The organism is Halobacteriovoraceae bacterium, from assembly GCA_020635115.1.
In the GTDB taxonomy this organism is placed as follows: Bacteria; Bdellovibrionota; Bacteriovoracia; order Bacteriovoracales; family Bacteriovoracaceae; genus JACKAK01.
In genome coordinates, this window is the sequence record JACKAK010000004.1 from 1 (window position 1) to 230,686 (window position 230,686).

Sequence of the window (230,686 nt, forward strand, 5' to 3'; positions counted from 1 at the left end):
AGTTCAAGCCTTTTGATGATTTCACTTGCTGTCATTTTAGATACCAAAAAAAGGCCCTCTTAGAAAGAGGGCCGTCATTATATTTCTATAAATGCTTAATAAGTGGGGCAATAACCAAGGCAACAATTGACATCAGTTTTACTAGGATGTTCATTGCAGGCCCTGATGTGTCTTTGAAAGGATCACCAACAGTATCTCCTGTAACAGCTGCCTTATGGGCCTCTGTTCCTTTAGATTCTCCTTCAATATGTCCTTGTTCAATTGACTTCTTAGCATTATCCCAAGCTCCACCAGCATTGGCCATAAAAAGAGCTAGAAGAACACCTGTTACTGTTGCACCTGCAAGCATTCCACCAAGGGCCTCTTTCCCGAGAAAAAAGCCAACCGCGACAGGAGAAAGGATGGCCACAATTCCTGGAGCAACCATTTCCTTTAAAGATGCTCCAGTAGCAATTTCTACACATCTTTGAGTGTCAGGTTTGCCAGTTCCTTCCATAATTCCAGGAATTTCTCTAAACTGTCTTCTGACTTCTTCAACCATTTTTTGGGCCGCACGTCCAACAGCACTCATTGTGTTAGCACCAACAAAAAATGGAAGAACACCACCAATAAAGAGTCCAATAACAACTCTAGGCTGCATGATGTTGATACTATCTAAATCTACAGCTGTTGCATAGGCAGAGAACATGGCCAGTGCAGTGAGGGCAGCTGAACCAATGGCAAAACCTTTTCCAATGGCAGCTGTTGTGTTTCCTAATGAATCTAGTCCATCAGTGATTGCTCTTACATCGCTACCAAGTTCACTCATTTCAGCAATACCACCAGCATTATCTGAAATTGGTCCATAAGCATCAACAGTCATTGTCACACCTGTTGTGGCCAGCATTCCTACAGCTGCAATTCCAATCCCATAGAGACCAGCAAATTGATCAGCAAAATAAATTGCAATTGAAATAATGATGATTGGTGGAATACATGAGTACATTCCAACAGCAATACCTTGAATTATATTTGTTGCTGGGCCTGTTTTACCGGCCAAGGCCACTTGTTTAACTGGATTGAATTCTCCAGCTGTATAGTACTCAGTAATAAGACCAATAAATAATCCCGAAAGAGAACCAATGACCATGGCATAAAATGGGCCCATGGCGTAAGGAAAAGTATTAGAAAAGTCTAAGTACTTGACAGCAAAATATGAACCAGCAAAAAGAAGAATAAGTCCAATAATTGGAGTCCATCTTAAGGCCTTTGCTGGGTCAGAATTTTTAAGAACATTCATGGCCATAATACCAACAACTGAAGAAAGTAGACCAATTGTAATAACTAATAATGGAAGGATTACTGTTCCAATACTTGAATTAGGTAGAGAGCTACCAATAAACATGGTTGCGATGACTGAACCCACATATGATTCAAAAATATCTGCACCCATTCCTGCTGTATCACCTACGTTGTCACCTACGTTATCGGCAATTGTCGCTGGATTTCTTGGATCATCTTCTGGAATTCCTGCTTCAACCTTACCAACTAGGTCAGCTCCAACGTCAGCTGCTTTTGTGTAAATACCACCACCAACTCGAGCAAAAAGTGCAATTGAAGAAGCACCCATTGCAAAACCATTGAGGGCACCGATTGCAGAAGTGCCACCTAGGGCCTTAAATGCAATTGCGACTCCCATAAGACCAAGTGAAGCAACAGTCATCCCCATTACAGATCCACCGTAAAAGGCAACTGAAAGAGCTTTACCTTGCCCTGATTGGGCCGCTGCCTCTGCAGTCCTCACGTTTGCTTTTGTGGCGGCTTTCATTCCAATAAAACCACAAAGCATTGAGGCCAGAGCACCAGAGACATAGCAAACTGCAGTGTTTACACCTAATCCCCAGCCTAGGAGAATTGTGACAACACATAGGAAGGCCAAGAGTATGGTGTACTCTTTTTTTAAGAAGGCCATAGACCCACTTTCGATTAGACCAGCAATGGTCGTCATTTTAGCATTTCCTGCGGGTTGCTTTAAAAGCCAAGCATATGTAGCTAGGGCAAAAAAGAAACCTGCAAGACCAACAAAGGGACTGAATTCGAAATAATTAACCACTGAATTCATCGTTAACTAACTCCTGCAAAAAGATTAATATTAATCAGCAATCAAGGCGATTACGTGAATTTACTTTAAATTTTTGTCTGACAGAATTAACATAATAACAGCAAGAGTAAAACTCATTTTTTACATTCAAATTGGTGCAGATAAGTAGAGGTTATAAAATGGATGCGCAGCAAAACAAACAATCACCACTTTTAAGAATTCTTTCCTCATCATCAAAGATGGCCGTGGCAACACTATCGAGCAGAATTTTAGGTCTAGTCCGTGAACAATGTATGGCAGCGTATTTTGGTGCAGGTCTTATCACTGATGCTTTTTTAGTCGCATATCGTATTCCCAATATGCTTAGAGATCTTTTTGCGGAAGGTGCCTTTTCTTCTGCTTTTGTTCCTATTTTTACTGATATCAAACGACAAGGAGAAGATAAGGCCCGTTCACTTCTTTGGTCAGTTTTTTGTTTGTTGTTTTTAATTACATCCTTTTTAGGAATATGTTTTTTTATTTTTTCAGATGAGCTTGTTTTGCTCATGGCGCCAAAGTTTGTGGAAAATCAAGAACAATTCATTTTATGTTCTAATATGATAAAAGTAATGTCCCCATTTTTAATGCTTATTTCTCTCGCTGCATTATGGATGGGAGTTTTAAATACACTGAAAATTTTTTTTACTCCAGCTTTGGCACCGGCCTTTTTCAATGTCGTCATGATTTTAGCAATCATATTCTTACCTGAAATTCTAAAGGATAAATTTGGAACTCATCCTGCCCTGGCCCTATCCTTAGGTGTTTTGGCCGGAGGAATTGTGCAGTTATTTTTTCAATTTCCTTTAATTTTAAAAAGAGGTTTTGGGCCTAAAGGTCCAATTGTAATGTTTCAAGATTCTTCGAAATTAATTTTACACCGCCTGGGAATCGGTGGAGTGGGGATTGCAGCAAATCAGATAAATGTCATTGTTTCTACGATTATTGCTTCAGGCACACTTGTTGGTGCAGTTTCTTGGCTTACATATGCTTTTCGTTTATTTCAATTTCCAGTAGGCATTCTTGGAGTATCGATTGCTGGTTCAAATCTTGTTCATTTCAGTGAGAATTGGAAAGCCGATAAAAAGTCCGAAGCAATTGAAGTTTTTAAATCTTCAATTTTTCTTTGTTTATTTGTGATGATTCCAGCGATGATTCTTTTAATGTCTGCAGCTGATTACTCAATGCATCTTATTTTTGAAAGAGGCGTATTTACACATAATGATACATTACAATCGGCCCTGGCGTTAAAATGTTATCTTTTCGGTCTTCCCTTTTATGGCATGTTTAAAATTTTGACTCCAACTTATTATGCAATTGATAAACCCAAAGTTCCGGTTATGACCTCTATTATAAGTATCGTTTTCAATATAATTTTTTGCTTGCTCTTAACACCTGTTTACGGATTTCAAATTCTGGCAATTGGAACAGCTTTGTCGATGGTCTTAAATTGTGTGATACAGCTTGTAATTTTAAAAGGAATTTTTAATCAAAAATTGAAGGACATTATTACACTGAGGATACTTAAGCTAACTCTTTGCGCAGGAATGGCCTACGGTGTATTGGACTACATTAAAGGAGGTCTATTAATATACGAATTACCTATGCACTCAAAGCTTCTAAATCTAGGACTCTTTGGTTTCATAGGGATATTAATTTACGCAACGCTATTACTAATGTTCGGTGAGTTAAATTATTTAAAAAATTTTTTAAAAAGATTTATTAAATTATCCAAAGACTAGTAATTTTGTCTAATGGAGAGTAGGATGCTTCAGTATTAAATATTTGAGGTTTTCATGAAAACAGATTTTGAAACATTAAAAGCTCTGGCCAGCTTTACTCTAAACCATCTAAAAGAAGATGAAGTTGTTGATTTTAATCCCGCAACACGTCTAGATTTGATTGAAGCCTTGGCCACTGAATTTGGTGTAAGTTTTGCGACAGAAGAAGATATTCGTGAACAGGCCATTGAAGAAGTTGAAGATAAGATGGGTGCCGATAATCTTCCGGAAGATATAACTGAAAGTGAAATGTATAATCATGCTCGAAAAGAAATTATAAAGTCATTTAACGGCGAAAATATTTCGGGTCTCTATCTTGTTGAATCACTGCATCAAGTTGCAAATCGAGCAAAAGAGTTTTTATTAAGTAGTGAACTTATTGAAGATGTTTTTGGTACAGATGAAGAAGTCGTTGCTTATCTTGTGAAGCATATAAGAAATTTTTCTCTCAGACGGGGATAAAAATTTATAAAATTTGAATTCTTTTGAGTACTTCTTCGAAGTAAGGTCCTTCAAGGGATCCATTGAGTACTGAGCTGTGACATTCAAAAAAATAATATCCTTTTTTAGAAATGTCTTTTATTAGGCAAGCATCGTAGTAAATTCGGTCTTCTTGATTTTGAGTTCCCGTACCTTCAACTCTAAGGCATGGCATATTTTTTAACTTTGGGGTTGGAGTATCAAATTCTGTTGTATCTAAATCAAAAATAATTCCTAGTTTTTTTACTTCAGTTGCAAAAAGTTCTTTCAAACTTTTGTGAACAGATTCATTGTCTTCAACCCATTTAAATCTGGCCCTCCAATCGTAATATGTGTCTTTTCTTTCGAATTCTATATAATTTTCATTTTGAATTTTAATTCCCCACCAAGATGGAAGCTTAAGTTTGAGTTGATGAAATAACAAATCCACAGAGAAAACTTCGTAAAGATCTTTTTCATTTTTGATAGCAATGGCCGTGTAAATGATAAATAAAATAATTCCTAAAAAGGTAAGCCATTGCCATTTATTTTGAACTATTAATTGTAGAGCTTCACTGAAATCCATATCTTCTAGTAGCTTTGTTTTATTATATTTGCAAGCTGACAAAAATCATAAAGTATATAAGTTATTGAAAGTGTTGGGTACTGAACTTAACTACCGGATTTATAGGGATTTTTTTTAAGATTACAATGAAATAGTCGATAAATGAATTAGGCAAATGGGATAGGCCTAGCGGAGAAGTTATGGGATTTATAAAATTTTTAATCATTGTCATGGCCTTGAGTCATCTAACATATGCCCATGCATTTGTGGATGGATGCCAGTATATGACCACAAATTACACTCAAGCAGACATTGATGCAAACGAAGTAGCACTTTGTGTTCGTATGCAAAATATTCAGGCCTTTAGTGCTGATGGCGCTTGCCTTCCATGCATTTACTCAGCTATGCAAAATCAACAAGACACAGGAATCGATTGGGAAGGAATTACAAGAAACGTTGCAGGACCTTTAGCTCTACTTGGTCTTGGAATTTATTCTCAAAGACAAGAAACCAAAAGGGCACAAGGTTTTTACGATATGATTCGTGATCAAAATCACGAATGTACTCAGAGACACTCATCATACTATCAATTGCTAACTGACTTAGAAATTGGAGCAGTTATGACTCCAGAACAAGCTGGTAAACTAAATGCTGTATGTAATGGAGTTTCCTATCAAAATTACGCTGGAGGGCGCGGATATATTCAAAGTCAATATCCAGGTTCTCAGTGTTATGGGAGATACACTTGTGGCGGGTACACAAATGGTTTTATGAGTGCAATGAATGGCCCGTATTACCCTAGTGCTGGTGCAGGTTGGGGTTATCAGGCCAACTATAATATGGGTGGTGGATCATCAAGTGATATTATGTCTCTGCTTGCACTTGGTCTTCTCGGAGGCGGTGGAGGAGGATTAAATCTTCAGGCCAACCTCGGACTAAACGGTGGGCTATATTCAAGTATGGGTGGGGGACTTAATACCAGCTATTATAATCCTTACTTGAGTAATGGGTTAAATGGCCGCGCAGATCTTTATTATAGAGCAGGACCTAGTGGTCTTTGGGGGTATAATTCTCCATACTCCAATGGGTTCAATTTAGATTTTAATGGAAGTATTGGAGGCGGTGGCCGTTGGAACGGTGGATATGATCCATACCTTAGTTATCAAACAGGTTGGGGGGTAGATGGACGTTACGATCCTAGAACTAATGGTTCAAGCTATTGGAACAACACTGGAAGTTGGAATGGAGATGCTTATTGGCAACAACAGCAACAACGTCAGCAACAATGGCAACAGCAACAACGTTATCAGGGATCTGTCTGGGATTTTGAAAATCGTTTAAACGCTTCAACCCAGGTTTCACAAGGTGCGGCCCTAGATAGTCTTTATGAAAATTATGCTCGTTCGTATAGTGATCTTAATACTGCCCAACAGAGTCAGTATCATAACTACCAATATCCAGGGGTAGGTGCCGATCTAAATTTCAATGCAGGTTGGGGATATAATTTCAATTGGTATTAATCTATTTGAAAAAAAACTGTGAATAGAATCGTATACAAATTTATTTATTGTGGATTAGAATTTTCATTTCTGATTGAAAAATGACTTCTATTTTATTTTGGTCAATACATTTTTCAACAAAACCAATACCAAATTTAGGGTGATCAACAAGATCATTAGTTTTAAAACATTCTTTAATAGAATATTTTTTTGGAGAAATTTTAGAACTAGAGACTCTTTCACTCCACTCTTCACTTAGAGATTTAAATGTAGTTGTTCTCGTTTTACGAGGAATACTTTTTTTGCCAACAACATTTAAGACATCTTTATTTTTATAAGAGTGAGTTGATTTGCAGGTTTTGCACATTACTTTATGTATATTCAAATCATCTTTCATAGCAACGATCATATGGGCCAAATCTAGCTTGCACTTAGAACAAAACGCAATTATTTCCTTGCCAACCGATGGCCTTTGAGTAGACATGTTGATATCCTTTTTGAGTATATATTTGGTTAAAATTATGTAAAAAAACATTCAAAGTAAAGAAACTTAAATAACAAGTCAAAGTATAATGAACGATTTAAATAGAATTCACTTACTGAAAAAGGCCAAAAGCTTGCCAAAGTCTTGCGGCTGTTATCTTATGAAAAATCAAAAGAATGAAGTGGTCTATGTTGGCAAATCTAAAGAGTTACGGACAAGGGTATCAAGTTATTTTAACGAATCACAAAAGACTCCCAAGACAGAAATTCTTGTAAGTCATATTAAAAGTTTCGACTTTATACTTACTGAAAATGAAGTTGAGGCCCTCGTTTTAGAGAATAATCTTATAAAAAAGTTTACTCCTCGTTACAACATCCTTATGAGAGATGATAAGTCATACCCTTATGTCTATATAAATTTAGAAGAACCTTTTCCTCGACTTCGATATGATCGTAGACCTAATAGAAATAAGAATTCCAAAATTTTTGGTCCCTTTACAACAGGAAGTAATATCTCAGAAGTGATAAGAGTCATAACAAAGGCCTTTGAGTTGCGTGATTGTACATTAAGGGAATTTAAACAACGCAAAGAACCCTGCTTACTTTATCAAATGAAACAATGTAGCGCTCCATGTGTAAACAAAATTTCAGAATTTGATTACAATCAAAACTTAGAGCTCGCACTGTCTTTTTTTGGGGATAATTCAAATAAGGCCTTAACCAATATAAGAAACAGAATGCGCAAGGCCTCTGATAATGAAGAGTATGAATTGGCCGCAATGCTAAGAGATATGATTCTAATATTAGAAGATTTCTTAAAATTAGGAGGACAAGAAAACGCTGAAATTCATCAACTTAAAGAAACTTCAGTAGATATTGTCTCTCCTTATTTAGGGGAAAGTGAAATTGATATTTCAATATATATGATCCGAAATTCTCATCTTATCGGTCATAAAAATTTTCACTTTCCTTTAATCGACTGCCTTGATGAAATTCATGAAGAGATAGTAAATTTTCTTATTCAATATTATCTCAAAACAAATGATGAACTTCCTCATAAAATTATAATGGAAGGAGAAAATATAATAGAATTTAGTGAGGCATTAAATCAACTTATTCAACAAAACAAAGTAATGAAAAATAATAAAATAAAAGTTGAAAGGCCAAAACAAAAATTTAAATCGTTATTTGAACTCACAACCACCCATGCAAAAGAGCAACAAAGAGTACGCTTAGAAAACCAAGATAGTGTCTATGTTGGACTTAATAAACTCAAAGATCTGCTATCAATGTCAGTTCGTCCTAAAAAATTGGAATGTTACGATATCGCAATTTGGCAGGGAAAATCTCCGACCGCCTCTCAAGTCGTTTCGATTGATGGTAAATTGATTAAAGATCAATATCGCTATTATCATATCTCTGTAAGAGATGAGGGTAATAATGATTTTGCAATGATGAGAGAAGTTTTGCAAAGAAGATTAAAAAAAGGCGATCTTCCAGATGTTTTTATAGTTGATGGAGGAAAAGGACAAGTCAGCTCATTTCAAAGTGTTTTAAAAGAGTTTGATATAAATATTCCTGTTGTAGGTATTGCGAAATCAAAAACCAAATCAGATTTCAAAGAAATTGAAGTAAACTCTTCAAAAGAGCGATTAATTATTCCAGGAAGAGTAAATCCTTATTTTTTAGAAAAAAATAAATCTCTTTTTAAAATTATTGTACAACTTAGAGATGAAGCACATAGGTTTTCACGAAAACTTCACCACAATGCAGAAGAGAGTCGATTATTTACCTCTTGGCCTGGAGAAATTCCAGGAATTGGGCCAAAGACCGTTATGAAGATTTTAAAAAACTTGCGCTTTTCAAGGGAAGAATTAGCTCAACTTTCTTTTGAAGAACTTAAAAAAGAATTAGGAATCAAGAATCATCTTGTAGAAAAAGTCTATAAATATTTGCATTCAACCAAATAAGTTATTTAAAGATTCTCAATTTATGATGTGAATTTTTTTCTTATTCGTATTGCCGCATTCAGGACATCTTTTATGCTCTTGTACAACAAGATTTTTATAGTCCGATAAATGTGAATGAACTAATTTACCTCCACAAGCATTACAGTGGTTCATAATTTTTCTTACTTGTTTTGCATCTCCATAGTATTCTTCAAATTTTTCAAATTCAAAGTCAGCCTCAATCGCCATTTTGTCTCCTTGCGTGTCGGTGAGTTATAGACCAAATCTTTTTGGCCCTAATGGTAAACATTGGCGCAATTCCATTTGCTGCAAAGCGTACATTTTACTATCGGCGTAGGAGACATATACTTTAAAACTATGGTAGACACGGGCCAGTGGGAAAAAATAAACTAGGAAGAAAATGTGCCAATAATTGATTATAAAAATGAATTTTTAGCATTGAGAAAACAAAGAGAGCTTATTGAAAATGGACAACATGATTATCAAAAATGCTTTGCAACAGATCTTTTTATCAATTCAGATATTCCTGTATTTAATACTCTATTCTCAAATACTTCCAAAAAAGCTGATTCAACTTTAGACAAAACTGGCCAAAAAAACCAAATTCTAAATTCTTTAAAGCAATCAGTGGACAATAAAACACTAATGCCAAAAGAAGAAAAGACTCTTGAAAATATAATATATAAAGATAAAACTCCTCCTTTTGTTTTCAACTTAATTCAAAACGTTTCAGTTGATCATTTTGATACTGTAAAAAACTTTTTTAATTCTAAACCCTCAATTGATGATATTAGAGTTGTTGTTGTTGCTCCCTTTCCTCTCGAAGATGCTGAGCAAATGGTCACAGTCGAGGCCCTAGAATTGATGAATAAGATGATTAAAGCAATGAAGTTAAATAATTCTCAATATTTTTACCAGTTTCTTGATGAACAAACTAATAAAGATATTTTTTACTCAACAATTGTAAAGCTTAATCCAGAATTAATTCTCACCTTTGGGGCCACGGCCACAAATTATTTTCTAGGCAAAAAAGAGAGACTTTCCGATATTCACGGGCACAGTTTTCAAAAAATTCTCAAAACAACTAGCAATGTCTATCGATTTCAATTTGTTCCAATATTTCATCCAGATTATTTACTCATTAATCCACAATTGAAAAAAACTGCCTGGTTGGATCTTCAAAAGTGTATGAAAATACTCAGAATACCCATTTAAACTCTAGCGCTTGAGAAATTTTTTCCTTTTTAGTAGAATTTAAAGAGCACAGGAAGTGCTTTAATATCCATGGACACTGTAGGATGAAATACATATCTCTAATCCTTTTGATTTCAAGTTCTTTATTTGCTATTCCTAGGCCATCAAAAAACATGATGACGACCAATGGCCCATTACTCAAAGTACGAATTGGAAAATCTCTGGGGCAAATAACAGTGAGAGGGGAGAATATTTCAAGAACATTTCATCCAAATAATACTTTCAAAATTTATAAAGGCCCTAAGAAAATCAAATTTAATTGTGACAGTTTATATCAGGGAATGTCTAGAGCTGATAATCATCCAATACTCTTAGCTTCTATGAGCTCTCTAACAGGGCCTATGTTTTGGAATTATGATCCTTATCATGGAAAATTTCACTTGATCAGTGTACCAAAGAAAAAAAAATGTGATCTTGTACAAGAGTTATCTATGGAGAGTTATCTTGGATCACTTTTATCAAAAGAAGTATCTAGTTCTTGGCCAGTTGAGGTTCTTAAGGCCCAGGCCGTAGCAGCACGGACATATGCCCTTCATAAACTTGAAGAATCGGAACTAAAATCAGATTTAAATGAAAGCTCATATTTTGATTTAGAAAATTCTGAAAAACATCAAGTAAATGGATCATTGCAAGATATCACCAAAAAAACTCTAAACGCTGCCATGGATACAAAAGGTATGATTTTAGTCACAAAACAGGGAAGTCATCTTACTCCAATTTTTTTCCATGCTTCGTGTGGAGGTAAGACTTTAAGACCAAATGAAGTCTGGGAAAACAATGTTCCAGGATATGAAAGTGTATCGTGTGAGAAGTGTACAGATACAATGGTTGAAAAGTGGAATAATGAAATCAGTATTGTGAACTTTAAAAATTTCTTGAGCTGGGTCGCAAAAGAAAGAAAAGTAGATTCAATGGCCACTGATATTAAAAATAAAGAAATTATGATTGCTCCTGATCGAAAACAAAATCACGTTCTAAGAATTTACCTTGGAAGTAATGTATACGTAATAAATAAGACTCTTTTGAGACGTTATTTTGGGAGAGTTAAAATTCGTTCAAATAACTTTAGATTACAATATGATGATAAAAAAATTTCTCTTCAAGGAAATGGACATGGACATGGGGTTGGAATGTGTCAAATTGGTGCACTTGATTTAGCGAGAAAAGGTTGGGACTATAAAAAAATTTTAGCTCATTATTTTCCAGGACATAAATTGAAAAAGGTTTATTAGTGATAAAATTTTTATTTATACTATTTTTAATCTGTATTGAGGGGCAATGTGCTGTGGTTTTAATTGATCCAGGACATGGTGGAGAAGACTTAGGTGCTGAAACTATTTACAAAATTGAAAATACAAATCGATATAAAAAGATATATGAAAAAGATTTTACTTTAATAGTCGCTAAGAAAATTGGAAGTGAACTAAGTAAGTTCCAAAATGTATATTATACTCGAACTATTGATAGAGAAGTTGGGCTGGATGAACGAGCTGAAATTGCGGATAAAGTAAATGCAGATATTTTTATATCTATACACTTTAATTCACATTATAATTCAAATGCACATGGTCTGGAGACGTATTTTCTTTCTAATAAAAGAAATTCGGCCGTGGAAAAAATTGAATCTATTGAAAATAAAGATTTGCATGGAAAAGATCTTTTGGCCCACAAAATTCTGATTGATTTAATTGTCAACAGAACGACGAAAGATTCAAAAGAACTGGCCCATGATATACATATCAATCTTGCTAAAAAAACGGCCAGAAAATTTAAACTTAAAGACCGCGGTATTAGAGGTGGGTTATTTTATGTTTTGGCCATGTCCAAGAGACCAGCAGTTTTACTTGAAGTTGGATTTATTTCTAATCCGAAAGAGTTAAAATTATTGATGAGTGAGAGCTTTTTAAATGATTATGCACAGTCAGTTGTGAAGGGAATTAGAAAATTTTTAGTTAAAAAAGGGCTTGAGGGTCCTAGTCTCTTTTAAAATATCAAAGGGGCCAAATCCTTGGCCCATTATGGAGAGGAGAATTATATTAAACGTCTTTAGACGATTAATGATTGTTTGAATTAATAATTATAGTTTGTGTAAGGATCACTGAAATACTTTTCAAATGTTCCACTCCAATATTGATGTGAATTTTCGATGATGAAATGTCCGTAGTCTACAGAACCAGTGCGATTACTTCCGTTATCATCTAACGTTAGTTGTTGAATAAAGACATTTTTAACAGTTGAATCTGTAACAACATTTATATCACCTTGTCCAAAATCTCTCAAAACCATAGGACACATTCTAAGAGTGATGTTGAAACCAGTAACAGAGTTAGAATTAACGATTTTACTAACGATGACGATATCATTTCCTATGTCACCAGCGATGAGTGTTCGTCCTAAGTATACATTCGCAACAGTCCCAGAAATGTGTCCTGTTGAAACTCCTCCTGGACTGATTGAATACAGACCGCTGTAGTTGCCAGAAATCTGTGTTTTTAAGGCAATACTTGTTCTTGATCCACCACTTGCACATGGGTACTTTGACTCAAGCTGGTTCACTTGTGAGACCTGTTCGTTGCTAAAGCCATTTGTATAAGCATTTGCACTGGTGGATGTGGTGTTTTTGCTTTTTTTATCACTTCCACAGGAAGCAAGGGCCAAAGCAAATAGGCCTAATAAGAGTGTTCTTTTTAGGTTTACTTTCATTTTTATCTCCTTACCAAAAATCATCTTGATATATTCTTTAATGCATAAGGCATGCCAACTTTGTTTATAAGGTGAGCTTGAATTTACTAGATGTTAGCATAGTGAAGAGATTACAGAGGTGCCCAAAAACTTTACAATACGAATAGAAGTGATCAAATCTTGAGAGTTATTCTACGTAGATTACAACGTTTTTGTAGAAAAAATTCCACTTTTAGGTGGAAAAGATTTGATAAAAAGCCAAAGTATTTTGATTTATTCGCTGTAACTGGTTTAAACTGTATACTGTTTAAACACTAGGTAACAGGGTTAACCAAAGGATAGATAGATGATGACCAAAAAGACACTAATTTTTCTCTTAACTACTGCGTTTCTCGTAGCTTGTAATCCAGTTGATAAAGATGCTCTAAAGAAAATTATTAAGGAAAATCCAGATATTGTAACTGAAGCGATTGAGGCAAATCATAAAGAATTTTTAGAGGCATTTCAATCAGCAGCAAAAAAGTATCAGACAGAAATGGCCGAAAAGAAAAGAGTAGAAGAAGAAAAACAATTACAGGCAACATATGATAATCCATTTGTACCTAGTATCACCGAACAAGATGCTGTATATGGTGATAGAAATGCTCCGATTAAACTTGTAATATATTCAGATTTTCAGTGTCCTTATTGTGAGAGGGGCTTTAAAACAGTCCAATCACTACTTCAAAAATATGGCGCTAAAATTCAATATATCTTTAAGCATTTACCATTGAGTTTTCACCCTCATGCGATGCCTGCGGCAGAATATTTTGAGGCAATCAGACTTCAGTCGACAGAGAAGGCATTTAAGTTTCACAATTATATATTTCAAAATCAGTCAAAAATTGAAAGAGGAGCGCCGTTCCTTGAAAAGGCCGCTAAAGAAGTTGGTGCAAACGTAAGTCGGATTAAAAAGGATTTAGCTGACAATAAAATTGCCTCTACAATTAGAGAAAAAATTAACGCTGACATGGAAGAGGCCAAAAAGTTTGGTATTCAAGGGACTCCTGGCTTTATTATAAACGGTGTTCCTGTTAGAGGTGCTTATCCGGCCGAACATTTTGAAACTGTTGTAGAGGAACTCATAAAGCGCGGTAAACTTACTTTGTAGTGAATGAAATATAGTTAGGTTGAATTAAATTGAGGCCTTCTTATGTGAAGGCCTTTTTTTCAAGAGAGATCCTTATGGATAATGAACTTTATACAGAACTTGGGAAGAATAAAATTGGTAGAATTAAAATAGATGATACAAATTCTTGTTTAAGGGAATTTTCTTTTGAAATTCTACTGTCGTTTTCAAAAAAAAGAATTACAAAATTATTTATTAATGATCTTAAAAAGATTTTAGAACTTGATTTATTATCAGACATTACTTCTGAAATTATTGAGCTTGAAACTTTTATAGATACTCTTAAGGATGGAGTTGAAGAGTTAAGTTTTTATCCTAATTTGGATGAATTTTTTTCTCATTTGTCCAGACTACTTCTCAGATCCCTTTATGAGAGTAGTAAAACAGATGCAAATAGTGAAGACGTTTTACATTCATGGCTAGAATCAATAAGAATTTCAATTGAAGAAGAAATATTCAGATTGCAAGAAAATCTCTAAAGCGCATGTATATTGTCTTTTTTTAAAAAAGTATTTGTCATTTTAAAAAAAATCCGTAAACATCTACGTATAATTATCAACAAAGATTCCATTAGGAGAAAGTATGAACAGAAAAGAATTAATTGAAGCAATTCTTAAAACTAAAGAGCTAGGCCACTTAACAAAAAAAGATGCTGATCTATTCTTGGCAACTACTCTTGATACAATCAAGAAAACAGTTAGAAAAGGTGACGATGTGTCTTTAATTGGTTTTGGAACTTTCTCTAAAGTAAAAAGAGCTGCTAGAACAGGAGTAAACCCAGCTACTGGAGAAAAAATTAAAATTAAAGCTAAGACTCTTCCAAAGTTCCGTCCAGGAAAAGCTTGGAAAGAAATGTTCTAATTGATTGAACAGTGATCTTATAAAAGCAAGGGCCATTGACTGGCCCTTTTTTTTTGATATTTAAGCTGAGTCAAGGTCATGAAGTTCTTTAACGTAGTCTTCAATTTTTTTTAAATTTTCTCTGGCCTTTTTTATATCTGACTTTTCCTTTTCATTGTTCAGATTTTTTTCAAAGCGTTTTAAAATAGTATTCACTACATGGAGGGGATTGTTGATTTCATGATTGGTTTTCATGGCCATATCGGCCATTTCTTTTATCACAACATTTTCAAAAAGAATTTTTCGATTTCTTAGTGTTTGATGGTAAATCCAAATAAAAGAGAATGTCGTGAAGGGAATTAAATATCCAATATGGTTTGGAATAGTATGATAGAGTGAATAAGAAACAAAAAATGTACATAGTAAAAAATAGATTCGCATCTCCCATTTATGAAGAAGATATAAAACAGGGGTATGGCAATATAAATTGACGAGTAAAAATAATTGAATAATTTTGAGATTCGAAAAAGAGTTAATTGCAATCCCGTAGATAAAGTAACTCAAAATGATTTTTGTTAAAGTTCCTGGAGCTTTAAGAGCAAAAAGATAAAGAAAAGGAATAAGAACTAATTGACTAAGATGTAATAAATAATAGAACGTTGTTGTGATATCAAATAAATACTCAATAATAGAAAAACATAAGATCAAAATAAATGTTGGTTTTGTAATTCTGAGAATTTCTAGTTCTTGTTTATCCATGTATTACTCTTATAAATATATTCGGTTTTTTTATATTTTTTTTTAGATTTGATTGTGCGTGAGAGTATATGTATGTTTTGGTCTGAAATTTGTGTTGATCGCGATAATGATGAGGAAATTGGCATAATTTTCAAGAATAAACTTAATAATAAAAAAGTTCTAAAGATCGTCGCATTTTTATGTTTGAATCTAATTACTCATATAAGTGGGTTTTAAATTTCCAAAAGATAAAAACAAATCTGACTTGTTTTGTCTGATGTTAGATTCATTATTTCTTATTATTTGATAATTCCACTTACTTTATTTTTCTAACTATTCAGAGAGAATGTCTGTTGCATGTGAACATTTATTCAGAGAATCCCACCAAGGTAAGATTAGATTCTTAAAATACTCCGGGTATTGCTGCTCTAAAAGCTTTAAATCTGGATCAAGCAGCAACTGCTCTTTATTTTGAGCTTTCTTGAAGCGTCTTAATAAAGTTTGATAAGTATTGTGAGATTTTTTTTCTTCAAGAGTCATTTCTTTGGCAATTTTTTTAATTTGTCTAGGCAATTCATTTCTACTTGCAAACTCAAGTAGGTTTTCTTGAAATGCATTTGAGTTTAAAGAATCCCACCAAGGTAAGATTAAATCCTTAAAATACTCGGAGTATTGATTCTCTAATAGCTTTAAGTCTTCATCCTGCAGTAACTGCTCTTTATTTTGAGCTTTCTTGAAGCGTTGTAATAAAGTTTGATAAGTTTTGTGAGATTTATTTTCTTCAGGAGTCATTTCTTTGGCAATTTTTTTAATTGCTCTAGGTAATTCATTTCTGCTTGCAAACTCAAATAGATTCTTTCTGAAGTCACTTTGCCTTCTATCCCATAAAGACTTCAACGCTACTTCGAGATCTTTGATTTTGAGACTTTTTGTAAATCTTGGACGATTTCGTTCATTTTTCAAAAATGGATTTGAATGTATGAGCTTATCACCTATTGCTCTATAGATCTCTAAAGATTCCTCCAACTCCAATATATCAAAATTTAAAAAAGAATGTACTCTCACCGCGGTTTTCCCTAAATCCGGGCGCAACAGACGCCCAAGACGATGAATGAGCTTCACTGGAGACTTACTTTGTGAAAAATCAACTAAATTTCTTAATCCATTTATATTTATACTTTCATTAAGCATGTTTACTGAAAAAATTAACTGATAGTCTCCCTTTTTTATTCTATTCATTGCCAGACTTTTTTGCTCTTCACTCATATTGGAATGAAGCTTAACAACTCCAGAAACATGCTGGTTAAAGTATTTGGACAATTCATCTACTTCATCAATAGAATTACATGTAATAAGAGTTTTTCCATCTTCTAATACTTCGTTGATATAATTTAAAAGATGAGGGTAATAATCTGTATTTATTTCAAAAAAACCAGAACGACCTTTTGTATAAGCAGGGCCAAACTCATTCAGCTGTCCTAAATCAAAAGTATAAAGTTCATCTAAAAGTGGAAGCTCAGCCTTCTTCATACCAACTTCCAACTGGTCGATAAGTGCCAAGGCCATATTGTCATAGTCACTTAGATCAAGATAGGCACTGATCACTTCTCCTAGATTTTCATAAACCTCGCCAATGGCCTTTTTATTATGAAGAGGAGAAGCACTAATGCCTATAGTAAAAAAATGATCAGTATGAATTTCAGAAAAAAGCTTGTGGGAAAGTTCAAAAGTCTGATTCCCCCCTAAGTGATGGGCCTCATCGTAAATCCAAGACCCCAAATGATTGATCAGTTCAGCTCGCTTATTTTTTTCTTTAAGAATATAATTTTTAAAAGATGTGGTTGTCGTAAGAAGGATTACATTATCATATTTTTTTAAATGAGTTTCGAGTTTTAGAGAATCTCTGTTTTGCTGTCCATACCACCTCACAATCTTAGTTTTAGGATATAATTTAACAAGCTCACGAATAGAATGGTCCATTGTTTGGACAGTGCCAATATAGTCAGATGAAAGGACATGAACTAAAGAGTTTTGTTCTTTCAAGCGCATTCTAAGATGATCGTAGTAAACGAGAGATTTTCCGAAACTGGTAGGCGCAACGACAAGCGCACCTTTTTGATTATTTTCATACACTTGCTGAAGCTTAGAGATAACATTTTTTTGTTCAGGTCTTAAAAATAATGCAGGTTCATTAAGAGAAAGACGTTGTTTAACAATATTGTCATTAGCGTAATAAGGGTAAAATTCACTGCCCATAGTCCAGGATAAAATAGCAGAACGAAGTTGTTCAGGAGAAAATAGTTCCCATGAGGAAGGAATGGTTAATGTACGAAAGTCACTCTTGTCGGCCACATTCAGGTCCTCTCCAAAGCTAATATAAAGATCCTTTGGGATTGCTTTTATTATGATTCCTTCTTCGTTGACTAAGACAGAGCGTTCGATATTAGGAGCACTAAATTGCAGACGTTTTCCAACCAAAGGGGAAACTTGTGAATGAATAAAGTTAAAGAGAACTTGGTTTTGAATTTGAGAATATGGTAGAAGATCGTCAGAATAAATGTTTGAAATAAATGAAAGAAAAAAAATGTAAGTTAATAAAATCTTCACCTTAAGCTCCTAGACAAGAATTGTATCGTAGTGAAAGCTACGAATCTATTCATCTATGTAAACTCTACACTGTGAATAATCTTCAAGCATAGTCGTGGTAGATTATTAAGAAACATTTGGACAGTTAAAATGATTTTATTAATTAGCTTTTTATTTTTTTTATCACCCCTCTCAATATTTTCAATTGAGAAAGTAGGTATTTGCAATAACTTATTAGAAAATCAAACCCCCGAAAGTATTAGTGAGAAACAAATTCTTCTAAGTATTTCTAGCGACTTGACCTACAAACCACTTCTTGATGCTGCAAAGAAGCGCCTTGAATCTAGAGTAGAGAACTTTGAAATAGAAAGAGATCTTTACAGACAAAATATCGATTTGCCTGAAGATATTAGTTTTAGAAGTAATATTGCCAGTAAAGACGGAGGAGAAGGAGCTCTAAATGATGGTGTTTTTATGGTGAACTCTGATAAATTGGGCCAATACGCAATTAAAGTAAGCTTAGGAATACATTGGACGAATTCTCATATAGGTAAAGTTGATAGATCTTCAGATATAAAAAGGTTCAAAGAATTTATATCTATACAACGTACTTTAGGGGAACTCGGTATGGCCCCCAAAGTTATTGGTTTTTATGAAAAAGAAGAACTTCGAGCATTAATTAATGTTGCTAATAATACAGTCGACAAAGGAAAGGCCATTATTAAAGGGAAAATTAAAGGTGCTGGCCCACAAGTTGAACCAGAAGTTTTTAAGATTCCACCTCCAGAAGAACAAGTAAAAGGAGATTATAGAGTGGGGATTGCTATGGAATATATTCCAAAGGCAAAAAACTTCCCCAAAAGTACTAAATCTATTGAAACTATTGCTCAATGGAGTAAACAGGAACTGATGGAAGCATATAAACGAATGAGGCAGATAGACTATACACTTTATAAATTAAATATTGATCCGCAGGATATGCAATTTTTTTTGGCCGATGATGGAAGAATAATGTTGGGAGATTTAGATGCTTTCAAAATGCTAAAAAATGGTGAAAAAAGAAGTTTTATCGCTGATTACAAAAATCCTATAAAAGATCTCATTGCTATCTGGGAAGAGGCCAATAATGAAAAAGTCGAATTATCAATTTTACTAGATTAAATGCCAAACACATCTTTAAAGTGTTTCATTGTTTCTTCTAGGGATATTTTGAAATTTGGATTCAATTTAAAAAGTTCTACTTCATGAATAAGTACCTGTCCTTCAGGAGTTACCTGATACTCAAAGAAGTTAGTGTAAAGGTTGTGTCTGTTTAACTTATGTACTATCTCTATAAGTTTCTTTTTAGCAATAAGTTTTGTATGAATGGATAGACCTTTGGCCAGTTTTTTAGCATCTGCTTCCTCTGAGAAAATTCCACCCTTATAGTAATGGTAAAGAACTGCAAACGAAACTTCCTTGGCCACAAAATGAAATACAGGATCTTTGGTAAAATCGAGGAGGTTATCCTTTTCTACATATCCAGCAATATGCTTGGCCAATCCTATACGATTTAAAGCTCTATAAACTTGTTTAAACTCACTGAATTGAACACCACTGTCTTGAGAAATCAAATAAGTTCTGTAGTTGTTTCTGTGATAAATTACTCTAAAACCCGTAGAAGAGTAGGCGGTAAAATTTGGTGGTTGCATTGAAATGGATTCAACATTTTCAATTGCTTCGCCTGGATAAGATTTTTCTTCAAAGATTAATTCACATGAATCGACAGTTAGTTCATGTGCTGTAAGTATACGAGCAAAACAAACAATGAATATCACATAAAAAAATCTGGGCATGTACTTCTTCCATTTTGTTTTTAAGTAACATAACACGACATTGGCATTTTAAACTCTTACCGTGAATTCTTTATAGGATCAATCAAGAATAGCTCAAAATTTCAATGGTGGTATTTATTATAGTTGGCCAATGAGGAAAGATTTTCCAATTTAATTTATTGATGTCATTTTTATGACTTTTAACTTTTTTTTAACCACTTGAATCTTTGTAGAACAGTCTTTTAAACGGTAGAAATTTCCTATCAAAACAGGGGGGGATTGATTCAAATATGCCCCAAGGGTATAATTTTTGACAGGGAGAGCATTTTTTTCCCTGAATAATAATTAGCTTTTAACCATGGATGGGCGAAATGGCAGATGGAGATGTCAAAGACGAAGATTTTAAAGAGGCCGGTGGTGGCGGAGGGAAGAACCCACTTCTTACGATCATCCTACTCGTTAATACCGTTTTGATGGGAGTCGTTGCCTATATGCAATTCGATGCTCACAACAAAAAAGCAAAAGAACCCTCGGTCAGAGATATTATCAAGGCAGAAATGGATGCCGCTGAGTCAGAAAAAGAGGATAAAGATCCTGATACAGGTGAAGCTAAAGAAAAAGAGGGAATCCCATATAAACTCAATAGTTTCACAGCGAACTTAGCACAAGGCGATGGGCCTAGAAGATATATCCGTTTAACTCTTGTTTTAAAATTCTCAGTTGATTCTGAAAAAAAGGAATATGAGGCCAGACGTTCACAGATAAGAGATACCATTATTGGTCTACTCAATTCCAAGAGACCAGAAGATCTCTTAAGAATTGAAGGGAAGGCCTATTTAAAAGAAGAAATCAAAGCATCAATTAATTCATTTCTTATAGATGGACATGTGATTGATGTGTTTTATACGAATTTTCAGATCAATTAGTGATCTGTATGGCATTCAAATCCCAGGAGGGGATAGATGGCACAAGTCTTAAGTCAGGATGAAGTTGATGCGCTCTTAAATGCAGTTAATGATGGTGACTCTGATGATTTTTTTGGTGGAGATGAAGGCGGCTTTGAAAGTGATGATAGTGATGATAATATTCAACCCTATGATCTCACAAACCAAGATAGAGTTATTCGGGGAAGAATGCCTATTCTTGAAATTATCTATGAAAGATTCATAAGATCTTTTCGGGTATCATTATCAAACTCCCTAAGAAAAATTTCGACTATTTCTATGATATCTACCGATTTACTAAAGTTTGGTGAATTTGTTAACACGTTACCGATTCCATCTTGTATGTGTATTATGAGATTTAATGAACTTCGAGGTCCAGCACTTTTGGTTTTCGAATCAAAATTAGCTTATGCCATTATTGATTCATATTTTGGTGGAACAGATAGACCATTCACAAAAATAGAAGGAAAAGAATTTACTCAAATAGAGCTGTCATTCATGAAAAAAGTTATGGATATGGCCATTAATGATCTAGAAGAAGCATGGGCCCCTGTACATAGAATCGACGCTCAGTATTTGAGAACAGAAATCAACCCACAGTTTGTTGGGGTTGTTCCACCATCGGACGTTATTATTGCAACTACTCTTGAAGTTGAATTTGAGTCGGCCTCTGGTACAATCATGATAGTTGTCCCATATTCAACAATTGAACCAATTAAACAAAAACTTAGTTCATCTTTTCAAACAGATAATGACATGGCCGATAGTATTTGGACTCAGGCCATGCATGAACATATTAAGGATGTTTATGCTGAATTGATCGTAAAACTTGGTGAGTCTGAAATGACTGTTGGTGATTTACTTACCTTAGAAAAAGGAGACATTATTCCTCTTAATCAAGAGGCCTCAGGAGAGGTTTCTATTGCTGTTGAGGGAGTCGAGAAAATGAAGAGTCTCATAGGTGTTTATAAGGGGAGTAGAGCAGTTCAAATTACAAATACAAATATAAAAAAAAATAGATAGAGGGTGAATGTATGTCTGAAGAATTAAGAAATGATAATAATGTCACAGAGCTTAGAGCTCAAGAGGAAATTAATCCAATACAGATTAATAAATTAGCGGATGAAGTAAAGGCCGGTGATAATGCTCTAAATAAATTAAAAGTTCAGAATCTAGATTTCATATTGGATATTCCACTTAAAGTGACAGTTGAGCTAGGTAGAACGACAGTCATCATTAAGGATCTATTACAACTTGGCCAAGGTTCTGTTTTAGAACTAGACAAACTTGCAGGGGAGCCTCTTGAAATTCTTGTTAATGGAAAGCTTGTAGCAAAAGGTGAAGTTGTTGTTGTGAATGAGAAATTTGGAATTAGGCTTACAGATATTATTAGTCCAATTGAGAGGATTGAAACTTTAAAATAGGTGATGTGATGAAATTACTTTCAATATTTATAATTTTGATAACAAATGCACTAGCATCTCAGAGTCCAAGAGTGACAGATGTGAGTACTGTTTTAGAAAATGAGAAACTATTAGAAATTTCAGTTAAAATTTCAGAAAAATTACTAAGTGAACCTGAACTTATATTGAAAGATAATATAATTCAACTAAGTCTTCCTCAAACTGTTGCATGGCCAAAAATTGATAAGGTTGTTGTGGACAAGAAAAGTAATATCGAAAAACTACTGGCGTATCAGTATGACAAAAATACGGTTCGTATAAGAGCTCTTCTTGATAGTAAGGTAAAAATTGATGAAAGTAATTTACGATTTACACAAAGAAACGGAGAAATAATTATTCATATACCAAAATTAAACTCAGATGCTTATGATGATAAATTGTTAAATAAACTTCTTAAAGATAAAAGTTTCCAATCATCTAATGAAAATTTGAAAGTAAAAGAAGATGAAGTAAGAGCAGTACTTTCTTCTTCCGAGAAAAAAAATGAGAAGAAAGATGGATTCCTTGTTGAAACCAAAAAGTTTTCAATTATTGATTACCTCTCAAAGGTGATAGGGTTTTTAGCTTTACTTATCTTTGGAGGTTACCTACTTAAGAGAAATTTTTCAAATTCAAAAAAGATTTCAAAACAAAACAAAAAAAATGGCCTTAAAATATTCAGAAATAAAGGACATATTCAAGTTATTGAAAATCATTTTTTAGGAGGGAAGAAAAATCTTTCTCTCGTTCAAGTTGGAAACCAAGTTTTTCTCGTTGGAATATCAGACAATTCTATAAGTCTTGTTTCTGAAATTGATACCGTTGAAAATCCAATTTTTGAAGAAGATAAAGAATTCGCTCCCAAACTTGAAAATGCATCTCACCAAGAAAAAGAATTTTATTTGAAAGACATTGCAGAAAATACAACAGACGAAGTGGTCATTCAAAATGAAATTAAAAATGAAAATATTAAACTCTCTGATCAAATTAAAAACAAAGTGAAAAATTTGAAAAGGTTGCAGTAGTGAAGATTTTTTTTAAGATCTTATTCTTCTCGTTAGTTTCTGTTACAACGTACGCGCAGAGTAAGGGATTACAACTACCAGGTATTTCAGTTAATTTTGGTCAAGGAGCTAATTTAGTTGATACGATAGAACTTTTGATCTTATTTACTGTCTTAACTCTAGCACCAGCAATCTTAATTCTCTGTACAAGTTTTACTAGAATCATTGTTGTATTGTCGTTTATGCGCCAAGCAATAGGTACACAAAATATGCCTCCAAACCAACTTTTAATAGGACTGGCCATTTTTTTGTCTATATTTGTAATGAAACCAACAGGTCAAAGCATCTATGAAAATTCTGTTCGCCCCTATTTAGATAAAAAAATAACAACGCCCATTGCTCTTTCTCAGATTGAAAGCGATTTAAGATCGTTTATGTCTAAGCATACTCGAAAATCTGATATAGGTTTATTTTACGACGTTACGGATAAAAGTGCTCCAAATACTATTGATGATGTCCCAATTCATTTCCTAATACCTGCATTTATTATCTCTGAATTAAAAACCGCTTTTCAGATTGGTTTTTTATTATATGTTCCGTTTTTGATTCTCGATATGATTGTTGCTTCTGTTCTGATGGCCATGGGGATGATGATGCTTCCTCCTGTTGTTGTTTCACTCCCATTTAAACTTTTACTTTTTGTTTTAGTTGATGGATGGCAACTCGTAACGGGATCTTTGCTAAGATCGTTTCATTAATTGAGAGGTTAGATAATGGATACAGGATTTATACAAGATATCGCGGCACAAGCAGTTAAAGTTTCCCTTCTCGTGGCCTCACCAATGTTATTTGGCGCTTTGTTTATGGGGATTGCTGTTTCCATATTTCAGGCCGTTACCCAAATTAATGAACAAACACTCTCTTTTATCCCAAAGATGCTTGTCATCATTGGAGTAATAGTAGCTTTAAGCCCTTGGATGACGGATATGCTCGTCACGTTTACTCGAGAAATGATTTTAATGATCCCTGATATGGTTATTGGAAAATGATAGATATTAAAATTGAAGATATTACGATTCTGATTGCCTTTTGGCTTTGCTTCACAAGATGGACTTCTGTCCTGTTTCAATTACCATTGTTTGATAATACTTCTATTCCGAGCATTTTAAAAATTCTAACATCAATCTTGATCGCTTATGTTTTTTTTCCAGAAACAAAATCAGTCGTTTTAAAAGACATTTCAAATTTTGGAGATCAAGGATTTTGGATCCTAACTATTTACTATACGTTAATTGGTATTGTGATGGGAATGTTCGTTAAAGCAATACTAAATATTTTTGTGTCCTCTGGTGCCATTATCACTCAGGAAGTTGGGTTTGGTGCTGTTCGCTATTTTGATCCAAACGCAGGGCAAGCAGTGGGCCCTTTTGAAAAACTCATCTATTGGACTATGCTCATTATGATTATATCATCGGGAGCACTGCTGCCAATGTTCAAAGGTGTACTTCTGTCATTTGAAAAGCTTAGTTTTGTTAACACCATCCAAATTGATTCAATTGTGCAATTTTTTATACACATGTTTAAAAATATTTTTAGTGCATCCTTGTTACTGGCATCTCCCCTTATTTTCACAAACGTTTTTATAACGACTGTATTAGGAATAATTGCCAGAACTGTTCCTCAGATGAACGTACTAATGGTGAGTTTTGTCGTCAACATTGGATTAGGTCTATTGGTCTTTTTGGCCACAAGTACAGAATTTTTTCAAGTTGGACATAAACTCTATACAGAAAGTTTGGGGGAGTGGTTTGTCTACTTCACAAAATAGGTAAAATATGGCCGAGGAAAGTGATCAAAGTGAAAAAACCGAAGAGCCTACCCTGCATAGGATTGAAGAGTTTCGCAGGAAGGGCCAGGTTGCAGCATCAAAAGAGTTGACAAGTGTACTTGTTCTCTGTGCATGTATTATGACTTTGGCATTTTCTGTTGTTTATATTTTTGAAATTATGTCTGAGTACATTGATTGGATTATGACTGTAGATTTTAGTACAATTTTTCAGGAAGAAGAATTTAATAAATTTGTGAAAAAATCGGCCTATGCTCTACTTGAATGTTCTGCTCCGGTTTGCTTAGTTGCTCTGATCGTTGGAGTGGTATCAAATGTTTCTCAAATTGGCTTTCTCTTCTCTCCTGAAGTTCTTAATTGGGATCCAAGTCGAATAGACCCTTTTCAAGGGATAAAAAGAATATTTTCTATGAAGGCGATTATTGAGGCCGGCAAAGGAATTTTAAAGTTTTCATTCATTCTGGCCATTGTTTATTTTATAATGAGCGATCAACTTGATACTTATAGTGGTTTTTTGCATGTTGAATTTGCAGAATCATTCTTATTTGGAAAATCTATTTTACTTAAACTAGGTATGGCCATTGTTTTAGGACTTGGGATCGTTGCCTTAATTGACTTTGGATGGGAAAAATATAGCTATCACCAAAAACTTAAAATGACTAAAGAGGAAGTTAAACAAGAGGCCAAAGAAAGAGATGGTAGCCCTGAAATAAAGCAAAGAATTAGAAGTATCCAAAGAGAAATGTCTCAAAAAAGAATGTTTCAAGATGTTCCTAAGGCCGATGTTATTGTTACAAACCCAACTCACTTAAGTGTGGCCCTCAAATACGATGCTGAAACAATGATTGCTCCTGAAGTAATTGCAAAAGGTGCTGACCTGATTGCTCTTAAGATTAGAGAAATTGCAAAAGAACATGACATACCAATTGTTGAAAACGTTCCTCTGGCCAGAGGTCTTTATAAAACAGTTGAGATTGGGCAAGGGGTTCCAAAAACACTTTATAAGGCCGTAGCTGAAGTTCTGGCCTTTGTATACAAACTGAAAAGAAGAAAAAAAGCTCTCAAGAGTGAGGTATGATAAATGAATGAAATGGTCTTAAAAATTAAAAAAATTTCTTTCAATTCTGATCTTGTTATCGCTCTAGGTATTCTCCTTATTCTCAGTGTGATGGTCATTCCAGTCAATCCAACATTTTTAGATTTACTTCTGGCCTTCACTTTATCTGGATCTGTTATTATACTACTCGTTTCGATTTATTCACATAGACCTCTTGATTTCTCTACTTTTCCTTCTGTTCTATTGATCATGACTTTGTTTCGACTGGCACTCAACGTTGCTTCAACGAGAAATATTCTTCTAAGGGGAGGAGCCGAAGGTACAGGCGCTGCGGGAGAGATCATTAGGTCATTTGGGGAGTTCGTTGTTCAAGGAAATTATGTTGTCGGTATTATTGTATTTATCATCCTCGTCATTATTAACTTTATGGTTATCACTAAAGGTGCTGGCCGGGTGTCGGAAGTTGCTGCAAGATTTACATTAGATGCGATGCCTGGTAAACAGATGGCCATTGATGCCGATTTAAATGCTGGTCTAATAGATGAAACTCAAGCAAAAACAAGACGTAAAGAAGTCGCAGAAGAGGCAGATTTTTATGGGTCGATGGATGGTGCCTCGAAATTTGTCCGTGGAGATGCGATTGCTGGTATTCTTATTACAGTGATAAATATTATTGGAGGAATCATTGTTGGTATGGCCCAATCCGGAATGGATATTGCTCAAGCAACTAAAACATTTACGCTTTTAACTGTTGGAGATGGACTTGTTTCACAAATTCCGGCCCTTATTATCTCTACTGCTGCCGGTATTATTTCAACCAGAAACACAAATGAAGATGCTTTAGGACTCCAAGTTTCAAAACAATTTAAAATCCATCCCAAAGCAATATATATTGCTGGAGGTGTACTTTTAATTTTTGCAATTATACCTGGATTACCAGCATTACCTTTTACGATTGTCGGACTTTTCCTTGGTTATGTTGCACATAGAATAGAAATAGATAATGAAAGAGTAAGAAAAGCAGAGCAGGAAAAATTGTCCGACGAAAAAGTCGCCACTGCAGAAAATTTGGAAGATCTCCTTTCACTAGAACTTGTTGAGTTGGAAGTTGGGTATGGTCTTGTAAACCTTGTGGACGCTGATCAAAATGGAGATTTACTGGAGAGAATTACTCATATAAGAAAACAATTCGCGCTTGATTGGGGGATTATCATTCCTTCAATTAGAATAAAAGATAATTTAGAACTTAAACCTGGTGGATATAAAGTTAAAATTAAAGGTATTGAAGTAGCTCATGGTGAATTGATGTCAGATCATTATCTTGCAATGGATCCTGGCACAGTTATAGAAAAAGTTGATGGAATTGATACGGTTGAGCCTGTCTTTGGATTGTCAGCTGTGTGGATTTCAGAAGATCAAAAGGATGATGCCCAGTACAATGGCTATACAGTCGTGGATCTTTCAACAATTCTGGCCACTCATATCACTGAAATTTTGAAATCCAATTTACATGAATTATTTGGGAGAGAAGAATTAGTGAGGATACTTGATAAATTTAAGCAAGAAAATCCAAAAGTTGTCAACGATTTGATTCCAGATATTTTATCTTTAGGTATTGTATTGAAAGTCTTAAAAAATCTCCTTAGAGAGAATGTTTCGATCAGAGATTTAAGAACGATTTTAGAATCCTTGGCCGAATATGGAACTCAAATAAAAGATGCAGACTCCTTAACCGAGTTGTGCAGACAAGGTCTATATAGAACAATAACAGAGAGTATTCGTGGAGACAGCGGAGAGGTTCCAATTTTTACTCTGGATAGAGGGATAGAAGAAAGCATTGCTGAAAATTTGATTCAAACTGAACATGGACAAGAATTATCCTTAGATCCAAGGGTGACTCAAAGTATACTTGCTGGATTGAATGAAAAAATTGAAGAAGCAACAGGTATGGGAGAGAAAATGGTTGTGCTTTGTTCTCCAGTAATTAGAGCGCATTTTAAGCGATTAACCGAGAAGTTTATTCCAAACTTAATCGTTGTGAGTCATAATGAAATAGAACCAAGTGCAAATATCAAGTCATTGGGAACAGTGAGGTTATAATATGTATGTAAGAAAATTTGAGGCCGACACTTTAGATGAAGCATTAAAGTCAATTAAAAGAGAGCTTGGGCCTGATGCAATAATTCTTAAGACTGTTACCAATAAGGGTATTAAGGGTGCCTTTAAAAGAAAACGAATTGAAATAACTGCAGCAATTTCAGAGAAAAATTATATCAGTAAGGCAAATGTAGACAAAGTCTTAACTGAAGATCAGAAGGAAGAGTTTTATTCTGGCCGCGCTTCGGAAATTGCAAAAATGATTGATAAGAATGATAGGTCTTATGGTGGTTATGGAAATATAGGACTTAATAAACCATTAAAATCTGCAACGACAGATTTAGATAATTTTCTTGAGGGCCAGGTAGAAGAAGGTAAAGATGATTTCTCTAAATTTTTAGATATACCTAAAGAAGCACCTGTTGTTTCAGAAATTAGACCTACATTGCAAAATACAAGTAAAGTTGAGAATCAATATGAAATTGAAACTGATTCAAAAACAATTCAGGCCTATGAACAAAGAATTGAGTTGTTAGAATCAAGTATTAGAGAATTAAAAAATCTTATCGAAAATCCCAGACAAAATGGGCCAAGAGGTATATTTCAGTTAAGAACATTATTATCTGGCCTGGGAATATGTGGGCCATATATTCAAAGAATTTGTAAAAAGGCCGTTTTCGAGTTAACTCCAGAGTCTTTGGAAGATGCCGAAAGTGTTTTTGAGTTTTCTCTAAGAGAAATGATGAGTGATGTAAATACTGCGATGCCTTTGTTTTCACAGACAAATATACAGAACAACCAAGTCATTACAGTTTTAATTTCTGAAACTAGCTCAGGCCAAGAATCTTTGGCCTTAAAACTTGGAGTACTTAAGGAAGATAGTGTACTAATTGATTTTGGGCAAAAACAAGTTGAGCGCGATTTTGTACAAAAGATTCATGGAATTGAGTATGAACGAGTAGACTCAATGGCCAAAGCTATTTATGGCATGAGAAAGGGCCTTGAAGAGAAAAAGTCTGTTATTGTAAATTACAGGTCTACAAAAGATAAAAATGAAACTAAAAAAATTATTGATGGGATTAAAAGGGCCTTTGATAATGTTGAAATTTTACTGACTTTAAGTTCAATACATTCTGAAGATTATAACCGAAAAGTTCTCAACATTTATAAGGATTTAATAGACGGGATAAACTTCACATTCTTGGACCAATGTTTAAATTTTGCTGGAATTTTTAACCTTTCTTATGAATTCAGTAAAATCCCTTTGAAGTTTTTTGGGACAGGGGAAGTCATTCCTGAAGATATTGAAGCTGCAAGTGCAGAGAGAGTTCTAGACGGAATATTCAAGTTATAGTTTAGGTTTATTTAGGAGACAGGATGTCAACAAGTAGAGCTTCGCAGTGGTTAATTTCACATAAAGGTGATGAATTTAAGAACGTAAGAGATACCAAAACAATTTGTGTTACAAGTGGAAAAGGAGGAGTCGGCAAAACGTCTATTGCATTGAAAACGGCCTTCCAACTTTCAGCTTGGGGTCATAAAACTTTGTTGATTGATTGTGATTTCAATCTTTCAAATGCTCTTGTAAAGATTGGAAAAAGTATCAACAATCATTTTGCATTGTTATTAACAGGTGAGAAAGATTTTAGCGAATGTGTGGTCACTCAAAATAATGTTGATATTCTGAGTGGATGTAATGGTAGTTTGGAACTCTTTGATAATAAATTTGAATATGATAAGTCGATAATCAATATTATCAACACTTATGGTAATAAATATGATTTTATTATTCTTGATTCTCCAGCAGGAATAGATAGGATCAATCTAAATCTTAATGCCTATTCAGACTATCGATTTGTTGTAGTCACGCCAGATAGATCTTCACTAACTGATTCTTACTCTTTGATTAAGATTTTAAAAAACAAATATGGGATTATTTCTAATCATTTACTTGTCAATAAGTGTGAATCTGAAAATCAGTATAAAAGAGTGGCGTTTTCTATGGCCGACACGGTTGATAGTTTCTTGTCAAGTGAGTTAAAAATTCTAGGATCTATTGAAAAATACTTTGGAAGTATAGATAAATTCGATCAGTTGATATTAAATGGGAAAAATAATCCAATACACAAAAGTGTAATAAAAATTTTAAAAAAATTTACCGAGGAGGTGTTGGGTCGCTCGTTTTATCTGCCAAATACATATAGAAATGATGGGCCGGATCACAACGAACAGAACGTTCTTTATCCAACTAGCTAAGGAGTGTAGATGTCATCTCTGGCAAAAAAACTTAAAAATCTAACAGATTATCGTTCAACCATGGATCCAGAAGTTAAAGATCAAATTATTATTGAATATGCTCCTCTTATTAAGTTTATAGCTCAAAAAATCGCATCAAGACTTCCCTCTAATATAGAGCTTGATGACCTCATTTCATGTGGGGTTATTGGGCTTATGGATGCTATCGAGAAATTTGATCCTTCAAGAGATAATAAGTTTAAAACTTATGCTGAATTCAGAATAAGAGGTGCCATTTTAGATGAGCTAAGAGCTCAAGATTGGGTTCCACGTTCAGTAAGAGAAAAAGTTAAATTAATCGAGAGGGCCTATTTAAGATTGGAAGCAGAATTAGGAAGACCTGCAACTACTGAAGAAATGTGCAAGACATTAAATGTTACTCAAGATGAATTTCATGACATGCTAAACAAATCAAAATCTGTATCAGTTCTTAATATTGATGATGCTACGGCCTTTAATAAAGGCGATAAAAAACTTATGGCCAACCTTACAAAAGGTTCTCGTGGCTCTAACCCATTCGATGCTGTAAGCTATAAATCTTCACGAGATAAGATTAAAGAAGGAATTAAATCATTGCCCGAAAAACAAAGACTTGTTTTATCTCTTTATTATTATGAAGATTTAAATCTCAAAGAAATAGGTCAGGTATTAAGTGTTACCGAATCCCGTGTTTCTCAACTCCATACTCAAGCAATTTTAAGGTTAAGAGCAAAATTAAAAAGTGAATTTGATTCACCAGAAGATTTGATTGGTTAAGATTTATGATATAATAATTTCATGAATGAAAAAATTGATGAACATTATCAACGTGGACTTTCTTATATTCAAGATCTCTATAAGCTTGGCACTGAAGATTTAACACCACTTTATTCTCAATTAATTTATGAATTCAATGGACTCAGATGCCTCTCAAAAGATATTTTAAATGATCCTCGTCAGTTTGATGGGATTTATTCTAGTTTTTTAAATCAATTACAAAGTCTTTTTACTCATTTTCTTTGTCATCATAGTGGTCTTAAAACTTTAGTTCTACAGGATTATTCAAACAGAAATTTTGGGGAATGGAATAAGCTTTTAAATTTACTTCCTTCATTTTTAAAAGTGCTGACTATGTTTAATTTTAATAAAAAAGGTCATTTAGTACTTAAAGAAGATAGAATTTTTTTCAGAACTTATTTATCTGACAGTCAAGACCTTGTTGAGGATAAAATTGAATATTATAAAACTCTTAGATATTTCTTTGAAGAAAAAGCACTTTGTACATTCAATGTTGAAAAGAATAATCTTGTACGTTTTGAATTAGATTTTTCACATGATGAAAATGAAAAATTTTATATTAGCGCAGATTTTGATGAAGATCTCGTTCTAGAGTTATCTAGCATTTTTCCCCATTATGAATCACCTATTAATTTAGTCGGCAAATATGGTAATCATTATTGTATTGAGCTTTGTAGAGATATGACTCTCAAAACACATCAATCCATTCCTGAGCACATTATCAAATCATATCAGTCTGGTTTATATCAATATAAAATATTCTATTTTCCCTTTATATTTCGTCCATTTTCCCTCATAATACCATTTAAGGGGAAATTTTTTCCTATTGAAAATGAATTCCAAGGATTTAGGGATTCTCAGGAAGAAAGTCATGGAAAACAGGATGTTAAAGACCACTTACTTAATCAAGTTATATTTCCTTTCGATATTTTTCAATTTGCTCAAAAATAATTATCATTTCAGAGGCCTCTATGAATAATACTGTAAAACGATACACCTATTGGATGTCTATTTTCTTATTTTTGGCCCTATTTGGTGCTAGCAGCTATTTTGCTTACCATTTATGGAAAAGTGGTTCTATTTCAGTTGAAGGAATAGCTCGAGTGATTGAGAATTCATACTTGATTGAAAATGAACGCAAAACTGATCGACCAAAATTAATTCAAAATAATATTGACCTTGATAGAGTCAGAGAAGCGTTAACAGAAGTAGATGTATTGAATAACCAATATAAAACATTTTCAGAATTTGTAGCTCAAGATGAAGCAATCAAAAATAAATTTGAAACGAGTTTAAATGAAGTAAAAAAACATGTCATGTCACTTCTGTCAGTTCCTGAACTTCCTCGTTTAGTTGGTGTTATTTGGGACAAGATTGTAAATTTTCAAACATTTGTAATGAGCAACAATTGGAAAACACTTACTAGAACGACTGAAAGAATAAGAGTTAAAATTTCAGAGACTAAGAGTAAGAGAAGTGGAATATATAAATATAGACAAATACAATCTGCCTATAGTGGTATTTTAAATGAATTTTCAAATATGGAATCCATCACTGAAACATCTGTACTTACCAAAACAGAAAAAAGTATTATCTTTGCAAAAATTAATGGCATGAAAAATGATCTTTCTTTGCTAGAAAAATATTTAACTGCGTTGAATGACTTTAATAATTCACATAAAAAATTGAGCAATGCATATTCTGAGTGGCTAGATGATTTATCTCCTAAAATAGCAGAACAAAAAATTGGATTTGAAAAAACAAGTAAAAGTATATTTTACGGTTTTGTCATATTATTAGCTTTTTGTATTTCAAGTATGATTATCCTTTTAATACTTAGAAAAATTGAAATCAAATCGACAACACAAAAGATTTCTAAGGAAGTATCTGATGTCGTCAATGAGATAGTAGTAAAAGGCAAAGATGATCCTAAAATGTCAGAAAAGCTTGCGGTAGATCTCTATAAAGACCTCCTTAAATATAGAGATTATGTCCATAAAAGAATGAGTTTTGGTTCAATATTTCAAGATTCTCTACCTTTTAGTTCAATTCTTTTAGATGTAAATTTGAAAGTGAAATGGGCCAATAAAAACTTTCTTGAAAATTGGAAACTTAGCAATTATAAAAATAATCTAGATGCACTTAGTTGGGATCATTTACAACGATTTACAAATTTAGGTGAAGAAGATCCCATTATTCAGGCCCAGAATTCAAATATTGCTGGAATTTACCAAATACAATTAAAAACAAGTGTTGATGATGAAGTCCTTCCGTATGAAATGTATGTATCACCAGTCGAAGTGAATGGTGCTACTGAAATTATGATTTTCTTTTATCCTCTTAGAAGTTTACAAGAAACTGTTGGTCACCAAACGAAAGCAATTGTTGGCCCAGTCAAAAAATCTCTTGAAGCAATGTTAGATTCTCAGTTTGATGATGAGTTTATTGAAAGAATACAAAAAGATTTTTATATAGCAGGTATTGATGAAATCTACTCACTTCTACGAAATCTAAACACCAAAAAAATTCAAAATTTCGAAGCATATGAAAATAGACTGAGTGAAAAAGATGAAATTATAGAGCAAAGTAACCACCTCATAAATGAAATGGAAAATGCTTTTGAAGAAACCAAGAACTATATTAATGAAGTCAAAAATAGCTTTGGCAATACAAAGCAATGTATTCTTAATATGATGCATACAAAAAGTGATATCTGTAATGACTTTGATGAAATAAATCAACAACTAAAAGAAACACTAAGTTCTTTGGATACATATGAGAAATCATACAAGAATCTACAAGAAGTTATTAACGAACATGACAAAGCTTTTCAAAATTTAGAACAGCAAAGAAGTGATTTTAAACAACTAAAAGAAAAGGCCGAAGATGGTAGATTGAAAGTGTTACAATCTGTAGACCAAACTCTTGTTTTTGGTAGAAGCGAAAGATATGACAAAGATAGAATTGAAGAATCATTGAATAATATTAAAATTCAAATAAGATCATACGATAAAATTATTACTTCTTTGTTTAAAATAATGGGACAAGTTGATGTAGTGGCCTCTAAAGTTGAACTTGTAAATCAGCAAAGGCCATTCACAAAAATACCTCTTCAATCTACTGGAACAATTCTGGCCAGTTCGAAAGATATTAAGGATGAGTTTGAAAATCATACAAAGAACTTTGATCAAAATGGAGAAACGATGATTGAGTCCTTAAAAGGGATGTTCTCTTCCTTAAAGAGTGCTGATCAGGTGGTAAAAGAGTCACACTACAATGTGAGATCTCGTCAAAATCCAAGAGTTTCAGCTGTTATTTGACGTTTATATCTCGATCGTAAAATCAACAAGTTGTCACTTTATTTTTAAAAGTATAGTGTCTTAAAACTAGTCATATAGTAAAAAATACTTGTTTAGTTTTTTAAAGTTTGATGAAAAATAGAAATTGTTGTAGTTTCCTCTGTTATGAAAACCTATAAAAACTTACTTTACTATTTATCAATTTTCTTAATCTTTGCAAGTCCAGTTCTTTCAAACGAAGAGAATTTCAAAATAGTAATCAATCTTGATGGTGTACTCAACAAATTAAGTAAATTTTCAGGGCCAAACGAATTTGAACAAATCCCCAGGGAGAAATGGGGAGAAGAGATAGAGAGAATTATTTTTCAAAATAAAAAATACCTTGGAAGCGTTGCAACTTATCCCAATCATAATGTTCATTTTCCAATTTTTAACTTAACTCCAAGTAACCATGATTTTTTACATGAACTTTTTTCCAGAACTCAATTGTCAGTAGACATATATAACTCATCAGACGAAAACGCTCCTACCGAAAACGAGGGCGAGATTCAATTTCAAAAGAAAGTATCCTATATCAAAGATCAACTTGATGAACTAACTAGAAGTGAAGGCAGTGTAAAGCATTTTTTTGAATACATCACTGATGATGCAAACGATGCAAGAAGAATGTTTGATGTGCTTGAACAATCGATGGAAGAAGGGCGTTGGAAATTTGTAGATATCGTTGTGACAACTTTTCAAGGAGAAGATTCATACCGTAGTAGGTCATTGATAAGTGTTGTGAACCCAAGTCGAAGAATCGTCTTAAGAAAAACCAATACAAATGATGCTAGCGAAGTTGTTAAAGAATTGTTACCTGTTAAAAGATATTCAATTCTCGACAAAACTTTTAATAAATCTCAACGTCTTCAGATCATTGAACGTATCAATGAGATTGCTAAAATGGCATCATGCCAAGAAAATCTCAGTTATCAAAACTGACTCTATCGTCCGCTTCAGATCATCCAATGAACCATCATTTTGGATAACAAAATCACTATTTCTTACCTTAAATTCCAAAGGCATTTGTTGAGCAATAATTTTTTTTGCCAGATCTTGTGAAATCTTATCTCTTTCACACAATCTTTTAATTTGATTATCCTGTGATAGATTCATTGTTACAACCAGATCAAATTTTTCTTTTAAGTTGTTTTCAAAAAGCAAAGGTATATCATAAATAATGAAATGATCTTCAGAACTGATCTTGGTCTTCATAATATTTTCTAGTTGAGGATGAAGGTATTTTTCAAGCTTAAGTTTTAAATTATCCCGTTCAAAAACTAACTCTCTTAGAAGTTTGAAATTGATGTTTTCTTCTGAATTGATAACTTGTGGCGCAAGGGATCTGATAAAGTCCTTGGTGGCCTTTTTCTGATAGATTTCTTTTATCATCTTATCTGCACATATTACCTTAATTCCTTTGCTTTCTAGATAATTTGCCACAAAACTTTTTCCAGATGAAATTCCTCCTGTCAAACCTATGACTGGCACTTGTAAACCATAGATTCTCTCATTTGGAGTTAACCTGATGTACTCACTTTTTAGTAGCATTCTTTTCTTCTTTCTCTTTTAGTTTGGCCAAATTCCAAAAATGATCTATTTTTTCTTGTTCAAGCTTTTCAAGCTCCATATTTTCCTCTTCCATTAAGGACTCCATTGAGCGAAAGCGCTTTAAAAATTTTATGTTCGCTTTTCTTAGAGCTAGCTCTGCATTTAGCTCTAAATGTCTGGCCAATTGAACTGCTGAAAATAGAAAATCACCAAACTCCTCCTCAATCGCATCTTTATTGACAATGATACCCTTATACACTTCTTCTTTAAGCTCTTGCCACTCCTCTTCAACCTTGTATGCCACCTGTAAGGGAGTTTCCCAATCGAAGTTAACTCTTCCACTTTTTTTGCCTATTTTTTCCGAACAAATCAGTGAAGGATAAGCAAGAACTTCATCATTAATTCGGGTCGAAGTATCTTTCCCTTTTTGTTTATTCTCAGTATTTTTTATCTCATGCCAGTTTTCTTTGATTTCTTCTATTGAGATATTATTATTTCCCTTAAAGACATGCGGATGCCTTCTTATCATCTTTTGTGTCAAATTATTTGCTATATCGGCCAAAGTGAACTCACCATCTTGTTCAGCAATAATTCCATTGAGAAGTACTTGCAATAATATATCCCCTAACTCATCCATTTGATCTTGTGAAGAACCATTGTTAACTGAGTCTACATATTCATAGCTTTCTTCAACGGCGTATTGAGCAAGTCCTTTTCTTGTTTGCTTAAGATCCCATGGACAACCTTCGATTGGATCTCGTAGTTTTTCTACAACTTCTATTGCTTTTTTCAGAGCGGCCATTTTTATATCAATCAAAATTCATCCTTCAGTCACAGAGTACTTGTCTATCGGTCAGTTTCAACCTAAGTTAGCAAAATGGATAAACTAATTAAAGCACCATCTTGTATTCTTAATGTGAATTCAACCCTAAAGCATGACTATACAAAATTGTTGAGAGTCTTGGGAAAAACGCTAGTCGTCATAGAACCGTTCCTTCATGGTAAAAAAATTGCTGGAGAATCTATTATTCTTAAAAAACAAAATTTTATTTCTTTAAATCTCGTAATGTGCGGAGCAAAAAAAATCCGTTCACTCAATAAACTTTACAGGGATAAAGATAAAAAAACCGACGTCTTATCTTTTCCAGTTCATGAATCTTTAAGAACTCCACAACAATTACCCTCTAAAGAAGTTGAGTTAGGAGATATTTATATTTGCCACGAAGTGGCCATGAAACAATCAATTGAGTTTAATATTAGTTTTGAACAAGAAGTGATACATCAATTCATTCACGGTCTTTTACATTTAGTTGGCCATGATCATGAAGTCTCACAAAAAGAAGCTCAAATAATGTTCAGACTCGAAGACACTCTCGTTGAAATGATCTATAATCAAATTTATTAAAAGGGATATAAATGGATGACTCATTAAAAATTCAAGTCGAAGAAAAAAATTCACTTCTTACAAAATATGAAGATCGATTCAAATCTTTGCGGAGGGCACTTTGAAATTGATAAAAAATCTGAACGCCTAGAAACTATCTCTCAAATGGAGGCATTGCCAGGTTTTTGGGAAGACACTGAACATGCTTCGAAAATTCAAAAAGAAAAATCTCTCCTAGAAGAAGTCGTAAATACCTATAACTTTTTAGAAGAACTCTGGGAAGAATCTGAAATCTTATATGATTACGCAATAAACGAAGGTGATGAATCTTCTGGCCTAGAATATATTGAGTGTTTCGATAAATTTATTAAACAATTTGAAAAATCTGAACAGAAAGTACTTCTTTCTGATGAAATGGACCCTAATAATGCTATCGTTTCAATTAACGCTGGTGCAGGTGGAACAGAATCTTGCGATTGGGCCAGCATGCTCTATCGAATGATCTCCAGATGGGCCGAAAGAAAAAAATTTAAAACTCAAATTCTCGATGTTCAAGATGGTGAATCCGCAGGCATCAAATCTGTCACCATGACAATAAATGGCCCCTATGCCTATGGCCTTCTCAAATCTGAAATTGGCGTGCACAGACTTGTCAGGATTTCTCCATTTGACTCGAACGCAAGAAGACACACCTCCTTTGCCTCAATCTTTGTTTCCCCTGAAGTTGATGATGAAATTGAAATCGAAATCAATGATAAAGATGTAAAAATTGATGTTTTTAGATCAGGTGGAGCAGGGGGACAGTCTGTTAACACAACAGATTCTGCTGTAAGAATAACTCACTTACCAACAGGAATTGTGGTTAATTGTCAGAATGAAAGATCTCAGTTGCAAAATAAACAACAGGCCTTTAAAGTTTTAAAATCAAGACTCTATGACTTGGCCATGGAAGAAAAAAGAAAAGAGGCCGAAGAACAAGAGGCCACAAAAAAAGAAATAGGTTGGGGGGCCCAAATTAGGTCCTATGTTCTTCATCCTTACAAATTGGTGAAAGATCACAGGACAAACTTAGAAAATGGAACTCCTGACAAAGTCCTTGATGGTGATTTGGATGGGTTTATGGACTCTTTTTTACGTTGGAAAGTACAAAAAACTATTAAGGAAGAATAGTCGATTATGGAAGCCTATCTAAAAATATTTAAAATATTTTTGTCTTTTAAAGGCATGTTTAGATTTTGTACGGCAGTAGTTGTTGGAGTTTCATTTTCCATGGCCGTCATATTATGCACGATTGGTTTAATGGATGGATTTGTGGAAACTTTCCACAAAGGACTTCAAGGCCAATCTGGCCAGTTTTACTTTTATTCTGATTATGGGTTTTTTGAATTTGATGATTCACTTAAAGAAAATCTGAGAAAAATAGGTAGTCGTGAATATGCCCAGATTGTTCAAACTCAGGCATTTGTTGTTGGAGAAGGACAATCCAGCGGTGTTCTAGTCTATGGTATAAATCCTACTGAATATTCAAATGTCGTTTCAACTAAAATTGAAAGCTTAAAAAAAAATGAAATTGTCATCGGAGAAGAACTCGCGAAAAGAATGGGTTTGAAAGTTGGAGATAATCTCGTATTAGCTCTTGCAAAAGGTAATCAGAATATTTCAGAACTTCCTCTTCTTCAAAGTTTTAAAGTCTCTTCCATTATTAATCATGGAATTTTTGAAAAAAACCTACGTTCAGTCTATTTGAATCTTTTTCATGTCCAAAATCTTCTCAAACTTAATAATCGAATCAACCTTGTAATGTTCAATGGTAACCAAAAAAGTAATGTCGATTATAACAACTATGCTGAAGAGATAAAAAAAGATTTTTATAACACCTTCGAAAGTCATTTTTCAATGAGAACTTTTTGGCAGGAATACTCTTCAATATTATCAGCTGTCGAAACTGAAAAGTTTATGATGGGGCTCATTTTACAACTCATTGTTGTGATTGCAGTTATTAATGTGCTGGCCTTTCTTATTTTTATCAGAGAGGAAAAAGCACGTGAAATTTTCCTACTAAGAGCTCTTGGAGCAACTCTTAAAACCACCCATATCATTTGGTATTCTCTTATGGGAATTATTTGGCTTTTTTCTTCCGTCTTATCTTTGGCCTGGTTAAAAATATTTAACTTCTTACTTGGAAACGTATCCTTCTTCAGACTACCACCAGATATCTATCATTTGACAGGCACAATTCAACTTAACATGAGTGGAAAAGATTATTTTCTAGTCTATGGAATTTCCCTCCTATGGATCTATATTATTTGCTGGTTTGGACTATTAAAATATAAAAAATTAAGCGTTTTACATGGACTGCGCAGGGAGTTTGTCTGATGTCTTTAATAGAAGTAAAAAACTTAGTGAAAACCTATGGAAAATCTACTGCTTTAAATAATTTTTCATATAATTTTGAACAGGGTAAACAATACGCTATTCAAGGAGCATCAGGCTCAGGTAAATCAACACTGCTCTATATGATTGGAGGACTTGAAATTCCAACCGCCGGAAATGTGTATATAGAAGGGAAAGACCTGATGAAACTAAATGACTCAAATCTGGCCCAATATAGAAATCGATTTGTTGGTTTTGTTTTCCAGTTTCACTATCTTCTGTCCACTATGAAATGTATTGATAATATTCTCCTTCCCTCTAAAATTGGTAGCGTAAAAGGAGCAAGTTCTGTGAAAGACTTAGTTCTATCTTTGGCCAGAAAACTTGGCGTACTAGACTGTTTAGATAAATTTCCATATGAACTCTCTGGCGGAGAGCAACAGAGAATTAACTTAATTCGCGCGATGTCATTAAGGCCAAGAATTTTACTCTGTGACGAACCAACCGGAAGCCTAGATTCAAAAAATTCGCAGAATGTTACCGAATTAATTAAGGGCGTAGCAAATGAACTCAAGGCCACGTTGATTGTAGTTACTCATGATAATAATGTAGCATCAAAATTTGATACACGATTAATGCTAAGTGACGGTCATTTAATTTAAACTTAACTTCGTATATATATCGACTCATAGCAACTATATACAATGAAAATTAGTCTAGTAAGATCGTTGGATTATTGATAACTTCTACGGACATTTTTATGAGCAAGCAGGTTTCCAGTGAGTGATGGAGAGTAGATGGTTTGTAATGCCAAGTGTACAAGACTGAAATTTTTTTATTTTATAATTATATCATTACTTTCGTTTTCGATTTATGCATTAAGTAATCTCGGTCCAAAAATTGATTTGTTTAAAGTTGATGAGATTCGTATCGTTGGTGCTAAAAAAGTCGAACAAGAGGCCATTACTGAAAAGCTCTTGGTCCAAAAAGGAATGGTTTTAGATAACTACCTTTTACAAGAAGATATTAAGAGAATTTACAGTATGAACTACTTTGAGTTTGTTGAGGCCCACCAACTCACTCAAGGAAATAAAAATATTCTTGAATTTAAATTAAAAGAACGACCTATTATTTCAAACATCAAAATTGTTGGAAATGATCAAATTGATAAATCAGATATCGAATCTCAAATTAAATCCAAACAATTTAATATTTTAGACACTTCCAAAATCAAATCAGATGTTAAAGACATTTTAAAATTTTATGAGGAAAAAGGATACTACCTTGCAAATGTCACTTACGAGGTAAAAAAAATAAACGAAGAAAATGTTGACCTCATTTTTAATGTTTCTGAATCAGATAAAGTTAAGGTTAAAAAAATCATTTTCCTTGGGAATCGAGGTATAGATGATAAGACTCTTAAAGACTTTATGTTAACCAAAGAAGAAGACTCATTTTCAATGATGAACGACAGCGGTGCCTTTAAAGACTTTTTCTTCCAGGCCGATTTAGAAAGAATTAAGTTCTTTTATATGTCTAAAGGTTTCTTGCAAATAAATATTGGAAGTCCTCAGATCACTGTATCTGAAGATAAGAAGTGGATTTTTATCACTATGCAAGTTACTGAGGGCCCTCAATTCAAAATCAATTCAATCTCTTTTTCTGGGGAACTTCTTTTCGAAGAAAAAATTATCCGAGAGACTCTATTGTCCAAGAAAGATGATTTTTATTCAGAAGATTTAATGAGAAAAGATGTGAACGCTTTAACCGAAATATACCAAGACAAGGGTTTCGCTTTTGCAAACGTCTTAAAAACAATAAAAAAAGTACCAGGTGAAAATAAAGTAGATGTTCAATTTTCTTTCGAAAAAGGTGATTTGGCCTATTTTGGAAAAATAAACATCATTGGAAATAGTAAAACTCGAGATAAAGTTATTCGTAGGGAACTTAAAATTAGAGAAGGCGTTAAATATTCTGGTTCTGCTCTAAGAATTTCAAAAAGTAACGTCGAAAGACTCGGTTTTTTTGAACCTGGTAGTGTAGAATTCAATACAACTACCCCCAAAAATAAACGAGATACACTTGATGTCGAAATCAGAGTTAAAGAAAGAAACACTGGACAAGTTACCCTCGGTGCAGGTTACTCCTCACAATCAAGTTTCTTCTTCCAAGGGAGTATTCAGCAATCAAACTTCTTAGGAAAAGGTCAGATCTTATCAGCTAATCTTAATTACTCAAAAGATAACACTCAAGTAAGTTTAAATTTCACTGAACCATACTTCAATGATTCACAGTGGCTCCTAGGTGGTTCTGTCTTTGTCACAAATGATAAATCTTCAAATTCTCTAAAAGAAGAAAGAAAAGGTTTTTCACTTAGAGGTGGACACCCCCTGTTTGACTATACGCGCGCTTATATGACTTATAAATTAGTCGATACTGATATCTCAGGGGTTGTATCAAACCAACTTATTAATGAATCATTAGAAAAAGGTATTGCTTCTTCCATCCAATTTGCTATCGAAAGCGATAAACGTAATAACCGATTTGAACCAAGTGGTGGATATTATATTTACAATTCATATGAAATCGCAGGACTTGGTGGAACTAAAAAATGGTTTCTAATGGAACTTGATAGTCGATACTACAAGAGAGTTTTTGGAGATTTGGTCTTTCGATCACGTTTTCATGCCAAAAAGCTTTTTAAAGTTGATGGAGAACCTATCCCTTTTACACAAAAACTTTATCTAGGTGGACCTAAAGATCTTAGAGGGTTTAATATTGAAGGGGTTGGACCTCAAGTACTTATTCCAGATCTTTTTGGTAATATTATTAGAAGAAACGCTCGAGGTCTTTTTTCTATGTACACAAACTTCGAGTTTGAACACCCCCTGGCCAGAGAAGCAGGGCTCAAATGGGTTGTTTTTGTCGACGCAGGAAATGTTTTCAGCAAATACCCCGGAGATGGCAGCACAAATCGGATCAGAACCGATTATGGGCTTGGTTTAAGATGGTTCTCTCCGATCGGTATTGTTAGACTTGAGTTTGGATTCCCAATTGACAGAAGAGGTTATGAAAAATCGAAACAATTTTACTTTGATCTCGGACAAATCTTCTAATAGAATGTTTTAAATTATTTACCAGGAGAGTATAAATGAAAATGTTAACAACGCTGGCCATGATTTCTTTGGCCTGGAGTGTTCAAGCAAAAATACTTGTAGGACAAGTAAATGTTCAAAAAGTTCTCGTTTCTATAAAACAAGGACAGAAAGTTAAAAAAGAACTAGAAGATTCATTTAATGAAAAAAAGAAAATTCTACAGGACGAAGAAGCAAAAATTCGTAAGGCACAAGAAGAATTCCAGAAAAAAGGCCTCGTGATGAACGATCAGGCCAAGGCCAAAAAACAAGAAGAATTACAAAAAATGTTCTATTCATTTCAACAACAGCAAATGAAATTCAATCAAGAAATTCAAAAGCAAGAAGCAGATTCTAAAAAACCTATTTTAGATAGACTTAAACCAATTATTGATTCTGTATCAGAGTCTAACAAAGTTGATCTTACAGTTGAAGTGAGTACTACACCTGTTTTATATGCTCAAAACTCAAAAGATCTTACATCAGAAGTCATTGCGGCCTACGATAAAAAACACCCCAAATAGATTTAACTCATGAACGTTGGCGAAATTGCTTCTTTATTGGAAGCAAATGTAGAAATTGAAGTTAAAGGGAATACAGAACTTGAAATTGTAGGTGTAAAGGATATCTTTAACTTTGCACCTAAAAATGTAATTTTCATTAGAGATATAAAATTTCTGATAAAATTCAAAGAAAACACACCAATCAGCAAAGACTTTTTACTACTCATTGTCAAGAAAGTAGTCGATGGGTGTGAAAAGTCTGATCTTGATTGGCTACTGAGTCTCTCCGAAGCAACAATCATTACTTCAGATTTTTCTAGAACAATTTGCATTTTAACTAAAGCATTCTACGATGAGAGAAATGCTTCCCTCAACGAAATGGTTGATTCAAGACAAATGGGAACTTCTCGTATTCATCCAACTGCTTGGATTGCACAGAATGTCTTCATCGGGCAAAACGTTGTGATCGAAGAAAATGTTAAACTACATACTGGTGTTGTTGTATTGTCTAACTCTACTATCGGCAAGGGATGTGAAATTTTCCCAAATGTTGTTATCCAAAGAAATGTTGAAATAGGGGAGAACTGTACAATCCAATCCAACTCCACCATAGGCTCCGATGGGTTTGGCTATGAATTTATCGACGGAAAACATCAAAGAATATATCACTTGGGTGGTGTGAAAATTGGAAGCAACGTTGATATAGGTCCAAATTGCACCATTGATCAAGGCACATACTCACCTACTACAATTGGAGATGGTTGCAAATTAGATGACCACGTCCATATTGCGCACAATTGCTCTTTAGGTAACCATTGTTTATTTTGCGGACATGTTGCCATCGCAGGAAGTGTTAAAGTTGGAAATTATGTTGTACTCGGAGGGAAAGTTGGCGTTTCTGATAATGTTTATATTGGCGATGCATCCCAAATCGCTGCAGGTGCTTTAGTCACGAAGTCTTTTCCGGCCCAAAGCTTACTTGGTGGTTTTCCAGCTCGAAAACATCGCGATTGGTTAAAATCACTCGCAAAAATTAATAGGTTATAAAGTTTTTGTAGAGGAGTTAAAATATGTATTACTCTAAAGAAATGGTTTTGAAGTTTCTGCCACATCGTGATCCCTTTCTTTTTGTAGATTACGTTCTCGATATTACCAAGGACGGAAAAACCATTCCACAAGAAGAAACAATTGATTCTAAAAATGCAATTGGAAGTATCGTAACAGCTTTTTACAAAACAAATGCTGAACATCCTATTTTTTCAGGTCACTTCCCAGGGAATCCAATTCTTCCTGGAGTTGTTCAAGTTGAAATTATGGCACAGGCCTCTGGATTTATTATGACTAAAATCATTCCTAATCCATTCGAATCTGAAATCGGTATGGCCCTCATGAGTGTTGAGAAAGCTAAGTTTCGTAAACCAGTCCTTCCAAACATGGAATTAAAAATTGAATGCACTTGTGTAAAATCCAGAGGAAAAATAATGGAACACGAATGTAAACTTTATCATAACAATGAACTTATGTCAGAGGCCACATTACTTGCGGCCATTCAATACTAGTGGGGATTAAATGATTCATTCAACTGCTGTTATCAATGAAAATGCCAAAATTGGATTAGATGTTAAAATTGGACCTTATTGTGTGATTGGCCCTGATGTAGAACTTGGTGATGGATGCGAACTACGTTCACACGTTGTTATAGATGGCCATACCAAAATCGGCAAAAATAATAAGTTTTTTACTGGATGTATCATAGGTGAAATCCCTCAAGATCTTACTTATAAAGGAGAACCAACCAGAGTCGTCATTGGCGATAACAACGTCTTTCGAGAATTCGTTACAGTTCATCGAGGAACAAAAAAAGATCGCGAAGAAACAACTTTAGGAAGTAATTGTCTTTTTATGGTTCATTGCCATTTTGGACATGATGTCGTGGTTGGAAATAATTGTATTTTTGCCAATGGTGCTCAACTTGCAGGCCATGTAAAAATTCGTGACAACGTAATTCTAGGAGGCGGTTGTGTAATCTCACAATTTGTTACTCTAGGTGAAGGCGCATATATTGGTGGTGCAACCGCTATAAACAGAGATATCCCCATGTTTTGTACGGCCTATGGAAACCGTGCAAGACTAAAAGGGATCAATATTATAGGAATGAAAAGAAAAGGTTTCTCCAAAGAAGTCATAAATGAGGTTGTAGATTTTTTTAGAACTGTCGAATCTTCAGCACTTTCTTCGCGTTCATTTGTAGATAATCATGAGTTTATGGCAGAATATGAAGGAAATCCGATCGTGAACCAAATGGCCAATTTTATAAAAGAAAGTAGTATTGGAATTGCTCCATTTATGTCACTTTAATCGAAGAAGGTAATATGAAAAGGCCTCGAGTTATACTAATCGGCCACGGCCATCTCGGCAAATGGCATGCTCAAAAAGCATTTCAATCGGAATATTGCGATTTCGTTGGAATCGTCGATATTAATGACTCCAATTTGGAAGCCGCAAAAGAAGCATATCCTGCTATTGAACATGTTTCAAAACTAGAATTAATTGAAAATGAGTATGATTGCGCAATTATCGCGACTCCTACGAGCTATCATTTTGAACTTTGTTTGCAACTCATTGAAAAAGGCAAACATATTTTTGTCGAAAAACCAATGACTTCCACCATCGAAGAATCCAGAGAAATTGCTCAAAGACTTAGAAATACAAATATTGTTTTTCAAGTTGGTCATAGTGAACGATGCCACAAGGCCTGGGAAATTCTCAAAAAAGAAATCCAATCTAGTCGAGGTCCTGCAATTATCCAAGTTGATAGATATGCACCTTTTAAAGGAAGAGCAATAGATGTTGATGTTGTTCAAGACCTTATGATCCATGATTTGGATATACTCTATTATTTGCTAGGGGAAAAACCACTCGCAGTTAGTGCTCAAGGATTAAAAATGAGAACTCTTCACTATGATATGGTAGAGGCCAGAATTGAATATCCCGGAGAAAAACATGCCGTAATAACTGTTGGGAGAAATCATACTGAAGAAATTAGAAAGCTCCACATACTAAATGAAAAAGGGGCCATTTCTGTTGACCTTATGAATTGTGAAATACGTCGAGCTCTAGGTAGTGCAACTAAAAATTTTGTAGAAATTGAAAAATATGAAAAAAGAGATCATCTTCAAATTGAACAAGACCATTTTTATAAGTCCATTCGGTCTGGAGAAAAAGTTTTAGTTCCAGTATCAGATGGAGTTGAAATTGTAAGGCAAATTGATCTTGTTCTAAAATCAATTGAAACACGTCAAGTACAAGGCCCTTAGTCACATGCAAGGTAATTGTCTTATCATCGCTGGAGAAAAATCAGGAGAAGATCATTGTTTAAGTTTTTTCAATAGGCTTAAACAAAAGGTTCCTGATGTCCACTTCTGGGGGGTCGGGGGAGACTCGATGGCCTCCTTGGGATTTGAGAATATTTATCATCTTACAGATTTTAGCTCATGGGGCTTTAGTGCAGTTATTAAAAAAATTCCCTTTTACAAAAAAGCTCTTGAGAGAATTGAGAATGAAGTCATTAAGAGAGGAACTCAAATTGCTATTTTGATAGACTATCAGGGATTCAACTTAAAGCTGGCCCAAAGACTTAAAAAGAGAAACGTAAAAGTTCTGTATTATGTTGCTCCACAGGCATGGGCCTGGAAGGCCTATAGGGCAGAAATTTTAGAAAAAAATGTCCATACCCTTTTTACAATCATTCCATTTGAAAAAAAATGGTTTGAAGACAGAGGTGTAAAAAGAGTGAAGTCAATTGTCCATCCTCTAGTAGAAACTTACAAGGATGAACTACCCAAAAAAACTAAAGTTTTTCATACTGGCCATCAAATCAAAATACTATTATTACCCGGAAGTCGCAATTTTGAAGTCGCTTCACTTCTACCCGAATTTGTGAACGCAATCCAATACTTGAAAAAATATAAACTCGACATAGAGGTTGCATGCGTTTGCTCATCAAGTGTCAAAAAAGAGAACTTTTGGAAAATATCAAATATTGAAAAAATAAAAATCTATAATGATAAAGAATTGGCCAATGCCCTCAATTGGGCCGATTTATGTATTGCTTCTAGTGGTACTGTGACCCTTGCGTGTGCATTATTTCAGGTTCCAACTGTCGTCACCTATATTGTCTCGCACTTTAACTATTTTATCTATGAAACACTCATCCCTTATAATGGTTTTGTTTCCTTAGCTAATATCGTGCATCAAAAAGATTTGTTTCCAGAATTTATACAAAACCATGTTTCTGGTTATAATATTGCAAATGCTTTATTAAAGTGGATTAATAATCCCACTTTTACAAATGAGCTTATTGGAAAGCTAAAAGATACTGTCAATCTATTGGAACATGATAGTATAGATGTTCCTAGTTATATGGCCAGTGTTATACATGGAGAATAAATGTCGTCATTTATTTACACTCTCAAACTCATTTTTCTCTCTCCCCTGGCCTTTTTGTGGGAAAATGTATATCGCTTTCGAAGATTTGCTTATCAACTAGGGGTTTTGAGTTCTAGCGAATTCAAAGTACCCATTATATCCGTTGGAAATATTTCATTTGGGGGAACAGGTAAAACACCTTTTACTATGTGGCTTGCAAAATATTTTAATGAACTTGATTTAAAGACAATGATTCTAATGCGTGGTTATAAAGGAAAACTTGAACACGGAAGCGGTCTGCTGAAAAGTGGTAAAAAACTTGGATACAATCCTGTAGATTTTGGGGATGAGGCCATACTATTTGCTAAAACTTTGGATAATGCCTCTATCGTTGTTGGAAAAAATAGAACTGAAAACCTCAGATATTATTTTCCAAAGGAACGCCCTGATATAGTGATTCTCGATGATGGGCATCAACATTTAAAGCTAAAAAGAAAACTTAATTTTGTCCTATTTGATGCAATGATGCCTCTTGCACAATATAAGGTTGCTCCATTAGGTCTATTAAGGGAAGGAGTAAGTGCCCTAGAGGATGCTGATGTTATCGTTTTGGGAAGAACTGACCAAGTTGAAACTAAGCAAGTCGACGAACTGAAGGATTTTATACAAAAAAATACACTGAAAAAACTGGATTTTGCAGAAATTTCATACAGGCCAAGTGGAGTATATTCACTTAATTATAAACTTAAGTATTTACCAGATCAGTTGAAAGATAAAAGATTTATTTGTGCAGCTGCAATTGCCTCACCAAATTCTTTTTTTAATTTGGTGGAATCTCTGGGGGCAGTCATTGTTGAAAAACTAATCTATCCAGATCATCATTACTTTAATCAAAAAGATGTTGAAGAATTATTAACTCTGGCCATCGAAAATGATGTTGAAATTTTAACAACTGAGAAAGATTTAGTTAAACTTAAAAAGGTAACCCACGATAAAAGAATAAACTTTCTAAGTGTCTCGGTAGAGTTTCTCAATGGAGAAGAAATCGTAAAGAAAAAAATCCATGAAATTCTAACTACAATATGAGGTTAAAGAATGTCACTTCAAAATTTTTTTTTAATTCCACTTACAATTTTAATAATCGTAAGTTGTGCCAGTGGTGAACGTGTTCCAGTCGAGGTTGATGAGTCAGATCTTGTTGAAAAATTTGATTTAAAAGACAAACGATTTGATAAATTTTTAACTAAACCCAAAGAAGTTGAACTACCTATAAAAAAAGAAATACTAGAAAAAAAAGTGAAGCAAAAGAAAACTCCAAATGAGAAAACAAACTCTAAAAAAAATAAGAAATCAAAAAAGCAAAAAACAATAGTCGAAGAAATTACGAAAGTGGATGAAACAATCGTTACAAAAGAAAATATATTTCCTGATGACTACCCGGAAGATTACAAGAAATTTGACTCAAAATATAGTCAGTTTTGGAAAAACTTTAAACCAACCTATTTTGAAAATGAGAAAATGGTTATAGATGCTAAGTTTATGGGAATTTATGTCGGTACTCTTGAATTGATTACTGGACCTGTCGTTTCTATTGCAAATAAGTATGCTTTTTCTCTTAAAGCAATTTTGAAATCTGCTAAATATTATTCATATATATATAGTTTAAACGATACTCTTGAATCTTTCGTTGAAATAGAGAATTTTTTGCCAATCAAATTTGTGCTAAAGCAAAGAGAATCAGGACAAGAAGTAGATGATTTACAATTATTTGATTGGGAACAGAAGAAAACTTTTATGTGGTATAAAAGAGTTAAAAATGGGAAAACCAAAGAAACTGAAGTATCAAAATATATCCCTCAGTATTTTCAAGATTCTTTTTCAGCACTTTATTTTGTGCGAGGACTACCACTTAAGATCGGAGAAATGTTTGAGTTTCCAATTGTGAGTCGTGGAAAAATTTGGCTACTAAGTGCAAGTGTTGATAAAGTCGAAGATATTCAGATTATGAATAATAATATTAAAGCTTTCAAAATTAAGGCAGAAACGAGGTTTCCTGGAGTATTGGAAAAAACTGGAGATATCATATTTTGGTACTCTGCTGACCATTATAGGAAACTTCTTAAATTTGAAGCAAAAGTTAAACTTGGTACAGTCTCTGGAGAGTTGGTAAAATACGAATCAGGAAAGAAGATCTAATTATGATCAATCTTGAGAGTATAATGCTCGTAGGTCTCACAGACGAGTGGACATTAAATGAAAAATTTTTATTCGAGTTTATTACAGTTCTCAATAGATCTCACGTCAATGTACATTTTTTTTGCTATAAAGATTCTCACATCGATAAGAAAGTAAAAAGTCTTAAAAGCAGGGTAAGAGTTTACTATATTCATCGACAAACCAGTTTTTTCTATCAAATGTTTGCCTTCAGACGTTTTTTTAAACGTTTTAGAGTTCAAATAGTCCATTGTTTTGAATCAAAATCTATTCTCTCTATAGCAGTTGCCGTAAATAAGTACCCACTCATTCCTTTTCTGTTTACTGATCTCACGTGTAAATCTACTTTTAAGCATAATTTCTTCTCGCGGGTATACATAAATAGAGTAGATAGAATTATTACATCTTTTAATGAACTCATACCCTATATACATGAAAAATACTCCTACCCAGTTAGAAAAGTAGAACAATTTGGTGTATTGTTAAAAAAGAAAAGAAAAACTGATTTCAATAAACATGACTTAAGAGAAAAAATTCTATTTGAAAAAGAAGACTGGTTAGTGGGGGCAAAGTGTACGAGAGAAACAAAAAATATTGAAGAGTTACAATATTTTATTTACACATTTGAGAGTTTAAAGAATCAAAGAGTTGAAGAAGGAAAAGTAGCACTCATATTATTTTCAGAAAGAGAATGGGAAGAATATCCCTTTTTTACTGAATTAAAAAACATCCTGGCCATAGAGAGAATAGAGAATATTCACTTTGTCACAACTGAAGATATACCTGGTTACTTTGAAGAGATAGATCTATGGGTTATGCATTCTTTGGATGAAGGAATAGAAAAATCGTCTTTAAACGCTCTAGTTAATGAAGTACCTGTTTTGGCACCTAGATCGGAGATGGTTTGTGAATTTAATCAAAGAAATCATTTTGTCATAGAAACTTTCAAATTTAATGACTCAAGAGAATTACGAAAGAAGATTATCCTGTGTTTATCTAACAATAAGCAAATTTTGGACAAAGTCATAAAATATAAAAAAAACTATAGCAAATATCGATATCATGACGAAAATCTACACGATCTGTACGTAAAACTCATTACAAGAAGATACAGATATCATGCGTGAAAACTCTATCCATCATTTAGTCAAATAATAGTTAAAAAATACTAATAGACATATTGCGTTAGCAAGCAAAATTACTTGTAACTTTTTTACTAAAATCAAGAGATTAGTTTACATATCAACGCTTGGCAACTATAGTGGCGCCACACAAAAAAGTCCTTCAGTAGAAGGCATTAATGAAATTGTTGGAGTGTTAATATGACACAAGAGCTAAAGCAGAAGTGGATGGAAAGCTTTGACGTTGTTTTCGGAGACGACGTAGAGACCACTGAACACACAGAATTTTCCATGATTTTTGAAAAGGAGAAATCTTCTTCTTTCACAGAGGGTGAAGTTTACATGGGTAAAGTCATCTCTCTCAACGAAGACTTTGTAACTGTCGATATCGGTTACAAACAAGAAGGTCTTGTACAGGCCAAAGAATTTCAAAACTATGACGGATCTCTAAAGGTTACAGTTGGTGATGAAATCGAAGTCTACCTTGAGAAATTAGAATCAGCGATGGGGAACCTCGTTCTTTCTAAAGACAAGGCAGAAATTCTCAAAGCTTGGGATAAAATTTCTGAAGCTTGTGAGAAAGGTCTACCTCTTGAGGGGACAGTTATTGCTAAGGTTAAAGGTGGACTTTCTGTCGATATCGGCGTGAAAGCATTTTTACCTGGTTCGCAAATTGACCTCAGACCTACAAGAAACCTTGACAAGTACATCGGTAAAAAGATGGAATTTAAGGTTATTAAATTTAACAAGAAAAGAGGAAACATCGTTCTTTCAAGACGTGCTATTCTTCAAGAAGAAAGAGGAAAACTACGTCACGAAATTCTTGGGCAAATCCAAGAAGGCATGATCGTTAAAGGTATCGTTAAAAATATTACTGATTACGGTGCTTTCATTGATCTTGGTGGTATTGATGGACTTCTTCACATCACAGATATGTCTTGGGGCCGTGTAAAACATCCTTCAAGCATTCTTGAAGTCGGTGACGAAATCGAAGTTAAAATCCTTAAATTTGACGCTGAAAAAGAAAGAGTTTCTCTCGGTCTTAAACAAGTTCAAGCTAATCCATGGGAAGAAGCTAAAGCAAGATACATTGCTGGTACTAAAGTTTCCGGTGAAATTGTCTCTGTTAAAGACTATGGAATCTTTATCGAACTTGACGACGGAATTGAAGGTCTTATTCACGTAAGCGAAATGAGCTGGACAGGGAAAATTAAAAATCCACAAAAAGAATTTGTAGCTGGTGATAAAATTGAAGCTCAAGTTCTAGAAGTCGATGTTGAAAACAAGAGAATCTCTCTTGGATTAAAGCAACTACAAGAAAACCCTTGGGAAGCAATCGAACAAAAATATCCTGTAGGCAAAAAAGTTGAAGGGAAAATCAAATCTATCGTAGATTTTGGTATGTTCGTAGACCTTGGTGAAGAAATTGATGCTCTTATTCACGTTTCAGACGTTTCTTGGACTCAGAAAAATATCAATCTCAATGACTCCTACAAAGTAGGTGAAACTGTTGAAGCAATGGTTCTTTCTGTCGATAAAGAAAATGCTAAGTTCTGCCTAGGTATCAAGCAAACTAAAGAAGATCCTTGGAAGAAAATTGAAGAAAGACTTCCAGTCGGAACAGTTGTTGAAGCTGAAGTTGTGAGAGTTACTGATTTTGGTGGATTTGTTGAACTCGAAACTGGAATCGAAGGTCTTATCCATATTTCAGAGTTATCTGAAGATAGAGTTGAAAAACCTTCTGATGTAATCACTAAAGGTGACAAAGTTAAGGCCATGGTGATTTCTATTGATAAAGATGCGAAAAAAATCGCTCTTTCAATTAAATCAGCTGTAAATGCAGATGCAACAACTTCTTATGTTGAAGAAACTAAGACGAAAAGTGCCCTAGCTGACCAGCTTAAAGGACTTAAAATAGAATAATTTTACCGAATCTTTCGGAAAAATACTAAGGGCCACTTTTGTGGCCCTTTTTTTTAAAAACAGATTTTACATTTACAAACGATATGAATATCCTCAAACTCTAGTCATGTCGAATTTCACAAAAATAATAATCGTATTTATAAATCTACTATCTGTTTTGAAAGCAATCGAATCCACTGAAACTATAAAAAAAACCTTTTTAAATACAAGCGATAATGATTCATTCTACAAAATTCTCCCCAAAACAGATGGGAATCTCTTAGTCGAGTTATTTAACGCTAATGATTTATTTAAAATAGAACTTCTTGGTATCGATGGTGTTAAAATCGCAAATACCTTAAAAACATATAAAAAAACAAATTCAATATTTTATACAGTAGATTTAAAAAAAGATAAGACATATTATATTTTTATCCAACCTGGATTCCAAAAAAAAACAACTGATTACGAGGCCGTATTTACGTTTTTTTCTCATCCTCAAGATGAAAAAGCATATATGATTTCAGTACTAAAAGAAAAATCATGCATGTTTAGTAGCGTCCTTAACAACAACATCGAGGAAAAAGAAACTTATATCAATGCAATTTTAAAATCAAACTGCATCAGCTTACCAAGGATTGTTGATACTTGGATGAATGTTCCAGACTTTACAGAAATAAAAAAAGATATTGAATATTTACGTCTGAATGCAATGGATGAGAGACACTTTACCTTCGGAATTTTTATTGCAGAGGCCATTAATATTAATTCGAATTATGTTAATAAAAAAAATAATCAAACCTTTAAGTTTAAAGAAATGTGTAAAGAAAATACTCTCGGGAAGTGGGGAAAAAATAGTTGTATTCCTGATATTTCTAAAAATGAGTACAGACAGTATCTGTTACAATTGTTTTCAGAGGCCATTGATAGTGGAGTGAGAGATTTTCTATTTGGACAAATTGATCTTCAAGATTCCACTCAGTACTTAAAATATTTTTTAGAAGAACTCTATAGTATCGCACAATCAAAGAGTGCTGAGATAATTATTGGAGGGCAAACAGGTTGGGTGTCAGATCCTCGCTATATTGGATCATTCGATTATATCGTTGCTCCATCTCGAATTTCAAAAGACGGTAAATTTAACTCAGATAAAGAAGATTGTTTTGAAGCTCATAAAGATATAATCGCAAATGAAACTCAAAATGAGGCCAATCAAAGAGCAAGATTTTTTTGTCAAAACTTAGGTTGGATGCCTCCATTTTCAAAAAATGCTAAAAATGTCATTGTTGAATTTGATTGGTGGTCAATAGATGATGACATTCACCGTTTTGCCAGATTATCACCACAACAAAGATCCATTGTATTGACCACCGCCAGAAACTTCTTTATTGATGAATTAAATCTAGGATTTATTATGCCATATAGACTACCTCTCAATGGTGGAATTGACGATGGGTGCTTTGGGTTCAACCAATACGTTTATAGTTCATTAAACAATTATAACTGCAAAGATGAAGATACCATATTGGAACTTATGAAATAAAAATTAACCAGAGTTTCATTACAAAAGATATCTTTTAATTTCTTCATTATTGAATCTCCATATGATGTTATCAACAAAATAATGATGAATATTTATGGCCAAAGTAAAATATATAAACCAGTAGAGGAAACCTGTCGTTTTAAACGAGTCCATTAATGAATCCATCAATTCTGGAATTAGTTCAAAGGACAACAGTCCAATAAAAATTAAAAAAATAAAACTTCTCACTGGCGTCAATTTTAAATTTGAATTTGAGAGAGTTTGTTCAGAACGACCTTTAATAATTTTATAGACGAATGGAAAATATTGAAGAGAGTGAAAAAACGGAACTGCGTAAGAATAAAAAATCGGATTTTGATTACCAATTGGTAACCACCAAATAAACATCGATAAATATGGAGAAAGTACATTTATATGGGGGATAGTCTTTTCTTTTCGGTATTTTTTTATGAAAACAAATAAGAGAGTTGATATTAAAAAAAGAATAGATATATAATAAGAATAATTCAAAAAGAAATTTGGAAGTTTGGGTGTATGGTAATTAATCTCTGAATAAGTTGTGTGGTTTCCTGTTGCAAATCTCGAATAACTATATAACCAAATACTTAAAAGAGAAAAACGAATCATTTTTCTCTCCGATGTAGTATACTTATATTCCGTTAGATTTGAATATACCATCATACAACCAAATGCTTGTTTGGTATAATGCCATCCCACGAGTAGGAACATCAAATTGATCATGATAGATAGAATCTCTTTTCCCAACTGCACAGAATTTCCAAAAGGTATTTGAATCCCAGCTGAATATAAAAAACTATTGTAATCTTTCATTGTTAAGAAATATTTTGGAGCTTGCATCGAAAAAAAATAAAAACCAATTAGACCAATAATTATTAAAAAAATTGGTAAAAATATTAATCTTATCCAATTTTTGAAAATATACTTCTGCCCTTTACCATAGGCCATTTGATTCGTGGCCATAAAATGTGGAAAATTTATAAATAGTGATAACGAACTAAAAATAACCGGTAGATTTCGAATATAATAATCTGTACGCTGTGAGTACTCTGCTACCCACTGGCAAAAATAAAGCCCAACGAGAAAGATGATACTTCCTCCACCTATAAGCAAAAAATCCATTAAAGGATTTATAAGATAAAATTTTGGAGAATTAATCTGATATTTAATATTCATTGTAGACAATGGCCCTATTTATTTATTTATTTATTTATTTATGGATATCTAAATTATATTCTAAGAGTGATTTGAAATGAAAATGTTGTGAAAGTGGCACTTTTTACAGGACAGTTAAAAAAATTTAAATTGCAGTTTATTTACAACAAGAGTCCTCATGGGAATCGATTTCATAAGAAATAATTTTTTTCAGTTTTTCCAGGTCTTCTTCCGTTGCGCCTAACTCTCTGGCCAGCTGCTCTGAAACACCAGGAGAGACTATTTCAACATCTAGACCCATCTGTTCATATTCAACCGCTTTTTTATAGACAAGTTCAGAGTTTTCTAGAACATCACTATATAAGACTTGTTGACTAAAACGATCTCTTATTTCAAAAAGTTTATTGCCCATTGCCTTTTTTCCTTTTATCATTGGTTTGCGTAAAACACCGTACTTCAGTGCGGTGATACAAGCAAACGCCCACCGGCGAGGTCACTCAGGTCTTTCCTGATCCTGAATATACTGTTTAATAACATCTAGCGATGCTCCACCACAACTACCAGCAAAATAGCTGGGTGACCATAGGGCCTTGCCCCATAACTTTTTTTTGATTTCAGGATAATTTGCTTCTCGAACATAACGTGAAGACACACCTTTCAATGAACCAACCAAACGAGAGAGAGCTATTTTAGGTGATATAATACTCTTGGTGTAAAACATACTCTTCTATATTTAGTCACAAAGACTAAGTGTGCGTGAATAAGAAAAATACAATGCCTTCCATGTCTAATCTTCGGATTTGTGCGTTCCTTGATCGCTTTTTTTGAATTTAAATTACTCATAGACTAATTAATATTTGAGCTTTTCTAACCTGTCAATTGATGATATCCTCATGTGGAGATGAAAGCGATCAATATGGCCTATAAATTTAAAATGCTACCGACTGTTTCTCAGGAAAGACTTTTTGGGATATGGGCCGGGACATGCCGCTTTCTTTACAACTTATGCCTGGAACATAGAATATTGTCATGGAATCAATATCGAAAAGGAACCAACTATTTTGATCAGGCCAATGAGTTAAAGAATTTAAAGAAAGTTGAAGGATTTGAGTGGATAAAAGAAGCTCCTGCCCAAATACTGCAACAATCGTTGAAAGACCTAGATAAGGCCTTTAAGTCATTTTGGAGAAGTGGCTTTGGGTTTCCTAAATTTAAAAAAAGACATTTTGGTGACTCATTTCGTTTTCCTGACCCAAAACAGTTTGAGATCAGAAAAGTCAGTAATAAGAAGGCCTTTGTAAAATTGCCCAAAGCAGGAGAGGTAGCTTTTAGACTATCTAGGCAAATTGAGGGAAAAATCAAGAATGCAACGATTAAAAAAGAATCTGATGGTTGGTATATTAGTTTTTGTGTTGAAAAAGACATTGAAGTAGCAAAAAATAATAATCCAAACGTCGGGATTGATCGAGGAATAGCTGAGACGCTTGTTTTGAGCTATGAGGCAGACAGTTTAAAAGATATCCAATTAACTCTTCCAGTGAAATGTAAAGAATTAAGAGAAAGAATCAAAGCTCTTCAAAAGCGTCTAAAATTGAAAAAGAAATTTTCAGAAAAATGGAAAAGAATTCAAAATCAATTAAGAAAACTGCACTCAAAAATAGCAAGAATTAGACATGATTTTCTTCATAAAGCATCCACTTACGTTGCCAAGAACCACAGCTATGTAAGTTTAGAAGATCTGAAGATAAAAAACATGTCAAAATCAGCAAAAGGAAGCTTGGAATCTCCTGGAAAAAATGTAAAGGCCAAATCAGGTCTAAATCGAGAGATTCTCTTTCAGGGCTGGGGAATTTTTGCCCTCCAGTTAAAGTATAAAACTGAATGGGGTAGTGGATATCTTGAGCTTGTGAATCCTAGATTCACAAGTACAAGATGTAGTGAGTGTCTCTACAATGATAAAAGAAACAGGAAGGGAAAAGCCTTTAAGTGCTTAAACTGTGGCCATGTGGAAGATGCTGATAAAAATGGAAGTAAAAATATAGACAGGGAGGGGCGCTCCCGAAGAGACCGTGGAGATGTGGTGGTTGCACCAATCTTTGAAGCGGTAACCTCTAGTAGTGTATAAGCACACTAGGAATCCCCTCCGTTTACGGAGGGGCGGACGTCAATAATTACTGATAACACGCTGAATGTAAGTTTAGCAAAGTGTGAGGAGTCATAGATGAATAAATTAGTACTTATTGTGGATTGTTCAAAGGGTGAAAAAATTTTCTTTGAATCGATTGCTGCATATTGCAATGAGGCGAAAAATCTAAATATAAATATATTTCCGGTATCCTTTGAGCTAATTACTCCAGAATATATCACTGAAATGTCACCAGATCTAATTATCGCTCATGACAATTTTGAAGACTCTGTCATTGGAAACGTTAAAAAAATTGTTCTTATAGACACAAAAAGTAATGATTCAAGAATTGTGGAAGTTTCTACTCCTCTAACACCACAAGTTTTCCAAAATCTATTTATTAATCTATAATTTTAAGCATGAATAAAGATATTTTACTCTGGATATTCTCATTTTTTGCGGCCACAATCATTTTGTCGATAGCGATTTATTTTAGAAGTGGGCTCTTTTAACGAAATAAAGGTCCCTCAAGATCTTCTGGCGCAAGCACATATTTTTTTAAATTAAGCTGACCAAAAATAAACTCAGGAATCCTAATCCTATAAAAAACTCCCTTTTCGTAATTTTCAGACTTTTGAACGTTCGTTTTTGCTAATATTTTAGAATGAGATAGCCCATCTTCATAGGGAATAAAAAGATCGAAATGATCTTGTTTATCCAAAAAATGATTGATGATATGATCTCTTAAAAGTTTCATATCAGATTGATCAAATGTAGAGACGACAAAACTTTTTGGATAACTTTTAAGAATTAACTTTTCTTTCAACTTATCTTGAAGTTTATCCTTTTTATTAAAAACTAAAAGCCTCTCCTTTTTACCTATTTCAAGTTCATCTAATACAGATTGTGTCACATCTAAATGTTTTTCAAAATGTGGATCAGAAATATCACAAACAATAATTAAAAGATCGGCCAGAACCGCTGAGTCTAATGTCGTTTTAAAACCATCAATCAATGTATTGGGCAAATTTGAAATAAAACCAACTGTATCGACTAAAATCATAGGTGGCTTACTATCCGGATTAAGTGTTCTATAAGTCGAATCCAACGTCGCAAATAGCTTGTTTTCCTCAAGCACTTCTTCCTTACAAAGCCTATTCATGACAGAAGATTTTCCGGCGTTTGTATATCCCACCAACGCCGCCGTAAGGGATGTTTTACTTCTTTTTTTGTTTTGTTCTTTTCTAGATTTTTGTACTTCTACTAGTTCTTCTTTGTAATGTTCAATTCTTTGACGAACAATCCTTCTATCGAGCTCAATTTGTTGCTCACCCTCTCCTCCAATTGTCCCTCTGGCCCCTCTTTGTCTGCCTAAGTGAGACCATAATCCCGTAAGCCTAGGAAGGAGATATTCAAGTCTTGCAATTTCAATTTGAATCTTAGCTTCTTTTGTATGTGCGTGGTTTGCAAAAATTTCAAGAATGACATGACACCTATCAATGACATCAAGGCCTGTGAGCTTTTTAATATTTCTGATTTGTCCTGCTGTTAATTCAATATCAGAGACTAGAAGTTCTGCTCCAAGCTCTTTTGCCTCTTTTGCTATTTCAATGAGTTTTCCCTCGCCTAAAATAGTGCTGGCCTCAGGGGACTTTTTGTTTTGAATGGTGTCAGCAACTACCTCTATCCCCAAAGTTCTGAGAAGTTCGTACAATTCCTCTACAGATCTTTTTGAGTCTTCAATATTGCTGTATTCTTTCATGGCCGGACTAACAATTGAGAATATAGCGGCCTTAACATCGGTGGTAATTTTTAAGTCGTTTTCAAGCATAATGTTTAGTATATCAAATATGGGTAAATATTTAAACATTGTAGTCAAGTTTTGATGAAATGAGTAAAGTATGGTTATGGAAAGATATGACGCGAGACGTTTTTTATATGGTGATGGTTTTTTTACCACAATTTTTGTAGATAACGGGAAGGCGCTATTTCTCACAGAGCATTTAGAACGCTTAGAAAGAAGTGCACAAATTGCCTATCCAAAAAACATACAAATAGATGATATTGAGAAGGAAATTAAACTAAAAATTAAAAATTTCTCGGCCGGGACTCTCAGAGTAGATGTTTGTTGGGGGCAAAAACAAAAAGATCTCCTCGTAAATGACAATGGAGATTTTTCTATATTTTACACTCTTAGTGAAATTTCAAAAGAAAACCATCCCCTCGCTGTAGATAAGTTTGTTAAAGTAGGATTTTCATCAAGCATTTTAGGTAAACCTTTTTTTAGTGAAAAAATCAAAACGGTCAATTATTTTGAAATTTTTGCAGAAAGAAAAAACAGTAGGTTTGATGATTTAATATTAACAGATTTGAACGGTGTGATATGTGAAGCAAGTACGTCAAATGTTTTTTTCTTAATCGATGATCAGTGGGTTACCCCTAAGATGAATCCGAATATTCTACCAGGAATCACGAGAAAAAAAATATTACACTTTTATCCAGGAATAATTGAACGAGATATTTCAAAAGACGAAATCACAAAGATTGAAGAGGGCTTTTTAACAAATTCTCGCAATTTGATTGTCCCTATATCTGAATTTGAAAATAAAGCATTGACAACGATTGAAGTCGAAAGTTTTAAAAGAGATTTTTTAACTCAAGTGTATGAGGAATTAAATGATTAAAAAAAAAGTAGTAAAATGTCCACAGTGTGGCCGTGAATTTTCTTATTTCGAGAGCGAATTTAGACCTTTTTGCTCAGAAAAATGCAAAATGATTGATTTAGGCCATTGGTTTTCTGAGTCCTATACAATACCTGTCAAAAATGAATTAGGTGAGCAGATTGAATTTATCGAAGATCTTGAAGAAGAAGAAGATATTTATTAATAACACCTTGGAAAATTTTTTAGTTGGAAGTATAATTAAAAGGTGGTTAGTTTAAATGAAATTTAATACTAGAAATTAATTCAAGTGACATGGCCTAGGAGTGGCATGGTTTCAATGGAGTGAAATGTGAATGAATTAGTTAATTTTATCGTAAGACAGTTTACTGATGATGCGTTTAAAATTTCATTATCGTTTTCGCTCATTATCCTAGCTTTAATGGTTGTTTTTTGGGTCTTAAATCGCAGAAAGTTTCATCAACTCAAACATCAAATACCTGCAGATGTGGTTAAAAATTATCTTGATTCTATCATTCAAAATTCTAATTCATTAAAATCTTCTCTTTTTAGAGGAGGTGGATTGGATGTTTCAGAGGGAATTCCTTCTGTTTTTCCTCTAGGAAGTCTCCCATCGGGTAATGTTTCTTCCGGTGGACCAAGTATGGAGGAGCTAAACCAAAAAAATGCAGAGATTGCATCTTTAAGAGCAACAGTTGCAGATAAAGACAGAATTATAAAAGATCTTGAGGCCAGACTCGCTAGTGGAGGAGGTGCCTCTGCGGATGATTTAGCTAAAATCAATCAACTCACAAGTGAAAATTCTTCTTTGAAATCACAATTAGAACAAGCTTTAGCGTCTGCTTCAAATTCAGGTGGAGGTGAAGAAGTTCAAGGCCTCACAAAAGAAAGAGATGAGCTTAAAGAAAGACTCATGGAATATGAAATTATTGAAGAAGATCTGGCCAACCTGAAAAGATTACAACAAGAAAATGAACAACTTAAAAAATCACTTGAGGCCATGAACAGTGGAGGTGCAGCACCTGCACCAGCTCCAGCAGTAGAAGAAGAGGAAGAGGATTTAGAAGCACAAATGGCCGCAGCGATTACGGAAAGTGCTCCAGCACCATCAGCTCCAGTAGATAATTCAGAAGTTGAAGAAGAGCTTGGTGTACCTGCAAATGAAGGTGAACAAAAATCGGCAGAAGAACTCTTGAGTGAGTTTGAAAAAATGTTAGGTTAAATATGATTACCAAAAGTATCCTTATTTTTTCTATTGTCACAAGTGTTTACTGTTCAACTAAGGAACCTCAAAAGTTACTTTTAGAACAAAATTTTTTAAATCTAAAAAATGATGAGAAAGAGATTAAATCTTTAAAACAAAGTGTACTTAATAAGGGAGGCAAAGCTGTACCAACCTTAATTAAAGTAATGAAAAAAGATGAATTTCCGGATCACTCTAGGTGGGTGGCCACCTTTTTGCTTGGTCAGATTATGAAAGATAAGGCCGTTCCTTTTATTGCTCGATTTTCCGAGCATCCTAATTGGATTATGAGGATGGCATCATTAAAAACACTTTTGGCCATGAAACAAACAAAATATTCTGATATTTATGCTTTCTTACTTAAGGACAAATCACTTATTGTAAGAACTCAGGCCCTGGAAAATATTAGAAAATTAAATCTCACCAAATATGCTCCTCAAGTCTGGGCAATGCTATATGATAAAAGAAATTATTACGAAAATAAAAAAGATGAAAAAGATCTAAAAAATCGAAAACATATTATAAAAGAAGTGATTACTGCAATAGGGGACCTTGGGCTGAAAAAGGCGATTAAACCACTTCTATCAATGTCTCAGAAGAAAAAATATCATGATATTTTTGAAGAAATTGACTATTCGCTTAGTATACTCTTGGAGAAAAAATCTCCTAAGAATTTGTCAGCAAAAAAACATTTTTGGAAAAAAATGGCCCTGAGTAATGTGACGATATAGAAGATATTAAGAAATATGAAAATTGTTCTAGCTTATATTTCTTCTTCAGCTTCTTGTGCTCTTAAGTCTTCAATCTTTTTGAGCTGCTTTTCAATGGCCAGAACTCTTTCAATCCTATACAAAATTGTGTTCTCTTGAATTTGATCAGTAACGACCTCGCGCCAACCTTGCAAAAAGTCTCGTTCGACGAGTTGACGTTTGTATACTGAAACTTTGGTAACTTCTCGAATTCCTCTATAGCCTTTAATTACGTTGATAATTATTTTGTATTTTGCAGATTTAACCGAGTCAGCACCACCAAAAGAATCTGAAAAGTTTAGTTCTAAAGTGTTGTCAATCCATCTACTTTTTAGAATGCCAGCTTCTTGATTTTTTGATTCGAGATCTGTATCTCTCATGACAACCAGCACTGCTTGCCACGTTTCGTTAAAATCTGAACGAAATACTTTTCCTGGCATTTCAAAATCTTTACTCAGATTTTTAAACTGTTCATAAGAAGAACATGAGGCCAAAATAGATAGACAGAATATGAGACTAACTTTGAGCAAAATATTTCCTTCACAAAATGCCGCAAGACATTGTACTGTTCTATTATAACCTTGACTTACAAAAAAAAGTAACCAATTAATATCTATCAGTTTATCATGAGAATACACATGAAAGAGGAACATTTCCATGAGTTATACTCAATTATTTAATGATGTACTTAAAGCAGAGTCACTGGCCATTGAAAAGGCATCGCAGAATATTAAGGACGAACAGGTTCAAAACTTAATTAATATTTATAAATCCTTAGAAAAAAGTGGCGGTAGTCTGGTTCTTATTGGAGTGGGGAAGTCGGGAATAGTTGCTCAAAAAATTGCCTCTACTTTTACTTCTTTGGGACTAAGTTCATATTTTATTCATCCAACGGAAGCTTTACACGGTGATTTGGGAAGAATCAATCATAATGATGCTGTTTGTTTAATTAGCAAATCTGGTTCGACTGAAGAAATCCAAAAACTTTTACCTTATCTCCCTGTGGAAAAAGAATCTGTCATTGGTTTGTTAGGAAACATATCTTCATCTTTGGCCTCATCATGTAAGGTTATTTTTGATTGTTCAGTGGAAAAGGAAGCTTGTCTAAATAATCAAGCACCTACTACTTCGTCAACTTTAACACTGGCCATGGGAGATGCGATGGCCGTTGCTTATGAGAAATTCATAGGTTTAAGTAAAGAGGGTTTTGCGGAAAATCACCCTGGTGGAATACTTGGAAAGTCATTGCGAATGAAAGTTAAGAGTATTATGTGGAAACTCGAAGATTGTCCGGTGGTGAATGCACATTGTAAATTGAAAGAGATACTACTGGCCATGACAAAAAATCCAGTTGGAGGATGCGCTATTTTAGATGAAAGAGGTCTTTTATTAGGCATTATTGTTGAAGGAGATATTCGAAGAGCATTGTTGGAAAAAGAGAATGCTCTTGAATCAACTGCTAAGAGTGTAATGACAAAAAATCCTGTCGTTATTGCTCCAGATGATCTAGCATTTAATGCTCTAGAGAAAATGGAAAAAAGAGAAAAGCAAATTGATATTTTACCGGTTGTAGATTCGAATAACAAATTTTATGGTTTTATCCGTCTTCATGATCTCATGAAAGAAGGCTTTCTATAGATATTTGTCTACCAGGGAGCTTCTTTTCCTCGAATTTCGATTTTTGAAGCTAAGTCTCCGAACTTATCTTTATCAAAACCAGTTGCAAGAGCAACTTTTTGATAACCAGAATTGAGAAGATCTTTGACAATATCTTCTCCGTTAATACCTTCACCAAGAGAAGAGTCAATGTATATTGGAGAATCTTTTCTGAAGGTTGAAATATTTGAATAGAATTCTTCTTTATTAGAATAACTTACAAATTCGATTCCTTTTTTCTTAGCTTGTATATCCCACACCATTCTTACTAAAGGATCATCGTCAATGAGAATTGATATAGTCTTTGAGGATGATTTCCCTTTGATCTCAATTGGAATATAAGGAATCATACTTTTTTCAACTAAACCAATTCCATGTTTCTTACAAGTTTTTTGTATTACAGGATTTTCAAAATGACTAGTACATAGGATACTCTGCTTTTCGATTCCTAGCTCAAGGATAGTTTCTAGTCCATTCCTGTTTTCATTTTTAAATTCATAGTCAAAAATATAGATATATTCTCCGTTGTCTCGAGTTTCTATCCACTTTTTAAAATCTTCTATTTTTAAAAAAGAAATTATCTCTCTTTTTAATCTTGATTCCCAAGCTATATGGACAGATTGATCATCTTCTATCAGCAAAATTTTGGTATCAGTTTTTAGTTCAATTTTATTCATAAAAGACTTTGGAGGTTTGATTTTAGGTAGTTTAATAGTGATAGTGGTACCTTTTTCAAGAATACTTTTTATTTCAATACTTCCTCCGAACGACTCAATGACAGATTTTGCGTGAGAGAGACCTAATCCATTTCCAGTATCTTTTCCAATTGATTTTCCTCTGATAAATATTTTGTCTAAATAATCAGAGGATATTCCTTTTCCTGTATCGCTAATTTCTATTAAAACGTCATCACATGACGAGTCTAATGTAATAAAGATATTGTTTAGAATCTCACTTGATGCTTCTACGGAGTTATTTATAAGATTGGAAATTATTCTAGAAAACTCTTTTTTACTAAAGACACTAAAAGATTCGTATCCACCTTTTAATAGTTCAAAATGAATTTGTACTTTGTTATTTTGGGAATATTCGAGCCTTTTTTCAGAAATAATAATATTTAGAAGTCTTGCTATTGAGAATTTTTCAATTTGTTTTTCAGGACTTTCAGATTCTTTATTTTTACTCAAGAGATCATTTGCAAGGTCATGAATTCGATTTATAGCGGAATTAAAAATAATCTTTTCAAATTTTGTATCCGCAGGAATAGATTGAGCAGCGATATCAAGGGCCGCTAAAGGTGAGCGTATGTCATGTGCAACTTGTATCGCTAATGAAGTGGTTGCTTTTAACATTTCATTTTCCTTTTCTTTTAAATAATAGGATTTGGATTTATCAACAAGAGCGTTGAATAAACGTTTGATTGATATTGCTTCATCTTCATTTTTGTCTGGTTGTAAGAATAAGTCTACTTTACGACCTTCGATATATATTTTTTTTAGAGTGTCTTCTAAGGGTCTCAAAGAAACTTGAATTAGAAAACTAAATGTAAAAAAATAAAGAGCTATGAATAGTACCAATCCAAAGAGAGTTACAAGTATATCATTATTTTTATTTTTGATAATTTGGCTATTACAATTTGTGAAATTAAAAGTTCCAATTGCAGTGCCTAGATTTGTTACAATATTATAGCTTCCACTTGTTAAAATTAAATCAGAAAATAATACGCTATTTCCTTTACATTTGTTTATATGATCATTTTTCCAAATTATTTCCCCATCCAAATTTGAAAAACTAGATTTTGTCCAGTTATGTTTAGTATTGAGATTATCAAGTGTAGAACGTAAAGAAATTAAATCTCCTATGCTATAGTAGGAAACAATAATATTTTCTACACTTTTTTTTTGTTCAAATTCAATTTGAGAGATAGTTTTTTTTAAATTATCAGAGTGATAAAAATATAGACTGCTAATTCCTAATGCTGAAAAAATAAAAACAAAAAGAAAAGCCTTTAGCATGAGCTTCTTAATGATAATCATTATTTATCTCTCTTTGCTATTACGAAATAATAACTTACATCTAGATTTAAATGCTGTGACCTGTAACCTTTTCCAGATTGTAGGTCAATGATTTTAAATTTAGCTTCTTTTAAGTATTCTCGAATATTATTTTCATCATAAGTTTGTATTGTTATCTTGTCTTTATTGACTTCTTCTTTTGATATATGTTGTGGAAAAGTTATTAGAAGGTATCCTCCAATTTTTAAGATCCTATTACAGTCCTTCAAGTTATTCTGAATATTTAATGCAAATTCTGTAGTTCCTGTAAATATCAGAACATCATAGTAAGAATCATCAGGTATGATTAGACCTTTATTTATATCTATCTTTGATACGCTATCATAAAAAGTACTCTTTCTAGCATCATCTATAAACTTATCTACTAAATCAATACCATGTATAATCAAGCTTTGATTAAATCTTTTTAAAATTTTACCAATGTATCCATCTGCACACGCAATATCCAAAATTTTATCTTTGTTTTTTATTTTAAGTTCAGGTAGTTTATTTTTAATCCGACTTGGAACTCTGTAGTCTAATCTTTTAATAAAACAGGTGTATGATTCATTAAGATTATTGTATAAGTTTTCAATTTTGTTTGTACTAGTTTTTTTTGATGTATTTTTTTTTACTAAAAATCGAAAATAAATAGATTTGTCTGAACACGATTCGTTATTATTATCAGTTAATTCAACTATTCTTAAGTTGTTATACTCTAACATTTGAATCCAAGAAGATAAGGTAGGTAAAGTTTGATATATTTTATATGGTTCACTTGAATTCTGGTAATCAAATTGTAAGTAAAAAGAATTGGGGCCCTTGTTTTCGTCTCTATAAAGCTTCTTAGTGTAATTTACCTTATAATTATTTCTAATTAATACTCCATGTTTTATGGAGGCATCAGAAATGTATAGTGGGTTTTGGACATAAAATAATAAATATCCACCTTCTTTAAGTAATAATGCAATTTTAGATAAACTCTGAAAAATTGGACTCATTTCAGCTATTGCGTTCATTAAGACCATGATTCCTTTAAAGTTATTTTCAAAATTCTTTAATTCATTTAATTTATTTTGAAATAAGTTTTTTTTATAATCTTCGCCATATTGAGAAACTAATTCATTAACAAAGAACTCATTTGGTTCAACCATATAATATGAGGGGTAGTGTTGGGTCACTTCAAGTGCTCTACCAAAACCGGCCCCTAGATCGAGTAACTTTTGTTTATTCGAAAGATTCATTATTTTTTGTATATGATGATAATCAGCGTTAAATTTACGATACTCATTGATTAAAATGTAATTTATAAGTTCTTTATTGTTCATTTTTCATTATACCTACGTTTCAAGTCTGAGAGTTTTAAAGAGAAGACTCCCAATCCAGATGGTGTCAAAGGTTTCCACTCTTTTTTTAAATAATATATACCTTTCTCACTCCCAAGCATCCATAGTGGACAGTCTTTGGCCAGTAAACTGAATATTCTTTCGAAGATAATTTTTTGAGTGTCTATGTTTGAAATTCTTCCCGAGATTCCTAAGAGCTCATCTATAACTTTATTCGAATATTTAGTAAAATTATACTGTTGGTCAGTCATTAAAAATGGACTCAGGTATGCATCTGGTGATAAATAATCCGGGAAATATCCAAATATGGCAGCTTCAAATGATCCATTCTTTAATCTTTCGATCAAATTGTTGATGGGAATGATGTCTATTTTATATTTTTTATCGGAGAGTTTGTAAATATTATCATTAATTTTTTGATTAAATACTGCGGCTGAATTTGCAGCAATAATGTTAACTTTTTGAGTGATATAATTTTTTTCTAAGTTTTCATTTTCAAATCCGTCAAACATACCCCAACCAAATGGCAGTTTATTATTTAGATTTTCCCAGGGATACCCTGATGTCTTTGCAATTTGATTGAAATTTTTTAAAAAGCTACATCGTTTCTTTGAATGTTTGAATTTGTTAGAATTCAGATTTAGATACATAATAATAGCTTGAAAATAATTGTATTTAACTTCACTTAAGTTCTGTGCTATTTTTGGAGATGGCATCCCAAGTGAAAGATCAATGTGTTTATTTACTTTTTCAATGATGAATTCAATTCTTTTAGGTGAATTATTATCATTAGAAAACGGATAATAGTTATTTTGAATAAGCTTGGAGGATTTGGAATTAATACTTTCAATTACATAAGGACCAGTTCCAAAGTATTTATTATTAACTATTTTAGAAATACTGAAATTAAGTCCAGTAATTTTTTTTACAAAAAGATTGCTAGGGTGTTTAAATTTAAATACTAAAGTATATTCGTCTAAAACTTTGATGCCAATATTTTTGTTCGTATCTAAAATGTAATCTTCAAAACCTTCTAACTCATGGAATGCCCATCTATAAATATCTTTATACTCTTTGAATATCCTCAAAAAACTGTCTTTGATTCTCTTAGTGCTTAATTTTTCACCGTCTGAAAATTTTATATTATTAAATATTTTAATTTTTAATGATTTTCCATCTGCAGAGAAAGAATAATGTTCAACTAAACGTGATACGATACTATTATTTGAATTATAGTAGAATAAAGGTTCAAAGACTTGATTAGCAATAAAATATGTCCCTATCTCATATAGTTCTCCTGGTATAATACGATTTGAAAAGCTCTCAACTTGAACCGTAAAGATCTTTGCACTTAAAGAGAATGGGGATGCAGAAAAAATGAGAATTAGGAGTATGTACTTTCTAATAACGCCCTCCTGTTTTTTAATATAATAGAAATAAAAATTAGTATGCTAAAAGAAGAACATAGAGATATTATTAATTCCGTTTTAACTTCGAAAAAATTTAGAGTTAGAAATATAGTTAATCCTATTAGTGTTGATATGTACTGACAGAATCTATTCAAAATGAAGACATTGCTGATATCATTTTGATTGCTCCATTGATGATATAAGGTCGTAAGAGAGAGTAATATAAGTGCATTGCAGATTCCAAACATTAGCATAAAAATGAAAATATACGAAATTTCATTTACATATGGAAAAATGATAATAAGAGATAGAGTAATTAGGGGCGTTAAAAAAAATACTTTTTCCGATTTTGCAAACCAATGAGACTTATAAAATATCATTGTTGAAATATTGGAAATGCCAGCAATGATGAGAATGATTGAAAGCTCTTGTGTTGTAGTGCTTAAGTTTTTTATTAATACTGGAACTTCAAGGGCATTAAATAATCCAAATGTAATCCATAGAATAGAATTTAAGAAAAGAAGTAACTTTGCTTTTAAGGGAACAAATATGTTTTTAATTTCATTCATTTGAAAATATTTAGTTGGGGAGAAATTATTAAAATTATTAATTTTAAGAGATAGGAAAAAAAAAGTTGCAACTAAACTACAATAAAAAGCTGAAATTACACTACTATTTGAACCAAATATACGCCCCATACTCGGAGCAATTGCCAAAACAAGAAAAAAAGCAGTCGTTTGGCATATTTGGACCCATTTGTTTAATATAAGTTTGTCTTCAGCTTTGAAGGTAGTAACATATTTCATGTGAAGACCAACAATGGTAAAAACAAATGTTAGCCCTGCAGTGATAAAGCACCACCTGAAAAATATATTTTGATTTGAGAGCAAAGCCATTCCAAGAAAAAATACAATAAGTAGTTTTAAACCAATGAAGTGTTTTTTTTGGTTAAAATATTTTTCAATGTTTGATGAAATGGTTAAAGAAATGATTGATGAGAATGAAACTAGTGTAAAAAAAATCACACTTTTGCCGTAACTTTGAAATTCATATGCAATATTCACCATTAGGCCAGTGGATAAAAATGTCATTGTCAAATTTAGAAAAAAGTGAGAAAGCAGGTACATGGTGATATTTTGCCAATTTTTAGACATGCTTATATTCCTAACACAATTATGTAACTATTTTTGATATATAAATTATCATTGAGACTAACTCAATTTTTAGGCTTAATAGATTGTAAATTCTTTAATGTTTAAATTAGATTTGTTGCATTAAGATGTCCGATATTTTTTTGGATATAATTAACAAATTGGCTGGGGTGTTGTGTATTGTTGTAAAGAGTTATTGTTTAATCTTCGTGATCTCATGAAAGAGTGTAATGACAAAAAATCCTGTCGTTATTGCTCCAGATGATCTCGCATTTAATGCTCTAGAGAAAATGGAAAAAAGAGAAAAGCAAATTGATATTTTACCGGTTGTAGATTCGAATAACAAATTTTATGGTTTTATCCGTCTTCATGATCTCATGAAAGAAGGCTTTCTATAGATATTTGTCTACCAGGGAGCTTCTTTTCCTCGAATTTCGATTTTTGAAGCTAAGTCTCCGAACTTATCTTTATCAAAACCAGTTGCAAGAGCAACTTTTTGATAACCAGAATTGAGAAGATCTTTGACAATATCTACTCCGTTAATACCTTCACCAAGAGAAGAGTCAATGTATATTGGAGAATCTTTTCTGAAGGTTGAAATATTTGAATAGAATTCTTCTTTATTAGAATAACTTACAAATTCGATTCCTTTTTTCTTAGCTTGTATATCCCACACCATTCTTACTAAAGGATCATCATCAACAAGTATTGTTTTGAGTGTTTTTGAATCATTTGAACAAAAATGTATAGGAATATATGGTATGAGGCCCTTATCAATTAATTTGATGCCTAGTTCTTTGCATGATTCTTGGACATTTTTATTTGAACAGTGACTTGTCGAAAGATATACATTTTGTTTGATGTCCAATTTTTTAACAATATCAATCCCATTAAGTTCACTATTTTTAAAATCGAAATCAACTATTAAAACTATTTCTTCATTTTCAATTCTTTCGAACCAATTAATAAATGATTCTGGTGTTTTAAAGTAGATTATTTTTTCTTTGATTTTTGATTTCCAGACTTCGTGTATTGAGTAATCGTCATCTACAAGCACAATTAGTGAACCTTCATATATATTGATTCTAGAAACAAATGTTTCTGGTGAATCCGATTTAGGTAAAACGATTGTGATCGTCGTTCCCAATTGGATATTTGAATATAAAGAAAGCTCACCTCCAAACTTTTCAACAGTTTCTTTAGCATGGCTTAAGCCAAGTCCATTTCCGTTCTTTTTTCCGATTGATTTCCCTCTTTCAAATATTTTTTCTAGGTTCTCAAAAGGTATTCCTTTACCATTATCTTTTATTATAAGATAAATATTTAAATCATTCGAACTAACACTTACTTCTACATTTATTCCATTTCTTTTTCTTGCTTCAATAGAATTATTTATCAAATTAGATAGTACACGTGAAAGTTGATTTCTATTAATTTTACTAAAACTATTATGTCCATTTTTAGAGATATTAAAATGAATGTCTACATTGTCTAATCTTGAAAATTCAACTCTTTTTTCAGATACAATTGTACTGGCCATTGAGCATATTGAGACTTTTTCAACCTTATTCTTATCATCTTGCATAGATTCTTTTCTATTGTTATATAAGAGTTCATTCGCTAGATCTCGAATCCTATTTATAGCAGAATTAAATACGATTTCGTTAAAACCAGAACCATCTGAAATATTTTTTGCCGCCATATCTAATGCTGCTAGTGGTGAACGAATGTCATGGGCCAATTGAGAAGTTAATTTTGCAACTGCAATTTGTTTTTCTTTTTCTTTTAATTTCTTATTAACATTGTTAATTGTATGAAGTAGATCATAAATTTTTGAAATAATATCTTCTGATTCTTTATAAGACTTTGAAGGCTTATCAACAATGTATTTATTTCCAACTAAATTTATACTATCAATCATTTCAATAACTGATTTAGAAGCAATTGTTTGTTTAGTATGCCAAACTTTTAAAATGTAAGCTAATGCAAAAATAAAAAGTATTGACAAAATCAGCAAATTTGTTTTGTCGAATTCTATTAAAAATTCTTTTGGATTAAAACAATAGAATATCTCAGCTATAATCTCGGAATTATAGTAGACATTAAACTTATTAAGCTCGTAATCACAATATTGCTTTGAATATGCTCTTGAATTATCAGGGGTAGAAAAAATAAGTTCGCCGTTATTTGCAATTACATAAAGAAATTCAGATTTCTTCGTAATGAACGACCTACTTAATATTTGTTGAATCTCATGAATATTTCTAATTTTTATAGGTAATGATAAATTACTTGATACCTCATTTTGGACTATATTTAAATTTTCTTTTAAAAATTGGTATGAAGAATTTCTTAATTGTAAAATATGTAGAGATATAAAGAGGCTTACAACAAATATAGATAAAATAAAAATTTGGGGTATTGGATTTCGTAATATGGTTGAAAAATTAAAAGAATTCATATTAAATTAGATATAGGTATAAAATATGCTTCGCCTGCATACTGGAATCCACTTTTTGGTAGAATTGAATTCATCATCTTACTACTATCAGTGTGTGTTAATATTGGTAAATCAGTTAAAAGAGAAATTGTTTTCATTGTTTCGTAACCAATGTCATTTCCACGATACTCAGGAAGTATTCCAAAATTCATTAGAAAATCATATGTATTATTCATACTGAAAAGGCTAAAACAACCAACCAGTTTTCCATTATACTTTATAGCATAAAATTTCGACCTAGCTGAATGAGAGAGTATTTTCATCTTGTTTGAGAAATAAGAAGTGAAATCTCCATCAAAATTAAAAATGATACCTACACATTTAGAAAAATCCTCGACTGAAATATAACTCTCAATAGAAATCATTTTGTTGTTTTTAATATTATTCTTATCGGTACTATTTTTATAGTAAAAATATTTGTCTGTTCCTAGTTTCAAATTTTTATATTTTTTATCAATTGTGACTATAAAACCTTTAATATTTATTTCATTATAGTGATTATTTATTTCATTTAATATTTTCAAGTTTGGAACTTCAAAATCAAATTTTGAGTCAAAGCATGTATTCCAATAATGATGATCAGGATATGCTGAATCATTAAAAGCAACAAACCTGTCCTGAAAGATTTTACTTTGATAAACTGAGTTCCATATATAATATTCTTCTTTTATAATGTCATTTATTTTCATATTCGTTAATCCTAAATTTATAGAACGGAATTAAGGCAGCTGATTGGAAATTGAAATGAATTTTTTTTATTTTTTTTGAATATAACAAAAAAACGCTTGGATGAAATATTGGAATAAAAGAATAGCTGCTCCCTACAATATTTACTAGTTGGTTTGAAATTATAGTTTTTTTTATCATGTGAGATTCTTCTTCAAAATCTTGTAATAGTTTGTCGAATTTATCTAAAGTCTTTTTCTTAATACTTATTGGATAAGTTGCATCTGATTTGAAATCTCCTAGAAAGTGAGCGGTACTTTCTCCTTCTAAGTATCCTACTAGTATATCAGAATCTTTATTTGTCCACCTATGGATAGATTCAGAAAGGGTTCTGATTTTTATATTTTTGTTCTTCTGAAATTTATGTTTTATAATGTTCCTCTTTATACATTTTTCTTGTCCGATTGATTCAATAATATCAATTTTTAAGTGAATATTTTTAATATCTCTATGTTTGGGAATAAACTTATAATTTATTCCATGTCCGTAGAATCCAGGAGGAACAATTGATTGGGCAATTTTTTCATTGGGAAAGCAGTTGTTTAATATTTGTTTTACTCCAAGCATTGAATAAACTTCTTGCCTAGTGTTGATTGACCTTAAGTTTGAAACATTTAGTGCAATAAAATATGTTTTCGGGAAGAAAATTTTTTCTATATGGTAATGTTCTTTAAGTGTATTGAAATCTTGAATGGGTGGTTTGTAAAAGAATATATCGTCGTAAAAACCCGTTTTAAACTTTTTTATTGCATTGCCTGAATTCTCTTTTTTAATTATGAAAGTCGGAATGAGATTTTCGATATGATAAATTGTCTTTACCTGATCTATTGCTAATTTTAAAATCATTTCATTTAGTGATCTAGAAAAAACTTTATAAGCGCCTAGACCATTTGATGGATCCTTTAAATCCCATATCGAATACCGTACATCAGTTAGTTTTTTCAATAGATTGAAGTCTGGTTTTGTTAATTCAAAAATAAATTTCATTTTAGAAATGATTTTAATTCCTTCTAAATTATTTGTTTTCCCGCTTATAAAATCATTAAATCCTTTAATCTTTGAAAATGCTGTATAGTTTATTGCCTTATTTTTAATTGCATTTTCTAAACTCATTTTTACATATTTCGCTTCTAGAGGTGTTCCGTTATGGAAAGTAGTCTCTTTCAGAGAGAATAAGTATCCATTATTTAGAGGTTCAAATTCTTTGATGATTAATGGAATTGGTTCATTTAACTCATTTAAGGTAAACAATGTTGCGTGAATTTGCACCAGGACACTATAGTCAAATATCTCATTAACAATTGATGGATCTTGTAGAAAAGGTAATTGTGGCATAGGTCTACGATAGACTTGACTTGTATTTGACAGAAGTATATTAGCGTACACAAAAAAAATTGTAATTAGAATATTTTTCATTTTTTTATATAGTAAAAAACCTTTGGTGAAAAAATATAATACTTATTATTGCATTGAGTATGTTTTGAAAATAGCAAGAGGTGTAAGGGTGGATTTTTTACAAGATTATGAGTGGTTCTATGGTGAAAAGTTAATTGTAAAATTAGAAGTACTTTTTGAACGATACAAGGAATTGCAAATTAGAGAACTGAATTCAACAGTATATTATCCATGGATGTGTTTACAAAACAACACAGATAGATATAAATATAACGAGTATTGTTTAGGTCGGTCTATTCCATCTGTTCCAAATTTAGATGTGTTAGGAAGTATTGATTCTTTGTTTAAATCTAATGGTTTATATGGAGTTAATGTTATAAGTGAATATCCATTTTTTATTAAAATTGATGGCACAGCACATTTACTAAGTTATTTGGAGTATGCAAAAAAATTCTTTAGCACAAATCTGCCTCTTATTTGGCGTATTGCTGAAGTTTTAGGGGTTAAGTTAATTCCAGTAATACTAGAAAATAATAAGAGAGTTCGTAAATTTAGCTTTAGTACACATTTAACTAAAGGGGCTATGTATTTTCAGGTTAACAATGTGATAAATGAAGTTAGTTTAGTTGAGTTCTATATTGATTTAGCGCACGAATTAGCACACCAAGTTCTTGCTGTTTATATGTTGGCAGATAGAGTAATTGAATCATCACATACCACTAAGATATTTTCTAGTGCAAGAAATGTTCAACGTGATGCTATTAGGTGTTTTCATGGAATTATTGCGCAATCATATGAATTAATAGTAATCTCGAAACTGTTCGAAATGGATTTTATAAAGAGTGAATCTTTAAAAAAACGATTAGAGCATATTTTAAAAGAAAATAAATTGAAAATGAAAAAAACTATTTCACAGTTTAGAATTTTATGTGAGTTTACAGAGCTAGGGAAAAGAATTTTTGCTGAAATAAGTACATTTATCAATAATATGTAAGGAGGAAGGTATGAGTAATGAAGAACTTTTAAAAGATTTGTTAGAAAAAATTTCAACTAAAGATCAGACTGAAGTTGAGAAACTGTCTATTACAACTATGGGATCATAAGAGATTATGGATAATAACGAGAATAGGGATTTAGTAATTAACAAAAAGATAATATTGTGGGGGTATTTCTTTTCAAATTGCTTTTGTTTTTTATTTCCCCTATACGTTATTATCCTCTCTGAGGCAGGATTCAGTAAAACTAATATTATAGTGTCTCAAAGTGTAACACTTTTTTGTCTAAGTTTTTTAATGCCATTTATTGGAAGGTTATTAGATAAAGATTGCTCAATAAAAATATTGACCTGCAATTTTGTGATTATGTTATTTGCTACATTGCTAATATTGTCAGAAGATTTTAAATCAGAGCTTATATTTATAATACCTATATTGATTCTTACTACAAGTGTAATTGGATTGGTGACAATGAGGACTTTGGAGGGCGTAGTAAGCAGGATAAAAATTAAAAATGCAGTTTTGAATAATTATGTTGTTCAGAATTTATCTATGGCCGTTTCAGCTACCTTAATATATATATTGTCTTTTTCTAACAGAAATACACTCTTAGTATTAGACTTAATTACAACCTTAATATTTACACTTTTTTTGATTTATATAAGTTCATCTAGAGTGAAAAGTATCAGAAAAGATAATGCAAATGAGAGTCTCTTTAGGGAAACATTTTATTATTTTTATAAGCACAAAAGAGAGGTCGTGGGTTTAATATTAATATTTTCTGTTGCATTTTCTCATTTATCCTCTTTTCCGATGTTATATATTGAAAATGGTATAGACCCGAAGCATGCAATGTCGATCCTCCTTTTTGTGAATACGATAACAGTAATAATATTTAGTAGAATTCAAGCAAGGCTATCAATAGATATTCACAAGTTTAAGTATCTTTTCGTTGCAACACTTTTCCTTAGTATTGGACATGTATTAGTTCCTTTTTATTTAAAATCTATATCTGGCATTGCTATTACAACTTTTATCTGGACGATTGGAGAGGCTTTAGTATTTCCGATTTTTACTTTAATTATTCTCGAAAAATTTTCAACATCAAATGGCGGACTAGCGAGTGGGACGAAGGATATGGTTGTTAAGTTATCATTATCACTCGCTCCAATATTTTCCTTCCTTATATTCAAAATTAGCATCATAGATTTTTCATCACTTATGGGCATTTCCCCTATACTTGGATTTGTTTTTGTTGTTTCAGGTCAGAACAAGATTCAAAATGTAAAATTTACTGAAGCAAGATCAATCTGAAAATATCCCAAAAAATATTTGTTATAGATAAATGAATTGACCAAGTTCTTTTAAGAAAAATGCTTGCCTATTATCTTAATTCTTTTTTTTGCTTATACATATTTGTAATCATATGATGTGGAAGTATTTCTTAAATCGTAACACATTGGATTATTGAAATCTTTGACGTTCCTTTGCATCATAAAATATCAAGAAAGGAAAAAGCTTACTATAACTTGTAATCTTCAAGTAGTTTTGAAAGAGAAACACCACCTTCTAAATATTGTTTGAATAATAAAATTTCAAGCGTCTTAATTTGCTGAATATCAAGTTTGTTTTCAAAAATATAATTTTGAAAATCTCTGTCTAAAGGTAACTGAACCTCCAAAAAGATTTTTCTCAAATATTCAGATTTTAAATTCACATCAATTCCAAGCTCATTTAGTTTGCTTATGAGCTCCTGATATTCTTCAATTTTGAGAAATACTTGCTGATTGACAAGCTCAGATATTATTTTAGAAATAACATCAATATTGATCATAGAAACCGAATCTGTATATTTTTGAAATAACTCTCTTACCTTAAAACGTTTCAACTGAGTGGCACCTTGTTGTAGGCTATTTAAATTGTAATCTCTTATCATTTCAATTTTACGACTTAAATCCGAAGGAATATCTTTTGGAATATCAAGACCAATAGTTCTTACTAAAAACAAATCTTTTGGTGTGATCGGTCTTTCTCCATAAAGAATCTGACGGATTGATAGGGGAGGTATATCAACTTTAGCAACCAATTCCTTCACTGAAATATTTTGAAGCTTCATTTGCTCAATAAGTTCTTTTCGGTAAAATTCATTTTCAAGACTAAGAGAATTTCCACCATTGATAATAATATCTAAATAGTCACCAATAACTTTTTGATGAAGGGTTTGAGATTTCGCTGAAATCATTTCTTCAAAGATCTTTTCCCCATCAAAAGTAAAATTTACGAATTCATCTTGTCGATGCGGAAATTGATTGAAAAGTTCAAGTGCCAACTCTTTGCTTAAAGGCATATTCCCCTGAAAAGTTGAAACAAAATCATGAGAGTCAAGCTCCATGATTTTAGCAAATTTTACTAAACTTTGATTCATGTAAAAGGGTTGGTTTGGAAAAAGAACATCTTTAATAAAATTGATGAAATATTTATGATTTTGGGTTTCTTCATTACTAAATGAAGACATGACTTTTGGTGGGAACCTGAACCACTGACGTATCCTATGGTAACGGGGTTTTAAAGACTTAATACCAAGACCTTTTCTTGCTATGGCCGGGAGTGCTTTTTTAATCTTATATAATTTGTTTTTTTCACCTGCTATTCTTTCATATATATCAAAACTTAAATATTCATCATCTGGTATTTGATGAACATTAAATCCTCTACGATTCAGCAAATCAGCTAGCTTTTGATTTTCAGAACCCGTAATCCCAAGCACTTTTTCAATAATGGGATTAATCTTAAGAACTCTATTGTTGTTTTCTGTACTATATTGCATAAGCAGAAATAATAATTTCCCAGGAAAATAGATCTCAAGTAAATGCGCTAAACTTACTGGAGAATAGAGCTTTGACCTCTCTTCATCTGTTAAAGAAAGAGCATTTTGTTTTTGAATCAGTATTCCATTCGAGATATCTTTTTTTGCCCTCTCTAGTGTTTGTCTAAACAATAACTCAATTTGCTTTCTGATTGTTGCTTTAAGCGAATACAGGCCCTTGTTCACACCATTGAGGAAAGTTCTAATTCTATTGTCCTTAATATATTGATCACTTTCTATAACGTTTCTGATACTTCTGTTGACGATCGCTGGATCTAGAGAAAGTAAATGATGATGGTGTTTAGAAAAGTTAATTTCATCATTAATTTTTTTATTTTCAATTAAATATTTCAGCAAACCATAAACATTTGATATGGCATTTGCGTGTAGAGTTTCATGAAGTTTATCCAATTTGAACATGTCATTGAATATATCAGCTAGACGTGAGTTGAGTTTGAACCTAAATTCGTCTTTTCTCTGCAAATGTTTAACTGTATCGTCAATTTCCTTAAGCAATTGGACTTCTTCTTTATGAATTAATCTTTTAAGCTTAAGATCTTTTTGCCGTCTCTTGAGATGAATTTTTTCTTTTTGACTTATTTCTTCTTTTACAGGCCCAGAAGTAGAAAAAAAATATTGGGATGTCTTTAATGCAGAGGTGCAAAATATTGCCTCATAAGGAGGAAGAAACATTTTGTTTTGACCATCATTTTCAATCAGGTTCAGCTGTGGAGTCAATCTCATATAAGCATCCAAAATGAGTTGAGCTTCATCTGTAAAATAGGTAAGTGCACTATCTAAGATAAATCGAGAGGAAACAAGATAAGTATCTAGATTGTATTCATTCATGATAATGGTTTCTTCATTCAATTGAGCTTCAGTTAGAGAATTTTTAAACAGATATGCTTTCTTGCTAATACTAAAATCAAACTGACTTGATTGCACAACTATATTTTTAACTACCACTTCTTCATTTTTAATAAGTAATTCTATCATCTTCTTTGCGTAGAGTTTGTATTTCTCGACTAGAATATGATATCTTTGAACTGCACTCGCTGAAATATATGCAATATCAGAGTTGCTAAAGATGGTCTCTTTTTCTACAAAATAATCAGTATATATCTTTTGCAGATAACTGAAATTAATTTCAATTTTTTGTCCAACATTTTCAACCTGAAATAACCTTTGACCAGGATAATTCATATAAGACACAAGAAGATTCAAAAAATCTAAATATTCTACAGAAGCAAATTTTTTTAAAAAATCTCTCTGTGTATATTTATAGAGCCTCTCTTTATTTTCAGCCGTCAGATAATTTTGATAGGCCTTTCTTAGCATTTCTTTATAAAGATAGGAAAGAAGAATTGATGGCATTTCAATTATATCTTTTATACCCTCAAATACGATTGGATTTAAAATGTTTCCAGATTCCAATTCAGTAATCATTTTTGAAAAACGCAAATGAGGAGGATGATCACCTAACGATAAAATATCTAAGTATTTCAACTTTAGACGTTCTATGTCGCCAACAAGAGTCTTTACACCTTGTGTACTCGCAGATTGATTTTCCGCTTTATTTATTAATGCTAGAAAAATATTCGACTTATCTTTCTTTATTTCTTCAAGTTCAGAAGTCGAAAAAAGATTTTTTACAATTCTAGCAATTTTGATAAAATTTCGAGGGGAATTTTCATCAACAAGATCGCGAAGCATAATTTTATCGATTTTTTCACTTAAATTTTCAACATCACTCTTTCGATGTTTTTTATCTTCACTTTGTTCTTTTAAAAGTTGGGTGACTTTCCTTTCTGTCTGACTTGACCAAGAATATTTTATGAGAACATCTAATTTCTGATTGATCATTAAGTGAAAATGTTCATTTTCACTTGTAATTCTTTCCATATTTTTCATACATTTGATTTGTGTGAATAGATTCATCCCCGCAAAACAAATAGGCATGTATAACATAGCTGTCACTAAACTTAAAAAGTGTCTCATTAAAATCTCCGGGTAATGTTCTGTCTTAGCTTAAAGAGAATTAAATATTCAAGGGAAAAATTAATCAGATTAAATCCAAGAAAAAAAATACAACTCAGATCTAAATAAACTATTTTTAATTATTATGTGTAAAAAGATTTAGACAATTATGAATGACCTTTTTTGGTAGAGATGGCCGCTGTATACCTAAACTTTGAAAAAGTTCTTCAAACTGTATTGGAATCACTCTAATGGACTTTTCGCTTATTAAAATGAGTTCAATCTTTAAATCAGGTCTAAATATACTGTTTATGTATCTTCTCAAAAAATACATAAGATCTATTTTTTTTGATGGTTGTAGATTCAAAAAAAAATGAGGGTTTTTCTTGTCAGGATTGAGAAAGAGCTCTTTTTTTTCAATATCAAGAGTTTTAAGTGTCTCACTAAAATTGGAAAATTTTAAAGCTACTTCCTTAATTTCATAATTGTTAAATTCACTTTCAGGTTTGATCTTAAAATTTGAAATGACAGCAACTCTTGCATTTAGTGAAAAAAATGAAAGATTAAAATTTTTGTCCAAAGATTTAACTCTAAGAAGAGTGTGATTTAATACCTTTAAAACATGAACTTTTACAAATTTTCTTTTTCTTGAAATAGGATTATTTTCCTCCATTGTTAAACTGTCAATAATCTTCCGTTTAACAACTTCTTGAGCATATGTTAAATCTGAAGACATGGCCTTTTTTAAGGCATTTTTCTTCGTAAGTCCAACCACGTAAACCATTTTGTCATATTCATCAATAGAAACGTCAATTTCAGAATAATATAAACTTGAATTTTCCCCATTTAATGGAAGGGCCTTAACTTCTGCAAAGGTACAAAAAGTAAGAAAAACAAAAGAAATAATTTTCATCACTTGCCTAGATAAAATTTGTATTTGATGTACATGTAAACAAAATATATGGCAAACAGGATTTAAACAAAATCTATACAAGAATATGTTTTTTTCGAAATATGATAAACTTTACAATTATAAGAAATCCAAAAATAATTAAAAGGGGAAGGTTTCCCATTTTTTGAAAAAAAGTTTTTTCCATGACTTTTTTAGTATTTAACTCTATGTCTAAAAAATCTCTCTGATACACTCCAAGATATTGAGACTGTCCTCCGTCAGGATAGAGAACAGAAGTTACACCAGTATTTGTCATCCTCACTACAGGCCGCCCAAACTCAAGTGCCCTCCAATGTGAGAGAAATTGATGTTGCCAAGGTTCTGAACTATCTCCGTACCAAGAATCATTGGTAAGATTCACAATAAAATGAGCTTGCTTATCAGTTGAGTTTAAATATTTTCTAATAAAATTTTGGAAAAGAATTTCATAGCATATTGCGGCAGTAAAGAGATGACCTTTTTTAGTTTCAAAAAGAGTAAAGTTTTTTCCCCTCGCAAAATAGGAAATATTTTGAATATACTGGCCAACTTCTTCATTAAGGTCGCCAAACGGTAATGTTTCTCCAAAAGGAATAAGTTCTATCTTATGATAAAAACTTTCAAGATATGCAGAATCTTCTTTCTTTTTAAAAAGAAAAGTTGCATTCCACTCACTTTCAAATAAGTCATTTGGTGCTTTATCAGGAACATGATCGTAGCCACCAATAAATAAATCGGCATCTGTTTGAGAGACAATCTGATGAAATATTGGTGGAATATAATTTTTAGAATTCAGCATTTGACCATGTTCAAGTGATATTGGAAATGCCGTTTCTGGCCAGATAATGAGGTCTAAGTTAAGTTTAGATGGCATCATGCTTAGTGAGTGATAAGCATTCAAGACTTTACTCATTGAAGTTTCACCACCTTTTCGACTATCAACTTTTACAAAATTTCCTATATTGGCCTGAACCATTCTAATATTGAGTTTTTGATCACTGGCCCATTTGAGTGGGAATAGAAAACAGGCAACAAGACTAAGAGTTAAAGGAAGAGAAGAATATAAAAGAATATTTTTATTACTTTTCCATATGTCCTGAATTTGTGAAAAGTAGAAAGAGAATAGATAGGTAATAAAAGAAAAAAAACTTACTCCAAAGAGCGGGGCAAGTCCTACATAGGGTGCTAAGTTTAACCACGTATGTCCTAAATGAGTCGGAAATTGTTGTGGAAAATACATTTCAAAAAGAGTTAGTCCGATTGCATCTATTAGGGGAGAAGGTGAGATATTAATTTTTCGTACAATTAAGTGTCTAATTATAAAAAAGCCCGGCCATTGGGGAATAATACCAATACAAAAAACAGGGCCTAAAAAATAGTTAAAGGGTATAGCAATTCCTCCAAACTCAAAGAGTGTATATGGTATCCAATAATAGCCAACTTGATATATAGTTAACGAAAAGACGTAAAGTTTTAGTAGAAGTATAGAAAATCTTTTTTCACCGTTTAAACTTAAATACAGACAAAAGACTCCAATTGGAGCAAAGATAAAATTTGTAGGAAGTATTAGATGTGGAAAGCCCATGGAGTAAAGGATTCCTCCGATGATGACTAAAAGAATATCTATATATTTGAATTTATACACCGACCTATTTTAGTTGGCCTTTTACTACTTGGCCATCAAGATTACTAAATTAATGCATACTGTAAAATAAAGTAATTTTGTCATAGTGAGTGATTCTTATGACAATTTAAGCTAAGATGGGCCGTGGGAGAAGAATATGGATATTGAAGAATTAAATAACGTCAAATATTTACATAAATATCGTAAAATGAAACGCTGTCCATCATGTAATTCTCCTTTTATTGATGATGATAAATGTGATTCTTGTGGAAAAATATTCAAATCAGATGAACTACGTGTAGGGTCTCCTTTTGGTGAAAAATCAATATATGGCAAAGGTGAAAAACTTAGAGGAGAAGAGCTTAAAAAATTTTTAGTCATGCGACTTGGACATATTGTAAGTTATTTAAACAGTAAAAAACGTGCAGACGAAAATCAGTTTAGAATTGAAATTGACGACATTTTGATTGAATTAGTGAGATTAAGGGTAAAACAGAGAATTATTGAATTTGTTTTGCATAAAACACCTGGTAAATGGAGCGAATATAGTAGGGAAACATTTCAATTTCTTGAGATACACCATAAGGGTTTTTTTATGAAATTTTGGGAAATGAGATTTTTTAATAACACTCTTTCGACGAAGTTTTTTGTTTTTTTACTTGCTGAAGTTTTAATTCTATATGGTCTCTATGCGTTTATGCACATTAAGTAGATGAGTATCACGTTTTTTAGTTTGAGAATATGTACCTCAACCAATTGCGAGTATATTATGAAAGATAAAAAATTGGACCAAATTATAAAAGAAAAAACAGACAACAGTTTAGAAATTGCACTTGAAGAAAACATAAGTTTAGCCGATATTGCAAGCAATGTGTTATCAAGTGATAGATTTAGGAAGTTTGAAAAAGTTAGAGTCATACTACCAAATGAAATCATACAAGGAAAAAAAATTGGAACATACGATGATGTCCCTTATACTCAAGTCACGGATGCTAGAGACTTCGTTATAAATAGTCTGCTGGATTCTTATGAAGGTGGCCGTATGCCGTTTATGAGTAGCACTGAAAAGGAAGAAACTAGAGCTATCTTAACAGGAGATAAAATTCCGTGGAATACTGTTATTTTTGGAAAAGACCACAATTCTCCTTTAGGTCTTATGGTTTTAGGTGAAGTTAACATGCAAGATGGCCCCCGAAAATTAATCGCCTGGATTTGGGCGGCTCGTGAAATAAATAAATCATTAAAAGGACAATTCCGAAACTCAGTTTTAAGTATGTTGCAAAAAAATATTAACAACGATATTGTTGCGGCAATACATTTGCGTAATATTAAATCGCTGAAATTTTTTCATAAACTCGGTTTTAGACCTATATCAATCGTTAAAAATAAGTGAAGAAAAGCATGTATAAACTTGGCTTTTCGCTTCTTTTTTATTCTGTCTTTTTTCGTGCAGTTAAGAAACTTTAGTGGATAACGGACGCTTGGGCCATGGCCAGTTTTTTGAACGATAGTATTGGTCTTTTCTATTAGGGACTGAACTTTTTTTTGCATATAAATCCTCCTAGTTGAAGAACTTATCGCAAAATGTCTATTAAATTATGATAAGTGTCAGTGACCCAACTTACTTCCAAGCTAAACAATTATATATGAGTTTCACAATTGAAAAAGTAATTATTTTTAGACTATTGAATCTAATATTTTAAAATGAAACATACATAACATATATCCACAGATAATGATTATATTGAAAGTATTAATGTTAGTTTTCGAGAGTAATGAAATCACATTTAAATAAGTAAATTATCAGTGATCACTAATTTTATTATAAAATAATTAAATCGCGCTCTCAATTTCCTTCGTTTCTTTTTCCCTATTATCTTTTTTTAAAAAGATAATACTACCTGGCCCGCGTGAACGCTTATTGAATTTTTCAGTGGCCAGTTGCCGCTTTTTCAACTCCTCTCCTTCAAAATAAGTCTGAGAAAATCGAAGAGCACTAGCAACGTCTAAACGCCCATTCGAAGCACTCTTTCCAATTAAACCAGGCTCTACTTTTGCAGAGGAACGTATAATATCCTTAAGTTGTTTTGCTGTTGCTTGTGGATAGTTGGCCTTTATAAGTGCCGCAACTCCTGTCACAAAGGCCGTGGCCTGACTGGTCCCTGTAAGTGTACCTGAACGATTTCCTACAAGAGAAGAATTTATACTGTCTCCAGGGGCAGAAAGATCAACACTTTTTTGGCCATAATTTGAGGCCTTAATAAGTTTAAGACTTTGATTATGCGCAGATACAGAGATAATATTATCAAGTCCATAACTGGCAGGATAATAGTGATCACTTTCCTTATCAATGTTAGATTCCTCATTTCCTGCGGCCGCTACAATCAAGATCCCTTTTTGCCGAGCTCTGGCCAGAACTTCTAACTCTTCTTGACTTCCTTGAGGGCCTCCACCCGAGTAATTGATGATATCAACATCATTATTTACAGCGTAATTGAGCGCTTTAATAGTAGCGTCTAAACTCTGTTTTCCACTGGCCATCGGATTATAATATTTGAGTGGAAGCAGCTTAACATCTGGAAAAATACTTTTGATAATACCTGAAACATGAGTTCCGTGCCCATGGGTATCTTTTGGTTCATCAGATGTTACAATCTGACCACTTTTATTCAATTGCGAAAAATCCTTTCCATAATTTCTGACAGAAATAATGCCTGATTTAACGACAATGTTATTCTTTAGATGGTCCTGTTCAATATCAACACCTGTATCAATAACGGCAACCACAACTTGGTGCCCCTTGTTGTGGAAAAGCTTCCAACCTTCTAGCAAATTAATGTGTGAATTTGTAGGACCGTATAGTCCCCAGTTTAAATATTTTTTCGGAAGATCATTTTTTGAATAAGAGGGTGAAAGGTCCACAGACGTATTGAAATCATCTATGGCCTTCCGCAAATCAACTTCAGGGGCCCGTTGCAGGGTTTGCTGGTTTTTAGGGACAAAGGCCTGAACTGAGGCAACACTCAAAAAAAGAAAAATGGCAATTTCTAGTTTCTTAGCGATAGGGGTCGTGATTTTTAATCTCATGTTTTACCCAGTTCCTAGTATAGAGGTTGTAATAGCAATTGCGACATGAATTGGAAGGCCAATTCTTTGCCTCTTTTTCTATCAGCAAGTTGGATGCCAAAAGTAACTCCTACAGGGTGGCCGTGATTTCATGGTCTTATATTTTTGTCTTGTATAAGGTTTGAACATTTTAGAGACTAGTGTCAAATAGATAAACGGCCAGAGCGATAACTATTTAACTTTACATGGATAAGTGACGTTTTGCCCACTATCAAGTGGGACCAAAGTCGGAATATATTGAAAAACCGTCAAATCTTTTGGCGGCCATTTTGCTTATCTGTTTGACGGTCAACGTTTTGAAACCAGTCCAGGAGGGATAAATGACAAAACGAGTTTTCTATCTATTCTTGTTAATAGGCCAGATTAATGAATCTATCGGTGCGACTAATGAAATCTTGAAACCAACTCAGGACACTAAAATGATTGAGGTTGTTGAGGAAGAAAAAGAATTCTACCTCATTAAACAACCTGTAAATGATATTGATGAACTAGAACGTTATTCTCTATCTGAATTAGTAGATGATATTTATAAAGATTAAGTCTACTGTCCAACGTATCTTTGAATCTGACTTTCTTCTCTTTCTTTCTCTTCAGCATGAGTGATACAAAGAATAGTCCAGGGTTGGTTTTTCAACCTTTTTTCTCCAATACTCTCTCCACACTCTTCACAATGTCCAAATTCACCTTCTTCAATCCTCATCAGGGCCTCTTCAATGGCCCTTAATTTCATCATTTCCCGATGACGTAAATTAAATGTGACTTGCTGTGAAATGACACTAGCTGCTAGATCAGCTTCATCTGGTAAATCCTCTTGGGCCACAAATAAGTCATCCTTGTGCTTAAATTGATCACCATTGAGAATCCTCATCTTGTGTTGGAGGAGCAACTCCTTGTACTCATTTAACTTTTTATCGTCCATAAAGACCTCCTTAACAGATCTATTCTACACTGCAGAAAAGTTTGAGCACAAGAAAAAAATCAAGTGCCCTTGACAGCAGAAGTACAGTATCGAGATTTTCTCAGAATATTTTAATAAAAAGACAGACAAATTTTCTTTAAGAGTTTATTAGGGTTATATTTTCCTCTGTGGTAGTTGATTATTTAAGTCTTGCTGGCGAGATGATTGTTGTTAAATATAAAATCTCATACCACTTGGATAGTGAGAGATTTTGAGGCAGATCTAAAAATGATTACTCTAGATTTTTTTCTTCATCAAAACCTGAAACTTTATCTGAGCCTAACTTTTTAGAAAGTTCTCGCCAAGATCGTCCCTCACGATTTTCCCTCGTTTTTTGAAATTTAGTCACTGCTCTATTATGGTCTTTATATGTTTTTGAAAAAATATGTGTACCGTCATTTTGACTCACAAAATATAAAAATTCATGATCCTTAGGATTAAGAACCGCCTCAATTGCATCCAGACCTGGATTTGAAATAGGTCCCTTAGGGAGTCCGCTTATTTTGTAAGTATTGTATTCAGTTTTTTGAAGTAGATCATTTTTAGTTAAGTTACCCTTATACCTGTGCCATATTCCATATATTGTAGTTGGATCAGACTGAAGCCTCATTCGTTTTTTAAGTCTATTATGAAAAACACCTGCAATTAATGACCTTTCCCACGGAGCTCCGGTTTCCTTTTCAACAATTGAAGCTAAAGTAATCACCTGAAACTTATTCAATGATAATATTGAAAAATCTAAATTCTTGGTTTTATCAAAAAAGTGATCAATCATTGTGCCTATAACTATCTTTGCATGAGTATTTTCTTCAAATTGATACGTATCAGGGTACAAAAAACCTTCTACAGAAGGGCCTTCAATAGAATATTTTGCTAAAACTTGTGGGTCTTTGCAGAAACTTACAAAATCTTTCTTCGATGTTATCCTGTTTGACTCTAGAATATCTCCAATTTGATACATATTTTGGCCTTCTGGAATCGTGATCAAGTTTCCAATTGATGTCCCTTTCGTTAAAATCCTAACGACATCGATCATATTTGATCCTGTTTTGATCTTAAATTTCCCGGTTTTAAAAGAGGTCATAATGCCATTAAACTGAGCATATCGATGAAAGATCTTAGTACTCGAGATTAGATTTTGCTGGCCTAGTCTGTAATTGATTCGACCAAATGTTTCCCCTTTTTCTACTTCGAACACAATGTCTGGCCCATTATAAGACCAAACCTGTATCTTGTAATAGATTTGAAAAGATGCTAATAACACGCCCAAAATTGGAGCAATCACTAAAAATAACAGTAATCTAAATTTCGTCATATCTTATTTTACCTTCTGTATTCCCATCGCCACAAGTCAAAAAATAGCTACGCAGATACATGTCGGGGTTTTTCTGAGCTCTCGCTAATAATATTTACTAGGATCCTTTGGTTTAACCAAGTTTTAAATTGAGCGGAGGGTTTCAGCAGTTGAATAAAAACCTATTCAGATCTCTCGAAAAAAATGATTATAATTGAGAATCGAATTTTGAGAGGAAACAGTACCTTGTAATCGCTCTTATTTTTGGAGAGACTTTCAAAAAACTGAAATTGATTTGTAGTAGCAAAGTCTTTTGAAATCGTTTTATTAATTGGCCAAACTTTAATTCTAAAGTGTTAGCTAACTTAATTTTGACATTTGATGAAATCTTCAAGGATCACTGTCGCGGCCATCTCATCTATTCTTTTAAGATCAATCTTAAAGTTAAAAGCAGCTGAGTTTTTCATTCTCTCTTGGGCCTCAAATGAAGAAAGAGATTCGTTTTGAGTCTCAATAGGTATATTTATTTTTCCTTTAAGAAGATTGATGAAATTTGTTACTTTTTGGGACATTTTTGTTTCTTTACCATCTAAAAATAAGGGAAGACCTACAACGACAAGATCAATACACTCGTCTTCCACAATTTTAACAATATCCAAACAGAGTTTTAAATCATCCGTATATTTAAGTCTACCAAACGGAACCGGAAATGGATCTCGTCCAAAAGTTATTTGAGCTAGGCCGGTTATTTTCGTCCCGTAGTCAATTGCCATGATGTTTTTATTTTTTAAGTTTTCTGACATTTGTTGTTTATAATAGAGACACATCAAAACGGTCAAGATTATATTATATTTGCTCACCTGAATTGATTATGAAATAAATTCTTTTTAATATTTGAGGGTGAAAATTTTATCAATATTTTTAATATGTTTTAAAATTTTGGCCCTAGATTACTCATTGATGGAAGACAGCGATTTTCAATACCTCGAGCTGACTGGACCAATTGGTTTAAATCGTTCAGGAGGATTACAAGACGAATCTGAAATTCTCAATACTATTATTGATTATCTTGATGTTGGTAGAGGTCTTATTATTAAATTAGATTCTTTAGGTGGATATCTGTCTCAGTATAGCGCTATGAAAGATTTTATCGACCACGCAAGACAAATCAAAAGTGAAAATGTCTTCACAGTTATAGAAAAAAATAAAAAATGTGCCTCGATGTGTGTGGTCTTTTTTCTACTTTCACCTAAGCGTATTATTCATTCAAGTGCTAGAATTGGACTACATGCTGTAAGTTTGAATGGTATGCCAATTTCCATAATTACTAGGAAATATCTAGATTGGTTAAATGAACTTGGAGTTGAAAATCAATGGATTGAGGAGAATAGTAGCATATTTAAGAGTTTTGAAATTCATTGGTATTCTCCAAATATGTTAATACATGAAAAAAGTGGAATTGTAACAGAAGATCAAATTCTTTAGATTTCAACTCTAGTCAAATAATTTTTCAAACGATTGTGACTTCCGCAAAAAATGTGTGGCAAGACATGGACGTACAACTGAAACTGAGTTTACAATAATATTAGGAACTTAAAATAAATAAGTGTGATTGGTTAGTTGTAACATCATTAAAATGCTTAAATATATCCAGGGATTGAAGGAAAGTATGCTTGGAAATAAAGGTGTCTCAATATTTATGGCCATTGCTCTACTTGGGCTTGTAGGGACGACAGGATGGATTCTTATGCAACAAGTTGACAAAAGACATCTACTCATTGATTTGGCCCGAGAAGAAGTCATAAAAAGTGAGGATATGGATGGCATATTAGACTTTGGAGCATATTTAGTTTCAAACAACTTTATTGCCTGTAGATCACTTAAGTTTTCAGATACTAATAGAAATTGTAAGTGGGCCGGAAACCACCACTCAGAAGTACCTGCTATAACTGGTTATACAACTCCAGTTAATGTTGATCCCAGTGAAATGGGGCTTGTACAGATTAACCTTGTCGATGAAACTGAATTAGATGGATTTGATGCTTTAAGTAATTTGAACGATCAATTGGCCTACAAAATTACTATGGAATTTGGGGCCGCAGCAGGAGTTGAATCAAAAACAGTGATTGGCTATCTTGTTTTTGGACTTCAAAATCCTTTTGGGGGAGAAGGAGATGTTCAGATTGCACGAAATTATAATTACACTGAAATGGTCAATCAAGATTTTGATGTTTTGACTATAACAGGCATTATTCCTATCCCTAGAGAAGATGATCCAACTAAGTATAATCGAGATTTTCGTACAAAACGTATGCAACGACCGATTGCAATTCCTAATATCACTGTTGAAACAGGTATTTGTACAGAATCATGCTCCACCGGGATTATGGATTCAAGTGAAGTTAATGAGTGCCGAAAACCAGGTTCTACAGATAATGCAAAAGGGAGAGTAACCTTTCATGTTACAAATTTAGGTCCAGGTATATTATATAATTTAGAATTATATCGAAAAGTTATTTATGATCCAACACTATTTGGAAATACAACCACCGAGACAATTCCTCCGCCTTTAGAAGGAAAGTTTTCTGTGTTTGAAGAAGCAATTACTGATGGCGAGGTGATTCTGCAAAAGGGATATTTGTTACCCTCTCAAAGTTTTACAATTGTTGATGATAATTTTGATTGTTCTTCAATCATGTCTCTTTTAGAAGAAATAAATACGGCAAATATCTTAGCTGGAGATCTGGCCGGAATGGGTACATTTTCAACAAATACTAACGATCAAAGTACAACTCAATATGAAAATGTAGGAATTGTTAAATACGCTTTAGAGTTATCTCCTTTTGCTTTATCTCACGTTCAGCCTGATTCAAGTATTATTCCCTTTTTGGGGACTTTTGATCCGAAAACTAACACTATGACTCCTGGAGTTTATAACCCATATGATTTCCAACCACCAGACAATATCGTTTCTGCTAATTCAATAATTGAACCTGCTAGAATATCTGAACCGAAATTAAAATTTGAAAATGGCACTCCTAAATTGCAAGTACAAGGTACAACATTTACTGAAGCAAGAATGATTACCATACATTGAATTAGGAAAATTATGAATGTATTGAAGAAAATTTTAAATACAAAAAATGGAGTGAGTTTAGTTGAAGTTCTTATAACTTCTTCAATGATTGGTATTGCTTTAGTTGGAATCAGAACTTTACAAGACAGATCTGTAATTGAAATAAAAAAATCAAGGTCAGGTAGTGGATTTTTTAAAGCACTTACAGAAATAAATTTAATCGACGCTGAGCCAAGAGATGTCGTTGACGAACTTGTGAAATATATGGGCCGTAACGTTTCAGACCCAGAAGACCTCTCAAAACGTGATAGAGGAATTTGTGCGATGATGACTCCGGCGACAGCTGCATTGAAAAATCCGGCACATGGGCCAGATCAAGTTTTTATGAACTTACCAAAAAGTTCTCAAAATCCAACTGCACTTAAAACTTTAGTTAATGAATATCTCGCTTCAGAAAACCTTTTTGATCAACTGACAACAAGTACAGAATGCGCTGATGGAATACATGCATATCACTATTGTTTTGAACCTAAAATTCCAAGTGTTCCAACGGAAGAAATCACCCAGGAAGACATAGACAATTTAACGGCCAAATCTATCGTTTTCTATTTAAAAATTATTCCCTATAAGGCCGTGAAATCCACTGGTAAAATTGACTATCAACCCTTAGATATTTCAATAGTAAACCAACTAAATGTCAAAGAAGTTTTTTTTCGAATTGTTTTAAATAAATTTTTTTATTCCACTACTCGAAAAATTAACAGTACAACTGGAAAAGTGACCTTTGAGGCCGGAACTGATAGGCTAAATAAAAAATTCACAAATTATTTTTGGGCCGGAAGGTTGGGTTGGTGCTCTTCCACTGGTTTAGATTTAAATGGGGACAGTCAACCAGATCCATTAAGACTGATATTGGCCGGGGACGGAAATTCAGATCCCTTTGCACACTCTGTCTATAACGTTAGTTCAGTTTCTCCTGTTCACAGTTATAATCCTGGCTCAAGTGTTGAAATTTCCTTTGATAAATTAACTGCTACATCTACTCAGTACGTTGATAGCTCACAGATTAATATTGTTTCCAACGCAGCTGAACAAGTCGCCCTTAGTTGCCAAGAAAAAATGTTCACTTGTAGACATCGAAATGATTCACAACGAATCTATCGATCTTCACAATTAAACATTTCACTGTATCCACCAAACGAGACAGATTTTGATAAAGAACTATTTATGAATCTTGAAGTAAGAGGAAGTTCTGGATCAGGTCCAAATATCCTGACGCCTGCCAATACAACTTTAAGTTATTCAGATGCTTCAAATGTTTCATTCACATTACCTTTTGATAAAACATTCAATTTTAAAATGAATGATCCCGGAAATTCAACTTCAAACAATACTATGTGTAGAGCGATTTGTGATCATGCAACTACATCTGATTATAAAGCTTACGTAAGAATATTTGATAAACCCACTAGTAACTTTCTTTTTGAGCTGGGAGATACTGATCCTTCTTACAAAGATAATTTTGTGACTTGTAATGCTTGTTACAAGAAAAATTGTGCCGGAATCGGGCTGCAAACGATCGGACCTTTGGAAGATGCAAATATTTTAAACTCATACGGAATTCCTGACGAACCAATGGATGCAACAATTCCTGAGTGTGCTGTTGATTTCTATGTAACTACTAAACCTGGTCAAGACAAACTCATAATTAATGAAGTAATTGATTTTGAAACTCAAATTGAAAACCCAAATATTACTAAAATGCAAGTTTGGGATGCTAGTGTTCCGGGAAATGTTCCCAATATTCCACCTTCTTATAATCCACCAAATAGCTATAATACAAAGGCCAAGTGTATTGCTGGTGTATATAACAGATCAGGAGGTATTTTAGAAGATATCAAGTTTTATTTGAAAGATTGCAGTGAAACAAAAGCAGTATTGTGTTTTAGATCAGGTAAATTTGATTTTGTTAAGAGTGTTTCGATAGATGCTTCAGATAATGTCACCAGAACTATTGATCAAAATATAACTTTTGCAGATGCTTTCCAACGTTGTTACGAGTCTGGCACCGAGTTTGTTAAAAAAGATGGATTTCATAAGTTTATAGATCCGAATGCTACTGATCCATTGGGGGGAGGAGCGAATCCTCCTGATGCTGATACTATTATCGTAGATCTCAATAATAATTTTACATATGCAGGCAATGCTAATTACTTCAAAATTCCTAATCTCGGTAGACAAGGAATTTTCATCGGGCCAGATGCCTTTATGGAAAATAGAAATTTGGGAGATTTTTATGCTGTTTTAAAATCTAAAGTAAATGGTACATCAATGGAAGATGTAGAATTTTGGCTTCCCTATGTTTTAAAACAACAAAAAGTAGCAGACGCACAAAAAGAAATTGTTCATGCGATCCCAATAATTCAAGGTAAAGATTCCAAACATAAATATCTGTTTGGTTTTTCAACCAATGGTGCTTCTAGTTTTAAAAATTATCACAACCATACTCCCCCAACAATATATAGTTCAAATATTCCTGAAGGAAATGTCTTTTTTGGAATTTTATATAATGGAACTCAATACAGGGGGGTTGATCTAATTAATTCTTCACATCCACAACTTACAACCCTGACATTACCTGTGTTATGTTGGGATAGTACTAATGAAGTTTTTAAAATTACGCCAAACTTGGTTTTAAGAGCAAATGCGCAGAGTGCGTGTAATGCCCTAGGAGCTGGACATCAGTATATTATCCCAACAACCGGGCTAGGGTGGGCACATGCGATGTTACTCGTTATGAATAACCATACTCATTATCCACACCCTGATCCAGGAGCAGCAAATCCATATAAAGCTGTATGGATTAATTTAGCACTAAAAGGAGATGATCCTACAGGAATAAATTTCAACGATGCGAATAGAGCACTTATTGGAAAACAGCGCGTATATAATCTCATACCTGGTGAGTTATTTCCGAATGTGGCAACACCTCCGTCGGGGACATGTTTAACCGGAGGCCCAGGAACTGAGGCCTTCAAACAGTATTATATTTGTGCAAACTTTGATATGAATGGAGTTTTGTCACTTAGTACAAAGAAAACAAATGTTGGTTTCTCTTCAGAACTTGTCGCCACTTCATTTTGTAATGGAAGCACAGATCAAGATGGCAATCTTACTGGTGTCTCCCCAACAAACAGTGTCGCGTTGAATGTTTCTAACCATATCAATTATATTGCAACGGACTCAATCTATAATGATTTTGTAAATTTCGCTAGTAATACAGGAGCAGCACCAAATTGTTATCAATTTAAAACATATTGATATTAGCTTGAAGGAAAAATGAATGAATAACAAAGGCGTTACCCTACTTGAAATGACGATAACGACAGCACTCGTGGGTATTGTCATGTTTGTTGCTGTATCTATGTATAAGAATACTTTCAATCTGATTAGATCTGTCGATACAGAATCTACTATGGATGACCTAGATTACACTCTATCTATAAAAATTCACAGATTCAAAAGATCTTTTGACCTTCAAAATTATGACTCTGCATACACCTATCATATAATTCCCTATAAGGATGGTGACTCTACTTTTAATTTTTTACATGATCCGCAGAATTTTAGACAATACTCTGATATTGCAAAGGTTGGATATGATTTTTACGGATCAGGAAGTCCTAAGACAAATCCAATCGTCATTGCTGGTGTTCCAGAGACAATAGCTGATGTGATTAATCGTCTCTGGCCTACGAAAGAAGAAATGAAAAGAAGAAATTTAACAAGGCAACAGAAAAGGGCAATTAAACAAGCACAAGATCCAACTATCAATTGGTATATTTTTAACCCTGAAATTATACCTGGAACAAATATTTTTATGGATAGTACAACATTAAAAATTGACAAGGATGTCAATGGAGAAACACAGGAAGAGTTTTTGATCTCTCGATGTTTGAAGAAAAGTGATTACAACACAACAACTTTATCCCTGTCAGATGCAAAAACAATAATAGAATTGCCTTATAGACCTTATTTAATGGGTACAAATAATAAAAGAAAATTTCTAGTGAAATGTTGTCCGGGCGGTCAAATGTACGCACAATGCAGTGATTATAATGATTATGCTCCTTCAATTTTTTATGTTGTTAAAAAGGGTATTAACGAAACTATTTCTAAATATCCAGGCGAAAATGAACTCAAATTTTCATATGGAGCAGCATTTAACACGTTGCTTCAAAATACAAATGTTGGAGAAGCACAATCCGATCCTTATATAATCAGGTTTGCTATTATGGATAATGAATGTTCACGTGATGAAATTCTTAATAGCACCTCTAAAAGTTGTAACATTGAAAATGACAAGGGTAGATTTTTAACAGCGGAATCTCCAATGGTTATTTATGACCCCAGTGATGGGGGACTTCAATAGACTCTTGTTGCCAAGAAAACTAGACACCGAAAATTGTGAAGGTATATAATAAAATCCGTAATTTAAAAAATTATTTGCTATATGTTTGATTTGTAAAAGTGGAAATGTTCTAATTGTCCCAGGGAGAGGGGAAATGCTAAAAAAATTTTTAGAATCGCGTAAAGGCAGTACTATGTTAGGTGCAATGGCCCTCGTTGGACTTGTTGTTGCAATAACTTGGGCAGTCTTACAGAGATTAGATGAAAGAAATCTTCTAAAAGAACTTGCTACGAATAAGGTTGTTTATGATGAAGAGCTAAGGGGGATCATAAACCTAGGAGCATACCTAATTTCAAACAATCTTGTAGCTTGTAGGGAAAATGTAAAATTTAGTAATAATTACGAATGTATTTGGGCCGGAGACAAACTTCCTGCAAGTCCATTGCAACTTTCTCATTTTGGACTTAAAGAAGTTGTTTTATCTTCGATACAAGAATTACCTCCAGATTTTACTGCAATATTTGCTGGGCAATATGCATTAGAAGTCAACATGCAAATAGGAAATGACGATCCTGATCCAAATGATGATATACAGACCAATAAAAAAATCAAAGGCTATTTAGTTTTTGATTTGCAAAATTTAGCTGCAGGAGATGCTGATATTGCTTTTACTAAAATTCCTGATATATATAGTTTGGTAGACGATGATTACTGGACCGTTGCTATAACTGCCATTATTGCCGTCGCTGATGATCATGAGGAAGGAAAGTTTTTACCGGCCACAGATACAAAAAGAATGAGAAGGCCGATTGCAATTCCTAAAATATCTATATCTCCAGGTTCTTGTACTGAACTATGTTCAACAGCAGTTTCAGGAAGTTTAGATGTTAACGAGTGTAGAAGTAGTCCCCATTTTGGAAAAGATTCAAGTTCACACGCAATGGCAAACGTCCCAATATCTGTAGTTAATATGGGACCAGGTATCTTATATGGATTAAAACTACAAAGATCCGTAACCTATAGAAAAGATGAATCCCTTGTTGAATTCAATTTAGATGATAGTACTTTTTCGAAGGACTTGTTTTCATCTAAAATTGCAGAAGAACCAGATTTTATGATTATGCCAGGTGGAGGAGAAGTTGCTTTAAGCGATGAATTTGATTGTGCAGTGTTAATAGAAAAAATTCAATTTAATGGTGGAACAATTCGGATGCGTTTTCCTGGAGCTGCTAGTGGACAAACTTATGCAACGACTACAGTTACAAACAATCATATTGCTGATGCAGGTTCAGTGAAATACGATCTGCAAGTTTCAAGATATTCCCATCAAGATGTCGATACAGATGAAAAAATTGCAACTTTTTGGGAATCATATGATCCTTCAACCGGAAATGTAATCCCTCCTGGCGGAACTTATGTTTGGAATAATCCAACCTCTTATCATGAAAATTTAATTGCGAAAAATTCTGGTGTCGAACCTAGAAGAATGGCCGAACCATATTTTTCAGGTGAATCTACAGTTCCTGCGATAAAAACAACTGTTTCAACAACGATATATGTAATTAAAACTCATTAGGAAGTTTCAATGTTAAATAATTTATTCAAATACTTAAAAAACCGACGAGGGATGAGTTTGATAGAAATTATGACTGCTTTTGGTGTTACAGCATTATCAATTTTAATGCTTACTCAAACAAAGAAATATTTCTATGATCAAGAATTAAAAAAGTCTACGGGAAATGGCTTTTTTGATAAGCTTTCAATCACAGAGACGGTTGAAATTAAACCATCCCAGTTTTTAATTGATATTATGGGTAGTATGAATAAAATTATTGATCCCAACAATTTTTTAATTAGAAATAGGGGTGTTTGTGCCTTAGTAGAGACAAGTCAAAAAGATCCAGGGCCAGGACTTATCAATCTCGTATTACCTCCAATTGGAACCGCAACATCACCGCTTCATGAATTATGGCTAAATGAAATCACACCTGAGTATGATGTTATTGCAAATAATGATTGTGATTCTTCTCCAGATGGATACAATATATGTTTCAAACCTAAACCCTTAGATTCTGAAATTGCAACTCAAGAGGAAATAGAAGCATTCAATAAATTAGATACTAAATTTCTGTTAAATGTTGTTCCTTTAAGGTTAGTGGCACAAGATAATTTAACAAAACTTATTCCAATTGCTGTTGGTAATGGAACTGATATTAATGTTAAAGATGTTTTTTTTAGGTTTACTTTATTTAAATATTGGAATGGTTCAGCTGATGAAAATGGAGACATTGAAAGACATAAAATATCAAGTGTAGATAATTTTTGGGCAGCTAGTGTGGGATGGTGTACTCGTTTTCTAACATTGAATCCAGGCACTTCAAATGAAGTAACAAAAACACAAAACTTAGTGCTTACTGGAGCTGGTTTTGGCGATTCACAGGGGAAAGCAATATATAATGGTAACCCTTTAGATGTTGCATATAACTATTCAGTTCAAAACGTGTTTGAGGCACATGCTTTAAGTCTCTATGCTCAAGAAGGTGTGAAACTATCAAATAATATTGATATTAGAACCAAAAATGATGCAGGTAGTTTAAAATCGTTTGTTTGTGCCGAAAAAAAATTTAAATGCAAAAAATATGGGTATACAAATCGAACTTTCGGAAGTTTGCCATTCAAAATGCAATTATCTGCTCCAGAACGTCTACTAACTGAATATCCAAACGGTGTTCCTATTTCAAATGTAAAATTTACTGTTGCAAATTCAAATGGAAATGGAGCGGATTTATTAAATTCTTCAGGTGTAGCTGTTACAATTGCTCCATCTAATTTGAATATAACTTCTAGCACCATAGTTGAAGCACATTTTAGCGACGATGAAAAAATGTCTACATTCTGTAACTCTGCTTGTTCAAGTGGTGATGGATCAAATTATATTCCCAGTTTAAGTTTTCAAATGGCCGATGGTACCCCGTTTAATTCAATCTTTTCCTCAAGTGGAGTAGCATGTACATCATGCTACATGAAATCGTGTTCTCGGCTCGGACTTAACACATTTGGAAAGATGACAGAAATGCCTTCTGAAGCTTTAGACAGTAATATTCCAGAGTGTTCATCTCCTGGTATTCAAAGTCTAGAAAACTTCAATTTTCAATTTAGTCCGGCCCCACTACCAAATGGAATTGATAAATGCGTTATGATTAACATCGCTACTGATGGTTCTGAATCTTGGACCTATAGAAATTCTGATTGCGCAATCTCTCGACCCATTTTATGTTATTCTGCAGGTAAGTTTAGATTGGCACGATCTCCTGAAACAAATGGTTCAACTACATTATTAAAAGGATCTTTTAGTCAGGCACATGACTATTGTTTTAATATGGGGACTGAAGTAGTTAGTAAAGTATCTATATCGAATGGTTTTTTACCGATGCTTACAACTGATCCTAGATTTGTTGAACTACAGACAAATTTTGGTTCTACAAATTCAGATATTTTAAAGTATGTTAATGTTGCGAAACAGGGAATATTTTTACCACCAAACGCTATTAGTTCTCCAGAATTTAGTGAACAAATGACTGAAATTGTAAAAGAGGCCCTTAATATTAATGAAACAGCAATTTGGGTTGCATTTAAGGCAGACTCAAGTGGAGGGATGCTTGCAGAACCTCCTTTTTTACCACGTACAAATTCTACTGATGTTAGAAATTTACCTTATATTTCTTATAAACCAGGTGGAAGTGTTGATTTGAAGTTGATACCAAGAGACACAGTGGTAACAGGTTCATCAATAATTCCAGGTTCCAGTGCGCAGGGGTATGGTTCTATTGTTAATGGAGTTAGACACAGGGGAGTTGTTGTTCATTCGACACCTGTTGGAAAAACACTACAAAATTATCTCTGTATGAGTAGTAGTGGTTCTTTTAGATTGAGACAAAAATCAGATGGTACTCCTGGAACATGGGAGGAGGGACACGAGGTTTGTAACTCAGGAGGGTATTTCTTTGCTGCCCCTAACACTGGGGCAGGTTGGGTTAATGCCTTGCTTAAAGTAAATCCCCATGATGAAAATTATCCTCATCCATCACCAGATGCAGGGGCGGTTGAAGCATGGATCGGTTTAAAAATAGTTGGGGGTGAGTATCTACCAGGTGATAATGATACATATGGAGGATTTTATTACTATGATAATTACGTATTTAAGACCGGATCTTCGTGTCCACCTATTCCAAGTGGGTCTGGAGGAAATACAACTCCAAGATCTTTGGGCGTATTTTGCAAGGATGGCGATGGAGCTTTTGTGTACCAAGATGTAACAGACGGGGGGAATTATACTGGAACTTGTACTGCTCTTGGTTCGGGTTCCTCTGTTGCAAAAATGAGTGAATTTGCTCCTGGAAAAAATATAAAAAGTCTTCTCAATCTTTATAATAAGGTTACAAGTTCAAGATGTGTATATATTGATAATTAATAAATGAGGAAATGATGAAAATGAGAGGGATTAGTTTAGCAGAAACAGTTGTCGCTATGGGAGTTTCATCAATTGTACTTGGGGCAGTCTTTTATTTTATGCAGGATACTGCAAAATTTCAAAAAGAAATTGATATGTCTGGAATACTTGATGAATTAGAATTTTCTCTTTCTGTCAAACTCTATACCTTTAAAGGTGCAATTGGAATAACAAATATGGACCCAAAATCTACTTTTCATGTTATTCAGCCTGATCCTGCACCAATAAATGGTGTAACCATTACAAATGACCCTCTAGGACTAAGAGGCAATTATGATATTGCCAGAGTTGGTAATCAGTTTTTGAATATTTCTGATGCGAATGTGATTTCATGGGCAGAAATTCAATCAGATCCATCTCAAAAAATGTATGGAAACTATTATAGAGATAGTTTCACTTTAAAACTTGAGAGGGAAAATAATCCTGATGAGTATTTAATAAGTAGATGTTTACCAAGAAATGATTTTAATAAAGAACTCACATTTGAAGAAATTCTAGGAATAAATTATGTACCTTTTCTAGGTATACCAGGAGGTATAGGGAAAAAATATACTATGAAGTGTTGTTCTAAAACTTCTCTTCAACCAGAATGTTCAGATTCAGATGACTATACTCCAGTTATATTTCATGTTATTGAAGATGAGGGAACTGTAAAAGGTATAACTAAATATCCAAATGAAAAAGATGTTAAACTTGTACACGGAGCTGCTTTCAATATTCTTTTTAAATATGCGTCGTATGATAAAGCGAGACAAAGTGGAGTTCTAATGCGTTTTTATGTTGTTGGGAATAAGTGTGTATCTGAAGAAATTGAAAAGGGGCACAAAATAGATAACTGTGATTATACGAGAAGCAGATCACGCAACTTTGTAGCAGAGTCGGAGTTAACTAATTATGACATCAGTGAAGGGCTCGATTAAGAAAGAAAAAATATTTTGTATATTTTTTCTTTCAACACTTTTAATATCTTGTGAAAATTCTTTTAATAAAACAAATTTTGAAGTTCATTCAAAATATTCATCAAAATTTAAAGAACTAAAAATAGAGTTTTCCCCAGGAGAAGAAAATTTAGATTTGATAGATCTCGGAAGGTCTCTTTTTTATGATACGATATTATCAAGAAATAATGATGTTAGCTGTTCCACCTGTCATCTCCCAAATCATGGGTTTTCAGATGGAAATTCTTTATCTTTTGGCACATTAGGAAAAGGAGGGCCTACAGCTGAAAATGTTGGAAATACTTTTGCTGAAGGTGTTCTTTCAATTGAAAGGGGTGTTGGAAATGATGGATTAGGATATGACGCTACAAAATTTATGTTTCGTAATAGTTTATCTCTTTATAACGTGAAATTTAGAGAAGGTAACTATCAAGAAGGTGGATTGATGCATGATGGTCGGTTTGCATCATTAATGGAACAACTACTCGTTCCAATGCATACAAGAATAGAAATGTGTGGAACTAATCCAATTCCATTATATGGTAATCCCTTTAAAGAGAAGGGAGATTTATTTAATAAATCGATACATCTAAAATCAGCATTTTCTGTCGATCATAATTCAAATACAAACTTTGATCTTAAGAGAATTGGATCTACGATTATTTCAGGGTTAAATGAAAGAAGACCAAATAATGCCTTAACTGTACCCAATCGAAACGAATGTGTGGCCATTATGCTGGCAAAATTAAATAATTCTAGTGGATATAATAAAAAGTTTAAAAAGCTATTTAATACTGAATACATTGATGAAGTGATGGTGAAAAAAGCACTAGAGAGTTTTGTAAAAAGCATTGTTGTGATTGATACACCTTTTGATAAATTTATGAAAAAAGAGCAAAATCTATCTGAAAAAGAATTATTGGGATTACAAGCATTTTTCACAGATGTTGATGAAGAATTTTCATATAAAAATAAAACTTATCAAGGAGCAGGATGTTTCAAATGTCATGAAGCTCCACTTTTTTCAGCAAAACAATACTATGATCTTGGAGTTAGAGGACATGAATTAAGCCCATTGAGTTCTTACAGCAGGGATAGTGATCCTCGGAGTGGTTTTTTCAAAAGCAAACAACCTTTCAAAGGGAGTCCACCTGAATGTGAAATAGATGGTAGATTTACTGAATATAATAAATATGTACCTGACCCCGGGAGAGCATTTTTTAAAGGTGGTTTTAAAGACTGCTTTAGATTTAGAGTTCCTTCTCTCAGAGGTGTTATAGAAACTTATCCGTATTTTCATCATGGAACGGAGAGAGGACAAAATAGAGTTATTCCAGGTGATGATTTCTATACAATAAGCTATAAGGCCTTAAAAAACGCTATAGAATATCATTTAATTGGGCCAGTAAATATTATTGGAAAAGTATTATTAACAGGTGGAGTTAAAGGTGAGAAAAGTCATATTTATCAACGTGACATTCACATTCCTTATATATATCTACAGTTTCATCCTGACAGAGAAAAACACAAATTCTTTCCAATCAAATATGATGAGGACTACTTAGATGCCCTCACATATTTTGTCGCCCATACTCTACGAAATCCTTCATCTTCAAAAACAGGCCTCTATGGAAACGATTTAAGTCCTCCTAGTACTGTTCCAAGCGGACTCTATCCTCCAATCACCAGAGACAACGGAACACAAATGGATTTTCCCCTAGATTGGATGGAAAAAATCAAAAAAAAGGATATAAATGATTGAGTTTCCTGATAGTTAAAGGTGAAAATTCGCTACGAGTTAAAAAAAAATATCATTTTCTTGACAATGCAGACGAATCAGCTATGATGCCCCTAAGAACCACAAATAATTCCTTTTATATTTTTTTCAGCGACAACGATAAGCTAATATATATAAAGTCGAATTAGGGAGAGTGAAGTCTTTGGAAATTTGTGGGAAGACTTACCAGTAGTTCAAATCAATATAACTATAATTCTTTTTAAATCCCAGACAGGAGTTTTTGTTAATGCACCTTAATGATCTTAGAGAAACTGAAATTAAATCCTTACTCGAAACGGCCAGTGAAATGGGCGTGGAAAACACCGGAAATATGAGAAAACATGAAGTCATCTTCGCAATCCTCAAAAAGAAAGCTGAAAATGATGAAGAAATCTTTGGCGGTGGTGTCCTTGAAATTTTACCCGATGGCTTTGGGTTCTTAAGATCCCCTGGCTATAACTATCTCCCAGGGGCCGATGATATTTACGTATCTCCTTCTCAAATTCGACGCTTTGGACTTCGAAAAGGTGATACCATCGAAGGACAAATTAGACCTCCGAAAGAAGGTGAAAGATATTTTGCACTTCTTAAAGTCAATGAAGTCAATACTAAAACTCCAGAGGAACACAAAAAAACAGTACTCTTTGATAACCTGACTCCTGTTTTTCCTGAGAAAAAAATTGAACTTGAATTTTATCCAACAAACTATTCAACTAGAATGATCGACTTATTCGTTCCTCAGGGATTTGGTCAGCGTTGTCTTATCGTCGCACCTCCAAAGGCCGGTAAAACAATTATGCTAAAAGATATTGCAAACGCAATTTCAGCTAACCATGAAGACGCCAGTCTCATTGTCCTTCTCATTGATGAAAGACCTGAAGAAGTAACAGATATGAAAAGATCTGTTAAAGCTGAAGTTGTTTCTTCTACCTTTGATGAACCGGCCAATCGCCACGTCCAAGTCGCAGAAATGGTTCTAGAAAAAGCAAAAAGACTTACTGAGGCCGGAAAAGATGTCGTCATTTTACTCGATTCAATCACTCGTCTGGCCCGTGCTTACAATACCGTTGTTCCACCATCTGGTAAAATCCTCTCAGGGGGAGTTGACTCGAATGCACTCCATAGACCAAAACGATTTTTTGGTGCCGCCAGAAATATTGAAAAAGGTGGATCTCTAACAATCATTGCTACCGCTCTTATCGATACAGGATCAAGAATGGACGAAGTTATCTTTGAAGAATTCAAAGGTACTGGTAACTCTGAAATTCAACTAGATAGAAAACTTCTTGAAAAAAGAATCTTCCCATGTCTTGATATCAATAAATCTTCTACTCGTAAGGAAGATCTTCTGATGAAAGATGAAGACCTACAAAGAATTTACGTTCTAAGAAAAGTTCTCCATCCTATGAATACAATAGATTCTATGGAATTTATTCTAAGCAGAATTACAAAATCTAAAACCAACGCTGAATTTTTAAATTCAATGAATGGTTAAAAAAGGTAACAAATGTCCTCAATGTTCGATAAGCTCGATGTCGTTGTCGATCGCTATGATGAGTTAACTGAGAAAATGGCAGATCCGTCCTTGTATGAACGCAAGACAGAGTTTAAGTCTATTTCAGAAGAACGTGCAAACCTTGAGGACATCGTTGTTGCCTACAAAAAATATCGTCAAATCAAAGCAGATGTTGAGGAGGCCAAAGAAATTCTCCGAAATGAATCTGATGAAGACATGCGCGAAATGGCCAAAGAAGAACTTGATAATAATGAAGGCCTTATTCCTGAACTGGAAAAAGAGCTAACAGTCCTACTTCTACCAAAAGATCCACTGGACAACAAAAACGTAATGGTCGAAATTCGCGCTGGAGCTGGAGGGGACGAAGCATCTATCTTTGTTGGTGATGTCTATAGAATGTACCAAAACTATTTTCGCGATCTAGGTTTCAAGTCTGAACTTGTTTCAATAAGTGAAGGTGATGAAGGCATTAAAGAGATCATCTTTAGCGTTACAGGTGATAAAGTTTATTCAAAGATGAAGTATGAATCCGGTGTTCATAGAGTTCAACGTGTTCCCAAAACTGAATCACAAGGGAGAGTTCACACTTCAACAATCACTGTGGCAGTCCTCCCTGAAGCAGACGAACTCGATTTTGAACTGAATATGAACGATGTTAGAGTTGATGTCTATAGATCCGGTGGTGCAGGTGGACAGTCTGTTAACACAACTGACTCAGCTGTAAGAGTAACGCATATACCAACAGGAATGGTTGTTGCAAACCAAGATCAAAAATCACAAATAAAAAACAAAGAAAAAGCACTAAAAATATTAACTAACAGAATATATGACCAAATGCTTAGAGAAAAAAACGCCAAAGAAGCAGCTGAAAGAAAAGGTCTTGTCGGTACAGGTGACAGATCGGAGAGAATTCGCACATATAATTTCCCTCAAGGACGTTTAACTGACCATAGAATCGGACTAACTCTTTATAGCCTTGATAGAATAATCGAAGGCGATATGGGCCAGGTCACAGATGCTCTGATTGCTCATAATCAGGCCGAACTTCTCAAAGGACATGATGAGGTTTAACGACCAACTTCATGCATTTTATAGATCTCACAAAGAAGATCTAGAAAAATCATACCCCGGGATAAATGAACGCATTTTTCAAAATTATTTTGAAGATGTGTTCTCATATATAATCTATCAACCTAAAATTCTTGAAAATTATTTCGAAAAAATCAAACGAGGGATTCCCTTAGAGTATATTTTTAGAAAAGCATTCTTTTATGAACTAAATTTTGAAATCAATGAATTTGCTCTCATTCCTCGCTTTGAAACAGAAATTCTCGTTCATGAAACCATCGAATTTATTAAGAAAAATGAAGTTAATTCAATCTTAGATTTAGGCACTGGCCCTGGCACAATTCTTTTAAATATTGCCTACGCATGTCCCGAAGTGAAATACCTTCTTGGAAGTGACATTGATGAAAAAGTTCTTCAGCTGGCCAAAAGAAATCTATTCTTAAAAAGGTTTCGTTTTTCTCAAGATCAAAAAATAAATTTTATGAAGAGTGATAGATTTGAAAAGATTCATGAACATTTTGATGTAATAGTTTCAAATCCTCCCTATATTAAAAGAGAGGCACAAAGCTGTCTTGTTCATGACAGAACTCACCAATATGAACCACACTTAGCGCTATATCTTGATGATATAGACTATTACAAGTGGTTTGAGGTATTGTTTCACGAAGTAGATGCTCACCTAAATGAGAGAGGGCTCTTTTTCATGGAAGGACATGAAAATGAACTCAAAAAACTAGCTCATATTGCGAGTGATTGCTTTAGTGAGATCGAAGTAATTAAAGATCTTAGTAATAGAGATCGATTTCTAAAAATAAGGAAAATATAATGGATAAAATCATAATTAAAGGCGGTAAAAAATTAACAGGCCATGTGAGAGTTTCCTGCGCTAAAAATGCCTACCTTCCTTTGATGGCAGCCGTTTTACTCAGTGATAAAAAAATATGTTTCAAAAATCTACCAGAATTAGCTGATATTAGAACGATGAATAAACTCCTCGAAAAATTAGGAGTACATACAAATTCAGATGAAAATAAAACTTGTTATGACTGTACAAAAATTTCAAAATACGAAGCAACCTATGATTTAGTAAAAACCATGCGTGCTTCAATTCTTGTTCTTGGCCCACTACTTGCCAGATTTAAACAAGCAAAAGTATCCCTACCTGGAGGATGTGCCATTGGGACACGGCCCATAGATATACATTTAAGTAATTTAGAGAAAATGGGAGCTGAAATAACAATTGAAGGTGGTTACGTCTCCGCAAAAACAGATGGACTAATTGGCGCCGACTTAACTCTTTCGTTTCCATCAGTCGGAGCAACTGAAAATATTATGATGGCCGCAGTCTATGCAAATGGCCCCACAACAATACGAAATGCAGCGAGAGAACCTGAAATCCGCGATCTGGGAGATTTTTTAAATCTCTTGGGAGCTAAGGTTGAAGGTGCTGGATCTTCCATTGTCACAATTACTCCTGCAACTTCTATAAATGAAGTTGTCTACGAGGCCATTCCAGATAGGATAGAAGCTTGTACCTACATCATAGCAGGTCTCATAACCAATTCTGAAATTACCGTAGAGAATGTAATCCCGCATGACATTGATGCTGTATGCAGTACTCTAAAAGAAATGGGGGCCAATCTTGAAATAGGACAGAGATCCATCAAAGTTCTTCCTTCTCTTTTAAAAGGAGTTAGCGTCGATACTGAACCTCATCCAGGTTTTCCCACAGACGTACAGGCCCAAATTATGGCCCTTTGTACACAGGCCCAAGGAACATCAATTATTTCAGAGAAGATTTTTGAGAATAGATTTATGCATGTACCCGAGTTGCATAGAATGAATGCAAAAATTATCTTAAAAGGCCATACTGCAATTGTCGAAGGAAAAGGTTCATTATCAGGAGCACCCGTTATGTGCACAGATTTGCGCGCAAGTGCGGCCCTTGTCTTGGCAGCACTTGCTGCTGAAGGTGAAACAGAAATTAGAAGAGTCTACCACCTCGATAGAGGCTATGAAAAGCTTGATCAAAAGCTTCAGGGGCTTGGTGCTGATATCGTTAGAGTAAAGGAATAGGTATGAGTGAATGTTTGTTTTGTAAAATAGTTAATGGTGAAATCCCTTCAGAATCAATTTTTAAAAGTGAAAAAGTCTATGCTTTTAGAGATATCTATCCTCAAGCAAAAGAGCATATTCTATTTATCCATAAAAACCATACATCGAACATCTCAGAGATGAGTTCAGAAGAGTTTAGCGATGTTTTCAGTGCAATTAAAGACTATGCGATTGGAAATAATCTTGAAAAAGAGGGATTTAGAGTTGTCAATAACTGTGGAGAATTAGCTGGGCAGAGTGTCTTTCACACTCACTTCCATGTTCTTTTTGGTGAAAAATTGGGCCAGTTTGGATCATAGTTTCATAAATGACAAATTAAAAAAATATTATTTCAAGTAAAAATAAAAAAATATAAGTTCTTCGCATTATTAAAAATGTACTCGCAAAAGGGAGAACTTATGAAACTATTACCTCTAGTTTTGGTAACGGGTCTGCTATCATGTGGACAAAAAAATACCATTATTCCTACTCCAGAAGAGATAACAAAGATTAAAAATCATGTGATGTCACTGAAGGATAGTGATTTTGATTTAATTTCTGATTTTGATGAAGAAAAATTCAGTTTGAACAGTGAATTAGTAGATCTTCCCCCCTTCACTTTTCAAATTGAAAAACAGTATTCATATGCAATTACAGATGATGAAAAAATTATTAAATCGGAAAATATCTTTGAGATCAACGATTATTTTGCAAATGAAATTTTTTGTTCAAATAAAGAACAGGGCAATACACTACAATTAGGACAATCTTATGAACTTGTTCCAGATACATTTAAATATCCTAAAGGAATCGATTACGCATTAATTAAAAAAGATTATCTAACATCTCTTATGGTTGAACTGCATTTAAAACTCAATTTAGGTGAGTCAAAAATTTTTAAAAAAATTAGTGAGATAAATATTGAAACTCGTCTAATTTCAACTGATTCACAAACTGATATAGAAATTAGTTCTAATAGAGTGATGAATGAATATGAAACTGAAATTTCTGTAGAACAAGGCAAAGATGAAGTTGCTAAATTGAATGTTGATATCCCTAAAGAATATATACAGGATTTAATTTCAGAAAAATTACATTTAGTCGTAAAAGTTGGTAATTTAAAAACTCATTTAATTAACGGACAAATAATTGAATATATTGATTTATTTGAGAGTGTATCAAAAAATACAAATAGATTGATAATCGATAATAATCAAAGCTTAGTACCCTATTACTATAGTGCAGATAAAAAATACTCTGATATATTAAGCGGAATTTCAAAGAATGCAGAAATTATTAGAAATAAAATCAAAATGAATGATGAATATTATCACTCCTATAATAACATAAAAGTATTTTCAAAAGATCAATCGAGAAAATGTGAGAGAAAAACTTATGATATAAAAATTGTGAATTTTGATGACAGAGAAGCAAAAAAAGTATTTGCACAGAAATTTGAAAACGAATCTCAATATAAAATTAGCTTATTTTCACAGTTGTATAAAACAGAATATAAGACCAATATTAAAAAAGCAAAATTAGTGGGAAAAAATCAATTTGAAAATTACTGCGAACCAAGTTGGGAGTTTAAACCACAAGATCTAAAATATATATTTTCAATGAATGAACTAATGAAAAATTTTGATATAAAAGTTAATGGCCAGCATACAATGGATATAGACCTCAACTTTGAACGTAATGGAGAGATTGAGATAATTTTTAGAAACCCAAATCTTAATAAGTTTTATCCTACTTCTGAAAGATCAGCACTTTGTGAAACTTTTGACAGACCAACAAATGCAAGAAACACTACAGGAAAATACCCACTGTTTTATAACTTTGAAGATATTGGAAAAGTTTGGAGAAATGCAGAGGCCCTCATAGATTTATCTGATATAACAAATTTCAATTTAATAATTAAAAGTAAAAGTCCTACTTTAACTGAAGACCTTTAATTAGACTAGAGATGAGTACTTGCTGTAAGGTACTCATCTCATTTACGGATGCCATCAAAAGTAATGGGCCCTCATCAATTGTACATAACAATACCAATTCGGACTTTTCCTTATTGTATTCAATTACTTCAAATAATTTATCAGTTGGATGATAAATTTCTGAGAACAATTTTTGTTCCATCTCATTAGCTTTGGCCGGAGTACTATTGAAATTATACCCGATAGACGAAAGAACTAGTTTGTTTTTTTGGTTTTCAGAGCTAGCAAGCTCGATATCATGATAAAAAATTTGAAGATGTGTAGTTCCTAAGTTTTTTTTCATCAGATGCCAAAATTCTTGAATGAACGTCGTTCGATCATTCTCCCACAACAGTCTTAAATGCTTAACTGTCTCAAAAATTTGATCAAGCAAAGATAAATTATTCTGAAGCACCCAACTAGACTGTACTTTTTGCAATAGAGATTTAGATTGTGCCAGAGTATAACGTTTTATTTCTTCAATTTTTACATTTATTTCGCTAGAAGTTCTTACAGGTATACCAAGAGAGAACTCACTTAATTTATTAAACAAATTTTTATTTTCTTCACTGTCCAGAACAACATTCTTATCAAGTATAATCCCACTAAGTGTATGTGGTTCAATTTGATCAAAAGACATAATTTTTGATTCAGCGACTTCCTGACCCGATAACTCAAGAACTTCAACTCTTTGTGGGCCATCAACGAATGCGAGATTAAATTTCATAAAAATCCTTTACTTAGACGTAAATTATAGCAGTTGACCTCTTTATCGACAATAGATCTAGAAACATATGCTGCATAGCAACTGCAGGAATTATAGACAATAATAAAAATATGAAGTTATTCCCAATTTTGATGTTTTTTCTTGCTCTGAAATCTTATACACAAGATGAACGCTTTTTTAGAGAAATGTTCACTGGAAATCTCAAGGTTGATAAAATAAAGGCCGAAAGCGTTCTTAAAAACAGTTATGTTTGGAATATAGAGGGACGAACTTACAGAGTTGATCTTAATGGTGATAAAAACTATGAGGGGATAAGGTCCCTAAAAAAAGATGGTAGAGATTTTATAGGAATTTACAACCATCGCGGAGACCTAATTTTTGAAGGAGGTTTTAATCCACAAGGTAAAAATGCCAGAGTTTATAAAGTCTCAATTCATGATGTGAACCCTGATATAACAGTTTTACTTTTTTATTATTATGAAGGTTTCAACAAATATACTGAAATGCTCAGTACTGGACGAATTTATATTGCTTCAATTTATAAAAATAATCTTTTAGACATTAAATTTTTCCCAGGCCCTAGATTTTGGGAGGAATTTCAGTCTTTTAAAGGACATTATCACCAAAGAAAATATGAAGTTATCGTCAACGATTTTGATGGAGATAATATCGAAGATATAATGGTTCGCTACGGTCATTCTTCTACTATTATGAAATATATTGGAAAGAATACCTGGACCGAACTTTAAGATGCCTTGTTAATATGATCATCAGGATCAGTATTATTTTTTTGAGATCTAGAATGATCAATTTGAAGAACATTATCTGGTATCTCAAGAGGATTGGTTTTCTTCACATAAGTGCTTATTTGAACACCTAAGACAAGTCCAACTGGAATGGTGATGAGTAGAATAATTAAGGCATAAGGAATTTTTTCACCTTGAGTTGTATCCTCTAATTCGTTTGGAATATAGAGCTCTTTTTCTTTAGCAATATCTCGTTGAATTTCTATTTTTTGTTCTTTTGAAAAATCAAACTTAGGAGCTTTTATATTTAATTTTTCATTTGGAGTATAAATATCACTTATATTGTAATTCATTGTAGGTTCAACCGCAGGCTTTCTTGCTTGGGTTTGTTCAGCAAAACATATTGTAAGGAAAATTGTAAGAGAAACACTGTAGATTAGTCTCATAAGGTCACCTCAAATACGTATCGGTATTAATCGGATAGATTTAAATTTAGAAAACTGAGGAGAAAAAATTGCCTAAGTAGGAAAATTTGTACTTATTCAAAAAAATATCAATACAACTTAGAAATCTTTGCGTCATCCGATAATACTAAAGAGGATGAAATAATGTTTAAACAAAAAATAAAAGATGCCACATTTTTAGGAATAGTATTTGGAACGTTAACATGGTTTGGTATGGCCATGCTTATGCAAACCTTTCTGCCTCCTGAACTTTTCAATTTCACTCCCTGGGCAATCATCATCGGAATAGATATCTTTTGTATTGCAGTCATCCTTTTTTCAAATATTGATGTAAAAGCAGTGAATCTATTCACAACTTCAATTAGCCTTATCCAACTAACTTATTGTGCACATTTATATAATTTGCATATCATCTATCTTTTCTTTTTACTTGGTACGTTCAGTGCAACTATAAATTCTTTGATTTCATCAGAAAAAATTCACATTTTTATCTATTCTTTAGTTACAATGTTATGTTCGATTACTGTTGCTTTTAATCCTACTCAGTACAGTATTATCATTTCTCTGGGTTTTATGATTGGAGCGTCATTCACAATCGCCACAACTCTAGTTAGTAAGAAATTAAAAGAAGAAAATATGAGAATAAAAATTGAATTAGATCAAGCAAAAAAATACGCTCATGAAATCAATAGCCCTCTGCTTGTGGTTAAAGGCCGTGTAGGACAAGTTATGAAAAAAGGCATTAATTTACAAGAAGAAGACATAAAAAAACTTAAGAAGGCCGATGAGAATATTGATAAAATTTCAAAAATTGTAAAAATGGTAGGTTAATTAAACTCCTTAACCTCGAACATCTTATGGGCCCATTTGATTTTAAATTTCTGAATGAGGTTTCTGTTCCCAAAAGGTATCCAAGATTTTTTCATAATATTTCTATAAAAATCAACTTGATAACTCCAGGGCGCAAACAGGTTGTTCCCTCGCCCAAGTATAATTTTAAAAACACAGGAGGCAAGTGCAGCTGAAGCGGCGTAACAACCAGCGTGAATTGAGGGTAGCTTACCATTAAAAAGATCAATGTGTTCAGGTGAAGCAATATACTTTCTATGTAATAATTTTGGAGACATTCCAACCAAAAATCGAATAATTTTTGCCTCAACTGTTAGATCATCTTTTTCAAGATCAAAATAATGATTAAAACTCATTTTATAAGGAGAAAATGCCATTAGAGAGGTTCCCAATCCAAAAGGACCTGCACTTACAACATAAATTCCTTTTTTATGGGCCAATTCGTATAGAGGCCCTCTAAGATGACTAGCATAGAGATCTAAACCATCGCACACCACATCTAGTCCATCTAAGAATTGGTCCATATTATTTAAATCAATCCCATTTGAAAATGTCTCTACGCTCGCAAGAGGATTAATATCCAGACAAGTTTGTTTGATGGCCTGAGTTTTTGGAATACCTAGAGTAGACATGTAGGCATTAAACTGCCTATTAAAATTTTGAATTTCAAAATGATCAAGATCAGTCACTTTAAAATTTGAAAAACCCATTCTGGCCAGAGCATGTAAATGATGCCCACCAACACCTCCCATGCCAACGATACCAATTTTTGCATTTCTGATGATTTCTTGTTCTGTTTGGGTCACCCAACCAAGGTTTCGAATAAATGCTTGTTGGTAATTAAAATAATTTGATTTTGAAAATGTTTGTTGAATAGTTGTTTCCATAATTTAATTATCGATTACTTAAATTCTAAAGATAAATGAATACACAATTATGAAAAAAATATTTCATAAATGAGGATTTTCAATACTTGATTTAATTCCTATAGAAAAAATATGTTCAATTTTCCCATCATCGCTAGCGAGAATGTTATATACTTCAGAAGAAAATTTTTTTTGTAACTCTTGAATTTTTTTGTAGGCCTCATTCGAGATAGGAGCAACCCTATACGAAAAATGATTTTTCTTTGTTTGATTTAAATTTTTCATAATATTATCAAATATAAACTGGCCAACTTCTCGGTGAAGACCATCAATATGATGCTCGAATGTTATAAATTCATAATTTCCATCAATTTTTATTCTTAAAAGTCCATCTTCAATTAACGAATTTAATGCAGTTTTTGTCTCTTCAAAGGACTGGCCAATTTTTTGACTTATAAGTCTTATCTTTTTTTCAGAGTTTGATTCATTTAAAACATCTTCAAGGAGTATGGAAGCAGATAGAAAAGGCAAATATTCATATTTTTTAAAATATTTAAAGAGAAGATCTCTTTTTTCATTTAAATAATTTGTTAAACCCAAAGATTCAAAAACGATATCAGATTTTTCAGTGTGAAATTTTATGATTGTAAAGAGATCAATCAATAAAAGATCTTTATTTTCATTTTTAAGTCGCCACCATTTGGATTTAGAAAGACCACTTCGCTTTAGAAATTCTTCTTCTGAAAGATTCCAAGAATTTGTAATATTATTAATTGTATCACTCTTAAAGCTTCCAACTTCAAGTAAATTTAAAGAATCTTTTAAAATATTTTTAAAACTGATTTGATTTAAGTCACAAATTTTGACAAATTCTTTGACTCTTATTTTCTTTTGACCTATTTCCCAATGGTGATAAGCTCTATCCTGATACCCTAATATTTTTGACATCTCAATCTGTGTTCTATTTCCCCTTAATGATTTTAGTAAAGAATAAATTGTTGATTGATCCATAATACATTTAAGAAATATGAAGTTTCATATTTTGATCTACGCCAATAATTAATCCATTTTTCATTTTTAGCCAAATATTTTCAGTACTGGTGGGTTCACTTGCAAAAATGAGGTGATTGATTTTTCCTGTCTTACTTTGGGACTCACATTCTTTCACGAAATAAGGGCATAAATCTCTATCGCTACATTTTGTTTTATATGTACTGTAGTGAAGAGTTTTCCCTCCCTCGTGGCCCAGCATAATTCTTCCGTTCGTTAAAAGAAAGGTAAGATAGGTTTTGGTATTATCAGTTGAGTCTTCTTTTTCAAATTGTCCTATGATATTTGTAAGATCAATAAGTCTTTCACGAATCATTAGAGTGGCCATCTCGATACTTAAATCTATATTATTAATATTTCCAGAAGAGTAAATAGCCGACAATAAGAAATAAAAAATATATTCACTATCAGTTTCCCCCAAAATAAAACGTCTTAGGGTTTGATTGATTTTTGAATAAATTCTTTTTTTGTATTTTTCAAAATTTTTTATATTGCCATTATGAGCAAATACCCAGGGGCCAAACTGGAAAGGATGTGTATTAAGTATATTATTTGATCCTACAGTACTTGATCTAATATGTGCAATTACAGTTTCTGAAGATACAACACCAGAAACTTTCTTAAATATTTTATCCTCTCCGGCCATTGCTTCAGATTTAACTATATGAGGAGTTCCGACGAGATAATAAGCAACTCCCCAACCATCAGGATGAGAAAGAGATTGAGCTTGCAGAGCGTTTTCGGCATGTAACAAGCTTTGGTGGACCTTGCTATGAATGACAGAACGAAATCCAAATAGCCTACACATTAATCATTTACCCTTGCTGTTTTTAATTACTTCGTAAAGGTGCTTATAATGATCAAATTTTTCCGGATTGGCCAGCGCATATTCAATCGTTGCATTAACATGGTGAGAAATAGAAGTCTCATCAAAGACACATCCGGCCTGGGGAATTTCTTTACAGAGTTTTTGATAATAGGTCGTACTTGAGATAAGGCCAAAATGATTAACGAGGGAAAAAATATTCTTGATTACCCATATTTGGGCCTGAGGAGGAATTTTATCTCCATATTCTTTTTGTAATAATTTCATGAAGGCCTCTTCTCCTGGGGGGCAAAAATGTAATTGATCTTTTGGAATATCATCAAGCATAGGAAAATTATCGTTCAGAAAAAGTTTGAAAATATTTCTCATCGCATTTTGATTTTGTAGAAAAAAGTTCAAAGTTTCGACTGCCAGTTTTAATACAGACATATTTTTTTTGTCTGAAATCTCTGTAATTTGTTTATCAACCCATTTTATACTGTGCTGAAAAACCTCAAAATAAAGTCTATCTTTACTTTGAAAGTGATAATTGACGGCACCTAAGTTCACTTCTGCTTCTTTTGCTATATCTCGAATAGATGTGCCATCAAAACCTTTTCTTGAAAATAATTCATAGGCCACATTTAAAATTTTTTCTTTTGTTGATTCTTTTGAATTTGCTTGTTGCAAAGCATTCATGCTAACTCCTTTTGACTTTGTTCAGGCAATTCAGTTAAGTTGTCAACATCATTTTCTTTTAAATTATTTATTTCAGAATTATTTTTCTTTCTGTCTTTTTTAAGAAAAGAAAAAAGTCCCATAAAATCTTCAAGAATAGCATAAGCACAAGGCACCCAAACAAGAGTTAAAACAGTTCCAGAAGTTAATCCCCACGCCATGGCCAGAGTCATTGGGATTAGAATTGGATCTGTTCCACCAATTCCATAAGCTGTAGGGATTAAACCAGATATTGTAGTAAGTGAAGTTACGAGTACGGCCCTAAGTCTCATTCCTGAAGCTTTGGCCAAAATTGTATGGAGATCAAATTTTCCTTCTTCTCTAAATTGATCGATAAATGAAATAAGGACAATACCCGAATTTACAATGATACCTCCAAGGCCAATGATACCAATTAAGGCAAGAAAACTTATTGGTCTATCGTGCAAATAGAAAGCAATTGAAAATCCAAACAACCCAAGTGGAATAGTTGACATAATAATTGCAGGCCGTAAGAAGCTTTTAAAAAGAAAAACAAGGAGTGCAAAAATCCCAATTAAAGAGAGAATTAAAGCATCAAAGAGTGAGGCCATTGATTCGTTTGTACTTTCCTGTGCTCCACCAAATTTCAATGAAACGTTATGATATTTTGTTTTGTGTTTATTGTAAGAATCCATCAAAAGTGAATTGGCCTTAACAGAAGTGATCAAATTATCGTCGACTGTACCCGTTAAGGTTTTTGATTTTTTGAAATCAAAACGTTTTATTTGTGGTGAACCATTATTGATATGAAATGAGGCAATTGTGGATACAGGAACTAAGTTTTTTGCCATTCCATTGTCCATAATTTTAACTTCGCCAAGATCTTCAAGATTTTTTCGATAATCCTTTTGAAATCTCAAATTGATATCTACATCCTTATTGTCCAATGTAACTTGAGAAATATTTTTACCACCAATAGCTGTACTTATAGTGTTTCCAATGTTGTTGACACTTAAACCTAAACGGTCTGCTTTTGCGTAATCAATATCTACAAAGACTTCATCATCACCAATAACATCATCAGTTTTTAAGTTTGAAATACCTTGGACTTTGAGAAGGTCAGCTTTAATATCTTCAATGAGATGGTCAATATCACTTATACTATTTGATCTAAAAGTTGCTTCAATATCATTTCCAACAGGAGGCCCATTAATAATTGCTTCATATGTTACTTCTTTAATTCCTTCAACTTTTATAGATCTTAATCTCTTAAGAATTTCAGTGTGAGGTATATTAAGTTTAGTATTATCTGATGCTCTTAGCACAAGAATCCCAACATTGTTACCTTCAGCTTTCTTAGGATCAGTTGGATTCATTTGTGAAATCCCTGCACGAGCAACAATATGTTCTATGTCTTTCCCCATTTTTTCTTCAACTGCCTTAGAAAGTTTACCGAGTAACATTTTTGTATGGTCTAATGTGGATCCTGTATCAATATTTACTCTTGCAACATAAACTTCTGTCTGTTCTGGTGGAAAGAGTACAAACTTGTTTACAACGGCCATAAAATAAAATGAAATTGCTAAAATTCCAGTAAAGACAAAAGAAACTATATAACGATGTCTAATGAGTGTAGACATCGTACTTTCAAACATATGTTCAAATCTATGAAACCAATCTTTTTTGGCCTCTTGTTCATTTTCTTTTTTAATCTTTCCACCTCCATGTGCAAGTCTCATTGGAAGAAGGAAAAAACTTTCAAATAAACTAACTGTAAGTGAAATTGATACAATCATTGGAATGAAACGGATAAATTGTCCCATGATCCCTCTGGTCACAAGCATTGGCAAAAAAGCAGCAATTGTAGTAAGGGCCGTTCCTGTGATTGGGAGCCATAATTGCTTAACGGATTCAACAGCAGCTTCATAAGGGCCAGCACCCTCTTGTCTTAGTCTCGTAAAGTTTTCTGAAATAACAACAGAGTTATCAACTAACATCCCAAGAGCTATAACCAGGGCCAAAATTGTGATTGTATCAAGATTCATTCCCATTGAGGGCATAATTCCTAGAGTTGCCATAACTGCGAAGGGAAGAGATAAACTGGCCAAAATTCCAATTCGACCTGGTAGAAAGAGAAATAAAAAAACGATAACTAGGATTAATCCTGTTAAGGCATTTTCACTTAAAACTGTGAGTTTATTTTCAACTTTTATGGATTCGTCTAAATATGAAACAAATTTTAACTGTCCATCATATCTTTTTTGAAACGTTGACAGCACTTCAGTTAAATCTTTAACAAGTTTGATTGTGTCTGAACCACCTTTTTTACTTACAACTACGAGAGTGGCATCTTCTCCATTATATTGAGCTTTAGTTGTGATTTCTTTTTCACTATCTAAAACTTCTGCAACATCTTTTAATAAAATTTGTTGTCCGGTAAAATTTGATCTTATTAATACATTACCAAGTTCTTCAGAACTTTTCACTTTTCCTTCAATTCTTAAGAGCTTTTGATCATCACTTCCTTTTAGACTTCCACCTGGAACACTAATATTTCTCATTTTAATTTTTTGAATAACTTCATCAACTCCAATATGATGAAAGTGAAGCTTTTGTTGATCTAGTTTTACGACAAACTCCCTTTGTGCAAAACCAGTTAGTCTGGCCTCTTTGACATTCTTATTGTCTTCAAATTCTTCCTTGAGTGCGTCTGCAACTTTATCTCTTAATCTTCCATCATTATTTCCAACGACTGCTACTTCAAGCACTGGAAACTCTTCAGAATTTATTTCTACAAATTTGGGAGCTTCTTCTAAATCAACAGGGAGCTTGGTTGTTCTATCAACCGCCTTTTGAATATCACTCATGACTTCGTCTACATCTTCAACATTATCAATGTCTGCTCTAACCACAATCGTACTCAAACCTGATTGTGATGTTGATCTGACATCTTTAAGACCTGAGACTTGTCTGATTTCATCTTCGATAGGTTTAGTAATTTTAGTTTCAATATCTTCTGCCGAAGCTCCTCGATAAACAGTCGTAATAATGGCCTGGCCCATGTTTACACTTGGAAAAGATTCAGCGTTCATTTTAAAGAGTCCTTGAACTCCATAGATTATCAAAAATCCAGAAATGACTACAGTAAGTTTATAGTTTTCAATAAAAAATTTTGCTAGTTTTCCCATAAAGTTTTCCTATTATTTATTTATGTTGCAAGGTGTTTCTGTAAAAACAGAGAAGTAGTTTAATAAAGTAGTAATAACTGCTAATTTTGTATCAATTTCAGAGAGATTACTTTGAAGATATAAATCTTGATCGTTAATAAGATCTCTCACTGAAATTCTGGCCTGATCATATTTCTTTTTACTTATTTCCAAAGATTTTTTGAGATGAGTAGTATTTTCAACTTGTGCATCAATTACATTATTAAGGAGAAAAATATTTTTAACTGTTTGTCCGTGATAGGCACCTAATTTTCCTACAATCACTCTTTGTTGACCCTCATATCTCTTTTGTTGTAGCCTTTTTTTGATGTCTTCTGTTTTACCAATCTGAGAACCAAGAGGAATATCTAATTTTAATCCCAATGCATAGGCCGATTTGGCCTCATCAGGGTAATTAGAAAGACTCTCTGACATTCCAATTTTATTTGTATTTGAATCGACTTCTCCATAAAGTGATAAATCCCAATCACTATAAGTTGTATTATAATCTTGTAAGAGTTGGTTTTGTTTAGTTAAAAGTGAGAGGATTTCATCATATTTCGTATAGTCATATGGAATACTTGTTTGAGATGAAATAATTTGCGTGCACTGTGTAACGTCTCTGATTGTTTTTTCAAGCTCATATTTACCAAGTTCTATTTTTTTATCTGCTAGCTCTGGAAGAATTTCTTTAAGTTGTTGAACCAACGTCTCTTTTTGATAGTTTAAATATATCAACTGTCCTTTTCTTGCTGCATACTGAGATTGATATCGTGCTACCTCTCCAGCATCTGCAATAGAGTTCTTTTGTCTTTTTTTCGCCTCTTCAGCTTGTTTTTTAGAAAATTCAAGGAGATCAGTTGTGATCAATTTTGATTCATTATTTGCGACAAGTGACCAATATATTTTTCTTATAGATTGAAACAAAGCTTTTTTACGGATGTCTGATTCAAGCTGAGAATTTTGCACAGAAACCGATGAAGCATCTAAGATTCTCTTTGTATTTTTTCCTAGAAAATTTTTAAGTAAATCAACTCCAAAACTTAATTTTACACCACTTGTAGCATCTTCTTGTGGGAAGGCAGATAAAATGGCCATGTGAGAGTACGCCGATACACTTGTTGAAAACCCACTTTGGAAATTTTTGCTAACTCCTAATTCTACAGCTTTTGCTTCTTTTGTAATAGGTCTGTAAAGGTTTACACTTTGTTGATAAGATTTTGAAAGATTTGTATCCACATAACCAGTGGGAGAGAAGGCCTCAAGTTGAGATGATTCAATTTCTTTGGTTGAAAGTAGCGCAGCTTCAATTTCATCAACTCCAGGAGCACCTTTTTCAAAATATTCTTTAAGAACGTTCTCATCAATAAGAATGGAATTTTCGCTAGCTCTTAGAGAAAGGGATAAAAGAAGAAAAAGGGAGAGGAGTTTTTTTGCTTTCATTAATTTTTCCTTGCGTTAATATTCATACGTTTGTTTGAATTCATACGTTCGTATTAATTAAACGGCAAGTTTGCAAAATAATCAAGTAAATTCTATTTTAAAAAAATCCCTCATAACCACTTGAAAATATTAACAAGTTCAGAAAGTAGTTAATAACATTTGGAATATTATTGACGTTGATTGTCAATCACTCTGATTATTGGTAATTTGCTGCCAACGAAATGAGGAGTAATAAAACTTGAATTGTCCACTTTGTCTTTCTCCCAAAACAAATGAGCTCTCTTTCACGAAGATGGCCATGTATGAAGTCTGCAAAGAATGTCGTACGGTTTATATGAACCCAGAGTACTTTCTTAGCAAACAAAGTGAAAAAGAAAGATATGATTTACACAATAATACTGAGGAAGATCAACGTTATGTTGATTATATGTACTACAATATGCAAGAATGTTTGAGTCTATGTGATAAAAAATTTTCAATTGGCAGCTATTCATTAGACTATGGATGTGGTGCAACTCAAATCATGTCTAACCTTCTGGAGTCAGAGGGCCTTTGTTCCATTTCCTATGATCCACTCTATTTTCCTATCGAACTTAAAAAAGCTAAATTTGATTTGATCACGGCAATTGAAGTCGTTGAACATTTTAACAATCCTGCAAAAGAATGGCAGCAGCTCTTTGACCTACTGGCCCCTGACGGCGTTCTGGTTGTAAGAACTCAACTGATAACCGATGTCGTAGATTTTGAAAATTGGTGGTATAAGAATGATCCAACTCATGTCACTTTTTATCACGATATAGGACTAGAGTGGATTGCAAATAAGTATAATCGGAAATTAAAAATTAAAAATAATTTTATAGCATTTCTTTAGGAGCATATTTTGAAATTATATGGGATACCAAATTGTGACACTGTTAAAAAGGCCAAAGTACATTTAGAAAATAAAAATATTGACTATGAATTTGTTGATTTCAAAAAAAATCCACCAACCAAAAAACTCATTAAAGAAGTTCAGCTGTTTTTAGGAGAACTTCCTGTGAATAGGAGAGGGACGACTTTTCGTAAAATTAAAGATATCTATGAAGAAGCAAGTGAGAAAGAAAAAATTGAAATTTTAATTGTGAATTCATCTTCAATAAAAAGACCAATTCTTGTAAAAGATGAGAAAATTTGCGCTGTTGGATACGATGTCAATGAATACGATAGAATCCTTTGATGACAAGAAAGGTCGATGTTATGGATGCTTTCTATCTAAGAAGGCCTGTTTATGTAAAGATGTAACTCCATTTGAAGTAGTGACAAAATTTATCATATTGATGCATCCAAAAGAATTTAAAAGAGAGAGAACTGGAACCGGAAAAATTACATCTTCATTTCTATTGGATTCAGAAGTTATTTCAGGAGTAAATTTTGATCACAATTCTAGAGTAAATGAACTTTTAAATGATGAGCGTTTCACACCTTTTATTCTCTATCCTGGCAAAAAGGCCATGAACTTATCCACTCCACAGGGCAAACAAGAGATGTGTGAATTTATCTCTAAAAAACATAAAAATAACCTCATCTTCGTGATCGATGGAACATGGGCATGTGCCAAGACTATGATGAGGGAAAGTACATGTTTACACACTTTACCTCGTGTTGCTTTTACTCCTCAATTTGAATCTCAGTTTCATATAAAAGCACAACCTCATAAGCATTGTTTATCAACAATAGAATCTGTTTACTCGTTAGTTAAAGAACTCGAATTTCTGAAAATTGAAAAACCAGCTCCCTATGAAAATATGTTATCTACTTTTAATAAACTTAATGAATTTCTGATAAATTGTGCTAGGGATCCCTCTTTGTCGAGTTATCGACGAGGTCCAGGGTATAAAACGAAGGAAGAAAGATCTAGAGTTGTGAAGAAATGGACCAAATACAGTGTTTTTTATAATGAATAAATTATATCAATCTCAAAAAAGAATAGAATTTGTGAGAGTGATTAGCTACTTAAAGTAAAGATATGAAGAAGGTATCTTCGAAAAGAGGTGTTCATGAAAAAACTCATATTGATAATTTTGATGTTGTTTTCTTTTAGTATTCCAAGTTACGCATTTTTTTGGAACGATGATTGTACTGATAAGTCTGAACTTGATGAGATTCAAGGTAACTTTTGTATTCTGAAGGATAAAGATGGCCCCATCACTTGCATTGTCGTGAAAAATGCCACAAGTGGTGGAATTGATTGTACATTAGAGGGGAATATCGATTTAGAAAAATTTGAAGAACCAAAATCTCTTAGTTTAGAAATCAAAGGTGAAATTGAAAGAAGAGTTGTAAAAGATCGAATTTGCTATTTTTATAACAGCACTGAACAAACAAGTCATATTTCATGTGTAAAGGTTCAGTTTAAGTAGTCATCAGGGTTGAAGATTAATATCTGAAAGCTAAACTCGTATTAAATCCAATTTGGTAATCAAGATTCTCTCCAACTCCACTTAAAATAGACATTTCTAAAATGGTACTGGCCGAGGAGTTTTTGAAGTTGTATCTCCATCCAATATTAGCAAGTGATGAAAAGTCTGTGGCCTCTAACAAAATTTCTGAACTACTGTCATCTTGATCATCTAAAGCAAACAAATTTTGCAAATTAAAATTGATACTACTTCGTCCAAAATATAGTCCAGTGTAAAAACCCTGGGTGCTGTCTGAAAAATAATAGTTCATACCTATGTGGAATGCTGTAATTGATACAGAACCAATATAATTTGAATTAAAATCTTCTTCTAAGCTTGAAAAGGAATATTTAAATCCTCCTGTGATATTTTTAGCGAAAATATATTGAAAATCAATCCCGATATTTGGGCCAGATAAACTCTCTTTAACCAATTGACCTTCTCTTTTAATCTCACTATTGGCCACTCCAATGAGTAAGCTTGTAATTGTTTTTTTTTGCGGAGCTTGAGTATGTGTATCAATTTGAATATTGGGAGGACTCAATTCACCCTTTTGTCTTATATTTGATTTATCGTTTTCTATTTTATTTTCAGTGATAAAAAATCTAAAACCTCTAAAGCATCTGTGAAGGCCATCTTTGGTTTTTTCACAATGAGTTCTTAGTGGTGAAATTGTTTTCTCTCTTCCATCGCAGTCGTAGGAGTATTTGCAAAGACCTTCAAACTCTCTGTAAGCTGAATTCATGGCCTCTTCACGTGCTTTTTGTAAAGAAGAGTTCTCAGAGATACCACATACAAAATAAATGTTTTTTTCAATTCGTTGTGATGCTGTCTCTGTGCATAACCAATTGTTTGCAAAAAGAGAAAATGAAAGAATGTAAAATATTATTAACTTCAAATACATATTGCTCTCCAGTCTTTTATAGAATTATGCATATTTGCTGAAATCATATTATATATGTATGCTTATTGTGAAGTTTAACTTCTGAAATTGAATGGTCAAAATTGAAGGATTTATCATATGAGATGTGCAAAGTGTCTTTTGTTGAAAATGGCAGTTTTGTTTTTAATAGCTTCAAAGTGCCTATCTCGAGAAATTGCACTAATTGAACAGCTATACTGGCCAAAAAATATAGAGTCTAAAATAGATTTTGATTCAGCTTCTCGAGCAGAAATACTATTGTTTTATAAAACAATACAAGAGGAGCTTAAATCAAAGAATTTATCAAAAAATATTTCAGTTGAACAAGATAAAATTGATTATGAATCCATTAAAAAATGGTCAATAAATGTTCAGGAAAAATTGGTAAATCTTTATAAAACAGCTGCAAAATCATGTTCTCATGCAAACGAGATCGCTTGTTCATTTTCTGGTGATCATAAGCAATTTCTCAAATATGCACAAAAATTTTATGAAAATTTAGATGCGCAATATATTCCATGGAAGAAAGCGAGCTCAAAATTCTATAAGATTTATGCTAGAGAACAAATTCGACTTGCTGCTATTTTTAATAGAGTAAGTAGTGAAGTATTCAGTTTCAACGATTCTGAAATCTTAGGAGATAAATTCAACGATGGAGAGTTTTTGTTTACTATGGATGATGGCCCAGAGTTTGATCAGATCAATGAGTATACACAACTACTAACCTCATTGGGTATTTCTGGGATGTTTTTTGTGATAGGAGATAAGCTATCTAAAACAATTAAAAATTTAGGATTCACAAAAGTGAATAAAATATACTCCAAACATTGCATTGGTTCTCATGGGAAAATCCATAAACCCCACCCAAAAATTAAAAATTGGAAAGAATCCATCGAGACCACAGAGAAAATAATTAAAAAAATAAATTCCAATCAAAAAATATATTTTCGCCCACCTTTTGGAGAGAGAAATTCTGAAATCCTAGCATTTGCTAATGAAAAAAAAATGCCAATTATGCTTTGGAATATCGATTCGCTTGATTGGAACGAATTAGTATCTCCAACACAGTTAATTTCAAGAGTTGAGAAATTAATGCTCCTTTGGCGTCGAGGAATTCTTCTGTTTCATGATGATAGATTAAAGGCACTTGGATCAGTTAAGGCAATAGATTTATTCGTGAAAAATAATGATTTGAAGTGGTTAGATTGTTCAAAAACACTCTAAAATTAATAAGGCTAGTCTTTGCCATACCATCTAACAGAATAAAGATCATGGCGACGATTTTTAAGGACCTGTACAGTACCAGTATTTCTGGCCTCGCTTAAAGTATCTAATCTCAAATCGGCCATTGCAATCATTTCAACATTAGGAGTTGTTTCTTGTGCAATACCATCTCTTGAAAAATGAAAATCACATGGAGTGAGTATGCAGCTTTGTGAATAATGAATGTCCATATTTTTTACTCTAGGTAAATTTCCAACAGACCCACTTAAAACAACATAAATTTCATTTTCTACCGCCCTTGCTTGTGCGCAATATCTCACTCGGCAATAACCCTGACGTTCATCAGTAAGAAAAGGTACAAAAAGTATTTTTATTCCTTGATCAACGAGATGGCGAGTGAGTTCAGGAAATTCACAGTCATAGCATATTAATACCCCAATCGTTCCACAATCTGTATGAATTGGTTTTAATTCATTACTTCCGGTCATGTTCCACCAATATTTCTCACTTGGCGTAGGGTGAATTTTAGCTTGTTCATGAATAGAACCATCGCGTAAACAAATGAAAGAAGTGTTGTGAATATGATTATTTTTATCTTTAGTGGGATGACTGCCTGCAATTATATTCACATTATATTTTAGGGAAAGTTTGTGGAAGAATTTTTTTAATTTTTCGGTATAGGAAGTCATTCTCTCAATGGCCAGATGAGGGGCGATTTCTTCATTATCCACACTGAGAAGTTGCAAGGAAAATAACTCTGGAAACAATACAAAGTCACATTTGTAGTCACTAACAACATCAATATAGTATTCTACAAGTTGTTTAAATTCTTCAAAGGATTTAATTTTTCTTTGCCCATATTGAACAGTCGCAACCCGAACAGATGAGACAAAATTTGATGTTATGGATGATTTATTTGCTTTTTTATCTTGGTCTTTATCCTCATGTTGAGGATTTTTCCAAAGCATATGGGAAGCATATCCCATAGATTCCTCATCATGGGGTAAATAGTTTTTGAAATAACCAAGGATTTCAAAACCATTTCTAAGCTGAAATGATAAAACTGGATCTTTAATAGATTTATTGATAACTTTTTCAAAGTATTCATCAACTGATTTTAAATCTTTGATTTTTTCTTTGAGGTTTGGAATTCTTCCTGCGAAAACAATTCCCTTTAGTCTTAGAAATTGGCAAAGTTTTTTTCTTTCATTATAAAACCGCTGACCAATTTTTAATCTTCTTACGTTAGGATCGACACAGATTTCATAACCATAAAGATATTCTCCATCATCTTCATGAGTAGAACCATAACCTCCTCCAGTTATTTCACGCCAGGTGTGGGGTTTTAGACATTTTCTTCCAGAAATTCGTAAAGTTGCGCAGTATCCTACTATTTTACTATTATAGACTGCTACAAAATGACCTTGGGGAAAATGTGAAATCTGTGCCGCAATCATTCTTTCTGGATAGGGAGGCATATTTTGATAGCTCTTTTCAACGAGGTGAATAATACTACTAACATCTGCTTGCGTGGCATTTCTAATAATAAGTTTGGCCGATGTACTTTTGCTATTTGATTTGCTAGCAATACTTTTTGTGGTTTTTTTCTTCATGTCATTTTACTTTAGTTGGAGTTGAATTGAATTCTACCGTAAATCATTTAAAAAAACAGTATCTAAGATTAATGCATGGCAGTGTAGTTTGTTGACTTAATATTAGTGAGTGAACCTACAAATTGAATCAAAGTAATTTACAGTTAATGAATTATGATTTTCATTTAAACAACCATTTTCAATATATAATTTGGGTAAAAGAGTGTTATTAAATGTTACCTTATCGCGACAATGAAGATTGTTCTCCCACTGTTGTCCATTTATATGACGTCCAAACCATTCTTTGTAATTTTGTATAAAATTATTATCTAGTTTTCTTGATAGACCTGTTTCATTTTTACAAACATATTGGCCGTTATTTTTAGAAATATGAATCCAACGTTTTTGATATTTACCAATAACTACAATTCTAAGTTCTTCTTTAGAAGAAGAAAAAAGTGAGTTTGTATAGAAAAATGAAAAGAGAGAATAAAAAGTTATTATAATTCGCATAAACCAAATCCTTGAATTGATTCTTCATCTCTAAAACAACCTAACATAGTCGATATTTCTTTATTCATATAGGAAAGTCTTCTAATTTTATTGTTACCATGAGATTCCCTAGAATATTTTTTTTCTAAGATCATGAAATCATCATCAAATTTATTTTCAGGTTCATCGCAGAAAACGGCCACCATTTCTTGAGCAACTTGATATTTTTGTTTGTCATCTTTGGATTTCATTATGTCTGCAATGACTTTTGCAGACATCCAATCAGCAAAATTTTCAGAAGATTGATCTGCAATTCGTTCACTAATAAGCATTCCATTCTCATTATTTGTTTCATTGAAATTAATTTTATTGATCATTGCATTTAAATCTCTTGCTCTATTTATAGATTCTTGAAATATTTTATTTTTTTGCTCTTTTGATAATTCATTGAAAATTCTGGGGTCTTTACTTTTTCCATCACATTTCATAGCCGCTACAAAAAAATCTTCAGTGCTTACTTCTTCAATTACATTATTTGGTATTAAAAATCCGGTGCTCTTACGTCTCATCTCTACGGGATTTAAATATACTTCATTGCTTATTTCTTTTCCTTTCCGAAAAACTTTTTCAGTGGCCAGTTGTGAAAAAAGGTTATAAGTACTAAAATAACTTAATTGAATATCTGTAAATTTAAAAGAAAGCTCCGTCATGAGTTTATTATCCATTGGGAGAAGCTCTTTTTTGTTTGGCAAAAGGCATCTTGTGAAATTTTCCATTTGATCAGTAGGCCTTACGAGTTCACTATTGATAATTTCAGGTACTTTTGAAAAAAATTGATTCCATTTTGAACAATCTTTGATTTCTCCATTATTTGACTCTTCAAGTATTCCTTGTATGAGTGGCAAATCATTTAATTTGTCGCTTCTTTGTCTCTCAGGATCTATTGAGTGGGCCAGTTCATGTGCAATAACTGAGGTTAGAGTTGAATCAGATTGAAAGGCATTCATCATTCCTGCACATACAGTGAACTTATTATACTTTGGAGTGTAGTAAGCATTATTCTCTGTAGATTGACATGTCAAATTTGCACTTAGTAAACGAGGGTCAGAATAAGGAAGAGATAGATCAACACTTTTAATTTTTGATTTCAACTTATTTTTTAGATCTGTAGTAATATTTCTTTGATCAATAACTTTATAGAAACTTTCTTTAATTGAATTATAAATTTTTTCTATACGTTTCCATTGTGGGGATTCTTTGTATTTTGCTTCAAGTATTTTGTTTGTGATTTCATAGTTTACAGTTAATAGTTTTTCCAGATCGTTATTTGATAGATCTTGGCCCTTAGTATTCTCTAATTCAGGGTAGATCTCGTCCTGTCTTCTAGTTATTATTTTCCCAATTTCTTTAGAAATATCCTCCATTGCTTCTTCTAAACTTTCTTTCCACTTTTTAGTGGAACTTTCGTTTTTGAGAATTGTGCGTTCTCGTTCAATAAGATCTTTAAGTTTCTTATTATTTTTTAATAGACTCGGAAATTTTTCAAAAGAATCAACAAACACTTTTTCATCTATTAATAAAATTTGGGAAACTTCACTCACTTTACTATCACCGATATTAAATGAACTTCCATTACGAATGAGATTTCCATTATTTGTAGAATTCCAAAGAGTATCACAAAAATTTTCAACGATTGAAGAACAGTTCTCTTTCGAACCTTCATTACATTTCTCTGGACAGCCTATTTCTGGAGGCAAAAGCGAATTGCTGGCCTTATTTGAAACTTGATTAATATCTGTAATTTTTAACTCTTCAGCAAACAACTTAGATATTAATAAGTAAGCAGTAATCAGGAGAAGAAACTTCATATATTCAACCTTGAATAATATTCTTAATTTGATTCCATAGCTAATTGTAAAATGGATGTAGTTTTTGAACAATTTAAAAAATGGCACAGCCGGCAGGATTCGAACCTGCGACCTAGCGCTTAGAAGGCGCTTGCTCTATCCAGCTGAGCTACGGCTGCATTTATAAATATAAAAAAGATAACTGCCAGAAAAGCTGAGGCCCATTAGATTCAATGGGGTGTAACCTTACTTGGCAGTTAGGAGGCAAAATGTAAGCTTTTTGCAAAAAACTGTCAAGATAACAAAACCAATACATCACTATATTTTTTAAAAAGAGAAATATTTTTGATTCACTGATTAAGTGTGTTAAATAGTAAAAAAAAATGGGAGCGAAGATTGCAAGCAATTGTTTTAAAATCAGCAAAACGTAACTTTGAATGTTTAATAATTGAAAATCATTTAAATGTGAAAGCTGCCGCATTTGGAAATCTTCTCAAAAGTGGAAATATCGTTGTAGGAGATAACGTCATTCTTAAACAAGAAAATAATGAATGGATGATTGTAGAAATTCTACCACGTAAAAATGAAATTTATCGAATGCTCATTAGAGAAAATAAGAAAAAAGTCGTGGCCAGCAATTGTGATGCCATGGTTATCATAAATTCAGTCTCTAAACCCGAATACAAAAGAGGACTCTTAGACCGTTTTTTAGTACGTGCTTGCCAATGGGGTATCAAACCTTATGTCGTATTTAATAAAATGGATCAGCTTGATGTCGAAGGACTAGATATTTATTTCGAGGCCAGTAGATTGTCCAAACTTGGAGCAAAATGCTACGACATCAGTGCAAAAGTAGAAGACTATAATAATAAAGTGCTCAAGTATGGAATCAATGATCTCGCTAAAGATCTGACCGGAAAGACTGCAATATTGATGGGGCAGTCTGGCGTTGGGAAAAGCAAGACGATCACAAGATTAAATGGTGGGAAACAAGTTGCTTTATCCGCTGATGTAGGCAAAAAAGGCAAAGGTGTTCACACTACAACATGGGCCGAAATCATTGATTGTGGATCTTTTTTATTCATTGATTCCCCTGGAATTCGCTCCTACTCGCTGGATGATATTAATCCAGATGAATTACTCGAGTATTTTCCCGATTTAGAAGAGATTGCTGTTACGTGTAAGTTTAGTAATTGTGCTCATCAGGAAGATTCAAAAGGATGCTCATTTTGGTCAGACAAATTCACCGAAAATGAAAAATTATTACTTCACTCCAGACTTGAGTCATTTTGTCGGATTAAATCTGAAATCTCTCAAACTCCTCAATGGGCCAAAAAATATTGAAAAATATACTCCCTCGCGTTAATCCTGCACGAATGGTAATCTGTTATCGATAGTCACGTTTCATGGAGGAAAGATGACTGATGATGTGCTAGATTTCCAAAAGAAAAGAGAAGAATCTATTGAGAAAAAAAGAAGAAACTTTGAGAGGATTCTCTTTCAAAGCACCCTGGGAGCATATAGCGTTGTAGATGATGCTGGAAGTATACACCCTATACAATTAGTTGATATCTCAAGAGATGGATGCCTTTTTCAAGTGCCTTGGGATCCTAAACAAGGTGGCCAAAAATTTCAAAAAGATACTGAAATCAATATTAGAATGTACTTTTCAAAAATTGAATATATTCCAGTTATATGCCTGGTAAAATATTCAAATGAGTATGTTGATGAATCCGGCCAGGTTTATCTACGTTATGGCGCCGAATTTGACAAAACAACGACTTCTTTCCAGGCCATGGAAAGTTTTATTGAATTTCTCTACAAGTTTGCTGAACACTCTGCCATTGATAAAGGTGATAAAAAAGTCTTCTTTATTTAACTCTGAGATTGGCGCTTAAGGCCAGTCATGGTATCCAATGACAAGGCCATAAGTGAGGTAAGAAGTGAAGCTGGCATTGTTGGGCCAATGTTCTCAAATTTCAGAGATTTATAAATTTTTAAGTGAAAACACAATTTATGTGTCACATTTTCACTCAGATCAAAACATAGAGGATCAATCTCTATATATTAAGCAGATCGACTCTATTCCTCTATCAATTGGAAAAAGATACCTAAAGAAAGAAGAGGTAATACTCAATAGAACTCGTTTGGCCGATCTCTTTCGCGTTCACTACGAGGTTATTCCTTGTACAAGTAACTTTGCCAGTACAATTCAAGATAATGAACATATTTTTAACTCACTCCAAGAAACTTACGAAACGTATGAAGACTTTGATATTGTTATTTCTCTAAGTTCATTTCATAAAGCACCTGTCGATTTGAGAGGAAACCACTTAGGGGTGCTCAACGAGAGAAAATTTCGGTTTAGAGAAAATGTCAAATCTATTGGCCAGTTGCCAAGTTCAATTACAAACTTACTAGAACATTCAACAAAATTAATCATTGTTGGAAATGATCCGCACTTAAAAGAAATTGAAGACGATCTTATAGAATGGATAAAAAAAAGTAAGAAACATATTGTGACGATTCTCTCTCAAGAGGGCCAATCCTGCTTGGATAAATTATTAAGAAATTCATTTCAAATCTATGAAGATGAAATTAATAAGTATGAGGAAAGTGTATTTAAATGGAGAGAGCTTGCTGACTTTGAGAAGGCCAAGATCTTAAAACCCATTGAACCTGTGAATCAAGTTCAACATTTAATAGATTTAATTCCTGTATCTCTAGATGAACTGATTGACCGAAAAGAATGTTTTTTAACATGCGAGGAAAAAAACATCGATCAAATTGGAGCTACAAAAACAATTCCGTATGACCAAGTGATTATAGCAAATGGTAAAGAATATGGTGATGACTTCTTTAAAAGTTTAAATTACAACAATAAAAAGCAAGTCATTCAAGAAGAAGAGCCTGGACTTTATTTTATTGATCTAAATCAGGAGTTAAAGGGCCAGTTAGAAGAAGTCTTGCTGGATTTACAGAGATATTTTCGGAGAAAAAATTGAGAATAATAGGAATTCTTATCGCAATATATCTGAGTGGTTGTTCAGCGCTTGGGCCAGATCCAAAGAGGATTTTAATTCAAGAATATAATCAAGGGAGTTTATATTTAAAGTATTTTCATCCCAATCGACCTGTATGGGATAAGATTTCAGATATTGGATCATGCTATATTGAAAATGATTTATCCTTTATTGATATTGATACAGTTAAAAAAGAGCTCAAGTTAAAACTCTCTGAAACATTACAACTTCAATATGGTCTAAATGTTAAACTCCAAAAATTAAAAAAATTCTATAAAATAGATTATATAGATCAGAAAGAAGAAGAAAAAATATTTTATGAACTTACAGATAAGGTTTCTTCCGGCATCCTTTTTTTTAATCCACCTAGTTATAAAAGAATTAGCTTAATTTGGGTCGATCCTTTTTATTTTCCTAAAGGTGCAAAGAAAGTTTTTAAGAATTCAGAGTTAAAAAATATTTTTACTAGGGAAGATGTTCTCTCTGGCCACCCTGTCTTGATTAGTTTCTGTCTTTCAACTGATGAATTAGAAAATATTGTAAGGTCAAATAATTTACAAAACGTTGATCCATTTGTGCTTGGTAATGAAATTACTACACCAAGAAAAGATGAACTCGGCGCCATTCGACCAAGAGAAAATATATTTTTGTTAAATTCGATTTTTATTAATAAAGAAGTGAATTTATTTGTTCCTAGAAACTCAAATATTGAAGGAGCATTTGAAGGAGATTTCAAAGTAAGGAGTATTTGAATGTTTAATTTAGGAAGTGTTAAAAAAATTGATTACAAAGAAAATGTTTCAAAATTATATGCTCATTTTCAAACAAATCATGGAGATTTTAAAGTTGAACTTTTCCACGATAAGGCACCAGAAACGGTTTGGAATTTTGTCAACTTAGCAGAAGGAAGACAGAAAACGAAAAGAGAAGGAAATTACTTTGATGGTTTGACGTTTCATAGAATCATCGATGGCTTTGTTATCCAAGGTGGCTGTCCTCAAGGAAATGGACGGGGAGGCCCTGGATATAAATTTGATAACGAAATTCATCCTGATCTTTCTCATGGACAAGAAGGAATACTTTCAATGGCCAATGCTGGACCAAACACTAATGGCTCACAGTTTTTTATTACTTTAAACGATGTTTCGAGTTTAGATGGTGGATACAGTATATTCGGGCAGGTGGTTGAAGGAATTGATATCGTAAAATCAATTGGAAAAGTACGTACTGGACAGAGTGATTTCCCGATAGAAAAAGTAGAAATTGAAAAAGTAAGTATAGAAAGAATTAATTAAGAGAAGATTGAATGTCTTCGACCATTAGTTGGATATATTCGTTTCCATTAAAACGGTTAATTCCTAATGTGTAATAGATATCAATTGAACTTTCAACTTGAGAACTTTTATAAGCATCTTCAGCTGGCATTGTATTCCATTTGTTTACCCAATTGAAACTAATTCCCTTGAAAGTTGCCAGTGAGTTAGTTGATGAAAAACTCCATCTGACATGTTTTTCTTTTAGAAGATCAAATGACTTGATATAGGCCTTTTTGGTTCTAAATAACGGTTTAGGATTTCCCATACCAAAAGGTTCTAGTTGATTTAAACTTTGTAATAAATTTGGGTTGATGTCACTAAATTCAATATCTAGATCGCTAGATTGAATTTTCGTTCTCATAATATAGGGAATTTTTTGAATTTCAACATGCATATTGCGTTTAAAAAGCTCAAGATTTTCCTTAATCATCGAAAGCCCTGCTGCCGCTTTATGCCCACCAAATTTGATAAACAAGTTCTTCTGTGAATTTAAAACTTCAAAAAGATTCATTTCACCTGCGGCCCTTGCTGAAGCTTTTATTACGCCTTCAGTTTCTGAATTGCAAAACACGATGGCCGGCATTTTAAATTCTTCAACTAATTTTGAAGCGACAATTCCTATAACACCTTCATGCCAATGTGGTTCATACACAATTAAACACACTGTTTTAGCATTCAAAAATGAAAGAACTTGTTTCTTTGCTTCAAAAAAAACTTCATTTTGTATAAATTTACGCTCATTATTGCAAACATCTAAATGTGAGAAGTGTTCATATGCAATTTGTGGATCTCGAGCGATAAGAAGTTTGAGAGATTTTTCTGGATGATCCAGTCTTCCCTTAGAATTAATAAGAGGGCCTATGTGAAATGATAGTTTTTCACTGGAAATAGGGGACCTCAACTCCTCAGGAGTAAAGAAGGCCTTAAGACCGCAATAGGGAGTTGAAGGTATTTGTTTTAAACCATGTCGTACAAGTTTAAGATTCATTGGAGTTAATTTTGCAAGATCACAGACTGTACCTATGGCCACAAATGGGAGTAACTCATAGAGACTTTTAATTGGCGTATGGGTTCTATCCCAGATTTTTTTTACTTGAATGGCCAAAGCAAAAGCGACACCAACACCTGCTAAATATTTAAGCTCAGAGTCTTGAGATTCATCTCTTCTATTTGGATTAACAATTGCAAAGGCCTTAGGCATTTCAGGTAGAGCATCATGGTGGTGATCCGTTATTATGAGGTCAACTCCTAATTCATTAGCTCTATCTGCTGCTTGAGAATTTGTAATACCACAATCAACTGTAATCAGAAGTTTTACTCCTTGAGAGCTGGCCTTTTCAACTGCAGGTGGGTGAATTCCATAACCTTCAATAAATCGACTTGGTTGAATCAAATCAACTTCAATTCCAAAATATTTAAAAAAGAAATAAAGCAAGGCGCATGAAGTAGTTCCATCAACATCATAGTCCCCATAGATTGCTATTTTTTCTTTGTTTTCGATGGCCTGAATGATTCTTTTTGCAGACTTGTCGATATCTTTTATATTAGTAAGATCTGGCAATTGTTTAAGATCCCATGAAAAAAAATCTTTCATTTGATTTTCATTTAATCCTCGACGAGCCAAGAGCTCAATTACTTTTGGGTGAATTGTTTGATTTGAATTATTTTGCAGACGACGTTGATTTATAATTTCCATACGCGAAGATAGCACATTTGCAATCATCTAACTTGAGCAGGTGCAGCGTATGATTACCAAAGAGCGTAAATACCTTTAATCAGATCTTCTTCATCGAGTTCATTGCATGGAGAAAAAAGTTCGTAGAATTCTTGAGAATTGTTTGCATGCACTTTGCCAAAATAATTTAAAGGTAGAAATGATCTATTGCAGGATTGACATCTTTGAGGTTCGACCATCGTTTCCATGACCTCACCACAGTGGTGGCACTTTTTGATTAATATCCTTACTTTTTCTTTAATTCTTGTAGCTGAGATTTTCATTCGGGTACTCCTTCTGAGTCTGAGTGAACATACTGCTCAGTTGAGTTTCTCCTCGACAATAGTGTGAAAAATTTAATAAAAAAGCGGAAATTTTTTCCGCTTTTTTGATTTAAGAAGACAAGCTTTGTTGGGCATTAAGCATAAGTCAATTACTTAGCGCCAAAATATTTTTAAAAGAGAAAACTATCAGTTCGATTGCCAAAGTTAAAACTATTCGATCCTAGAGTATATGGATTTGATCGAGAGGCCTGTAGAAAACTTGGTATAGTGAAATTATCAACATTGTTAGTATCTATATTTGATCTATCAAGTATGTAAGAGTTGGTATCGTAAACATTATAGCCGCTATTAATATTATTATTTCTCCAATTATACTGTACTTGTGGTACATAAAATCTGTCCCACATATTTTCATAAGTTTTCAGTTTGAAATCATACATCTCTTTCATATAGTTGTTTTGCATTTGCAACTTGAGAAGTTCAAGAGATGGATTCGCTTGGGAATTTTGATTTGCAAGCATTTTACTCATCATATCTGTCATTGAGAGAATGAGTGGTTGAAGAACTGTAACGACTGCACTAAGAGTCTCTGTTTGTTCTTTAGAAACTTTCTTTGATTTTGATGATGAAACAACTTCTTCGTCTTCATCTTTATTTTTCTCAATTTTCTCTAATAATTCAGCTTTTTCTTTTTCAAGTTCAGCAATTCTATCGTCTTTACTTAGTTCAGTCTTGGTCGGAGTATCTTCTTTCTTTTGTAATTCATCTTTGCTTGCAACTGCTTCTTGAGTTGTTTCTACAACCTCAGTTACATTTTCTTTAACTTCTTCTGTTAAAGGTTGAACTTTAAGTGAAGGATCAATATTACATACAATTTCCTTCTCAGTTTGATCCTTTTTCCCAATATTCTCAGATGTACATTTGCCTTCATAAATATTTTTTTCAGCTGGAACTAAAATACATGAAGGAAAATGATAATCGTTAAAGCTTGAAAATTTTGCATCATCTGCATTGAGAAGTTGATCTATATAAAGCATTAATAACTGATATTTTAAATGATCACTTGAATCTTCAGCACTAAATTGTGAGTAGATTGCAAATTTGAGTGATTCTAATTGTTCATGAATATTAATTTCTCCATTTGCATCTTTAGAAAGTTCTACTGTTTGCTCTAAATATCTACTGATATATCGTTTCAAAATATCTTCTTGAGCTGCCTTCGATACTTCCGGATCTTTGTTTGAAGAATTTTCAAATTTGATTTGATCAGACATTTTAGTATCAAGTTTTAAATCTTTTATGTTTTCTAAAAAAATGAGACCTGCTGATTTCTCACCATCTTGAATTGATTCATATTTTGCGAATTTTCTGGCCCTCTCTAAGTCAAGTCGCTCAAAAGGTGCACCTAGTTCCTTTGATTGTTGAAGAACTGTTTTAAATTCTTCAATCTTTTTAGTCATACTTTCTGAATGATCTTTAATTTCAGCTTCATAAGGTAAGATATTAGACCTAATATTTACATAGATCTGATTAATAAGTTTTCTTTGAACTTCAAATTTCTGAAATTCGCTACTTTCTTTTGGTAAATCGAGATACTGCTTTTTGAGTTCATTTATTTTAACGATTTCTGAAGATATTTGATCTTTAGAATTTATTTTGGTTTTACTAGCGTCATCAGAATCAGCTCCATATGAATTGAATAAAAGACTAAAGAGCAAAAGAGTTTTTATAAGTTTATTCATTTTTTTCTCCCCGAAACAATATGAAATACAGATTTTTAAAGCAAAAATGATGCCATTTACCTGTTCTCCATTAAATTCAATAGTTTTGAGTATAAACGTGCGTGAAAATTGGTCAAAAAAGATGAATAAATTATAAGTTTGTCTTATTTTTAGACGATTTTTTGCCTCTCTAACAAAAAAGTTGAAGTTATTGAAAATTCATTGGTACCCACTTAGAGTTCAAAAATCCGCATACTTGGAGGATTTTAAGCTTAAAATACTGCATATTCCTATAACCATAAGCTCTTTTCTTTATTGTTTTGATGACGTTGTTTATTCCTTCTGAAAGTGATGAGGTAACAGGGTATTTGAAGTAGTTTCTGAATGTATCCCATCCATCATCAAACGTTTTCCACCATTTTTTTAGTTCATAGAAGATCCCTGCTTGATTTATCCATTCCCCCATCTCTTCAAACTTTGCTCTTGCTTCCGGAGCTGAAGCAGATTCAAATATCTGGTGCATACCTTCTTTAATGAGTTCTAGGTAAACAAAATATTCATTATCTCTCATGACTTCCCGAATATGCCGGTTCTCAGCTTTTGTTCTTCGATCAGATTTTTTAGTGAATAACTGTTTAAATTTGCCACGAGTCAGTCTCTTTTGTTCTCCTTTGCACATGTGCTCATTTAACCACTGTCTCTCACTATTAATATAGTTTTGAAACGTCTGCATGATATGAAAACGATCCCATACAAAAATAGCGTTGGGACAGTTCTCTTTCACGCTAAGTTTATATCCATCAAACTGATCTGCCGCTACAACTTCAATCTCTTCACAGCGCTCTTTTCCCATGACATGAAAAAACTCATTAAGTGCTTCTTTAGAGCGGCTTTCAGACACCCAAATAACCCTCCTAGTGTCCAAGTCACAGATTATCGTGAAAAAGCGTTTATCCCTGGACTCTTTGGCATGATACTTTTTCTTTCTGGCATAGACTTCGTCTACACAAATCCTCCTGACCTTTGGGATCTTGTAGTGTTGAAACATCCGCTTCATTCTTTTAAAATCAAACCGCCACATACTCATAGGATCATTGCCAGTGAACTCAGCGGCCCGAGAGACTGGAGTAATCTCACAAAGACGTCCTAACCACCAAGCATATTCCTCGGTTACGTGCGGAGTCTCCTCAGAGATCCAGTCAATTTTAGAAGTTCTAATTTTTTTACAATTACCGCATCGATGCTTAGTTCTTTTAAAGATGTAGTATCCCTTAAAACCATGAATATCCATTGTGCGAACTTTGACTTTATGCTCGCTAACTTTGGCTGCATCAAGCTCATGACAACACCTGGAACACTGTTTAACTTCACGTCCATCTTTGATAAATATCTCAATAAAGCCTTTATCTAACCACTCTTTAGTGTCTGTCACGTCAAAACCAGGGATGCAGTAACGGTGAATACGTCGTAAACTCATAGTTCAATCCTTTGAAAAATTAAGTATAAAGAGAGGATAACAATGAAGTTTAAATCGTATAAGAGAAAAGAAGGCCCATGTAGAATAGGGTCTATTGAGATGCCCAAATTAAGATTGAAACATTCAGATTTTTTTGAAGAAATAAGGGATCAAATTCCTGATAAAGATTATAAGGAATGGGAAGAAGATGCATTATTCTTTTTGTTTTTAAAACCTGAGATGGACCTGGACAACTTAAGACCTGAAAATATTGACGAGTATGCTGAGTCAATTATTGGTTTCCCTAAAATCAACTTTTTTGATTAAGATCCCGATTTTTTTACTTCTTTAACTGATTTGAACGCGATGAGAAGCACATATTGTAATTGAAGAATTGAAACCGTATAAATTCAATCTCAATGACGAGTTTATGGTGACAAGAATATCAAGCACCATTATAAAGATCCTCATGAAAAAGTATAAACGCGTCTATATTGAAATAACCAATGTCTGCAATTTAAAGTGCTCTTTTTGTCCCATTGATGAACGACAAAAACAATTTATGAAACTCAAGGATTTTGAGTCAGTTCTATTTCAGGTTGCTCCAATCTCAGAACAAATTTGTCTACACCTTATGGGTGAGCCTCTGGCCCACCCAAATTTCAATGAAATTTTAAATATATGTGAACAATTTGATACTCAAATTCAACTCACAACAAATGGACTGCTATTGAGAAAACATCAGCAAACTATTCTCGGCTCTCCTATTATAAGACAAGTGAATTTCTCTCTACAAAGTTATATGGATAATTTCCCATCAAAACCTCTGGAAGAATACCTTGAGCTTATTTACAACTTTATAGTCTTAGCATTTGAACATAGACCAGAGCTATATTTAAATATGCGCCTTTGGAATATTGACGACCTTGATTCACTAGAAAATACCCCGATATTTGAATTCTTCGAGAAAAAATTTGATATTCAAATCAATAGAAATCTTGAACTTGCAAAAATTAAATCAAAAAAACTACGAGGACGTTTATATCTACACTTTGATTCACGTTTCAAGTGGCCTAGACTTGAGAACGAATTTCAATCAAAATCTGGTAGATGTAATGGTCTTATAGATCATTTTGCTATTCATGCTGACGGAACAGTCGTACCTTGTTGTCTTGATGATCAAAAGGTTATTAATCTAGGAAATGTTCTAGAAGATTCAATAGATTCAATTTTAAATTCAACTAGAGCGAAATCTATACAACAAGGATTCAAAAATAATCAATTAATAGAACAGCTATGCCAAAAGTGCACTTACATTTGTAGATTTAATAAAAAATCTTAAATGCACGCCATTTAACTCAAAAAGAAAGTCGATTTGTTCGTCATAAAAAACTGAATTTAAATTCAAAATAACTTAGGATCTACAAATGTAGATCCTATAAAAATTAAAATGTTTGAGTTAAAGAAACAACCATCTTTCCAGTTGTATTTTTATCATGGTACTTCGAATCTAAGTCAGTCCCAATATATTTTATGTTTGCGACGAGTCCTTCTTCAAAACTTCTGCTAACTCCAAAATGAAAATACATATAACTATCATCTTTTCCATTATTGAATGACTTCACATCAAACGATCTAAAACCAATCTGAGTATCTACTGACCACATTTTGTTACATTCATGTGTGTATGAGAACCAATAGAATAGTTCATCATTGTTTTCCTCTCCAAAGTACTTAGGAGAAATTGAAATACCTGCACCAAATCCCATATAACCAAGAGATAACAAATATTCTAAATAATTTCCGTGTCCATAGTGAAGATAGTGATATGAGAAAACTGTAATGTCCCAAGACAAATCACCGTGAGACATTCCATATCCAACTCCCAAATCGGCCTCAGTTCAATCAACTGCTGTGACACTTTCAACTGACGTAGGAGAGAAAAAAGTATCAATATGTAGTCCAGATTCATGCGACCATCCTAAAGTTCCCTGAACTGTTGCTTGATCGGCAGATGAAGAAAGTCCTCTTGCATCGTAGTTTGAAGTTGCTGTAACTGATCCATAAAAACCAGCAAACACTTGAGTAGATAAAAATGTCAGAAGAAAAAATTTTTTCATAACCATCCTTTTATATTTTGCTATTCAAACTCTTTGAGTATTTTGTCAAATAGTCCTGTTTTTTTAATAGTTTTTAATCCAAAGTTAAAATCAGAAATTAAATTTTTTTGGTTTTTACCTTTATTTGACCAGGCAATATAAAACATTTTATCTTCTAGTGTTGGCCGTAAGAACGAAATGTTATCCTTAAGTTGTTTTGCAATATTTGTTATAATGTCTTTCGCAACAGTTTCATCTATTACGGCAGCATCTATCTTCCCTCCACTTACCTTAAGAAGATTTGCTAAATCGCTGGCAACTTGAGTTTTGTTGATTTTTTTAGATGTATCAATATCAATTGTATTAACATAACCTTTTACAACACCAATCTTTATTTTCTCAATATCTGAAATATTTCCGCTATAGGAAACCTTGGACCCTTTTTTGACTGCGAGAACGAGGGGGGATGACATAAAGGCATCTGAAAAGATAAAATCAGTTCTTCTTGACTCATCGAAATATTCTGGAAATAGGCCATCAGTTTTGCCAGATTTAGACCTAGATACGGATGTGTCCCAATCTTCAAATTCTAATTTAAGTTCATGGCCCTTTATTTTAAGTGCTTCTCTGACGACTTCAGCTACAACTCCATTTTTTTTTAAATTATTACCAATAAAAGGTGGCCAGTTAAGAGTACTTAAGGTCACCGTTTGGGAATATAATTTAGAAGTAAAAAGGGCACAGAGCAATACGGTCTTAAACATAAATTCTCAAGTTGTTGAGGTTTTATACAGTTTAAGTAAAAAAATAAATATAGCAATTTATTTATTTTTTTCTCCGTATCAAATGACAAGATCTTTAATATTCGTTCAGATCATCAAAATCATCATATTCTTCTTCTCCACCAAGTGAAGAATCTATTTTTTCTAGTTTTGAGAAGGCCTGGTTGAAAGTTTGGTTGATTTTTTTATTTTCAATCATTGTTTTTTTGATTCTTATCATTTCCATTTTCATTTTTGCCTTCAGTTCCATAGCTTTTTCTCTGGCCTGTCTCTGTCTTTTTAATGCCTTTACTTTATTTTCCATTCTGACAACCATAGGATGTTCCTTTGGGGCCACAGGTTCTTTCTTTTTTTCTACAGTTCCAGAAATGTCTATTGGTTGAGAATTTAAAAAATCAGGTTGTTCAGTCTCTTGAGCAAAAATTCCAAGCGCAAAAATTGTAAAAAGTAGTATTGAGATTGTGTTTTTCATTTAAAGTTCCTTTTCACCAAAATTTAGAGTTACTTTTCTATACATCATGCGCAATGTCACAGCTAGCCTTAACAAGATCACTTTAAAAGAATGAGTAAGAGATACATACGTCACAATAAAATATTTTGATAATGATGCTCGAAAGACCCTAATAAGAAAGTTCAATTTAAAGAAATGAATTATGAGTTGAGCTATGGACTTCTGGCCTGTGGAACCAATTAACAATATGTTACATTTTGCGACAAAAAATTAAAGCTAAATTGCCTATATGTTGACGTTTTTAGTCAATCTTTGCTGCGATCATTTGATTATACTGTGTCAAATAACCAAATAATTAGTTTCTAACTACGTGTGTATGTTGGAGGAAAAAATGGAAAATGGGCCAAAGAGATGTTTTGATAATATTGCCGAATTGGTTAGGATTTCACGGCTAAACCACTCAAAACGATATTCTCAAACAGAATTGTCTGCATTTTTAGGCTATAAAAATGGACAATTTATTAGCAATGTAGAAAGGGGCATCTGTAGCATACCTGTTAAGTCATTAAAGAAGATTTCAGACCTTTTAGGTATTTCTCCAGAGGATATAAAAGAAGCGGTTCTTAAAGACCATGCTCAGACAATAGATAACTTTTTTTCTTACTATAAACAGCAAGGCAATGTCTTTGACTCATCAGATATTGTTCATACAAAAGATGGTATATTACGAGAGTCTTTTGTATAATGGTTTCTCATAGTTTATGAGTTTTTCTGTTACATATTGCTTTTAACTTGTCGTCTGTAGACTCCAGGTGTTTTTCCTGTTTGTCTCTGGAATGCCCTTTGAAAAACACTTTGTTCAGAATAACCTAAGAGATAAGAAATTTCATTGATCGAAAGGGCCATATCAGCAAGATGAATTTTAGCAAGCTCTTCCCGTGTATCCTCTAAAATTTTCTTAAAACTAGTTCCTTTTGCCTTTAAATGCCTTTGAAGGGTTCTTGTTTCTAATCCCAAATGTTTTGCAATTATTTCAATTTTTGGGGCCCCTCCTGGCAATTCTTTTGCGAGATATTGATGGATTTCATAGATCATATCCTCATCGCGTGGAAGGGTATTAGATAGATTTGTGAGGTATTGAACGAGAATTGTACCTAAATTACTATCGGCCCGTTTCATTTTTCGAGTCCAATCTGATTTAAGCACTACAATTTCATTTATATTTTGTTCAAATTTAACCTTTGCATTCATGATCTTTTCGTACTCTTCAATTGGTGCCCTAGGCCTGTGCCTGAAGTGAATACTTGCCGGGGCCCAGTTATCAATCATAGATTGAATTCTTTTAGAAGATGAACAAAATATGTACTCAACTAAAGTAGGTGGAATAAGGTCTTGTCGTTCATGATATTCAAGTTGAATAGAGTAATGGTCTGACCTTTCCTGTATCTTCATTAAAGTGCTAGTGTTTGCAAGATGGATGAACTCAGCAAGTTTTTTAAAACCTTCACCTAATGTTTCCGAAGTTGCAATAACATATTCTAAAGCTTGATAGGCCCCAAGGGGAATTCTTTGATCCGCATGAAGATGCAGTAGTGGATCATGAGAGATTTGCCTGGCCAGTTCTCCAAACTCAAGGACACAATCTGTCGGGAGGTATCCGCCTTCTTTAAAAACGACTTGTCTAGTTAAACCAACTTTATCTAAGAGTGGAGAAACATCAATTCCTTCTTCCTCTAATAATTCTATTACAGATCGCGTTGATACATTTAATGTCAATTTCTTTCGTCTCATACAATTATGCTAACAAATAAAATATAATTTCGCATCATTGAAGGCAGCTCGTTACAGAAATTTCTGGATTTTATCCAAGATAGACTGAAAATTATCTGGGCGCAATGCACATTCATTTGCACCTTTTTTAATAATTTCCTTAAGGTCAGAAATTTCATCCTGTCCACCTATGTAGATGATGGGAAGCTCTTTTTGAGCTTTAGTTTCACGTATAAGTGATATAATCTCAATCGGTGGCATGTCTGAACAATGATCTGAAATAAGAATTAAGCTATACTCAGTCCTCTCAAGTAAATGCAATGCTTGAAATCCACTTCCGGTTAGCTCAACATTCATCCCTTGCATTCTGAGTCTTGAGCTCAAATTGTTCCTTCTAGTTTGATTATCATCAATATAGAGAATCAAACTTTCAGTACTCATACTATTCATATTTCCTCTTTTTTTAAAAAAGAATGCAATTATTCATCTATTAGGTGATTTACCTCACATATTTAAAAATGTACTACATATATATTCTGTTAACAACGCAATTGGAGGATAAATGAATGTTAAGGTGATCGATTTGATGTCTAAGGATGTTATAACGGCCAGAGCTGATTATACAATTGAAAATATTAAAGAGAGAATGAGAAGTAGAGGTTTAAAATGTATTCCAATTGTTAGAGATAACGACGAAGTTTTAGGTATTGTATCCTTGAGTGATATACTCAAAGTTGAAAATCCAAATGCATCTGTAACCAGTGTGATGACAAAAAAAGTTTTTACAATTCCCGAGTATGAAGATGTTCAAATTGCAGCAAGAATTATGCGAAATCACAAAATTCATCATATTGTTGTAACAAAAGAAAAAAAGGCCATTGGAATTGTAAGCTCCCTTGATCTTTTGAAACTAGTTGAAGGAAAACGATTTGAAATGAAAAATCGATCAACTGAGAGAAAGCACGGAACAGGTAGGCGAAATGCCCTGGAAAATTAAGTAACTACCTGAAAATACAGGTTTGATTTTTTTATTCTTAAGTACTTGATCAAAACGCTCGATAAGTGAAATGATGAAGAAAATATTTTTATATTTCTTAATATTTCTCACATTTTTTGAATGTGAGTTAAAAGCACTTGAGTCAAGTGAATTGAAGGCAATTTTTGTTTTTAAATTGATCAATTTTGTAGAGTGGCCTAATAGAGATAAAAACGATCATAAACCCTTAAAGATTTTATTTATCGGAAAAGAAGATGAGTTTCAACTTCATGAAACCCTTTACAAAAAACTTAAGAATGATTTTACTTATACTCTAGATAAACATTCTGGTGAATCAAAAAACTATACTAATTATGATCTTATCATCCTGGGAAATTCTTTTGAAAGTACTTATAAAGGTGAAGAAAACATCCTCAAAAATACTCTCGTTATTTCACTAGGTGAGAATACATCTTGGTCGTTAATCAAACTCAAAGTGAAAAATAATAAAATTGCTTTTGACGTTAATTTTGAAGAAGTTGATAAAAGTAACTTGAGAATAAGCTCAAGGATACTACGTTTAGCGGATAATAGAAAATGAAAAAACAGACTCTAGAATCGGCCTTAAAAAGAATGAGCTTGCTAGTCTTAGCAAGTGTACTTCTTATTGCAGGTTCAATTCATATGACTTTAGAGTTTGTTAATTTAAAGAATTTTTTCTTTAAACAACTTGAAACATCCGATCGTGTTTTGGTCAATAATATAATCTCTTCACTGGTATTTGAAGATGTGAAGGATGCTGAAACACTAATTGTTAACTTTACACAAGTCTCAAATGCTGAAAATGTTCAAGTCTATGATTCTAATGGCAGACTATTTTATTCTCATGGGGCAAAAGAAGAGTTTAGTCCTTCTGATTTTGAAAAAGGTGGAGAAATCATTTCTGATTTTAATAAGGTGGAGATAAGACAGATCATTCAACATCAGAATTATACTATTGGTTATATAAAAGTTCGTCATAGATTAGATAATCTTCATAGGCTCCTACTAAGTCAGTCATTGATTTTTGGTATGGTCATTGTGTTCATTTTAATTCTTACAAATTTATTAATTTCTAGAATTACCGAGAGACTAACGAGACCATTAAAAAATCAAGTTAAAATATTAGAACAGATTAAAGAAGAAAGAAATTTTGAATACAGACTATCTTCTAGTGAAGTAGAGAGGGGAATCAGTGAAATAGCACTTTTAGAACAGAGTATTAATAGCTTACTTATAGAGATCCAGGATAATTATGGAAAGTTAAAAGATGAAAAATTAGTTGCTGAAAAAGCTCTTGAGATTAGAAATCAATTTGTTAACAATATGTCTCATGAAATACGCACACCGATGAATGTTATCATTGGCCTTTCAGAACTTCTTGAAGACGCAATTTTGAGTGAAGAACAGCAACATTACATGGAAATTTTTAGAAATTCATGTGAATCTCTAATTTCTCTTGTCGATGTAATTTTAGACCTTTCTAGAATTGAAAGTGGAGAGTTTGATATCGAATTAGAGTTTTTTGATGTGGATGAGACATTAAAAAACATTACAGAACTTTATAAATCAAATGCAGAAGCAAAAGGTTTATACATTGAGTATGAAACACATTGTAATATAGATTATCTCATACGTTCAGACAAAGATCGATTAGCTCAAATTTTTATGAACCTAGTATCCAACGCAATAAAATTCACACATGTTGGAGGAGTTACAATATTAATAGAACAAATGAATCTCGACAGAGACAGAGTAAAATTAAGATTTACAGTTAGAGATACTGGAATAGGTATCGGTAAAGATGATCTAGAAAAAATATTTGAAGATTTCTATCAGACGGACTCTGGTCTAACCAGAAAATTTCAAGGATCTGGACTTGGACTTTCTATTTCCAGAAAAATAATTCATCTTATGGGGGGGAAAATCCATGCGAATAGCATTCCAGGAGCGTTTACTGAATTTATACTAGACATGTCTTTCGAATATGAAAAAAATGAGTCTCATCTTGGTCAATCTGGAATTCAAGACAAGCAACATAAAAGAAATCAATTGGATGACAGCAAAAAGAAAATTCTTGTTGTTGAAGACAATCTAGAAAACGTCGTTGTTTTAAAAACATATTTAAAAAAATGTCCTTATATAATTGAAGTCGCTGAAAATGGATTGAAAGGATTAGAAATGTTCAAAAAATTTAAATACGATTTAGTTCTCATGGATATTCAGATGCCTGTTATGGATGGGCATACCTCAACTCAAAAAATGCGCGATTACGAGGCAAAAAATAATCTTGTACCAACTCTCATTTATGCTTTGACGGCCCATACAACTAAAAGTGATATTCTAAAATGTATCGAATCAGGATGTGATGGACATATTCCTAAACCAGTTCGAAAGAAACAAATCATAGAATTACTAGAAAATATACTTAATGATCAGAAAGCTGCCTAAATTAAACTTTAAATTTAAAATGTCATAATTTGTTATTATCATAATTTTTCTTATTTTTATAAGCTAAAAAGAAAGTTGCACTTGGGTAGGGATAGGATTATTCTTTTAAGCATATGGATAATGAACACAGAACTTTTTTTATAGGACCTCATTTTGAGAACTCTAAATTAACTCAACAAATGTGGAATAGCGTTTTAGATTATTATTCAAAACATAGACTCGACGTTTTCCAAAATGATCCCAAATGGCCTTTATGCGAAGACAATTTACAATCTATTGAAATTTTAAACTCTGCAATGGAAGAACTTCAAACAATGCTACAAAAAGAAGTTCCCACTTTTACTAAAAGATATATCGGACATATGCTCTCTGATTTCTCCTTACCGGCCCTACTTGGACACATTTCAGTACTTCTTCATAATCCAAATAATGCTTCGAAAGAAGTTGCAAAAATAGGATCTTTTCTCGAAATTGAGGCCATAAATCTTCTGTGTAAAATGGTTGGTTATGAAGTAAAACAAAGTAGAGGACACTTTACTTCATGTGGAACTTTGGCCAATTTTGAAGCAGTTTGGCGAGCTAGATATAGAATGGATCATTTTTTATCGATGGCACTTTGTCTAGCAAAAAAATCTTTACTCGAAAAAAACTTATTTGAATACATGCACATGGGGTGGGACGAGTTTTATCGAATTCAAAACCATTATCAGATTTCAATTGAAGAACTAATGAAGTACTCTGCGACTGTAAAAGGACCTGCTGAAATTGCACGTATCTGTTCACAATTAAATCTAAATTATCCATTGCCAGCTCTTTTAGTCCCAAGTAATTGTCACTATTCCTGGCCAAAGGCCATGAATCTATTTGGACTTGGTACAGAAGCAGTGATTAAAGTTAAAACTGACAAGAATGGACATGTATCAGTAACAGCACTACGTGATGAAATTAATAAATGTAAAAAGCAAAACAGACCAATACTAATGATCACAAGTGTGGCCGGAACAACTGAGTTTGGTGGAATTGACCCTATTCATGATGTTGAGTCAATGCTTGAAGAATTTAAACCATTGCAATTCTGGCATCACGTTGATGCAGCTTATGGAGGCTTTTTTTGTAGTCTCCTCGATCGGCCTAAAGAATCAATGCTCAGACTAGAAGTCATTAATGCTCTTCAAGCTCTAAGAAAAGTAGACTCAATCACAATTGATCCTCATAAACTAGGATATGTGCCTTACGCTTGTGGAGCAATTTTAACTAAAAATCCAGATAATTATATTGTTAGTCGAATAGATGCTCCTTACCTGATCCGTGATAAATATGTGGATCATCCAGGATGGTCTACCACAATTGAGGGATCGAGATCTGCCACTGGAGCAGGGGCCGTTTGGTTAAGCTCTCAATGTTTACCATTCAACTCAAATGGGCTTGGTACTATTTTAAAAAAAGGACTCAGAACAAAAATAATGCTAGAGAAAATTTTAACAGAGAATCTAGAAGAGATTTACTTTACCCCAACTGCAGATACAAATATTCTCTGTTTTTGCTTGGCCAAAAAAGGTCAAAGTCTGTCAGAGGTTAATAAAAGATCTCAAAAAATATTTGAGTTCTTTAGTGAAGGCCCTGATTTTGCTGTAAGTAAAACTATTTTAACCAAAGTTTCCTACGAAAAGTTAATCCTTCAAATGATCAGCAATTGGGAAGGCGTTGATGATGATGAGAATTTATACGTTATAAGACTTGTACTTATGAGCCCTTATGCAGACGATGATGGCCAAACAAAAGATCTCTATTTAAATTTTGCTGAATTCTTAAAAGACCTATAAAAAAGATTAATCTTATTTCTCTAGTCAGCTTGAAGGTTTGAAAATATATAATTATAAGAATAATATTTGGAGATTTTATGAACTCTGTAAATAAACTCTTTGATACTTTGTCGTATCTAAATCCTCGATCATTAAAGAGTCTATACGGACATATCATTGTCCTGGTAGAAACTAAACTGTGGGCAAAAGTTTTAGCTGGGATGCTCTTTGGTGTTTGTTTTGGAGTGATGTTATCAACTTCTGGCCCTTTGAGTAAACAATTAGAAAATTACAATAGTTCAATAGAAACTCTTATGGCCTGGTTAGTATTTCCTGCAAAATTTTTTTTAAAACTAATTAAAATGGTCATTATCCCATTAATCTTTTCTAGTATAATCCGTGGCCTCGCCTCTACAAACGATGTTACTCAAATGAAAAAATTAGGAATAAGATTTACAATTTTTGTTTTGGTCAACACAATTCTTGCCTCGCTCCTTGGAATTTTACTGACTTCATTTATTGGACCTGGAAGAGGATTATCCCTAAAGGCATCTGGAGTCATTTCTCAAAATGTAAGTGAGGGGAATATATTTTCTTTTGGGCCTGATACAATTTTAGAAATTATTCCCTTAAATCCACTTTCTTCATTTGTAGAAGGCCAGATGCTTGATGTCGTTATTTTATCTATTATTGGTGGAATTGCTTTTTTATCCATTCAAAAAGATCAGGCCAAAAGTGTAATGGATATGTTAGAAGTCATTCAAGAAATTTGTATGACCGTCATATCCTGGGCCATGAGATTGGCCCCCTATGCAGTGTTTGGTATGATGGCCCAAGTTACTTCCTCAACTGGTCTAAAGTCCTTACAAAATATGGCCATGTATGTACTTGTTTGTTTCATAGGATTTATTTCATTTATTATTTTTTATTCTATTATAGTTTCAATTTTTAAAAGAATTTCACCACTTGAATTTTTAAAGAAATCTTCCACAGCTATTTTACTTGCATTTTCAACATCATCTAGTGCGGCCACAATGCCAGTGTCTATGAAAATAGCTGAAGATGATCTAAAAGTTGATCCTTCTACGGCCAGGTTTTTGATACCCTTGGGAACTACTGTCAATATGGCCGGTTCTGCAATCTGGCATACCTCTGCAGTGATTTTTTTGAGTCAGGCCTATAATATAAACTTATCTCTACCACAAATATCAATAGTCGTAGCGACTTCAATTGCAAGTGCAATAGGGAGCCCTGGTGTACCGGGTGTTGGTGTTGGGATCTTAGCATCTGTACTTGTTAAAGTTGGAGTACCGATCGAGGGTGTAAGCCTTATATTGGGTGTTGATAGGATAATTGACATGGGATGTACAACCGTGAACGTGGCCGGTGATTTAACGGCCAGTAAAATATTTAGCAAGATCTAACGAATTGAGGCCGTATATTCTTCAAGATCTTCTCCAAGTTCTTTAATAATGAGAGCACTCAATTTATAATCGTTTCCAGTGAGAAACAAATCAATTTTAGAACCACCTAAAGAAACATTTATCTCAAATTGGATATTTTCATTTGACCTTGACTTGAAATTACGAATTATTTTTTTTACTTTTCTCTCTAAAACCTCTTTTGAAAACTCAGGAACTATTTCTTCGGCCATATGACTAATTGTAATCGTTACAGCGTTCCACTGCGAAGATGAAATCTCAAATTTGATGATATCTTCTATTTTTAAGTCTTGAGAAAGATTAAGTTTAGTTTTCTCTCCAATTGTTTCAATTGAAGAAAGGTAGGAGTTTAAGACCGTGGATTTTTCGCGAACAGTTAATGAATCTAAGCTTCTACCACTTATCATGAACTCCATACAAGCATTGGCAATACTTGGAGTAAAACCAATAGCTTCACTTGCAAATGTACTGTTTAAAAATAAGTAAGAAATTATGAAGAATATTTTTTTCACTATTGTCCTAATTAAATTCACTAAAGAAATTGGAGCTTTATCAATACAATTGAGCTATGTTATTATATATAAACAAATTTTGCTAATAACTAAATTGACCCCATGCGTTTTTGATGAAAATTTTTTATTCCCTTTGTTAAGCTTATCGTTTTAGTTAAAATAATTATTTGCCAAGTACTAAGAGTAGTTGGAAAAGAGAAGAAGAGTAGATAAAATCATCACAATGTTGAAATCAAGAAAAGGTTAGAAAGTTGAGTGTAAAGTTAAATGTTAATATGAAAAATCAACCTGATTATACGACTTGTGGCCCTACAAGTTTGCATGCAGTTTATTCTTTCTATAATGATAAAATAGGCCTGGAGCAAATTGTTGATGATATTAATCAATTTGATCAAGGAGGCGGAACACTTGCCGTAATATTAGGTAAGCATGCGATCAAAAGAGGTTATCATGCTACAATGTTTTGTTTTAATATAAAAGTTTTTGATCCTTCTTGGTTTGAAAAAGGAAACGATTTTATTCGGAAGTGTATCAATAAGAGCATTGATACAGGAAAAATGTCAGAAAAAAGACTTTTTACACTTAAGGAGTATGAGGAGTACTTAAGATTTGGGGGAGATTTAAAGTTTAGAGATCTTTCTCAAGAATTATTAAAATCTGTTCTAGATACTAAAGTACCAATTTTAACAGGGTTAAGTTCTACTTGGCTCTATAGAGATAAAAGAGAGGACCCAATAAAAAATGAATATGACGACATCTTGGGATCACCTGCTGGGCATTTTGTTATCATTGATGGATATGAAAACAACGGGCAGTTTTCCATATGTGATCCCTATCAAAAGAATCCAATAAATTCTACGAATCATTACTTAATTAACGGAGATAGGTTGATAAACTCTATATTATTGGGAATATCTTCCTATGATGGAAATCTACTTATAATTGAGAAAAAGAAATGAATAAAAACATTATTATAGTGAACGATTCACTTGTAGAAAAATTCAAAAAATCAGGAGCTCTTGTTAGAAGTCCTATGGATTATATTCTGGGAGAATTTGAAAGAGATAAGAAATACCATATATTTAATCTCTCTTCGAATATGGGCTATCAAGAGAAAGGTTATTATGTATCCTTACTTGCGGAGGCCAGAAAAGATAAAATATTTCCTTCGGCCAGATGTATTCAAGATTTGAATGACAAACGTATAAATAAAGTTTTATCTGAAGATATTAATACACTCACTCAGGCAAATCTAAGAAATATAAAATCAGACAAATTTGAATTAAGTATATATTTTGGAAAAAATATCACCTCTTCTTATAACAAACTATCTTGGGAGTTATTTCGATTAGTCCAGGCCCCATTATTTAGAGTGTTTTTTGAAAAAAAGAATTCCTGGGAAATAAAGAAGATTTCACTACTTAGGCCTTCAGAAATTAGTGAATACCATTTGGATTTTTTAATTGAATCATCCAAAAATTATTTTGAAGAAGGGAAGTTTAGCAGATCCAGCAATAGTAAATACAAATATGATCTCGCAATTCTGTATGATGAAAACGAGGTCTATCCCCCAAGTGACAAGAAAGCAATTAAAAACTTTGTTAATGCATTTCAGAAAAATGGGATTAAAACATATTTAATCCAAAATAGTGAAAAACCAGATATCAATAATTATGATGCACTATTTATTCGTGAAACTACAAATGTAACTCATCATACATATAGACTCTCAAGAAGTGCAGAAATTGAAAGATTAGTTGTTATAGATGATCCTGACTCAATTGTTCGTTGTACAAATAAAATTTACCTTGAACAATTACTAGAAAGATTAAAAATTAAACGCCCTAGAACAATCATATTAGATCCTAAGAAGTATGCAAAAGGACATTGGGAAATTAAATTTCCATGCGTTATTAAAAAACCAGATTCAGCGTTTTCTCAAGGAGTTCACAAAGCAAGTACAGTTGAAGAACTCGATAACATCGCAAAAGAGCTTTTTAAAAAAACTGAACTACTACTTATCCAGGAATACGTACCTACAGACTTCGATTGGAGGGTTGGAATTTTAAATGGTGAAATCTTGTACGTATGTAAATACTTTATGGCCAAGGGACATTGGCAAATTATCAACAATAAGGATGGAAAGTTTGATGAGGGGGGATTTGAATGTATTGATCCTATCAGTGCACCTGAAAAAGTCATCAAAATTGCTCTTAAAGTTGCAAGTGAAATTGGAATTGGACTTTACGGTGTAGATCTAAAGCAAAAAGGTGAAGATATTTATTTTATAGAGATCAATGATAACCCAAGTATAGAGGCCGGTGTCGAAGACAAACTTTTGGGGGACGAACTTTATGATAGGGTTGCAAAATTCTTTTTGAGAGAATGTAATAGAAAAAGAGGAATTCATGTCTGATCATTTTGAATTATTTTCAGTTTATGGCATAGAAGCAGAGTACATGATCGTTGATAAAGACTCCCTAAAAGTGAGAGCGATCGCTGATGAAATCTTAAAAGAATTAAACCATGGAGAGATTTGCAATGAGGTTGATCTAGGCAAAGTGAGTTGGTCGAATGAATTAGTAAATCATGTGCTAGAAATAAAATGTACAGAACCTGAGTCATCTTTAAAAGATTTAGATATTGTTTTCCATAGGTCAGTGAAAGAAGTCCAAAAATTGTTAGATAAATGGAATTCTACTCTTATGCCCACGGCCATGAATCCATGGTTTGATCCTTTCAAAGAAACTGTTTTATGGCCTCATGGACAGCAAGAGATTTACAATCTTTATAATCAAATTTTTGACTGCAAAGGACATGGATGGTCAAATCTACAGTCTATACATATAAATCTTCCTTATAAAAATGAAGTAGAATTTATTAAATTGCATTCAGCTATCAGGTTAATTCTTCCACTCATCCCGTATTTTGCGGCCAGTTCACCATTTTATGAAAACAAGAAACAAAGGTATGCTGATAATAGATTGGCCTTCTATGAGAAAAATCAGGCCAAGGTTCCTTCAATCATTGGTAATATTATTCCAGAAAATGTTAAGTCATTTAATGATTATGAGAATATTTTGAAAGGAATTTATCAAGATATAGATCAGTATGATCCTACAAAAACACTTCAAAATCCTTGGCTCAATTCCAGGGCCGCAATACCCAAATTTGATGTCGGAGCTATTGAGATACGTTTAATGGACATTCAAGAATCCCCTTATATGGATTATGTCATTATTAATCTTATTGTTGAAATGGTTAAGTTTATCTGTGAAAAAGGTAACAATTTTAAAAATGAAAAAAATTTCTCTGATAGATATTTAAGAGAAGTATATGACCAGTCAAAAGAATTTTCTCCTACATGCAATCTTGATAATTATTTTAATTTGCTTGAAATAAACTCAGAAGAAAAAACATTTGAAGAACTTAGAAAAAAAATTATTGAGAAATTTTCAAGCGATATGGATAAAAGATATGCTCGAGGATTGAACATTTTAAAAGAAAGTGGATCTTTAGCGCAAAGGTTAGTGAAAAATAATCTATCAACCCAAATGTATAAAGATTTAATTCTTTGTCTAAATGAAAATATACCCTATGAAATCTAAGGTTATTATTAGCTGTGAGCATGGGGGAGCAGAAATCCCCAAGTTTTTAAATTCATCTGTAAAGATTCCCAAAAACGTTTTAGAAAGTCATCGTGGGCTAGATAAAGGTGCACTTGATATTGCAAAAAAATTGGGCAAAAAAATTCGATCAACGCCGATTTTAAATAAAATGACTCGACTAGTGATTGATTTTAATCGGTCACTACATAATTATAATGTTTTTAGCAAATTTTCTAAAAATCTTGATAATATATTGAAAGAAAAGTTAATTGAATTACATTCAAAACATAGAGCTAAGATTTTCAAACAAATTTCAAAAAATACCATTCATCTATCAGTTCATTCATTTACACCTAAGATGAATGGAGTGATGAGAAACTGTGAATTCTCTATTCTTTTTGATCCAAAGAGAGCGGATGAGAGACATTTGGCCCTTGAAATAAAAAAGAAATTATCTAAATTAGGTATAAAGTGTAGATTTAACTACCCTTACTTGGGAAAATCTGATGGGGTAACAACTCATTTTCGAAAAATATTCTTAGAAGGCTATCTCGGACTAGAGCTTGAGTTTAATCAAAGAATTGTTAACCATAAAAATAAGGTTGAGACGATACTAGATGTTGTATGTGAATCTTCAAATGAATTTAAATTTTAGAAAAACTTCAACTAAAACCATTTCTTCTTTTTAAAGATAAAAAGAAGTGTTACTCCTGTGAAAAATAAAAGACCCAAGAGATAAAAATAACCATATTGCCACTTAAGTTCAGGCATATATTCAAAATTCATCCCGTATATTCCAGTGATGAAGGTAAGTGGAATAAAGATTGAAGCAAAAACGGTTAAGTATTTCATGACACTATTCATTTTATTATTGATGGAGGAAAGATGCATTTCAATAAGTCCAGAGACAATGTCGCGAATTGTTTCAACTGATTCATAAATTTGTATACAATGATCATGTACGTCACGAAAATAAAGCGAAGTTTTTTCACTGATAAAAGGGTGTTCATCACGATTTAGTGCGGAGATAAAATCTCTGACCGGAGAAATCACTCTACGAATGTAGAGAAGTTCTTTTTTTAGCCAATGGATATCTTGAATAGTATTTTTGTTTTCTTCAATTTTATCTTCAATTTGTTCTAATTCAATTTCTAATCTATCAATAACTTTGAAATACTCATCAACGACTGAATCAATCAGACAGTAAAATAAGTAATCAGGGCCCATTTTGCGGATTCTGCCCTTGTTCTGATGAATTCTTTCTCGAATACTGTTAAATACATCTCCCGGAAATTCTTGAAATGTGACTACTAAATTTTCTAGTAGGATGATGCTCAGTTGATCTTTTGTGAAAGTTTCTTCATTTTCATCGAAAACAATCATTTTTAACGTGGCGAAAATATACTCATCTGTGATTTCAACTTTTGGTCTCTGAGTAGTATTTAAAATATCCTCAGTAATTAAGGGATGAATATTGAAAAAATCTCCGACTGTTCTGATAAGTTCTACATCATGTACTCCATCTATATTGACCCAAGAAATCGATCTATTTGTTAAAGTACTTGTGCAATCTAGAATATTGTCAATTGAAACTCTCTTTGAGTTTTCTTCATCATATTCTATAAGTTCAATTTGAACTTTTGTGCTTGGAGATTGATTTCCAACGTATACAAGGCTCCCTGGGACCATTCCTGACTTATCAGATTTTTTTTCAACTTTCATATTAATCCTAAACGTATCGCAATTTTACTCTAATATATTGTTATTGATCAATTTATGATAGTGAATTTCTTTAGAAGGTTCATATTTTTAGATTTAATAGACTGAATGCACAAAACTTGGAATTGTAATAGAAATTTTTTTTAGATACAATTGATGTCAATTTTCAGAAACAAAATGTTAAAATCGGTTCAATTCCGTACTCAATATTAGAGTTAAGAAATAGGAATTTTAGATGATATTTTTGAGAAAAAATAGATTTATTGAATTTTGCATAATTACTTCGACTATTTTCTTTTTTTCTACCAGTTCCTATTCAAGCACATGTAGGAATTCAGAAATTCAAAAAAAATACGAAATTGTCTCAGATAATTTTTTGAAAGAATCAGAAAAAATCCATAAATTATTAGTTGGTGAAAAAGTAGAAAATTATACGATTCAATCCATATTTGGAATTGATTTTGATGTAAAAAAAACGGATGAATACATTCAAAAACAAATTAGTATAATTCAAGACCAAGAGGGAGTTTTTTTAGAAAACAAAACTCTATCCGAGTGCTTAGTTCAATTAGGTAAAAATGAGCAAAATAAAAAGCTCAAAGAATTGACAGTAAACTTAATCAATCAGAAGATTGAGCTTTTAAAAAGAAATCAAACTCTTAACGATACTTTACGTGAATCTCATATTACTGAAAGTACATTACCTGAAATTAGAGAGAAAATAGACAGAGATTCAGCTCAAGCTCGAATTGTAAAAGAAAACCTAGAAGATTCCCTAATCAAAAAACAAAGTGAAACTTTTAAAGAAAAAAGTACTAAAAAAAGAGAAGTTCTAGAATATGAAAATACTTTAACAAAAATTAAAATCGAATTACTTAATTTAAAAATTGAAATAAACTCAGGCCTTGAAATCAAAATCAATCAATTTGAAAAATCAACCTCTGAGATTAGAGAGATAGCAAAACAAATTGAAGATAAAGATACTAAAGCATTAATTCAAAATTTTGAAGAAATTGAGAAAATCTGGCTTTCATTGGCCAGTGAAGATTACTTTAATCTTTTTAGCGCAAATATCTCTTTAAAACTACCTCAAATCCCTGAAAGTCTCAATCAAGACAAATTTAAAGACGACATCTCTGATTCTATCAAACTCAGAGATGAAATCATTCTTTTAAGAAAAGAAATTATAAAAAATTATTCAGATAAAATAAACCAAGAACTACGACTTCTCAATCACCTTGTTGCAAGTAGTAATTCAATTAGAGAAAATATTTTCAGAAAGTTAGGGAGTTCTTTTTTCTTCAAATCACTTTTAAAATTTCAATCTTATAAAATGATAAAAAATGAAGTGAGCTCTGCTCCCTATAGAGCTGTTAGTTTTATTTATTCAAAATATCTCGCTTTTAGAGAACAACTTTCTTTAGGAAAGGAAGGTATTTTGACTTTGATGACTAAATTATTTTCACTCATAATATTAGCAATTTCTTTTTTTTCATTAAGATATTTATTTAATAAAACGAATGAAAACGTAGATAAAATTTTTAAATATTTATTTGAAAGGAAAATTCGTTCATTCATTATAAGGAAGCTTTTCATTATTTGGAATAAAATAAAAGACAGTACTGTGCCTATTTTATGGTTAATAGTATTGGCCATCTATCAAAAATATCGTCCAGACAATGGTCTTAGTTTAATAATAAGGGCCTTGGAAGTATACTTGGTTTCTATAATATTAAAATCAATGTTAACAATATTTTTAGGGACAATTTCAAGGTTAGATATTGCAAATTTCTCAAAATTTAAAATAAAGGCCAATGAGACATCGAATAAGTTTAAAAATATTTTTCTTTTCTATTTTTTTACCATGATTATTATTGAGGCCACTATTGGTAAGGTTTACCTTTATACAATACTAAATTACTTTGTACTCATCTACTCCCTATTTCTTTTCTTTAACGAAACCTCTCATTGGGAAAATGAGTTTAGAAAATACTCAGAAAAAATGTTCTCAGGGATAATTGTAGAAAAATATTTTAGATTTTTAGATTTATGTCCTTCAAAGTTGAGGGCATCTTTTTTATTTGTATTTATTATTTTACTTATTTTTTTCGATATTATTATTGGGCTTACTGAGAATTTTGAAATTTCAAAAAAAATATCGGCCAATCTCTTTAAAAAACAAATTGAAAAAATTGAAGCTGAAGATGGTGCTGATGATAAAATACCATCGAGTTATAAAGAACAATTTTCCTTTAAATCAATATCATCAGAAGATGAGTATGTTACAAATGGACAAGGTCTTGAAGAAAAAATTATTTTAGAAATTGATGAATGGTTAGATGATAGGTCTGATGAACATTCATTAGTGGTTTATGGGGACAAGGGAATTGGTAAAACGACTTTACTAAAAAAAGTTGGATCTACTCTGGAAAAGAGTGATAGATTAAATGTTAAATATACAAAAATGCCTGCTAAAACAGTTTCACTAGAAGCAATGAACAGTTTTTTATATTCAATATTTTTTAATGAGGCAACTACTCAAAGTTTGCATCTCTATGAATTTGACCAAAAACTTGAAAAAAATACAGTCGTGATTATAGACGAATGCCAGAATCTATTTTTATCACATACTGGAGGATTTGAGGCCTATTATTTATTGATAAATCTTATAAATCTTAATACTGAAAAAATATTTTGGATAATGTCATTTAATAAATATAGCTGGCTATATTTAGATCGGGCATTTGGTAGAAATCAATTTTTCAGAAATGTTTTTGAATTACAAGGATGGAGTGATTCAGCAATAAAAGATTTAATAATGAAACGGCATGTAAAAACAGGCGTAAAACTTTCTTTTGACTTGTTAATTAGTGCAACCAGATCACAAGATGAGATAGATAAGTATTCCTCAATCGAATCGAAATTTTTTAAATTACTTTGGGAATTATCTAGGGGAAATCCAAGGGCAGCGCTCTATTTGTGGATGTCGGCGCTTTCAAGAAAAAGTAAAAACGTATTTAATGTTTATATCCCAAAAGAATCAGGGCTTGATGGTATTGAGAAAATGCCTGATGAATTAATGTTTGTCATCGCACATGTTTTAAAACACGAGAACCTTTCGTCTTCTGAAATTGAGATGACAACGAACCTTCAAAAGGGTCTTGTTCGTAACGCCATAAAACTTGCTCTTGAGAAGAAGTTCTTTTTTAAGGATGAACGCGGACGCTACATGGTAGATATTTCTACACAATATGGACTTACTAAATACTTAAGAGTGAAAAATTTTATTTATGGAAACTGAAAATAACTTAACCCTAATGCTTTTTGATTTTTTAAAATTAGATAAAGTGATGACTTTTGTTTTTCTAATTGGTTGTATACTTATTCTTGTTAAAATTGTAACTACATGGTCTGAAAAACTTCAACATAAATTCACTGGTAAAAGACTTGTTATTTTGCAAGTGACGACAGTATTTTCATTTGTCACCTATCTTTTTGGTGTTCTCGGTATTTTCTATTATGTTTTTCGTCCATCTAAAGAACTCTTAGTGACCGTTGGTGGTTCTGCAGCTGTTGCCTTTGGTTTTGCATTAAAGGATTTAGTTGGATCCATGATCGCAGGATTTATTCTCCTATTTGACCGTCCTTTTCAAGTCGGAGATAGGGTCAGCTTCGGCGATAAGTATGGTGAAATCAAAAGTATTGGTCTCAGATCTGTTCGACTTGTGACTTTAGATGATAATCTTGTTACAATTCCCAATTCAAAATTTTTAACAGATATTGTATCAAGCGGTAATAGTGGTGCTTTAGATATGATGGTTGTTATTTCATTTTACTTTTCAATTTATCAAAATCTTGAAGAAGTTCGAAAAATATTACATGAAGTCGTAATCACAAGCCGATTTGCGTATTTGGAAAAACCTGTATCTATTGTTTTTGAAGAGGCCGCTGTGTTTAATAATTTTGTCATCAAGGCAAATGTTAAGGCATACGTCATAGATGTAAAATATGAGACATCATTTCTTTCAGATGTGACCAGTAGGGGAAATAAAGTTTTAAATGAGAAAAAGATTCTCCGGCCAGATTATGAATTTGTTGATGTCCTTCCTGAGACTTAGATAGAGTGGAGCGGCAGACCAGGCTCGAACTGGCGACCTCCACCTTGGCAAGGTGGCGCACTACCAACTGTGCTACTGCCGCTAAGACTTAATTCTAGCTATTTACATGGTTCCGAGTATATACGTCAAGAATTATCATAAAGATTAGAATTAAAAAAATGATTCACTGCGCTTTAAGCGTTTAATATTACTAAGTTGACTGAGTCTCAACAGTTCAGTAATCTCGCGCAAAATCCGAACAGAAAATGACATTTAACTTATATAAATTACTTGAGTTATGATGCAAAAACTAGTTCCATTTTCAGTATTATTTTTTTGTATAGCAATCAGTCACTTCTTTACAGGAAGAGATCAAATCAAAATCCAACAAAATAGATCTATAAGCTCTTCGGATGCTTATGCACAGAATTTTTATCCATGGGGTGATAAGGCATATGTTACTTTTGAGAAAATTATACCCAAAGGGCCTGTATATGAAAATGGACAGGCCGATGATTATGTAAGAAGAATATTTGGACTGATTTTGCAAGAGGCCCATAACATTGCAAAAGATCGATATGAAAAGAATAGTGAAGAAGAAAATCGCATTTATTACTCTTTTTTATTATCTGCACTTTCAATTCCTCATCATGAAAGCGGCCTGGCCCATTTTAAAAGATCTCAAATTGAGGCCATTAAAAAAGATTCAAAGGATATTCTAAAAAGTAGTCACTACGATCCAAAAGAGCATAGTGCTTGCCATGAACTATCTAATACTCTGGGAAATCGAACTGGTTTTGAAGTCATTGATTTTCTTTACGAAGATGAAATTATTCCAAAGTGCTCAAGAGATATGTTTGGAAAGAGTATGTTCCAGTTGATGAAATCCCCTTTCAATCACAAAGACTGGACAATTATGCAACTTTATATCAAATATCATCCAGCTTCGAGATACACAAATTTAACAAATAAAAGAATTCGTCCGCAAGATATGTCTAGAGATTCACAAGATCTTACTAAAAAGATATTTTTTAACACTCGTAATTCTATTAATTATGGGTTGAATTATATTTATGAAGGTCTGAATAAATTTGCAACCAATCACGATGATGTTGATTTGTTTTGTCTAGCTGAACATTTAGATACTGGTGATATCGTCTCCGAACAGTTGAATTCTATAAATATAATGAAACATAAAAGTTTAATGAAAAGTTCAAAATACATACAAGAAACGAAAGATGCCATTGAAGAATTACAAAATAGTGATAATCCTGAAAAAGAATTAAATGAAGATGAACGAAATGAAATTATTAATACCTTTTTCAAGTATGTTTTTGAAGATGAGATAAAAAGTAGTTGGTTTGGACTAATAAAAGAAGAAAAAGAATATTTTCCCTTTCAAGGACATTTGAATTTTGAAAAAAGTGAATATGAGCAAGGTATGCAAGATGAAAGTCAAGTGTTGCTTCTAAAATCGACTAAAAAACAATCATCAAATATCGATGAAACAGCGTTAAATAGAGAAACATGGGGAAATCATTTTAATGGAAAAGGAGATCCATGTAGATACTATCGTTCTATGCTATGTTTGAATTCAATGATGAATAAATTTGATGAATATGAAAATTTTGAAGACCAAAAGAAAAGATATTTCGAAAATAAAGATGAGTATCTGAAAGAAAGGAAAGAGAAAATTGAGGATCACAAAAAAAATGTAGAGATTGAAAAACAAAAATTAGCAAGTAATTATCTACTTATCAAAAATAAATCTGTTTGGATAAGATCTTATGCTCTATATGATCATTCAACATCAGAACAAAAAAACGAATCCAAATGTGGAATCGGGAAACAACTTTTAAATAAATTTCCAATTGTACTGAACAAAGTAAATGTAAGGGAAGTTGAAGGAAGTGAGTACTTAAAATTAAGAAACGCTGGAATATTTAAATGGAAAGATAATAATAAAAAATTATGTAATTCAGATTTTCTTTATATACACAAAGATTTTCTTGAGAGGGCAACATTTTCAGAACTACCCACAACAATTAAGGATGAATTAGATGAGAAATGGCTCTCAGATATGCCCTCTCAAATGAGACCAATCGATACTAGATTTGTTAATACTCCTTTTCAATTTAGTGACGAGTACAATTACTGGAGTCTTTTAATGGCAAAAGAAGGAAAGTTAATTTCTTCTAAAAAGAATGGAAGTCTTTGGGGACGTTACTTTGTTGATTTTAAAAACGGGAAAAAAGGAGATGAAAAGAAAGAAAATATCGAAAACTTTAGATACCTATTGCAAAAACAATTTAAGGGGCAGGAAGTTCCAGAAGTTGAACTTACTGAATCTAACTGTAAATATGCAATGAATGATATCAATTATTATAAAACGATAGACTATATACTTGAACAAGGAAAAAGTATTTATCACGCACATTTGAAAAAAGGTACTCTTGAAAGAGATGCTCTAGATGAGATTATAAGCAATATTAAAAATCATGAAAACTCTCGTAAATCGATTGATCTTGTTTTGCAAAATGTTTATCAAAATGATTCAAAAGTTAATAATCTAGAAAATGGAAATAGACATTTTGTTGTGTTTGGAAGTGGTTTTAATTTGAGATCTTCGCCTGAACAAGGTGATAATAAATGTGGATATCTCAAAGAGGAAAATGAATACGATTATTTTAAACCCTTTTATGTGAGGGTAAAGTCTTTAAATATGAATGAATACTACGAACTTGATCCAGAAGATGGTGCAGAAAACATAAAAAAATATATCCAAAAAAATTCATGTAAAAAGAGTGTCTTCTTACATAAAAGTGCTATGGCACCAATTCAAATTAATTTTAAAATTGATAAAATTGCTAGGTTTAAGAATGATGACGATGATCTTACTACACATACAATATATAATGCATGTACATATGATTCTGGTGATAAATTCAAACTTTATTCAGGTGATTTCTTTGCGATAATAGGAAATAAAAAAGATGAAAATGGTGAGAATTGGATTGAAATTATTAGTACAACTGGAAAATATGGTTGCTTTGCTGAGTCTTTTTTCAAAAAATATGAATATTTAAAAGAGCTCTAAAGATGAAAAAAAATATATTAGCAGGCATTATTATTTCTCTTGTTATGGCCATATGGGCATTTTTGAATTTAGAAATCTATTCAAAACAAATCCATAAACAAGCTGAAAACCAAAAGAAAGAACAAATTAAAAATGAAATAAATTCTATACCAGAACCTGAAAATAAAGTTGTATTTGAAAGTGATCAAAAAACAGATTTATTAGATAATATGATTTCAAATGATCCAATTGTTAGTAGACTTTTATCAATGAGGCCTGCTGAGATTAATAAGCTTAAACTCAAAAAACAAGAAATTCAAAGTTATATTAGTAAATCAGAACAATTAATATCAATGCTCACAATATGCCTTCTAAAAAATAAATGTGCTCCTGAAGATGAATTCAAACGTGACCCTGATCAAAACACAATTACGGATAAATTAGAAAAAATAGTCAAAAATTTGAATTTATTATTGGAAAAAAATCCAGGAATTTATAATGTATATTTCAGTAAATATTTTCGACTTTTTAATCTTGATAATGAATTTATTATGGAAAATACTTCAGCATTATTATTAAAAACAGTAAATGATGAGAAAACGGCGTTGGCATTTTTAAAAAAAATGGATGATGTAAAAACAAATTCTATCACATCCTACCTAAACACAATCAGTAATAAAAACTTTTTAAAGAAATTTGACCTTGAGAAAGAGTTTAATGAATTACTCATTGAACAAGCTTTAGAACGAAAAAGTTATGATGTTGGATTGTTTTTAGATTTTTTACTATTAAACGATTTTCCCAAAGATCTGACAGAAGATTTCATAAACGCATTTTGTGCAAGAGATGAAATCCATATTAATAGTGAGGCCTTAAGACCAATTCGCAAAAAAATTGATATTTTCACTGAAAAGTTTAATGACTTAGAACTACAAGAATGTCTACCTGATTAATGATATTGTACAAAACTAGAGTTTTGAGAAATTAATGATCCACTAAATCTAAACGTTTCTGGATTGTAAGCTGAAACTTTCCCATGTCCACCTGGTATATCTATTATATATTGAGGCAGTTGCCAGCCTGATAAACTTTTTCTAAGTTCTGAATATATTTTTCTACCAATTTCAAGATCTAAATAAAAATGCATAGCACCTTTTACCTTATCAGGATGATGTAAGTAGTAAGGTATGGCCCTTAAAGAAGAGATCTTCTTAAATAATGAAATTAAAATCTCAGGATTGTCATTAACACCTTTTAATAAAACACTTTGAGTTAAATGCTTTAAACCTAAACTATCAATTTTTATAAAAAGATTTTCAACATCAGAACAAAATTCATCAGGATGATTTGTGTGAGTAACAATGATTAAGTTTTCAAAATTATTCAAATACTGGACAAGAATATTTAGCAGATCAGTAGTAAACCGTTTGGGAAGTACAGTTGTATAACGGGTGTGAAATCTGATATTTTTAATATTTGAGAGTTTAGAAAATGCTTGTAAATAGAATTCAAGTCTATTGTTATTTAGAGAAAATGGATCTCCTCCCGTAAAAATAATTTCATCAATCTCTGGATGCTCCTCTAAGTAGTGAAGTGTTTGGGAAAAATTCTCTGAAAAAATATCATCAAATCCTTTTGTGTGGATTTCATTTTTTCTAAAACAATATCTACAATTTACCGGGCAAGTCTTTACTGGTAAAAAGAGCACTCTATTACTATATCTATGGATCAATTGAGGCGCTACAAGTTTATCATTATCACCAATTGGATCAATTGATCCCCCTTTTTGAAATTCTTCATCATATTCAATAGAATCTTGTATAAATTGTGCACTTAAAGGAACGCTTCTTTCTACCTTCTTCATAAAGGAGATCGGTACCAACTGTGGGAAATGTTCGTTTTCAATATTGCTCATGCGCAATTATTAGTCTAGGAAGTTTTCTTTGCCAACTCATCTTTATTTTTCATGTATTCTTCATATGCTCCTTCAGGCTCATAATAAACAAATTCTTTTCCTTCATAATTGCGAAGTGTAATCTTATTTCCCTCTCGCTTTACAAAGTACTCTGGCCCTACTGGTAATTTTCCACCTCCTCCTGGAGCATCAATAACAAAATGTGGAATGGCCAAACCCGATGTCCATCCCCTTAGTCCTTCAATGATTTCAATACCTTTTTCAATTGTCGTTCGGAAATGTGAAATTCCCTGAGCAAGATCACACTGATAAATATAATAAGGTCTGATCCTCATCAGAAGTAATTTATGACAAAGTTCTTTTTGTATTTCAACGTCATCATTGACTCCCTTCAGTAGAACAGTCTGATTTCCCATTGTTATACCGGCCAAAGCTAATCTGCTAGAAGTTAAGAGTGCTTCTCTCGTCATTTCCTTTGGGTGATTAAAATGTGTATTGACATGAATTGGAGCATACTTTTGCATGATTTCTATCAACTCATCATCAACTCTTTGCGGAAGTGTCACCAGATTTCTGGTACCTAGTCTAATTAATTCAATATGTGGCATTTTTCTGAGTTCGCTGAAAATATGTTCCAGCTTCTTATTACTTAATGATAAAGGATCTCCTCCAGATAAAATGACATCCCTAATTTCTGGATGGTTTCTAATATAAGTAAGACCACCTTCAATTTGTTTATTTGCTGCCGAAGTAGAAGGATCAGAAACTTTTCTTTTTCGAGTACAATGCCTACAATAAACTGGACAATTATGAGTAGTGTAAAACAAAACCCTATCTGGATAACGGTGAGTAATGCCAGGTACAGGCATATCTTTTTCTTCCCCAAGCGGGTCTTCTAAATCTGTATCTAATATTGATAATTCACCCGGTTGTGGCACCGATTGTAATCTCACTGGACATTTCGGATCATTTTCATCCATTAACGTTGAGTAATAGGGCGTAATACCCATATGAAACATTTCATCACTGGCCGTGAAAGCTCTTTTTTCGTCCTCTGTGATATTTATAACAAAATTGAGATTTTTGAGATCTTTTATACGGGTCTTTTGCTGCCATATCCAACTGTTCCAATCATCATCACTAACATTTTTCCAAGGGCCCTTACCTGCAATTGGGAAACGTTTAAGTATATGCTCTGGGTACAATTTTTCTAAATCCTTTAAATTTTGGATATCCTTGAAATTCATGGCCCACCTCCAGATATTCGTTAAGCCCATTATACAATAAATATAACGCAAAATCCTCTAGTAGAGATTACCTAACTATTCGATTGTTTGATGATGAGAAGGTCAAAAACCGCGAATCTTCATTTTTTTACGAGCCATTTGCCCCATGCAGCACATAGTCTAATTAAAATTGCACCATAAAGGGCCATTCCACAAAAATGAATGATAACTTCGGTCATTTTAAGAGTCCCGCCTTCTTCAAGTAACCAGATCATCCACCAAAGAAGGAGTAAATGTGCAATAAGTATCAACAATTGTTGAAGTCGATAAGAGGGCCCTGAACTTAAAAAATTCTTAAGTGAAATCATGCGAGTGCATTATTACAGCTCTAACGGTGCTTTGACAAATATTTCTAACCATTTCTTTCTTCAATAGACAGAATTACTTGATTGACCCATAGTTTAATCCATGAATACTTTCTATAAAAGGATTTTAGTTTGAGACAAGTAGGTGTCTTTTTTGTTTTTGTTTTTATTTCACAATTAATTTTAGCGGGAGAGTCAATATTTGTAGGTGAAAATGCGCAGATGAAATATATAGAAATTCCATTGAAAAATCATTTTCAAAATAAAGATGGGTCTTTAAATCTTAGTGAAATAGAAAAATATGTCTATAGACAACTCAAGCAAAAAAGAATTGATGAACTCAAAGGTGATCACTTTTCGGGTTCGTTGACAAAATTTATTGTTGAAATTGATGAGGCCAACTCAGTTGTGTCGAAAGATAAAATTGAGTTACTTGTCGCTCAAAAAGAATCTTTGATATCACCTGTGATTACTGAGCTAACAAAAGAGAAAGTCATAAATATTAAAGCAACACTTCAACTTGCAAGTACAAAAACCACACTTGTTAAAGTTAAGTTTTCCCCCTCACTTGTTAAAATTGACTATGAACTTAAAAAACCTAAAATAAAAATAGTTCAAGACATTGAAACCCATGAAATTGCTTTTCATATGCTTAAGGCCGAAAGAAATCGTAAAAGAAAACAGTTCCACCTCGTTGTTCATTTTTTCTATAGTGAAAGAGATCAGGTGTCGGCCACAATGAATGATACAATGATAAGTAAATCATTCAAAATAAATAGAGTAGGATTTGTTGAATCTGCATGTAACCGCATCATGAGTGGTCATTAGTTTTTTATTTCTAAAATCTTCTTTAATGAATACTGCTTATAAGTGTCAGTCTCGATACATAGTGCGTAAAGAATTGTTCCACTCGGAGTCGGAAGTATGGAGACGGGTTTAACTGGCCTAAATTGGTTTTTCTTAGAGCCACCAGCATACTTTATCTGAATAGGTTCTTGTTTAAAGGCAAACTCGACCAAACTTTTGAGATGTTTTGGAATTTGCATTAAATCTAATTCTTTAAAATCTGAAAAATTGAACTGTTTTGCTTTCTGTATGAAATCATTTTGTCCATTTAAAGCACCTTGAATGATTAACTCTAAACTGACATAAGCATCATCTAAGGCCCTATGGTGATTTGATAAATGTATTTTAAAATGCTTGGCCAAATTTCCGAGTTTGTGATTTTTTACATCTTTGTTAACTTTCCTTGAAAAATCACATGAACAATAAATGTCTGAATGAGGAAAAAAAATCTTGTTTTGGTGCATTAGAAATACCAAAAAGCCGATATCGAATTTAGCATTGTGAGCTATGATCGGTAAATCTTCGATAAAGTGAATCAAGTCTTCTAAAACTGCCCCAATTTTCCTTTTACCTTTTACCATTTGATTGTCGATACCATGGATGTCTATTATCGATTGATCTATAGTAACCTCAGGGTCGCAGATTTCATCAAAAATTGAAACCCCTATTGGCGTCACTTTTATTGCAGAAACTTCGACAATTTTATCAACAACAGGTGATAATCCAGTTGTTTCCAAATCCAAAGCTAAGACTCCATTTGGGAAAATACTCAATAGTTTTTCTTGCTTTAATCTGTTTATTTGTGACTGCAGAAATTCGCTTTTATTCAGTTGTTTATCCACTTTAATAATTCTCTATAAAGTCATAGTTAAATTGACAATTCCCTAGGGTAAATCTAAAAATTCTATTACTAAACGTTTGACAGGTTATACTACTTCGCACAAAAAACCAAGGTATTAGGACGCAACATGAAATCATTTGATGTAATTGTTTTAGGGGCAGGGCCAGGCGGATATGTGGCCGCAATAAGAGCTGCACAATTAGGAAATAAAGTGGCCATTGTAGAAGAGGATAAACTAGGTGGAGTTTGTCTCAACAGAGGATGCATCCCAACTAAGGCCCTTTTAAAATCTGCCCATTCAGTACATGAATTAGCAGAATTTAGTAAACTAGGAATAAATATTGAACTCAAAAGTTTAGATGGATCTCAAGCAGTTCTAAGGGCCAATCAGATCAGTGATAGAATTTCAAAAGGTGTGGCCTTTCTGATGAAAAAAAATAATATCGAAGTCATTTATGGCAGTGGGGTTATCAAATCTCAAACCGCCCTAGAAGTTAAGTCTCCTAAGGGTCATACTGACACATATTCGTTTAAAAAGCTAATCATCGCAACAGGTGCAAAATACAGAACTTTTCCAGGATTAGATCACGACGGAAAAAGATTAATCGGGGCTTGGGAGGCCGTGAAGTTAAAAGAACTTCCTAAGTCAATTGGTATTATTGGCGCAGGGGCCATAGGTGTTGAATTTGCTTATTTTTGGAATGCTTTTGGCGTAGACGTCCATATTTTTGAATTACAAAATCATCTCCTTCCCATAGAGGATGAGGAGAGTTCAAAAGAAGTTGAAAAGGCCTATAAAAAATATGGAATAAAAATGTCTTTGGGGATTGAAGGAATTTCAGCAAAAAATAACGGTAATGATGTCAGCTTCATTGTAAAAGAAAATGGTAAAGAAAATATTTATCATTTTGATTTGGGATTAATTGCTGTTGGAATGACCGGAAATGTTGACAATATTGGTTTAGAGAATCTGGGGATTAAGGTTGATAAGGGTTTTATAAAAGTAGATTCATTTTATCAGACAAATATTTCAAACATATATGCCATTGGAGATGTCTCTGGCCCTCCTTTGTTGGCCCACGCAGCTTCGCATGAAGGAGTCATTGCAGCTGAACATCTGTCAGGGACGCATCCTCATCCATTAGATAAGAGAAATATTCCTGGATGCACTTATTGCTATCCACAGGTAGCATCAGTAGGGTACACAGAAAAAGAATTAAAAGAAGAAGGGATTGAATACAGTGTTGGAAAATTACCTTTTTCGGCCAATGGAAAGGCCCAGGCCAGTAATGAGACTTCTGGACACATAAAGGTGCTTATGGGGAAAAAACATGGAGAAATGCTAGGGGCACATATTGTTGGTGATAATGCTACAGAATTAATCCATGAATATGTGTTATTTCGTACAATGGAGGGGATAGATGAAGAAATTTTTGCTACTGTTCATCCTCATCCCACTCTTGGTGAGTTTTTGGCCGAGGCCGTACTTGCATCAAAAAATAGAGCTTTAAACTTTTAGGAGATATATCAATGGCCAGAATAGAAATCGTTATGCCACAAATGGGTGAGTCAATTACTAACGGTACGATTACACGTTGGAATAAAAGTGTTGGAGATGCTATTGAATTAGATGAAATCCTTTTTGAAATTTCAACCGACAAAGTAGAATCTGAAATACCTTCACCTGTAGAAGGAAAACTTGTTGAAATTCTCTTTCCTGAGGGTGAAACAGTTGATGTGGGAATACCTGTTGCAGTAGTTGATGATGATATGAACGCTGAAGTGGTAGCAACTTCCCAAGCACCGGCCGAGAAACCTTCTCAAGCTCCGGTTGTCCCTGAAATTCCTGTATCAAACGAAGAGGGAAGCAATGATAGGAGATTCTATACTCCGTTGGTAAAAAAAATGGCAGAAGAAGCAGGAGTTCCACTTTGTGAACTTTCAAAAGTCCAAGGAAGTGGTGCAGGGGGTAGAGTTAATAAACAAGATCTTGAAAACTTTATCACTAATAATGGCCCCGTAAAATCATCACAACCTCCTAAATCTGAATCTGTATCTACATCTTCAAAAGCACCCTCTTTACCTACTGGAGGAGTTGCTCAAGTTAGAGGTGCAGGAGAGAGAGTGGAAATTATTCCAATGGATAATATGAGGAAGGCCATTGCCAAAAATATGGTGTCTTCAAAATTAACGTCACCTCATGTGAGTTCCATTTCAGAAGTAGATGTGACTCATATAGTTCAGTATAGAGAAAAAATTAAGCACGACTTTAAAAAACGTGAAGGTGTAAATCTCACTTATACACATTTCTTTTTATGGGCCATTACACAAGCTTTAAAGGAATATCCTCTCGTTAATGCCTCGATTGAAGGCGATAATATTGTCGTCAAAAAAGATATTAATTTGGGTTGTGCCGTTGCTGTTCCGGGAAATGGTTTAGTTGTACCAGTTATTAGAAATATAGACACCTTAAATATGGTAGGAATTGTAAGGGCCCTCGATTCTCTTGTACAAAAGGCCAGAACAAGAAAACTTACAATGGAAGAACTAACCGGAGGAACTTTCACATTTACAAACGTAGGTTCATTTGGAACTTTAATGGCCACTCCAGTTATATTACAACCCCAAGTAGGTATTCTAGCAGGTGGAGCAATACAAAAAAGAGTTGTGGTCACAAAAGATAATTCAATTGCTATCCGTGATATGCTTTACCTTACACATACCTATGATCACAGACTCGTGGATGGAGAGCTTGGTGGATTGTTTTTAGAATATATATGCCAAAAACTCAGAGACCTTGATCCAAGCTCTATAGTTTCTTAAAGCTATTTAGAAATCCTTAATTATATCTACCAGTGCAGGTATGTCGATAAAAGGATTTCTGGTATATTGGATTTTATAGATTAAATTGTTTCGTATCATCTCATGACTTGAGACAGGATCTATCTGGTTCCATTTTCTAAGGACTGCTTCTTGATATTGATCTATTGGAGAATTGTATTTGATAGAAAAGTAGAACATTGCCCGAGCAATGTCGCCTTTGATATGCGATGGAGGCTCATAGCTAGATTGGTTGCTCTCAACATCATAACCAAAACTGGAGGGAGAGCATAAATGCTCGTTTAAGACTTCCTCAACTTCAGCAAAAGGATAGTTTCCTCGAGTCGAGTTTGCATAGGAACTAACAGGCAAAAGGTGGTGTAAATCTGATTTTTGCATATCTTTGCTAAAAGTTTTATTAAATTTACTTTGAGGCCAAATGTGTTCACAATTTATAAAGTGATGGTTTGGAATTTTTCCTTTTCCAATTGGCGCTTCTTTAAAAGATGACTCTCTATAAATAATGTTACAATAATTGTCTTTCAGAAATATCCCTAATTCATCTTTTTCTAAAAATAATGTTCCAAAAAGAATTCTTCTTGCATCCTGATAGGAAAATACTCTATGAGTAAAACAATTTTTTTTACCTTCGCAGTTTTTTACAAGTAAGTCATCTTCATTTTTACTAACGATATGACTTAAGTACATTATTTTTTGTAAATCTTTTTTCATTTGTTCTGGATTGAGATGTCCGTTTTTAATATTTTCTCTAAATTGCTTAGGGTAATAATTTTGAAAAGCATAGGATCTTATTGAAATTAATAATAAGATTAAGATTTTATACATATTCATCCTTGTGTTAAACATTTTCTTCAATGAAAAGTTCACAATAATCTTACTAATAAGATGTATTAAATATCTCTAAGAAAATTCTTACATTTTGTGAGTTTTGTTACATTTTCTGTAAGGTTAGTTGAGTGAAATTGTAATGAGTTTTTTTAAAAAAAGGCCATGAATTAATTCATGGCCCTATGAGTGATGATTATTTTGGATATGTGATTATTTAATTACTCAGCTTGCTCCCCTGGAACAGTTTCATATTTCTCCATTGCTTGAATGTAGAGGTTTCGAAAAATGGTGAGATCTCTTTCTATTCCATTCAGAGAAAGTTTAGGGTTTTCTTGTGAAGGTTTACATATCTCAGGAAGATTCTTATGAATATCAGCTATACTCGAGAATAGTTCAGAATCAATAATTGCAAATTCTTTTGATTTCTCCAAAAGCTTGTCGTTTATTTCTACTCCTATAGAATTAAGTAGTTTAAAGTTTTTATACTTGACGAAAAATTGATATTCATTTTGAATGTCAATTGCCTCGGCCAGGAGATCTCCTAACTTTTTTGTCATTTCATCACTTGTAGGTTGATTCATATCAAAATCTTTCATCTTTTCTCTAAGGTGGCAGGCGCTAGCAGAGAGTGAGTGGATTTGATAAAGTGCTAGGAAGTGAAATTGATCATCAGGTCTAATCTTTCGTGGAACATAGGCCTCATCGTATTCGTACATGGCATAGCCAAGTGCAGATCCTGTAGAAATCATAACCATAGATTTTTTAAAGACTTCATTCCCTGATGGTGTGTTTTCAAAAAGATCAATGGCCTCAGAGAGGTGTGCCGATCCGTCATTGGATGAATGATTCGAAGATTTACTATCATGTGAAATCCTTTGGAATGTTCCATACAAAGTTTCATTGATGGACGCATTTTGTTTTTCTGATAAATTGGAAGGAGTTTCTTCGATCGTCCTAGCTATTTTACTTTTACGAATTCGAGGAATGTAGGAAATAATCGCTGGCACTCTAACTAATTCCATTCTATAAATAAAATTTTCCCATGCCGCTTTAAACTTAATTCTATTTTTGTCTTTATCAGCAAGTAGTTTCCCTATTTCAATTGCTTCCTTTTTGGTGATGTTTTCGCCAACGTTAGCTTTATCTGAAAGTTTTTTAATTATCTCATTAAGTCTTGCCGGCCGATTTGGTTTGTTTTTTACTTCTGAATCTAGTTTGTTAACAAAAGTGTTAAAATTATCAATTCGTGCTTTTGCTTTTTCTTTTTGAGAATTATAGTTTTTAACAATCTGTTCGACTTTTTGAGAAAATTCTTCAGGTTGAAAATTTTTATTTTTCAAATACGATAAAATTTTATCAACAATTGAGTCATACTGAGAGATGTTTTGTGAAGTGAAGATAATTCCATTTTCTACTTCGGTCTGAAAGATACTCATTAAAGACTCTGATTCTTCTTGACTAAACTTTTTTGACTTTTGAATGTCTTTTATAAAATGATCAAACTTTTTAATTTGTTCAATAGAATGGGAGGTGGTTTCATTTAATTGAGATTTTAGTTTTTCAAGCACAGTCATCATTTTATTTGCTAAACTATCATTAAACTTCTCACCATTTTTAATTTTTTTATTTAGACCTTCAGAGATGAGGATTTCCATTTTTGTGAAATCCTCAATTGAAACTCCTTCAACAGAAAAATTCTTAAATCTTAATTTTTTGATGAACTCGTCAAAATGAGGGACTATTTCACTTGTTAAAATTTCATTTTCGTTTACTCTTTTTTTGAGCTCTTCAATCAAAGCGAGGAATTCTTCTTTTTGTTCTTTATTAAGAGAAGCACCTTCTTTTGCCTGTATTTTCAGATCTTTAACAAAATTATCAACATCGACAATTTTTTTATAAGCAGTTTTGTCAGGTGCCTGAATTGGTCTTAGATAAAAATCAAATGGAATCATTTTATTTCCGACCTTAAGAAGTACATCATCAAAATCTTTTTTTAGAGATTTCATGGAGTTAATTGAAAGCTTAAGAGGTTTCATATAACTTTTTTCACTAGAAAGTAGACCGTCTACAAATTTTTTACATCCAGCTTTAGTAAAGGTCGAATCGATAAGGTTTACAAAACCTAGTGATCCCCATGCTATAATTGCCCCTCCTAGAGCGTGGTTCCAACCACTTCGAACTTCATCAGATTCAATATCTTCTTGCTTTTTTTCAAAAATTTCATCGCCAATGGACAAAATACCTTCTCTTAAGGATGCATCTTGAAAATAGAGAACTGTTAAGTAACTTAAGTAAATGTTATGCTGGTGAGCATTGAAGTTTTCTATGAGTTTAATCAATTGATCTCGAGAATGAGCTTGAAAATAAATATTGGCCTGATCTGGAGTTTGTTCTTGTTGATATCCAAGAGTTGCATTAGTGAGTTCGTAAATTTCAGTCCAATCCTTAAGTTCAAAGTATTTTGCTATTTGTCCAATATAAGACTCAGGTTTAACATCATTGGCCTGAGAATAGTTTGAAAAGAAGAGAAATATTACCAATAAAATGATTGCGTTTTTCATTATTTTATCTCCTCTTCATCAATATCTTTTTTAGGATAAGCTCTCTCGTTAACAGTCTGTTTTAGTTCTTCCTCTGTGTATTTGGACTTTCTAAAGTATTCTTTAAATGTCTTATTAAAAACAAAATCTTCTAATGCCCTAAAATCTGGTCTTGTTGGTATTGTGCGAATGATTTCCAAAGTTTCATAAACTGAGCCATCATCCATAACTTTTTCAGAGATAACTCTTTTTAGCCCAGCAGCTCTTTCATAAGTTTCACGACGGGTAAGTTTATATTCATCTCCAATGAGGGATAATTGTTTTCCTTTTCTCATTTCCCAATCATCAAAAATAGTATCAGTATCTTTAATCTTTTTATTCTCATCCGCTTTAAAGACATTTTTTAGTTTATCTATGAAACTGAGATTTTCATCCCTTGGAATCTTTTTAAGAAGTTGTCTAGGGTTTCCTGTCCAAATAGATGAGAGGAGATCTTGATAAATTAATTGTCCATAAGTTGAATTGTTATCTTTTCTTGAAAAATTAAATAGCTTAAGGGTTTCAATTTCCTGTTCTGTCGCACCAGCATTTCTTGCTCTCATGATTTCAGCATCCAGATTTTCTTGTGTGTTTCTCGTAAAATTCATTGTTGATCTATATTCCTCTGAAATTTTACTGAGAGCATGCTCAACCTTGTGAAATTGATTTCTGGTTAAATTTCCAGAACGATAGAGTTGTTCTAATTCTGTAAAAGCATCATTTATTTTATACACATTCCAAGTTGGTTTTATTCCTAAAATTGCAAAATCATGGGTTAAGTACTCTAATTTTAACTCTGAAGATTTGTATTGTTTCTCTATTATTGTGTAGACTTCATCTTTTGCTCTTTTGATCTGCTCGTTTAGAAACTTCTCCGACGCTAAGATACCTTCAATGTGTGTTTCAAATGCATTTGTTACCTCGTCTTCTAGTTTGTTTAATTCTGAAGTCTCAATAGTTTTAACAGATTCATTCTTTGGAGATTTATTATTTTCAATATCCTTAACTATTGCAAGTTCACCATTCTTTGTTTGTTTCATTGCTAAAAGAGATTTCGATTGGTACTCATTATATTTAGAAAGAAACTCTTCAAAGGACTTGAGATCAATTTTATTTTCTTTTGCAAACTTTTTGAAACTTTTTGGGTAAACTTTATAAGCTGAATCGAGTGCAGTTAGAATTTCAGCTCTGGCGATATCGACTTGAATGATTCGATCGATATCATTTGAAGCTTTGTTGTTATGAAGTAATATGGAAAAATCTTTCTTTAGAGTTTTAAACAATTTAGCATATTCTTTCTTACGTATTCTGGCCATATCAGCGATAATCGAAGGATCCCAAGAAAATGTATTTCCTTTAAATCCAATAACACTAAACACATCGTAGAGTCTATTGTGCTCCCTTAACTGATAACTACTCGTTTTGAGCAATTTGGGAAAATCTACAAAAACTGTTTCAAAAGGGGCCTTAATTATTCTAAAAGGGTTAAGCAGAGTCATGAGAGGAACTAATGGCCTATCAGGATCTTCATTTTTCTTAAAATGTTTTCCAATCTCTTTGATTGTTTCAATAGGCATAAGCTTAGACCACTTTACATCCTTGAGGGATTTTATTTTTGATAGTTTTAAATCATATCGCTGCGGTTTTGAATATTTTCTCATTTTAAATTTATTTGCAGCTCCAGCAACAATCGGAATACCCAAAGCAAACGCTAGCAAAAATACTGCGGTAGAAATGAAGTTTAATAATTCCGCATTATATTGCTGCTCCCTCACTTGAGCATCATTTTGATTAAAAAGTGCAAATTGTGAATTAAGAGCTGCAATGGAAAGATCATTAATATCATTTTTTTCTAAGCGATCTGTAACGGCGCTCTTCCAAAACTCATGGGCGAGATCATAGACAAAGGGATAATTTGCTGAAAACATAAAACCAGTAACGTATGGAAGAAGCGCTTGATCAATTCGTCTCAAAAAGAGAGTTAAAGGCATCATCATTTTAAAGTTTTTTGTAAGCATTGGAACGACATGTAGAATAATGGAAACTTGAAATCCCCACATAACATATGTATTCATATAAGTGTCCCAAACTTTTTCACCAACAGACATTCGAAGGTAATCAATTAGAAATTGTCTATTTTCAAATGCCATGGCCGGGGCCATTTGTAGAAGATGTTTTAGAGCTCCAGAATACTGGACGATGTAAGAAATATCCTCGATCTTTTTTGCATTTTTAACAGCTTCGATGTGTTCTTTGATTGTTTTTTCACTTTTTTCCATTACGATTTCGACAGCTTTGACTTTTTGTTCTCTAGTAAGGCCCTCGTAAGAAAGAACTTCAAAGAGGTAGGCCTCATCAAGTTCAACGGTTTTTTTCTTTTCTTGCTTGATCTCCTTTCTTTTTTTCATGACCATGTCATTTGGAAGGTCAATCTGATTATTTAATATTGGGAAGTTAGAGAGAATTTCGGCAATATCAATCTGGTAGTATGCCTTTAAAGTTTCCTCGTTAAAATCCATCTCTTTTACAGTTGGATTTTTTTCAAAATTATTATCAAACTTAAATAGAGAAATTATATCTTCTAATTCACTAATTGCACTATCAATATATTCAGAAGTTCCTTTTTTCTCTAAAATCTTTTTGTATTCACCGAAAGCGCCCATATAGTCTTGTTGTCCAAGTATTTGTTTTGCCATATCACGAGAAACATGACTAAGCAGATTATTGTTCAGATAAGGGGCAATAAGAAACTGAAATTTCTTCATGTCAACGATGTCTGTTTCTATGAGATCTGCAATTTTTTGATTGTCTTGCTTTTGGATAATCTCGTCGGATGCTTGTCTGAGAATTGAGAAGTAACTAGCTTTAAACTTATTTCCCAAATTAAAGGCTTCCGAACTTAGTCCTTGGTCAATAATAGGAACAAGAAGCGTATCACTTATTTCGCTTCTTAGTTCTTGCGCTCTTTGGTCAAGGAGTTCAGATATTTTGTCGACATTTTCTTTATTAATATATGGGATGTGAACTTTTTCATCTTTTCCAGGGGTAGTCACTTCATAAGCATGGCCTTCAAGTATTTCAAAAATGGCATTAATTTTTGAGGTGATGATAATTTCTTTTAAATCACTGGGAAGTGCTTCTTTAGAAAGATCACTTAGCTCGAGTGATTTGGTCTGAGCAATAGATACTGCATATTTTAGGTACTCAGAAGACTCTGCCATCTGTAAGGTATCCTCAAGATTAAATTCGAGAAATTCTCTCAGAGTATCTTTTTCTTTCTCACTTACTTCAATTGTTTCAACAATAATTTCAGTAAGCTTATAGACAAAATCTCTACTCGCAAAGAGTTTTGAGTTTAATGGATTTTCACCAAGCCAAATCCAAAAAGCTGTTTGAAAGTCATCTTCTTTAAACTGATCTTTATCAAAAAATGGAAAATGTTTTACAAACTGAAGATATCTCGATGAAATATGTTCGGTTCTTTCATTTTCATCTAAAATGAGGGGGAGCATTTCAAGACTTCCTAGCTCTGGATTACTGCTTTGTTTGAAAGGGAAGTAGATTTCTTTTTCACCTTTGTATTTTCTAATTTCATCATACGAAAAAAGAAGTTGTTGGAGAGTGATGTACTTAACAGCGTCAAAAAAGCCTTTTTTTCGGTCTTCATGTGAGAAATGATGTCTGAGCATTACACCTTGATAAAAGATTTTTTTAAAACTGATGATATAATTATCTCCATCTTTTTTTAGGTCATAATTGGTTAGAAGATTGATTTCGTTGTCACCTATTTTTTGAGGGATAAAGATGGCAGCGAGATCTTTGAAATTCTCACCTTTTATCTTTAGATTGAAATTATCTAAATCAGAAAGAGCGAATTTTTCATTTTTGGCACTTAAAATTAATAGGTAGTTGGCCATTAAGGTTGAATACATAACCATCATTTGGGTTAAATTAATATTTGTATGGATTACCTTTTCCTTGGTTTCAGGATGGATCAATTGTCCGTTAAGTGCTTTTTCCAGTAGTTCTTTCATTTCTAGGGTCGCGCCCTTTTGATCCACATACTTGTCCAGGGCGATATTTCCGATTGTACCTTTATAGATGATTGCTTCTCGTTGCTTTCCAAGAGTCTCTTGGATGGTTGAGTAGCGTCTAGAAATTTCAGGGTGAATAGCTGCGTATGTAACCTGTTGAATCAGTAGAGTTGTCATTACACTATTGATCATGATTGTTTTAAACAGATCTTTCAAATTCACGCGTTCCTCCTCAAATTCCAGGGCGCTTGATTAAATTTTGTACACCCCAACAGACCACTTTAACCTAGAATTAGGTGTTTAGTAGAAGTCGAGAAGTATAGGTAGTATAGACTGCAATGACAATGCCAGAAAGGAAGTGTGAAAAATATTCATTTACCGTCAAATTCTTATAATCATTGGGAAAAAATGGTGTTTGATTATCATATTTTTGATGTAAGAAAGTAAGTTCTATATGCTCATTGTTGTCTAAAATATAATACAACCCTTTCATTTATACATGGATGATAAGCTTTGATTGTTTTTTTCGAATAGACACACTAATTTTTTATATATGAAAAAGCAAAATTTAAAATTCTTAGTCTTATTATTATTCATTGTTGCTTGCGACAGAAATAACGATTCTCTTCCTGATCCAGGTATTGGTCGATTAAAGAAAGTTGAAACGATAACGAATACAGAGACTCAAAATGTCAATTTAACTGGTGATGAACAAAATGATGCCCAAACCTTTGATGTATCTGAGCAAATTCAGGAACAGATGGGAATCATTATTAAAAATTGTCCAGATGGCCTTTTGTCGCAACTGGAGTTTGACAAGAATAGTGATGCCTTCGAGTTAATCTTAGATGCATTTAATATAAGTGAACTTTCATGCGAAGGAAGCGAATTTTATGTTAAAGAGGGGACGATGAATTTACCAGAAGCTTCAAAATTTAATTATCAGGATGAAGTTGATCAGAATCTAGGAGTGTTACTCATTGATTCACTCAATACGCTCCAAACAGATGCTTCTCTAAACTTCAAGTTTGTCTTTACGCAGGCCCCAGAATTCAGTAAAAGTGAAGATATCTTGAAAAATTATTTAGAAATTATTGATTGGTCTCAAAATGTCGATAAAAAATTTAATCGTTCTATTTTTATCTCAGAAGATTTAACTTTAGAAGTCGATTTGGCCGGTAAAAACGTGACAGAACAACCACTTCTTGACCAATTTTTTAAACCTGTTGTTGAAAAAATTTCAAATCTTTCCAAAAATTATGAATCATTATTGGCATTAAAATTAGGAGTTAAAAACGTTGTTTATGACTTCTCGATGACTCAAAATGGATTATCTACTGTATGTGATCTTTCTGTTTCTTCAAAAATTGTCTCTGAACTTGAAAAATTCACTGATGAAGCTGACCTATCTAAAGAAGTAATAAGACTAAGTGATAGGGACTATGCGTTTGATGGTGGTTACGTCATAAATTGTTCTTCAGACGAATCCATTGATATGTCAATTGAAGGTTTTTTAAATCATTATAAAATTGAGAACTCAATTTTAAATAGACTATTTTAAAGATTGAAAGTCTTCCACGAGCTAAAGCAAGTAGATTGCAAGTCATTACAAAGCATTTTATTATATCATAATTGTCACATGTTATTTTCCCACTCTTAGTGCAAGCTAAGTAACCATTCTAAGTATATTTGGATACCGTGACCATTTTGTATATCTTTTAGAGGATACCTTCTTCCAATATGGGATTTTTAGAGTTATGTGCGACCATTACGAATTGAGATCTGGTATTCAGTGCAAATCCTTGAAATTTTGGTCGTAACATCTAGTACAAAAAATTTGTTTTTTCTTCTATTAATGCTTGTTTTTAAGTTTATAAAAACAAATAAGAGATATTTTATGTTCGAAGAACGACTAAAAGGTGCCCGCTTTGGAAATTACACTCATAGGTGGTCGATCTGATATGAAGATGACCTACTTTCTGATCAATATGTTCCAATTTCTTAAAGCACCACTCAAATTATCTATTGTCTTAAATTCTTATGCTTGTCTATTTAAATGTATTCCGCTAATTGTTTTTATGTCACTTTGGCCCACAAAATAAACGATTGAGAAATCTCAAATATTTTGAATACTTATCAATGTATCGTAAATCTCTTTGCGAATATCGTTTGCATTTTCATGAGTATTTGGATCAGTGATTATTACATTTTCCTCTTCCAAAATTTCCTGAGTAACGAGTTCCAAGTACTCATTTTTTAAATCAATATATTTTTCTGTAAATTCATCTAGGGTTGATTTTAACACTTTTGTAAGATGAATATGAGCACTGCCTCTAATATTGCTATCAAAATTAAAGCGAACTGTTCCCAAGTCACTGACAGTAACATTTGTTATTAACTTGCCGTGATACCGCTCAATGATTTCTTGTTGTGTGAGATTTAAATTTTTGTCATGTACGATCAGTTCAAGTAATGTTCCGTCAAAAATAACTTTAAAAACAACAGTTTTGCTATCACATAAAATCATTTCCTTTTTTTCTTTTAGTGTATCAAGGTCAACAGTAAGTCCTTTATTATCAGTCAAGCACTTATCAACAAGTTCTCCTTCCTCATATACATAATGAATGACGTCAAAAGAGAGTACGAACTTATCTGCTTGTTTTTCTTCCTTGATATCATTTATCTTGTTTATTTCTTGTACGACTTGTTGTTCGGGTTGGAGCAGTTCGTTTTCAGAAGTTGTTTTATTTTTACTGTCACAAGCACTCATTAGTGCCATTATGATGATGATTGAAAGAATACTTCTAGGCCCCATTATATTTCTCTCTTGTACAGGTTTATTTCTCTTATATTTTAACATTGCTTTTTGGAGAAATGATTTAGATTGAAAATATTACCTTAGGTGTTTAAATATTTATGAAGATACAAAAAAAAGGGAGGATTAAAATCCTCCCTTCATGCGCATTTATTTTTTAATTAGACTTAGCTAATCAAGGACTAAATTTTAGTGATTTTACACTGTTTAACAGTAGCTTCGTGATCTTCTTTAGGAGTTTCACTCTTTAGAACGTCACTGTGGTAAGCAATACCATTTGCAGTCGCAACAGCTGGCTCAGTTGTCTGAAGCATTGCTGCAACTTTATCGGCCATATTTCTAACAGCTTGAAGGCTTGTAAATTTGTGTACACACTCAAAAGCTCCAGCACCAACAAGTGCTTGTTTATTTGCTTTTACATAAGCAGCTGAACCAGCAAAAATCTGTTCAACAACAGGCTTAACTGAATCCCCTAAACGAACGATAAGGGCCTTACCAAAATCTTTTGCTGATCTTGAAGCACCTTTAGCTACTTTCATAGAAGCAATAACTGATTTCTCAGCTTTTCTTGATTCTTCTACAGTAGTAAACCAATCAGCTTGATAGTTTTCGCTCATTGTTTCAACTTCTTTAAGGGCCTCAGCTATTTTAGCTTCTGAAGTAAACCTTGTAATTTCTTTTCCAGTTAACTCACTAAGAGTTTTTTGCATCTTAGGTGATGCTGTAACTTCTTCAACTTTGACAGCTGGAAGTTTAAATGCGAATGCAGACGTTGACAATAAGGCAGCAACGGCAGCAACAGATAATACTTTTCTTACGATTTTCATTTGTTAACTCCTTGATTAGTCCAAAACATTTTTTCGTAAAGCTTTTAGTCCTTCTAGGAATAGCACTTCTCAAATTCTGCATCAAGCTTTTAGGCCAGGGCATGTAAAAAAGTAACCCTTACCGGAATACACGTTATATAATATACAACAGCTTATCCCAAGCACGGCCCAGAAAGTGTCCAAGCACCCTACAGAAGAACGAATATCTAATTCCCGAGTGGTTATGTCAATAAAAAAAGTCTAGAATGATTTCAAACTTTTGTCAGATTCTCAATATGTCTTTTAAGTAAATTTTCTTCGCCTTGCTCAGAGGGTTCGTAAAATTGAGGGGTTCTCGGATCTGAATAGTGTTGCTCTGTGTAATTTTTAGGATAAGAATGAGGATACTTGTATTTAATGGGATGATTTTTATCGGGAAAGTTTTTGAGATGCTCCGGAACTTCAAGGGTAGCGTTGTTCTTGACAAACTCTAGTGCCTTATTAATTGCTAAATAGGCAGAATTACTTTTGGGAGAACAGGCCAAGAAGATAACCGTTTGGGACAAATTTATTCTGGCCTCAGGCATACCTATGTTCTGAACTGCCAAAAGCGTAGAAACGGCCAAATTTAAGGCCATTGGGTTAGCGTTTCCGATATCCTCACTAGCAAAAATAACTAGCCTTCTAGCTATAAAAACTGGATCTTCTCCACCATCTATCATAACAGCAAGCCATAAGATCGAAGAATCCGGGTCAGATCCTCTCATGCTTTTAATGAAGGCCGATACCACATCATAATGTCGATTTTGGTTTCTATCATATTCTCTAGCGTTTTCTAAAATAAGTTTTCTAAGCCCTGTTTCAGTTATATTTGGATTCTTTTCAATTTCAGCTAGGTAATTTAAGGCTTTACGTGTGTCTCCATGGCATCTACTTGCAATAAATTGCAGATTCTCAATTGAACAATTAATATTATTATCTTCTTTGGCCCTCTCTAAAATACTAAGAATATCTTTTTCTTTTAAAGGTTTGAGCTCAATAATATGAAGTCTTGATAATAGGGCCTTATTTACAGAACTTCTTGGGTTTTCAGTTGTCGCTCCGACAAGGGTGAAACAACCTTCTTCAACATAGGGGAGTAGCGCATCTTGTTGTGCTTTATTGAAACGATGGATTTCATCAACAAATAAAAGAGAAGGTCTTCCATTAATAGATTTCATTTCAATTGCATTTGCAATAATTTTTTTTAAATCATTGACTCCTCCAAGCACTGCATTGAATGGGTAAAAATTAAAATTAGCATTTTTTGCAACGAGATGGGCCAGTGTTGTTTTGCCTGTTCCAGGAGGTCCCCAAACAATAAAACTTGGTGGATTTTTATCACGTAGCATTGGAAATCTTTTTAAAATTGAATCATGCCCATAGAATTGTGAGAAGCTTTGAGGTCTCATTCTGTATGCCAGTGGGTGTAAAACGGGTGATTTTGTAGAATGAGGTTCATCAAATAAGTTTGTTTGCATGGGGTGGCCTTCCAGTAAGATATTGACGAATACCTCAATACAACATAATGTGTGCAAAATCTATTTTCCCAGCAGTGGTTGGTTATAATGCTAAGATGAGGGAGGTGAATGTGATGAATTATCGTGATTTTAATGCGTTATCAATTGTAATTGATGATAGAATTGGTGTTGAGAGATCTTTAAAAAGATTCAAGAGAATGTGCGAGTCTTTCGGTGTTGTTAAAGAATACAGAAAAAGACAAGAGTACAAAAAACCTTCTGTTCGTCTCAAAGAGAAGCTGGAAGCGGCCGAAAAGAGAAGAAGAAAAACAAATTCAAAAATTGTAAGAGGACGTACAAAGTTCTAATTACATTGAGGGCCTAAGATTAGGCCCTCTTTTTTTCTGGAGTTATTTTACTTTTTGTTGAAATCTCCTAAAATAATCCTATCAAATATTATTGGCCCTGAAAATTTCACTTCATTCTCTTCATGGTCTTCATATGAATTTCTAATAAATCCTCAAAAAATAGTCACAACTTTAGTTGGCGTATTCGAGTTAACTTGCTGAAACATTCAACCGCTAAGCCGCTGATGCGTCTTTTAGTGGGGGCTTCTAAGATTTTTCGAGTTCGCTCTCAAAACCTAAGCTCTATATCCGCTGAATGAAACCTAACCAAAACTACTCATGTAATTCTGGTGTTCATTTCCTACTTTATCGATGCTGGTTTTATCTTTAGATAGTTTCCAAAGTTCAATTGCAGTCATCTCCATAGGCGTAAATTCCGAGGCAGCACCCCGTATTCTATGATTAACAAAACTTTCTAAGTTATTGCCGCCTTTAAATCTCTGTCAATATCCAATCCATAGTGGATGCACTTATACCTTCTGTCTTTAAGCTTCATGTCATTCTTGATCTTGCCACATTGGCCACACTTTTTTGAGTTTGGATAAAATCTGTCCGCCACAAAAAGGACATTGTCGTTAAGAGCTGATTTGTATTTCAATTGTCTTCTCAACTCATAAAAACCTAGATCACTGTTTGCTCGGGCAAGCTCGTGGTTTTTAAGCATCCCCTTATTATATTTTTGAGCTATTCGAAATTTTTTTCACAAAGCCTTTTTAAAGACTTATAAGAGTTGTCTTTGCCTGCAGCAATTATATTTTCATATATTGCAGTTTTGCCAATAATTTGGTTTTTATTACCTCCATAAAAGAATATTCCGCTTCTATCTACATCCATGTCAAAGGCCTTTGTTTTTGCAACTGATCTTAAAGATCCAACGAACCCAAGAAATACTCGTCGTCTATAGGCCTCAATAGAAATATCTGCTTTTAAATCATGAAGAACAATCGTCGAGATTTCCTTGCTCGCAATCATCTCATCATCATCAAAAAATTGAGTTTCAAAAATAATTGTTCTGTTATCGTATGTTCCATTACCTCTATACTTAATTAAAAAATCACTATCCATTTCATATTGGCCACTAACTGACAATTCGCTGTTAAATAAGTTATTATAAGACTCAATATCTAGATAGAAAAAAATATGTCTATATCTATAGTCCTTTTTACCATTCAAATAAATGTTAACTTCAACTGTATTTGGTCTTTGATCAGACATGATACTTATGCCCAAATGTGTTTGTTCGTCTTCTACAACTTCTCCAATAATTTTTCCAAGTGGCCTATATTCAAGAACTGATTCAATAGACAAGGCCTGAAAACTTAGAATAAATAGAATAGCAAATTTCAATATTTTCATAATACCTCCGATATAGTTTGTTAACTAACATATATTATTAATTGAGGAGAAGATTATTACATAAAAGTAATTAAATATTAGGAAATACAATGAAGGATTTATCATATTTGTGACGATCAATTGAACTCAATCCAAAGCATGTCAACTCCTCTATACTTTTAGCGTCTGAATTGGATTGAAGTTTATTTTATTGAATGGAGACCAAGTAACTTTTACTTGCTTTTTAGGATAATTTTTAAAATCGAGTTCCATCTATTATGCATGACTTGAAAGGTAACATTTAGTTTTTTAGGGATTTTTAAGTCACCTTTAACTAATTCCATGTGAAAAGTATTCCAAGACATATTCATGTACTCAAGAAGTTCAATTAAAACATTGGGGTCATTTTCATGAAGGATATAAGATTCTATTTTTTTTATAAAACTATTCCAAACAAAGTAAAAATTGTCGGCCTCGTTTTTCTCAAAGATTGTAAAAAGTAGGATCTCCGTTTCAATTTTTAAATTGTGTAAATCAGTGGATATTTCATTAATGATATCTGGATAGGGGAGGTAGGTTTCATCTGTATGTATAAGAACTTGCTCAAATTTGTGTACAATATTAAATGAGTTGTTAGCAACCAAGTCCAATTGTTTCAAATAATTTAGGTATACATCAAATTTTGTGTAATCTTCAAGATCAAGTGCTTGACCTTTTTTTAATAGAGAGCTGATATTTTGATCAGATTCTTTAATTCGGTCATAAAATTTAGGTAACTCTATATTGCAATCTGGCCCTGGGCGAAAACAGCTTTTTCTCCATTTTTGCCAATCAGAGTTAAGCTCAGTAATTCTATTTTTTACGTTTACAACTTTTAAGTTGTTTTCATTCATTTTACTAAGAATATGATAAAACTCTACAGTGATACTTTTAAGTTGAGGAACTATATATTTCCTATATGTTCTTTCATCGATAGATACTTTAGATTTATCAAAATAAAAATAAGAATACGCAAAACATTGTAGTGAAAATAAGAATAAAATGACCAATTTCATCTGATCATTATGCCTCTTCTAAAGTCAACGTGTAAATAAATAAGAAATGCTAGTGCCCTGCAACAGTTTTGAAGTATTTCAGTCCCAATTTTTTCCCGCCGCTATAGAGCGTATCAAAGGGGTATATCCAACTATTATGAGGAATTTTAAGTGTTATCTTGTGCGAGCTAGATTGATTATTATTAGAACATAAATTATCAGGAAAAAGTTTTATCGGTGTTTCAGATAAAATAAATTCAATCTCTAATTCTTTTGGAATAATTCCTAATAAAATGGCCGTGAGGCAAATGAAAGTACCTATTCCATCAGCTTTAACAACAATTTTATCGTCTTTAAGCGTTCTTAAAAAATGTGAAAACTCTTTTGCATTCATTACTAGTGTCTGTGAAGACAGATTTTTAAAACTGGCCAATACTTTCCTATGTCGTCTTGTTAGGAGTTCCTTTTCTTTGCGTTTCAGGTTTAATTCCTCAAATTCGCTCATAAGCGTTTTAGAAACATCTATATTAGAAGATAATTCTTCAAAGTGATATTTAAAGGGTCTTATCCTTTCATGTTTGGATTCAATAACTGTAATCTGTCCAACAGAGAGATCTGTTTTCATAGGGCATCCTTTTCAAAATAAATACTAGATATTTATTATCGGGCAAAAAGCATTTTAAATTAAGATGAAGTTCATTTCAGGCCCAGTTCCAACACCTTTAAATCAGGAGAAAATTAAGTAGACGTAAAATATCAATAAATTTCAAAACGCCAAATTTTGTTGTTTTTTTTAAAAAAACTTCACACTAATGGGATAAAGGCCTGGGATTATTTCAATTTTATGCTAAAAGCCTTGATGAAATTTTTGTATCTTTTTTTGTTCACATTTAGTCTATATGCCAGCACTAGTAAGTGCCAAATTCTGTTATTACTCGAGGATTCACACCGGCCTCCTTTCGAAAGAGAAGAGCTTCTAAGGGATAACATCCTTCAAAACGTTTTAGCAGGTTATAAGGACTATATTTATAATCCAAATCATTCAGAAATGCTTTTCTCAAAGGGTTCTGTTATGGAATTTGAAAATGATTTCAAATTATTTACAGATAGTGATGGAGCATCTGCAGATATTTTCTTAGGACAATTAAAAGATGGTAAAAAAGTTATTTTGAAAGGTTATCACGTATTGGAAAGTTCAAAAATCGCACAGATTGTTGAAGGTGCATTAACAAGTCAGTTTTTTGCTAACTTTGGGCTTGCTCCAAAAGTCTACGGATTGTTAAGTCGTGAAGAGTTGTTAAATAAAAAATTCAATTTTCATGGGCACTTTAATCCCGAAGTTCATTATGAAATAGCTATTATTATGGAATATATTCCGGATGTTGTTAATTTTCCAAAAGGTGATCTCTCTTCAATTTTAGATAACGAAGAAACAATTTTTAGCTTAGAAAAAGAAATCAAATACTTTGAGGAATTTGGTCAGAGAATGGATAGAATGTCTCTTGACGACAGGCAAATATTCTTTTCAAAAAGTAGGAAAAAGGCATATTGGGGTGACTTCGATGCACCTATGATTGAATTAAAGGAAGGCCAAAGAGCAGATTCACTTTTTGATTTGGCAGATTTTGAATATACAGCTGAGAATTTGGATGGAACAGTTTCGCAATTTACAAGGTTTTATGAACTTATTGGTAGAAAACCAAAAACAACAGCGCAAGAAGAAGCTAAGAAATTATTTTCAAAGTTAATGAGAGCTGCCGATTTTGATTTTCCTGAAGATTTTGATGATTAATTCTTTTTAATAGCTAACTTCAAACTTTGTCCATCAATACTAAATTCTTCAAACTCAGCTAGATTGCTATCTTCGGAGAGTTTATCAGATAGAGTCTCTTTACTGATATACTCAGAATGTTTCACGATTGCATTTACAATCTCCTGATCCCCTGTGTAGTTAACTGAAATCCGATCTGCAACATTGAAGTCTTTATCTTTTCTCGTTTTTTGAATTCTATTTACAACCTCTCTGGCCAGTCCTTCTTGAATGAGTTCTGCGGTAAGGTTTATATCAATGTCGATAGATATGAATCGATTTGAAAGGGCCTGAGTACCTTCTTTGGCCTCTCTAAAAACAAGAATATCATCTTCAGAGAAGATTTCATTTTCAATTGTAATTTCACCCAATTCTTCAAATTTTCCTAATTCATCACCAGTTAGATTCAATATACTATTTCTATACTTTCCAAAACTTTTTCCAAATCTTTTTCCTAAAACAGGATTATTTGGCTTCGAGTAGAGCTTGATAAATTGATCTTCATCTGAAGAATACACAATATTTTTAATATTAAGTTCTGTTCGGATATAGTTTTCTAGCTTTTTAATTTCATCAAGGATCGCCTGATCTTTATGAATGATGGTTAAACGTGAAAGTGGAGTTTTAACCTTTATCTGCTCTTTATTTCTTTTTTGACGGCCGAGCAAAATGATTTGTTGCATTCTTCCGACTGCATCTTCAAGCATAGGATCCATGAGAAAATGATCTGCAACGGGATAATTTTCAAGGTGAACAGATTCGCAAAGACCTTGTTGACCAAAGGACTTTAATTCTTGAAAAATGTACTCTGACATAAACGGAGCAAATGGTGCCATAACAGTGCAGAGCTCTTTTAGAGCACTGTAAAGAGTAGTGTATGCAAAGCATTTGTCTTCACTTAATCCTTTATCCCAAAAACGAGCTCGATTTAATCTTATATACCAATTTGTAAGATCTTCTATAAATGTAAAGAGTGCTGGTACTACATTATAAAGACGATAGGCCTCCATTTCTGTAGAAATAGTGTCTTTTAAAGTTTGTAAATTTGAAATAATCCAACGGTCAAAAATGTTTTCACCAAATTTAAAATGTTCGTTGGCCCTCCAGCCATCTACTGTTGCATACGTTTGGAAAAACTTGAAAGAATTAAACCATGGAAGTAGTGCACGTCTAACCATATCTTTCACACCTGAATCAGCAAATCGTTGCTCTTCAGCACGAACTAATCCAGAGTTAATTAAATATAATCTCAGGGCATCTGCACCATACTCTTCCATTAATTCATCTGGTGCAGTGTAATTTTTGAGACGCTTTGACATTTTTCTACCATCTTCAGCAGAAACAATTCCGTTGACGATAACGTTTTTAAAGGCAGGACGGCCAAAGAGTGCTGTTGCCAATATTGTTAATGTATAGAACCAACCTCTTGTTTGATCTAAACCTTCAGCAATGAATTCAGCGGGAAAACCTTCTTCAAACATTTTTTTATTTTCAAAAGGATAATGTAACTGGGCATAGGGCATTGATCCTGATTCAAACCAACAGTCTAAAACATCACTAATTCGAATGTATTCACCGGTCTCTCCCGGTATAGAAAATGTAAGTTTATCAACAAACTCTCTGTGTAGGTCATTGACTTCTAATCCAGTATATTTTGTTAATTCTTCAATTGAGCCAATACAAATTCTTTTTCCTGTTTTTTCATTAATCCATATCGGAAGTGGTGTTCCCCAAATTCTATTTCTTGAAATTGACCAATCTCTTGCGTTTTCAAGCCACTTACCAAAGCGTCCATTTTTAATATGGCCAGGGACCCAATTAATTTGTTCGTTAGATTCAATTAAGCGTTCCTTAATGGCCTCAACTTTAACAAACCAAGAAGGAATCGCTTTGTAAATAAGAGGAGTATCTGATCGGTAACAATAGGGATAACTATGAACAATAACAGATTGCTCGAATAAAATTCCTCTGTTTTTAAGGTCTTTAATAATATTTTTATCAGCATCTTTTACGTATTGGCCCTGAAAGTCAGGAACTTCATCTGTAAATCGTCCATTGTCATCAATAGGACAGGCCATGAGGTGAATATTTGCTTGTCTCATCACTCGATTATCATCTTCTCCGAAAGAAGGAGCCGTGTGAACAATTCCTGTTCCATTGTCAGTCGATACATAGTCGTCTGCAAATACTTGAAATGCCCCTTCATGCCCGAATTTGGCAAAAAATGGATAAAGAGGTTCATATTTTCGCCCCTTAAGATCTGCACCCTTGTATTGTGCAAGTACTTCTAAATCACGTTTTTTTGCATAAGCTTCTAACCGAGTTTCTGCAATATAGATTTCTTTATTAATTTCTTTGTCTTTAACTTTAACGTAATCAATGTCTGGTCCCACACACAACCCAAGATTTGAAGGAAGGGTCCAGGGAGTTGTTGTCCAGGCGGCCATATAAGCATTTTCATCGGCCATTTTAAATAAAACTGTGACAGCAGGATCTTGAACGTCTTGATAATTTTGCCCGGCCTCAAAGTTTGAAAGGGCCGTACCAAGGGCAGTGGAAAATGGCATAACCTTTGTGCCCTGATAGATCAAATCTTTGTCCCATAATTGTTTGAATACCCACCATACTGACTCCATAAAACTTTTGTCCATGGTTTTATAGTCGTTGTCAAAATCAACCCACCGGCCAATACGTCCAATTGTTTTGCGCCATTCAGTAGTATAACGAGAGACAATACCACGACATTCATTATTATAACCTGCGACTCCCAGTTTTTTGACTGCATCTTGAGCTGACATGCCAAGTTTTTTATCTATTTCGTGTTCAATGGGTAGGCCATGGCAGTCCCAACCAAAACGTCTCTCTACATATCGACCTTTCATTGTAAAGTATCTGGGGACAATGTCCTTTAGAATAGAACCAACGAGGTGGCCATGGTGAGGAAGACCTGTAGCAAATGGAGGCCCATCGTAGAAAATATATGGTTTTTTTCCTTTTGTTTTTTCTAAGCTTTTTTTAAAAATTTGGGATTCTTCCCAAAACTTAAGAACATTATGCTCTGAGTTGACAAATGAAAATTGTTCTTGAGATTGAGACTCTTGGTTAGTCACTATAAAACCCCTTCTTTGGACAGAAAATATATACACGTTTTTGTTTGCACGCTGAGCATTTTTAGCAGAAGAAAGTTCAATTGAACAGAGCAATGAAAGTGCAAAAAGTTCCAGTAGGGGATTCTAGTAATAAGATCAAATCGAGTATTCCGATAAGTAGATATGAAATTTTGTATCTATTTAATTATTTTAACTTTTTGTACAAATTCTTTTGCTCAGTCTTATGAATATCTCAGAAGAACAAGTCTTATTGATTGGAAAGAACTTGAACCAGACAAATGGTTGAGTGCTAAAGTATGGCAAAAGAGGCTCAAGTTGAAAGAATCAAATGCTGCCTGGCGAGAAAACTTACGAGATGCAACTCAAAAAGAACTTGTTGGTAGAATACTTCATTGCGTTGGGCAATGTATTGTTGCTCAAAGTGGTGCGGAATTTAATGGGAGGGCCAGAACAAAACTTTATGAAGGGGATGATCTTATTACGGAAGAAGATAGTTATGCTTGGATTTTTTTAATTGATGGTTCTATGGTGAGATTGTCAGCAAATACCTCATTTTCACTCAGAGAAGTCATTCTTACTCGTAAAGAATTCTTTTTTCATGCCCGTGTGAATTTTGGAAATGTGTACTGGCTAAGTAGAGATGGGTTTGAGCATGATGTGGAAAATATCAGGGAAACAGATGTGGTATTTTTGCCACTACCACTTTTAGAAGCAAATGAAAGAATAGAAGAGATTCCTATCGGAAATGAATTGCTTTACGATATTTATGCAAATAAAGATCGGTATAAATATCATTACAAACGCCTCAATGAAATGATTCATGGTAATAATGAGTTTACAAAAAATAAACCAACATATGTTTTTCTGATTATGCCTAATGGAACAATGATGGCCAAAAATCCTAGATTAGAAGTAATTAGTTTGTTTGGCGGTAAGTCTTATATTAAAAATCGTGTGCCTTTTTACGCCAAAACTAAAGAGAATGTAGACACTTCAAGCTATAAGTTTTTGTTCAGAGGTTTTGAAAACAAGAATGAAACACAAATGAAAAATGGGTACTGGTATGAAATAGACCAGAGGGGGAGATCAGCTTCTCAATTAGATCTAGATGAGCGCAGATTTCGGACGGGTGAATTTTTAACAAGAAGAATTCCCACAATATTAATGGCCAGAGAGATTTGGCTTAAAAAATATTCGAAGGAATTATTTGACGAAAACGTTGATCCTGAGTTGCTTTCAAGTAAAAAGGGTTACCAATTGTGGGCCCCATTCTCGACAGAGAGTGAGGAAAAACGTTCGGAGCTAGATCAAAGGGTTGCATTTTTAAAAGAATACACAAGGAGATTAGAGACAAACCATTTAAGGCTCATGGCCCAATATATTCAATTTGCAAAAGCAAACGGAGAGAAGCTACGCGCAACTGTATACGATGCAAATTTTTACAAGAGGGCGATGGGAAGATATAGTAACTACCAAGAGAGTGATCTTGAGACCTTTTCTGAACGAGAGGTTTTAAACAGTACTAAAAAGCTCTTTTGGAAGTTAATGCATGCAAAATAGAAAATATAGGCCAATTCTGGCTTCACAAAGTCCACGACGAAAAGAGCTTTTAGAACATCTTGGAATTAAATTTGAAATTAGACCTCCAAATATTGAGGAGCACAGTTTTGAGTGTGTACCCTTAAAGGTTGTAAAAGATCTGTCAGAGCAAAAAGGTAGAGCAATCTATCAAAGTTTAGATAATGAAGATTATTTTGTAATTTCTTCAGATACTATTGTGTGCTTGGGAGACAAGATATTTGGAAAACCTAAAGATGAAGAAGATGCGAGAAGAATATTAAATGAACTGTCGGGTAAAACTCACAAAGTAATTACGGCAGTTTCATTTTTTTTCAAGGAAAAAAAACAAATAATGCATACATTTGCTATTGAATCAGAAGTAACATTTAGAGAAATAACTTCTGAAATTATGGATTTATACATAAGCACAAAAGATGGATTTGATAAAGCAGGGGCCTATGGCATTCAAGGGCCAGGACTACTTTTTGTTTCAAGAGTAAATGGATCTTACTCAAACGTTGTAGGACTTCCGTTGGATGATTTAGTTTTTGAATTAAAAAAACTTTTAGGTAAGGATTGGAGAAACTGTTTTGAGTGACAATTTACTAAATTTTATGAGAGAGAAATTTTCCAATTTAATTGTGGTTTCTCATGATAGTACAGAATTGATGATGAATATTTCCTTGAAGGTGAAACCAGGTTGTAAAAGAGAGGAAATTATAAATAAAGATGATGAAATAATTTTCACATTGAGGAGTCAACCTATTGAGGGAAAAGCAAATATAGAACTGGTGAAAAAAATAAAAAAAATCCTAGCTACATCGAATATAGAGTTAATCAAAGGATCTAAAAGTAAATTAAAAACTCTTCAAGTTACTTTTGTCTTTGATGATATACATAATGAGAAATACTATATTGAAAAAATTATAAAAGGACTCAAATGTTAAAAATCTTTTTTTTCTTGATAAGTGTTATTTATGCTCAAGATGAAATTATTGAAGCCGAAAATGCTCCCTTGCAACTAAAACAAAGTATATTAGAATTAAACTCCATCGATCCCAAAAATTATACAAATGTTGTTGAAGAGGCCAGAACAAAAATTACTAAATACATTGAGTTCAAAAAAAGAGTATGTAACGGTGAATTTTCTGTTGCTGTTACAAATTCTCCAGATCTACTGGCCCAAGGAAGAAGGAAACTTAATAGGGCCGAAAGGAAAGTTTGTTTTAAGGAACTTGAGAAATTTCAGGTGGATTTTATAGAGTCAATGTATAATGCCAGAAAATCTTTCCTTGAGTTTCTACACAGAGAAAGGTTGGAAAAACTAGAAGAGTCGAAAGCAATTGCTTTAAAAAAATTGGGTATAAGTTTTGAAAATAAAAAATAACTAAAAGTTCTGACACTTCTTTTTTGCAATTCCACTCAATGCATTCTTTTTGATCATTGTTTTACAGGCCAATTTTTTTGCATTGTCACTTTCTTTGATGGCCTCTTTTATTGAGCTGATGAGTTCTTGAAAACACTCCCCAAAGGCAACTTCTTGAGCAGACTTGGCCTCTTCAGTATTGGTATCTTTACTTAAACCGGCCTTGAGTGCAAGTTTCAAATCTTCATCTTTACAATATTCCTTATTCTGACCTTTTAAGGCCTCTGCAAAAAATGGGATAGATTTAGCATCAGACATTCTTTTACGAACTTCTTTTGCTATTTTATATTTTATATCAAAGTTAGATGAATCACGTCTTACAAAACTTATAAATTCTTTATAACATTCAAAATCGTTGTATTGAAAACAGACTTGGTAAATCTCTAGACCTAATTCTGCCCTCATTCGCATGAATTCTTTTGCATTTGAAAGAGAAGGATGATCATCTAAGATTTGATCCATAAAAACCATGGCCTTATAATTGGTCTTTCCGTTTTTTAGAGATGATAAATATCCTGTTGCTAAATTTTGAAGTAAGTCTGTCCATTGCTTATCTCTATTAGTTGGAGCAATATCTTTCATGTGGGCCAAACCTTCCTTATAAGATTTATCTTTATAAAGTTTTTGGAGGTCTGCCAAAGTGTAAACAAGCTCTGATGTAAGTCCTGACAATGCAAAGAATACTGAAACAACAAATAGAATATTTTTCACTTTTTAATCCTTAAAAAATAAGGGAGGACTATACCTCCCTAAATGAGACAATTATTTATATTAATTAATCCCAGGCCTTCTTGATATTGCTATCAAGGTATGAATCTTTAAAAGCACCTGCAACTAGTTCCATGATAAAAGTTTTTCCACCATCAGCAATTTTGAATTTTGAATACTTTTCATCTTGGCTATCTAGACCGGAAACTTTGATTGTTTTAATTTTTGCAATTTCAGCTTTGTAGTCAGCATCTTTTTTACAAAGTCTCCACATTTTATCCAAAACTTCTTTGGCCAAAGATCCAACCCAACCAATTACTTTGCTCTTATCATTTCCGAGTTTTTTGTAGTCATACTTTGATTCCCAGTTTTTGAAATCAATGTTTAGTGTTACACCACTAGCTCCACATACTTCTTGGAATTTTGAAACTTCACTCGTTGCAGTTTCAGTGGCCATTTTTTTTGCCTTTTTGTCTTTTATTCCTGCAAAAGATGCAGAAGATAGAGCTAAGGCGATTGTTAAAATTACAAACTTCATTTTGGTCTCCTTTTAAGCTTGTTTAAATATATTCAAACGACATAATTATTTTAATCAACATACACAAAAAATAAAATAGAATTTATTTTCTAGATACAATAATGCGCATATCCTTTTTTGGATTGTTTTTTAATAAATAAAAACAAGTTATAAATATTGACCAGTCCTATGCTTTCTGATGTAGAATAAGAGTTCTTAATTTTATAAAGGAACTGTAATGAACTTAAAGAGTTTGATATCAATTTTTGCGATGTTAATATTCTACACAAATCTACAGGCACAAGCTCCAGAACTAGGAAAATACCCAAAGAGCTATAAATCAGGTGACTATAAGGTTACGATATTAAGAATTGGGCCAGAAGAAGATAATACTGTTCTTATAAAAGTTGATGGCCTCGATAGCAGTTTTGATGGAGAAATTTATAAACATGTCAAAAAATGTGATACGAGTGATTGTACTTCTTTTAAGTATGAGACAACAGAAATTCCAGGGAAAAAGAGATGGTGGACAATTCAACAATCAACTCAATGGGGTGATGAATATATGAAATTTTTCCCACCAGGCATTGATAAAGAACACTCTCTAAAAGAAGAGAAACGTCCTAAAGATTTCGATTCAGGCAAATACTACGAAACTTACCAAAATCAGCTAAAAACTCGAAAATAAGACTTTAAAGATAGTTCTTAGCATCCGACTGTAAGATCTATTCGCCTTTGACAAAAGAGGCAGGACGTATACTTTGTTTCTTGAGTACAGAGCGACCAGGTCGGCAACTTGCAGGTCTTACCGGTGTTTTCGCTTGAAATAGTTTTTTCTCACGAATTAACATTTTAAGCCTAGAAACTTCATCATTCTTTGTCCAAAGGACCTTTTCTTTTTCCATGGTATTCTCCCATTTAAAAATTAGTGAAACGAGTATAACAAAATCTGTTTCTTTGCAACTTTGTTACCCCGATCAACTAAAATCTACATGAGAGCTAGATTCTTGGGGTGAAAGTCGCAGGAAAACTCAATGTTTTAATAAGCTTCTCCTTTAGTAGGTTTACAACTTCCAATCATAGAGATTCATACAACACAGTCATGATAACATACAGATCGGTATAAGTTCAATAAAAGTTATCTAAAAGGATGAATTCATTTATATCCTTGATTGTAAATGCTTGAAAATTATTGCACCATATTCAGACAGTATTATTTTCAAAGAATGGAGTTTCTATGAAGTCTCTCTTTATCCTATTGTTTTCAATAACTTACCTTTCATCTTGCTCCACGATGAATAAATTATCGGTAAATATGGCCTCTCCACTACTTTTTGATCTTTCTTACAGCATTGAATTTCAAAGAGATTTTGAGTTCTTTAGGCAGGCCACTCCTTCTAATCTACAATTATTTGAAAGTATATGGTCTATGAGCCCAAAGAATGAAAAACTACTGAGTGTTCTTGTTAAGGGGTATGCTGGCTTTGCTTTTGCGGTATTTGAAACTGAGTATTTGAGCAATATAATCAAAGCAGAGGAGGATCAGTCAAAAATCGATAGAATAATTCATTATTATACTAAAGCATTCAATTATGCACTCATGTATTTTTCTGAACATAATATTTCATATAGAAACATTGTGGCCGCGGGGAAGGAACCTGGCGGGGTGAAAAAGCTTTTTGATAAGGAACTTGATGATGAAGCACAAGATTTAGAAATCGTTCTATTTGCAGCACAGTCTTTGGGAAGTATGATCAATTTGCAAAAGACAAATATGGGCATTGTTGCTCAATTGCCCACTGTTAAAGAGATGTTTGATTGGGTATGTGAAAAAAATCCTAAAATTAACTTTGGAGCATGTGACATTTTCTACGCGACTTTCGAGGCATCAAGGCCCAAAACCTTAGGTGGCGATCCAGAAAAAGGGAAAAAACTATTTTTAGAGGGTATTAAGAATTATCCAGATAATTTTTTAATAAGAGCTGCTTATATTCAATACTACATTGTTCCCATGTCTGATGAAGAAGGCTATAAAGAACAAAGGTTTTATTTGGAGGCCGCACTTCGCAATTCTGAAAAATTTAGGAAATGGTCACCAATTGAAAATGACTTTCCTGAGTTTAAAGAAAGAAGACTTGCAGCTTATCAAATGGTAGGTTTGGAGCGTTTCAAAATATTTAAAAAATATGAAAAAGAATTATTTTAAAAGGACCGTTTTATGAAAAAAATATTAATACTAGTATGTTTAATTTTTACAACAACAGGTTTTGCTGAAAAACTTAAAGTAGGAGTTCTTGCTCCAGAGGGAACGACTTGGGCGATAAATCTTAAAAAAATGTCAAAAGAAATCAAGGATGCGACAGAGGGAAATGTTAATTTAAAATTTTATTTTGGTGGATCTCAAGGTGATGAAATTGATGTTTTAAGAAAAATTAGAACAAGTAATTTACATGGGGGAGTTTTCACAGGAAAAACACTTGGTGAAATTTACGGGGATGCTAGAGTTTTAGAAATTCCCTTTACTTTTGAAAGAGATAGAGAAAAAGCATTCTCAACAATGAAGGCCCTGGAAAAACATATCGATGATGGATTTGCAAAGAGTGAATTCAAGTCCCTTGGCCATATTGAATTAGGTATGGTGTATTTTGTTTCACAAAAGGAAATAACTACCCTTGATGGACTTCAGGGAATAAAAATTTGGTCCTGGGAAGGGGATCAACTAGTCAATAGTATGTTAACAAGTATGAATTTAGTTTCTGTTCCACTGACATTACCGGATGTACTCTCATCTTTATCGAATGGTGTTATCCACGCAGCTTATGGACCTCCTCTTGGAATTGTTGCGATGCAATGGCAATCGAAAGTTAAGTTTTTAATTGATTACCCTCTGGCCTACTCTACAGGCGCTTTCCTATTAAGTTCAAAAGCATGGAGTAAAATACCTACAAAGTATCAATCGATAGTTGAAGGGATTGCAAAAAAATATGTAGACCAAATCAACAGTACAACTGTTCAAGAAAATATAGACGCATTAGCTGCGATCAAAGCTTCTGGAGTACAATTTATCAAAATATCTGACAAAGATATTGCTTATGGTAAAAAAATTAGGAGTGAAGTTATTAAAAAATTAGAAGGTGATTTATTTTCCAAAAAATCTTTAGATTTATTGCAAAAGCAACTTTTATAAATAAGTAAAGAGAGTTAGAATTCGGTATGCGTTTTATAAAGAAATGGGACGATTTTATTGAATGGATTTCAACAGTAGGACTTGTTGTTTCTGTTGCGTTTATGCTTTCTCTAACCGTTCTTACTATCATCTTAAGATGGTTTAATATAACTTTACTCTGGGTTGATCCGTTAGTAAGACATCTTGTCTTTTTGACGGCATTTCTCGGAGGGACAGTAGCAACGGGCAAGAAAACTCATATTGCAATAGACATTGTTTCTAAATTTTTAGAAACAAAAAATTGGCCAAAAGGTGAGCTCTACTTGAAAAGATTTATTACTCTCATTTGTATTTTAACTATTTGTTGGTTGAATAAAACTTCTATTGATTTTTATCATATAGAATTAGAGTTTGGAAAAGAAGTATTTTGGGGATTACATAGTTCTATTTTCGTGAGTATTATCCCTATTGGCCTCACTCTCATAACATTAAGATTTATTAACCAATTATTAATGTCCTTTGGGCCTTTAGAGGTTAAAAAGGAAATCATTTGATACAAACTCTTGTTTTTTTAAGCATTACATTTTTTGCAGGCATAGGAGTTCCTTTGTTTGTGATCATGTCACTTTTTTCTCTTACCGCCTTTACATTTGCAGGTGAACAAACGACAGCTATTGTTGTTGAGATCTATAGACTTGCTTCTTCACCAACAATACTTACTATTCCTTTGTTTACTTTTGCTGGCTATATGATGGCCGAATCTGGTTCACCTAAAAGACTTCTTCGCTTTGCAGAAGCGTCCTTAGGTTGGATGCCCGGAGGAGTAGCGATTGTTTCACTCGTAATTTGCGCTTTTTTTACGGCATTCACAGGTGCTTCAGGTGTGACTATTATTGCACTTGGTGGACTTTTATTTCCGATATTGAAAAATGAGGGATATTCTGAAAAATTTAATCTTGGACTAATCACAACTTCAGGTTCGCTAGGTTTGTTATTTCCTCCAAGTTTACCCATAATTCTCTACGGGCTTGTCGCAAAAGTCGATATTGATAAACTCTTTTTGGCGGGACTTGCACCTGGATTTTTGCTGATCGTGATCCTTTCTTTGTGGTCAATCAAAAATGGTGGAAAAGCAGAAAAAGTTAAACATAAATTTTCAATGAAAGAATTTCAAAATTCTTTCAAAGCGTGCATTCCTGAGTTGTTGTTACCAATTGGAATACTCGGTGGAATTTATGGTGGATTAACTACAGCATCTGAAGCAGCGGCCGTGACAGCTTTTTATGTTTTTATTATCGAGTGCTTTTATTACAAAGATTTAAGTCTAAAAAAAGATTTACCTAAAATTATCGTTGATTCAATGTCATTAGTAGGTGCAATATTGCTTATTTTATGTTGCGCTCTTGGATTGACCAGTTATCTAGTTGATGAAGAAATTCCAATGATGGCCCTCGAATTCATGAAAAAGTTTTTAGACAACAAGTATTCATTTTTAATTTTTTTAAATCTTTTCCTATTGGTTGTTGGCAGCCTCATGGATATTTTCAGCGCCATTATTGTTGTCGTGCCTTTAATTGTCCCAATCGCTCGGGAATTCGATGTGAACCCAATACATCTGGCCATCATTTTTCTCACAAATTTAGAGATAGGTTATATAACTCCACCCGTTGGAATAAATTTATTTATTTCGAGTTTTCGGTTTAAAAAACCTGTCACTGAACTTTATAGGGCATCTCTTCCTTTTTTAGGTTTATTACTTATCGCATTAATCATAATTACCTATATTCCTACGCTTAGTCTTTTTTTGATAGAATGAAGACATGTATTTTAAGGAATTCAAAAAGCTAATTAGTTTATGTGTTTTTTTCAGCTTATCCCTTGCTCTTAATGCAAATGAAACAGATTATTTTAATCAAATTGGAAATGGTGAAAAGAAGAAACCAGATCAAGTTTTTGAAGAACAACTGACTGATCAATATCTACCTTATACAGGAGAGCTAAAAACTTCTACGGGTCATTTTTTTTTAGATAATTATTTCAAGTATGTTCTTCCTCAATCCAAAGAACTAAATGACTATGAACTTCAAGGGATTAAGTTATTTCTTAATTGTCCAAGAGATATTTTTAATAGACATTTCGAATATATCAGATATCTCTACAGACTTATTTTTATTAGCTATCAACATTTAGTTATTAAATCAAATGGATTGTTAAGATATACTTATAAACAAGATGTAAAACAATGCCAGTATAGTTGGGAGCAAATATTTAAAAACTGCCAACCAAAATATATTGAAATGCAAAAATTCTTAAAGAGAATTAAGTCCAGCGATGCTCTCAAAGAAGAGTATATAAAATTTCCACAATCAATTAACGGTAATTTAAAAGATATCCTCAAAGAACAAATAAATCCATTATTTGAAATTTCCCATGAAATTATTAAATCTAGTTGTTCTGACAAGAATTGTTCAGGACAAACTGTTGATGAAATCAACAAAATATTAGGAAAATCATGTGAGGACGCAAAATCAAATATAAGCTATGTCTGCAACGAAATTGATAATTTTTATGCATTCAATAATTATGCATTCCTTACTGAAATTCTCAAAGAGAGTGGGCCCATGAGTGTCATCGATGAAGAAGGTTATGCAGAAAATTGTATGGATGAGTTTAGTTCGCTTTTTAGAACGCGTTACCAAACTGAAGGGCCATTTGAATTTCACTTGGAATCTATCCACAAATATCTTTTAAAGAATTATCCAGAAAAAAGAGAAGGAGAACTTTTTATAGCTGGAGCGCTAAAGAAGTTTGATGACAAAGGCCTAGAAGATTTTTTATTTGCTATAAATGAAAAAGTGATAACCTTAGAGAAAAAAGAGGAAGTCGTAAAAAAAGTTAAAAAAGAAATAAAACTTCCCTTGAAAGTCATTCCAATTGTCAATATCCCTCCACCAAAGAAAGATCCACCTAAAAAAATTGTCGACTTAAAATTGCCAGAACCTCCTAGACGTTCTGAATTTTATCGGGCCACTCAAAAGTTAAGAAATAACAATTTAGAACTTGTAGATGTCAATATGTCTAGATTTAAGTCTGATTTTGTATTTTCAAAAAAAATGATTGAAAAACTAGATTATCCAGTAAAAATTTATATGACTCGAGCAGCACTTACAGATATGAAAAAACTAGATCATCTAGGATCAAAAAATGAACCTGTAAGACTTTTGTTTTTAAAATATATGATCGATCATAATTTTCATCAGGGACTTTTTAATGTACAGGCCATTTTGGGGACCAAATTTTATGTTTTGAATGATATCGATCTTGTGAAAGGTGATATACCTGCTCTTGTTGAAATTCAAAATGACGAAACAACAAATTCAAAATGGAAAATAAAAGTATTAAAGGAGACACTAAAAAAATAGTGTCTCCAAATAACTTATCTTGTACTCGCAATTTTTTGCAATTGGTTTTTATATTTTCCAAGATCCAGTGCGAGGAAAATTCCAGAGTTCTCACCATTGATATCTTCACCAACCAGAGATAGGTTTCCTACTCTTGTGTTATTTACATAATGCCTAAATGTCAGAATGGTGTTATCCATATTCATTCCTTTTATAGGAATAAATATCGCAAAAACTTTTGGTCCTAGATAGATAGATACATTTTCAAACTTTTCAATGGTAAATGCTACCGCGGGTAATTGTCCAGATGCTACTCCAGGAATGGCCCTACCTCCAGGAAGTGCTTGGGGGTCTAATTGATTTGCATTACCACTGAAGACATCATCTAGATCGATTGAAAAAGATAATAAGGTTCCATCTGATTGGAAATCAGGGCCTAGCTCAATTGATGAGTTCGGGTATTTGGGAATTGAATACCTTAGTCCTCCATCGACTTGAATCTTCTCCATGACCATACTGATAAGAATCTTATCTTGTTGCAAATGAATAGTTGGGCCATTAACACCTGGAATGGTAAAATTTCGATGTGAACCTCCATCTCCTCCACATCCAACACTAAATAGACCTAGTGAGGTTATTGTGAACATTGTAATTAACCATTTTGGTTTTAATAAATTAACATAATTCATGCTCTTCTCCTTTTTTTTTGAAAAGGGACGAGTTTATGTACATACGTTCAGATCGGGCCTACATGCTGTGAAACTCGCTATGTCCTTTTATAATGGACCTTTCGGCGATTATTAAAATAACATTAGATTAAATTAGTCAGGAATATTTTTAGCTCATATGAATAAGATTTATCATAATCTAGCTCCAAATGAACGATATAAAAGGGTTTATTGTAAACTAAATTTCTATTTTTAGATATTTTAGTGCCAATTCCTAGACTCAGATAGACAAATAGAAGTGCCAACTTAATCATGGAAGTATTGAGACAGAGATGATATTTGAAAATATCAATTAAAAAAATCAGTCATTTGTCTTAACCTTAGGCATAAATTACACAGGTTATTTTTATCTAGCGAAATTATATAATGAAGACATGAAAATCTTCGGAAACCAAAATGGCCTGATTCAAGATAAATTAAAAAGACAAAATAAAAATGAGCAGCTGGCCCAAGAGAAGGCTGAAAAACCTGAAATTTCAGTTTATTCTAGTCATAGAAAACCACAAACAGATACCCAAATTAGAAATCGTATAGCTCAAATGCAACAAGATCAAGCAGCTAAAGTCGAATTATCTGAAGCTGCTAAACTTAAAAAAGTACAAGATGAGTCTATTCGTGAGGTGGATAACAATAAAGTTGAAGTACCAAAAATCGTCAATGCTCAAGGTGAAGCAATCAAAAGCGATATTGGATTAAATGATCCAAGTGATTCAACTACCTATTCAAAAATAAAAGACGTGATTAGGCTAAATAGACCAGGTGCAAACGTATTTGATGAAAAAACTAGACAGGTTCTTGAAGAAATTATCAGCAACAATAATCAATGATCTACTTTAAAAAGTTTTGAAATGGCCTCATAAGGTCTTTTAAAATTGCCTTCATTGAAACAACTCTTTTTCATGTCAACTATAATCTTTTTTAAGAGTTCCTTATCCTCAAACTTCGAGCGATAGGCCCTATTGACAAACTCTTCTGCAACAATAAAAACACAGGCCAAAGGCTGAATTTGCTTAGAATTGAGTCCTTTTGGAAAGCCTGTACCATCTGGTCGTTCATGATGTTGCATAATGATAGAGTCAATCCCAGGCGGAAAAGATTCAAAATTTTTAACAATGTTTGCAGCATCTATAGGATGACGCTTTATACTCGTTTGTTCTGAATCGTTGAGAAATTTAAAACCTTTTTCACTGAAATTTTGGACTTTGGCCGCATCCATAGTATCTAAGGTGATATCGTGTAAAATGGAAGCTAATATCAGTTTTGTTGCAGTGGACTCTGTCGTCCAGTCTAATTTTTCAATTATCCCCGTCGTAACAAAATTAATTAAATGAACGTGATTAGATAAGTAGTCTTCTTTATCAAGTATTTTTGCAACTTTATTCAAAATATTTTCATTTTTTTTGACTAACTCAAGACTTATATCAATGCACTCTTGAGCTAAATCAATAGAACTCTTAGATAGACCACAACTTAATAGATTTTCTTTCAACGTCGAAAGTCCCAAATTAGCATTTTGTACATTTTGTGTATCATCAAGTCCTTCTCTAACTTCAAGAATTTTTAAAACATCCCTTGAAATATTATCTACAAAATCTAACAAATTTTCTCTTTTAATAAAAAGTGTTCGAGCTCCTTTATTTTTATATTTCAATACAATTTCTGAAGCATACATTGTATTGGCATCAATTATTTTAATAAATTTTTCGGAATTAATTCTAATATACACATCACATGGAACATTATTTGATTTCAAGACAGTGTCTACAGATACTTCACTCCATCTTTCATATGTATCAGAGTTCAAATTAGTAGGTTCTTTGTGAGAATTAGATCTATTTAAAATTAAATCTATTTCAATAATAAGTTGATCTTTTTTTATTGGCTTTGTGAGATAGACATTTCTTCTTTCTTTATCATCTGTAAAATTCTTTAGATAAGGGTCATTATCAATTTGCCTGCCAGTGAGTAATAAATAAGGGATTTTAAGATCGCTATCAATCAGAAATTTGTATATTAAACCTCCATTTGCAACAGGCATATCATAATCAGATATGATGAGATCATAGTTTTGAGAAACTTTCAGTTTATTGATGGCCTCTTGCCCATCAGAGCAATAAGTAATATCCATATCCTGATAATAACTTTTTAAAATAAGTGAATATAAGGTTCTTAAATCCTCATCATCTTCAGCATATAACAAACGCATACATACCTCTCACAATATGATAAATGATTTACATACAAAAATTAAACTAAAATTTTTTTAATTGTTCGAGAATAATTTGGACTTTGGAAATGGTTTCCTTAACAATCAGATGTATTTGCCCTTCTATTAAGGTTGCAGCAGAATGATTATGGCCGCCACCTCCTAGGGCCTGAGCAATAATTCCAACATCTGTTGTTCCCAGTGAACGAAAACTTACTTTCACCAAATCCCCCATTTCTCTAAACATACACGCAACCTTGATGTTGTCTAATATTAGTAGATGATTGACAAAAGCGTGAGTATCCTCAGGGTCTACTTTAAAAGACTCTAGTTCTTTTTCTTTAATGACTATCCAAGCAATTTCACCATTTTTAGTTGATTGTGCAGAGTTAAGTATTTTTCCAAGCAATTGCATGTGAGAAATTTTTTTTGCACCATAAATTTTATTATAGGCCAATTGCGGACGTATTCCTGTGTCTAATAATTGTCCAATAATTTTATGAGTATGCCCTGTGACAGTAGGATACCTAAAACTACTTGTATCTATTAATATAGATGTATAAAGTGGGAGCGCCATATCTTTTGTAATTTCCACATTGAGTTCTTTAATGAGAACTCCTACAAGCTCACCCGTTGCAGACATATTTGTATCAATACAATGAAGAGCTGCGAGGGCCGGGGGACATGGATGGTGATCTATAAAGAGTAAGTTTTTAGAACGCATTGCTAATTGTTGCACTTGATCTCCAATTCTACCTAAACTATTTGTGTCAACAACTATTAGGAGATCTATAGGCCAGTTATGATATTTTTCTGAACTTAAAAATTTTTCAATTCCTAAAATATTAGCAGTAGAGTCCAGGTATTCATACCTCTCCAGGAGTGGTCTTTCATTGACGCATATAACATCTTTTCCTTTTTGTCTCAAAGCTAGGGCCAGAGCGATTTGAGAACCAATTCCATCAGCATCCGGAAAAATATGTGTTGAAATCACAATATTCTTGGCCTTTTTGATCAGATTTACAAAACGTTTTTGATATTCCATTGACAACCTTTTCGGATTATTTTGACATTCTCTTAGCTTTTTTAACTTATAACAATTTGCTATTATTCTCCTACTTAAGACGAATTGGAGGAAGGAGTACTTTGCAATGAGTCGTATACTTGTAGAATTAAAACAAATTTCTAAGAACTTCGGTCGCAATTTGGTTTTAGACAATATTTCTCTAAAATTAAAGGAAAATTCTATTCATGGATTGTTAGGGCCAAATGGCGCTGGAAAATCTACAACAATGCGAGTTTTATGTGGACTCACTAGTCATGATAAAGGTGAAGTATATTTCGATGGACAATTGCGCAATAATCAAAATGAATTTGCTTGTAAAATAGGTTTTTTGAGTGAGGATGTCCCATTATATGAAAGTATGAGAGTTGAAAATTTTATCAAATACCTACTTAAATTAAGATTAAAAAATATACAAAATATTAAAGATAATCTTGAAAAGGCCCTAGAGAAATGTCAATTAATCGATCATCGTAAGAGGTTGATTGGAAATTTGTCAAAAGGTCTCAAACAAAGAGTAGGTCTAGCTCAGGCAATTGCTCATGGGCCTAAACTCATTATTTTAGATGAACCAACAGTAGGGCTAGACCCCTATGCAATTATGCACGTACGAGATTTGATCCAAAACTTGGCCAAAGACCACACTATATTATTATCGAGTCATCAGTTGCATGAAGTTGCTAATGTCTGTAATGAGTTTACTTTTATTGAAAAGGGAAGAGTTGTAAAAACTGCAAATATGGAAAATTATAAAAATAATTTAGAACAAGTCTTTCAGGAATTTGGCAAACAAATTCAAAATCGTAGCGAACAAACGAGTGTAAATTTATGAAAAGTTTTTTTAGGGTCAAAACAATTGTTGGTAAAGAATTTTCAGAATTTCTATGGTCTCCCATGTTTTTTATCTTAACTGGTGTTTTTTCCCTTATCATTGGATTTTTGTTTTACAATTATTTAATACTTTCAAAGGAAATAACAAATTTATCTGTTTCATACTCAGTACTTAGGCCCATTTATGGAAATATGAATCTTCTATTATTATTTATTGTTCCGTTGTTAACCATGAATAGTTTTTCTGAAGAAATTAGTAAAAAAACTATAGACTTGTTGTTTATGTCTAGAGTGAAAGACTATGAGCTTATATTAGGAAAAATAATTGCTACTTTTTTAATCGTATTTTTAATGATTAGTTCAAGTTTGATATTTCCAATTATCCTAGCATTTGCTGGATTCACTGATTGGGGTGTTGTCTTGACAAGTTTTCTAGGAATATTATTTTGCAGTCTGTGCTACATTAGTGTTGGCGTCTTCGCCTCAACCCTTACCAAAAATAATATTGTTGCAGCTTTTGTGAGCATTGGTATCCTTCTATCAATTGTAATGCTTGTTTTTACAGCAAATACAAGTGTAAACCCTCTCATTCAGCAGATGGGATTATATCTGGCCCCGGCCTACCACTTTGAGTATCTCTCAAGGGGAACATTAAATAATTTTGGCATAGTTTATTTTATTTCTTTTTTCCTTTTCTTTTTTAGTCTAACAAAATTTTCTCTAGAAAGAAGGGCCTGTTGATGAAACTTTTTCTTAAATATACTTTAGCTCTAACTGTCTGTTTAAGTTATTTACTTGTGATTGGTGTATGGGTCATTATTTCAGATGAATTACACTTTTGTCTATATGTTACAGGAACATCACTTTTTTTAACTTTAATCTATTTAAGTATCTATCATAGAGACTTCGAGAAAATTTACAAAACTGTGGCCTTTAAGAAATTTATATCTCATATCATATCTGGCGGATTGATTTTAAGTTCTCTGGGACTTGTTAACTTTCTCGCATTTAAAAATCCTATTCAATATGACTTTTCTGAGTTTACAAGAAACTCTCTTTCTCAGGAAAGTATTAACATTTTAAAGTCTTTTCATGGAGAAATTACTTTTAAGTTGTTTGCTCGACAAACTGAGCAAGAATCTTACAAAAAATTATTTGAAATTTATCGCTTTACTAAAAATGATATTGCAATTGAGTACATTGATGTTGACTTAAATCCAAGTAAATTACAACAATATCTAATTACAAAATCTCCATCCTTGATAATTGAAGCGCAACAGAGAATGGAAAAAGTTGAAACAATAAACGAATATAATATCACAAATGCAATTTCAAAAATATTGAATCCCAGAAAACAAAAAATTGCAATTTACGAAGGAAAAATTCCTGGTAACACTGTTTTTTCTCAGACTGGCCCCGAGGGTTATGATAAATTGATGCCATTTCTTAAAAATAAAAGTGCCGTACTTGATTTTGTAGATTTAAGTGTAGTGTTTAAACAATCATATGATCTTCTGATTATAATAGCACCACGTAATGATCTCTCAGAAGAAGATGGATTAATTCTTTCGAAATTTCAAAAAAATGGAGGTAACCTCCTTATAGCATTAGATCCGAGCTTGAAAAAAGATCAGTATCCAAATTTAAGAAAATGGTTATTTGATAAAGGGATAAAAATTTCAAATGATTTTGTAATAGATCTAAACCTACATGTAGAAGGTTCAAATGGTACTGTGCCAATTATTCAAAAAACAAATGCGAACCATCTGGTTGTCGAAGGTTTTAAAGGCCCCATTTTTTTTCCATTCGTGTCTTCGATAGAAAAAAATGAAACTGAAGGTGATACAGGTCGCTTCGTTTCTCTTTTACAATCTTCTTTGGAGAGTAGTTGGGCAGAAAAAAGTCAAACTGAATTACTTGAAAATCAATATGTTTTTAATAACGATGAGGACACGCAAGGGCCAATAACCATGGCCGCAATTTGGGAAGACGTTAAAGGGAAAAAGGGTAGTATTTTAGCATTAGGCAATTCTACTTTTTTACAAAATAAATACCAGGGACACGGGCGTAATATAGATTTCTTTTTAAACAGCGTGAGCTATCTGTCTTATCAAAATTATGCTATCACATTTGATCGGGCCGGAGTAACTGACACACCTCTTTTTATAAGTCACTACCAAAAAAATCTTGCTTTTTACTTTTCAATTTTGTTTTTGCCGTTAGTAATGTTTGGCTCAGGCGCATTCATCTACAAGAGAAAGCAATATCTATGAAAAGAAACAGTATCTTATTCTCAGTATTAGTATTTCTATTTTTGATTACTTTTGTTTCTGAGAAGATATTAAAAGAAGATAAAATTTCACATGAACAAGAACTTGCTAAGATTCTTTCTTTCAAAAATTTAGGTAGGATAACTAAAGCTAAAACAGACAATTTTGAACTTCAATTCAAAGATGATATTCCCTATATTAATGGACAACTTGCTGATGAAAAAAAAGTAAAAATGTTTTTTACAGATCTCACCCTCATTGAAGTTGAAAGAGAAATTTCTACAAAAACCATAGAAGATAACTACTATTCTTTTTTCAACAAAAATCCTTCAAAAATACGATTTGATTTCGAAAAAAACTATCTGGAATTTATGATTGGGAAGAAACTTATACATGATCGAAGCTTTTATGTAGAAGTAAAAACATCAAAGGGAAAAAAATATTTTCTTGCTAAATACCAAAAGGATCTTGATGACATTTATCAAGAGAATCAAGAAGAATCAACTTCTCACCAATACAATCATTTTTTAAGCTCTATCAATGTAGAAGCAGATTATTTTCTTGAAAAAACACTTTTCAAAATAGCTGATTCTCTTCAAGGATTCAAAGTTGACAAGATCATCTCTCAAGCTGAAGGGAAAATGAAGGAAGAAATTGACTTCAAAAATAAAACAACTTCGCCAGCTCCTTTTAAAGGAGTTAACTACAATATTGAAATTTATGATAACTATTTAAATCAACTTTATGACTTAAAAGCTGAAATGATAATATATAATCCTAATAAAAATCTATTGTCAAAACATGTCAGAACTCTTCACTTACTTAGTGGGCAAAAAGAAATATTGCTTGATATTTTTGAAGTTTATAATAAAAGAAGTTCTCAATTTGTCCTTTTAAGAAATAATAAAACTCTATATGAAATTGATCCAAAATTAACCCCTGTCCTCACCGTTCATTATCAAACCTTTTGGGATCGAAGACCTCTAAGAAATAATTTTTTTACAAAAACATCACAAAATAAATTTGAACTCATCTTTTCAGATAAAAAGTTTCCTTTTTCGATTCCTTTTTCAGACCATTTTACTGTGAAATCTCTAGTTAAGGCCTATAATGTCAATGTTGAGAGTTTTCGAGCACTTTTTGCCCTTTTAATGAATCCTGCCGATTTTGTTCGCCCTCTAAGTGTTACTCATTGGAAAGATTCCATGGGTCTACAGATTGATGATGAACTTCTCCTATTCAAGTTTTCAGATAATGAGATTATAATACATAACAAGAAGTACAATATAGGACTTCATTATTTTGTAGGGCCTAAGTCGCCACTTCCTTTAAAAAAAGAGGATTATATACAGTGATTAAAGAACTATTTATCAATTATTTTATGGTTATACTTCATCCAATAAAAACTGCTACTCATAACAAAAGAGTACGCCTAGATCGCCTAAATGAAGTCGCAGCAGAAGAAGATCTTGTCCAACAATATACACCTTTAAATTTTGTAGAGGCCTGCTTAATCTCATGGGTTTTTATAATAATTGGTGCTATCTATGAGATTTTTGGGATTCAAATTGGATTTTCAGCAATCGAATTGCTATCAGAAGAAAGTGATATACTTTATACAATTGGTGTTCAAACCCAAAAATTTGGACTTATTTCTCTAATGGCCAAAGTCGTCTTCTTTCCATTCTTTCTTTGGGCATGGACCAAGCTTTATGTTGTCATTATAACTTTTTTTGCAGGGCTATTTAATAATAACGAAGAAGAAGTCGAAGAGTCTGCTAAAGAAATTGTCTACGGGGGGATGAGTAGTTTTGCTTTTTATCTCTTCCCTGTCTTTGGGCCTGTTTTCAAAGTCCTAGGAAATATTGTCATTATATTTCAAGGTCTAAGACATAATCTTGGAATGTCACCCATTCAATCTTTAATCGTCTTGGTTTCGCCTATCATCATCATTATACTCATGTTTATTTTAGGCATTTCAATTTTTTCCATGACGCTCGGAGCGTTAATCTTCTAATTTTGCTCACTCTCTAAAAGAACACTTAAACAGACTGTTGCCATTGCTTAAGTTTTTTGTGATTATTTTTTACCTTATAAATTAAATCAAAGGGATTAATTGTGAGTGTATTTCCACATACGCAGTTTGGACATGGTGCTATTGAAATTATTTGTGGGCCTATGTTTTCAGGAAAAACAGAAGAACTCATCAGAAGAGTTAGACGCGCACAAATAGCCAGACAAAAAGTACAAATTTTTAAACCGATTATTGATAATAGATATCATAAAACAGACGTCGTCAGTCATTCCTCCCAGGCCATCGAGGCCGTGGCCGTGAATTCATCTCGTGAAATTCTTCAAAAGCTTTATGACACAACTAGAGTTGTTGCAATAGACGAAGTTCAATTCTTTGATGATTCCATTATTAAAGTTGTACAAAAATTGGCCAGAAGAGGATGTCGTGTCATTTGCGCAGGCCTCGATCAAGATTATAAAGGTGAACCATTTGGCCCTATCCCACATCTCCTGGCCATTGCAGATTCTGTATTAAAAGTTCAGGCCATTTGTACTGTGTGTGGCGCTCCCGCAACCAAAACTTTTCGGAAAATTCGAAATTTAAATGCCTCAAAAGGACAAATTCTAGTAGGTGAATCTGAATCCTATGAAGCACGTTGTCGCTCCCATTATGATTATATTGATGGGCCAGAGGAAGAATTACTTGCTTTTAACCTTCCCTTGTTAGATGAAGACATACAAAATATGTCTGAACTAACAATGGAGAGGGATTCATGATCGAAAAATATATTACTGAAGATCAACTAGAAGTAAAGATTACTGAACTGGCCTTGAAAATAAATAATGATTACAAAAACGAAGAGTTGGTTATCATTTGTATCTTGAATGGCTCGTTTATGTTTTGTGCAGATCTTATTCGAAAATTAGACCTAGATCTTATTATGGAATTTATGTCTGCAAGTTCTTATGGTGAATCAACTGACAGTTCTGGAACTTTAGATATTCGACTAGATATTGAGCGTGACATAAAAGGTAAAAATGTTTTGATCGTAGAAGATATTGTAGATACAGGCCTTACTTTAAATAAAATAAAAGAGCTTCTTCTCGCCAGAGACCCTAAAAGTCTTAAAATTGCTTCTCTTCTTCATAAGCCTGCTCGCAAAATTCACCACGTTGACATTGAATATCTTGGTTTTGAAATAGAAGACAAGTTTGTCATCGGATATGGATTAGATTACGCTAATAAATACAGAGAACTTCCATATATTGGTATTTACCAAAATAGTTAATTATTTAGGAATTTATGATGGCCCAAAGTTATGCCGAAGGTAGCGTCCGAGTTGACTTAATAGGTGGGACCCTAGACCTTCCTCCTATCAACTTGATTCTCCCAAATGCAATAACCTTAAATCTAGCAACATCACTCAAAGCAAAAGTCAAAATTCAGGCCATCGATAATAGACAAATCAAAATAATTTCTAAAGACTATAATTCTATTACTTCAATAGAGTTAAATGATCTCACTGAAAAAAATTTTAATTCAAATAAATTTGGAAACTTTAATTTTGTTCTACAAATAATAGCACAATTTAATCTTGACACAGGTATCGAAGTTGAACTTGAAAGTGGTTCTCCTCCCGGTGCAGGCCTTGGAGGATCATCTTCTATGGGCATAACTTTATATAAGGCCTTGGCCGATTTTGTTGGTATTCCCCTCGTTCCAACTAAGGCCCTTGAGGTCGTTCGAAATATAGAAAATAAAATTTTAGACTCAGGCCCTGCAGGCTATCAAGATTATTACCCTGCTTTATACGGGGGGATTTTGGCCCTTATTCCAAGTGTTAAGGAAATTGAGGTCAAACAACTTTATGATCAACGTCTATGCAAAGTTTTAAATGATCACATGACTCTAGTATATTCAGGACAAACACGATTATCAGGAATAAACAATTGGGAAGTATACAAAGCTTTTTTTGACAAAAACCAAAAAGTTAGAAAAGGTCTAGGCGATATTGCTAGTATAAGTAAAAAATTTCTGGAAAGTATTGAGGCAAATCAATTAGGGTTAATTCCAGAATACATTAAAGAAGAAGGTCAAATTCGAGAAAGTCTCTTTCCCAATATCGTAACCAATGAAATGCGAGACTTATTAAAAGATATCCAAAAAATTGAAGCAAATGCAGGAATCAAAGTTTGTGGTGCAGGTGGTGGAGGTTGTTTTTTGATTGTCCATCAAGCTGATTCTCAAAGTAAAGTTGCAAAAATTATTAATGATCATAAAATGCAAATATTAGAATTTGATATCAGTAAACCTTTGGCCCTCTATGAGTAAAAAAAAAATTGCTGGCATGAGTTTAAAAGGAGGACAGAAAGATAATTTTTTCTTTTGTCTTCTTGAATATTATGAAGATGGACAACGATGTTTTTTAAAATCATTACTACATGTTAAAGATGAAGAATCACCCAATGGAAATGAGGCCATTCACTCTTGGATTGATGAATATGAACTTAAAGAACTTGTAATAGACTTTCCTCTAACAACTCCTCCTTGTTTAAACTGTGATTTAACTTGTCCCGGCGCTGAAATATGCCCTGTCGAAGATGTCGTTTCCATGAGAAACAGAGTAAATGAACTTCTCCTTGAAGACAAAAATAGAGAAGAAAACAATCCTAAAAAATATGAACGGGAAAGAAATGAAGATGATCTGGTAGATAATAATAAAAACAACATCGACAAGCTAAGCTCAGATCATCTGCTATCTCGCTCATTTAAACGAAAACTAAAAAGAGGAATTATTCCCTATTGGAATAGAACAATAGATCTCTACGTTTGGGAAAATTATTATGATAAATTATTAGATCTATTTAGTATTTCATACGACTCTTTTGGAAATACTTCTTTGATGTTAATGAATCGCCTGATTTATCTTAGAAAACATTTTCCAAAAGCATTAGAACTTTATGAAAGCAATATTTATATCTGCTTAATTGAACTGTTGAAGGCCAGAATCATTACTAAAAAAGACTTAGTTCGCATGTTAGATATTGAAGGAACAGCTATTGCCAGGCTGGATATCATTAGAAAAATTGAAAAAAAATTAAATATTTTTGTATACGATAAAGATTTAGAAGTTCTTTCCTATAACGTCAGAGCTTTTGAATCCTTTTTACTGGCCCTATGTGGTCAACGATGGCATTTAGGTCAAACTCGTGATATTGGCCCTTGGCGCAAAAATAATAACGAGAAGTTTATTTCTCCTTATTTTGTATCCGTCATAGACGAAAATTAATTCTTCATTTAGAATGTGACCATGTGGTTAGATATATTTTTTCTTATTGTGTCAGTTGTCACCTTGTATTGGGGGGCCGAATTTACGCTTAACTCTGCCGAAAAGATTGGTCTTTATTTTGGAATTCCTCCACTCATAATTGGTCTAGTTCTCATCGGTTTTGGTACTTCTTTACCTGAATTTTTTGTATCACAGGTTGCCATGTATAGAGGTTCATCTGGAATTGCCATCGGAAACATTGTTGGATCAAATGTTGCAAATATCTATTTAATTCTAGGAATTTCAGGGATCTTGGCCCCACTCTATATTTCAGGTACAAAAATTAGAAATCAGTTTTTTATTCATTTGGCCCTTACTGTTCTACTTTATTTTGTGGTGAAAATTAAAGACTTTGGATTAACATCAGGAACAGTCCTCATTACTTTTTTTATATTCTTTTTAATTTATACTTATTTTCAGATCCGTAAAGATAGACACCTCCATCCGAGGGACGAAAGCATAGTTGTAGATTTCAAAACAATACTCCTACTCGTCATTGGTCTTTCATTCCTTTATGGAGGAGGGGAGCTGCTTGTAAGTTCTGGTTCAAAAATTGGAATCTATTTAGGCGTATCAGAATATGTCATCTCTGTCGTATTTATCGCCTTTGGAACAAGTTTTCCAGAACTTGTCACTGCTGTTATGGCATGTGTTAAAAAGAAAAATACAGACCTCATCACGGGAAATATTATTGGATCAAATATTTTCAATGTTGCTTTTGTAATGGGAAGTTTAGGTTTGTACGAATTTAAAATTGATCAGGATCTTCGTCCTGAAATTTACCTACTACTTTTAGCATCCATTTTCTTTATTATATTGAATCTTTTGAAATTACGAATACATCGAGTTGCAGGTGGGATTTTCTTAATATTTTACGTGATTATAGTTTTACATTGGACTAAGGTTATATCCATACTTTAAAAGTCTTCATAGCTTTTTTAAAATTTTTACTTAGAAAATAATTTTCCTAGCTTGAAACTCTTTGTAAAAAAACTTTCACAAGTCGGCGCAAATGCCACAGGAACGTTATTTTTTCTTAAAATTGCAATCAATTCATTTTTGTACTTTAAGACGACTTTATGAGGCAAAAGCGAAGATTGGGCCGCAGGGACTTCTGGCTGGAGCAGATAGGCCTGAAACTCATCAATAATGACATCTTCTCCTTCATATATAGCACCTAATGCATCTCGAACTAATTGCCTTTCTGAATCCGTTAGTTTTTTATGCCAAAAATTCTTTATGATGTTTTTATAATTAATATTTGTTTCAAAAAGAGCATGATTAACCTCATGTCCAAATGTATCCATTGAAAGACCAACGATATTAAAGGCAATTAAATAAAAATTTCCATCAGGATGAGTATCCATAAGATTATCAAGTATTGGTTTAAATACTTTCTCTTCCTCATATAATGAGTAGTCATTTTGTTGGGCGAGTTGATAAAATTTATTTATTTGAGATCCTTTTAAATTTAAACCTCTTGCCGCTTCCATTGATTCATGAAGGAAAAGTGAATGACTTGGGGGGAGCTCTCCCTTTTTTACACCTGGCCCACCGTCGTTGAAAAGAGAAGTTCTGATCAAAGTTTTATTCATGTGAAGCCTTGAATAAAAAAGTGCTGCATATACATTTTTTAATTGTTCGACAGGTCTGACTTCAACAAAGTAACTAAGAACATGTCTTTCTCTATCAGTCATGTCACCATTTGCAGCAAGAAATTTACCAAATTCAGAGTTTTCATCTAGCATTGATGAATTAACTTCACCCTTTACTTTCGATGCCCACTGTCCAACAGCTTCACTATCTAATTTTAAATCTTCGCTATTATATCTCAATTGTCTTGGATGAGGTGAAGATGCATACGTCATTGTTGAAAATAGAGCTGAAAAAAGCATAATTTTTCTAAAATGAGTCATATTTGTCACCAGTCCTATAAAGTAAATGATTATTTCGAGGCCCATTTAGCTGTTAAAAGGTAGTTCAGTCAAAAGTTAAATCTTAATCCGATAATAAATGTAGAGTATTAAATTAATTTTACTTAATACTGTTAAGAACTTTTTTAATAGTTCAAAAATTCATCCATATATAAAAATGCTAAGAACATACCTGAATAAAAGAGTTTGCTATATGTGCTATTACTTAATAAAATGGGATTAAATTCCGATACCTAGACTAAGATGAACATTGATAAACAAATATATGAACGAGAAAGAATAAAACTTCTTTACAAGAAGAATCATATTACATTAGGTCTAGCTTTTTTTGCTTCTGTAATATTTTTTATAATGTTCAAAAGCAGATTAGATTTAGTAGGTCTCATTATTATCTTTGTTCCCTATAACTTTTTTACATTTTTACGCTCAATCGCATGCAAAAAATTTTGGGACAGAGATGATGAAAATAAAATAAAAGACTATTTTAAGTGGGAAAAACTATTTGTTATGCTCACTCTTGCATCAGGATTAAGTTTTGCTTTAATGACGTTTTGGTGTTTTGCCAAAGGTGATTATCTAGGACAGTTATTTTGTATTGCCATGACTTTGGGCTATAGTGCAGGAGCAAACAATGCTTATGGAGCGTCTTTGCCAACAATTATGTCATATTCTGTTCCAACCTTAATGACGCTAATTTTTTGTTTGATTATTAATGGTGGCGAAAAAGTCCACACGATACTTTCTGTTATGACTTTGTTATTTTTGTTAAATAATATTAGAAGTGCAAAATCAATAACTGACCTTATTCGAAGTGAAGTGGAATATCGTTTTAAAAGTATTCATTCTTCAAGATTAGGTGCTCTTGCAGAGATGGCCGCAGGGATGGCCCATGAGATTAATAATCCACTCACAGTTATTAATGGACAAATATCTGCTTTTGCTAAAGTAATTGGTGCAGAAGATGAAGAGAACAGAAAAAGATTAGATAAAATTCTAGTGAATATTAAAAAAATAACGACCATCATAAATGGTTTAAAAAATTATTCAAAAGATATATCAGAAGAAAGCTTTGAGAATATTTCAGTTGATGAATTACTACGAAGAACAATTAGTGCCTGTAAACCTAGAATAAATAGCAGCAATATAAAAATTGAAATTGAAGATTTTCCAAAAGATATTAAAATAAATGGAAGAAGTTTTGAACTTAATCAAGCAATCGTTAATATCGTTAATAATGCAATTGATGCTGCCGAAAATACTGAAGAAAAATGGATTAAGGTTTACCATAAATTGAAAGGTCGACAAATCATTGTCTATATAGAGGATAGTGGGAACGGTATACCTGCTCACATTTACGAGAATATGACATCACCATTTTTTACAACAAAAGAAGTTGGGCAAGGAACAGGATTGGGTCTTTCAACTGCCATTGGCATTATTGAGTCTCATGGTGGTGAATTAAGATATCTTCCTGATAAAAAAAATACTGTTTTTACTTTTTCACTTCCAATTGTTTAAATCTTATTTTTACTTCACACAGATTCCATTTCTACAAGAAAGACCTTGTTTACATTCTTCACTATCACCGCAGATTTCACCTTCGCTTTTAATAGTTCTGCAAACTCCATCAATTCCTACTTCATTGTCTTTACAACACTTGGCCCTTTGAATAGTTTGATTATTTATTTTTTCATTCCAAAATAGACACATGTTTTCAATTGCGTTTACTAGAATTAAAATAAAGTCAAGAATGAAGCTGCAAGCAGTGGACGAAATAAAGATGACTAATCGAAAATTCCTCTTTGTAATTTTCTGTTAATATCTTTTTCCTTCTCACTTTCTCTTTTATCATGAAGTTTTTTTCCTTTCGCAAGTGCAATTTCAATTTTTACAAATGAGTTTTTGAAATAAATGATTGTCGGAACAATTGTCATCGATCCTGCCTTCATTGCATGTGAAAGTTTTACGATTTCTTTAGTATGAAGTAGAAGCTTTCTTGTTCTATTTTCTTGATGATTATTGATATTTCCGAATTCATATTGAGGAATAAGCATATTATAAATCCACATCTCTCCATTTGAATCGATTCCAACATGAGATTCCGATATAGATCCTTTTCCTTTTCTTAACGATTTTACTTCAGTTCCCTTAAGTTGAATTCCCGCCTCTAATTTTTCAGATAAAAAATAGTCATAGCTGGCCCGTTTGTTTTTGGCGATAATTTTAATTCCCATGAACAACTTCTTTAAATAGTTTATATACTTCTGATAACTCTAATGTTTCGGCCCTACGAGTACGATCAATTCCCGAACTCTCTAATGACCTATCCACATCTTTAGACAAATAGGATTGTGATAACACTTTTCCTAGTTGTTTTCTTTTGAACTTATACAAATTTCTTACAAAAACTTCAAACTCTTTTAAGTTGGCCAGAGGAATTTCTGGAGTTTCTTTTCTTTCGAATGAAACAACAATACTATCAACTTTTGGGGGAGGTATAAAAGCACCAGGTTTTACAATGAGAAGTTTTTTACATTCAAAAAAGGTATTTGTCATTGCATAAAGAGAATTCCCATTTTTTTCACCCTTTGGATTGGCCAAGACTTTTTCTCCAACTTCTTTTTGAAACATTAATGTCATATAACGAATCTTTGGATATTTTAAAAAACGCATCAAAAGGACCGTAGATACATTATAAGGAAGGTTAGACACAAGCCACGAATCCTCAGATAATATTTGATTAAAGTCAAATAAAGTAGCATCACTTAAAAATATACGATTTTCATCAACCCATTCTTTTAAAAGCTCAGGAAATCTATAATCTTTTTCAATGACGTAAAAGGGAAGACTGTGGACAGAGAGTGATTTCGTTAAAATACCAGGACCAGGTCCAACTTCAATAATGCTTTTTGCTTTTTGACAAAAATCATTTGTGATTTTAGAAATCACATTTTGATCTTTTAGAAAATGCTGACCTAAGTTTTTATTAGCGTAGGGAAGTTTGCTCAATTTTATTTCTCTTTGAAGTTTCTAATATTGTTTTATCTAGATATCTCCCTCTCGCATCGATTGATAGACACTCTGGAAAAGATATTGCTTTGTCTTTAGTTATTAAAGCATAATTGGCTATCATGGCCCCGTTATCTGTGCAAAATTTGGGGGAAACAAAATAGGTATTAGAAAACGAGGTACCTAACTCATTTCTTAAAGCAGAGTTACAGGCAACTCCTCCTCCTACGACGATTTGTAAATTATAAAATCCTCTAGACTGAGCTATTTTTATTGCATAGTTAAGTTTTAAAGATAACGCTTTAACAATAGCATTTTGATAGGAAGCACATAAGTCTTTATGTTTTTGTTCTAAAATCCTACTTTGAGGAATTCGTAAAGACTCGTCTTTTTGAAGTAAATTTCTGAGTGCAGATTTGACTCCAGAATAGCTAAGACTACAGTCTTTAGAGTATTGAAGTCCTATTGGAAACTGAAATGCTAGAGGATCTCCTTCTTTGGCAATTTCATCAATTTTCCTTCCTGCAGGATATCCAAGACCTAAAAGCTTTCCCCCTTTGTCAAATGCTTCACCGGGAGCATCATCAATTGTACTTCCTAATATTTCAAAATCAGTAGGTGATTTTACTAATGCAAAAAGCCCATGGCCTCCACTGACAAGTAAACCAAGATAGGGATAGACAATATTTTCTGTCAGATGGATTGCTTCTAAATGAGCAAAAAGGTGGTTTACTGCACGGATGGGTATTTCATAAAGGAGTGATAAAGACTTGGCCGTATTTAATCCTGTTAATAATGGCCCTAGAAGTCCCGGAAGAGTTGTGACTCCTATAAGGTTAATATCTCTTGTATTAACGCCAGCAATTTTAAAGGTATTTTCCAACAATGGATTTATCTTTTCGAGATGATTTCTGGCCGCAATTTCTGGAACAACTCCACCCCATTTCTCTAAAAGTAATTCTTGAGAAAAACTCTTATGGGCCAAAATTTCAGGTCTTTCTTGCGAGTCTTCTGCCCTTAAAATACAGACAGAAGTATCATCACAGCTTGTTTCTATTCCTAGGACTAGCATCTTTTTTCCTAATTATTTTTTTCTGGAGACTTATTAACACACATGGATAAAAATTAAAATCCATAAATAAAAAACGATCATTTTGTTTGAGGACATGATACTCTTTTCATCATTTTATCAACATATTCAGTATTTAGACTTCCATTGCTGTACCATTCAGGTGATTGATCAGGGTTATGACAGCTCAGACATTTATCTCTAGTTACTTTTTTAGATGACTTAGCTTGAAGATCCTTCATATGATCAGCTGTTATCTCATGACAATTTAAACATTGAACATTGGCATATTTGAAATTGATATTGTAATTTTCATCAATATTTTTCCAAATTTTGTTCAGTTCAATTAATTTTAGGGGCGACTGATCACGAATAGGGCCTTCAAGTTTAGATGTTATCGCCAAGTTTACTTCTTTTAGATACTCTTCAACCAAAATATCATCATGTGGTTCTAGCTGAACAATTTCTTTCGTTTGTTGAAATCCATCCACTTTTTCAAATCCGAGCGAATGACAGCCAATACATTTTGAATTGAACTCTTCTTTATTTTTTGCCAGAGTGATGAATGCTAAAGAATGAGGAGTTTGCTGCCAGTGTTTTGCTTGATTTTCATGACATTTTAGACATGATATAGAGGTTGGAATATTTTCTTTTCGTTTCGTATGGACTGGTTGTAAGGATAATCCTTGTTCTTTCATTCTTATTTCATTTAATTTCGCCTTATGAGTTGGGAGAAATAATTGAATTGGATCATCTAGAGATAAAAAATCCTTCAATTCTTCTCTTATTTCATGTGATTTGAATGTGTCACTATTTTTATCTTTAGATGAACTTATGCTCACTTCTCCTATATGATGATTACGAGATAGAACTTGTACAATTCTAGTCTTGCCTTCCTCGTAGGGAAATGTAGTGAAACTTTGAGTATGAGCTCCTAGAATCCAATCGATCTGAGGAAAAGTTTTGGCAAGCGAGCTATCTTTTTTTATTCCACTATGAGAAATTACAATCAAGCGATGAAATGGATTTTTTTCATCATATCCATTTTTTTTAATGATTTGCAGACCATCTTTTATTCCTTTTTCAACTGGATAAAACAATTCTTGATAATTCATGAGTACATCTGGATCTGTGACACCTAAAAAATAAATACTTTGCATTCCTGTTTTTATCAAATACCACTTTTTATGAGAATATTTTGCAGTTTTTAAATTTGAAAGAAGAACGCTTATTTGAGTCTCCTTGAAAAGATTAAAATATTCATCAATCCCAAGAGCAAGGTCTTGATCTCCAGGAACTGTAAGCTTCAAACCTAGATCACTTAATATTTTTGCCAATTGTTGTGCATTATATTTCGAACTTTCTCTCACTTGCAGTGGTAAAACTGCACTATCAAAAAATGTGTCACCAGCATCAACATAAAAAATATTTTTAGATTGAATTAATTTTTTATGAAAACCGGCAACTTGTGGAATTCCCCCTAGAGGAAAATGTCTGCAACCACAAGGGTGAGTTTCACCATTTATATTCCCAGAGAAAATGAAGGCCAGATCTTTTTCATTAGAGGGAATAAAAAAAGAGTCTTGATCTAATTTCGATATGAACCAAGAGCAAGATGTGAAAAAAAAGAGGTTTAAAAAAAGTATGAATTTCATCATAATTTTTTCAATTCATCTTTCGCATTCTTTGCTGAACTAGATTTAGGATATTTCGAAATGAGTTCGTTGAAAGTTTGTTTAGCTTGTTCTTTTTGTCCTTTTTTAACAAAAGATCTTCCTAAATAAAGAAGTCCATTTTTTACATAACTTTCTTTAGGATATTCTGTATACAATCGTGACATATATACTAGGGCATCATCATAACGTTTTTGGATATAGGCGATCATTCCAAGGTTGTGAATAATTCTTGCCTTACGATTTCCAGAAATATCTTTGTTCCCTAATAGACTTTCTAATTGTGTTCTAGCAGTGGTGTATTGGCCTTTCTTATAGTTTGCCATGGCCGTATTGTAGGGAGAAGAATCATTATTAGAACTTGCATTTGTTATTTTACTAAGTTTTGAAAGTACTTCTTTTATAAACTTCTGATTTGCTTCTAACTGTGTCTTTAATTCAAGAACATTTGATTTCATAAGTTCATGATTTTCTTCTAGTACTTTTAGCCTAGAATCCAATTGTTCTTCTTTTTCACTTTGTGACATTTGCAGCTCATGGCCAGTTTCTTCAACTTGGCCTTGCATTTTAGCAATCTGGTGTTCAAGTTCTTGAAGCTTGGCCGTTGAGTTTCCTGCAAGTTTCTGATTTTCAACAATTTGAACTGCAAGTTGATCCACAATTTTATCTCTCTGAATTTCTTCTTGAGTCTTACATGAAAATAGAATTAATAATGATAGAGGGATTATTTTTGATGTTTTACGCATATAGAAAGTTCCTTAGAAAAATTGACTAGTAATTTTCTAATGTTTCTTTTCTTTTGGCAATAAATTCAGCACGCTCTGAAAATTTACGTGATAATTCTGCGTACTGTTTTGCTTTGTTGAAAAATTTTCGTCGGTAAGAAGATTTGGCCTTAAGATAGTAAGTTTCGGCCTTTCGATATAAACCAGGTGACCGAACTTGTGCGTCACTTTTTTGAGCGGCCAAAAATGCGGCCGCTGCGAGACTCATTTCAAGTTTGGGGCGTACTTCCGTTAGACCACACGCCCCAAGATAGAAACCTAATACCAAATAAAGTAAAGATTTCTTTACCATTCTATATATTACTTTGCAGTAATAACAAAATTAGCTCTTCTGTTTTTTGACCAAGAATCTTCTTGATGGCCAAATGCAACAGGTCTTTCTTTTCCAAATGAAATAATTGATGTTCTTTTTGAAGCTACACCAAGTGAAGTAAGGTAATCTTGAACGGCCTTAGCTCTTTTTTCACCAAGCGCTAAGTTATATTGAACAGAGCCTCTTTCATCACAATGACCCTCAATTTGTACTTCAACTGATGAATAATTATTCATGAATTCAGCATTTGCTTTAAGTGAAGATTTTGTAGAATCTGTTAGCACTGCTGAATCAAAAGCAAAATAGACTGATTGCAAACTACCGGCCTTGCCAGTATCAGAATCTCCGCTAACTTCAAAATCCATTGCCTGTTGTGCGTTGTCGACACCTGTCACTTCATCAGATCCACCCGTCTTTTTTTCCGATGATCCACACCCAGTTAAAACGATGGATATCAATAATGCTATTGGCAGGGCCAATTTTTTTGGTGAAAAAACCATTAGTAACTCCTTTAGTTTTTGCTATTATCTTATATAAAATAATCTAGAAATACTATAATTTATTATTCGGGTTAGTGCCAGACCTTATTATTGAAAAGTTAAAAAGGATTTTTATGCTCTTAAAATTTAATATTCTAATTTACTTTCTTATATTTTCTTTAAAATCCTTAGCATTTGGCCCAGGTAATAAAAAAATAGTTACGGATATTATTTCTTTCGATACAAAATACGGAAAGACTGAAATTCATTTGAACTTAAGGGAATCTGAAAAGATATACCGGAATAAAATCAAAAGAATAATTCAAGAGAAATATCCACTTCTCATCAATTATTTTAAACATGCACCCAATTCACCAGTAAATTTATTTTATACAGACGAGTCAAATTCAGCAAACGGTTTTGCGACGCCTTTTCCGGGAAATATTGTAGGAATGAATGAATTTCCTCCATATGGAAATTCATCCTTAATGTCTATGAGTGATTGGTTAGAGTCCTTAATCGTTCATGAACTTACCCATATACTCCATCTAGATCAAACTAGAGGCTATACTAAGGTCTTAACATTTCTATTGGGAAGTGCTGGTAAAGCACCTTCTGGAATTGTTCCAAGATGGTTTACAGAGGGAATTGCTGTTTGGGCCGAAACTCATTTTTCTCCAGGAGGCAGGGCCAAGTCACAATGGTTAACGACTCAGATCAAAGAAAAAATTCAAAGGGGAGGCTTTTGTGAAACAATTGATTGTATTGCAGATCCTGGAAAACATCCACATGGATCCAATGCCTACTGGACTGGTGGGATATTTCTTTCAAGTTTAGAAAAAAAATGGCCAGGTTTTATCTCGTGTGTAACTAACCAAGCTGTCGGAAGATTTCCGGGATTTTTAAATGGTGCTTTTGAGACATGTAACCCAAAAGGGATGAACGCTACTCATTTATTTGAACAGTTTATTATGGGAATAAAAGCGCAGGGAAAGCTAGAAGAAAAAGAAATTAAAAAAAATGAAGTTTATTTTCAAGACTTCATCAATCTCGACTGGGAAAAAGGTTTATCTCTCAAAGGAAATCATATTTTTTACGCCAAAGATACTGAATTGGCCGATGAACTTTGGATGCTTAATTTAAAAGATGGAACACAGACTCAAATTGATATAGATAGATCTCTACAGTATTTACCGCCAGCGTCTTCAATATTTGAGTCCCACGCTATCGCTTTAGGAGAAGAGAGAGAAGATCAAACTGTTCTCATATGGAGACTTATCAATTCAGCGGGAAATATCTCAACTCTAGATTTAGAAGAGCAGAAAGGTCATCTGTATTTCATGCAAACTCCATCTAAAGAAATTATTAGCTTGGATTTATCTGATAATAATTGGGTTGTTTATAAAAATGGGAAAGAATACAGCGCTTTCAGCAAACTTTTTTCAGTAAATTCTCCTATCGGATTTACCTATAAAGGAGAAGAAGGATTTGTCTTTAAGACTTATGAGAATGAAAAACACATTATAATGTTTTTTGGTCTAAAATCAAAAAAATTGAAATCTATTTTTAAATACGAAGATGAATTATCCATTTCTGGACTTTGTTCTGATACTCTTGTTGTTTTCTCAAAAAATAATATGATCGGTATTGATCAAAGTGGAGGGAAAACGTCAAAATCTCTTGAAAGAGAGATTCTTTGGGCGGGAGTTGATAAGAATCTCATCAGCATTATTTATACCGATCACCCATCTTTCGTGGAAGTAAATAATGCGAAATGTCATAACTACCTTGGTACAACTGCTCTTAAAATAGGACCTCTAGAAAATAAACATTCTAAGACCTCTAAAATTAAAACCGAAAGTGTTAGTTACCCAAGATTTTCACAATTTTTACCTAAGTATTGGATACCCTCTATCACTTATTTATATGATGAAATTATCCTATCAGCTCTAACATCTATAAATGATCCAATGAATTATTTTTCAATGAATTTTCAAGTTGATCATCTTTCTGATCAATCTGAAACAGGAGGACTTGTAAATCTAAGTTACAGAATTAAAAATGATTGGTTTTTTTCTCTCGAAACTCACAAAGGATTTTCTTACGATGATTTACTAGGAAAATTCAGAGAAAACAGATTAAATACGGCCCAAATTTTATATAAAACTGAACACGACCGTTTTGTTGCCAATTATATACTAAGCTATAATAATCAAAAAAGTAGTGATGCTTTCGATAATTTTCAAAATGATTATTTTGATGCAATTTTTAGCTATCATATCGATGGCCATCGAAGAGATAATTTCTGGATGTTTTCAAATATTACATTTTATAATTCATATACAAAAAGTGACAGTACTGACAATTTTTATACATTTAGAGCAAGAAATGAAAATAGATTTAATCTCTTTAGAGATTTATCATTAAATGTTGAGTTGGCCTATTCAAGAATGAATAAAAAAACAACTGCAGGTGGTCTAGTATATGGAGGGATCACAAGCTATGGAACAGAAACTTTCCATAATTTTGTGGGGGTACCATATTTGGGTCTTCTTGGAAATGAACTGTCTACAGGAGATTTGAAATTTCGATATGATTTTCTAGATATTTATCATTCATCAGGATTTGTTCCATTCTTCTTTAAAGATGTTGCTATCCTTGCAGGCAGTAGTGCAGCTCATACCGACTATCTAATTACGAATTCAGTCTTCAAAAAAAATACTTCTGTTTATTCTTACTATGTTGGTTTTCAACTTAGAGTAACAATGTTTTACAATATTGACATGATTATCGAATCTTATAGTACAAAGTTATTAGATGAAAACTTTGAAAAAATTCCAAATGCGGAACAACTCTTTTTAATTAAACTCGGTTCTTCTAGATTTTAAAAAAATGAATTTAAACGATCAAAACTTTATTAATAATTTAAAAAACCGGCAGCAATACGCTGTAGAGTATATAGTCCATGAATATCATAAAATATTAACTAATGCTGCTTACGGACAAAAATTTTCAGACAAAGAAGTTGAAGATGTAGTTCAAGCTACATGGCAGGCCTTTTTCGAGTCCATTGGAAAATTTGAAGGTCGATCTCACATTAGAACATTTCTCTTTGGGATTTTTTACAACAAATGCAAAGAAAGATGGCGTGATAATAAGAAATATGTGACCCTTGAGGAATTTGATACAATCGTAGACAGTTCATACAATAAAGATGGACATTGGACATATGAACCCAAAGATCCAGAAACACTTGTAAACGCTGGACAAATATTTGAAAAGATTGAAGAATGCATGGATGGACTTGCTCCTAAACAACGGCTGGCATTTCATTTAAAAGAAGTTGTAGGAGAATCAACATTAGAGATCTGTAATATTCTAGGCGTTAGTGACACTAACCTTAGAGTTTTGTTATATAGAGGAAAAAATAGACTAAGGAAGTGTTTGGAAGGTTATTCAATAAACAGCACATTATGAAATATATAAGAATTTTAGTTACTAAATTCATTCATCAACTTATTCCACATTCTATACTCAGTGGATGTGAAAAACATTCAGTTAATATCGCAAATTTTGAAGATCTTTCTTTTTTGAAAAGGGCCAAAATTAATGTCCATCTGTGGTTGTGTTATAAGTGCTATTGTTATGCTAAGCAATTGAAGTTGATCGAAAAAACTGTGTCGGAAGGGTACCGAATTAAATCTACAAAAATTGACGATAAATTTGAAAAAGAAATCATTCAAAAATACACTAAAAATTAACTTTAAGGGATGAATTTACCTATGAAAACTTGGTTTGTAATTTGCTTATTATCGACTTCAGCAGTTCAAGCAATAAATTATTGTGCTCCTTTTAAAAGACTTAATACAAAAGGTGCAAAAACCATAAATCCATATAGAACAGATGAGGGAGTACTGCATTCAAAAAAAATAGTCCCATTAAACAAAGACGTGGATGAATTTCTTAGCACTCTTAATAATGGTGAATCTATATGTCTAGAAGGAACAATCATTTATGAATATAAGAGTCAGGCCATTTTGGCATTCGGAGCATATAAAAATGAGTAACTAATCAATTCTTTTAAAGTCGGCCTCAATTGTGTTTTCATCAACAAACTCAGTTCTTCTTCCATCCGCAGTTTGTGTATAATATTGAGTACTCGGACTCCTTCTGATAAAGACTGTTCTTATTCTACCACCACCGGGTCCAACATAGTATTTCTCTGTAGATTCTCCAATTAAAGCTACAAACCATGAAATCATAACTAAAATAGGATTTTGTTGCCAGTAAGAGATAGTTGCTAAAAAGGCCACTAAAATTCTTGGAGCAAAAATCCAACCTAACCACCAAAAGATACCTCCACTGAGGACACTAGAAAAAAGCAAAGTCAGACGTGGAAATAAGGTGATAAATATGAGAAAGGCCAGACCATGATTTTGCCAATAGTCAGCATTTCCAAGAACAATCTGAGGGTGAAGAGAGAGCAAAGCTGTAAATAGTGAAATAAAACCAAAGACAGTTAAAATCTGAATAAGTACGTTTTGTTTAAATAATTCATTTAGTATATTTTTCATGAGCTTAAGTTGGTATGTATCATAATTATGTCAAGGTCTGTCTTTCAAAATAAAGTAATTTAAACTAGTTATATTGTTAAATTTTAAAGATAACTTTTTATAATGAATTGCCTCTATCGAAAAAAAACAATATCTTTATTACTATTTCAAATTTGGTATGAATAGGCATTTATGATTAACTTTCCTATAAACTACATTGGTCGTATCTATAGACCTCCCTCAGAGGCCAGAAGTTTTCTTCTCCAAGTAACTATTGGTTGCTCTCACAATAAGTGTACGTACTGTGCCATGTATAGAGATAAGAATTATCAAGTTCGAGATCTCTCTGAAATCTTAAGAGACATCGAAAAGACAAAAAAATATTTTAAATCAATAAATATTGAACCAGAGAAAATTTTTTTGTGTGACGGAGATGCACTTGGAGCACCTTTTGATATTCTAAAAGAAGTTTTAATCAAAATAAATGAGACATTCCCAAATATAAAAAGAGTTGGAATTTATGCGACAGCTCAAAATATGCTTGATAAAACTAATGATGAACTTAAAAAACTAAGTGAACTTAATTTAAAAATTGCCTATCTTGGAATGGAAAGTGGTTGTGACAGAGTTCTACATTCAATCGTTAAGGGGAATTTATCAGATGATATGGTGAACGGAACCAAAAAACTGAAAGATTCAGGTTGGCAGGTTTCAATCATTGCAATGCTTGGAATAGGAGGAAAAAAATATTCTGAATCACATGTAAATGAAACCGCAAATATAATCTCTCAAATTTCTCCTGACTTTTTTTCTTTTTTAACAACTGTAGTAATTCCTGGTACTCCTATAAGTAGACTACTTGAAAGAGGATCTTTTGAGCAATTGTCCACACGAGAATTATTTTCAGAAATGAAGAATATAATTGAAAAAACAAATCCAAGAGAGGATAAAAATATAATATTTAGAGCAAACCACGTATCAAATATGATGCCTCTTGCTGGAATTTTACCTAGAGACAGGATTAAACTTGTATCAATAATTGAATCTTGGATCAAACAAACACCAATAGATCACTTTCCAAAGATTGATCCTCATCAAATGTAACAAGAAATGCACTGCAAATTGAGAGTTATTTAGAAAGATTATAGTATTAAATTTCCTCACCAAATGAGACATTTATGAAATTTCCATTTCTAATTATTATGATCCTCTTTCAAAGCTGTTCTACTTATAAAAAAGTAATAATTGCTCATCGAGGTGCAAGTGGTTATTTGCCTGAACATACTCTAGAAGGTGTTGCAATGGCACATGCATTTAATGTCGATTTCATAGAACCAGATTTAGTTCTTACAAAAGATAACCAGCTCATAGTTAGACATGACATCTTTCTTGAGACCACAACAA

Annotated in this window: 214 protein-coding genes, 2 tRNA genes and 1 pseudogene (1 of these 217 cut by a window edge); 131 read left to right on the forward strand and 86 right to left on the reverse strand. The window is 33.0% G+C overall.

Translation table 11 applies throughout. The features are described from left to right. Positions 1 to 85: 85 nt before the first annotated feature. On the reverse strand, positions 86 to 2,101 hold the full coding sequence (locus H6622_06505; GenBank protein MCB9061154.1) for a sodium-translocating pyrophosphatase: 2,016 nt from the start codon (positions 2,099 to 2,101) through the stop codon (positions 86 to 88). A 158-nt stretch (positions 2,102 to 2,259) separates the two neighbouring features. Here H6622_06505 and murJ point away from each other — a divergent pair, with 158 nt between their 5' ends. Beyond that, positions 2,260 to 3,858: a murein biosynthesis integral membrane protein MurJ gene (gene murJ / locus H6622_06510; GenBank protein MCB9061155.1), complete on the forward strand. Its 1,599-nt coding sequence runs from the start codon at positions 2,260 to 2,262 to the stop codon at positions 3,856 to 3,858. Between the two features lie 54 nt (positions 3,859 to 3,912). Further along, positions 3,913 to 4,359 carry a hypothetical protein gene (locus H6622_06515; protein ID MCB9061156.1) on the forward strand — a complete coding sequence of 149 codons (447 nt, stop codon included), beginning with the start codon at positions 3,913 to 3,915 and terminating at the stop codon, positions 4,357 to 4,359. Between the two features lie 4 nt (positions 4,360 to 4,363). Here H6622_06515 and H6622_06520 read toward each other — a convergent pair whose 3' ends face one another. Continuing rightward, positions 4,364 to 4,942, reverse strand: a complete 579-nt coding sequence (locus H6622_06520; protein MCB9061157.1) for a hypothetical protein — start codon at positions 4,940 to 4,942, stop codon at positions 4,364 to 4,366. Between the two features lie 179 nt (positions 4,943 to 5,121). On the opposite strand from H6622_06520, the gene H6622_06525 reads away from it, so the two are divergent. Continuing rightward, positions 5,122 to 6,441: a hypothetical protein gene (locus tag H6622_06525; protein MCB9061158.1), complete on the forward strand. Its 1,320-nt coding sequence runs from the start codon at positions 5,122 to 5,124 to the stop codon at positions 6,439 to 6,441. A gap of 40 nt (positions 6,442 to 6,481) precedes the next feature. Here H6622_06525 and H6622_06530 read toward each other — a convergent pair whose 3' ends face one another. Next, positions 6,482 to 6,904, reverse strand: a complete 423-nt coding sequence (locus tag H6622_06530) for a hypothetical protein (protein MCB9061159.1) — start codon at positions 6,902 to 6,904, stop codon at positions 6,482 to 6,484. Positions 6,905 to 6,992: 88 nt separating this feature from the next. Between H6622_06530 and uvrC the strand changes: the two genes are divergently transcribed. Continuing rightward, positions 6,993 to 8,873: an excinuclease ABC subunit UvrC gene (uvrC, locus tag H6622_06535; protein ID MCB9061160.1), complete on the forward strand. Its 1,881-nt coding sequence runs from the start codon at positions 6,993 to 6,995 to the stop codon at positions 8,871 to 8,873. Between the two features lie 15 nt (positions 8,874 to 8,888). On the opposite strand, the gene H6622_06540 is transcribed toward uvrC, so the two are convergent. Then, entirely contained in the window at positions 8,889 to 9,101 is a 213-nt protein-coding gene (locus H6622_06540; GenBank protein MCB9061161.1) for a hypothetical protein, read from the reverse strand. Between the two features lie 174 nt (positions 9,102 to 9,275). Here H6622_06540 and H6622_06545 point away from each other — a divergent pair, with 174 nt between their 5' ends. The 3 genes from H6622_06545 to H6622_06555 all read left to right on the forward strand — a co-directional run bounded on the left by H6622_06545 (position 9,276) and on the right by H6622_06555 (position 12,114). After that, the gene (locus tag H6622_06545; GenBank protein ID MCB9061162.1) at positions 9,276 to 10,088 is read left to right on the forward strand and encodes a hypothetical protein; all 813 of its coding nucleotides are present in this window, start codon (positions 9,276 to 9,278) and stop codon (positions 10,086 to 10,088) included. Positions 10,089 to 10,171: 83 nt separating this feature from the next. Next, positions 10,172 to 11,359: a SpoIID/LytB domain-containing protein gene (locus H6622_06550; GenBank protein MCB9061163.1), complete on the forward strand. Its 1,188-nt coding sequence runs from the start codon at positions 10,172 to 10,174 to the stop codon at positions 11,357 to 11,359. Positions 11,360 to 11,412: 53 nt separating this feature from the next. After that, complete coding sequence (locus tag H6622_06555; protein ID MCB9061164.1) at positions 11,413 to 12,114, forward strand: N-acetylmuramoyl-L-alanine amidase; 702 nt, start codon at positions 11,413 to 11,415, stop codon at positions 12,112 to 12,114. A gap of 83 nt (positions 12,115 to 12,197) precedes the next feature. Here the strand turns inward: H6622_06555 and H6622_06560 are convergent, their stop codons facing one another. After that, a complete protein-coding gene (locus tag H6622_06560) occupies positions 12,198 to 12,830 on the reverse strand; it encodes a hypothetical protein (protein ID MCB9061165.1) in 633 nt (210 codons plus the stop codon). A 325-nt stretch (positions 12,831 to 13,155) separates the two neighbouring features. On the opposite strand from H6622_06560, the gene H6622_06565 reads away from it, so the two are divergent. From H6622_06565 to H6622_06575, 3 genes are all read left to right on the forward strand, one after another. Then, positions 13,156 to 13,959: a thioredoxin domain-containing protein gene (locus H6622_06565; GenBank protein ID MCB9061166.1), complete on the forward strand. Its 804-nt coding sequence runs from the start codon at positions 13,156 to 13,158 to the stop codon at positions 13,957 to 13,959. Positions 13,960 to 14,033: 74 nt separating this feature from the next. Beyond that, positions 14,034 to 14,456, forward strand: coding sequence for a hypothetical protein (locus H6622_06570; protein MCB9061167.1), 423 nt, complete (start codon positions 14,034 to 14,036; stop codon positions 14,454 to 14,456). Positions 14,457 to 14,559: 103 nt separating this feature from the next. Next, positions 14,560 to 14,838 carry an HU family DNA-binding protein gene (locus tag H6622_06575; GenBank protein ID MCB9061168.1) on the forward strand — a complete coding sequence of 93 codons (279 nt, stop codon included), beginning with the start codon at positions 14,560 to 14,562 and terminating at the stop codon, positions 14,836 to 14,838. Positions 14,839 to 14,898: 60 nt separating this feature from the next. Here H6622_06575 and H6622_06580 read toward each other — a convergent pair whose 3' ends face one another. Together H6622_06580 and H6622_06585 are read right to left on the reverse strand one after the other, a co-directional pair. Continuing rightward, positions 14,899 to 15,576 (reverse strand): hypothetical protein, encoded by a 678-nt coding sequence (locus H6622_06580; GenBank protein ID MCB9061169.1) that lies wholly within the window; start codon positions 15,574 to 15,576, stop codon positions 14,899 to 14,901. Between the two features lie 312 nt (positions 15,577 to 15,888). Next, the gene (locus tag H6622_06585) at positions 15,889 to 18,162 is read right to left on the reverse strand and encodes a DEAD/DEAH box helicase family protein (protein MCB9061170.1); all 2,274 of its coding nucleotides are present in this window, start codon (positions 18,160 to 18,162) and stop codon (positions 15,889 to 15,891) included. Positions 18,163 to 18,291: 129 nt separating this feature from the next. Between H6622_06585 and H6622_06590 the strand changes: the two genes are divergently transcribed. Then, positions 18,292 to 19,302 (forward strand): hypothetical protein, encoded by a 1,011-nt coding sequence (locus H6622_06590; protein ID MCB9061171.1) that lies wholly within the window; start codon positions 18,292 to 18,294, stop codon positions 19,300 to 19,302. Here the strand turns inward: H6622_06590 and H6622_06595 are convergent. Beyond that, positions 19,299 to 19,976: a hypothetical protein gene (locus H6622_06595; GenBank protein ID MCB9061172.1), complete on the reverse strand. Its 678-nt coding sequence runs from the start codon at positions 19,974 to 19,976 to the stop codon at positions 19,299 to 19,301. The two genes, H6622_06590 and H6622_06595, sit on opposite strands and share 4 nt — an antisense overlap. 350 nt (positions 19,977 to 20,326) lie before the next feature. Between H6622_06595 and H6622_06600 the strand changes: the two genes are divergently transcribed. The 15 genes from H6622_06600 (at position 20,327) to H6622_06670 (ending at position 35,697) form a co-directional block, all read left to right on the forward strand. Continuing rightward, a complete protein-coding gene (locus H6622_06600) occupies positions 20,327 to 20,881 on the forward strand; it encodes a flagellar basal body-associated FliL family protein (GenBank protein MCB9061173.1) in 555 nt (184 codons plus the stop codon). A 36-nt stretch (positions 20,882 to 20,917) separates the two neighbouring features. Beyond that, positions 20,918 to 21,922 (forward strand): flagellar motor switch protein FliM, encoded by a 1,005-nt coding sequence (fliM, locus tag H6622_06605; GenBank protein ID MCB9061174.1) that lies wholly within the window; start codon positions 20,918 to 20,920, stop codon positions 21,920 to 21,922. Positions 21,923 to 21,933: 11 nt separating this feature from the next. Next, positions 21,934 to 22,323 (forward strand): flagellar motor switch protein FliN, encoded by a 390-nt coding sequence (gene fliN, locus H6622_06610; protein MCB9061175.1) that lies wholly within the window; start codon positions 21,934 to 21,936, stop codon positions 22,321 to 22,323. A gap of 8 nt (positions 22,324 to 22,331) precedes the next feature. Next, a complete protein-coding gene (locus H6622_06615; protein ID MCB9061176.1) occupies positions 22,332 to 23,366 on the forward strand; it encodes a flagellar biosynthetic protein FliO in 1,035 nt (344 codons plus the stop codon). Positions 23,367 to 23,449: 83 nt separating this feature from the next. Further along, complete coding sequence (gene fliP / locus H6622_06620) at positions 23,450 to 24,103, forward strand: flagellar type III secretion system pore protein FliP (GenBank protein ID MCB9061177.1); 654 nt, start codon at positions 23,450 to 23,452, stop codon at positions 24,101 to 24,103. Positions 24,104 to 24,118: 15 nt separating this feature from the next. Beyond that, a complete protein-coding gene (fliQ, locus tag H6622_06625; GenBank protein ID MCB9061178.1) occupies positions 24,119 to 24,394 on the forward strand; it encodes a flagellar biosynthesis protein FliQ in 276 nt (91 codons plus the stop codon). Next, the gene (locus H6622_06630; GenBank protein MCB9061179.1) at positions 24,391 to 25,173 is read left to right on the forward strand and encodes a flagellar biosynthetic protein FliR; all 783 of its coding nucleotides are present in this window, start codon (positions 24,391 to 24,393) and stop codon (positions 25,171 to 25,173) included. Before fliQ ends, H6622_06630 begins: the two co-directional genes overlap by 4 nt. A gap of 7 nt (positions 25,174 to 25,180) precedes the next feature. Beyond that, positions 25,181 to 26,269, forward strand: a complete 1,089-nt coding sequence (gene flhB / locus H6622_06635) for a flagellar biosynthesis protein FlhB (GenBank protein MCB9061180.1) — start codon at positions 25,181 to 25,183, stop codon at positions 26,267 to 26,269. A 3-nt stretch (positions 26,270 to 26,272) separates the two neighbouring features. Continuing rightward, positions 26,273 to 28,348, forward strand: a complete 2,076-nt coding sequence (gene flhA, locus H6622_06640; protein MCB9061181.1) for a flagellar biosynthesis protein FlhA — start codon at positions 26,273 to 26,275, stop codon at positions 28,346 to 28,348. Between the two features lies 1 nt (position 28,349). Next, complete coding sequence (locus H6622_06645; GenBank protein MCB9061182.1) at positions 28,350 to 29,699, forward strand: hypothetical protein; 1,350 nt, start codon at positions 28,350 to 28,352, stop codon at positions 29,697 to 29,699. Positions 29,700 to 29,722: 23 nt separating this feature from the next. Next, positions 29,723 to 30,601, forward strand: a complete 879-nt coding sequence (locus tag H6622_06650; GenBank protein MCB9061183.1) for an AAA family ATPase — start codon at positions 29,723 to 29,725, stop codon at positions 30,599 to 30,601. Between the two features lie 9 nt (positions 30,602 to 30,610). Beyond that, positions 30,611 to 31,396: a FliA/WhiG family RNA polymerase sigma factor gene (locus tag H6622_06655; GenBank protein MCB9061184.1), complete on the forward strand. Its 786-nt coding sequence runs from the start codon at positions 30,611 to 30,613 to the stop codon at positions 31,394 to 31,396. Between the two features lie 21 nt (positions 31,397 to 31,417). Continuing rightward, positions 31,418 to 32,368, forward strand: coding sequence for a hypothetical protein (locus H6622_06660; protein MCB9061185.1), 951 nt, complete (start codon positions 31,418 to 31,420; stop codon positions 32,366 to 32,368). A gap of 20 nt (positions 32,369 to 32,388) precedes the next feature. Next, positions 32,389 to 34,737 (forward strand): hypothetical protein, encoded by a 2,349-nt coding sequence (locus tag H6622_06665; GenBank protein ID MCB9061186.1) that lies wholly within the window; start codon positions 32,389 to 32,391, stop codon positions 34,735 to 34,737. 144 nt (positions 34,738 to 34,881) lie between these two features. Next, on the forward strand, positions 34,882 to 35,697 hold the full coding sequence (locus H6622_06670) for a hypothetical protein (GenBank protein MCB9061187.1): 816 nt from the start codon (positions 34,882 to 34,884) through the stop codon (positions 35,695 to 35,697). Here the strand turns inward: H6622_06670 and H6622_06675 are convergent. Beyond that, on the reverse strand, positions 35,665 to 36,306 hold the full coding sequence (locus H6622_06675; protein ID MCB9061188.1) for a dephospho-CoA kinase: 642 nt from the start codon (positions 36,304 to 36,306) through the stop codon (positions 35,665 to 35,667). The two genes, H6622_06670 and H6622_06675, sit on opposite strands and share 33 nt — an antisense overlap. Next, positions 36,290 to 37,123, reverse strand: coding sequence for a nucleoside triphosphate pyrophosphohydrolase (gene mazG, locus H6622_06680; protein MCB9061189.1), 834 nt, complete (start codon positions 37,121 to 37,123; stop codon positions 36,290 to 36,292). Before mazG ends, H6622_06675 begins: the two co-directional genes overlap by 17 nt. Before the next feature lie 60 nt (positions 37,124 to 37,183). Between mazG and ybeY the strand changes: the two genes are divergently transcribed. The 16 genes from ybeY (at position 37,184) to H6622_06760 (ending at position 54,908) form a co-directional block, all read left to right on the forward strand. Continuing rightward, positions 37,184 to 37,711 (forward strand): rRNA maturation RNase YbeY, encoded by a 528-nt coding sequence (gene ybeY / locus H6622_06685; protein ID MCB9061190.1) that lies wholly within the window; start codon positions 37,184 to 37,186, stop codon positions 37,709 to 37,711. 66 nt (positions 37,712 to 37,777) lie between these two features. Continuing rightward, positions 37,778 to 38,860, forward strand: a complete 1,083-nt coding sequence (prfB, locus tag H6622_06690; protein ID MCB9061191.1) for a peptide chain release factor 2 — start codon at positions 37,778 to 37,780, stop codon at positions 38,858 to 38,860. Between the two features lie 6 nt (positions 38,861 to 38,866). Beyond that, positions 38,867 to 40,066 (forward strand): ABC transporter permease, encoded by a 1,200-nt coding sequence (locus tag H6622_06695; GenBank protein MCB9061192.1) that lies wholly within the window; start codon positions 38,867 to 38,869, stop codon positions 40,064 to 40,066. Next, positions 40,066 to 40,725 (forward strand): ABC transporter ATP-binding protein, encoded by a 660-nt coding sequence (locus tag H6622_06700; protein MCB9061193.1) that lies wholly within the window; start codon positions 40,066 to 40,068, stop codon positions 40,723 to 40,725. The genes H6622_06695 and H6622_06700 overlap by 1 nt, the downstream gene beginning before the upstream one ends. A gap of 243 nt (positions 40,726 to 40,968) precedes the next feature. After that, positions 40,969 to 43,179, forward strand: a complete 2,211-nt coding sequence (bamA, locus tag H6622_06705; protein ID MCB9061194.1) for an outer membrane protein assembly factor BamA — start codon at positions 40,969 to 40,971, stop codon at positions 43,177 to 43,179. Positions 43,180 to 43,214: 35 nt separating this feature from the next. After that, a complete protein-coding gene (locus H6622_06710; GenBank protein ID MCB9061195.1) occupies positions 43,215 to 43,721 on the forward strand; it encodes an OmpH family outer membrane protein in 507 nt (168 codons plus the stop codon). A 9-nt stretch (positions 43,722 to 43,730) separates the two neighbouring features. Continuing rightward, entirely contained in the window at positions 43,731 to 44,747 is a 1,017-nt protein-coding gene (gene lpxD / locus H6622_06715; protein ID MCB9061196.1) for a UDP-3-O-(3-hydroxymyristoyl)glucosamine N-acyltransferase, read from the forward strand. A 23-nt stretch (positions 44,748 to 44,770) separates the two neighbouring features. Next, complete coding sequence (locus H6622_06720; GenBank protein ID MCB9061197.1) at positions 44,771 to 45,259, forward strand: beta-hydroxyacyl-ACP dehydratase; 489 nt, start codon at positions 44,771 to 44,773, stop codon at positions 45,257 to 45,259. 10 nt (positions 45,260 to 45,269) lie between these two features. Further along, positions 45,270 to 46,058, forward strand: coding sequence for an acyl-ACP--UDP-N-acetylglucosamine O-acyltransferase (lpxA, locus tag H6622_06725; protein ID MCB9061198.1), 789 nt, complete (start codon positions 45,270 to 45,272; stop codon positions 46,056 to 46,058). Between the two features lie 14 nt (positions 46,059 to 46,072). Next, positions 46,073 to 47,017, forward strand: coding sequence for a Gfo/Idh/MocA family oxidoreductase (locus H6622_06730; GenBank protein ID MCB9061199.1), 945 nt, complete (start codon positions 46,073 to 46,075; stop codon positions 47,015 to 47,017). Beyond that, complete coding sequence (gene lpxB, locus H6622_06735; protein ID MCB9061200.1) at positions 46,989 to 48,149, forward strand: lipid-A-disaccharide synthase; 1,161 nt, start codon at positions 46,989 to 46,991, stop codon at positions 48,147 to 48,149. The genes H6622_06730 and lpxB overlap by 29 nt, the downstream gene beginning before the upstream one ends. Continuing rightward, positions 48,150 to 49,214, forward strand: a complete 1,065-nt coding sequence (gene lpxK / locus H6622_06740; protein ID MCB9061201.1) for a tetraacyldisaccharide 4'-kinase — start codon at positions 48,150 to 48,152, stop codon at positions 49,212 to 49,214. It abuts the gene before it with no gap. 9 nt (positions 49,215 to 49,223) lie between these two features. After that, entirely contained in the window at positions 49,224 to 50,324 is a 1,101-nt protein-coding gene (locus H6622_06745; protein ID MCB9061202.1) for a DUF3108 domain-containing protein, read from the forward strand. A gap of 2 nt (positions 50,325 to 50,326) precedes the next feature. Continuing rightward, positions 50,327 to 51,469 (forward strand): glycosyltransferase, encoded by a 1,143-nt coding sequence (locus tag H6622_06750; GenBank protein ID MCB9061203.1) that lies wholly within the window; start codon positions 50,327 to 50,329, stop codon positions 51,467 to 51,469. A gap of 195 nt (positions 51,470 to 51,664) precedes the next feature. Further along, complete coding sequence (locus H6622_06755) at positions 51,665 to 53,386, forward strand: 30S ribosomal protein S1 (protein ID MCB9061204.1); 1,722 nt, start codon at positions 51,665 to 51,667, stop codon at positions 53,384 to 53,386. Positions 53,387 to 53,492: 106 nt separating this feature from the next. Beyond that, positions 53,493 to 54,908, forward strand: a complete 1,416-nt coding sequence (locus tag H6622_06760) for a hypothetical protein (GenBank protein ID MCB9061205.1) — start codon at positions 53,493 to 53,495, stop codon at positions 54,906 to 54,908. 18 nt (positions 54,909 to 54,926) lie between these two features. Here the strand turns inward: H6622_06760 and H6622_06765 are convergent, their stop codons facing one another. The 3 genes and pseudogenes from H6622_06765 to tnpA all read right to left on the reverse strand — a co-directional run bounded on the left by H6622_06765 (position 54,927) and on the right by tnpA (position 56,924). Beyond that, on the reverse strand, positions 54,927 to 56,048 hold the full coding sequence (locus H6622_06765; GenBank protein ID MCB9061206.1) for a hypothetical protein: 1,122 nt from the start codon (positions 56,046 to 56,048) through the stop codon (positions 54,927 to 54,929). A 190-nt stretch (positions 56,049 to 56,238) separates the two neighbouring features. Then, the gene (locus H6622_06770; GenBank protein ID MCB9061207.1) at positions 56,239 to 56,493 is read right to left on the reverse strand and encodes a hypothetical protein; all 255 of its coding nucleotides are present in this window, start codon (positions 56,491 to 56,493) and stop codon (positions 56,239 to 56,241) included. An 81-nt stretch (positions 56,494 to 56,574) separates the two neighbouring features. After that, a pseudogene (gene tnpA, locus H6622_06775) lies at positions 56,575 to 56,924 on the reverse strand (IS200/IS605 family transposase). Positions 56,925 to 56,982: 58 nt separating this feature from the next. On the opposite strand from tnpA, the gene H6622_06780 reads away from it, so the two are divergent. After that, complete coding sequence (locus tag H6622_06780; GenBank protein MCB9061208.1) at positions 56,983 to 58,206, forward strand: transposase; 1,224 nt, start codon at positions 56,983 to 56,985, stop codon at positions 58,204 to 58,206. A 96-nt stretch (positions 58,207 to 58,302) separates the two neighbouring features. Beyond that, positions 58,303 to 58,617, forward strand: a complete 315-nt coding sequence (locus H6622_06785) for a hypothetical protein (GenBank protein MCB9061209.1) — start codon at positions 58,303 to 58,305, stop codon at positions 58,615 to 58,617. 97 nt (positions 58,618 to 58,714) lie between these two features. On the opposite strand, the gene hflX is transcribed toward H6622_06785, so the two are convergent. Then, positions 58,715 to 60,037 carry a GTPase HflX gene (gene hflX, locus H6622_06790; GenBank protein ID MCB9061210.1) on the reverse strand — a complete coding sequence of 441 codons (1,323 nt, stop codon included), beginning with the start codon at positions 60,035 to 60,037 and terminating at the stop codon, positions 58,715 to 58,717. 76 nt (positions 60,038 to 60,113) lie between these two features. On the opposite strand from hflX, the gene H6622_06795 reads away from it, so the two are divergent. The 4 genes from H6622_06795 to H6622_06810 all read left to right on the forward strand — a co-directional run bounded on the left by H6622_06795 (position 60,114) and on the right by H6622_06810 (position 62,861). After that, positions 60,114 to 60,890: an aminotransferase class IV gene (locus tag H6622_06795; GenBank protein ID MCB9061211.1), complete on the forward strand. Its 777-nt coding sequence runs from the start codon at positions 60,114 to 60,116 to the stop codon at positions 60,888 to 60,890. After that, positions 60,886 to 61,092: a DNA gyrase inhibitor YacG gene (locus H6622_06800; GenBank protein ID MCB9061212.1), complete on the forward strand. Its 207-nt coding sequence runs from the start codon at positions 60,886 to 60,888 to the stop codon at positions 61,090 to 61,092. The genes H6622_06795 and H6622_06800 overlap by 5 nt, the downstream gene beginning before the upstream one ends. A gap of 126 nt (positions 61,093 to 61,218) precedes the next feature. After that, a complete protein-coding gene (locus tag H6622_06805; GenBank protein MCB9061213.1) occupies positions 61,219 to 62,109 on the forward strand; it encodes a hypothetical protein in 891 nt (296 codons plus the stop codon). Between the two features lie 2 nt (positions 62,110 to 62,111). Continuing rightward, entirely contained in the window at positions 62,112 to 62,861 is a 750-nt protein-coding gene (locus tag H6622_06810) for a HEAT repeat domain-containing protein (protein MCB9061214.1), read from the forward strand. A 32-nt stretch (positions 62,862 to 62,893) separates the two neighbouring features. Here the strand turns inward: H6622_06810 and H6622_06815 are convergent, their stop codons facing one another. Further along, positions 62,894 to 63,538 (reverse strand): hypothetical protein, encoded by a 645-nt coding sequence (locus H6622_06815; protein MCB9061215.1) that lies wholly within the window; start codon positions 63,536 to 63,538, stop codon positions 62,894 to 62,896. On the opposite strand from H6622_06815, the gene H6622_06820 reads away from it, so the two are divergent. Continuing rightward, the gene (locus H6622_06820; GenBank protein MCB9061216.1) at positions 63,537 to 64,517 is read left to right on the forward strand and encodes a KpsF/GutQ family sugar-phosphate isomerase; all 981 of its coding nucleotides are present in this window, start codon (positions 63,537 to 63,539) and stop codon (positions 64,515 to 64,517) included. The two genes, H6622_06815 and H6622_06820, sit on opposite strands and share 2 nt — an antisense overlap. Positions 64,518 to 64,525: 8 nt before the next feature. On the opposite strand, the gene H6622_06825 is transcribed toward H6622_06820, so the two are convergent. Genes H6622_06825 through H6622_06840 form a run of 4 tightly spaced genes read right to left on the reverse strand, consistent with a single transcriptional unit; the run spans position 64,526 to position 70,498 of the window. Then, positions 64,526 to 66,571 carry a HAMP domain-containing histidine kinase gene (locus H6622_06825; protein ID MCB9061217.1) on the reverse strand — a complete coding sequence of 682 codons (2,046 nt, stop codon included), beginning with the start codon at positions 66,569 to 66,571 and terminating at the stop codon, positions 64,526 to 64,528. Further along, the gene (locus H6622_06830) at positions 66,571 to 67,917 is read right to left on the reverse strand and encodes a class I SAM-dependent methyltransferase (protein ID MCB9061218.1); all 1,347 of its coding nucleotides are present in this window, start codon (positions 67,915 to 67,917) and stop codon (positions 66,571 to 66,573) included. The genes H6622_06825 and H6622_06830 overlap by 1 nt, the downstream gene beginning before the upstream one ends. After that, positions 67,914 to 69,362, reverse strand: coding sequence for a hypothetical protein (locus H6622_06835; GenBank protein ID MCB9061219.1), 1,449 nt, complete (start codon positions 69,360 to 69,362; stop codon positions 67,914 to 67,916). The genes H6622_06830 and H6622_06835 overlap by 4 nt, the downstream gene beginning before the upstream one ends. Further along, positions 69,320 to 70,498 carry a hypothetical protein gene (locus H6622_06840; GenBank protein MCB9061220.1) on the reverse strand — a complete coding sequence of 393 codons (1,179 nt, stop codon included), beginning with the start codon at positions 70,496 to 70,498 and terminating at the stop codon, positions 69,320 to 69,322. Before H6622_06840 ends, H6622_06835 begins: the two co-directional genes overlap by 43 nt. Before the next feature lie 227 nt (positions 70,499 to 70,725). On the opposite strand from H6622_06840, the gene H6622_06845 reads away from it, so the two are divergent. Next, complete coding sequence (locus H6622_06845) at positions 70,726 to 70,893, forward strand: CBS domain-containing protein (protein MCB9061221.1); 168 nt, start codon at positions 70,726 to 70,728, stop codon at positions 70,891 to 70,893. Between the two features lie 8 nt (positions 70,894 to 70,901). Here the strand turns inward: H6622_06845 and H6622_06850 are convergent, their stop codons facing one another. From H6622_06850 to H6622_06860, 3 genes are read right to left on the reverse strand one after another with little or no spacing between them, the layout of a single operon-like run. Further along, positions 70,902 to 72,956: a HAMP domain-containing histidine kinase gene (locus tag H6622_06850; GenBank protein ID MCB9061222.1), complete on the reverse strand. Its 2,055-nt coding sequence runs from the start codon at positions 72,954 to 72,956 to the stop codon at positions 70,902 to 70,904. Continuing rightward, positions 72,953 to 73,684, reverse strand: coding sequence for a GNAT family N-acetyltransferase (locus tag H6622_06855; protein ID MCB9061223.1), 732 nt, complete (start codon positions 73,682 to 73,684; stop codon positions 72,953 to 72,955). Before H6622_06855 ends, H6622_06850 begins: the two co-directional genes overlap by 4 nt. Next, complete coding sequence (locus tag H6622_06860; protein MCB9061224.1) at positions 73,671 to 75,137, reverse strand: hypothetical protein; 1,467 nt, start codon at positions 75,135 to 75,137, stop codon at positions 73,671 to 73,673. The genes H6622_06855 and H6622_06860 overlap by 14 nt, the downstream gene beginning before the upstream one ends. A gap of 25 nt (positions 75,138 to 75,162) precedes the next feature. On the opposite strand from H6622_06860, the gene H6622_06865 reads away from it, so the two are divergent. Next, a complete protein-coding gene (locus H6622_06865) occupies positions 75,163 to 76,110 on the forward strand; it encodes a hypothetical protein (protein ID MCB9061225.1) in 948 nt (315 codons plus the stop codon). A 115-nt stretch (positions 76,111 to 76,225) separates the two neighbouring features. Further along, positions 76,226 to 77,425 (forward strand): MFS transporter, encoded by a 1,200-nt coding sequence (locus H6622_06870; protein MCB9061226.1) that lies wholly within the window; start codon positions 76,226 to 76,228, stop codon positions 77,423 to 77,425. A 208-nt stretch (positions 77,426 to 77,633) separates the two neighbouring features. On the opposite strand, the gene H6622_06875 is transcribed toward H6622_06870, so the two are convergent. From H6622_06875 to lnt, 3 genes are all read right to left on the reverse strand, one after another. Beyond that, positions 77,634 to 80,975, reverse strand: coding sequence for a hypothetical protein (locus tag H6622_06875; GenBank protein MCB9061227.1), 3,342 nt, complete (start codon positions 80,973 to 80,975; stop codon positions 77,634 to 77,636). Positions 80,976 to 81,090: 115 nt separating this feature from the next. After that, entirely contained in the window at positions 81,091 to 81,867 is a 777-nt protein-coding gene (locus tag H6622_06880; protein ID MCB9061228.1) for a hypothetical protein, read from the reverse strand. A gap of 73 nt (positions 81,868 to 81,940) precedes the next feature. Beyond that, positions 81,941 to 83,530, reverse strand: a complete 1,590-nt coding sequence (gene lnt, locus H6622_06885; GenBank protein ID MCB9061229.1) for an apolipoprotein N-acyltransferase — start codon at positions 83,528 to 83,530, stop codon at positions 81,941 to 81,943. A 136-nt stretch (positions 83,531 to 83,666) separates the two neighbouring features. On the opposite strand from lnt, the gene H6622_06890 reads away from it, so the two are divergent. After that, a complete protein-coding gene (locus tag H6622_06890; GenBank protein MCB9061230.1) occupies positions 83,667 to 84,221 on the forward strand; it encodes a hypothetical protein in 555 nt (184 codons plus the stop codon). Between the two features lie 57 nt (positions 84,222 to 84,278). Continuing rightward, the gene (locus tag H6622_06895; GenBank protein ID MCB9061231.1) at positions 84,279 to 84,902 is read left to right on the forward strand and encodes a GNAT family N-acetyltransferase; all 624 of its coding nucleotides are present in this window, start codon (positions 84,279 to 84,281) and stop codon (positions 84,900 to 84,902) included. Between the two features lie 440 nt (positions 84,903 to 85,342). Here H6622_06895 and H6622_06900 read toward each other — a convergent pair whose 3' ends face one another. Next, positions 85,343 to 86,596: a S8 family serine peptidase gene (locus tag H6622_06900; GenBank protein ID MCB9061232.1), complete on the reverse strand. Its 1,254-nt coding sequence runs from the start codon at positions 86,594 to 86,596 to the stop codon at positions 85,343 to 85,345. A 359-nt stretch (positions 86,597 to 86,955) separates the two neighbouring features. Between H6622_06900 and H6622_06905 the strand changes: the two genes are divergently transcribed. Continuing rightward, on the forward strand, positions 86,956 to 87,174 hold the full coding sequence (locus H6622_06905; GenBank protein MCB9061233.1) for a hypothetical protein: 219 nt from the start codon (positions 86,956 to 86,958) through the stop codon (positions 87,172 to 87,174). Positions 87,175 to 87,176: 2 nt separating this feature from the next. Here the strand turns inward: H6622_06905 and H6622_06910 are convergent, their stop codons facing one another. From H6622_06910 to ruvX, 3 genes are all read right to left on the reverse strand, one after another. After that, a complete protein-coding gene (locus tag H6622_06910; GenBank protein MCB9061234.1) occupies positions 87,177 to 87,554 on the reverse strand; it encodes a TraR/DksA family transcriptional regulator in 378 nt (125 codons plus the stop codon). Between the two features lie 271 nt (positions 87,555 to 87,825). Then, positions 87,826 to 88,908 carry an endolytic transglycosylase MltG gene (mltG, locus tag H6622_06915; protein MCB9061235.1) on the reverse strand — a complete coding sequence of 361 codons (1,083 nt, stop codon included), beginning with the start codon at positions 88,906 to 88,908 and terminating at the stop codon, positions 87,826 to 87,828. A gap of 344 nt (positions 88,909 to 89,252) precedes the next feature. Continuing rightward, positions 89,253 to 89,690, reverse strand: coding sequence for a Holliday junction resolvase RuvX (gene ruvX / locus H6622_06920; GenBank protein ID MCB9061236.1), 438 nt, complete (start codon positions 89,688 to 89,690; stop codon positions 89,253 to 89,255). Between the two features lie 97 nt (positions 89,691 to 89,787). Between ruvX and H6622_06925 the strand changes: the two genes are divergently transcribed. The 14 genes from H6622_06925 (at position 89,788) to H6622_06990 (ending at position 110,232) form a co-directional block, all read left to right on the forward strand. Further along, positions 89,788 to 90,372: a hypothetical protein gene (locus H6622_06925; protein MCB9061237.1), complete on the forward strand. Its 585-nt coding sequence runs from the start codon at positions 89,788 to 89,790 to the stop codon at positions 90,370 to 90,372. Positions 90,373 to 90,523: 151 nt separating this feature from the next. Continuing rightward, positions 90,524 to 91,984, forward strand: coding sequence for a hypothetical protein (locus H6622_06930; protein MCB9061238.1), 1,461 nt, complete (start codon positions 90,524 to 90,526; stop codon positions 91,982 to 91,984). A 12-nt stretch (positions 91,985 to 91,996) separates the two neighbouring features. Continuing rightward, positions 91,997 to 95,284 carry a hypothetical protein gene (locus tag H6622_06935; protein MCB9061239.1) on the forward strand — a complete coding sequence of 1,096 codons (3,288 nt, stop codon included), beginning with the start codon at positions 91,997 to 91,999 and terminating at the stop codon, positions 95,282 to 95,284. 22 nt (positions 95,285 to 95,306) lie between these two features. Continuing rightward, a complete protein-coding gene (locus H6622_06940) occupies positions 95,307 to 96,395 on the forward strand; it encodes a prepilin-type N-terminal cleavage/methylation domain-containing protein (protein ID MCB9061240.1) in 1,089 nt (362 codons plus the stop codon). A 133-nt stretch (positions 96,396 to 96,528) separates the two neighbouring features. Then, on the forward strand, positions 96,529 to 97,950 hold the full coding sequence (locus H6622_06945) for a hypothetical protein (protein ID MCB9061241.1): 1,422 nt from the start codon (positions 96,529 to 96,531) through the stop codon (positions 97,948 to 97,950). A gap of 9 nt (positions 97,951 to 97,959) precedes the next feature. Next, positions 97,960 to 100,845, forward strand: coding sequence for a hypothetical protein (locus H6622_06950; GenBank protein ID MCB9061242.1), 2,886 nt, complete (start codon positions 97,960 to 97,962; stop codon positions 100,843 to 100,845). 20 nt (positions 100,846 to 100,865) lie between these two features. Next, positions 100,866 to 101,804 (forward strand): hypothetical protein, encoded by a 939-nt coding sequence (locus H6622_06955; GenBank protein ID MCB9061243.1) that lies wholly within the window; start codon positions 100,866 to 100,868, stop codon positions 101,802 to 101,804. After that, a complete protein-coding gene (locus H6622_06960) occupies positions 101,779 to 103,584 on the forward strand; it encodes a cytochrome-c peroxidase (protein ID MCB9061244.1) in 1,806 nt (601 codons plus the stop codon). Before H6622_06955 ends, H6622_06960 begins: the two co-directional genes overlap by 26 nt. Positions 103,585 to 103,846: 262 nt before the next feature. After that, positions 103,847 to 105,094 carry a transcription termination factor Rho gene (gene rho, locus H6622_06965; protein MCB9061245.1) on the forward strand — a complete coding sequence of 416 codons (1,248 nt, stop codon included), beginning with the start codon at positions 103,847 to 103,849 and terminating at the stop codon, positions 105,092 to 105,094. Between the two features lie 21 nt (positions 105,095 to 105,115). Further along, positions 105,116 to 106,186: a peptide chain release factor 1 gene (gene prfA, locus H6622_06970; protein MCB9061246.1), complete on the forward strand. Its 1,071-nt coding sequence runs from the start codon at positions 105,116 to 105,118 to the stop codon at positions 106,184 to 106,186. Then, positions 106,176 to 107,009 carry a peptide chain release factor N(5)-glutamine methyltransferase gene (locus H6622_06975; protein MCB9061247.1) on the forward strand — a complete coding sequence of 278 codons (834 nt, stop codon included), beginning with the start codon at positions 106,176 to 106,178 and terminating at the stop codon, positions 107,007 to 107,009. The genes prfA and H6622_06975 overlap by 11 nt, the downstream gene beginning before the upstream one ends. Beyond that, the gene (gene murA / locus H6622_06980) at positions 107,009 to 108,259 is read left to right on the forward strand and encodes a UDP-N-acetylglucosamine 1-carboxyvinyltransferase (GenBank protein ID MCB9061248.1); all 1,251 of its coding nucleotides are present in this window, start codon (positions 107,009 to 107,011) and stop codon (positions 108,257 to 108,259) included. Before H6622_06975 ends, murA begins: the two co-directional genes overlap by 1 nt. Before the next feature lie 2 nt (positions 108,260 to 108,261). Further along, entirely contained in the window at positions 108,262 to 108,597 is a 336-nt protein-coding gene (locus tag H6622_06985) for an HIT domain-containing protein (protein ID MCB9061249.1), read from the forward strand. A gap of 99 nt (positions 108,598 to 108,696) precedes the next feature. Continuing rightward, positions 108,697 to 110,232: a hypothetical protein gene (locus H6622_06990; GenBank protein ID MCB9061250.1), complete on the forward strand. Its 1,536-nt coding sequence runs from the start codon at positions 108,697 to 108,699 to the stop codon at positions 110,230 to 110,232. Here H6622_06990 and H6622_06995 read toward each other — a convergent pair. Beyond that, entirely contained in the window at positions 110,210 to 110,977 is a 768-nt protein-coding gene (locus H6622_06995) for a hypothetical protein (GenBank protein MCB9061251.1), read from the reverse strand. The two genes, H6622_06990 and H6622_06995, sit on opposite strands and share 23 nt — an antisense overlap. Before the next feature lie 110 nt (positions 110,978 to 111,087). Here H6622_06995 and H6622_07000 point away from each other — a divergent pair, with 110 nt between their 5' ends. After that, on the forward strand, positions 111,088 to 111,726 hold the full coding sequence (locus H6622_07000; protein MCB9061252.1) for a hypothetical protein: 639 nt from the start codon (positions 111,088 to 111,090) through the stop codon (positions 111,724 to 111,726). Here the strand turns inward: H6622_07000 and H6622_07005 are convergent. After that, positions 111,723 to 112,169: a hypothetical protein gene (locus H6622_07005; GenBank protein MCB9061253.1), complete on the reverse strand. Its 447-nt coding sequence runs from the start codon at positions 112,167 to 112,169 to the stop codon at positions 111,723 to 111,725. The genes H6622_07000 and H6622_07005 overlap by 4 nt on opposite strands. 162 nt (positions 112,170 to 112,331) lie before the next feature. Between H6622_07005 and H6622_07010 the strand changes: the two genes are divergently transcribed. Further along, positions 112,332 to 113,018, forward strand: coding sequence for a hypothetical protein (locus H6622_07010; protein ID MCB9061254.1), 687 nt, complete (start codon positions 112,332 to 112,334; stop codon positions 113,016 to 113,018). On the opposite strand, the gene H6622_07015 is transcribed toward H6622_07010, so the two are convergent. The 6 genes from H6622_07015 to H6622_07040 all read right to left on the reverse strand — a co-directional run bounded on the left by H6622_07015 (position 113,015) and on the right by H6622_07040 (position 121,105). Further along, a complete protein-coding gene (locus H6622_07015; GenBank protein ID MCB9061255.1) occupies positions 113,015 to 113,923 on the reverse strand; it encodes a ThiF family adenylyltransferase in 909 nt (302 codons plus the stop codon). The genes H6622_07010 and H6622_07015 overlap by 4 nt on opposite strands. Before the next feature lie 63 nt (positions 113,924 to 113,986). Beyond that, positions 113,987 to 114,913 carry a hypothetical protein gene (locus tag H6622_07020; GenBank protein ID MCB9061256.1) on the reverse strand — a complete coding sequence of 309 codons (927 nt, stop codon included), beginning with the start codon at positions 114,911 to 114,913 and terminating at the stop codon, positions 113,987 to 113,989. 7 nt (positions 114,914 to 114,920) lie between these two features. Next, complete coding sequence (locus tag H6622_07025) at positions 114,921 to 115,760, reverse strand: class II glutamine amidotransferase (protein MCB9061257.1); 840 nt, start codon at positions 115,758 to 115,760, stop codon at positions 114,921 to 114,923. Between the two features lie 3 nt (positions 115,761 to 115,763). Further along, a complete protein-coding gene (locus tag H6622_07030) occupies positions 115,764 to 116,456 on the reverse strand; it encodes a TetR/AcrR family transcriptional regulator (protein ID MCB9061258.1) in 693 nt (230 codons plus the stop codon). Beyond that, a complete protein-coding gene (locus tag H6622_07035; GenBank protein MCB9061259.1) occupies positions 116,453 to 119,644 on the reverse strand; it encodes an efflux RND transporter permease subunit in 3,192 nt (1,063 codons plus the stop codon). Before H6622_07035 ends, H6622_07030 begins: the two co-directional genes overlap by 4 nt. Positions 119,645 to 119,656: 12 nt before the next feature. Beyond that, positions 119,657 to 121,105: a TolC family protein gene (locus H6622_07040; protein MCB9061260.1), complete on the reverse strand. Its 1,449-nt coding sequence runs from the start codon at positions 121,103 to 121,105 to the stop codon at positions 119,657 to 119,659. A 238-nt stretch (positions 121,106 to 121,343) separates the two neighbouring features. Here H6622_07040 and H6622_07045 point away from each other — a divergent pair, with 238 nt between their 5' ends. The 4 genes from H6622_07045 to H6622_07060 all read left to right on the forward strand — a co-directional run bounded on the left by H6622_07045 (position 121,344) and on the right by H6622_07060 (position 123,504). Next, positions 121,344 to 121,976: a class I SAM-dependent methyltransferase gene (locus H6622_07045; GenBank protein ID MCB9061261.1), complete on the forward strand. Its 633-nt coding sequence runs from the start codon at positions 121,344 to 121,346 to the stop codon at positions 121,974 to 121,976. A gap of 6 nt (positions 121,977 to 121,982) precedes the next feature. Continuing rightward, entirely contained in the window at positions 121,983 to 122,321 is a 339-nt protein-coding gene (locus H6622_07050) for a Spx/MgsR family RNA polymerase-binding regulatory protein (GenBank protein MCB9061262.1), read from the forward strand. Beyond that, entirely contained in the window at positions 122,299 to 123,048 is a 750-nt protein-coding gene (locus H6622_07055) for a DTW domain-containing protein (protein ID MCB9061263.1), read from the forward strand. Before H6622_07050 ends, H6622_07055 begins: the two co-directional genes overlap by 23 nt. 93 nt (positions 123,049 to 123,141) lie before the next feature. Then, entirely contained in the window at positions 123,142 to 123,504 is a 363-nt protein-coding gene (locus H6622_07060; GenBank protein MCB9061264.1) for a hypothetical protein, read from the forward strand. A 16-nt stretch (positions 123,505 to 123,520) separates the two neighbouring features. On the opposite strand, the gene H6622_07065 is transcribed toward H6622_07060, so the two are convergent. Further along, a complete protein-coding gene (locus H6622_07065) occupies positions 123,521 to 124,447 on the reverse strand; it encodes a hypothetical protein (GenBank protein MCB9061265.1) in 927 nt (308 codons plus the stop codon). A gap of 117 nt (positions 124,448 to 124,564) precedes the next feature. Here H6622_07065 and H6622_07070 point away from each other — a divergent pair, with 117 nt between their 5' ends. Beyond that, positions 124,565 to 125,689, forward strand: a complete 1,125-nt coding sequence (locus H6622_07070; GenBank protein ID MCB9061266.1) for a polysaccharide deacetylase family protein — start codon at positions 124,565 to 124,567, stop codon at positions 125,687 to 125,689. An 11-nt stretch (positions 125,690 to 125,700) separates the two neighbouring features. Here the strand turns inward: H6622_07070 and H6622_07075 are convergent, their stop codons facing one another. The 4 genes from H6622_07075 to H6622_07090 all read right to left on the reverse strand — a co-directional run bounded on the left by H6622_07075 (position 125,701) and on the right by H6622_07090 (position 129,799). Continuing rightward, on the reverse strand, positions 125,701 to 127,302 hold the full coding sequence (locus H6622_07075; GenBank protein ID MCB9061267.1) for a carbon-nitrogen hydrolase family protein: 1,602 nt from the start codon (positions 127,300 to 127,302) through the stop codon (positions 125,701 to 125,703). Between the two features lie 102 nt (positions 127,303 to 127,404). Next, the gene (locus tag H6622_07080) at positions 127,405 to 127,794 is read right to left on the reverse strand and encodes a hypothetical protein (GenBank protein MCB9061268.1); all 390 of its coding nucleotides are present in this window, start codon (positions 127,792 to 127,794) and stop codon (positions 127,405 to 127,407) included. Next, the gene (locus tag H6622_07085) at positions 127,782 to 129,641 is read right to left on the reverse strand and encodes a hypothetical protein (GenBank protein MCB9061269.1); all 1,860 of its coding nucleotides are present in this window, start codon (positions 129,639 to 129,641) and stop codon (positions 127,782 to 127,784) included. Before H6622_07085 ends, H6622_07080 begins: the two co-directional genes overlap by 13 nt. 81 nt (positions 129,642 to 129,722) lie before the next feature. After that, a tRNA-Arg gene (locus H6622_07090) sits at positions 129,723 to 129,799 on the reverse strand. 217 nt (positions 129,800 to 130,016) lie between these two features. Between H6622_07090 and rsgA the strand changes: the two genes are divergently transcribed. The 5 genes from rsgA (at position 130,017) to H6622_07115 (ending at position 133,938) form a co-directional block, all read left to right on the forward strand. Beyond that, positions 130,017 to 130,964, forward strand: a complete 948-nt coding sequence (gene rsgA, locus H6622_07095) for a ribosome small subunit-dependent GTPase A (protein ID MCB9061270.1) — start codon at positions 130,017 to 130,019, stop codon at positions 130,962 to 130,964. Positions 130,965 to 131,037: 73 nt separating this feature from the next. After that, positions 131,038 to 131,499 (forward strand): PilZ domain-containing protein, encoded by a 462-nt coding sequence (locus H6622_07100; protein ID MCB9061271.1) that lies wholly within the window; start codon positions 131,038 to 131,040, stop codon positions 131,497 to 131,499. A 64-nt stretch (positions 131,500 to 131,563) separates the two neighbouring features. Beyond that, positions 131,564 to 132,625 carry a hypothetical protein gene (locus H6622_07105; GenBank protein MCB9061272.1) on the forward strand — a complete coding sequence of 354 codons (1,062 nt, stop codon included), beginning with the start codon at positions 131,564 to 131,566 and terminating at the stop codon, positions 132,623 to 132,625. Further along, on the forward strand, positions 132,622 to 133,395 hold the full coding sequence (locus tag H6622_07110; protein MCB9061273.1) for a hypothetical protein: 774 nt from the start codon (positions 132,622 to 132,624) through the stop codon (positions 133,393 to 133,395). Before H6622_07105 ends, H6622_07110 begins: the two co-directional genes overlap by 4 nt. Then, positions 133,396 to 133,938, forward strand: a complete 543-nt coding sequence (locus H6622_07115; GenBank protein ID MCB9061274.1) for a peptidylprolyl isomerase — start codon at positions 133,396 to 133,398, stop codon at positions 133,936 to 133,938. On the opposite strand, the gene recJ is transcribed toward H6622_07115, so the two are convergent. From recJ to H6622_07135, 4 genes are all read right to left on the reverse strand, one after another. Next, positions 133,931 to 135,655: a single-stranded-DNA-specific exonuclease RecJ gene (recJ, locus tag H6622_07120; protein MCB9061275.1), complete on the reverse strand. Its 1,725-nt coding sequence runs from the start codon at positions 135,653 to 135,655 to the stop codon at positions 133,931 to 133,933. The genes H6622_07115 and recJ overlap by 8 nt on opposite strands. Before the next feature lie 53 nt (positions 135,656 to 135,708). Beyond that, positions 135,709 to 135,957 (reverse strand): hypothetical protein, encoded by a 249-nt coding sequence (locus H6622_07125; protein MCB9061276.1) that lies wholly within the window; start codon positions 135,955 to 135,957, stop codon positions 135,709 to 135,711. A gap of 170 nt (positions 135,958 to 136,127) precedes the next feature. Beyond that, entirely contained in the window at positions 136,128 to 137,699 is a 1,572-nt protein-coding gene (locus tag H6622_07130) for a hypothetical protein (GenBank protein MCB9061277.1), read from the reverse strand. 187 nt (positions 137,700 to 137,886) lie between these two features. Next, positions 137,887 to 139,155 (reverse strand): ISL3 family transposase, encoded by a 1,269-nt coding sequence (locus H6622_07135; GenBank protein ID MCB9061278.1) that lies wholly within the window; start codon positions 139,153 to 139,155, stop codon positions 137,887 to 137,889. A gap of 42 nt (positions 139,156 to 139,197) precedes the next feature. Between H6622_07135 and H6622_07140 the strand changes: the two genes are divergently transcribed. Then, entirely contained in the window at positions 139,198 to 139,461 is a 264-nt protein-coding gene (locus tag H6622_07140) for a hypothetical protein (protein ID MCB9061279.1), read from the forward strand. 142 nt (positions 139,462 to 139,603) lie between these two features. Further along, positions 139,604 to 140,476 (forward strand): radical SAM protein, encoded by an 873-nt coding sequence (locus H6622_07145; GenBank protein MCB9061280.1) that lies wholly within the window; start codon positions 139,604 to 139,606, stop codon positions 140,474 to 140,476. 103 nt (positions 140,477 to 140,579) lie between these two features. Here H6622_07145 and H6622_07150 read toward each other — a convergent pair whose 3' ends face one another. The 4 genes from H6622_07150 to H6622_07165 all read right to left on the reverse strand — a co-directional run bounded on the left by H6622_07150 (position 140,580) and on the right by H6622_07165 (position 142,487). Further along, the gene (locus H6622_07150; GenBank protein ID MCB9061281.1) at positions 140,580 to 141,005 is read right to left on the reverse strand and encodes a hypothetical protein; all 426 of its coding nucleotides are present in this window, start codon (positions 141,003 to 141,005) and stop codon (positions 140,580 to 140,582) included. 30 nt (positions 141,006 to 141,035) lie between these two features. Next, positions 141,036 to 141,254: a hypothetical protein gene (locus H6622_07155; protein MCB9061282.1), complete on the reverse strand. Its 219-nt coding sequence runs from the start codon at positions 141,252 to 141,254 to the stop codon at positions 141,036 to 141,038. A gap of 20 nt (positions 141,255 to 141,274) precedes the next feature. Next, positions 141,275 to 141,997, reverse strand: a complete 723-nt coding sequence (locus tag H6622_07160; protein MCB9061283.1) for a transporter substrate-binding domain-containing protein — start codon at positions 141,995 to 141,997, stop codon at positions 141,275 to 141,277. A 94-nt stretch (positions 141,998 to 142,091) separates the two neighbouring features. Further along, the gene (locus H6622_07165) at positions 142,092 to 142,487 is read right to left on the reverse strand and encodes a hypothetical protein (GenBank protein ID MCB9061284.1); all 396 of its coding nucleotides are present in this window, start codon (positions 142,485 to 142,487) and stop codon (positions 142,092 to 142,094) included. Between the two features lie 370 nt (positions 142,488 to 142,857). On the opposite strand from H6622_07165, the gene H6622_07170 reads away from it, so the two are divergent. Continuing rightward, complete coding sequence (locus H6622_07170; protein MCB9061285.1) at positions 142,858 to 143,211, forward strand: helix-turn-helix transcriptional regulator; 354 nt, start codon at positions 142,858 to 142,860, stop codon at positions 143,209 to 143,211. A 29-nt stretch (positions 143,212 to 143,240) separates the two neighbouring features. On the opposite strand, the gene H6622_07175 is transcribed toward H6622_07170, so the two are convergent. Both H6622_07175 and H6622_07180 read right to left on the reverse strand, forming a co-directional pair. Beyond that, positions 143,241 to 144,257 carry an AraC family transcriptional regulator gene (locus tag H6622_07175; protein ID MCB9061286.1) on the reverse strand — a complete coding sequence of 339 codons (1,017 nt, stop codon included), beginning with the start codon at positions 144,255 to 144,257 and terminating at the stop codon, positions 143,241 to 143,243. Between the two features lie 51 nt (positions 144,258 to 144,308). Next, positions 144,309 to 144,686, reverse strand: a complete 378-nt coding sequence (locus H6622_07180) for a response regulator (GenBank protein MCB9061287.1) — start codon at positions 144,684 to 144,686, stop codon at positions 144,309 to 144,311. A gap of 112 nt (positions 144,687 to 144,798) precedes the next feature. Here H6622_07180 and H6622_07185 point away from each other — a divergent pair, with 112 nt between their 5' ends. The 5 genes from H6622_07185 (at position 144,799) to H6622_07205 (ending at position 150,928) form a co-directional block, all read left to right on the forward strand. Next, positions 144,799 to 145,233, forward strand: coding sequence for a CBS domain-containing protein (locus tag H6622_07185; GenBank protein ID MCB9061288.1), 435 nt, complete (start codon positions 144,799 to 144,801; stop codon positions 145,231 to 145,233). 73 nt (positions 145,234 to 145,306) lie between these two features. After that, entirely contained in the window at positions 145,307 to 145,813 is a 507-nt protein-coding gene (locus tag H6622_07190) for a YfiR family protein (GenBank protein MCB9061289.1), read from the forward strand. After that, the gene (locus H6622_07195) at positions 145,810 to 147,702 is read left to right on the forward strand and encodes a response regulator (GenBank protein MCB9061290.1); all 1,893 of its coding nucleotides are present in this window, start codon (positions 145,810 to 145,812) and stop codon (positions 147,700 to 147,702) included. The genes H6622_07190 and H6622_07195 overlap by 4 nt, the downstream gene beginning before the upstream one ends. A gap of 113 nt (positions 147,703 to 147,815) precedes the next feature. Further along, positions 147,816 to 149,525: a decarboxylase gene (locus tag H6622_07200; GenBank protein ID MCB9061291.1), complete on the forward strand. Its 1,710-nt coding sequence runs from the start codon at positions 147,816 to 147,818 to the stop codon at positions 149,523 to 149,525. A gap of 77 nt (positions 149,526 to 149,602) precedes the next feature. Beyond that, positions 149,603 to 150,928 carry a dicarboxylate/amino acid:cation symporter gene (locus H6622_07205; GenBank protein MCB9061292.1) on the forward strand — a complete coding sequence of 442 codons (1,326 nt, stop codon included), beginning with the start codon at positions 149,603 to 149,605 and terminating at the stop codon, positions 150,926 to 150,928. Here the strand turns inward: H6622_07205 and H6622_07210 are convergent. Further along, a complete protein-coding gene (locus tag H6622_07210) occupies positions 150,925 to 151,458 on the reverse strand; it encodes a hypothetical protein (GenBank protein ID MCB9061293.1) in 534 nt (177 codons plus the stop codon). The two genes, H6622_07205 and H6622_07210, sit on opposite strands and share 4 nt — an antisense overlap. 275 nt (positions 151,459 to 151,733) lie before the next feature. On the opposite strand from H6622_07210, the gene H6622_07215 reads away from it, so the two are divergent. The 4 genes from H6622_07215 to H6622_07230 are packed head-to-tail and all read left to right on the forward strand — an operon-like array spanning position 151,734 to position 155,721. Next, positions 151,734 to 152,417: a C39 family peptidase gene (locus tag H6622_07215; GenBank protein MCB9061294.1), complete on the forward strand. Its 684-nt coding sequence runs from the start codon at positions 151,734 to 151,736 to the stop codon at positions 152,415 to 152,417. Beyond that, positions 152,414 to 153,874, forward strand: coding sequence for a RimK family protein (locus H6622_07220; GenBank protein MCB9061295.1), 1,461 nt, complete (start codon positions 152,414 to 152,416; stop codon positions 153,872 to 153,874). Before H6622_07215 ends, H6622_07220 begins: the two co-directional genes overlap by 4 nt. After that, positions 153,867 to 155,066, forward strand: coding sequence for a glutamate--cysteine ligase (locus tag H6622_07225; GenBank protein MCB9061296.1), 1,200 nt, complete (start codon positions 153,867 to 153,869; stop codon positions 155,064 to 155,066). The genes H6622_07220 and H6622_07225 overlap by 8 nt, the downstream gene beginning before the upstream one ends. Further along, positions 155,056 to 155,721, forward strand: coding sequence for an N-formylglutamate amidohydrolase (locus H6622_07230; protein ID MCB9061297.1), 666 nt, complete (start codon positions 155,056 to 155,058; stop codon positions 155,719 to 155,721). The genes H6622_07225 and H6622_07230 overlap by 11 nt, the downstream gene beginning before the upstream one ends. Positions 155,722 to 155,732: 11 nt before the next feature. Here H6622_07230 and corA read toward each other — a convergent pair whose 3' ends face one another. Then, positions 155,733 to 156,788: a magnesium/cobalt transporter CorA gene (gene corA, locus H6622_07235; GenBank protein ID MCB9061298.1), complete on the reverse strand. Its 1,056-nt coding sequence runs from the start codon at positions 156,786 to 156,788 to the stop codon at positions 155,733 to 155,735. Positions 156,789 to 157,020: 232 nt separating this feature from the next. On the opposite strand from corA, the gene H6622_07240 reads away from it, so the two are divergent. Both H6622_07240 and H6622_07245 read left to right on the forward strand, forming a co-directional pair. Next, a complete protein-coding gene (locus tag H6622_07240) occupies positions 157,021 to 160,086 on the forward strand; it encodes an AAA family ATPase (protein MCB9061299.1) in 3,066 nt (1,021 codons plus the stop codon). Next, positions 160,076 to 160,903, forward strand: a complete 828-nt coding sequence (locus H6622_07245; GenBank protein MCB9061300.1) for a mechanosensitive ion channel — start codon at positions 160,076 to 160,078, stop codon at positions 160,901 to 160,903. Before H6622_07240 ends, H6622_07245 begins: the two co-directional genes overlap by 11 nt. Positions 160,904 to 160,909: 6 nt before the next feature. On the opposite strand, the gene H6622_07250 is transcribed toward H6622_07245, so the two are convergent. Then, a tRNA-Gly gene (locus H6622_07250) sits at positions 160,910 to 160,985 on the reverse strand. A 198-nt stretch (positions 160,986 to 161,183) separates the two neighbouring features. Between H6622_07250 and H6622_07255 the strand changes: the two genes are divergently transcribed. Both H6622_07255 and H6622_07260 read left to right on the forward strand, forming a co-directional pair. Continuing rightward, positions 161,184 to 163,979, forward strand: a complete 2,796-nt coding sequence (locus H6622_07255) for a hypothetical protein (GenBank protein ID MCB9061301.1) — start codon at positions 161,184 to 161,186, stop codon at positions 163,977 to 163,979. A gap of 2 nt (positions 163,980 to 163,981) precedes the next feature. After that, entirely contained in the window at positions 163,982 to 164,911 is a 930-nt protein-coding gene (locus H6622_07260) for a hypothetical protein (GenBank protein MCB9061302.1), read from the forward strand. Here the strand turns inward: H6622_07260 and H6622_07265 are convergent. The 3 genes from H6622_07265 to H6622_07275 form a co-directional block, all read right to left on the reverse strand. After that, entirely contained in the window at positions 164,908 to 165,873 is a 966-nt protein-coding gene (locus H6622_07265) for a KamA family radical SAM protein (protein ID MCB9061303.1), read from the reverse strand. The genes H6622_07260 and H6622_07265 overlap by 4 nt on opposite strands. Before the next feature lie 14 nt (positions 165,874 to 165,887). Then, a complete protein-coding gene (locus tag H6622_07270; GenBank protein MCB9061304.1) occupies positions 165,888 to 167,150 on the reverse strand; it encodes a KamA family radical SAM protein in 1,263 nt (420 codons plus the stop codon). 89 nt (positions 167,151 to 167,239) lie between these two features. Then, a complete protein-coding gene (locus tag H6622_07275) occupies positions 167,240 to 167,467 on the reverse strand; it encodes a hypothetical protein (GenBank protein ID MCB9061305.1) in 228 nt (75 codons plus the stop codon). Positions 167,468 to 167,596: 129 nt separating this feature from the next. Here H6622_07275 and H6622_07280 point away from each other — a divergent pair, with 129 nt between their 5' ends. After that, a complete protein-coding gene (locus H6622_07280; protein ID MCB9061306.1) occupies positions 167,597 to 168,292 on the forward strand; it encodes a hypothetical protein in 696 nt (231 codons plus the stop codon). Here the strand turns inward: H6622_07280 and H6622_07285 are convergent. After that, positions 168,289 to 169,152 carry a 3'-5' exonuclease gene (locus H6622_07285; protein MCB9061307.1) on the reverse strand — a complete coding sequence of 288 codons (864 nt, stop codon included), beginning with the start codon at positions 169,150 to 169,152 and terminating at the stop codon, positions 168,289 to 168,291. The two genes, H6622_07280 and H6622_07285, sit on opposite strands and share 4 nt — an antisense overlap. 126 nt (positions 169,153 to 169,278) lie before the next feature. Here H6622_07285 and lpdA point away from each other — a divergent pair, with 126 nt between their 5' ends. Together lpdA and H6622_07295 are read left to right on the forward strand one after the other, a co-directional pair. Then, entirely contained in the window at positions 169,279 to 170,670 is a 1,392-nt protein-coding gene (lpdA, locus tag H6622_07290; protein ID MCB9061308.1) for a dihydrolipoyl dehydrogenase, read from the forward strand. A gap of 11 nt (positions 170,671 to 170,681) precedes the next feature. Next, positions 170,682 to 171,974: a 2-oxo acid dehydrogenase subunit E2 gene (locus tag H6622_07295; GenBank protein ID MCB9061309.1), complete on the forward strand. Its 1,293-nt coding sequence runs from the start codon at positions 170,682 to 170,684 to the stop codon at positions 171,972 to 171,974. A gap of 6 nt (positions 171,975 to 171,980) precedes the next feature. Here the strand turns inward: H6622_07295 and H6622_07300 are convergent, their stop codons facing one another. The 3 genes from H6622_07300 to H6622_07310 all read right to left on the reverse strand — a co-directional run bounded on the left by H6622_07300 (position 171,981) and on the right by H6622_07310 (position 179,655). Then, positions 171,981 to 172,817 carry an endonuclease gene (locus H6622_07300; GenBank protein MCB9061310.1) on the reverse strand — a complete coding sequence of 279 codons (837 nt, stop codon included), beginning with the start codon at positions 172,815 to 172,817 and terminating at the stop codon, positions 171,981 to 171,983. A 221-nt stretch (positions 172,818 to 173,038) separates the two neighbouring features. After that, on the reverse strand, positions 173,039 to 175,381 hold the full coding sequence (locus H6622_07305; protein ID MCB9061311.1) for a hypothetical protein: 2,343 nt from the start codon (positions 175,379 to 175,381) through the stop codon (positions 173,039 to 173,041). Beyond that, positions 175,381 to 179,655 (reverse strand): hypothetical protein, encoded by a 4,275-nt coding sequence (locus H6622_07310; GenBank protein ID MCB9061312.1) that lies wholly within the window; start codon positions 179,653 to 179,655, stop codon positions 175,381 to 175,383. Before H6622_07310 ends, H6622_07305 begins: the two co-directional genes overlap by 1 nt. A gap of 331 nt (positions 179,656 to 179,986) precedes the next feature. Here H6622_07310 and H6622_07315 point away from each other — a divergent pair, with 331 nt between their 5' ends. Further along, positions 179,987 to 180,994 carry a hypothetical protein gene (locus H6622_07315; GenBank protein ID MCB9061313.1) on the forward strand — a complete coding sequence of 336 codons (1,008 nt, stop codon included), beginning with the start codon at positions 179,987 to 179,989 and terminating at the stop codon, positions 180,992 to 180,994. Between the two features lie 555 nt (positions 180,995 to 181,549). Here H6622_07315 and H6622_07320 read toward each other — a convergent pair. The 3 genes from H6622_07320 to H6622_07330 form a co-directional block, all read right to left on the reverse strand. After that, positions 181,550 to 182,293, reverse strand: a complete 744-nt coding sequence (locus H6622_07320; protein MCB9061314.1) for a hypothetical protein — start codon at positions 182,291 to 182,293, stop codon at positions 181,550 to 181,552. A gap of 137 nt (positions 182,294 to 182,430) precedes the next feature. Then, positions 182,431 to 183,075, reverse strand: a complete 645-nt coding sequence (locus H6622_07325; GenBank protein ID MCB9061315.1) for a hypothetical protein — start codon at positions 183,073 to 183,075, stop codon at positions 182,431 to 182,433. A 251-nt stretch (positions 183,076 to 183,326) separates the two neighbouring features. Continuing rightward, a complete protein-coding gene (locus tag H6622_07330) occupies positions 183,327 to 184,574 on the reverse strand; it encodes a replication-associated recombination protein A (protein ID MCB9061316.1) in 1,248 nt (415 codons plus the stop codon). A 113-nt stretch (positions 184,575 to 184,687) separates the two neighbouring features. On the opposite strand from H6622_07330, the gene rpsU reads away from it, so the two are divergent. Next, the gene (gene rpsU, locus H6622_07335; protein ID MCB9061317.1) at positions 184,688 to 184,921 is read left to right on the forward strand and encodes a 30S ribosomal protein S21; all 234 of its coding nucleotides are present in this window, start codon (positions 184,688 to 184,690) and stop codon (positions 184,919 to 184,921) included. A gap of 454 nt (positions 184,922 to 185,375) precedes the next feature. Here the strand turns inward: rpsU and H6622_07340 are convergent, their stop codons facing one another. The 4 genes from H6622_07340 to H6622_07355 form a co-directional block, all read right to left on the reverse strand. Beyond that, positions 185,376 to 185,624, reverse strand: a complete 249-nt coding sequence (locus tag H6622_07340) for a transposase (GenBank protein ID MCB9061318.1) — start codon at positions 185,622 to 185,624, stop codon at positions 185,376 to 185,378. 20 nt (positions 185,625 to 185,644) lie between these two features. Further along, entirely contained in the window at positions 185,645 to 186,316 is a 672-nt protein-coding gene (locus H6622_07345) for a hypothetical protein (protein ID MCB9061319.1), read from the reverse strand. A gap of 212 nt (positions 186,317 to 186,528) precedes the next feature. Further along, positions 186,529 to 187,350 (reverse strand): hypothetical protein, encoded by an 822-nt coding sequence (locus H6622_07350; GenBank protein MCB9061320.1) that lies wholly within the window; start codon positions 187,348 to 187,350, stop codon positions 186,529 to 186,531. A 49-nt stretch (positions 187,351 to 187,399) separates the two neighbouring features. Further along, positions 187,400 to 187,954: a hypothetical protein gene (locus H6622_07355; GenBank protein MCB9061321.1), complete on the reverse strand. Its 555-nt coding sequence runs from the start codon at positions 187,952 to 187,954 to the stop codon at positions 187,400 to 187,402. 234 nt (positions 187,955 to 188,188) lie between these two features. Between H6622_07355 and H6622_07360 the strand changes: the two genes are divergently transcribed. Further along, positions 188,189 to 189,121, forward strand: coding sequence for a hypothetical protein (locus tag H6622_07360; GenBank protein MCB9061322.1), 933 nt, complete (start codon positions 188,189 to 188,191; stop codon positions 189,119 to 189,121). Here H6622_07360 and H6622_07365 read toward each other — a convergent pair. Beyond that, entirely contained in the window at positions 189,118 to 192,249 is a 3,132-nt protein-coding gene (locus tag H6622_07365; GenBank protein ID MCB9061323.1) for an isoleucine--tRNA ligase, read from the reverse strand. The two genes, H6622_07360 and H6622_07365, sit on opposite strands and share 4 nt — an antisense overlap. A 162-nt stretch (positions 192,250 to 192,411) precedes the next feature. Between H6622_07365 and H6622_07370 the strand changes: the two genes are divergently transcribed. The 4 genes from H6622_07370 to H6622_07385 are packed head-to-tail and all read left to right on the forward strand — an operon-like array spanning position 192,412 to position 195,196. Beyond that, positions 192,412 to 193,809, forward strand: coding sequence for a hypothetical protein (locus H6622_07370; protein ID MCB9061324.1), 1,398 nt, complete (start codon positions 192,412 to 192,414; stop codon positions 193,807 to 193,809). Next, positions 193,799 to 194,407, forward strand: a complete 609-nt coding sequence (maf, locus tag H6622_07375; protein ID MCB9061325.1) for a septum formation protein Maf — start codon at positions 193,799 to 193,801, stop codon at positions 194,405 to 194,407. Before H6622_07370 ends, maf begins: the two co-directional genes overlap by 11 nt. After that, on the forward strand, positions 194,400 to 194,756 hold the full coding sequence (locus H6622_07380; protein ID MCB9061326.1) for a DUF167 domain-containing protein: 357 nt from the start codon (positions 194,400 to 194,402) through the stop codon (positions 194,754 to 194,756). Before maf ends, H6622_07380 begins: the two co-directional genes overlap by 8 nt. A 14-nt stretch (positions 194,757 to 194,770) precedes the next feature. Continuing rightward, positions 194,771 to 195,196 carry a hypothetical protein gene (locus tag H6622_07385; protein ID MCB9061327.1) on the forward strand — a complete coding sequence of 142 codons (426 nt, stop codon included), beginning with the start codon at positions 194,771 to 194,773 and terminating at the stop codon, positions 195,194 to 195,196. On the opposite strand, the gene H6622_07390 is transcribed toward H6622_07385, so the two are convergent. Both H6622_07390 and H6622_07395 read right to left on the reverse strand, forming a co-directional pair. Next, the gene (locus H6622_07390; protein ID MCB9061328.1) at positions 195,197 to 195,946 is read right to left on the reverse strand and encodes a hypothetical protein; all 750 of its coding nucleotides are present in this window, start codon (positions 195,944 to 195,946) and stop codon (positions 195,197 to 195,199) included. A 64-nt stretch (positions 195,947 to 196,010) separates the two neighbouring features. Next, complete coding sequence (locus H6622_07395) at positions 196,011 to 196,481, reverse strand: hypothetical protein (protein MCB9061329.1); 471 nt, start codon at positions 196,479 to 196,481, stop codon at positions 196,011 to 196,013. A 217-nt stretch (positions 196,482 to 196,698) separates the two neighbouring features. Between H6622_07395 and H6622_07400 the strand changes: the two genes are divergently transcribed. Beyond that, positions 196,699 to 197,148, forward strand: coding sequence for a hypothetical protein (locus tag H6622_07400; protein MCB9061330.1), 450 nt, complete (start codon positions 196,699 to 196,701; stop codon positions 197,146 to 197,148). A 37-nt stretch (positions 197,149 to 197,185) separates the two neighbouring features. On the opposite strand, the gene H6622_07405 is transcribed toward H6622_07400, so the two are convergent. Further along, complete coding sequence (locus tag H6622_07405; protein MCB9061331.1) at positions 197,186 to 197,365, reverse strand: hypothetical protein; 180 nt, start codon at positions 197,363 to 197,365, stop codon at positions 197,186 to 197,188. 332 nt (positions 197,366 to 197,697) lie between these two features. On the opposite strand from H6622_07405, the gene H6622_07410 reads away from it, so the two are divergent. From H6622_07410 to H6622_07430, 5 genes are read left to right on the forward strand one after another with little or no spacing between them, the layout of a single operon-like run. After that, positions 197,698 to 198,666 carry a hypothetical protein gene (locus H6622_07410; protein ID MCB9061332.1) on the forward strand — a complete coding sequence of 323 codons (969 nt, stop codon included), beginning with the start codon at positions 197,698 to 197,700 and terminating at the stop codon, positions 198,664 to 198,666. A gap of 12 nt (positions 198,667 to 198,678) precedes the next feature. After that, positions 198,679 to 199,647 (forward strand): TRAP transporter substrate-binding protein DctP, encoded by a 969-nt coding sequence (dctP, locus tag H6622_07415; protein ID MCB9061333.1) that lies wholly within the window; start codon positions 198,679 to 198,681, stop codon positions 199,645 to 199,647. Positions 199,648 to 199,673: 26 nt separating this feature from the next. Then, positions 199,674 to 200,180: a TRAP transporter small permease subunit gene (locus tag H6622_07420; protein MCB9061334.1), complete on the forward strand. Its 507-nt coding sequence runs from the start codon at positions 199,674 to 199,676 to the stop codon at positions 200,178 to 200,180. Next, positions 200,177 to 201,442, forward strand: a complete 1,266-nt coding sequence (locus tag H6622_07425) for a TRAP transporter large permease subunit (GenBank protein MCB9061335.1) — start codon at positions 200,177 to 200,179, stop codon at positions 201,440 to 201,442. The genes H6622_07420 and H6622_07425 overlap by 4 nt, the downstream gene beginning before the upstream one ends. A 4-nt stretch (positions 201,443 to 201,446) precedes the next feature. Further along, positions 201,447 to 203,048 (forward strand): hypothetical protein, encoded by a 1,602-nt coding sequence (locus tag H6622_07430; protein MCB9061336.1) that lies wholly within the window; start codon positions 201,447 to 201,449, stop codon positions 203,046 to 203,048. A 14-nt stretch (positions 203,049 to 203,062) separates the two neighbouring features. On the opposite strand, the gene H6622_07435 is transcribed toward H6622_07430, so the two are convergent. After that, positions 203,063 to 203,716: a hypothetical protein gene (locus H6622_07435; protein ID MCB9061337.1), complete on the reverse strand. Its 654-nt coding sequence runs from the start codon at positions 203,714 to 203,716 to the stop codon at positions 203,063 to 203,065. A 413-nt stretch (positions 203,717 to 204,129) separates the two neighbouring features. On the opposite strand from H6622_07435, the gene H6622_07440 reads away from it, so the two are divergent. Further along, complete coding sequence (locus tag H6622_07440; protein MCB9061338.1) at positions 204,130 to 204,582, forward strand: hypothetical protein; 453 nt, start codon at positions 204,130 to 204,132, stop codon at positions 204,580 to 204,582. Here the strand turns inward: H6622_07440 and H6622_07445 are convergent. Continuing rightward, positions 204,576 to 205,961: a response regulator gene (locus tag H6622_07445; GenBank protein ID MCB9061339.1), complete on the reverse strand. Its 1,386-nt coding sequence runs from the start codon at positions 205,959 to 205,961 to the stop codon at positions 204,576 to 204,578. The genes H6622_07440 and H6622_07445 overlap by 7 nt on opposite strands. Before the next feature lie 46 nt (positions 205,962 to 206,007). Further along, positions 206,008 to 207,006: a bifunctional oligoribonuclease/PAP phosphatase NrnA gene (locus tag H6622_07450; protein MCB9061340.1), complete on the reverse strand. Its 999-nt coding sequence runs from the start codon at positions 207,004 to 207,006 to the stop codon at positions 206,008 to 206,010. Positions 207,007 to 207,112: 106 nt separating this feature from the next. On the opposite strand from H6622_07450, the gene H6622_07455 reads away from it, so the two are divergent. The 10 genes from H6622_07455 to H6622_07500 all read left to right on the forward strand — a co-directional run bounded on the left by H6622_07455 (position 207,113) and on the right by H6622_07500 (position 216,388). Beyond that, a complete protein-coding gene (locus H6622_07455; protein ID MCB9061341.1) occupies positions 207,113 to 207,856 on the forward strand; it encodes an ABC transporter ATP-binding protein in 744 nt (247 codons plus the stop codon). Continuing rightward, on the forward strand, positions 207,853 to 208,596 hold the full coding sequence (locus H6622_07460) for an ABC transporter permease subunit (GenBank protein MCB9061342.1): 744 nt from the start codon (positions 207,853 to 207,855) through the stop codon (positions 208,594 to 208,596). Before H6622_07455 ends, H6622_07460 begins: the two co-directional genes overlap by 4 nt. After that, the gene (locus tag H6622_07465; protein MCB9061343.1) at positions 208,596 to 210,128 is read left to right on the forward strand and encodes a Gldg family protein; all 1,533 of its coding nucleotides are present in this window, start codon (positions 208,596 to 208,598) and stop codon (positions 210,126 to 210,128) included. Before H6622_07460 ends, H6622_07465 begins: the two co-directional genes overlap by 1 nt. Then, positions 210,125 to 211,480, forward strand: a complete 1,356-nt coding sequence (locus H6622_07470; protein MCB9061344.1) for a hypothetical protein — start codon at positions 210,125 to 210,127, stop codon at positions 211,478 to 211,480. Before H6622_07465 ends, H6622_07470 begins: the two co-directional genes overlap by 4 nt. Next, entirely contained in the window at positions 211,477 to 212,142 is a 666-nt protein-coding gene (locus tag H6622_07475; GenBank protein MCB9061345.1) for a hypothetical protein, read from the forward strand. The genes H6622_07470 and H6622_07475 overlap by 4 nt, the downstream gene beginning before the upstream one ends. Positions 212,143 to 212,303: 161 nt before the next feature. Then, a complete protein-coding gene (locus tag H6622_07480) occupies positions 212,304 to 212,915 on the forward strand; it encodes a thymidine kinase (GenBank protein ID MCB9061346.1) in 612 nt (203 codons plus the stop codon). Continuing rightward, positions 212,912 to 213,427: a hypoxanthine phosphoribosyltransferase gene (hpt, locus tag H6622_07485; GenBank protein ID MCB9061347.1), complete on the forward strand. Its 516-nt coding sequence runs from the start codon at positions 212,912 to 212,914 to the stop codon at positions 213,425 to 213,427. Before H6622_07480 ends, hpt begins: the two co-directional genes overlap by 4 nt. A gap of 17 nt (positions 213,428 to 213,444) precedes the next feature. Beyond that, positions 213,445 to 214,470, forward strand: coding sequence for a hypothetical protein (locus H6622_07490; GenBank protein ID MCB9061348.1), 1,026 nt, complete (start codon positions 213,445 to 213,447; stop codon positions 214,468 to 214,470). Next, complete coding sequence (locus tag H6622_07495) at positions 214,463 to 215,428, forward strand: hypothetical protein (GenBank protein ID MCB9061349.1); 966 nt, start codon at positions 214,463 to 214,465, stop codon at positions 215,426 to 215,428. The genes H6622_07490 and H6622_07495 overlap by 8 nt, the downstream gene beginning before the upstream one ends. Positions 215,429 to 215,449: 21 nt before the next feature. After that, positions 215,450 to 216,388, forward strand: coding sequence for a calcium/sodium antiporter (locus H6622_07500; protein ID MCB9061350.1), 939 nt, complete (start codon positions 215,450 to 215,452; stop codon positions 216,386 to 216,388). A 26-nt stretch (positions 216,389 to 216,414) separates the two neighbouring features. On the opposite strand, the gene H6622_07505 is transcribed toward H6622_07500, so the two are convergent. Next, positions 216,415 to 217,383 carry a hypothetical protein gene (locus H6622_07505; protein ID MCB9061351.1) on the reverse strand — a complete coding sequence of 323 codons (969 nt, stop codon included), beginning with the start codon at positions 217,381 to 217,383 and terminating at the stop codon, positions 216,415 to 216,417. Between the two features lie 261 nt (positions 217,384 to 217,644). Between H6622_07505 and H6622_07510 the strand changes: the two genes are divergently transcribed. Next, a complete protein-coding gene (locus H6622_07510; protein MCB9061352.1) occupies positions 217,645 to 218,919 on the forward strand; it encodes a HAMP domain-containing histidine kinase in 1,275 nt (424 codons plus the stop codon). Between the two features lie 9 nt (positions 218,920 to 218,928). Here H6622_07510 and H6622_07515 read toward each other — a convergent pair whose 3' ends face one another. From H6622_07515 to pal, 8 genes are all read right to left on the reverse strand, one after another. Continuing rightward, the gene (locus tag H6622_07515) at positions 218,929 to 219,111 is read right to left on the reverse strand and encodes a hypothetical protein (GenBank protein MCB9061353.1); all 183 of its coding nucleotides are present in this window, start codon (positions 219,109 to 219,111) and stop codon (positions 218,929 to 218,931) included. 74 nt (positions 219,112 to 219,185) lie between these two features. Continuing rightward, the gene (gene smpB / locus H6622_07520) at positions 219,186 to 219,635 is read right to left on the reverse strand and encodes an SsrA-binding protein SmpB (GenBank protein ID MCB9061354.1); all 450 of its coding nucleotides are present in this window, start codon (positions 219,633 to 219,635) and stop codon (positions 219,186 to 219,188) included. Further along, positions 219,625 to 220,410, reverse strand: a complete 786-nt coding sequence (rsmA, locus tag H6622_07525; GenBank protein ID MCB9061355.1) for a ribosomal RNA small subunit methyltransferase A — start codon at positions 220,408 to 220,410, stop codon at positions 219,625 to 219,627. Before rsmA ends, smpB begins: the two co-directional genes overlap by 11 nt. Beyond that, positions 220,388 to 221,482: a tRNA (adenosine(37)-N6)-threonylcarbamoyltransferase complex transferase subunit TsaD gene (gene tsaD, locus H6622_07530; GenBank protein MCB9061356.1), complete on the reverse strand. Its 1,095-nt coding sequence runs from the start codon at positions 221,480 to 221,482 to the stop codon at positions 220,388 to 220,390. The genes rsmA and tsaD overlap by 23 nt, the downstream gene beginning before the upstream one ends. A gap of 77 nt (positions 221,483 to 221,559) precedes the next feature. Further along, positions 221,560 to 223,134 carry a hypothetical protein gene (locus H6622_07535; GenBank protein MCB9061357.1) on the reverse strand — a complete coding sequence of 525 codons (1,575 nt, stop codon included), beginning with the start codon at positions 223,132 to 223,134 and terminating at the stop codon, positions 221,560 to 221,562. Beyond that, positions 223,134 to 223,898, reverse strand: coding sequence for a tetratricopeptide repeat protein (locus H6622_07540; protein MCB9061358.1), 765 nt, complete (start codon positions 223,896 to 223,898; stop codon positions 223,134 to 223,136). Before H6622_07540 ends, H6622_07535 begins: the two co-directional genes overlap by 1 nt. Before the next feature lie 25 nt (positions 223,899 to 223,923). Then, the gene (locus H6622_07545) at positions 223,924 to 224,229 is read right to left on the reverse strand and encodes a hypothetical protein (protein MCB9061359.1); all 306 of its coding nucleotides are present in this window, start codon (positions 224,227 to 224,229) and stop codon (positions 223,924 to 223,926) included. An 8-nt stretch (positions 224,230 to 224,237) separates the two neighbouring features. Then, entirely contained in the window at positions 224,238 to 224,750 is a 513-nt protein-coding gene (gene pal, locus H6622_07550) for a peptidoglycan-associated lipoprotein Pal (protein MCB9061360.1), read from the reverse strand. Between the two features lie 113 nt (positions 224,751 to 224,863). Here pal and H6622_07555 point away from each other — a divergent pair, with 113 nt between their 5' ends. Genes H6622_07555 through H6622_07570 form a run of 4 tightly spaced genes read left to right on the forward strand, consistent with a single transcriptional unit; the run spans position 224,864 to position 228,796 of the window. Continuing rightward, positions 224,864 to 227,617: a hypothetical protein gene (locus H6622_07555; GenBank protein ID MCB9061361.1), complete on the forward strand. Its 2,754-nt coding sequence runs from the start codon at positions 224,864 to 224,866 to the stop codon at positions 227,615 to 227,617. Between the two features lie 4 nt (positions 227,618 to 227,621). After that, positions 227,622 to 228,206, forward strand: coding sequence for a sigma-70 family RNA polymerase sigma factor (locus tag H6622_07560; protein ID MCB9061362.1), 585 nt, complete (start codon positions 227,622 to 227,624; stop codon positions 228,204 to 228,206). After that, a complete protein-coding gene (locus H6622_07565) occupies positions 228,203 to 228,490 on the forward strand; it encodes a hypothetical protein (protein MCB9061363.1) in 288 nt (95 codons plus the stop codon). The genes H6622_07560 and H6622_07565 overlap by 4 nt, the downstream gene beginning before the upstream one ends. Before the next feature lie 21 nt (positions 228,491 to 228,511). After that, a complete protein-coding gene (locus H6622_07570; protein ID MCB9061364.1) occupies positions 228,512 to 228,796 on the forward strand; it encodes a hypothetical protein in 285 nt (94 codons plus the stop codon). On the opposite strand, the gene H6622_07575 is transcribed toward H6622_07570, so the two are convergent. Next, complete coding sequence (locus H6622_07575) at positions 228,797 to 229,303, reverse strand: hypothetical protein (protein MCB9061365.1); 507 nt, start codon at positions 229,301 to 229,303, stop codon at positions 228,797 to 228,799. It lies immediately after the preceding gene. 171 nt (positions 229,304 to 229,474) lie between these two features. Here H6622_07575 and H6622_07580 point away from each other — a divergent pair, with 171 nt between their 5' ends. Together H6622_07580 and glpQ are read left to right on the forward strand one after the other, a co-directional pair. Continuing rightward, positions 229,475 to 230,386, forward strand: a complete 912-nt coding sequence (locus tag H6622_07580; GenBank protein ID MCB9061366.1) for a radical SAM protein — start codon at positions 229,475 to 229,477, stop codon at positions 230,384 to 230,386. Between the two features lie 74 nt (positions 230,387 to 230,460). Continuing rightward, positions 230,461 to 230,686: the 5' portion of a glycerophosphodiester phosphodiesterase gene (gene glpQ, locus H6622_07585; GenBank protein ID MCB9061367.1), read on the forward strand. 761 nt of this gene lie beyond the right edge of the window; the window shows 226 of its 987 coding nt (coding positions 1-226); the start codon lies at positions 230,461 to 230,463; the stop codon falls past the right edge of the window.

Coding starts and splice junctions, on each gene's coding strand:
- H6622_06780 (MCB9061208.1), top strand. CDS start 56,983: ATGAAAGCGATCAATATGGCCTATAAATTTAAAATGCTACCGACTGTT.
- H6622_07215 (MCB9061294.1), top strand. CDS start 151,734: ATGAAAAATCAACCTGATTATACGACTTGTGGCCCTACAAGTTTGCAT.
- flhA (MCB9061181.1), top strand. CDS start 26,273: ATGAATGAAATGGTCTTAAAAATTAAAAAAATTTCTTTCAATTCTGAT.
- H6622_07400 (MCB9061330.1), top strand. CDS start 196,699: ATGAACTTAAAGAGTTTGATATCAATTTTTGCGATGTTAATATTCTAC.
- lpdA (MCB9061308.1), top strand. CDS start 169,279: ATGAAATCATTTGATGTAATTGTTTTAGGGGCAGGGCCAGGCGGATAT.
- rpsU (MCB9061317.1), top strand. CDS start 184,688: ATGAATTATCGTGATTTTAATGCGTTATCAATTGTAATTGATGATAGA.
- H6622_06575 (MCB9061168.1), top strand. CDS start 14,560: ATGAACAGAAAAGAATTAATTGAAGCAATTCTTAAAACTAAAGAGCTA.
- H6622_06905 (MCB9061233.1), top strand. CDS start 86,956: ATGACAAAACGAGTTTTCTATCTATTCTTGTTAATAGGCCAGATTAAT.
- H6622_06750 (MCB9061203.1), top strand. CDS start 50,327: ATGATCAATCTTGAGAGTATAATGCTCGTAGGTCTCACAGACGAGTGG.
- H6622_07330 (MCB9061316.1), bottom strand. CDS start 184,574: ATGCAAACAAACTTATTTGATGAACCTCATTCTACAAAATCACCCGTT.
- H6622_06940 (MCB9061240.1), top strand. CDS start 95,307: ATGAATAACAAAGGCGTTACCCTACTTGAAATGACGATAACGACAGCA.
- H6622_07130 (MCB9061277.1), bottom strand. CDS start 137,699: ATGAATAAACTTATAAAAACTCTTTTGCTCTTTAGTCTTTTATTCAAT.
- fliQ (MCB9061178.1), top strand. CDS start 24,119: ATGGATACAGGATTTATACAAGATATCGCGGCACAAGCAGTTAAAGTT.
- lpxK (MCB9061201.1), top strand. CDS start 48,150: ATGTCGTCATTTATTTACACTCTCAAACTCATTTTTCTCTCTCCCCTG.
- H6622_06760 (MCB9061205.1), top strand. CDS start 53,493: ATGTCGAATTTCACAAAAATAATAATCGTATTTATAAATCTACTATCT.
- H6622_07450 (MCB9061340.1), bottom strand. CDS start 207,006: ATGGAATATCAAAAACGTTTTGTAAATCTGATCAAAAAGGCCAAGAAT.
- H6622_06875 (MCB9061227.1), bottom strand. CDS start 80,975: ATGAGACACTTTTTAAGTTTAGTGACAGCTATGTTATACATGCCTATT.
- H6622_06975 (MCB9061247.1), top strand. CDS start 106,176: ATGAGGTTTAACGACCAACTTCATGCATTTTATAGATCTCACAAAGAA.
- H6622_06580 (MCB9061169.1), bottom strand. CDS start 15,576: ATGGATAAACAAGAACTAGAAATTCTCAGAATTACAAAACCAACATTT.
- H6622_07200 (MCB9061291.1), top strand. CDS start 147,816: ATGGATAATGAACACAGAACTTTTTTTATAGGACCTCATTTTGAGAAC.
- H6622_07510 (MCB9061352.1), top strand. CDS start 217,645: ATGAACATTGATAAACAAATATATGAACGAGAAAGAATAAAACTTCTT.
- H6622_06960 (MCB9061244.1), top strand. CDS start 101,779: ATGACATCAGTGAAGGGCTCGATTAAGAAAGAAAAAATATTTTGTATA.
- H6622_07565 (MCB9061363.1), top strand. CDS start 228,203: ATGAAATATATAAGAATTTTAGTTACTAAATTCATTCATCAACTTATT.
- H6622_07505 (MCB9061351.1), bottom strand. CDS start 217,383: ATGACTCATTTTAGAAAAATTATGCTTTTTTCAGCTCTATTTTCAACA.
- H6622_06860 (MCB9061224.1), bottom strand. CDS start 75,137: ATGAAAAATATTCTAATTACAATTTTTTTTGTGTACGCTAATATACTT.
- H6622_07455 (MCB9061341.1), top strand. CDS start 207,113: ATGAGTCGTATACTTGTAGAATTAAAACAAATTTCTAAGAACTTCGGT.
- H6622_07190 (MCB9061289.1), top strand. CDS start 145,307: ATGAAGAAAATATTTTTATATTTCTTAATATTTCTCACATTTTTTGAA.
- H6622_06985 (MCB9061249.1), top strand. CDS start 108,262: ATGAGTGAATGTTTGTTTTGTAAAATAGTTAATGGTGAAATCCCTTCA.
- H6622_06815 (MCB9061215.1), bottom strand. CDS start 63,538: ATGGAAATGTTCCTCTTTCATGTGTATTCTCATGATAAACTGATAGAT.
- H6622_07145 (MCB9061280.1), top strand. CDS start 139,604: ATGAAAAAGTATAAACGCGTCTATATTGAAATAACCAATGTCTGCAAT.
- H6622_06825 (MCB9061217.1), bottom strand. CDS start 66,571: ATGATTATCATTAAGAAGCTCATGCTAAAGGCTTTTCTTTTTGTTTTT.
- H6622_06745 (MCB9061202.1), top strand. CDS start 49,224: ATGTCACTTCAAAATTTTTTTTTAATTCCACTTACAATTTTAATAATC.
- H6622_07315 (MCB9061313.1), top strand. CDS start 179,987: ATGAAAAAGCAAAATTTAAAATTCTTAGTCTTATTATTATTCATTGTT.
- pal (MCB9061360.1), bottom strand. CDS start 224,750: ATGGTTTTTTCACCAAAAAAATTGGCCCTGCCAATAGCATTATTGATA.
- H6622_06565 (MCB9061166.1), top strand. CDS start 13,156: ATGATGACCAAAAAGACACTAATTTTTCTCTTAACTACTGCGTTTCTC.
- H6622_07080 (MCB9061268.1), bottom strand. CDS start 127,794: ATGCGAATTATAATAACTTTTTATTCTCTCTTTTCATTTTTCTATACA.
- H6622_07225 (MCB9061296.1), top strand. CDS start 153,867: ATGTCTGATCATTTTGAATTATTTTCAGTTTATGGCATAGAAGCAGAG.
- H6622_07265 (MCB9061303.1), bottom strand. CDS start 165,873: ATGAGCAATATTGAAAACGAACATTTCCCACAGTTGGTACCGATCTCC.
- H6622_07300 (MCB9061310.1), bottom strand. CDS start 172,817: ATGTATAAAATCTTAATCTTATTATTAATTTCAATAAGATCCTATGCT.
- H6622_06830 (MCB9061218.1), bottom strand. CDS start 67,917: ATGAACAATAAAGAACTTATAAATTACATTTTAATCAATGAGTATCGT.
- uvrC (MCB9061160.1), top strand. CDS start 6,993: ATGAACGATTTAAATAGAATTCACTTACTGAAAAAGGCCAAAAGCTTG.
- H6622_07580 (MCB9061366.1), top strand. CDS start 229,475: ATGATTAACTTTCCTATAAACTACATTGGTCGTATCTATAGACCTCCC.
- H6622_06670 (MCB9061187.1), top strand. CDS start 34,882: ATGAAAACCTATAAAAACTTACTTTACTATTTATCAATTTTCTTAATC.
- H6622_07460 (MCB9061342.1), top strand. CDS start 207,853: ATGAAAAGTTTTTTTAGGGTCAAAACAATTGTTGGTAAAGAATTTTCA.
- H6622_06895 (MCB9061231.1), top strand. CDS start 84,279: ATGAAAGATAAAAAATTGGACCAAATTATAAAAGAAAAAACAGACAAC.
- H6622_06520 (MCB9061157.1), bottom strand. CDS start 4,942: ATGGATTTCAGTGAAGCTCTACAATTAATAGTTCAAAATAAATGGCAA.
- H6622_07515 (MCB9061353.1), bottom strand. CDS start 219,111: ATGTGTCTATTTTGGAATGAAAAAATAAATAATCAAACTATTCAAAGG.
- H6622_07065 (MCB9061265.1), bottom strand. CDS start 124,447: ATGTATTTGAAGTTAATAATATTTTACATTCTTTCATTTTCTCTTTTT.
- H6622_06850 (MCB9061222.1), bottom strand. CDS start 72,956: ATGAATTCTTTTAATTTTTCAACCATATTACGAAATCCAATACCCCAA.
- H6622_06675 (MCB9061188.1), bottom strand. CDS start 36,306: ATGCTACTAAAAAGTGAGTACATCAGGTTAACTCCAAATGAGAGAATC.
- H6622_06645 (MCB9061182.1), top strand. CDS start 28,350: ATGTATGTAAGAAAATTTGAGGCCGACACTTTAGATGAAGCATTAAAG.
- H6622_07205 (MCB9061292.1), top strand. CDS start 149,603: ATGAACTCTGTAAATAAACTCTTTGATACTTTGTCGTATCTAAATCCT.
- H6622_07180 (MCB9061287.1), bottom strand. CDS start 144,686: ATGAATAGTATGAGTACTGAAAGTTTGATTCTCTATATTGATGATAAT.
- hpt (MCB9061347.1), top strand. CDS start 212,912: ATGATCGAAAAATATATTACTGAAGATCAACTAGAAGTAAAGATTACT.
- H6622_07370 (MCB9061324.1), top strand. CDS start 192,412: ATGAAATTTTGTATCTATTTAATTATTTTAACTTTTTGTACAAATTCT.
- H6622_07150 (MCB9061281.1), bottom strand. CDS start 141,005: ATGTCTCACGGTGATTTGTCTTGGGACATTACAGTTTTCTCATATCAC.
- H6622_07495 (MCB9061349.1), top strand. CDS start 214,463: ATGAGTAAAAAAAAAATTGCTGGCATGAGTTTAAAAGGAGGACAGAAA.
- H6622_07340 (MCB9061318.1), bottom strand. CDS start 185,624: ATGCTTAAAAACCACGAGCTTGCCCGAGCAAACAGTGATCTAGGTTTT.
- H6622_07430 (MCB9061336.1), top strand. CDS start 201,447: ATGTATTTTAAGGAATTCAAAAAGCTAATTAGTTTATGTGTTTTTTTC.
- H6622_06595 (MCB9061172.1), bottom strand. CDS start 19,976: ATGCCCAGATTTTTTTATGTGATATTCATTGTTTGTTTTGCTCGTATA.
- fliM (MCB9061174.1), top strand. CDS start 20,918: ATGGCACAAGTCTTAAGTCAGGATGAAGTTGATGCGCTCTTAAATGCA.
- H6622_07435 (MCB9061337.1), bottom strand. CDS start 203,716: ATGAATTATGTTAATTTATTAAAACCAAAATGGTTAATTACAATGTTC.
- H6622_07305 (MCB9061311.1), bottom strand. CDS start 175,381: ATGAAAAACGCAATCATTTTATTGGTAATATTTCTCTTCTTTTCAAAC.
- H6622_07070 (MCB9061266.1), top strand. CDS start 124,565: ATGAGATGTGCAAAGTGTCTTTTGTTGAAAATGGCAGTTTTGTTTTTA.
- H6622_07075 (MCB9061267.1), bottom strand. CDS start 127,302: ATGAAGAAAAAAACCACAAAAAGTATTGCTAGCAAATCAAATAGCAAA.
- H6622_07270 (MCB9061304.1), bottom strand. CDS start 167,150: ATGGGCTTAACGAATATCTGGAGGTGGGCCATGAATTTCAAGGATATC.
- H6622_06525 (MCB9061158.1), top strand. CDS start 5,122: ATGGGATTTATAAAATTTTTAATCATTGTCATGGCCTTGAGTCATCTA.
- H6622_06870 (MCB9061226.1), top strand. CDS start 76,226: ATGGATAATAACGAGAATAGGGATTTAGTAATTAACAAAAAGATAATA.
- H6622_07220 (MCB9061295.1), top strand. CDS start 152,414: ATGAATAAAAACATTATTATAGTGAACGATTCACTTGTAGAAAAATTC.
- H6622_07545 (MCB9061359.1), bottom strand. CDS start 224,229: ATGGTAAAGAAATCTTTACTTTATTTGGTATTAGGTTTCTATCTTGGG.
- mltG (MCB9061235.1), bottom strand. CDS start 88,908: ATGACGAAATTTAGATTACTGTTATTTTTAGTGATTGCTCCAATTTTG.
- recJ (MCB9061275.1), bottom strand. CDS start 135,655: ATGGAAATTATAAATCAACGTCGTCTGCAAAATAATTCAAATCAAACA.
- H6622_06755 (MCB9061204.1), top strand. CDS start 51,665: ATGACACAAGAGCTAAAGCAGAAGTGGATGGAAAGCTTTGACGTTGTT.
- H6622_06720 (MCB9061197.1), top strand. CDS start 44,771: ATGTATTACTCTAAAGAAATGGTTTTGAAGTTTCTGCCACATCGTGAT.
- prfA (MCB9061246.1), top strand. CDS start 105,116: ATGTTCGATAAGCTCGATGTCGTTGTCGATCGCTATGATGAGTTAACT.
- H6622_07445 (MCB9061339.1), bottom strand. CDS start 205,961: ATGCGTTTGTTATATGCTGAAGATGATGAGGATTTAAGAACCTTATAT.
- H6622_07185 (MCB9061288.1), top strand. CDS start 144,799: ATGAATGTTAAGGTGATCGATTTGATGTCTAAGGATGTTATAACGGCC.
- H6622_07345 (MCB9061319.1), bottom strand. CDS start 186,316: ATGAAAATATTGAAATTTGCTATTCTATTTATTCTAAGTTTTCAGGCC.
- H6622_07320 (MCB9061314.1), bottom strand. CDS start 182,293: ATGTTAAAATATAAGAGAAATAAACCTGTACAAGAGAGAAATATAATG.
- H6622_06700 (MCB9061193.1), top strand. CDS start 40,066: ATGTCTTTAATAGAAGTAAAAAACTTAGTGAAAACCTATGGAAAATCT.
- H6622_06795 (MCB9061211.1), top strand. CDS start 60,114: ATGGAAAGATATGACGCGAGACGTTTTTTATATGGTGATGGTTTTTTT.
- H6622_06665 (MCB9061186.1), top strand. CDS start 32,389: ATGAATAATACTGTAAAACGATACACCTATTGGATGTCTATTTTCTTA.
- H6622_06540 (MCB9061161.1), bottom strand. CDS start 9,101: ATGGCGATTGAGGCTGACTTTGAATTTGAAAAATTTGAAGAATACTAT.
- H6622_06655 (MCB9061184.1), top strand. CDS start 30,611: ATGTCATCTCTGGCAAAAAAACTTAAAAATCTAACAGATTATCGTTCA.
- prfB (MCB9061191.1), top strand. CDS start 37,778: ATGAAGATCGATTCAAATCTTTGCGGAGGGCACTTTGAAATTGATAAA.
- H6622_06820 (MCB9061216.1), top strand. CDS start 63,537: ATGAGTTATACTCAATTATTTAATGATGTACTTAAAGCAGAGTCACTG.
- H6622_07405 (MCB9061331.1), bottom strand. CDS start 197,365: ATGGAAAAAGAAAAGGTCCTTTGGACAAAGAATGATGAAGTTTCTAGG.
- lpxD (MCB9061196.1), top strand. CDS start 43,731: ATGAACGTTGGCGAAATTGCTTCTTTATTGGAAGCAAATGTAGAAATT.
- H6622_07020 (MCB9061256.1), bottom strand. CDS start 114,913: ATGGATCAATCAACAATTTATTCTTTACTAAAATCATTAAGGGGAAAT.
- ruvX (MCB9061236.1), bottom strand. CDS start 89,690: ATGTCAGAAAACTTAAAAAATAAAAACATCATGGCAATTGACTACGGG.
- H6622_06550 (MCB9061163.1), top strand. CDS start 10,172: ATGAAATACATATCTCTAATCCTTTTGATTTCAAGTTCTTTATTTGCT.
- H6622_07010 (MCB9061254.1), top strand. CDS start 112,332: ATGTTTAAACAAAAAATAAAAGATGCCACATTTTTAGGAATAGTATTT.
- H6622_06950 (MCB9061242.1), top strand. CDS start 97,960: ATGTTAAATAATTTATTCAAATACTTAAAAAACCGACGAGGGATGAGT.
- H6622_07420 (MCB9061334.1), top strand. CDS start 199,674: ATGCGTTTTATAAAGAAATGGGACGATTTTATTGAATGGATTTCAACA.
- H6622_07570 (MCB9061364.1), top strand. CDS start 228,512: ATGAAAACTTGGTTTGTAATTTGCTTATTATCGACTTCAGCAGTTCAA.
- H6622_07555 (MCB9061361.1), top strand. CDS start 224,864: ATGCTCTTAAAATTTAATATTCTAATTTACTTTCTTATATTTTCTTTA.
- H6622_07135 (MCB9061278.1), bottom strand. CDS start 139,155: ATGAGTTTACGACGTATTCACCGTTACTGCATCCCTGGTTTTGACGTG.
- maf (MCB9061325.1), top strand. CDS start 193,799: ATGCAAAATAGAAAATATAGGCCAATTCTGGCTTCACAAAGTCCACGA.
- murA (MCB9061248.1), top strand. CDS start 107,009: ATGGATAAAATCATAATTAAAGGCGGTAAAAAATTAACAGGCCATGTG.
- H6622_06880 (MCB9061228.1), bottom strand. CDS start 81,867: ATGAAAATTATTTCTTTTGTTTTTCTTACTTTTTGTACCTTTGCAGAA.
- H6622_07155 (MCB9061282.1), bottom strand. CDS start 141,254: ATGAAAAAATTTTTTCTTCTGACATTTTTATCTACTCAAGTGTTTGCT.
- H6622_07325 (MCB9061315.1), bottom strand. CDS start 183,075: ATGAAAATCGTAAGAAAAGTATTATCTGTTGCTGCCGTTGCTGCCTTA.
- H6622_06765 (MCB9061206.1), bottom strand. CDS start 56,048: ATGGATTTTTTGCTTATAGGTGGAGGAAGTATCATCTTTCTCGTTGGG.
- H6622_06570 (MCB9061167.1), top strand. CDS start 14,034: ATGGATAATGAACTTTATACAGAACTTGGGAAGAATAAAATTGGTAGA.
- H6622_07245 (MCB9061300.1), top strand. CDS start 160,076: ATGGAAACTGAAAATAACTTAACCCTAATGCTTTTTGATTTTTTAAAA.
- H6622_06710 (MCB9061195.1), top strand. CDS start 43,215: ATGAAAATGTTAACAACGCTGGCCATGATTTCTTTGGCCTGGAGTGTT.
- flhB (MCB9061180.1), top strand. CDS start 25,181: ATGGCCGAGGAAAGTGATCAAAGTGAAAAAACCGAAGAGCCTACCCTG.
- H6622_07035 (MCB9061259.1), bottom strand. CDS start 119,644: ATGGGAAAACTAGCAAAATTTTTTATTGAAAACTATAAACTTACTGTA.
- H6622_06615 (MCB9061176.1), top strand. CDS start 22,332: ATGAAATTACTTTCAATATTTATAATTTTGATAACAAATGCACTAGCA.
- H6622_07100 (MCB9061271.1), top strand. CDS start 131,038: ATGACTGATGATGTGCTAGATTTCCAAAAGAAAAGAGAAGAATCTATT.
- H6622_07560 (MCB9061362.1), top strand. CDS start 227,622: ATGAATTTAAACGATCAAAACTTTATTAATAATTTAAAAAACCGGCAG.
- H6622_06945 (MCB9061241.1), top strand. CDS start 96,529: ATGCTAAAAAAATTTTTAGAATCGCGTAAAGGCAGTACTATGTTAGGT.
- H6622_07230 (MCB9061297.1), top strand. CDS start 155,056: ATGAAATCTAAGGTTATTATTAGCTGTGAGCATGGGGGAGCAGAAATC.
- H6622_07170 (MCB9061285.1), top strand. CDS start 142,858: ATGGAAAATGGGCCAAAGAGATGTTTTGATAATATTGCCGAATTGGTT.
- H6622_06660 (MCB9061185.1), top strand. CDS start 31,418: ATGAATGAAAAAATTGATGAACATTATCAACGTGGACTTTCTTATATT.
- H6622_07015 (MCB9061255.1), bottom strand. CDS start 113,923: ATGGAAACAACTATTCAACAAACATTTTCAAAATCAAATTATTTTAAT.
- corA (MCB9061298.1), bottom strand. CDS start 156,788: ATGAAAGTTGAAAAAAAATCTGATAAGTCAGGAATGGTCCCAGGGAGC.
- H6622_07055 (MCB9061263.1), top strand. CDS start 122,299: ATGAATACGATAGAATCCTTTGATGACAAGAAAGGTCGATGTTATGGA.
- H6622_06900 (MCB9061232.1), bottom strand. CDS start 86,596: ATGAGATTAAAAATCACGACCCCTATCGCTAAGAAACTAGAAATTGCC.
- H6622_06590 (MCB9061171.1), top strand. CDS start 18,292: ATGATTTTATTAATTAGCTTTTTATTTTTTTTATCACCCCTCTCAATA.
- H6622_07440 (MCB9061338.1), top strand. CDS start 204,130: ATGAAAATCTTCGGAAACCAAAATGGCCTGATTCAAGATAAATTAAAA.
- H6622_06935 (MCB9061239.1), top strand. CDS start 91,997: ATGAATGTATTGAAGAAAATTTTAAATACAAAAAATGGAGTGAGTTTA.
- dctP (MCB9061333.1), top strand. CDS start 198,679: ATGAAAAAAATATTAATACTAGTATGTTTAATTTTTACAACAACAGGT.
- ybeY (MCB9061190.1), top strand. CDS start 37,184: ATGGATAAACTAATTAAAGCACCATCTTGTATTCTTAATGTGAATTCA.
- H6622_06600 (MCB9061173.1), top strand. CDS start 20,327: ATGGCAGATGGAGATGTCAAAGACGAAGATTTTAAAGAGGCCGGTGGT.
- lpxA (MCB9061198.1), top strand. CDS start 45,270: ATGATTCATTCAACTGCTGTTATCAATGAAAATGCCAAAATTGGATTA.
- H6622_07060 (MCB9061264.1), top strand. CDS start 123,142: ATGAAAAAACTCATATTGATAATTTTGATGTTGTTTTCTTTTAGTATT.
- H6622_06630 (MCB9061179.1), top strand. CDS start 24,391: ATGATAGATATTAAAATTGAAGATATTACGATTCTGATTGCCTTTTGG.
- H6622_06695 (MCB9061192.1), top strand. CDS start 38,867: ATGGAAGCCTATCTAAAAATATTTAAAATATTTTTGTCTTTTAAAGGC.
- H6622_07490 (MCB9061348.1), top strand. CDS start 213,445: ATGGCCCAAAGTTATGCCGAAGGTAGCGTCCGAGTTGACTTAATAGGT.
- H6622_07275 (MCB9061305.1), bottom strand. CDS start 167,467: ATGATTTCACTTAAGAATTTTTTAAGTTCAGGGCCCTCTTATCGACTT.
- H6622_06890 (MCB9061230.1), top strand. CDS start 83,667: ATGGATATTGAAGAATTAAATAACGTCAAATATTTACATAAATATCGT.
- H6622_06990 (MCB9061250.1), top strand. CDS start 108,697: ATGAAACTATTACCTCTAGTTTTGGTAACGGGTCTGCTATCATGTGGA.
- H6622_06955 (MCB9061243.1), top strand. CDS start 100,866: ATGAGAGGGATTAGTTTAGCAGAAACAGTTGTCGCTATGGGAGTTTCA.
- H6622_06930 (MCB9061238.1), top strand. CDS start 90,524: ATGCTTAAATATATCCAGGGATTGAAGGAAAGTATGCTTGGAAATAAA.
- H6622_07255 (MCB9061301.1), top strand. CDS start 161,184: ATGCAAAAACTAGTTCCATTTTCAGTATTATTTTTTTGTATAGCAATC.
- H6622_07500 (MCB9061350.1), top strand. CDS start 215,450: ATGTGGTTAGATATATTTTTTCTTATTGTGTCAGTTGTCACCTTGTAT.
- H6622_07195 (MCB9061290.1), top strand. CDS start 145,810: ATGAAAAAACAGACTCTAGAATCGGCCTTAAAAAGAATGAGCTTGCTA.
- H6622_07115 (MCB9061274.1), top strand. CDS start 133,396: ATGTTTAATTTAGGAAGTGTTAAAAAAATTGATTACAAAGAAAATGTT.
- H6622_07575 (MCB9061365.1), bottom strand. CDS start 229,303: ATGAAAAATATACTAAATGAATTATTTAAACAAAACGTACTTATTCAG.
- tsaD (MCB9061356.1), bottom strand. CDS start 221,482: ATGCTAGTCCTAGGAATAGAAACAAGCTGTGATGATACTTCTGTCTGT.
- H6622_07470 (MCB9061344.1), top strand. CDS start 210,125: ATGAAAAGAAACAGTATCTTATTCTCAGTATTAGTATTTCTATTTTTG.
- H6622_07360 (MCB9061322.1), top strand. CDS start 188,189: ATGAAATTTTTGTATCTTTTTTTGTTCACATTTAGTCTATATGCCAGC.
- H6622_07355 (MCB9061321.1), bottom strand. CDS start 187,954: ATGAAAACAGATCTCTCTGTTGGACAGATTACAGTTATTGAATCCAAA.
- H6622_07085 (MCB9061269.1), bottom strand. CDS start 129,641: ATGAAGTTTCTTCTCCTGATTACTGCTTACTTATTAATATCTAAGTTG.
- H6622_07125 (MCB9061276.1), bottom strand. CDS start 135,957: ATGAAAATCTCAGCTACAAGAATTAAAGAAAAAGTAAGGATATTAATC.
- H6622_07410 (MCB9061332.1), top strand. CDS start 197,698: ATGAAGTCTCTCTTTATCCTATTGTTTTCAATAACTTACCTTTCATCT.
- murJ (MCB9061155.1), top strand. CDS start 2,260: ATGGATGCGCAGCAAAACAAACAATCACCACTTTTAAGAATTCTTTCC.
- H6622_06910 (MCB9061234.1), bottom strand. CDS start 87,554: ATGGACGATAAAAAGTTAAATGAGTACAAGGAGTTGCTCCTCCAACAC.
- H6622_07540 (MCB9061358.1), bottom strand. CDS start 223,898: ATGCGTAAAACATCAAAAATAATCCCTCTATCATTATTAATTCTATTT.
- H6622_07535 (MCB9061357.1), bottom strand. CDS start 223,134: ATGAAATTCATACTTTTTTTAAACCTCTTTTTTTTCACATCTTGCTCT.
- H6622_07395 (MCB9061329.1), bottom strand. CDS start 196,481: ATGAAGTTTGTAATTTTAACAATCGCCTTAGCTCTATCTTCTGCATCT.
- H6622_07350 (MCB9061320.1), bottom strand. CDS start 187,350: ATGAAATTGGTCATTTTATTCTTATTTTCACTACAATGTTTTGCGTAT.
- H6622_07005 (MCB9061253.1), bottom strand. CDS start 112,169: ATGAGACTAATCTACAGTGTTTCTCTTACAATTTTCCTTACAATATGT.
- hflX (MCB9061210.1), bottom strand. CDS start 60,037: ATGCTTGAAAACGACTTAAAAATTACCACCGATGTTAAGGCCGCTATA.
- fliN (MCB9061175.1), top strand. CDS start 21,934: ATGTCTGAAGAATTAAGAAATGATAATAATGTCACAGAGCTTAGAGCT.
- H6622_07025 (MCB9061257.1), bottom strand. CDS start 115,760: ATGTGTAGGCTATTTGGATTTCGTTCTGTCATTCATAGCAAGGTCCAC.
- H6622_07160 (MCB9061283.1), bottom strand. CDS start 141,997: ATGTTTAAGACCGTATTGCTCTGTGCCCTTTTTACTTCTAAATTATAT.
- H6622_07140 (MCB9061279.1), top strand. CDS start 139,198: ATGAAGTTTAAATCGTATAAGAGAAAAGAAGGCCCATGTAGAATAGGG.
- H6622_06560 (MCB9061165.1), bottom strand. CDS start 12,830: ATGAAAGTAAACCTAAAAAGAACACTCTTATTAGGCCTATTTGCTTTG.
- H6622_06770 (MCB9061207.1), bottom strand. CDS start 56,493: ATGGGCAATAAACTTTTTGAAATAAGAGATCGTTTTAGTCAACAAGTC.
- H6622_06650 (MCB9061183.1), top strand. CDS start 29,723: ATGTCAACAAGTAGAGCTTCGCAGTGGTTAATTTCACATAAAGGTGAT.
- H6622_07260 (MCB9061302.1), top strand. CDS start 163,982: ATGAAAAAAAATATATTAGCAGGCATTATTATTTCTCTTGTTATGGCC.
- H6622_06845 (MCB9061221.1), top strand. CDS start 70,726: ATGACAAAAAATCCTGTCGTTATTGCTCCAGATGATCTCGCATTTAAT.
- H6622_06840 (MCB9061220.1), bottom strand. CDS start 70,498: ATGTCTAAAAATTGGCAAAATATCACCATGTACCTGCTTTCTCACTTT.
- rho (MCB9061245.1), top strand. CDS start 103,847: ATGCACCTTAATGATCTTAGAGAAACTGAAATTAAATCCTTACTCGAA.
- H6622_06995 (MCB9061251.1), bottom strand. CDS start 110,977: ATGAAATTTAATCTCGCATTCGTTGATGGCCCACAAAGAGTTGAAGTT.
- smpB (MCB9061354.1), bottom strand. CDS start 219,635: ATGGGAATTAAAATTATCGCCAAAAACAAACGGGCCAGCTATGACTAT.
- H6622_07040 (MCB9061260.1), bottom strand. CDS start 121,105: ATGAAAGCAAAAAAACTCCTCTCCCTTTTTCTTCTTTTATCCCTTTCT.
- H6622_07030 (MCB9061258.1), bottom strand. CDS start 116,456: ATGAATGCTTTGCAACAAGCAAATTCAAAAGAATCAACAAAAGAAAAA.
- H6622_07240 (MCB9061299.1), top strand. CDS start 157,021: ATGATATTTTTGAGAAAAAATAGATTTATTGAATTTTGCATAATTACT.
- H6622_06785 (MCB9061209.1), top strand. CDS start 58,303: ATGAATAAATTAGTACTTATTGTGGATTGTTCAAAGGGTGAAAAAATT.
- H6622_07295 (MCB9061309.1), top strand. CDS start 170,682: ATGGCCAGAATAGAAATCGTTATGCCACAAATGGGTGAGTCAATTACT.
- H6622_06515 (MCB9061156.1), top strand. CDS start 3,913: ATGAAAACAGATTTTGAAACATTAAAAGCTCTGGCCAGCTTTACTCTA.
- H6622_06855 (MCB9061223.1), bottom strand. CDS start 73,684: ATGAAAATAAATGACATTATAAAAGAAGAATATTATATATGGAACTCA.
- H6622_06530 (MCB9061159.1), bottom strand. CDS start 6,904: ATGTCTACTCAAAGGCCATCGGTTGGCAAGGAAATAATTGCGTTTTGT.
- H6622_06730 (MCB9061199.1), top strand. CDS start 46,073: ATGAAAAGGCCTCGAGTTATACTAATCGGCCACGGCCATCTCGGCAAA.
- H6622_07000 (MCB9061252.1), top strand. CDS start 111,088: ATGAAGTTATTCCCAATTTTGATGTTTTTTCTTGCTCTGAAATCTTAT.
- H6622_06810 (MCB9061214.1), top strand. CDS start 62,112: ATGATTACCAAAAGTATCCTTATTTTTTCTATTGTCACAAGTGTTTAC.
- H6622_07480 (MCB9061346.1), top strand. CDS start 212,304: ATGTTTTCAGGAAAAACAGAAGAACTCATCAGAAGAGTTAGACGCGCA.
- H6622_07465 (MCB9061343.1), top strand. CDS start 208,596: ATGAAACTTTTTCTTAAATATACTTTAGCTCTAACTGTCTGTTTAAGT.
- H6622_06505 (MCB9061154.1), bottom strand. CDS start 2,101: ATGAATTCAGTGGTTAATTATTTCGAATTCAGTCCCTTTGTTGGTCTT.
- H6622_07175 (MCB9061286.1), bottom strand. CDS start 144,257: ATGAGACGAAAGAAATTGACATTAAATGTATCAACGCGATCTGTAATA.
- H6622_07165 (MCB9061284.1), bottom strand. CDS start 142,487: ATGAAAAACACAATCTCAATACTACTTTTTACAATTTTTGCGCTTGGA.